This is a genomic window from Sphingomonas tagetis, assembly GCF_024211275.1.
Classification (GTDB): domain Bacteria; phylum Pseudomonadota; class Alphaproteobacteria; order Sphingomonadales; family Sphingomonadaceae; genus Sphingomonas; species Sphingomonas tagetis.
Map to the genome: position 1 here is coordinate 1 of NZ_JAMLDX010000004.1, position 224,139 is coordinate 224,139.

A 224,139-nucleotide genomic window follows, 5' to 3' on the forward strand; every position below is an offset into this window, starting at 1 on the left:
CCCGCTCCCCCACCCGGCCACCCATCAGGATACACTGGTGTGGGTGGCCGGGTGGGGGAGCGGGCTGGTGCCGCAACCTAACAAAGGAAGTTAGATGCGCATCGACCTGATTCCTGTGGGCGACGATCCGCCCAACAGCCTGAACGTGATCATCGAAGTGCCGACCGGCGGCGAGCCGGTGAAGTATGAGTTCGACAAGGCGTCGGGTGCGCTGTTCGTCGACCGAATCCTGCACACGCCGATGCGCTATCCTGCCAATTACGGCTTTGTCCCGCATACGCTGTCGCCCGATGGCGATCCGCTCGACGCGCTGGTGATCGCGCGCTCGCCGTTCGTGCCGGGCTGTGTCGTGCGCGCGCGCCCGATCGGCGTGCTGAACCTCGAGGACGAGGCCGGCGGCGACGAGAAGCTGATCTGCGTGCCGGTCGACACGACGTTCCCCTATTATTCGGACGTCGGTGAGCGGCAGGACCTGCCCTCGATCGTGCTGCAGCAGATCGAGCATTTCTTCACCCACTATAAGGACCTCGAGGCCGAGAAGTGGGTGCGCGTCGGCAAGTGGGGTGACGCCGCCGAGGCGCGCCGCGTCACGGTCGAGGCGATCGAGCGCTATCAGGCCGACAAGGCTGCGGCCAAGGCGTCGGTCGATGCGACCGGCGTCGAGACGGCGCAGGGCTGACTGAATTGAGCGAGCCAGCCAAGGGGGCATTCCCGGCCACCGCTACGGCCGGGATTGCCTGCACTTGGTTGTCCAGCGAGGAAGGTCATGCAGCGCGTAGCGGCGCTACGCGCAAATGTCCTGACGCGGCTGGCGGGCAAGTGCAGGCAACCGCGAAGCGGCGGGCGAATTTTGGCGCGTGGCGGCGTCGCTCGTCAGTCACGATGCGTTTGCATCGCTCCTTCCTCGCTTCTTGCCCTGCGCCAAAATTCGCTCCGTCCCGGCCATAGCGGTGGCCGGGAATGCCCCCATACGATGGTGCGCCTTCGCCGGGCTGGCGACGCTTGCGGTTTCGGTGATGTTTGGGCGAGTGCCCGGACTGGCGCCGTGCGGGCCTTCAGGCGGCGCCGGTGCGGTGATCGCGCTGGAGCTGGTGCGGTCGGCGGCGGACGTGACCGCTTTGTTCGGCAGCGAGCCGTGCACGAGCCGGCTGATCGCGGCGCAGCGTCAGGCGCTGTGGCTCGACATGCTTGCGTTCATTCCGGCGTATCTGGTTTTCCTGCTGAGCGCGGTGGTGGCGCTGCGGCGCGCGAGCCTTGGCCTGGCGCTGGTGGCGTTCAACCTGGTGCTGATCGCGGGGGCGCTCGATTTCGTCGAGGGGCTGATCCTGTTCAAGCTGCTCGGCGGGCTGCCCGGCGAGGAGCGCGCGTTCACCGGGCTGTTCTGGACGGTGCGGCCGAAATTCGCGCTGCTGGGGCTGGCCGAGGTGATGCTGGCGCTGATGCTGTGGCGCGGGGCGCTGGCGGCGAAGGTGGCGGCCGGCGTGATGGCGGCGGGGGGCGTGGTGGCGCTGGTGTACCTGTTCCGCGCGCCGCATGATCCGGCGATGATGAAGGGGCACAGCGTGGCGTGGGGCGCGCTGCTGGTGGCGGCCGGGATTGGCGCGCTGCGGCCGGCGGTGTTGGGGTTGAAAGCCTAGTCGGGCTTGTCGCCGCTCGCGGGCGGTATGGCGCGCAGGCTCTCGATCTCGCGCGAGGTGCGTTCACCCGGATCGGTCGCGATCGTCTCCAGTGTCGCGACGCGCTCCTGCAATTTGGTGACAAGGTTGCGAAGGCGTTCATTCTCGTCGTCGATCGTCTTGAGCGTGACGACGGGCTTGGCCTGTGTATCGACGAAGAACTCGACGAAGCCGCAATCGACGCAGCGATGCGAGATAAGCTGGGCCGATTTCATACCCAGTCCGCCCATCGCGGCTTTCCAGAAGCCCGACTCGCCATCCATCCATTTCACGCGCCCGCCGGTGTCGGACAGAAACGGAAAGCCCTGAGTCATCCGTCCACGGCATTTGGGGCAGCTTGCCATTTCAACGTCTCCGATGGTGCGTTGCTTGAGCAATACACCGGGCGCCGGTCCGCGATCAAGCGCCCGCGGGCTTGCCCTTCTTCTTCGCCGGCGCCCTGCGGCCGGCTTCGATCCCCAGCGCGGCCCATTGCCGCATCGCGTCGGCATCGTCGTACACGTCGTCGGGGGCGCGGCGGTAGTTCATCGAGACGGTCTCGCCGGTGCTGTTGGTGAAGGTGAAGGGTGGGAGGCCGGCCTCGTCCCAGATGGGCGCGCTGACCGCGTCGAACTTGAAGTAGATCGCTTCGTCATCGACCACGGCGAACACGGTGCCGTCGCAATAGAGCACGGCGGCGCCCATCATCGCGTGGTGGGTGATAGTGCCGAGCGGTTCGAGCGACTCCTTCGCCCATTCGATGAGGCCGGCGTCAGCGGGCATTGGCGAGTGCCTCCAGCGCGTCGTCCTGCATGCGCCAGCGCTCCCAGCCATCTACATGCGCGGCGCCGATGCCGCGGTAGAAGCCCTTGCCGAGCTCGTTCCAGTCGAGGACGTTCCATTCGAGCCGCGCGCCGCCACGTTCGATGACGAGTGCGGCAAGGCGGGCGAGGAGCGCGCGGCCTAGGCCGGAACCGCGCGCGGCGGGCTCTACGAACAGATCCTCGAGCCAGATGCCGGGCTTGCCTTCGAAGGTGGAGAAGGTCGGGAAATAGAGCGCGAAGCCGGCGGGCGTGCCGTCGATTTCGCCGATCAGGACTTCGGCGGCGGGGCGGGGGCCGAACAGGTGCGCGCGCAGGGTTTCGTCGTCGAAGCGGACTTCGTGCGCGAGCTTCTCGTAATCGGCGAGCTTGCGAATGAAATCGGCGACGAGGGTGAAGTCGTCGGGGCCGGCCGGTCTTGTCGTGATCATAATTGCGCCTCGGTATCTGCGACGGGGGCGTGGTCGCGGCGGCGGGCAGCGAGGATGCAGCCGCCGACGATCAGCGCCGCCCCGGCGACGGTGAAGAAGGATACGCGCTCGCCGAACACGATCCAGCCCCACAATGTCGCCCAGAGGAAGCCGGTATATTCGGTCGGCGCGAGGTAGCTGGCCTGCGCGCGGGCATAGGCCCAGGAAAGCAGGAACAGCGATGCGGTGGCGAGGACCGCGGCGAGGATCAGCGCGGGGGCATGATCGATCGCGGGGACGGTGAGCAGGAACGGCGCGGCGAGGAGGTAGATCAGCGCGACGAGCGCGGACTGGTAGAAGGCGACTTCGGTGGCGCCCGCGACGAGCGACTGCTGGCGCATCAGGATGATGTTCCAGGCGTAGCACACCGCCGAGGCGAGGATGGCGAGCGCGCCCCAGAAGGCGTCGCGGCCGAGTTGCGCCTGGGACTGGCCGTAGAGGATCACGAGTACGCCGGCGAAGGCCATGGCGGTGGCGACGATCGTGGCGCGGGTGATGCGCTCCTTGAGCACGATCGCGGCGAGGAACAGCGCGATGATCGGCGCGATGAAGGAGAGCGCGATCGCCTGCGCCATCGGCACGCGACCGAGGCCCCAGAAGAACAGGAACGCCATCGCCGACGTGACCAGCGCGCGGACGATGTGGATGCGCATGACCGCGCGGGCGGGCCATGCGGGGTTGGACGCGGCATAGGGGATCGCGCTGACGATGGTGCCCGCGAACATGCGCCACATCAGCGCGTTATAGGCGCCGAGCGCGAGCACCAGCCCCTTCATCACCGCATCCATCGACGAGAAGATCGCGATGCCGAGCGACGCGACGGCGAAGGCGGTGAGTGGGGAGGCGCGGCGAGTCACGGGGACGCCCTAGCGGGACGGTAGCGGGAAGGCGAGAGTCGGTAGAGTATGGGGTGAAAGCGTACTACTTGGCAGGCTTCAAATGCCGTTTGAGCGATACGGTGCCTTCGCTGACAAGTTCAAAGGATACGGTATCGCCCTCCTTAAGGTCGAGTTCTCGGCATACGGCTGCCGGTAATGTAATGACACCGCCTTTCGCTACTTTGAGGTGACGGGTCATAACAACGCTCCCGAGGACATCCGCTGATTCGGACCAGCGTACTAACGCTGCCGCAGTTGTGGAGAAGGTTTCATCCGAAATGGGCCAGTCATTTCTGTCATGCCGGGCCGGAAGCTCTAGCGATCTAGCGTCTTGAACTCGACCTTGGTCGCTCCATTGACCTGCAAGACATAGATGAGAGCGCCGATGCAACGATAAGGCGTTTCGCTGTCGCCAAGTAAGGCAACGTGCTTCGCTTTTTCCGCGACTGCTTTCAGCGCGGCGTCTAGCGCCTCACGCTCCTCCGGCAATCGATATTCCTTTCCGCCGATAATCGCGCTGCATCCCGTCTGCTCGGTGTAGCCAACTCGTACCTCGACCTCCGCCGTCGCTGGCGTTGCCATCGCCAGGGCCGATGTCAGAAGGTAAAGCATCACTCCGCCGCCACTACCTGCGTCTCGCTCGCCGCGTCGAGTTCCGCCGCCTTGGCTTCGACCAGCTTGACGATGTGGTCGAGCATATCCTCGCTCGATACGGTGTGGTCGGTGACGCCGGAGAGGTACACCATGTGCTTGCCGTTGCCGCCGCCGGTGAGGCCGATATCGGTCTCGCGGGCTTCGCCGGGGCCGTTGACGACGCAGCCGAGGACCGACAGCGACATCGGGGTGCGGATGTGCTGGAGGCGTTCTTCGAGCGCCTGCACGGTGCGGATGACGTCGAAGCCCTGACGCGCGCAGGACGGGCAGCTGACGACGCGGACGCCGCGGTTGCGGATGCCGAGCGACTTGAGGATCTCAAACCCGACGCGGACTTCCTCTTCGGGTTCGGCGGAGAGGCTGACGCGGATCGTGTCGCCGATGCCGTACCAGAGCAAATTGCCGATGCCGATCGCGCTCTTGACGGTGCCGCCGACAAAGCCGCCGGCCTCGGTGATGCCGAGGTGGAGCGGGCAATCGACCGCATCGGCGAGCTGCTGATAGGCGGCGACGGCGAGGAACACGTCGCTGGCCTTCACCGCGACCTTGAATTCGTGGAAGTCGCGGTCCTGCAGCAGCTTGATATGGTCGAGCGCGGATTCGACGAGCGCCTCGGGGCAGGGTTCGCCATATTTTTCGAGCAGGTCCTTTTCGAGCGACCCGGCGTTGACGCCGATGCGGATCGCGCAGCCATTGGCCTTGGCGGCGTTGACGACCTCGTTGACGCGCTCGGCGCTGCCGATATTGCCGGGGTTGATGCGCAGGCACGCGGCGCCGGCATCGGCGGCCTCGAGCGCGCGCTTATAGTGAAAATGGATGTCGGCGACGATCGGCACGCGTGCCGCGCGGACGATCTTCTTGAGCGCCGCGGTGCTCTCGACGTCCGGGCAGGACACGCGGATGATGTCGGCCCCGGCCTCTTCGCAGCGGCGAATCTGGTCGATCGTCGCCTTTGCGTCGCTGGTCTCGGTGTTGGTCATCGTCTGGACGGTGACGGGCGCATCGCCGCCGACGGGGACGTTGCCGACCATGATCTGACGGCTTTGGCGGCGCACGATATCGCGCCAGGGACGGACGGACATAAATATCCTTTGGGGGATTTCTCTGGGGTTCGGCGAGCCTATAGCCGATTGTGCAGACGCGAGAAAGAACGGGCATTGCGCTAACCAATTGGTGAGGCGCGCGGCGTATGGCCGAGGGTGTGAGTCTCACCGGTAACATTCCTGCGCGCGGCGGGCGCCATTACGGCCTCGACTGGCTGCGCATCGCCGCGTTCGCGATCCTGATCCTCTATCATATCGGCATGGTGTTCGCGCCGTGGGACTGGGTGATCAAGACCAACCACAGCTATCCCGAGCTGATCGCGCCGATGTCGGCGGTGACGCCGTGGCGGCTGGCGCTGCTGTTCGCGGTGTCGGGCTATGCTTCGTGGCATTTGTTGTCGAAGATGCGCGACGCGGCGGCGTTCGCCGGATCGCGCAGCAAGCGGCTGCTGATCCCGCTGGCATTCGGCATGGCGGTGCTGGTGCCGGTGGAGATGTGGATCCGCGTCGCCGAGGTGGGGTATCCGCACGGCTATTGGCGGTTCTGGCTGCATGATTACTGGCGGCTGGGCGAATTTTACGGGCGGACCTTCCCGAGCTGGGAGCATCTGTGGTTCGTCGCCTATCTGTGGACCTATACGATGATCCTCGCGGCGGTGCTGGCGTATCGCACCGATCGCGGAGCGGCATGGGTGGCGGGCGCGATCGACTGGCTGACGCACGGATGGCGTGTGCTGTGGGTGCCGATGCTGCTGCTGGCGGTGGCCAAGGTCGGGCTGCTGTTCGTGGTCGAGGAGGAACATGGCCTGCTGCGCGACTGGGGCGGGCATGCGCAGTTCGTGCCGATGTTCGTCGCCGGGTTCCTGCTGGCGGGTGCGCCGCAGCTGTGGCCGGCGCTGCGGCGGGTGTGGAAGGTGGCGCTGGCGCTGTCGGTGGTGACCGGTGCGGTCGTGGTGGCGGTTGAGACGCTCTATCCAGGCGAGGCGATTCCGCCGCACTGGGTAATGGCGGGCGAGCGCGCGGCGCAGGTGGCGATGGGCTGGACGATGACGGTGGCGCTGTTCACGCTCGCCGACCGCTATTGGAACCGCGATCATCGCTGGCGCCGGACGCTGGCCGAGGCGGTATTCCCCTTCTACCTGATCCACCAGCCGGCGATCGTGGCGATTACCTGGCTGTCGCTGCCGTTGAAGCTCAACGCCTGGGTCGAGTTCGGCATGCTGCTGGCGGGGACGGGCGCGGTCTGTGCGGTCTTCTACCTGATCGGGCGTGAGATCGGGTGGCTACGGCCGCTGATCGGGCTGGGGCCGCGGGTGCGGCGCGACGTGCCGGTCGCTTCGCCGCAACCGGCCTGAGGCCAGCGACTCTTTCGTCCGCTCAGCCAGAATGAATCCCCGCCCGCGCGGGGATGACGAAGGCGGAATGTCGGACTAAAGCGCGGCGGTGGAACGGCATTATGGCATGGACTGGCTGAGGATCGGGGCGTTCGGCCTGCTGATCTTCTATCATATCGGCATGGTGTTCGTGCCATGGCCCTTCCATGTGAAGACCGCGCATCCGGCCGAATGGGTGACGGTGCCGATGCTGTTCACCAGCCCGTGGCGGCTGACCCTGCTGTTCCTCGTCTCGGGCTATGCCAGCCGCGCGCTGTGGCTGAAGTCGAAGGGGGCGGGGCATTTCGTTGCCAACCGCAGCTACCGGCTGATCGTGCCGCTGCTGTTCGGCGTGGCGGTGGTGGTGCCGCCGCAAAGCTGGGTCGAGGTGGCGACGCAGCATCTCTACTGGAAGAGCTACTGGCATTTCTGGACGCACGAATATTGGCGGTTCGGCAAATATCACCAGATCATCTTCCCGACCTGGAACCATCTGTGGTTCGTCGGCTATTTGTGGCTCTACACGCTCGGGCTGACGCTGATCGCGATGCTGCCGGGCGGGGCATGGATGCAGCGGCTGTTCGACCGGACCTTTGCCGGGACGCGGGTGCTGTGGCTGCCCGCGGCCTATCTGCTGCTGACGCAAGTGGTGGTGTTCCAGCGCTGGAGCGACAGCCATGACGTGATCAATGACGGGGTGGCGCATCTGGCGTTTTTCCCGGCAGTGCTGTTCGGCTTCGCGCTGGCGGGATCGGAGCCGGTGATGGCGTGGATCGCGAAGCTGTGGAAGCCGGCGGCGGCGCTGGGCTTGGCCGGCTATATCGTGTCGGTCGCGATCGAGATCGCCTATGTCGAGGACCCGCCCTGGGCGGTCGGGCGGGTGATGCTGGCGGCGCGTTATGTGCAGTGTTGGATGACGATCGTGGCGATGATCGGGATTGCCGAAACCTATCTCAACCGCGATCACAAATGGCGGCCGATGCTGACCGAGGCGGTGTTCCCCTTCTACCTGATCCACCAGACGGTGATCATCGTGGCGATGTACTTCGTGCTGCAATGGCGCGTGCCGGGCGTGGTCGAGTTTCTGGTGCTGGTGCCGGTGACGGCGCTCGGGTGCTGGGTATTCTATCGCTATGGCCGAGAGGTGAAGTGGCTGCGGCCGCTGATCGGCCTGCGGATGGAGCGGCGCGACCGGCCGCGCGTTCCTGCCACTGCCGCGCCGGAGGCCGTATGAACCGCATTTCCCTGTTGATTGGAGCTTTGCTGATGTCCGCCCCTGTTTCCGCCCAAACGGCGCCCAAGCCGGAATGGACGCTGGTGATCCATGGCGGGGCGGGCGTGCTCGAGCGCGCGCGGATGACGCCCGAGCGCGAGGCCGAGGCGCGCAAGGGGCTGGAGGCGGCACTGGCGGCGGGGTTGAAGGTGCTGGCCGGGGGCGGCAGCGCGCTGGATGCCGTGGAGGCGGCGGTGCGCGTGCTGGAGGACGATCCGCACTTCAATGCCGGGCGCGGGGCGGTATTCACCTATGAGGGCGTCAACGAGCTCGACGCGGCGATCATGGAGGGGACGACGCGCAAGGCCGGCGCGGTGGCGGGGGTAACGCGGACGAAGAACCCGGTGAGCCTCGCACGCAAGGTCATGGAGGACAGCCCGCATGTGATGCTGGCGGGCAAGGGTGCGGATGTATTCAGCGCCGAGAAGGGGCTGGAGCAGGTCGATCCCGGCTATTTCGGCACCGAGGAGCGGCGGCAGCAGCTCGAGAAGATGAAGGCTCAGAAGACCAGCTGGTTCGATGTCGACATGAAGTATGGCACGGTCGGCGCGGTGGCGCGCGACAAGGCCGGGCATGTCGCGGCGGCGACCTCGACCGGCGGGGTGACCGGCAAGCGCTGGGGCCGGGTGGGCGATTCGCCGCTGATCGGCGCGGGCACCTATGCCGACGACCGGGCGTGCGCGGTGTCGGCGACGGGGGCGGGGGAGTTCTTTATCCGCGAGGGCGTGGCGCATGAGATCTGCGCGCGGGTGCGGTTCAAGGGCGAGAGCCTGAAGGTGGCGGCGGACGCGGTGATGGCGGATACCAGATCGCTGGGCGGCACCGGCGGGGTGATCGTGACCGGGCCGGATGGCGAGATGGCGTGGAGCTTCAACACGCCGGGCATGTATCGCGGGCGGGTAAGCGCCGGCGGGCAGCCGGTGGTGGCGATTTATGGGGACGAGCAGTGAAGCGGCTGATTCTTGCACTGGCGGCGCTGCTGACCCTGACCGCGAGCCCGGCGCTCGCTTATTGGGAATATGGTCACGAGACGATCGCGTCGATCGCCTATCGCAATGTGAAGCCGCAGACGCGGGCGGCGATCGACCGGTTGCTGGCGAAGCAGGGCTTGCTGGAAACCCCGACGTGTCCGGCCCGGACGATCGAGCAGGCGAGCGTGTGGGCGGACTGTATCAAGCCGCTCGGGCCGCGGTTCAGCTATGCGTATAACTGGCACTATCAGAATGTGAACATCTGCAAGCCCTTCACTTTGAAGGGGAATTGCCCGGACGGGAACTGCGTGTCGGCGCAGATCGAGCGCGACGTGAAGCTGTTGCAGGACAACAGCGTGCCGGTGCGCGAGAAGGTGATGGCGCTGGCGTTTCTGGTGCATTTCGTCGGCGATCTGCACCAGCCGCTGCATGCTGGCGACAAGGGCGATCTGGGCGGCAATCGCGCGCGGGCGGACTATGGCATCTATGGGCCGGAGCGGCTCAACCTGCACACGATCTGGGACGGGTGGCTGGCCGAGCGGGCGATCTCGACGCCGCCGCCGCTGGTGGTGGCCTATCCGGCCGAGCAGCGCGTGGCCATGAGCGCGGGGAGCATCGAGGACTGGAGCCGCGAGAGCTGGCAGCTGGCGCGCGACGTCGCTTATGCCAGCGCGTTCGGCGGCGATCCGTGCCGCGAGGGGGTGCCCGAGCGCGGCAAGCTGGATGCGGCGGCGATCGAGAAGCTGGTCGATCCGATGCGGCTGCAGGTGACGCGCGGCGGGCTGCGGCTGGCGCGGCTGCTCGACGAGGCGTTCGGGCCGGTGCCGCCCAGGCAATGAAAAGGGCGCGGCCATTGCTGACCGCGCCCTCCATTCGTTTCGACGATCAGTTCAGGACGATCGTCACCGCGCGGCGGTTCTGTGCCCAGCTGGCTTCGTCCGAACCCAAGGCGATCGGGCGTTCCTTGCCATAGCTGATCGTGGTGATGCGCGTGGGCGAGACGCCGCGTGCCGCGAGATAGTTCTTCGCGGCGTTGGCGCGGCGGTCGCCGAGCGCGAGGTTGTATTCGCGCGTGCCGCGTTCGTCGGCATGGCCCTCGATCGTGATGCGCGTGTTGGGGAATTGCGTGAGCCATTGCGACTGGCTGTCGAGGATGCGGCGCGCCTCGGCGTCGATGTCATATTGATCGAGCGCGAACAGCACGGTGTCGCTGATGACGTTGCGCTTGAAGTGGCCGGGCGTGCCGGGCGCGTCCTCGCCGCTGGTGTCGGGACCCGGGCCGGGGCCGGGATCGACCGGGCCGGGGCCGGGCGGCAGCGTCTCGGGCCGCTTTTTCTGGCAGCCCGCCACGGCAACGGCCATCGTCGCGATGATCAGGGCGGTTCTAAGCTTCGCCATTGGTTCTTCTCCCTTGGCTCTTACAGAAATGGTGCGCTTACGTAACAAGCGCGGGGCGGATGAGTTTCCGCTGAACGGATTCTATCATGGCCGCAGCGGCCCCCAGCTCGGGTCCGACCCATCGAGCTGGGTGGCGATGCGCCGCGTGGTCGAGCCGGTCAGGTCGATCGCCCAGATGTCGGACTTGCCCGAACTGCCCTGCGAGCCGCGCGAGAACATCAGCACGCGGCCGTTGGGCGACCAGCTCGGACCCTCGTCGCCCCAGCTTTCGGTGAGCAGCTTCTCGCCGCTGCCGGAGGGACTCATCACGCCGATGCGGAAGCCGCCGCCCATGCGGGTGAAGGCGATGAGGTCGCCGCGCGGGCTCCACGCCGGGGTGGCATAGCGGCCGCCACCGAAGCTGATGCGCTGCTGGTTCGAGCCGTCGGCGTTCATGACGTAGAGCTGCTGGGTGCCGGAGCGGTCGCTCTCGAACACGATCTTGCTGCCGTCGGGCGAATAGCTGCCGCCGGTGTCGATGCCGGGCCCGCTGGTGAGCCGCTGTGGCGTGCCGCCGGCCGCGGCGATGCGATAGATATCGGCATTGCCCGCGGTCGACATGGTGAAGAGGATGTAGCGGCCATCGGGCGAGAAGCGCGGCGCGAAGGCGAGGCTGACATTGGTGACGAGCAGCCGCTGTGTGCCCGCTGCGAGATCATAGACATAGAGCGACGGCTTGTCGTTCTGGTAGCTCATATAGGCGATGCGGCGCTCGTCGGGCGAGAAGCGCGGGGTCAGCACGATCGACTGGCCGTTGGTGAGGAAGCGGTGGTTGGCGCCGTCCTGATCCATGATCGCGAGCCGCTTGATGCGGCGGTTCTTGGGGCCGGTTTCCGAGACGTAGATCACGCGGCTGTCGAAATAGGGGCCTTCGCCCGTCAGACGCGTGTAGATCGCATCGGCGCATTTGTGCGCGGCGCGGCGCCAGTCGGACGGGCCGACCTCGAAGCCCTGCCGCGTCAGTTCGGTGCCGAGCGCAACGTCGTAGAGATAGCAGCCGACCGTCAGCCGCCCGCCCGCGCCGGCCTGGACGAAGCCCTGCACCAGCGCCTGCGCCGACGCGCCGCGCCAATAGCCGAAATCGGGCGCGCGGACCTCGCCCATCGGGACGGCGCGCACACCGGACGGGCCGAGCGGCTTGAACAGCCCCGAGTTGCGCAGGTCGGCGGCGACGACATCGGCGATCTGGCGGCCGAGCGCTTCGGTGTTGCCGGCGGGCGTGTTCACCGCCTGATTGGTTGGCATGGCAGGGATCAGGATGGTGAGGTCCTGCGCGGATTCGTCGGTGACATCGACCGACAGGCCCTGTTCCTGCCCGGGCTGGGCGGGAACGGTGACCACGGGAGGCTGGACCGCTTGCGCCAGCGCTGGCGCGGCGGTGGTCAGGGCGAGCAGGGCGAGTACGGACTTCATCGGGTTACAGCCTCCGGTCGAAGGTCGGGGTGATCAGCTTCCACGCGTCATAATATTCGGCGGGAAGCTTGAACGGCGCGGCGAGTTTGGCGGCCGAAATGGCGCGTTCCTTGTGCAGATCGGCCTGCGGGCGGTTGCTGGCGGTGACACCGGTCTGGCCGATCACGCGCGGCGGCGAAGCGAGGCTACCGTCGCGGTTGAGGCGGATTTCGACCTGCGTGCGGAGCATTTCGACATCGGCGCCGGTGGGCGACTTCCAGTGCGGGCGCAGCTGTCGGATGACTTCGGCGGCGAGCGCTGACTTGACCGCGGCGCCGATCTGCGAGGCTTGTGGGGTGGTCGCCTTGCCCTTGCTAGGCTGGTCGGTGAGACCGTCGATGATGCCGGTGAGGCGGCCAGTGGGGCGGGCGACGCGACTGGTCGACGGCGTCTGCGCCTTGGGCTGGCTGGCCGTGGTCTTTTGCTGCGCCTTGGTGTCCGGCCTGGGCGGGGTCGGCGGCGTTTTCTTGGGTTCGGCCTTGGGCTGCGGTTTGGGCGCCGGGGCAGGCACGGTTTTGGGCGGCGTGGGGTCGGGGCGCGCGATCGGCTGCGGATCGGGGATCGGGGCGGGCGGGGGTGTGTCGGGCTCGACCGGGCCGGGGACTTCGGCGAGGCGCTCGGCCGGGGCCTCGCGGCTGATCACCGGGGCCTCGCTCTTGAGGCCGACCTCGTCGGTCAGCGAAATCTCGATCGGGGTGGGTTCGAGCTTGAGCGGGTTGGGCGTCGAGAGGAAACCGACCGAGAGCAGGCCGAACAGCACGACATGGCCGATCACGGCCACACCGAGTCCGGTGCCTTCCCTGCGGTCGATCGCGAACGCCATCAGCGGCCGTCCACCGGGGTGGTGACGAGCGACACCTTGTTGAGGCCGACGCGGTTCAATTCGCCCATTACGCGCATGACCTTGCCGAACTGAAGGCGCGTGTCGGCGCGAACGAAGATTTGCGGCTTGTCCTCGCCGCGCTTGGCCGCGATCTCCTCCAGCAGCGGGCCGAGGCCGGCTTCGGTCACTTCGCTATTGTCGAGATAGATCGCACCCTTTTCGTCGATCGAAATCTGGACGGGTTCCTGATCCTGATCGAGCGGCTTGGCCTTGCTCTCGGGCAGGTTCACCGGGACGCCGGCGGTGAGCAGCGGCGCGGTGACCATGAAGATGATCAGCAGCACCAGCATCACATCGACCAGCGGCGTGACGTTGATGTCGGCCATCGGCGCGCGCCGGCCCTTGCCACGGGCTGAGGGAAGTTGTGCGCCCATCAGAGCAAGGTGCCGCGATGTTGCGGCTGGGCCGGGGCTGGGCCGTCATCGAGCTGGCGGCTGAGCGTGGCGTGGAAGCCGTCAGCGAAGCGGTTGAGGCGCGCCTCGACCTTGTTGATGCCATGGCTGAAGCGGTTGTAGGCGATCACCGCGGGAATCGCCGCGAACAGCCCGATCGCGGTGGCGAACAGCGCTTCGGCGATGCCCGGCGCGACGACGGCGAGCGAGGTGTTCTGCTCGCTGGCGATCGCGGTGAAGCTGCGCATGATGCCCCAGACGGTGCCGAACAGCCCGACGAACGGCGCGACGGAACCGACCGTGGCGAGGATGTTGAGGCGATCGGAGAGCTTGTCGATCTCGTGCGCGACGGCGGCGCCCATGCTGGTGGCGAGCCGCTCGCGCGTGCCCTCACGGTCGACCGTGCGGCCACCGGTCGAGCGGCGCCATTCAGTGACGCCCGAGGCGAAGACGCGCGCGACCGGGTGATCGCCGTCGCCATGCAGGCGGTGGAAGGCGTCGATGTCGTTCGACTTGCGGTAGTCGGCCTCGAACCGCTCGGTCGCCTTGCGCGCCTTGCCGATGCGGCCCCACAGGCTGATGATGATCGCCCAGGTCCAGATGCTGGCGAGCAGGAGGCCAAGCATCACGGCCTTGACCACCCAGTCGGCCTGCATGAACAGGCCCACCGGCGACATCGCCGCGGCATCGGTGTTCAGAAACAAATCCATGTGTCGCTCAGCTTCCCTTCCACACCAGCGGCACGAACGCATCCACCCACCGGGCCGGTTGCCGCTTCGGACGCCCCGATGGCGCGACGAAAGCGGCTTCGACCTCTGCTTCGGTCAGCAATTCATGCCCCCGCATGACTCGTTGATGAATATCGACCGACGCGGCGCGTAATCGCCGCAATCGGCTGACCACGATCAGCGCATCGTCGAGCCGGGCCGATGCGACGTAACGGATCGCGATGTTGCGGACGACATAGACACCTTCGCCGGCTTCATGCACCGCGCGCTGGTCGATTCCGGCGCAGCGCAGCATGTCGGAGCGGCCGCGCTCCATGAAGCGAAGATAATTGGCGTGATAGACCACCCCCGACAGATCGGTGTCCTCGAAATAGACACGGACCGGGAAGAGATGTTCGAGGCCGTCGAAGCGGCCGGCGATCGTGAGGTCGTCGGCGGGCATTAAGCATCCCCTAGCGGTGGGGAGTCGCGAGGGGAACCCGTGACGGGTCCGTTACGCCTTCGACATATCGATGACCTGGCTCCACTCGTCAGGCGAGACCTTGCCGACCGAGAGGCGCGAATATTTGACCAGCTCCATCTCGGCGAGCCGGGGCTCGGCCTTGACCTGCTTGAGCGTGACCGGCTTTTCGAGCTTCTCGACCGGCTTCATCTCGACCGAGACCCAGTGTTTGCCGTCGCCGTCGGGCTTCGCCTCGCGGCTGACTTCCATGATGCCGACGATCTCGAGGCCGATATTGCTGTGGTAGAAGAAGGCGCGGTCGCCAACCTTCATCGCGCGCAGATTGCCCGCGGCGGTGTAGTTGCGCACGCCGTCCCATTCGGTCTTGCCGTCGCGGACGAGGTCGTCCCAGCCGAATACATCGGGTTCGGATTTCATCAGCCAAAGCGCCACGGCGGTATCTCCTTCGGCGCCTCCATCGCGTCCATTCAGCTAAACCGCAAGTGAACGCGCAATTCCGCAGCGGTTCAGACCGAATCGGCCAAACATGCATCCTGGACGTCGCTCAAAGCGTTGAGGCGTCAGAAACGTGCAGATTGCACCAGGAGGAAGTCATGAAGACCACCATCACCAAGGCGGTGCTCGGTCTCACCCTCGGCGCCACCGCGCTCACCGCGGCCGCGCCGGCAGAGGCTCAGCGCTATCGTTATCGGGACCGCGACAATGCGGGCACGGCGATCGTTGCCGGCATCGCCGGTATCGCGATCGGCGCCGCGATCGCGGGCTCGGGCCGCGACCGCTATTATGACCGCCGTTATCGTTCGTATGACCGCGGCTATTACAACTACGACAATTACTATCAGCAGCGCGGTTACTACCCGCGCGAGAGCTACTACTACCGCGATTACGAGCGTCGCGGCTGGCGTGGCTGCACCATCCGCCGCGTGTACGACCCGTATCTGGGTCAGCGCGTGCGGGTCCGTTACTGCCGCTGACCCCAAGCACGGCGGCAAGAGGGCGGCGCGGGTTCATTCCCGCGCCGCTTTTTTTTGGTCGCGGATTTGGTTAGGGGCCTCCCATGAGTGATACACCCCCCGACCGGCTCTCGGTCAATCCGAAGAGCCCGCATTTCGACCAGGCGCTGCTCCAGCGCGGCATCGGCATCCGCTTCAAGGGCGTGCAGCGCCGGGATGTGGAAGAATATTCCATTTCCGAAGGCTGGATCCGCGTGCAGGTCGGCAAGACGATGGACCGCAAAGGCAATCCGCTGACGCTCAAGCTGAGCGGTCCGGTCGAGGCCTGGTTCGAAAGCCCGGCGGCGGGCGAGGACGAGGCGGAAGGCGCTTCCGAAGCCTAGTCCGTCATCCCGGCCTTGTGCCGGGATCCACAGCTCCCCGAGTGACGCGTCTGAACCTCGTGCGCATCGTGCGCCGCGCGGTGGACCCCGGCACAAGGCCGGGGTGACGATGGTGGTGTGGGCAAGCGCGGCGCGTTGCGTCCTCAGTGGACGAATCGCGCTACCACGTCGCGGTAGCTGCGGCTGACCTTCACTTGTGAGCCCGAATCGAGCACCAGGAAGCATTCGCCATTGGTGTGCGGCTTGACCTGCTTGACCTGATCGAGGTTGACGATGGTCGAGCGGTGGACGCGCTGGAAGCGGCGCGGGTCGAGGCGCTTTTCGAGGTCCTTCATCGTCTCGCGCAGGACAAGCGTGTTGTCGGCGGTCTTGATGCACATATAGTCGCCGGCGGCCTCGACCACCTCGATCGTGTCGACATCGACGCGGAAGATCTGGCCGCGGTCCTTGATGTTGATGAGCTTTTCGTAGCGGTTGGAGGCGACCTCGGTGTCGCTCGACAGATGCTCCTCGGCGGCGTCGGGGGCGACTTCGGCGAGCACTTCCTTGAGCTTCTCGACTTCCTCGACGCCGCGCTTCTCGGTGAGGCGCTGGCGCACGCGTTCGAGCGTGTCGGCGAGGCGGGCCTCGTCCACCGGCTTCATGAGATAGTCCATCGCATTCGCCTCGAACGCGCGAATCGCGTGGTCCGAATAGGCGGTGACGAACACGAACAGCGGCGGTTCGACCTCCATCAGGCCCTGCACGACCGAGAAGCCGTCAAAGCCCGGCATCTGGATGTCGAGAAAGACGAGATCGGGCTTGTGCGTCTTGATCGCGCGGATCGCCTCGCGGCCGTTCTGGCACTTGTCGATGATCTCGACGTCCTCGTGCGTCTGCAAGCGGAGTTCGAGCCCCTGGATCGCCAGCGGTTCGTCATCGACCAGGATGGTGCGGATCGTCATGGTTCCTCGTTCACCTTATCTATCCTGCGCGTCGCCGATGCCCCCGGCGCTGCGCCCATTTCCCCTGCCTTTGTTTCTCCGGCGTCAGGCCGCTTCCCGTTGTTCCTCGAGCTGGAACGGAATCTCGATCTCAACGCGGAAACCGCGTCCGGGGTCCGTTCGGGTTTCGAAACGATGGTCAGGCCCGAAAGCCTGCGCCAGCCGCTCCCTTATATTGGTGAGCCCGACCCCGGTTGAAAGGCTTGGCCGGTTCCTGCCTTCGATCAATCCCGGACCGGTGTCGGATACGGTGATCTGCACCCGTTCTCCGGCGAGCCGCGCGGTGACGCAGATTTCGGCGCCTTCCTCCTGCGGGGTGACGGCATATTTGATCGCATTCTCGACCAATGGCTGGAGCAGCAACGAGGGCAGGCGTGCCTTGACCGTGCGCGGGTCGATGTCGAATTCGGGTCGAAGGCGCTGTTCGAAGCGCATCTTCTCGATCTCGAGATAGAGTTTGAGCGTCTCGACCTCCTGCGCCAGCGTGACATGCGCGGTCGGTTCGTTGGCGAGCGTGTAGCGCAGGAAGTTGGCGAGGCGCGCGAGCATCGCATTGGCGCGGTCGGTCTGCTTGAGCAGCACTAGCGTCGAGATCGAATTGAGCGTGTTGAACAGGAAATGCGGGTTGAGCTGATAGCGCAGCATCGCCAGCTGCGCCGAGCTCGCCTGGTTTTCGAGCACCTGCATCTGGTCGATCTGATCCTCGACGATCAGGTAGAAGTTGATGCCGAAATAGAGCGCGGACCAGCCGCCGAGCACGGTGAAATTCAAGAACAGGCTGCCGAGCACCAGCGGCACCTCGATCCCCGGCTCGCCGCGCATCACCGAGACGGTGAAGGCAGTGAGAATCGCGTAGATCAGCGTGGCCGCGGCGAGCGTCGCGACGGTGGCCAGGATGCCGGAGATGCGCGGCAGGCGGCGGTAATAGCCGTAGAGCGCCGAGAGCAGCAGCGTGATGCAATAGCCGACGATCGCCTCGATCGTGACGCGGATGAGATCCTCGAAGCTGAAGATGCGGTTGGAAAAGTTCGAGACGGTGCGCAGCAGCAGATAGCCGCCCCATCCGGCGCCCTGCAGCATCCAGAAGGCGCGCGTCTTCTGCTCGAAAAAGGGGCGGGAGAGGACGACTGGATTCTGCATGCGATGTCGGTCGAGTCTCTAGTCCGTAATGCGCAGGTCGCAAAGCGGAACGCGGGACCTATCTATATCGTTTCGAGGACGACCAAAGGAGAGTGTCGATGACCACGCGTACCGCCACCGCCCGCTATTCCGGTTTCGGCAAGGAAGGGAAGGGCGCGATCACGACTCAGTCGGGCGTGCTGAGCGATCAATTCTATGGCTTCAACACGCGGTTCGAGGATGAGCCGGGGACCAATCCCGAGGAACTGATCGCGGCGGCGCATGCCGGGTGCTTCACGATGGCGTTGAGCTTCGCGCTGGCGCGGGCCGGCTTCTCCGAGGGCACGCTGGAGACCAAGGCGGCGGTGAAGCTGGAGCAGAAGGATGGCGGGTTCACGATCACGCGCTCGGACCTGACGCTGGAAGCGAGCGTGCCGGGGATCGATGCGGATCAGTTCGGCCAGCTGGCGGACGAGGCGAAGAAGGGCTGTCCGGTGTCGAAGCTGCTGAATGCGGAGGTATCGCTGGCGTATAAATTGGATTGATAAGGACTCAGAGGCACTGAAGCCCCTCCTCTTCGGAGGAGGGGCTAAATCGTGGCTCAGCGTTCGCTGAGATAATAGCGATCCGTCGCGTTCAGCGCGTCGTCCAGCTCATAGACGATGGGCTGGCCGGTCGGGATTTCGAGGCCGGTGATCTCGTCGTCTGAAATGCCCGAAAGGTGCTTTTCCAGCGCGCGCAGCGAGTTGCCGTGGGCGGCGATCAGCACGCGCTTGCCGGCGCGCAGGTCGGGGGCGATGCGCTCTTCCCAATAGGGCAGGACGCGAGCGATGGTGTCCTTGAGGCTCTCGGTCTGCGGGATCGGGATGCCCTTGTAGCGCACGTCCTGCGCGAGATCCCAGGGCGAGCCTTCTTGCGGAAGCGGGGGCGGGATGTCGAAGCTGCGGCGCCAGATCTTGACCTGATCGTCGCCGTGCAGCGCCGCGGTCTCGGCCTTGTCGAGGCCGGTGAGGCCGCCATAGTGGCGCTCGTTGAGCTTCCAGCTCTTTTCGGTCGGCAGCCACAGCCGGCCCATTGCCTCGAGCGCGAGGTTGAGCGTCTTGATCGCGCGGGTCTGGAAGCTGGTATAGGTCTGGTCGAAATCGAGACCCTTGTCCTTCATCAGCACGCCCGCCGCGGTCGCCTCGGCGACGCCCTGATCGGTCAGATCGACGTCCCACCAGCCAGTGAAGCGGTTTTCGAGGTTCCAGGCGGACTGGCCGTGGCGGATCAGGACGAGGGTGGGCATTCGCGACTCCTTGCGGACAATTGCGCGCGTCCTTAGCGGATGAGACGATCAGGGCAACGGAGGATGGGCATGGCGATCGATAGGCAAACCATCGTGTATGACGGGCCGGGCGGGCCGTTCGAAGGCGTGGCGGTGACCGACAGCGACTTGGACGGGCCACGGCCCGGGGTGATGATCGTGCCCAATGTGCTGGGTGCGAAGGAAGAGGATTCGGTGGTCGGCGAGCGGCTGGCGGCGCTGGGCTATGCCGCGTTCGTCGCCGATGTGTACGGGCAGGGCAAGCGGACGACGCGCGAATCGCCGAACCCGGCGGTGTACATGGCAGAATTGAATGCGGATCGGGCATTGCTGCGCGACCGGCTGTTCGCGAGCGTCGCGGCGATGAAGGCGCTGCCCGACGTCGATGGCGCGAAGACGGCGGCAATCGGCTATTGTTTCGGCGGCAAGTCGGTGATCGACCTTGCGCGCGCCGGCGGCGAGGTGCTGGGCGTGGTCGCGTTTCACGGCATTTTCGATGCGCCGGACTATGACTATCCCACGCCGATCACGGCGAAATTGCTGATCTGCCACGGCTGGGACGATCCGCTGGCGCCGCCCGAGGCCGTGACGGGGCTGGCGGCGGAGCTGACCCGGGCGGGCGCGGACTGGCAGCTCCATGCCCATGGCAATGCCGGGCATGCATTCACCGACGAGACGATGGCGGCGGGCGTGCGGCCGGGCTTTGCGTATGACGCCAACGCAGCCCGTCGCAGCTGGAAGGCGATGCGGGACTTTCTGGCCGAGTTGTTCGGCTGACCGATCCTCCCCCTGGCGGGGGAGGATCATGAAGCTCAGCTTGTCGGCTTGGGGGTGCGCGGCTTGCGGGTCGTGGCGCCCTTGGAGGCGGGTTTGCGCGTGGTGGCGCGCGGCGCCTTTGCGGGCGCGCGCTTTGGCGCGGGGGCGGGCGTTGCGGGCGCTGCAGCAGCGGCCGGCGCTGTTGCCGGTTTGGCGGCAGGCTTGCGGGTGGTTGCGCGAGGCTTGGCTGCGGCGGCTGCTTTCGCCGCGGCGGGCTTGGCTGCCGCGGGCTTGGTTGCCGCCGACTTCGTTGCAGCGGGCTTTGCAGCCGCCGGCTTCGCAGCAGCGGGTTTGGCAGCTGCCGGCTTCGTTGCAGCGGGCGTTTTGGCCGGGGTGCTCGCCGCCTTGGCTGGACGGCCACGGCGCGCGGGCGCGGGCTTGGCCGGGGCGGCGGGCGCGGCGGGCGCCGCCGGCGGGGCGGGGCGATCGGTCAGCTTGCTGGTGATCTTTTCCGCGGCGCGTGCGGCGACGACGGTGGCGAGCGTCGCCGCGGTCTTGCTGAAGCCGTCGGCGGCGTCCTTCTTGTCCTTGGCGCCATCCGTGCCGGTCTTGCCCTGATTGCGGACATTGGCGGCGAGCGCGACGAGTCCGGCGGCGACGAGGTCGCCGACCATCGGGTTCTTGATGAGATCGAGCAGCTTCGCGCCCTGCTTGCGCAGTTCCTTGGGCAGCTCGACGCCCGCGATCGTCTTGGGCAGCTTGCCCGATTTCGCCGATTTGCCCTTTTTCGCTTTCGCCACGATGCCGTCTCCCAATCTGTTACAGAAGCGTCACACTAACGCGCTTCTGCGTCAATCGGCGAAGACGCGTTCAAAAATCGTGTCCACCTGCTTGAAATGATAGTCGAGGTCGAACTTTTCCTCGATCTCTTGCGCCGATAGCGCGGCGGTGACTTCGTCATCGGCCTTGAGCAGTTCGAGCAGCGACAGCTCGCCATCGCTCTCCCACACTTTCATCGCGTTGCGCTGGACGAGGCGATAGCTGTCCTCGCGCGACACGCCGGCTTGCGTCAGCGCGAGCAGCACGCGCTGCGAGTGGACGAGGCCGCCCATCCGGTCGAGATTCTTCTGCATACGCGCGGGATAGACCAGCAGCTTGTCGACCACGCCGGTCAGGCGGGCGAGCGCGAAGTCGAGCGTGATCGTCGCGTCGGGGCCGATATAGCGTTCGACCGACGAGTGGCTGATGTCGCGCTCGTGCCACAGCGCGACATTCTCCATCGCCGGGATCGTCGCACTGCGCACCATGCGGGCGAGGCCGGTGAGGTTCTCGGTCAGCACCGGGTTGCGCTTGTGCGGCATCGCCGATGAGCCCTTCTGGCCGGGCGAGAAATATTCCTCGGCCTCGAGCACTTCGGTGCGCTGGAGGTGGCGGATTTCGACCGCGAGCCGCTCGATCGAGCTGGCGATGACGCCGAGCGTGGCGAAGAACATCGCGTGGCGATCGCGCGGGATCACCTGAGTCGAGACCGGTTCGACCGCGAGGCCGAGCTTGTCGGCGACATGCGCCTCGACGCGCGGATCGATATTGGCGAAGGTGCCGACCGCGCCGGAGATGGCGCAGGTGGCGATGTCGGCGCGGGCGAAGACGAGGCGTTCGCGGTTGCGCTTGAACTCGGCATAAGCCTCGGCGAGCTTCAGGCCGAAGGTCACCGGCTCGGCATGGATCCCGTGGCTGCGGCCGATCGTCGGGGTGAGCTTGTGCTCATAGGCGCGGCGCTTGAGCACTTCGAGCAGCTGGTCGAGATCGTCGAGCAATATGTCGGCGGCGCGGGCGAGCTGCACCGCGAGGCAGGTGTCGAGCACGTCGCTGCTGGTCATGCCCTGATGCATGAAGCGGGCTTCGTCGCCGACATTCTCGGCCACCCAGGTGAGGAAGGCGATCACGTCATGCTTGGTGACGGCCTCGATCGCGTCGATCGCGGCGACGTCGATCTGGGGCTTGGTCGCCCACCAGTCCCACAGCGCCTTGGTGGCGGATTCGGGCACCACGCCCAGCTCCGCCAGCGCCTGCGTCGCATGCGCCTCGATCTCGAACCAGATGCCGAAGCGGGTTTCGGGCGACCAGATCGCGGTCATGGCGGGACGGGAATAGCGGGGGACCATGGGATGCCTTTCGTGCTGCGCGGCGGCCCGTAGCAAAGGCGCGAGGGTGCGGCAAACGTGGGTGGGGAAGAAAATCTGGCTCGGTTCACCGCAAAAATTGCACGGCGGCCGGATGAGTTGAGGCGCTCGCATCGACAAGTTGAATGGACGCGCAATTTTGTAATGGAACGTGATAATTATGCAACGGGTTGTGAGGTTGTAGATCAAATTCCAATTGCTACCTCGAATGTCGAGTTCGAGAATAGAATAACTTAGGAGATATTCGATGTTGAAGCGACTTCTTCTTGCGAGTGCCGTGATGATTTCTGTCCCTGCACTCGCGCAGGACGTGCCGGGTCAGGCAAAGAAGGCTCCGGCGCAGGAGCAGGCGCCCCCGCCTGCTGACACACCGGAAGCGACGCAGGCAGAGCCGGCCACGCCGGCTGAACCCGCGACTCCGGCCGAGCCGGCGACTCCGGGCGAGGCGCCTGCGACCCCGGCTGAACCGGCAACGCCGGCGCAGCCTGCCACGCCGGCCAAGCCGGACAAGCCCGATCAGACCGCGCAGGCGGCACCTGCCAAGCAGCAGCCAGCGACCGCCGCGCAGATCGCGACGATCGTCGATCAGGGCTTTCCGACCTATGACAAGGATGCGGACGGCAATCTGAAGACGGAGGAATTCGGCGCGTGGATGGTCGCGCTGCGATCAGCGACCGAGCCGGCCTTCACCGGCCAGTCCGCGGCGGACAAGGCGTGGATCGGCAAGGCGGCGGCGATGGCCGACAAGGACAAATCGGGCAGCGTGAGCAAGGACGAGCTCAAGGGCTTCCTCGCGCCGACATCCGCTTCGTAACTCTGGCGCTTCGTAAGAGGCCCCTCCCGGCACAGGAACGCCTCGCATCTCCTGTACCGGCGGCCGTCGGACCCCTCGTGGTCCGGCGGCCGTTCTCTTTTTACATAAGGCCCATCGAGCGCAGGCTCGAATGCCCCTCGGTGCCCATGATGATATGGTCGTGCACCGCGATGCCGAGCCGCTTGCCTGCCTCGGCGACATTACGGGTCAGTTCGATATCGGCGCGGCTGGGCGAGGGGTCGCCGCTGGGGTGGTTGTGGACCAGGATGATCGCAGCCGAGCCAAGATCGATCGCGCGGCGGATCACTTCCCTGACATAGAGTGCCGCTTCGTCGACCGAGCCTTCGCTCATCAATTCGTCGCGGATCAGCATGTTGCGGCTGTTGAGATGGAGCACGCGCACGCGCTCGATCGCGTGATGCGCCATGTCGGCGCGGAGATAATCCAATAGCGCCTGCCAGTTGGCGAGCACCGGGCGGGCGGCGACCTCGCCGCGCAGGAGCCGGATCGCCGCGGCGTGGACGATCTTGATCGCGGCGACCGAGGTGTCGCCCATGCCAGGCACGCGCGCGATTGCCTCCGAATCCGCGCTCAGCAAGCCACCGATGCCGCCGAATTCGTGCAGCAACGCCTTGGCCAGCGGCTTGGTGTCGCGCCGGGGAATTGCGAGGGCCAGAAGATATTCGATCAGTTCATGGTCGAGCAGGCCCTCGCCATCGGTGAGAAGCCGCTGGCGCAGGCGCGCGCGGTGGCCGGTGCCGTCGGTATCTGGAGCCCCCACGAGCCAGCGTAGCGGCAGGGACGGGCGCGGAAAAGGGGCGTGGCGATTGCAGATGCTGCACCGCGGTTGACTCGGGGGGTGCCCCTTTCTAAAGCGCGCGTGCCTTGGCGGGCTCGCCGCTCGGCACATGCGTTTTGGCTGGTGCCGCACGGCCCTGGAGGAAGCGAAATGGCCGAGAACGAGCCCGGACTGGACCCCCTCACGGAGGATGCCCGCATCACGTCGCTCAACGAGCGGCTGGCGCAGGCAAAGACCGAAGAGGCGATCCGCAAGGGCGAGGGGCGCGACAAGGGCGAAGCAAGCTATCGCCTGGGCAACCGCGTGCTCGCCGAGCTGATCGGTGGCCTGGTCGGCGGTGCCGTGATCGGGTGGACGCTCGATTACTTCCTCGGCACCAAGCCTTGGCTCCTGCTGGTGATGCTGTTCCTCGGAATTGCATCCGCCTTCAGGAACATCATCAGGATTTCGAACCAGCGCTCGAAGTGATTTTCGAGCGCTTCGGTTAAATGGGACGCAAGCGTGGCTGAAGAATCTGGCAAGATCGACCCGATGCACCAGTTCGAGGTGCAGACGATCTGGGACGGCTTCAACATTGCGGGGCATCAGATCGCCTTCACCAACTCGGCGCTGTGGATGTGCGTCACGGTCGTCGTGCTGTGGGCGTTCATGGCCGCGGGGATGAAGCAGCAGGTCGTGCCGGGCCGCATGCAGATGCTGGTGGAGAATTTCACCGGCTTCGTCGCCAAGCTGGTCGACGACAATATCGGCAAGGGCGGGCGGAAATATCTGCCCTATGTCTTCTCGCTGTTCATGTTCATCCTGTTCGCCAACCTGCTCGGCCTGCTGCCGCTGGGCATTTTCGGCCTGCACCCGTTCACCTTCACCAGCCATTTCACGATCACCGGCGTGCTGGCGATCATGTCCTTCTCGATCGTGCTGATCGTGGGCTTCTGGAAGCATGGCTTCCACTTCTTCAGCCTGTTCGTGCCGGCCGGCACGCCGGGCTATATGGTCCCGCTGATCTTCTGCATCGAGCTGATCTCGTTTCTATTCCGCCCGTTCTCGCTGGGTCTGCGACTGTTCGTCGCGATGACCGCGGGGCACATCCTTCTGAAGGTACTGGCAGGCTTCGTGATCAATTCGGCCAATTCGGCGGTGCATTGGGGCGTCATCGTCGGCCTGCCGAGCTTCCTGCTGATGGTCGGCATCTCCGCGCTCGAAGTGCTGGTGGCCGGCATCCAGGCCTATGTCTTTGCGCTGCTGACGTCGCTGTACATTCACGACGCTGAGCATCTGCACTGAGTTTTTTCGTACCCAACTACCAACAAATCTGAAGCAGGAGTTTTACAATGGAACCGACCAGCATGATCAGCCCGGAAGCGGCGAAGCTCATCGGCGCGGGCCTTGCGGCGATCGGCGCCGGCATGGCCGCGATCGGCGTGGGCAACGTCTTCGGCTCGTTCCTCGAGGGCGCGCTGCGCAATCCGGGTGCGGCTGACGGCCAGCAGGGCCGCCTGTTCATCGGCTTCGCGGCCGCCGAGCTTCTCGGCCTGCTCGCGTTCGTCGTCGCGATGATCCTGATCTTCGTCGCGTAAAAGCGTTTCCGGTTCGGGCCGGTGCAGCCGTTCAGTGCTGGGCCGGCCCGCAACAGGACAGGAATGAAATGCCTCAAATTGCGCAACTTGCGGCGACCTGGGCCTCACAGCTGTTCTGGCTGCTGCTGACCTTCGGCATCGTCTATTTCTTCATCGGCCGGGGCATGGCGCCCAAGGTGCAGGCCACGGTGGATCAGCGCGACAAGACCGTCGCCGACGATCTCGCCGCTGCCGAAGCCGCGCGTGTCGCTGCCGACGCCGCCGAAGAGACCTGGCGCGGGCATGAGAATGCGGCGCGCGAGGCGGCGCAGAAGAAGCTCGCCGAAGCGCGCGGCAAGGCCGCCGCGGCGACCGAGAAGCAGCTCGCCTCGGCGAACGGCGAACTCGACGCCAAAGTGAGCGAAGCGGAGGCGCGCATCGCCGCGGCTTCGCAGGCCGTGCAAAGCGAGATCGAGGCGGTTGCCGCCGAGGCCGCGCAGGACATCGTCGCCCGGGTTTCCGGCGCGAAGGTGACGGCGGCCGAAGCGAAGACGGCAGTGAAGGCGGCGATCAATGGCTGAGGAAACCACGGCAGGAACCGCCGCCGAAGGCGCTCCGGTGCATCACGCCGAGCCGGCAGTGTTCGGCGTGCTCGACGCGACCGTGTGGGTCAGCATCGCGATGGCGTTGTTCATCGTGATCCTGCTCTGGAAGAAGGTGCCGGGCCTCATCGCCCGCGGCCTCGACAAGCAGATCGCAGCGATCAGGTCGCGGCTCGACGAGGCCAAGGCGCTGCGCGCAGAAGCCGAGGCGCTGCGCGACGAATATGCGCGCAAAATCGCCAGCGTCGAGGCGCAGGCGGCCGAGATGGTCGCGCATGCCGATGAGGAAGCCAAGGCGCTGATCGCCAAGGCCAGGCAGGACGCCGACGAGCTGGTCAGGCGTCGCGGCAAGATGGCCGAGGACAAGATCGCCGCGGCCGAGCGCGCCGCGCTCGACGATATCCGTGCGCGCACCGCCGATGCGGCGGCGAAGGCGGCGGCGTCGATCATCGCGCAGAAGCACGATGCCGGCGCCGACAAGGCGCTGGTCGATCGCACCATCGCGGGGCTTTCGCGGCTCAACTGAGGCTTCGGCCTTAACGCGCTGAAAAGGACGGGCCGGCCTTGCCGCGCCCGTCTTTTTGCTTATTGGCTTGAGGTTATGGGGGAAACCCGACGCGACCTTGGCCTTATCGCGCTGACCATCGGCTTCGCCATCGTGGCGGCGGCCGTCGTCGGTGTGCTGTTGATGTTCAACGCGCATCAGAAGGCGCAGCGGGGCGTGCTGCATACGCTGACCGTGCAGGAGACGCTGAGCAGCACGCTGTCGCACCTGCAGGACGCCGAGACCGGCACACGCGGCTATTACATCACGCGCGATCTGGAATATCTGCGGCCCTATATCAACGGACGCCGCGGGCTGACGCGGGATCTGAGGGAGCTGCCCGGGCTGGTGGCCGACAATTCGGTGCAGGTCTCGCGCGCGTCCGCGCTGGCGCAATGCATCGGTGAGCGCGTCGAAACGCTGGAGATCGGCATCGCCGATGCGCGCGCCGGGCAGTTCCAACGGTCGCAGGAGCTGGTGCGGTCGGGCCGCGGCAAGCGGCAGATGGACGAATGCCGCACGCTGGTCGCGCAGATGAAGGGCGAGGAGCAAAGGCTGCTGGTCGAGCGCGATGCCGAGCTCAAACGCTGGTCGAACCGGCTGACGATATGGCTGGTGTTCGGCGGGCTCTCGATCTTTGCGCTCGCCTGGTATGCCACGCAGGATGCGCGACGCCGGGCACGCGCGGCGATCGAGGCCGGTGACGCGTTGCTCGCGACCAACCGCGCGCTGACCGAGGAAGCCGAGAACCGCGCCGCCGCGGAGGCGCAGGTGCGGCAGATGCAGAAGATGGAATCGATCGGCCAACTGACCGGCGGCGTCGCACATGATTTCAACAACATGCTCGCGATCGTGATCGGCAGTCTCGACATGGCGCGGCGGCGGCTCGCCAGTGATCCCGACAAGGCGCGAGAATGCGTGGACAATGCGATGGAAGGCGCCGAGCGCGCCGCGCAGCTGACCTCGCGGCTGCTCGCCTTCTCGCGCCAGCAGCCGCTCGCGCCCAAGCCGGTCGATGCCAACAAGCTGGTCGGCGGCATGTCGGAAATGCTGCGGCGGACGCTGGGCGACGACATTCGCATCGAGACGGTGCTGGCGGGCGGGCTGTGGCCGGCGTTCATCGATGGCGCGCAGCTCGAGAACGCCTTGCTCAACCTTTGCGTCAACGGTCGCGACGCGATGCCCGGCGGCGGGCGGCTGACGATCGAGACGACGTGCACGCATCTCGACGATTCCTATGCCGCGACGCATGCCGAAGTCGTGCCGGGGCAATATGTGATGGTCTCCGTCACCGATACCGGCACCGGCATGCCGCCCGAGGTGATCGAGCGCGCGTTCGATCCCTTCTACACCACCAAGGGCGTGGGCAAAGGAACGGGCCTCGGATTGAGCCAGGTGTTCGGCTTCGTCAAGCAATCCGGCGGGCATGTGAAAATCTATTCCGAGCCCGGCTTCGGGACGACGGTGAAGCTCTATCTGCCGCGCCATTTCGGCGAGGCGGAGACGGCTGGCGTGGCCGATCGGGGCGTGACCGACCTGCCGCGGGCGAAGCCGGACGAGATCATCCTGGTGGTCGAGGACGAGGACCGCGTGCGGCATATGTCGGTCGATGCGCTACGCGAACTCGGCTATGTCGTGGTGCAGGCGGTCGATGCCAACCAGGCGCTGACCGTGCTGGAGATCCAGCCGCGCATCGACCTGCTGTTCACCGATATCGTGATGCCTGACATGAATGGCCGCATCCTGTCCGACCGCGCGCGCGAGAAACGGCCGGACCTGAAGGTGCTCTACACCACCGGCTATACCCGCAACGCGATCGTGCATAACGGCATGCTCGACCATGACGTGGCGTTCCTGGCCAAGCCGTTCACGATCCAGCAGCTGGCGGTGAAGGTGCGGGAAGTGCTGGATGCCTGACCGCCGCTGAACGGTTGGGGCAATTGCCGTCAGTTCCCGCGCGGCTTCACGAACTTGAACACGAACTGGTCGGTCTTGCCGCGGATCGAGGCGTCGAAGACGCTGGCGGTGCGCGGGTCGGCGGGGTTGCGCAGCAAGTCGAGCTTGCCGGCATAGCGGAAGCCGGCCTGTTCGATCAGCCTGCGCGCGACTTCCGGATCGATGCGATGGATGGCGTTGGGCGCCTTGTTCTCAGGGTCCGCATTGGCGACGTGATCGACCACCAGCAGCACGCCGCCGGGCTTGAGCGAATTGTAGAGTTTATTGGTGATCGCTTCGCCCGCGCCCTTGGGGAAGGCGGCGAGATAGAGGTCGTGGTAATTCTGGACCGTGACGATCGCGTCGAGCGGCTCCGGAAAGGCGAATTGTGCGAAGCCGTCGCTGATCGGAACCGCGTTGGACAGGCCCGCGACCGCCGCCTTCTGTTCGTCGCCATAGGCGGCGCGGAACTTGATGAACTCGGCGGGCTGATAGGCATAGACCTTGCCCTTTGGCCCGACCAGCGGCGAGAGGATGCGAGTCCAGTAACCGCCGCCCATCACGAAATCGCCGACCTTCTGCCCCGGCTTGATTCCGGCGAAGGCGAGGATCTCGCCCGGCTTGCGCGCGGCGTCGCGGGCCTTTTGGTCGGCGGGGCGCGAGGCGTCGGCGAGTGCCGCGGTGATCGCCGGCGTGGCCTTTTGCGCGGCGAGCGGCGCGGCGGTGGCGAGCAGGATGGCGGCGGCGATCTTGAGTTTCATGACGTCTCTCCCCTTGTTGCGCCGGATGCTATGGCCGCGCGCTACCGGTAACAATCGCGCTTCGACCAACGCCGTTTGCAGGTCGCGGCTACTTCTTGAGCAGATCGAGCACCGCGACGGTCATCGCCTGAGTCCCTAGCGTAACCGACGGTTTGGGATCGATGCGGAAGAAGGGCGAATGGTGCGCGGGCACCGGCTTTCCGCCATTCTTGGCCGCGTCGATGTCGGCCTGCGGCGTGCCGCCGACGACGAAATAGGCGCCGGGGACCTTGAGGTCCTTCTGGATGAAATAGGCGAAATCCTCCGCGCCCATGCCTTCGCGCTCTTCGAAGAACATGATGTTCTCGCCGAAGCTGCTGGTAAACGCGCCGCGCACGCGCCTGGTCAGCTCGGGATCGTTGAGCGTGACCGGGGTCGATTCGAAGCCGACCCTGACGGTAGGCAGTCTGTCCTCGGGCAGGCCGTTCATCCGGCCGACATTGGCGGCGATGCGCTTGATGCCCTCGAGCAGCTTCTTGCGCGTATCCTCGTCGTCGGAACGGACGGTTAGCTGGAGGTCGGCCTTGTCCGAGATGATGTTGTGCTTGAAGCCCGAATGGAACGAGCCGACGGTGACGACGCCGGGCTTGAGCGGCGCGATTTCGCGGCTGACCAGCGTCTGCAGCGCCATCACGATCTCCGCGCCCATCACGATCGGGTCCTTGCCCTGATGCGGCGAGGCGCCGTGGGTGCCGACACCGTGAATGGTGATGTCGACGCTGTCGGACGAGGACGAGCTGATGCCGGGTTCGAGCGCGAGCCTGCCGGTCGGGATGCCGGCGGTGACGTGGAAGGCGACGGCGAAATCGGGCTTGGGGAAGCGGGTGTAGAGGCCGTCCTCCAGCATCTTGCGCGCGCCCCCGATGCGCTCCTCGGCGGGCTGGACGACGAAGACGATCGTGCCTTTCCAGCGGTCCTTCATTTTGGCAAGCTGGCGCGCGGTGCCGATCATCGCGGTGATGTGCACGTCATGCCCGCAGGCGTGCATCACCGGCTTGGTCACGCCGTCAATATCGACCTGCGTGACGGCGGAGGGCCAGGGGACGCCGCTGTCTTCCTTGAGCGGGAGTCCGTCCATGTCGGCGCGGACCAGCACCACCGGGCCGGAGCCGTTGCGCATGACCCCGACGACGCCGGTGCCGCCGACCTTCTCGGTCACCTCGATGCCCCCGACCGCGCGCAGCTCCTTCGCCATGATCGCGGCGGTGCGGGTCTCCTTGAACGAGAGTTCGGGGTTCTTGTGGAAGTCGATGAACAGCTTTTCGAGATGCGCGGCATAGTCGGCCTCGACCGCGGGCGCGAAGTCCGGGCCGGCAAGGGCTGGGGCGGCGATGAGCGATGTGGCGAGCAGGGCGGCGAGCAGGCGCATGTGACGAGTCCCCCGTGATTGTTGCGCAGGCTACCAGATGGAAATGCGGGCGCAATCCGCCTACATGGCTGGCGTGACGTCCGATCCCAATTCGCCCAACCGATTCAACGAGGAAAGCGCGACTTACGCCGTGCGCGGATCGGAGACGCCCGATCTCGACGCGGGCGTGGCGGCGATCCGCAACGTCCTCAAGACGCTGCCGGTGCGACCGGGCGTGTACCGCATGCAGGATGCGCGCGGCGACGTGCTGTATGTCGGCAAGGCGCGGGCGCTGAAGAACCGCGTCGCTAATTATACCCAGCCCGCCAAGCTCTCGAACCGGTTGCGCCGGATGATCGCGCAGACTCGGTCGATGACGGTGGTGACGACCAACAACGAAGCCGAGGCGCTGCTGCTCGAGGCGCAGCTGATCAAGCGCTTCCGGCCGGCCTACAATGTGCTGCTGCGCGACGACAAGTCGTTCCCCTACATCCTGCTGCGCGGCGATCACGCCTTTCCGCGGGTGCAGCTGCATCGCGGGGCGCGGCGGGTGAAGGGCGATTATTTCGGGCCGTTCGCGGGCGCGGGGCAGGTGCGCAAGACACTGAACGCGTTGCAGAAATTGTTCCTGCTGCGCTCGTGTACCGACGGCTTCTTCAACACGCGCGACCGGCCGTGCCTGCTCTACCAGATCCGCCGCTGCTCCGCCCCGTGCGTCGATCGCATCGACGCGGCGGGCTATGACGAGCTGGTTAGCGACGCGCGCGACTTCCTGTCTGGCAAATCGACCAAGGTACAGGCGAAGCTCGGCGAGCAGATGCAGGCGGCGTCGGCGAATCTCGATTTCGAGCAGGCGGCGGTGATCCGCGACCGCCTGAAGGCGCTGACCTTCATTCAGGGGAGTCAGGCGATCAACGCCGAGGGGGTGGGCGACGCCGACATCTTCGCGCTGGCGTGCAAGCAGGGGGTGATGGGCATCCAGGCCTTCTTCATCCGCGGCGGGCAGAATTGGGGGCATCGCGCCTTCTTCCCCGCGCACACCGCCGAGGTGCCCGAGGACGAGGTGCTGAGCCAGTTCCTGATGCAATTCTATGAGGAGGTGCCGCCGCCGCGCACCGTGCTGATCGACCGCGAGCTGGCCGAGGGGCCGGTGCTGGCCGAGGCGCTGGCCGAGCGCGCTGGGTTTAGGGTCGAGCTGTCGCGCCCGCAGCGCGGCGCGCGGCGCAAGCTGATGGAGCAGGCGCAGCGCAACGCGGTCGAAGCGCTCGACCGGCGCATGGCCGAATCGACGACGCAGGCGAAGATCCTGCGCGACATTGCCGACCTGTTCGGACTGGCCGAGCCGCCGGACCGGATCGAGGTCTATGACAATTCGCACATTCAGGGGACGAATGCGGTCGGCGCGATGATCGTCGCCGGGCCGGAGGGTTTCCGCAAGGGACAGTACCGCAAGTTCAACATCCGCAGCGCCGCGACCGACGACGATTTCGCGATGATGCGCGAGGTGTTCACTCGCCGCTTCAGCCGCGCGCAGGAGGAGGACCCCGACCGCGACAAGGGGGTGTGGCCCGATCTGGTGCTGATCGACGGGGGGCGCGGACAGCTCAATTCGGCGCGCGCGGTGCTGGAGGAACTGGGCATCGAGGATGTCTGCCTGGTCGGCGTCGCCAAGGGGCCGCATCACGGGCGCGAGGGGCGCGAGGTGTTCCACCTGCTCGACGGCAGCGAACGCATGCTCCCAGTCAACGCGCCGGCGCTGTTCCACATCCAGCGGCTGCGCGACGAGGTCCACCGCTTCGCGATCGGCGCGCACCGCGACAAGCGCGCCAAGGCGATCACCGCCAGCCCGCTGGACGAGGTGCCCGGCATCGGCCCGGCGCGGAAAAAGGCGCTGCTGATGCATTTCGGCACCGCCCGGGCGGTGCGCGGCGCGAGCCTGGAGGATCTGAAGAAGGCGCCGGGGGTGAGTGCGGCGGTGGCGCAGCAGGTGTATGATTTCTACCATGCACAGTGATGTAATCCTCCCCCGCCAGGGGGAGGTGGCAGGCTTAGCCTGACGGAGGGGGAGGATTCCAGAACGTCGGTTGGTGAGTCCTCCCCCTCCGTCGCCTTCGGCGCCACCTCCCCCTGGCGGGGGAGGATTGAGGGCAGCTCGGCACGATTTGGGATTTCTTCATGGGCGTAGGATAATCCGCGGCCATGCCGACTCGCGTTTTCCTGACCGTCGATACCGAGCTGATGTGGCGTCATCATGCCGCCGGGCTGGATATCGATGCGGTCGCCGGGCGCTCGCTGGAGCCGGCGGGGGTGGGCGTGGGCTATCAGCTGAAGCTGCTGGCCGAGCATGGGTTGAAGGCGACCTTCTTCGTCGATCCGATGCCGGCGGTGGCTTATGGGCTCGAGCCGATCCGGCGCGTCGTCGGCGCGATCCGTGAGGCGGGGCAGGAGGTGCAGTTGCACCTTCACCCCAATTGGGCGGCGGCGAGCGACGAGGACCGCACGGCGGCGGCGTCGTTCGAACTGATCGACTTCACCTTCACCGAGCAGCGCGAGCTGATCCGCGCGGCGTCGGACCTGCTGGTCGCGGCCGGGGCGCAGCGGCCGATCGCGTTCCGATCGGGCAGCTATTCGGCGAGCGACGATACGCTGGCGGCGCTGGCCGAACTCGGCATCCGCTACGACAGCAGCCATAACGGCTCGGAACATCCCTGGCCGAGTGCGATCAACCTGCCCGAGCGGCAGATCGCGCCGGTCGAGCATCGCGGCGTGATCGAGGTGCCGGTGACGCTGATCGAGGACAAGCGCGGGCATTTGCGGCATTTCCAGATCTGCGCGCTGTCGACCACCGAGATGCGCGACGCGCTCGATCATGCGGTGCGGTGCGGCCATGCCGCGACGACGATCGTCAGCCACGGCTTCGAGCTGGCCAATCGCGCGGGCACGCGGCCCAATGCGATCCATGTCCACCGCTTCGAGGCACTGTGCCGCATGCTGGCGGAACGGCGCGGGGCGATGGTGACGAGCCATTTCGCCGAGCTGCGCGACCTGCCGCTCGGCCGCGATGACCAGCCGCTCGGACCGAGCCTGATCCGCACCGGCATGCGCCAGGCGCAGCAGCTCTGGTCGAATCTGGTCGCCGAGCGCGCAGCGTGACCACCATGACCGCGCCGCGGCCAACCGCGCTCAGCTTCCAGATCGGTGCACGAACACTGATGGCGGTCGAGCGCTCGCTGGTGCGCGTGCCGGTCAGCCTCGACGAAGCGCGCGAGGGACGGTTGCCGGTGCTGCCGCCGCTGCCCGATGCGGCACATGGCTATGTCGTGACCTCGCTGCCCGAAGAGCGGCTCGACGCGATGGTCTACGCCTCGGGGCGGATGATCGGCTTCGTGCGGCAGCGCTACACGCGCTATCATGCCGATCTGACGGGGAGTTTTGACGGCTATCTTGCGGCGCTGTCGGGCAATGCGCGGCAGGGTGTGCGGCGCAAGGCCAAGAAGGTGGCGCAGGCATCGGGCGGGACGCTCGATGTGCGGCGGTTTCGCACGGCTGACGAGCTGGCGGCGTTCCACGAGATCGCGCGGGGGATCGCGCGCCGCACCTATCAGGAAAAATTGCTGGGCGAGGCGTTGCCCGATGCGCCGGAGTTCGTCCGCTACATGCTGGCCAAGGCGGCGGCGGACGAGGTGCGGGCGTGGCTGCTCTACGTCGGCGAAACGCCGGCGGCCTATCTCTACTGCCCGGCGCAGGGCGACACGCTGATCTATGAATTTGTCGGGCACGATCCGGCGTTCAACGAGCTTTCGCCGGGCGCGGTGTTGCAGATGGAGGCGTTTCGCGACCTGTTCGAGGAGGGCCGCTTCGCGCGCTTCGACTTCACCGAGGGCGAGGGGCAGCACAAGCGGCAATATTCGACGGGCGGGGTGCCGTGCCTCGACCTGCTGCTGTTGCGGCCGACCGTGGCGAACCGCGTGACCACCGCCGCGCTGGGCGGCTTCAACCGCGCCGTGGCGGGCGGCAAGGCGCTGGTCGAAGCGGCGGGGGCGGCGAAGCTGGCAAGGAAACTGCGGCGCGGCTAAGCCCGCGTGATGCACCTCAACGCGCAAGCCATCGTTCTCGCGATCCGGCCGCATGGCGAATCGGGGGCGATCGTGCGCGCGCTGACTGCCGAGGCGGGGATGCTGGCGGGCTATGTGCGCGGCGGACGTTCGCGGCAGCTGCGGCCGGTGTTGCAGCCGGGGAATGTGATCCTGGGCGACTGGCGCGCGCGGACCGAGGAGCAGTTGCCGGCGCTGACGGTCGAGCTGATCCACAGCCGCGCGCCGATGTTCCGCGAGCCGCTGCCGGCTGCGGCGTTCGAATGGGCGACCGCGCTGACCGCGGCGGTGCTGCCCGAGGGGCAGGCCTATCCGCAGGTCCATTCGGCGCTGGGCGGCATGCTCGATGCGGTCGAGGCGGCGCCAGCGGCGCGCGGATGGGCGGTGGCGCTGGTGCGCTATGAATTGCTGGTGCTGGCGGCATTGGGATTCGGGCTGGATCTCGACCGCTGCGCGGCGACGGGGACGAACGACGATCTGGCGTTCGTCAGCCCGAAGAGCGGGACGGCGGTGAGCCGGTCGGGGGCGGTTGGCTATGAGGCGAAGTTGCTGCCGTTGCCGCGCTTCGTGCTGGCGGGCGGCGCGGCGGCTTGGGACGATATCCTCGACGGCTTACGGCTGACGGCACATTTTCTGGAGCGCGATTTGCTGCATGGGCGGACGGCGGAAGTGCTGGCGGCGCGCACGCGGCTGATCGATCGGCTCAAGCGGGCAGTTGCGTGAACGTCATGATCCGGTAATGCGCGCGGCAAGCTGAGTGGGTGGAGTGAAAATGCCGCTGATCGCAATTCTTCCCGGCGACGGGATCGGACCCGAAGTCACCGCCGAGGCGCGCCGCGTGCTCGATGCGCTCGATCTGGGCCTCGACTATGAGGAAGCGCCGGTCGGCGGCGCGGCCTATTTCAGCGACGGGCATCCGCTGCCGGCGCGCACGCTCGAAGTAGCGAAGCGCGCCGATGCGCTGCTGTTCGGCGCGGTCGGCGATCCGCGCTGCGACAATCTCGAGCGGCATCTGCGGCCCGAACAGGCCATTTTGGGCCTGCGCAAGGAGCTGGAGCTGTTCGCCAATCTGCGCCCCGCGCGGCTGTTCCCGGGGCTGGAAGACGCCTCGGCACTCAAGCCCGAGGTCGCGGGCGCGATCGACATGGTGATCATCCGCGAGCTCAACGGCGATGTCTATTTCGGCGAGAAGGGCATGCGGACGACCGCGAGCGGGCGTCGCGAGGGGTATGACATCATGTCGTACAACGAGGACGAGGTCGCCCGCATCGCGCGCGTCGGGTTCGAGACCGCACGGGTGCGCAACAAGAAGCTGTGTTCGGTCGACAAGGCCAATGTGCTGGAAACCTCGCAGCTGTGGCGCGACGTGGTGATCGAGGTGTCGGCCGAGTTCCCCGACATCGAGCTGACGCATATGTATGTCGACAACGCCGCGATGCAGCTGGTGCGTAATCCGGGGCAGTTCGACGTGATCGTCACCGGCAATCTGTTCGGCGACATCCTGTCCGACCAGGCGAGCATGTGCGCGGGTTCGATCGGCATGCTGCCCTCGGCGGCGCTGAATGGCAGCGGCAAGGGGCTGTACGAACCGATCCACGGATCGGCGCCTGACATCGCCGGACAGGGCAAGGCGAATCCGTGCGCGACGATCCTGTCGGCGGCGATGCTGCTGCGCTATTCGCTGGGCATGGATGCGGCGGCCGACCGGATCGAGGCGGCGGTGACGGCGGCGCTGGTGAGCGGCGCGCGGACGCCGGATCTGGGCGGATCGCTGACCACGCGCGAGATGGGCGATGCGGTGCTGAAGGCGCTTGCGTGAAGGCTGACTCGCTCGAACTGGCGGTCGTTGTTCCGACCTTCAACGAGCGGGCCAACGTGCCGATTCTCGTGGCCGCGCTCGACAGGGCGTTGGCCGGCCGGCGCTGGGAAGCGATCTTCGTCGATGACGACAGCCCCGATGGCACCGCCGAGGCGGCGCGCGAACTTGGGCGGATCGATCCGCGCGTGCGGGTGATCCAGCGAATCGGGCGGCGCGGGCTGTCCTCGGCGACGATCGAGGGGATGTGCGCCACCGCCGCGCCGCACGTCGCGGTGATCGACGGCGATATGCAGCATGACGAGACGCTGCTGCCGCAGATGCTCGATGCGTTGCAGGGCGACGCGGGGCTCGACGTCGCGATCGGGTCGCGCTTCGTCGAGGGCGGCGGAACGGGCGAGTGGGATCGCGACCGAGTCGCTAAATCGGCTTTTGCTACAAGACTTTCGCGTAAAATCCTCAAAGCCGATCTGAGCGATCCGATGAGCGGTTTCTTCATGATCCGCAGCGACGTGGTGCGCGGGATCGTGCCGCATCTGTCGGCGATCGGGTTCAAGATCCTGCTCGACATCATGACCGCGAGCGCAAGGCCGCTGAAGTTCGTCGAGCTCGGCTATGTCTTCCGCACGCGCGTCGAGGGCGAGAGCAAGCTCGATCATGTCGTGGCGATGGAATATCTGATCGCGCTGTATGACCGCATGTTCGGGCGCGTGGTGCCGGTGCGGTTCGTGATGTTCTCGGGCATCGGCGCGCTAGGAGCGGGGGTGCATTTCGGGGCGCTGTGGCTGTTCTACCGGCTGTTCGGCTACAGCTTCCTCACCGGCACGATCGTCGCGACGTTGGTGGCGATGACGTTCAACTTCTTCCTCAACAATGCGCTGACCTATCGCGATGCGCGATTGAAGGGTTGGCGGCAACTGCTCGACGGCTGGATCGGCTTCTGCATCGTCTGCTCGGTCGGCGCGGTCGCCAATGTCGGCGTGGCGGCGTTCCTGCATGACGTGCAGCAGCAGCAATGGGCGCCGGCGGCACTGGCCGGGATCGTGGTGGCGGCGGTGTGGAACTTCGCGCTGTCGTCGCGCTTCGTGTGGGGAAGATACTAGGCCCAGCTCGGGATCCAGATCCAGCGCTCGAAGCCGCGGTCGCTGGCGAGCGGGAGTGCGGCGAGGGTGGGGTAGAAATAGGCGAACAGCGCGACGCAGAGAACGAGGAACCAGTCGTCGCGCTGCTTCACGCTGTCGCGCCAGTGATGGAAGGCGACCGCCAGGACGATGCACAGGATGATGCTGGACAGATAATAATAATAGAAGAAACCTAGCGACTTGGGGATGATTGCCCAGATTCCGAGTGAAAAGGTCCAGAGGATGGCGACGGCGAGCGGGACGCCGGCCTTCTGCCTGATGCCGGCCCACCAGCAAGCCAGCACCGCGACCAGCCCGCCCCACAGGATCGCGGGATTGCCGATCAGCAGCACGCCGCGCACCGCGCCCTGATCGGGCTCGTAGAAATACCACATCGGACGGAGCATCAGCGGCCAGCTCCACCAGCTCGACTGGTAGTTGTGCGGCGCGAGGACCTGAGTCTGGAGTTCCCACATTTCGAGCTGGAACGGGATCAGCTTCGCCAGCGTCAACGGGTTCTGGGCGTAGAAGAAGGCGGGTGCGAAGGTGAGGAAGTAGAGCGGGATGCTGATCCCGCCGAGGATGGCGAGGCCGGTCAGCCAAGGCATGCCGCCGAACCGGTCCGGGTGGCCGCGCCGCAGCCACAGGAAAGCGATCGCCGCGAAGGCGACATAGGGCACGGCCGCCCATTTCACAGCTACCGAAGCGCCGAGCAGCGCCGCGGTGACTGTCCATGACGTCATGGCGGCGCCGCGCCGGGTGCCGTGCATCGCGTTGACGAACGCAACCGCCGCGCAGACGAGAAATGCCCCCATGAACACGTCGAGCATGCCGATCCGCGCCTGCACGAACACCATCTGCCCCAGCATCGTGAACAGCGCCGCGAACAGCGCCGGGCGGGTGGCGCGGGTAAGCGCGAGAGTGAGGACGTAGACGCCCACCACCGTCGCGGTGCCCGCCAGCGTCGACAGCGCGCGCCAGCCGATCGGATTGTCACCGAAGATCAGCATGCCGAGCGCGATCAGCGACTTGCCGAGCAGCGGATGTTCGGGGTTGGCGGCGTGCGACAGCGCGATCAGCACGCGCGCGGCGGTGACGTAATGCACCTCGTCGAAATTGAGGATGCTCGGGCGGTTCAGGCCGATGGTGAAGAGCAATTGCGCGGCGATCCCGATCAGGATGGCGAGCAGGATCGGGCGTTCTTCGAGGCGGTCGAGCATCGCGGCGGGGATAGCGCAGCTTGGCGGGCGCGTCATCCGCTCCCCTTGCGTGATCGCCGCCAAGGTTTAGAGGTGCGCGCCATGAAGCGCCGTACCGGACAAGACCGTAGCGTCACCCAGAACTGGAAGCCCGCCACGCTGGCGATCCGCGGGGGAACCGCGCGCAGCGAATGGGGCGAGACGAGCGAGGCGCTCTTCCTGACCTCGGGCTATGCCTATGACTGTGCCGGGGACGCCGCTGCGCGTTTTGCCGGCGAGCAGGCGGGCATGACCTATTCGCGGCTGCAGAACCCGACGGTCGAGATGCTGGAGCAGCGCATCGCGTTGCTTGAAGGCGCCGAAGCGTGCCGCGCCACCGCGAGCGGCATGGCGGCGATGACCGCGGCGCTGCTGTGCCAGTTGCAGAGCGGCGACCATCTGATCGGCGGACGCGCGGCGTTCGGCTCCTGCCGCTGGCTGACCGACACGCTGCTGCCCAAATTCGGCATCGAGACGACGGTAATCGACGCGCGCGATCCGCAGCAGTTCGCCGATGCGATCCGGCCCAATACCAAGGTGTTCTTCTTCGAGACGCCGGCCAATCCGACGATGGACGTCGTGGACTTGCAGGCGGTGTGCGACATCGCGCGGGCGCGGGGCATCACGACGGTGGTCGACAATGCGTTCGCGACGCCGGCGTTGCAGCGGCCGCTGGAGTTCGGCGCGGATGTGGTGGCTTATTCGGCGACCAAGATGATGGACGGGCAGGGCCGCGTGCTCGCCGGCGCGATCTGCGGGACCGAGGATTTCATCGTCAACACGCTGCTGCCCTTCCACCGCAACACCGGACCGACGCTGAGCGCGTTCAACGCCTGGGTGGTGCTCAAGGGGCTGGAGACGCTCGACCTGCGGATCAAGCGGCAGAGCGAGAATGCGATTCGGGTCGCGAGCTTCCTCGAAGGCCGCGTGCCCCGGGTGAACTTTCCGGGGCTGCCGAGCCATTCGCAGCACAATCTGGCGATGCGCCAGATGGACGCGGCCGGGCCGATCTTCTCGATCGAACTCGACGGCGGGCGGACGCAGGCGCACGGCCTGCTCGACGCGCTCGGCCTCATCGACATTTCGAACAATATCGGCGATTCTCGCTCGCTGATGACTCACCCCGCTTCCACCACCCATTATGGCGTCGCGCCCGAACAGCGCGCGATCATGGGCGTGGGCGAGGGGATGCTGCGGCTGAATGTCGGTCTGGAAGACCCCGAAGATGTCATCGCCGACCTCGATCAGGCGCTGACGGCGGTCGGGCTGTGAAGGCGCTGTTCGGCGAGGAGGCGATCACGCGCGACATCACGGTGCGCGTGTCGGTGAGCTATCTTCCCGAACAGTCCGAGCCGGACCGCGGGCGCTGGTTCTGGGCCTATCACATCCGCATCGAGAACGGCTCGCACCAGGCGGTGCAGCTGCTGACGCGCCACTGGATCATCACCGACGGGCGCGGGATGCGCCACACGGTCGAGGGCGAGGGCGTGGTCGGCGAGCAGCCGATGATCGCGCCGGGATCGAGCTATGACTATGTCTCGGGCTGTCCGCTGGCGACGCCGACGGGGTCGATGCAGGGCAGTTATGAAATGGTGGGGGCGGACGGGATGACGTTCGACGTGGCGATTCCGAAATTCGCGCTGCACGCGCCGGCGGTGGCCGAATGAAGCGCACGCATCTTCCCCTCAATGGCCTGCGTGTGCTCGACGCGGCGGCGCGGCATCTGTCATTCACGCGCGCGGCGGACGAGCTGGCGGTGACTCCCGCGGCGGTCGGCCAGCAGATTCGCGCGCTCGAGGACACGCTCGGCGTGGTGCTGTTCCGGCGCACGACCAAGGGACTTGAGCTGACGCCGGAGGCTGAGGCGGGGCTGGGCGCGCTGCGCGCCGGCTTCCTGCAGTTCGAGGAATCGGTGCGCGCGATGCAGGCGGGGCAGTCGAGCAAGTCGCTGACCATCGCCGCGCCGCGCGACCTGACCGAGAAATGGCTGATGCCGCGGCTCGCGCAGATCGCGCAGGGCGATCCCGAGCTGCGGTTCGTGCTGGTGTCCGCGGATGAGGCGATCGACTTCACCGAAGCCAATCTCGACCTCGCGATCCGCTGGGGCGAGGGACCGGGCGAGCATGAAGGCGAGGCGCTTGAGAGCGACGGCATGGTGACCGTCGGCAAGCCGGGGTCGCGCGCCGAGACGCCGATCACCTGGCCGGGCTGTGTCGCCGAGGACGGCGCCGCGCTGGTGCGGGTGGGCGATGCGGGCCTCGCGCTCGACGCCGCTGCCGAGGGGCTGGGGCGCGCGACCGTGCCCGAACTGCTGGCGCGCGACGATATCGCGGCGGGACGGATCGTGGTGGTCGGCGAGCCCAAGCCGGCACGGCATGGCTATTGGATGGTCGCGCCGCTGCCGCAATGGCGCCAGAAGAAGGTCAAGACGCTGGTCGAGGCGCTTGGCGAAGCTTAAGGGGCGCCGAAGCGTGACCGTTGCATTTCCAATGCTTTGATGATTGTCTTCAGACTCCTGACGGCATTGGGGGATGGGGCATGGACGCAACGGAACGGTCTGAACTGGTTCGCTCGCAGCTGATGTACGATGCGAGCCGCAAGTCGGCGGGCATCGCCTATGTGCTGTGGTTCTTTCTCGGCTGGCTCGGCGGGCATCGCTTCTATCTCGGCCGGACTGGCACCGCGGTGGCGCAGCTGTTGCTGTCGATCGTCGGCTGGCTGACCTTGGTGTTCATCGTCGGGATCTTCATGCTGGCGGGCGTAGGCATCTGGCTGCTGGTCGATGCGTTTCTGATCCCCGGCATGATCCGCGAGCATAATATGAAGCTGGCGAGCGACCTGACCGGCGGCCCGGTTCGGCTGGAAGTCTGACCCCGGCATTGCGCGGGCGCGGCCGTTGAGCGTGCGCGAGACGGTGGTGCTCGTGACGCCGCGGCTGATCCTGCGGCCGCGGCGGGTGGAGGATGCGGATGCGATGTTCGCGGCCTATTCCGACGCGGAGCTCATGCGATATTGGTCGGGACCGCCGCACAGCGATCCGGCGCAGACCCGCGCCGAATTCGAGCAACGTTCGCACGATCCGGCATGGCGCAGCTGGGCGATCACGCTGAAGGGCGACGACACCGCGATCGGCATGCTCGCGGCGGGCGAGAAGCGGCAGGGCAACGTCACCGAACTCGGTTACATGCTGTTGCGCGATCATATGGGCGGCGGGATCGCGCGCGAGGCGGTGAGCGCGCTGATCGACCGCATCTTCGCCGAGGGGCAGCGCAAGGTGTTCGCCGACACCGATCCCGACAATGCGGCGTCGCGCGGGTTGCTGGAGCGGCTTGGGTTCAAGCTGGAAGGCTATCTGCGCGCCGAATGGGAAACGCATATCGGCGTGCGCGATACGACGATCTATGGCCTGCTGCGCGAGGAATGGCGCGGCAGCTGACCGCGCCTAGCGCGCCGCCACCGTCGCAAGCAGGCGATTCATCAGGCTGGCGAAGGCGAGGTTATCGACCTGCCCGTCCTGCCGCGTCCAGCCGCCGGTCACCGCATACCAGTTGCCGGCCTTGGTCTTGACCAGGAAGCTGGCGAAGATGACCCCGGGCTCCGATCCGCCCTTGAACCCGGCATAGTCGAACAAGGCGGCGCTGGGCGTGCCGGGGTTGATCGCCAGAATGTCGAGCGCCTGCTCGCCCCCATTGCGCCGCAGCCAGTCGAGCACGCGCGCCATGTCGCCCGCGCTGGCGAACCATTCGACCTGTGGCGCCAGCGGCTTGTCGCCGAACATGCCGGGCTCGACAGCCGTCGCGGCGATCCGCGCGGCGTTGTCGCGCAGGATGCGGCGGCGGCCCTCGGCACCGGCCTGCGCCCAATTCGCCACCAGCGCGGCGTTGGCCGGCGCCTTGAGCCGGAACAGCTCGATCGTGCTGAGCACGGGCAAGGTCGCCTGGGGATCGGCGACGCCGGTCGCCGTGACCATCGCCTCGACCTGTTCGCGGCCCAGCCGATGCAGCAGCGTGTCCGTCGCGGTGTTGTCGCTGATCGAGATCATCTGCGCGGCCAGCGTGTGCAGCGTCACCGGTGCGCCTTTCGGCCAGCGCTGCATGACGCCGGACGGCAATGAGCGTTCGCCGAGCGGGACGATCTCGCTCCATGTGCGCAGACCAGCGCGGGTCTGGCGCGCGGCCTCCGCCAGAATCCACAGCTTGAAGGCGGACCCGATCGGCATGGACTCGCTCGCCGCGAGCTCGCTGACCGTAACCGGTCCGCCGGGCGCCAGCGCATAGACACCGAAGGACGCTTTGCCGGGGAGCTTGCGAAAGTCCGCGGCGATCCTGACCGCGCTGTCGCCGCGCGGATCGATCGAACGGATCAGCAGGCCGGTGACCTTGTGCGGCGCGGCGGGGTCGGCGACGAGATGAATGTTCGCGACGCTCTTTTCGAAGCCGAGCTTGACGTCGGCCGCATAGGGTGCGGCAGCGATGACCGTCTCCACCTTAACCGGCGGGCCGTGCTGGGTCTTGATCTGCGCGACCAGCGCATCCCAGCGCGAACGCGGGATCGTCGCCTTGAAGCCATCGGCGAAATAGGCTTCGAAATCGCCATTTCCGTTGAGCATGGTGGCAAGCCCGGCGATCCGCGCCTCCAGCCCCGCAGCCGGCTGGATCGCGGCGGGGGTGGCGTCGGGCGTCTGTGCGTGCGCCACCGCGGGCCAGGCCGTGAGCAGCGCCAGCACGAGGCGCCACGGCGTCATGCGTCGATCGCTTCCTCGTCCAGCCGCGCGGCATTCTCCTGAATGAAGGCGAAGCGGTGGGCGGGGTTGGTGCCCATCAGGCGATCGACGAGATCCTTCACGCCGGCGCGCTCCTCATATTCCTGCGGCAGGGTGATGCGGATCATGCCGCGCGTCTTGGGGTCCATCGTGGTTTCGCGCAGCTGGCCCGGGTTCATCTCGCCAAGCCCCTTGAAGCGCGACACCTCGACCTTGCGGCCCTTGAACGGCCCGGCCTCGATCTCGGCGCGGTGCGCGTCGTCGCGGGCGTAGAGCGACTTGGTGCCGGCGGTGATGCGGTAGAGCGGCGGTTGCGCCAGATAGAGGTGCCCGCGGCGGACGATGTCGGGCATTTCCTGAAAGAAGAAGGTCATCAGCAGCGTCGCGATATGCGCGCCGTCGACATCGGCGTCGGTCATGATGACGACGCGCTCGTAGCGCAGATTGTCCGCCACGCAGTCCTTGCGCGTGCCGCAGCCGAGCGCGAGGATCAGGTCGGCGATTTCGGTGTTGGCGCCGATCTTGGCGCTGGTGGCGGAGGCGACGTTCAGGATCTTGCCGCGGATCGGCAGGATCGCCTGAGTCTTGCGGTCGCGCGCCTGCTTGGCGCTGCCGCCCGCGCTGTCGCCCTCGACGATGAACAGCTCGGTGCCCTTGGGATCGTCGGCGGAACAGTCGGTGAGCTTGCCGGGCAGGCGCAGCTTGCGGCCGCTGGTCGCGGTCTTGCGCTTGACCTCGCGCTCCTGCTTGCGGCGCAGGCGGTCGTCCATGCGCTCGATCACATAGCCGAGCAGCGCCTTGCCGCGGTCCATGCGGTCGGCGAGGAAATGGTCGAAATGGTCGCGCACGGCCTTTTCGACGAGCGCGGTCGCCTCGCCCGAGGTCAGGCGGTCCTTGGTCTGCGACTGGAATTGCGGCTCGCGGATGAACACGCTGAGCATCAGCTCGCTGCCGACCATGATGTCGTCGGCGGTGATGTCCTTGGCCTTTTTCTGGCCGACGAGATCGCCGAACGCGCGGATGCCGCGCACCAGCGCCTGACGCAGCCCCTGTTCGTGCGTGCCGCCATCGGGGGTGGGGATGGTGTTGCAATACCAGCTGTAGCTGCCGTCGCTCCACAGCGGCCAAGCGACCGCCCATTCGACGCTGCCCTGCGAGTCGGGGAATTCCTGCCGGCCCGAGAAGAATTCGGCGGTCGCGCCCTCGCGCGTGCCGAGCTGTTCGCGCAGATGGTCGGCGAGGCCGCCGGGGAACTGGAACACCGCTTCGGCGGGCGTGTCGTCGGTGATGAGCGAGGGATCGCACTTCCAGCGGATCTCGACCCCGGCGAACAGATAGGCCTTAGAGCGGGCGAGCTTGTAGAGGCGCGCGGGCTTGAAGTGCAGTTCAGGCCCGAAAATCTCGGGATCGGGGGTGAAGGCGACCGAGGTGCCGCGGCGGTTGGGGGTGCCGCCGAGATGTTCGAGCGGGCCGAGCGTCTGGCCCTGGCTGAAGCGCTGGCGGTAGAGCTGCTTCTCGCGTGCGACCTCGACCACGGTATCGACCGACAGCGCGTTGACCACGCTGACGCCGACGCCGTGCAGGCCGCCCGACGTCGCATAGGCCTTGCCGGTGAACTTGCCGCCCGAGTGAAGCGTCGAAAGGATCACCTCGAGCGCAGACTTGTCGGGGAATTTGGGGTGCGGATCGACCGGGATGCCCCGGCCATTGTCGACCACGGTCAGGCGGTTGCCCGGCTCCAGCTCGATCTCGATCCGCGTGGCATGGCCGGCCACCGCCTCGTCCATCGCATTGTCGAGCACTTCGGCGGCGAGATGATGCAGCGCGCGCTCGTCGGTACCGCCGATATACATGCCGGGGCGGCGGCGGACGGGTTCGAGCCCCTCCAGCACCTCGATCGACGAGGCGTCGTAGCTGTTGTCGGGCGTGGCGGAAGAGGGCTGGAACAGATCAGATGCCATGGTCTGTTGCTATATCGTTCCGCCGGGTTGGAGCAAGCGCCGCTGTTGCTGCAAAGCAACATGATGCGCGTTTCCGATTGATCCAGGGAAAGATCGCGGCGGTGAGCCGTTATCCGGCCTGCAATCATATCGGAGCTTTCCCAACATGCGTATGCGTACCCTGCTGGGCGCCACTGGCGTCCTGACCCTTTCGCTCGCCGCCATGCCGGCCCTGGCGCAGGATTCGGCCGACGAACCGGCCTTTGACGGCGTCTATATCGGCGGCTCGTTCGGCCGCAGCGTACAGAATAACGATATCGGCGAGACGATCCTGTTCGACCGCGGTTCGAACGGCAGTTTCGGCGAGACGATCACCACGCCGGCGGGCGCCAATGCCTTTTCGCCCGGTTTCTGCAACGGCGCCGCGACCTCCAACCTCAACAACAGCTGCGCCAACGACAAGGACGGCTACGAATATTACGCCCGGCTCGGCGCGGACCAGCAATATGGCAAATGGGTGATCGGCGCGGTGGCGGAGTTCGGCAAGTCGAACGTGCGCGACAGCGTGTCGGCGTTCAGCACGACGCCGGCCTTCTACACCATGACGCGCGAGATCGACTGGAACGCCGCGCTGCGTGCGCGCGCTGGCTATGTCGCGGGGCAGAGCACGCTGTTCTACGGCACGTTCGGCGGCGCCTATGCCAAGATCGACCGCAGCTTCACCACCGGCAACACCGCCAACAGCTTCACGCTGAACGACGATGACGATGCGTTCGGATGGCAGGCGGGCGGTGGCGTCGAGCAGAAGTTCGGTCGCAACTTCTCGATCGGCCTCGAATATCTCTACAGCCGCTACAATGACGGCGATGGCCGGGTGCGCGTCGGGCAGGGCACGGCGGGTGCGACCAATCCGTTCGTGCTGGCCGGCGGCGCCGACTTCGCGCGCAGCGACAGCAAGTTCGCCTTCCACGCCATAAGGCTGACCGGCGCGGTCAGCTTCTAACCCGGACCCTGACAACGAAAACGGCCGGCGGAGCGATCCGCCGGCCGTTTTTCATTTCAGTGCACGCGGGTCAGCGAACGCGCGGGCCGCCATAGGGCAGCGGCGGCGGCGGACGGCGGTCACGGCGCGGCAGCTGCGCCTGATAGGCGTGGCCGCAATGGTCGACGCAATAGGGGAAGCCCGGGTTCACCTTGGTGCCACAGAAGTGGAAGTCGGGCTCGCCCGGGTGGCCCAGCGGCCATTTGCAGATGCGGTCGTTGAGGTCGAGCAGGCTGGTCTTGCCCTCGATCTCCTTGCTCGGCTTGGCCGGGACGAGGCGGCGCGGCGGGGCGGGGGTGATCGGGGGCGACTGTTCGCCGGGGTTCTGGCGGACGAAGCCGCCGGGGCCGACCGAGCGCAGCACCGGCGCGTCGGGGCGCGGCGTTGGGGCGGCGGGCTCGTCGGCATCAGGCTCGACCGCGCGCGGTGCGGCAGCGACCGGTGCGGGCTTGGGAGCCGGCGCGGGTTCAGGGCGCGGCGCCGGGGCAGGGGCCGGCGTGACAGCGGCGGGTGCGGCGGCCTTCGCCTCCGGCGCGTTGGGCTTCACCGGCGAGGGGCGCGAGGCGAGGCCCAGCCGGTGGGCCTTGCCGATCACCGCGTTGCGGCTGACGCCGCCCAATTCCTCGGCGATCTGGGTGGCGGTGAGGCCGCTGTCCCACATCTTGCGCAGCGTCTCGATCCGTTCGTCGGTCCAGCTCATTCGTCGTCCTCAATCAATCCCGTTGCGGGTCCGCGTGGGAGCCTTTACCCGGCCAGACATGGCCGAACAACACCCCGCGCCCGATACGCAGCTTGCCGCCCCCGGCGTTCCGGTGATCCGCAACATCAATTGGGGAGGCTTGTCGACCCTTTATGTGAAGGAGGTGCGCCGTTTCTTCAAGGTGCAGCTCCAGACGATATGGGCGCCGGCGGTGTCGCAGCTGTTGCTGCTGGTGGTGTTCACCACTGCTCTGGGCGCGCGCGGCGAGGTTTCGGTGGGGGGCGTCAACGTGCCGTTCGGGACGTTCATCGCGCCGGGGCTGGTGGTGATGGGGATGCTCAACAACGCCTTCGCCAATTCGAGCTTCTCGCTGCTGGTGGGCAAGATCCAGGGCACGATCGTCGATTATCTGATGCCGCCGCTGTCGACCGGCGAGCTGCTCGCGGCGCTGTGTGGCGGGGCGGTGACGCGGGCGTTTTGCGTCGGCGGGGCGGTGTGGCTCGCGATGCTGCTGTTCCTCGGCAGCGTGATGGTGCCGCAGCATCTGTTTGCCGTCTTGTGGTTCGGGCTGTTCGGGTCGCTGATGCTGGCGTTCCTCGGCGTGATCACCTCGATCTGGGGCGAGAAGTTCGATCACGCCGCGGCGGTCACGAATTTCGTGATCGCGCCGCTGACCTTGCTGTCGGGCACCTTCTATTCGGTCGACCGGCTTTCGCCCGCGTTTCAGACGATCAGCCATTTCAACCCGTTCTTCTATGTGATTTCGGGCTTTCGCTACGGCTTTCTCGGCGTCAGCGACGGTTACGTCTCGATCTGGACCGCCGGGGGCATCGTCGTGGCGATCGACGCGGTGCTGGGCGTCGTCTGCTATCTGCTGTTGCGCAGCGGGTGGAAGATCAAGAGTTGATCCGCAGGCTGAACGGCTGCTGTCAGCCGCGTTCAGCGCCAATTCGACTCGGCCCCGCTATCCCGGTCACATCGACTGAGGAGGCGATGCCCAATGCGTAAGATGATGATCGGACTGGCCCTCGCGGCCTCTACCCTTGCCGCCGTGCCGGCGACCGCCCAGAGCTGGGGCGACGGCTATCGCGGTGACCGCTATGGCGACCGTTACGACGACCGCGGCGGCTATGGCTATGGCCGCGATACGCTGCGCCGCGCGCAGATGATGCTCGACCGCGCGATCCAGCGCCGCGATATTTCGCAGCGCGAGGTCTATTACTACCGCAACGAGCTCAACCGGCTGTATCAGCTCGACGCGCGTTTTCGCCGTGACGGCTATTCGCGCTGGGAGCGTGAGCAGATCGAGAACCGCGCCGAACAGCTGATCCGCCGCCTGCGCGACGAGCGCCGCGACGGCCGCTGGGACGACCGGCGCGGCTATGACGACGATCGCTGGGATCGGTAAGTAACAAGGGCGGCGCGGGACGGTGTTCCGCGCCGCCTGCTATTTCTCGAGTTTCGCGGCCAGGCGCCGCAATTCCCCTGCCGGATCGTGAGTGATCGGATCGCCGTGACTGACGATGATTCGGCGCAGATCGGGCAGCGCGGCCCATTCCCGCATCTGTGCGGCGAGCGCCTTCGGGTCGTCGATCATCATGCGGCGGATGACGCGCGGCACTTGCGGCCGCTTGACGCCGAACCCCATCAGTCGCGCCATGATCTTTGCGCCGAGCCCGTGCGGGTGGCGGACATGGCCGATCGAATCGTTGACGATCAGCGTGGTGCCGCTGGCGCGGTGCACCCGTAGCGCGAACTCGTCCGTCTTCTGGTCGATCAGGTCGAAGGCGATGGCCAGGTCGCCGATGATGTCGTCGGTGGCGTCGACCGCGACGACCTCCGCCACCGCCTGACGCGCCTTGGGCGGGGCGATGACTTGCATCTCCGGATAGCGTTGCTTCCAGATTTTTGCGTCGAGCCGGTGCGCGCGGTTGGGGACGATCAGGAATTTGGGCGGCCCCAGCGCCTCGATCCGCGCCATTTCCGGCTCGTGAAGCGCGATCGCGCTCCAGATCACCGTGCCGCCCTCGGCCAGCGCGATCACCGTCATCCGCCGCGGAAAGCGGCCGAGCGGCATCACGATCTCACCCGGAACGGTGAGGATGCCGTCGTCGATTTCCTCCAGGACCCCGTGCGGCATGACCTGCCATCGTTCGAGCGCGTCGGGCATGGGCGACCTCCTTGCCGCCCAACGCGCTGCGCCGGTAACGGTTCAGCGCCGGGTGTTGACGCTCATGGTCCCTGGCGGGTAGATGCGCGCTCCGGGCGGTCCGGTTGGGCCGCCTTTGTCGTTTCCGGAGTAAAACGCGCACCATTCGCGCCCAAGCAAGGAGGAGCAGTTCGATGTCGATCACCCCGCTCATGCCCGTTTACCCACGGTGCGATGTGCGTCCGGTGCGAGGCGAGGGCTGCTGGCTGGTCGGCGAGCGAGGCGAGCGCTATCTCGATTTCGCGGCGGGGATCGCGGTGAACGCGCTCGGCCACGGCCATCCGCACGTCACCAAGGTGCTGCAGGACCAGATCGCGACGCTGATGCACGTCTCCAACCTTTACGGTTCGCCGCAGGGGGAGGCGCTGGCGCAGCGCATCATCGACAATTGCTTCGCCGACACGATCTTCTTCACCAATTCGGGCGCCGAAGCGGTCGAGTGCGCGATCAAGACCGCGCGCCGCTATCACTACGTCAACGGCCAGCCCAACCGCACCAAGCTGATCACCTTCAAGAATGCGTTCCACGGGCGTACGATGGGGGCGATCTCGGCGACCGATCAGCCCAAGATGCGCGACGGGTTCGAACCGCTCGCGCCGGGCTTCGACTATGCCGCGTTCAACGACCTCGAAGGCGCGCTGGCGCTGGTCGACGAGAATACGGCCGGCTTCCTGGTCGAGACGGTGCAGGGCGAGGGCGGGATGACCGCGGGCACGCCCGAATTCATCCGCGGGCTACGCAAGGCGTGCGACGAGCAGGGCATGCTGCTGGTGCTGGACGAAATCCAGTGCGGTTACGGGCGCACCGGCAAGTTCTTCGCCTATGAGCATTACGGCATCACGCCCGACATCATGACCGTGGCCAAGGGGATCGGCAACGGCTTCCCGCTCGGCGCGTGCCTCGCGACCGAGGAAGCGGCCAAGGGCATGGTGTTCGGCACGCACGGCTCGACCTATGGCGGCAATCCGCTGGCGATGGCGGCGGGGATGGCGGTGCTCGACGTGATGCTCGAGGACGGCTTCTTCGAGCGCGTCGAGAAGACCGGCGAGCGGCTGCGGCAGGCGCTCGAGCAGCTGCTGCCCAATCACGATGCCTTGTTCGAGGAGATCCGCGGCAAGGGGCTGATGCTGGGCATCAAGCTCAAGGAGCCGGCGGTCAGCCGCGATTTCGTGGCGCATCTGCGCGACAATCACAGGCTGCTGACGGTCGCGGCGGGCGACAATGTGTTCCGCCTGCTCCCGCCGCTGGTGATCGAGGAAGATCATATCGCCGAGTGTATCGAGCGACTGAGCGCCGGCGCGCGCAGCTATGCGCCGCTGACCGATGATTGATCCGGATGGATTGGACTGACCGTTCGTGTCGAGCGGAGTCGAGACACATTGTCCCTCGACTTCGCTCGGGACGAACGGGAGGGGGAGACTCCCGTGACCTACCGTAATTTCCTTTCGCTTTCCGATGCCGGCGCCGATGGCGTCGCCGCGATGCTGGCCGATGCGATCGACCGCAAGGCGGCGCGCGTCGGCTGGCCCAAGGCGAAGCTCGATGCCGATGCGCCGCTTTCCGGCTATGCGCTCGCGATGGTGTTCGAGAAGAACTCGACCCGTACCCGCGTCAGCTTTGACCTCGCCATCACGCAGCTTGGCGGCGTGCCGATCGTGCTCGATACGGCGACCAGCCAGCTTGGCCGCGGCGAGAGCATCGCGGATACCGCGCGGGTGCTGTCAGGCTATTGCGACGCGATCATGGTGCGCACCGACGATCACGCCAAGCTGCTGGAAATGGCGCATTATGCCAGCGTGCCGGTGATCAACGGGCTGACTGACGACAGCCATCCGTGCCAGATGATGGCCGACCTGCAGACGATCGTGGAGAGCGGCAAGTCGCTGCCCGGCCTGAAGGTCGCCTGGCTCGGCGACGGCAACAACATGCTCGCCTCGCTGATCGAGGCGGCGGGGCTGATGCATTTCGATGTCGTGGCCGCCTGTCCGCAGAGTTTTGCGCCGTCCGACGCGGTGGTCGCGGCCGGGCAGGGTCGGGCGCGGGTGGTGAACGATGCCGCCGAGGCGGTCGCGGGCGCCGATATCGTCATCACCGACACCTGGATCTCGATGGGGCAGGCGCATGCCGAGGCCAAGATGGCGGCGATGTGGCCCTATCAGGTGAACGAGGCGCTGATGGCGCAGGCCAAGCCGGACGCGAAGTTCCTGCACTGCCTGCCCGCGCATCGCGGTGAAGAGGCGACCGATGCGGTGCTCGACGGACCGCAATCGCTGATCTGGCCGGAGGCGGAGAATCGCCTGCATGCGCAAAAGGCGGTGCTGCGCTGGTGCTTCGGGCAGATCGGTTGAAGCGGGCGGGTTCGTCACCATATGGCGGCGAACCCAAAATTGCCGTTCGCTGTGAGCGAAGTCGAGAAGCATTGGCGCCGCAGATACGTGGTGCCTCGACTTCGCTCGGCACGAACGGCGGAGATATGACGTGACTGCCACTCCGGACCTCGATCGCACCGTCAACTTTACCTTGCCGCACCGCCATGCGCGTGGCCGGGTCGCGCGGCTGGGGCCGGTGTTGAACGAGATCCTGTCGGCGCACGCCTATCCGCCGCCGATCGAGCGGGTGATGGCCGAGGCGCTGACGCTGACCGCGTTGCTGGGTTCGACGCTCAAGGATGCGGGCGGGCAGCTGACGTTGCAGGCGCAGACTCAGGGCGGGATCGTCAAGCTGCTGGTGTGCGACTATCGCGGCGGCGAGCTGCGCGGTTATCTGCAATTTGACGAGGAGCGGCTGGCCGAGCTGGGCGACAATCCGTCGCTCTACGCGCTGTTCCACAAGGGGCATCTGGCGATGACCTTCGACCAGGCGGCGACCGGCGAGCGCTATCAGGGGATCGTCCCGCTCGACGGCGAGTCGATCGCCGACGCGGCGGAGAACTACTTCATGCAGTCCGAGCAGATTCCGAGCCTCGTGCGGCTCGGCATGGGGCATGATGCTGACGGCCAGTGCATCGGCGGCGGGCTGTTCCTCCAGCATCTGCCCGAAGGCGAGGAAGGCGGCGAGCGGCTGCATGCGCGCGACGCGCATCCCGAATGGGAGCATGTCGAGGCATTGGGCGGAACGATGGGCGCGGACGAGTTGACCGACCCGTCGCTGCCGCTCGAGACGCTGGTCTGGCGGCTGTTCAACGAAGAAGCGGAAGTGCGCGTGCAGGGCGGTGCGGCGCTGGTGCGCGGCTGCCGCTGCGATGCGGCCTATATTGGGTCGGTTCTGTCCAAATTCACCCCCGACGAGCGCGCCGATATGGCGGAAAATGGCGTGATTACCGTCGATTGTGCTTTCTGCTCGAAGAAGTTCCCGATCACCCTCGACCATGCTGCATGACGTCAATTGTCAGTAATTTTGCAGCCGAATCGTGCTATTAGGGCGACGAAATGAGCAGAATCGGATCGATCCTGACGGCCGTCGTCATGATGGCGACCGGCTTTTCGGCTGCCGCACAGAGCGGCGGACTCGCCGCGCTCGGCAAGATCGAGCGTGGCGAATGGTCGTTGCGCGCGCCGGACGGTTCGACTCGCTCGATCTGCATCACCGATCCGCAAATGCTGCTCCAGCTGCGCCATCGCGGCGTCGCCTGCCAGCGCTTCGTGGTGGAGAATGGCACGATGGGCGGGCGCGTGACGTACAGCTGCCCGGGCGTCGGCAATGGCGACACGCGCATCACCGTCGAGACGCCGCGCCTGATCCGGCTGGAGACTCAAGGGATCAGCCGCGGGCTGCCGTTCACCGAGGAATATGAGGGCCGCCGCACCGGCGCCTGCGCTTCCGCCTCTGCCTCGCGCTGATTCTTGCCGCGCTGCGGCGAAGTCGTTACGCCCAATTCGATGACCGACAGCCGCAAGCTTGCCGTCGCCCTGATCTCGGGCGGTCTCGATTCCTATGTTTCCGCCGCGTGCGCGGTGGCGGACGGCCATCGGCTGCTGGCGCTGTCGATCGACTATAACCAGCGGCACCATGTCGAGCTGGCGGCGGCGCGCCGTATCGCCAGCGTGCTGGGGGCCGAGCGCCATGTGGTGCTGCCGCTCGACCTGTCGCTGTTCGGCGGATCGGCGCTGACCGCGGATATCGACGTGCCCAAAAGCGGGGTAGGGGACGAGATCCCGGTCACCTATGTCCCGGCGCGCAATACGATCTTCCTCAGCCTCGCGCTCGGCTGGGCCGAGGCAGCGGGTGCGCGCGACCTGTATATCGGGGTCAATGCGCTCGATTATTCGGGCTATCCCGACTGCCGGCCCGAATTCATCGCGGGGTTCGAGAAGCTGGCCGAGCTGGCGACCAAGGCCGGGGTGGAGGGCGAGCCGTTCCGCATCCGCGCGCCGCTGGTCGAGATGAGCAAGGCGGACATCGTGCGCAAGGGCATGGAACTGGGCCTCGATCTGGGGCTCAGCTGGTCGTGCTACGATCCCGCGCCGGGCGGCGTGCATTGCGGGCTGTGCGACAGCTGCCGGTTGCGTTCGAAGGGGTTCGAGGAAGCGGGCGTGCCCGATCCGACGCGCTACGCCGCGCCCGCATGACCTATTCGGTCAAGGAGATGTTCCTGACGCTGCAGGGCGAGGGCGTGAATGCCGGCGCGCGTGCGGTGTTCGTGCGCTTTGCCGGGTGCAATTTGTGGTCGGGGCGGGAGGCGGACCGCGCCGCCGCGGTCTGCAAATTCTGTGACACCGATTTCGTCGGCACCGATGGACTGGGCGGGGGCAAGTTCGCCGATGCGGACGCGCTCGCCGATGCCGTCGAAGGGTTCTGGGGCGAAGGGAGCGAGCGCCGCTTCGTGGTGCTGACCGGCGGCGAGCCGATGCTGCAGGTCGACGATGCGCTGGTCGAGGCCTTGCACACGCGCGGCTTCCGCACCGCGATCGAGAGCAACGGCACGCTCCCCGCGCATCCCGGCATCGACTGGGTGTGCATCAGCCCCAAGGCGGGCAGCGAGGTGGTGCAGCGAAGCGGCGACGAGTTGAAGCTCGTCTGGCCGCAGGCAGGCACCGATGTCGCCGCGCTGGAGCAGTGGGATTTCGCCCATTTCCTGGTCCAGCCGATGGACGATGCCAACGCCGCCGCGAACGTGCAGGCGTCGGTCGACTTCGCGATGGCGCGGCCCAAATGGCGGCTGACGCTTCAGGCGCACAAGTCGCTGGGGCTGCGTTAGCGCTTTATGCAGCGCCCCGGTTCGTAAACGCCCTTGCGCCAGCATTTGTCGTTGCCGAACAGCGGATAGTTGATCCATCCGGCGGCTTGCGAGCGGACGACGCTGGGAAATTGCTGTTCGCCCCAGCGCGTCATGCTGTTGCGGATCTCGCCGAGCCGCTCGGCCGCGACTTCGCCGAACTGGCCGCGCGGCGCGAACACCACCTGCTGCGAGACGTCGTCCGCGGTCTGGCAGAAGGTCAACTGCGAATAGACCGCCGAATAGCTCGAATAGACGCGCGTGCCGTACTGATCGAGCGCGGTCTGGCCGGCCTTTGGGGTCTTGGCGGTGCGCATGAAATATTTGGTCAGCGTGGCATAGGAGGCGGTCAGCTCGCCCGAGTGATCCTTGATGATCGCATTGTAGTTGGGCAGCGTCAGCAGCGTCGGCGCGAACTGGCATTGCAGCGCGGCGACGTTGAGCGCGGCGCGCAGGTTCCACACCAAAGCCGCGCGAGTCTCGGCCGGGGTCGCGCCGGGGAATGCCTGGCCGAGAATGCCCGGCTCCATCCCGGTCAGCCGCGGACTCGCAATGTCGGGGCCACGAAAATAGAATTGCGCCGAGGCGGGGGCCGCGCCGGCGAGAAGTGCGGCTGATGCAGCCAAAAACAAACGCGACACTGGCATCCTCAACCCTCTTCCACACGATATCGAATGGTTACCGGTTACGGATTTTTGACTCGCGGCCCAAGCGGTTTTTCGGGCGGATTCGTTTCGGCACCGAACGGAAGCCCTGCAGAACGAGCCTGTGAATCGAAAGGGCCGCCCGTTGCCGGACGGCCCTCGAAACGATGGTAAGTCGCCTGAGCGAATTACATGCCGTTGCTGGCGGTGTCGTTCGCAGCCATGTCGGCCGCCATGCCGGTGTCGTTGCCGGTGGCGCCGTCGACCGCGGTCATGTTGTCGCTGGTGGTGCCGTCGAGCACCGGGTCCGTCGCGTTCACGTCAACGACCGTCGTGTTCTCGGTGGTGACTTCGGTCTTGTCGCCGCATGCCGAAAGCAGCAGCGCCGAGCTGGCGATCAACGAACCGGCAACGGCCTTGGTGAAGAGTGCGCGCATGAATTAGGCTCCCTAGATAACAAAGGACGGGAGCCGGCGTGATCGCAAACTCCCTAATCCGTGGTAGAGTTTAAACGCTTGGGTCCATCGCCTCAACCCCGGATTTTGTCCTGATTGTGGCAGGCCGCATCCGGCCTGGGTTCCAGGTTGGCGAGGAAGGCTGGAAAGGCAATAGCCAGCGCTTCGTCAAAGGTGGCGGGCGAGATGTCTTTTCCCAGCATCGCGGCGCTGGTGACGGGGAATTCGGGCAGGCCGCACGGCACGATCCCGCCGAAATCGGCGAGGTCGGGGGCGAGGTTCACCGAAAAGCCGTGCATCGTCACCCAGCGTTTCACGCGCACGCCGATCGCTCCGATCTTCGCTTCCTGCCCGCCGTCGCGCGTCCAGATGCCGACGCGGCCTTCGGCGCGGAACGAGTCGATGCCGACCTGCGCCAGCGCGGCGATCACCCAGCCTTCGAGCGCGTGGACATAGCAGCGCACATCTTTGGCGCGCCGCGACAGGTCGAGCATGACATAGCCGATCCGCTGGCCCGGCCCGTGATAGGTGTAGCGCCCGCCGCGGCCCGCCGGAAACACCGGGAAGCGCGGGTCGATCAGTTCGGCCGGGTCGGCGCTGGTGCCCGCGGTATAGACCGGCGGGTGTTCGAGCAGCCAGATCAACTCTTCCGCCTCGCCCGCCTGGATCGCGGCGACGCGCGATTCCATCTCGGCGAGCGCCTGCGGATAGGGCACGCGGTCCGCCGCGACGCGCCATTCGATGCCGTGCTTCGATTCCATGCCGCACCCGATGCGCCAACGCGGTTTGCCGCGCAACCATGTGGCGCGCCGCGGTCGGATCGGCTAACAGCTTGGGGCAAGGGGTGTGGCTATGATCAGCATGGGTAGCGTCTGGGATCGGACGGCTGAGTTTCTGAGCGATAATCTGGGTACGATCCTGCCGATCGCGCTGCTCGGCATCTTCGTACCGGCGGTGATCACGGGCAATTTCGCCGAATTGCGGCCGGGCGCGGCGCCCGGTCTGGCGATGGGGCTGGGACTCGGCTCGCTCGCACTGGCGCTGGTTACGTTCTGGGGGCAGCTCGCGATCACGGCGCTGACGCTCGATCCGTCGCATGGCCGCGCCGCGACCGGCGTGGCGACCCGGCGGTTCCCGGCTGCGTTGCTGGTGATGGTCGTGGTGCTGATCGCGGGGCTTGCCGCGTCGATTCCGGTGGGGGTGATCCTCGCCGCGAGCGGAGTCGATGTGGCGGCGATGGCGCAGGACTCGATGCCCGAAATTCCGGCGGCCGCCGCGACCGCCGTTGCGCTCTATGTCCTGATCCTGCTGCCGGTGATGCTGTGGCTGGTGGCGCGGCTTGCGGTGCTGCTGCCGGTGATCGTCGGCGAGGGGCAGGCGCTGGGCGCGATTGCGCGCTCGTGGCGGCTGACGCGCGGCGCGGCGCTCAAGATCGCCGGGGTGATCATTCTCTATGCGGTGGTGTCGATCGTCGCCAATCTCGCCGCGACGACCGCGTTCGGCGCGGTGATGTTCCTGATCGCGGGGCGGGGCGAGGACGGGCTGTCGCTGGCGACGGTGCTGACGACGATTGTCGGCGGGGCGGTTTCGACCGGGTTCACGGTGCTCGGCACGGCGTTCACCGCCAAGCTGTTCGTCGCGCTGCTGCTTCGCGAAGAGGCGGCAAAAGCACAATGAGACTTCCCATCGGCGGCGTCCTCGCTGACGCCGCGGCCCTGTGGCGCGCCGAGCGCGATGTCGTGGCGCGCGTGGCGGGCGTGTTTTTCCTGCTGCCGGTGCTGGCGCTGGCGATGCTGGTCAGCACGTTGCCGGCCATTGCCGATCGGACCAACGAAGAGGCGGTGTTCGCCGCGGTTCGCGCCTTCTATGTCGCGAACTTCGCCTGGCTGTTGCTGGTCAGCCTGGCGCTCGATTTTGGCGGGTTCGCGCTGCTCAGCCTGTTCCTGCGCGGCGGGCGAACGGTCGGCGAATTGTTGACCGCATCGCTGCTGCGGCTGGTGCCGTTCGTGCTGATCGGTTTCCTGACCGGGACGCTGATCAATCTCGGCTTCGCGCTCTATGTGATTCCGGGCCTCTACATTTTCGGGCGCAGCTGGCTGATGGGCGCCGCCTATGCCGCCGAGCCCGAGCGCGGGCTGTTGGCGGCAATCGAGCGCGGCTTCCGGTTGAGCGCGGGGAATGGCTGGCGGATTGCGCTGCTGGGATGCGGTACGGCGGCGATCGCCGGGTCGGCGGCGCTGGTCATGCTGGTCGTGGCGCAGACGCTGACCGCGCTGGCCGGCAATTCGCCCTGGGTGCAGGTGGTGGCGCTGGTCCCCGTCGCGGCGGCCGGCGCGGCGGCTTTCGTCGCCTTCACGCTGGTGCGAGTCGCGATTTACCGCCGGCTGGCGGGATCGAGCAGCGGGACGTGAGGCGCGGCGTCGCGCGGCAGATGGCCTGACAGCCGCGGGTCGGCGAAGGTCTCGACCGAGCGGGCATAGGGGACGAAGCCCGACGCGCGGTAGAAGCCGAGCGCCTTGGGATGGTCGAGCGTGCAGGTGTGGACCCACACCCGGCTGACATCCTTGCGCCACGCGCGGACCAGTGCCTGAGCCATCAGCCAGCGGCCATGACCCTGGCCGGTCAGTTCGGGCACCAGCCCGAAGAAGGACAGCTCGCAGGTGTTCGCCGCCCGAAAATCGAGTTCCAGCAACCCGATCTCGATGCCGCGCGGGTCGCTGACGGCGTAAATCTCGACATTCGCGTCATGGATGATCGCGGTCAGCCGGTCGTCGGCCATCACCAGCCGCGAGAACCACAGCCAGGGCGCGCCGACGCGCTCGAACAGCGTGCGGTATTTGTCGGGCGCGGGCTGGACCCAGCGCACCAGCCGCAGCGGCGATTCGGGCAGCGGGCGGGGGCGCGGCCGCTCGAGCATCTCGAGGCTGGTGACGACCGCTGCGACTTCGCCCGGCCTGACCGCGATCAGGCCCATCAGGACGCCCTTGTCACGACCATGTCGCCAGCGGCGGCAGGCTCATCAGGATCGCGTCGATATTGCCGCCGGTCTTGAGTCCGAACAGCGTGCCGCGGTCATAGACGAGGTTGAACTCGGCATAGCGGCCGCGCCATTCGAGCTGCTGCGCCTTGTCCGCGTCGGTGAACGGCATTGCCATCCGCCGCCGCACGATCCGGGGATAGGCGTCGAGGAAGGCGCGGCCGACATCCTGGGTGAAGGCGAAATTCGCGTCCCAACTGGCGTCGTCATTGCTGTCGAGGTGATCGTAGAAGATGCCGCCGACGCCGCGATGCACCTTGCGGTGCGGGATGTAGAAATAGTCGTCGGCCCATTGCTTGAAGCGCGGATAATGCTCCGGGTCGTGCGTGTCGCACGCGGCGTTGAGCGTGGCATGGAAGTCGGCGGTGTCTTCCTCATAGGGAATCGGCGGGTTCAGGTCCGCGCCGCCGCCGAACCAGCGTTTGGTCGTCACGAGGAAGCGCGTGTTCATGTGCACCGCCGGCACATGCGGGTTGGCCATGTGCGCGACCAGGCTGATGCCGGTAGCAAAGAAGCGCGGGTCCTCGCCCGCGCCGTGGATGGTCTTCGCGAAATCGCCTTCGAAGGTGCCGCCGACGGTCGAGACGTTGACCCCGACCTTTTCGAACACCTTGCCCTTCATCACCCCGCGCACGCCGCCGCCGCCGGGTTCGCCCGAGGGATCGGCGCGGTCCCAGCCGATATAGTCGAACGCGGCGTCCGATCCGGCCTCGCGCTCGATCGCCTCGAACTCGGCGCAGATCGAGTCACGCAGCGATTCGAACCAGGCGCGCGCGCCGGCTTGCTGGGGGTCGAGGTCGATCATTCGGGAAAGCCTTTGGTCTGTCTGAGCGCTTCGGCGAGCGCGATGCCCGCCGAAACCGAAAGGTTCAAGGAGCGCGTGATGGGCCGCATCGGGATTCGCACGCGCAGATCGGCGCGCGCGCGCACGTAATCGGGCGCGCCCGCGCTTTCCGATCCGAACAGCAAAATGTCGCCGGCGGCAAATTGGGTTTCGTCAAATCGCTGCGCGCTTTTGGTGGTGAACAGCACGATGCGCGACGTCACGCTGCCCAGAAACGCGTCCCAATTGGCATGCCGCGCGATCCGCACATGATCGATATAGTCCATCCCCGCCCGCGCGACGCGCTTGTCGTCCCAGGCGAATCCCATCGGTTCGATCAGATCGACCGGTGTGTCGAAACACGCGCCGATCCGCAGGACGGCGCCGACATTTCCGGCGATATCGGGCTGGAACAGGGCAATGCGCATGGCTGTCCCGATAGGGCAGGGCGCACACATGCCACAAGAGCGTCAAAAAGGCGGTTGGCAAACGCGGTATGTGGCGTCTATCAGGCCGCCAGCCACCGGGGGCACCGGGGGTTCTGGCGTGGCGTTCCTGCGTCCCGCCGCATCCGGTTTTCGAAGGCGCATAAAGCGTCTCGGTGTTTTTTGAAGTGCAAGGGCTGATGCATGGCAACGCTTGATGAAGCTGTTCCCCCCGGTGAAGCGCATGACGCGCCCGCCGATCCCCGCCGCCGCGACTATCTGTCGATCGGCGCGGTGGCGTTCGCGGGCGTGGGCGCCGGCGTGGTGGCGCTTCCGCTGATCAACCAGATGAGCCCGTCGGCCGACGTGCTGGCACAGTCGACCACCGAGCTCGACGTCTCGGCGATCCAGCCCGGCCAGTCGATCAAGTCGACCTTCCGCAAGCAGCCGCTGTTCGTGCGCAACCTGACGCCGAAGGAAATCGCCGAGGCCGATGCGGTGCCGGTGAGCGACCTGCGCGATCCCGAGACGCTCGCGCAGCGCACCAAGGAAGGCAAGGCGAACTGGCTGATCACGCTGGGCGTGTGCACCCATCTCGGCTGCGTGCCGCTGGGCGCGGGCGAGGGCGAGAACAAGGGGCCGTTCGGCGGCTATTTCTGTCCGTGCCATGGCTCGGCCTATGACACCGCCGGGCGCATCCGCAGCGGTCCCGCGCCGTCGAACCTCGCGGTTCCGGATTACGAATTCATTTCCGACACCGTCGTTCGGGTCGGCTGAGGGGCATCAGGCAATGAGCTTTCCCTGGGCAAAGCAGTACGAACCGAAGCACCCGCTGATGAAGTGGGTCGACGATCGTCTCCCGCTTCCGCGCTTCGTCTATAACGCGGTCGGCGCCGGCTATCCGGTCCCGCGCAACCTCAACTATTTCTGGAACTTCGGCGTGCTCGCCGGGATGTTCCTGGCGGTGCAGATCGTCACCGGCATCGTGCTGGCGATGCACTATGCCGCCAATGCCGGCATCGCCTTCGACAGCGTCGAGCACATCATGCGTGACGTGAACGCCGGCTGGTTCCTGCGCTATGCGCACGCCAACGGCGCGTCGATGTTCCTGCTGGTGGTGTACATCCATATCGCCCGCGGCCTGTGGTACGGTTCGTACAAGGCGCCGCGCGAGATGGTGTGGCTGCTCGGCGTGGTTATCTTCCTGCTGATGATGGCGACCGCGTTCATGGGCTACGTCCTTCCCTGGGGGCAGATGAGCTTCTGGGGCGCGCAGGTGATCACCGGCTTCTTCTCCGCCATTCCCGGCGTGGGCGAGACGATCCGCGTGTGGCTGCTGGGCGGCTTCGCGCCGGACAATGCCGCGCTCAACCGCTTCTTCTCGCTCCATTATCTGCTGCCGTTCGTGATCGCCGGCGTGGTCATCCTCCACATCTGGGCGCTGCACATTCCGGGTTCGTCGAACCCGACCGGCGTCGAGGTGAAGAGCGAGCAGGATACCGTGCCGTTCCACCCCTATTACACCGCCAAAGATGGCGTGGGCGTGGGCGTGGCGCTGATCGTGTTCGCGGCGCTGATCTTCTTCGCGCCGAACCTGCTCGGCCATCCGGACAACTACATCCCGGCCAACCCGCTCTCGACCCCGGCGCACATCGTGCCGGAGTGGTACTTCCTGCCCTTCTACGCGATCCTCAAGTCGTTCACCTTCGACTTCCTGTGGATCCCGGCGAAGCTGTGGGGCGTGCTGGCGATGTTCGCGTCGATCCTGCTGCTGTTCTTCCTGCCGTGGCTCGACACCTCGCCGGTGCGGTCGGCCAACTATCGCCCGACCTACCGCATCTTCCTGTGGGTGCTGCTCGTCGACGTGATCGTGCTCGGTTATATCGGCGGTGCGTCGCCGACCCCGTCGGTGATCCTGATTGGACAGCTCGCCTCCACTTACTATTTCGCACACTTCCTGCTGATCCTGCCGATCGTGTCGATGATGGAGCGGCCGCGGCCGTTGCCGAATTCGATCACCGAAGCGGTGCTCGCGGGCAAGGGTGGCACGTCGCCGGCGCAGACCGCGCTCGCGGCTGAATAAGGGGCTGAATTAACATGGTTCGCATTCTCGGCGGCTTGGTTGGCCTCGGCTTCGTCCTCGCCCTGCTGCTCGGCATCTACGACACGGTGTCGAACTGGATCAAAACCCCACCCGCGGCGACCGCGGAGCACGAGTTCCACGAGCATCCGCGCAAGGCCGGCTTCTCGTTCGAGGGCGTGTTGGGCAAATATGACAACCGCCAGCTGCAGCGCGGTCTGCAGGTGTACAAGGAAGTCTGCGCCGCGTGCCACTCGCTGCGTCTGGTGTCGTTCCGCGACCTCGAGGCGATCGGCTATAGCGAAGGCCAGGTGAAGACCATCGCCAAGGGCTTCCAGGTGCCGTCGATCAACCCGGAGACGGGTGAGCCGGCGACCCGCGACGGCCTGGCCTCGGACCGCTTCCCGCTGGTCTATGCCAACGACGTCGCAGCGCGCGCCGCCAACAATAACGCGATCCCGCCCGACCTGTCGCTGATGGCGAAGGCGCGTCACGACGGCCCGAACTACATCTACTCGCTGCTGACCGGCTACAAGGCGCAGGAAGGCTATAAGAACGAGAAGGGCGAGGAACTGCTCAAGCAGTTCCCGGATACGAAGACCCCGCAGGGCCTTCACTTCAACCCCTATTTCGCGACGCTGAACCTGGCGATGGCGCAGCCGATCAAGGATGGTCAGGTGACCTATTCCGACGGCACCGCGGCGACCGCCGACAATTACGCCAAGGACGTCGCGGCGTTCCTGATGTGGTCGGCCGAGCCCAAGCTGGGCGCGCGCAAGACCGCGGGTCTCGCGACGCTGATCTTCCTCGTGATCTTCTGCTTCCTCGCTTATGGCGCCAAGAAGCAGATCTGGCGGGGCGTGAAGGATTGAGGCCAACCGCCTGACGGTTTTCTCAAACGGCCCGGGAAGCGATTCCCGGGCCGTTTTTTTGTGAGGAGCAATTGGTGACCGCACCGAACGACGATCTCGCCGCGCTGATCCGCACGATCCCGGACTTCCCCAAGCCGGGGATCATGTTCCGCGACATCACCACGCTGCTGCTCGACCCCGCCGGCTTCGCGCGCAGCATCGAGCGCATCGTCGAGGGGGTGGACGGCCCGGTCGATCTCGTCGCCGGGATCGAGGCGCGCGGCTTCATCTTCGCCGCGCCGGTCGCGGTGGCGCTGGGGGCAGGCGTGCTGCTGTTGCGCAAGGACGGCAAGCTGCCCGGCGCGACCATCGCCGAGGATTATGCGCTGGAGTACGGCACCGACCGTATCGCGATCCACGCCGACGCCTTCGCGCCCGGCGCGCGCGTGCTGCTGATCGACGACCTCATCGCCACCGGCGGCACGGCCCGCGCGGCGGTGCGGCTGCTACGCAAGGCCGCGGCGCAGGTGACTCAGGCGGCGTTCGTGATCGACCTGCCCGAGCTGGGCGGCGCGGACTCGCTGCGGGTAGAGGGGATCGAAGTGAACGCGCTGGTGGCGTTCGCGGGGCACTAGCCGCTTTCTTCGTGCGAGCGAACGCGCGCGACCGCCAAATTCCACTGACCGTTCGTGTCGAGCGAAGTCTAGGGCTGTGGCCGCCGCGCGATCAGGCCGCGCGCGATGAAGCTCAGCACCGGCTCGTCATGCTGGTTGAACACCGTCATCCGCGCGCGCGTGCTGCCCATTTCGGGGCGCTTCTCGGACGCCTTCTTCGCGAGCAGCTCATTCTCGCAGCGCAGCGTGTCGCCCGGGAAGACCGGCTTGAGCCAGCGCAGTTCATCGACTCCCGCCGCACCAAGGCTGGCCTGCGGGTTTTCCTTCATCCATTCGACGAACATCGACATCGTCATCGCGCAGGTGTGCCAGCCACTCGCCGACATCCGCCCGAAATGAGTCCGTGCCGCCGCCTCGTCGGAAAGGTGGAACGGCTGGGGGTCGTATTTCGCCGCGAATTCCAGCACTTCCTCGCGCGTCACGGGATAGCTGCCAAAGCTCGCCTTGGCGCCGACTTCGAGATCTTCGAAATATCGCATGAAGGTGAGTTTCGTGCTGAAACTGGATTTTTGCAAGCTTGTTGAGCCGCGTTCGGCGGCTTACCTCAGCAAGCGATGCCGCCCCCCAATCCCGTCACCGCCGGTCTCCGCGCGCGCCTGATCGGCGTGGTGCGCAGCACGTTCAACGATCGGGCCAAGGGTGAGACGCCGGTCCAGCGCAGCGACGAGGCGCTGTTCCCGCGCGGCTCGGTCACCTGGCGCGTCAATGGCGACGTGACGACGATGATGGTTGGCGGGGTCGCCTCGCTGCTGCTGCAGATGCTGCATCCTGCCGTACTGGCGGGGGTGTGGGACCACAGCGCGTTCCGCACCGACATGCTCGGACGCCTGCGCCGCACCGCGCGCTTCATCGCTGAAACGACCTATGCCGAGCGCGCCATCGCGCAGGCTGCAATCGCCAAGGTGCGCGAGGTGCATGAGCGAGTCGGCGGCACGCTGCCCGACGGCACACCTTATCGCGCCGACGATCCCGCGCTGCTCGCCTGGGTGCATGTGACCGAGATGTGGAGCTTCCTCGCCGCCTGGCAGCGCTATGGCGTGCCGATCTCGCGCGAAGAGGAGGACGTCTATTATGCCGAAACCGCCCGGATCGCCGAAGCGCTCGGCGCCGATCCGGTCCCGCGCAGCAAGGCGGAGGCCGAAACACTGATCGCCGCGATGCGCCCGCAACTGCTGGCCGATGCCCGCACGCGCGAGGTGGCGCATTTCGTGCTCAACCAGCGCCCGCCGAGCCTCGCTGTCGCGCCCGCACAGGCCGCGATCTTCGCGGCGGCGGTCGATCTGTTGCCCGACTGGGCGCGCGAGCTGCACGGGCTGAAACGTCCGCCCGCGACGCCGCTGGTCCGCGGCTCCACGCTGGCGATCGCCAGGACGTTCCGCTGGGCGTTCGGCTAGACGTTGAAGCGGAACAGCATCACGTCGCCGTCCTGAACGACATATTCCTTGCCTTCGGAGCGCAGCTTGCCGTTGTCGCGCGCACCGGTTTCGCCGTTGAACTTTATATAGTCGTCGAACGCGATCGTCTCGGCACGGATGAAGCCGCGTTCGAAATCGGTGTGGATCTCGCCGGCCGCCTGCGGGGCCTTGGCGCCGACATGCGTGGTCCAGGCGCGTGCTTCCTTTGGCCCTACGGTGAAGAAGGTGAGCAAATGGAGCAGCGAATAGCCGGCGCGGATCACGCGCGCGAGGCCGGTTTCCTCCAGCCCCAGCTCGCCGAGGAACTCGCCGCGCTCGTCGGCCGGCATGGTCGCGATCTCGGCCTCGATCGCGGCGGATACGACGACGGCCTCGGCGCCCTCGGCCCTGGCCTTCTCGAACACGCGCGCCGAGAATTCATTGCCGTTGGCGGCGTCTTCCTCGTTGACGTTGCAGACATAGAGGACGGGCTTGGCGGTGATCAGCTGCGCCTGCGCGAACAGCCGCGCTTCCTCGATGTCCTTGGGCTCGACCAGCCGCGCCGGCTTGCCCTGGCGCAGCAGGTCGAGCGCCTGGCCCAGCACCGATGCGGCGATCTTCGCCTCCTTGTCGCCCTGCGCCGCCTTTTTCTGGAGGTTGGGCACGCGCTTTTCGAGCGATTCGAGGTCGGAGAGCATCAGTTCGGTCTCGACCGTTTCGGCGTCGGCGATCGGGTCGACCTTGTTGTCGACATGCTGGATGTCGTCATTTTCGAAGCAACGCAGGACGTGGACGATCGCGTCGACCTCGCGAATGTTGCCGAGGAACTGGTTGCCCAGACCCTCGCCCTTGCTCGCGCCGCGCACGAGACCGGCGATGTCGACGAAGCCGAGCTGAGTCTCGATGATCTTGGCGGAATTGGCGATCTTGGCCAGCGCCTGCAAGCGGTCGTCGGGTACCGCAACGTTGCCGACATTCGGCTCGATCGTGCAGAACGGATAATTCGCCGCCTGCGCCGCAGCGGTCTCGGTCAGCGCGTTGAAAAGCGTCGATTTGCCGACATTCGGCAGGCCGACGATGCCGCAGCGAAAGCCCATTTCTGTGGTCCTGTGGTCCGGGAAAGGCGTCCCGATAGGGCGGACCGCGGGAAATTGCCAGCCATGAAGAAGCCCGCCGGTCGCGAAACCGGCGGGCTCTCCTTCAAGCTATCGACCGGTCAGCGGCAGCGCACGTTGCCGCGGTCGATCTCGCGGCCGAGCACTGCGCCGCCGGCGCCGCCCAGGATCACGCCGAGCAGGTCACCGCCGCCGATCGCGCCGCCCAGGATGCCGCCCAGCGCCGCACCGACGACGAGGCCCGTGGTGCCGTCGCCGCGGCGGCAATAATAGCGCCCGTCACGACCGCGATAAATCTGGTCCTGACGGCTCAGGCGGCGCTCGCGGTAGCTGCCGCTGCGATAGCTGCGCGAGGCGTCCCACTCGCGCTGGTCGCCGCGCCAGCGATAGTCACGGTCGCGATACTCGCTGCGGTCGCGCCAGCGCCGCTCGCGCCGCTCGTTATACTCCCGGTCGCGCTGCGCCTCACGCTCGGCCCAGGTGGACTGCGCCTGCGCTTCGCCCGACAGGACCGGCGCGGTCGCGACCGGCACCGCCATCGCGAGCGCCAACAGTGCGGTGATTCCTTTACGCATCATCATTCTCCCGAAACTGGGAATGAATCGGTTCACATGCGCAATGGTTCCTTGGAATCAGCGATAGTTGAAGCTGATGCTGATGCGCTCGCCCTTGCCGGCATGCGGCGTGACTTCGTGCCGCAGCCAGCTTTCCCATAGAAAGATGCCGCCCGGCGCGGGCTGCGCATAGATGAAGGTTTGCAGCTCTTCCGGCGCGTCGGGGCGGCGGGGCGGGGCGGCCATCAGCAGCGGCAGGCGCGGGTCCTCGAGCTTGAGCGCGCCGGCCCGGGGTGGCACCTCGACATAGATGGTGCCCGAAACCACGCTGTGGGGATGGATATGGCCGCTATGCGTGCCGCCGGGTTTAAGGATGTTGACCCACAGGCTGTCGAGTTTGAGCTTGCGTCCGCCCAGGTCGAACGCACAGGCGTCGGCGAAGCGGGCGACGTCTTTGTTCAGGTGCCGGACGAGATCCGCGAAGCGCGGGTCGCGCGCGGGCAGGTCGTCGAGCGAGGCATAGGAGGTGTAGCCGCGATAGCCATGCGCCTTCGACCAGGCGCGTCCGGCGCGGTCCTGCTCGGCGAGGTCGCGGCAGGCGTCGGCCAGTTCCGCCAGCAATGCCGCGTCGTCCAGCGCGGTTTCGGAAAAGCGGGTGGCGAACAGCGTGCGGATGGTCATAAGGCCGAACAGCATGCGCGCATCCGCGATGCAAGCACGGGGTTTCGTTTCCTGCGCGACCACGCTACCGCATGCCGCAGTCCGTTGAGCGGCGAGCCCGTTCATCTGCGGTAAAGGCGCCGGGCGCCTTGCAGGACAAGACGTAACAGGAGTTGCATGTATGATTCGCCGTTCCGCCATTATCGCCAGCGCCGTCGCCGTGCTGGCCGTTGCCGGATGCAATAATGGGGACGACGCGACGCCGACTCCGACCCCCACGCCGACACCGACGCCGACCGCTTCGTCGACGCCGACCTATTCCGCCTTCCCGCTGAGCGGTGCGGCCGAGCTGTTCTCGGTCAGCGCGGCGATGAGCTATACCGGCGATGTCGCCGGTCCGGTCACGCTGGGCGTCGCCGGCACCGACAGCTTCTCCAACCGCGTGCGCTTCGCGTTGCAGAGCACCGTCACGACGGCGCAGACGGCCGAGACCGTGGTACGCGAGAATACCGAGGAATCGCGCTTCACCGGCGCCGACCTGCTCACCGCACCGGCCGCGGGCGTCACCGAATATGTCTATCGCGAGACCACCGCGCCGACCACGGCGGGCGCCTTCTACCAGCTCGACCTGCTCAACAACACGGTCTCCGGATCGGTGACGAGCGATGCGGCGCTGGCGCTGACTCGGTCGACCTATGGCGGCTGGTGGCGTGGCGACAGCACCGCTGGCGCCAAGCGCGTGACCTATGCGACGATGGGCTATCCCACCGTCGCGACCGACATGCCGACCACCGGCACGGTGACCTATACGGTGCGCGTGGTCGGCCGTTCGGTCGTCTCGCCGGCAGCGGGCGCGAGCTCGGTCGACAAGCTGAGCGGCACCGCGACGCTGACGATCAACTACGCCACTGGCCTCGTGAACCTGTCGATGACGCTCAACCGCGGCGCGACCGCTTACGGCACCTTCACCGGCACGGGCGCGATCGCGGCGGGCAACAACCAGTTCACCGGCAGCTTCGGCACCAGCAGCACCGCGGGCGGCACCTTCCAGGGTCTCGCCTATGGTCCGGCGGCGGCCGAGATCGGCATCACCTTCGCGATCAGCGGCGCGGTGACCGGCGGCGACAGCCGTGCGGTCGGCGTGGTGATCGGCAAGAAGAGCTGATCCGCACCGCAAATCGAACAGCGAGGGGCCGGGCGGCGACGTCCGGCCCTTTTCGTTCAGGGGATCGCCTGCAACCGCAGCGCCACGTCGTTCATGAAGCGCGTGTCGTCGCCCTTCGCCAGCCACTCGGCCTCGGCGGCAATCGCGCCGAGCAGATCGGACAGCGGCTCGATCTCGCTCTTGGCGTAGTTGCCCAGCACCCAGCCGGTGACGCGCTCCTTGTGCCCGGGATGGCCGATGCCGATGCGCACGCGGCGAAAGTCCGCGCCGACATGGCTAATCGCGCTGCGGATGCCATTCTGCCCCGCCGCGCCGCCGCCGCGCTTCACCTTGACCTTGAACGGCGCGAGGTCGAGCTCGTCATGGAAGACGGTGACGTCGTCGATGCTCAGCTTGTAGAAATCGAGCGCAGCGCGGATCGAACGCCCGCTCTCGTTCATGAAGGTGCCGGGCTTGAGCAGCAACACCTTGGCGCCGCCGACGCGGCCCTCCTGCACCCAGCCCTGGAATTTCTTCGCGGGCGGCGTGAAGCCATGCACCTCGGCGATCGCGTCGGCCGCCATGAAGCCGACATTGTGCCGGTTCATCGCATATTGCGCGCCCGGATTGCCGAGGCCGACCCACAGTTGCATGTCATTTCCCGTTGGCCGCACCGGCCCGCTCCCCCACCCGGCCACCCACGCCAGTATATTCTATGGGTGGCCGGGTGGGGGAGCGGGCCGGTGCCGCGACCCTTCAATAAAAAACGCCCCCGCACCGGGGTGCGGAGGCGTCTAATCGATCCCCGGATAGGGTGAAAGGCTTACTCGGCGTCGGTCGGACCAGCGGTCTCGGCCGGTGCGGCCTCGTCAGCCGGGGTATCGCCCTCGGCCGCGGCTTCGCCCTCGCCAGCTTCAGCCGCTGCTTCGGCTTCGGCGGCTTCGGCTTCCTCGGCCTTCAGCGCTGCCGGAGCAGCGATGGTGGCGATGGTGAAGTCGCGGTCGGTGATCGCGCTCTCGACGCCCTTGGGCAGGGTCACGGCCGAGATGTGCACCGAGCCGCCCAGGTCGAGACCGGCGAGCGAAACGGTGATCTCGCTCGGGATGTGCGCGGCGTCGCACACGATGTCGAGGTCGTGACGGACGATGTTGAGCACGCCGCCCTTTTCGAGGCCCGGCGAAGCGTCTTCATCGGCGAACATCACCGGCACCGCGACGGTGACCTTGGCGTGCTCCGAGATGCGGAGGAAGTCGATATGGACCGGACGGTCGGTGACGACGTCGAGCGCCACGTCCTTGGCCAGCGTGCGGATCGCCTTGCCACCCGCGCCCTCGATCATGATGACCGAGTTCATGAAGTGGCCGGTGTTCAACGCCTTGACGAGCGCGCGCTCCTCGAGGTGGATACCCAGCGGTTCCTGCTTGTTGCCGTAGATCACGGCGGGGACGCGGCCTTCACGACGAAGCGCCCGGGAGGCTCCCTTGCCAACCCGGTCGCGCGTCTCGGCCGACAGCGTAAGCGTGTCGCTCATGTGTCGTTCCTATGCGCTAAATGGTTCAATTCCCGATCAGGCCTCCAGGGATGACCCTGACCGGAAGCGCGCGCCTATAGGGGAGGGGGCTGCAAGAGGCAAGCAAATCCTCCCCCGCCAGGGGGAGGTGGCGCCGAAGGCGACGGAGGGGGGAGGATTCCAAACTTCCGTTGGGCTTCCGCCCCCTCCGACACGCTGCGCGTGCCACCTCCCCCTGGCGGGGGAGGATCAGGGCTAATAAGCCACCCGTTCGACCTTCAGCCCCTTTTCGGTCAGCAGCTCCTGCACGCTGCCCTTGCCGGCGAGGTGCCCGGCGCCGACCGCCATGAACACCGTGCCGGGCTGTTGCATGCGCCGCTGTACCCAGTCGGCCCAGCGCGCGTTGCGGCGGGCGATCAGCGCTTCGCCGATCTCGGGCGAGGCGGCCATGGCGCGGTTCATCTCGGCGCCGACAGTCTCCGCGTCGCCCGATCCCCAGGCTTCGACGAAGCGCTGGGTGCGGGCCGCGGTTTCGGGCAATTCCTTGACCGTCGCATCAAGCATCGCGCTCTGCGCCGCGCCGGACAGGCCGTCGAACAGCATCAACTGGCTGCGCGCGGTTTCGAGCGCATGCACCGGCTTGTCGGCGCTTTCGGCCGCCTCGTGCAGCGTCGCCTCGACTCCGGCATCGGCGCCATAGCCGGCCTTGGTCACCGCCAGCCGCGACAAGGTGAGCGCCGCCAGCCACGGCTCCTGCTTGTCGATCGCGCCTTTCGGCATGCCGAGCTGCTGCGCCGCCGCATCGACTTCGGCGGGGAAGGGCGGGCCGCCGCGCGTGCCCAGTTGCGCCGCCAGCGCCGAAATCGCCGCCGGGTCGGGCCGGGCGATCTCCATCACCAGCTCGTCGCTCACCTCGAACGCTTCGCTGATCCCGTCGTCGAACCAGTGGGTGCGCGGTTTCAGCACATGGACGGTGCCGAACAGATAGATCGTGGTGTCCTCGTCCTTGACCACCCACAGCGCCGGATCGGCCTCGTGCCCGAACAGCGAACAGCCGGTCAGGGAGAACGCGGCAGCTAGAGCTAAGAACCTTCGGACCATGACCTTAACCACAAGCCCATCACCCACGCCGCGTCAACCGTAGTTGACCCATAACCCCCGTTTCGCCAAAGCCTCGCGCCATGACCACGCCGCTCAGCTTTCAGGGCATGATCCTCAAGCTCCATGACTATTGGAGCCAGCGGGGCTGCCTGATCCTCCAGCCCTATGACATGCGCATGGGCGCGGGGACGTTCCACACCGCGACGACGCTGCGCGCGCTCGGGCCGGATCCGTGGAACGCGGCGTTCGTCCAGCCGTGCCGCCGCCCGACCGACGGGCGCTATGGCGAGAACCCCAACCGGCTCCAGCATTATTACCAGTATCAGGTGATCCTGAAGCCTTCGCCGCCGGACCTGCAGGAGTTGTATCTGGGTTCGCTGGCCGCGATCGGCATCGATTTCACCAGGCACGACATCCGCTTCGTCGAGGACGATTGGGAAAGCCCGACGCTCGGCGCCTGGGGGCTTGGCTGGGAAGTGTGGTGCGACGGGATGGAAGTGACCCAGTTCACCTATTTCCAGCAGATGGGCGGGTTCGACTGCAAGCCGGTGTCGGGCGAACTAACCTATGGCCTCGAACGCCTCGCCATGTACATCCAGAACAAGGACAGCGTGTACGACCTCGCGTTCAACGATCCGGGCAACGGGGTCGGCTTCACCTATGGCGACGTGTTCCACGAGAACGAGGTCCAGATGTCGACCTGGAACTTCGAGGTCGCGGATACCGACACCCTGTTCGACGCGTTCAGGAAGGCCGCGGCCGAATGCGAGAACTGCCTCTCCCACGGCCTGCCGATCCCGGCCTATGAACAGGCGATCGAGGCGAGCCACATCTTCAACCTGTTGCAGGCGCGCGGCGTGATCTCGGTCGCCGAGCGGCAGGCCTATATCGGCCGCGTGCGCGATCTAGCCAAGGGCAGCTGCGCGGCCTGGATGGAAAAGAACGGGTGGGCGGCGTGAGCGATTTCCTCCTTGAACTCCGCTCCGAAGAAATCCCTGCGCGGATGCAGGACAAAGCGCGCGAGGATCTCGCGCGGTTGTTCGCCGCCGAACTGGACAAGGCGGGCCTCAAGGCGGCCGAACTGGTCACCTACGCCACCCCGCGCCGCCTGACCCTGATCGCGCGCGACCTGCCCGCGCAGACGCAGGCGGTGAGCGAGGAGACGAAGGGCCCGCGCGTCGGCGCGCCGCCACAGGCGCTCGAAGGTTTTCTGCGCAAGGCGGGGCTGACGCAGGACCAGCTGGTCGAGCGCGACGGCGTGTATTTCGCGGTGATCGACAAGCCCGGCCGCGCCACCGCCGAAGTGCTGGCGCAAGCTATCCCCGCAATCGTCCGCGCCTTTCCCTGGCCGAAATCGATGCGCTGGGGCGAAGCCTCGGCCAGCACCGAAAGCCAGCGCTGGGTCCGCCCGCTGCAAGGCATCGTCGCGCTGTTCGGTGACGATGTGGTGCCGTGCGAGGTCGCGGGCGTCGCGTCGGGCGCCGCGACGGTCGGCCACCGTTTTCACCACCCCGGCATCATCACCATCGGCAGCGCCTCCGACTATGTCGAGAAATTGCGCGCCTGCCATGTCGTGGTCGATCAGGCCGAGCGCCGCAACATCATCGCGCTCGGCGCCAAGATGGCCGCGAACAAGGCCGGGCTGACGCTGATCGAGGACGAAGGGCTGCTGATCGAGAATGCCGGCCTCACCGAATGGCCGGTGCCGCTGCTCGGCCGTTTCGACGAAGCGTTCCTCGACGTTCCGCCCGAGGTGATCCAGCTGACGGCGCGCGTGAACCAGAAATATTTCGTGTGCAACGATGCGAACGGGCGGTTAGCGAATGCCTTCGTCTGCACCGCGAACATCGACGCGGCGGATGGCGGCGCGAAGATCGTCGAGGGCAACCAGAAGGTGCTGGCGGCGCGACTGAGCGATGCACGGTTCTTCTATGAGACCGACCTGAAAGTGCCGCTCGAGGAACAGGCCAAGAAGCTCGAGAAGATCGTCTTCCACGAGAAGCTGGGCACGGTCGCCGACAAGGTCGAGCGCGTTGCGAAGCTCGCCCGCTGGCTGGTCGAGGAGGGGATCGTTGCGGGTTCAAGTCCTGCCGGGGCTACCAGCCTCGCGGACCAGGCCGAACGTGCCGCGCGCCTCGCCAAGGCCGACCTCGTTACCGGCATGGTCGGCGAGTTCCCCGAGCTGCAAGGCCTGATGGGCGGCTATTACGCCGCCGCGCAGGGCGAGGACCCCGCCGTCGCCGAAGCGATCCGCGATCACTACAAGCCGGTCGGGCAGGGCGATAAAGTACCGACCGCGCCGGTGACGGTGGCGGTGTCGCTGGCAGATAAGCTGGATACGCTCACGGGTTTCTTCCTGATTGATCAGCAGCCTAGTGGCTCACGCGATCCCTACGCGCTCCGCAGAGCTGCGCTCGCAATCGCGACTTTGCAGACTACGGGATCGCTACGGATGCCGTTGCTACCTATTTTCGCAAATGCCATCATTGGTTACGCTGAAACTGCGATCAATTGGGGTCAACGGTCGCTGCCTGAAGCGCAGCGTCAAACAGCGAATCTCAACCGATGGACCGCAGTCCAGCAATTTGCGACGCAGACGGGATACGTGGGCCAAATACCGCAGCCGAGCATTGACGACGCCGGCATTAAAGCGGCGCACTCTTTGGCAATGGCAGTTCGGTTCGAGACGCCGGGCACGATGTTGGCGAAAATTCGTTCACTGATCGAGTTCATGAGTGACCGCCTCAAGGTCCAGCAACGCGAAGCCGGCGTCCGCCACGACCTGATCGACGCGGTGTTCGCGCTCGGTGGCGAGGACGATCTCGTCCGCCTGCTCGCCCGCGTCCATGCGCTTCAGGCCTTCATGGCCACCGACGACGGCGCCAACCTGCTCGCCGGTTACAAGCGCGCCGCGAACATCCTCAAGAAGGAGGGGTACGCCACCCCAGACGAAGCGGGCGCGGTGGGAGAAAAACCACTTTCCTACACCCCCGAAACCGAGGAAGCTGCCCTCATCGCCGCGCTCGACGCCGCCGCGCCCAAAGCGCAGTCGGCCATCGATGCGGAGGATTTCGAAGGCGCGATGGCGGCACTGGCAACCCTCCGCGCGCCGATCGACGCGTTCTTTGACAAGGTGACCGTGAACGACTCCAGCGCGGCGAAGCGCGAAGCCCGCCTCGCGCTGCTCGCCCGGATGCGTGACGCCGTTCATCGCGTGGCGGATTTCAGCCGGATCGAGGGCTGAGCCGGCTCGCGTTGGATGTCGTGACCTTTGGGACTTTTCGACTGGCCGCCGATTGCAGGCGGCCAAGCAAATCTAAACCCTGACAACGGCGGACACCCCCTTTCGCCTTGTTCGCACCTGCGGTAGGGCGCGGCCCAAGCCGCGGGCGCGCGGGGGACGGAAGGGGTTCTAATGACTCGATATGTTTACCGCTTCGGCGGCGGTGTCTCGGACGGCGGACAGGGCGACAAGAACCTGCTGGGCGGCAAGGGCGCCAACCTCGACGGCATGGCCGGCATCGGCCTGCCGGTACCCCCGGGCTTCACCATCTCGACCCCGGTCTGCGCGCTCTATTACGAACAGGGCGAGAGCTTCCCCGACAGCCTCAAGGCCGAAGTCGCGACCGGCATCGCGCATATCGAATCCGTGACCGACAAGAAGTTCGGCGACGCCGCCGACCCGCTGCTGGTGTCGGTGCGCTCGGGCGCCCGCGTGTCGATGCCCGGCATGATGGACACCGTCCTCAACCTCGGTCTCAACGACGACACCGTCGTCGGTCTCGCCACCGTCAGCGGCGACGAGCGCTTCGCCTGGGACAGCTATCGCCGCTTCATCCAGATGTATTCGGACGTCGTGCTCGAACTCGACCATGGCCGGTTCGAGGAAGCGCTCGAGATCGCCAAGGAAGACAAGGGCTATAACCTCGATACCGAACTGACCGCCGCCGACTGGCACGCGCTGGTCGCCGAGTACAAGGCGATCGTCGTCGAATTGTGGGGCAAGCCGTTCCCGCAGGATGTGCATGACCAGCTGTGGGGCGCGGTCGGCGCGGTGTTCGGCTCCTGGCAGTCGGAGCGCGCGAAGGTCTATCGCCGCCTCAACGACATCCCGGGCGACTGGGGCACCGCGGTCAACGTCCAGGCGATGGTGTTCGGCAATATGGGCGACACCTCGGCCACCGGCGTCGCCTTCACCCGCGACCCGGCGACCGGCGAGAACGCCTATTATGGCGAGTTCCTGATCAACGCGCAGGGCGAGGACGTCGTCGCCGGCATCCGCACGCCGCAGTACCTGACGCTCGCCGCGCGCGAGCGGGCAGGGGCCAAGCCCGCCTCGATGGAAGAGGCGATGCCCGAGGTCTATGGCCAGCTCGCCGACGTGTTCGACCTGCTCGAGCGGCATTACCGCGACATGCAGGACATCGAGTTCACCGTCGAGCGCGGCAAATTGTGGATGCTCCAGACCCGGTCGGGCAAGCGCACCGCCAAGGCCGCGCTCAAGATCGCGGTCGACATGGCGAGCGAAGGCCTGATCACGCAGGAGGAGGCGATCGCCCGCGTTGATCCCTCCGCGCTCGATCAGCTGCTCCACCCGACGCTCGATCCGAACGCGCCGCGCGACGTGCTGACCAAGGGCCTGCCGGCCTCGCCCGGCGCCGCTTCGGGCTATGCGGTGTTCGACAGCGACACCGCCGAGAAGCGCGCCAACAATGGCGATTCGGTGATTCTCGTCCGCGTCGAGACCTCGCCGGAGGACATTCACGGCATGCATGCGGCGCGCGGCATTCTTACGGCGCGCGGCGGCATGACCAGCCACGCGGCGGTCGTCGCTCGCGGCATGGGCCGTCCGTGCGTGTCGGGCGCGGGGACGCTTTCGATCAACGCCAAGGAAGGCGTGATGCGCGTCGGCCAGCGCGAGGTGAAGGAGGGCGACCTCATCACCATCGACGGTTCGACCGGCGAAGTGATGATCGGCGAAGTGCCGACGATCCAGCCCGAGCTGGCCGGTGATTTCGGCACGCTGATGGTGTGGGCCGACAAGGTCCGCCGCCTCAAGGTGCGCACCAATGCCGAGACCCCGCTCGACTGTCGCACGGCGCGCGAATTCGGCGCGGAGGGCATTGGCCTGTGCCGCACCGAGCATATGTTCTTCGACGCGGCGCGGATCACCGCGGTGCGCCAGATGATCCTCGCCGACAGCGAGGCCGGCCGCCGCGCCGCGCTCGACAAGCTGCTGCCCGAGCAGCGCAAGGATTTCACCGAGATTTTCGAGGTGATGGCGGGCCTGCCCTGCACGATCCGCCTGCTCGATCCGCCGCTGCACGAATTCCTGCCGCATGAGGAAGCCGAGTTCGAGGAAGTGGCGAAGGCCGCCGATCTCGACGTCGAGACGCTGCGCCGCCGCGCGGCCGAGCTGCATGAGTTCAACCCGATGCTCGGCCATCGCGGCTGCCGCCTCGGCGTGACCTATCCCGAAATCTACGAGATGCAGGCCCGCGCGATCTTCGAGGCGGCATGCGACGTCGCCGAGAAGTCGGGCGCGGCGCCGGTGCCCGAGGTGATGATCCCGCTGGTCGCGACCAAGCGCGAGCTGGAGCTGATGAAGGCGGTGGTCGACAAGGCCGCGCAGGCGGTGTTCGCCGAGAAGGGCCGGACGATCGAATATCTCGTCGGCACGATGATCGAGCTGCCACGTGCCGCGCTCCGGGCGGGTGAGATCGCCGAGGCAGGGGCGTTCTTCTCGTTCGGCACCAACGATCTGACGCAGACCACGCTGGGCGTCAGCCGCGACGATGCCGGCCGCTTCCTGACGACTTATGTGGAAAAGGGCATCTATGCCCGCGACCCGTTCGTCAGCATCGATGTCGAGGGCGTCGGTGAACTGATCCAGATCGCCGCCGAGCGCGGCCGGGCGACGCGGCCCGACATCAAGCTCGGCATCTGCGGCGAGCATGGCGGTGACCCGGCGTCGATCGCCTTCTGCGAGAGCATCGGCCTCGATTACGTCTCGGCCTCGCCCTATCGCGTGCCGATCGCCCGGCTCGCTGCGGCCCAAGCGGCGTTGGCGGCTTCGGCGCTGAAGGCCAAGTGATCGGCGCGGCGGCGATCGTGCTTGCGGTTGCCGCCGTTCCGGCGCGTGAGATGAGTGCGATCGAACGGCTCAATGCCGAATTGCTTGCCAGCCCGACCGCGACCGCGGTGCTCGAACGGCGCTGCGCGGCGCTGGGGCTGGCCGATCCGCCGCGGGTCCATGCGGAAGTGAAGCGCGGACGCGTGCCGGCGAGCGCCTCACCATCGCGGACGCGGCTCGGCGTCGGCAAGGACGAGGTGCTGGGCTACCGCCGCGTCCGGCTGATGTGCGGGGCGACTGTCCTCTCGGAAGCGATCAACTGGTATGTCGCGAGCCGGCTGACGCCGGAGATGAACGCCGCGCTGGACGGTGGGGATACGCCGTTCGGCCGGGTGATCCTGCCGCTGCGGCCGTATCGGCGCACGCTGTCGGTCTGGACGGCCCGGCCTGGCCGGGTGAGCGCGAGCGGCGACGTCATACGGCACCGCGCGCTGGTGTTCGACGGGGCAGGGCGGCCGCTCGCCGAGGTGGTCGAACGCTACAAGCGTGTGCTGGTCGATTAATCTTCGGGCGGCGTCTCATCGCCGCCGCCATCGCGCTCGCTTTCGAGCTGCCGGATGCGGTCGCGCGCCTTGACCAGCGCCTTTTCCATTTCCTTGCGGTATTTGGCGATGATCACTTCGCGCTCGCGGAATCGCTTCTGCCATTTGCGGCCGGCGTTGCTGTAGATGTCGCCGAGCAGCCAGCCGACCGCCAGCGCAGCGATGACAAGCAACCATCCGAGAGGCGAGGTGAACGGCATCGAAACCCTATTGCCGCAGAATCCGGGGCTTAGCCAGCGACTTACCCGGTCATCAGCGCGTCGTTGATCGAGCAGGCCGCGGGGCCGAGGATCACGACGAACAGCACCGGCAGGATGAACAAGATCAGCGGCACGGTCATGATCGCAGGCAGGCGCGCGGCCTTTTCCTCGGCGCGCATCATGCGCTCGTTGCGGAATTCGGCCGACAGCACGCGCAGCGCCGACGCCAGCGGCGTGCCGTATTTTTCCGTTTGAATCATGGTGGTTACGACGCCGCGGACCGAATCGAGATCAATGCGCATGGCCATATTTTCAAACGCCATGCGGCGGTCGGTGAGGAAGCCGAGCTCGATCGCGGTGAGCGAGAATTCCTCGCCCAGCTCGGGATAGGCCTTGCCCAATTCCTTCGACACGCGCGCGAATGCGGCATCGACGGTGAGTCCCGCTTCGGCACAAATGACGAGCAGGTCGAGCGCGTCCGGGATGCCCTTGCGGATCGCCGAGCTGCGCTTCTGGATCTTGTTCTTGAGGTACAGGTCAGGCGCCTTGTAGCTCAGGATGAAGGTGCCCGCGACGAGGCCATAGGCCTTGAGCGGGGTCCAGTCGGAGAACATCTCGGTCCCGTAGACGAGGAACAACGCCGTTCCGCCGAGCACGATCGGCAATACCAGCCGGCCGAAGATGACAGCGACGGCATATTCCTTCGAGCGGATGCCGGCCTGGAGCAGCTTGAGCTGCGCGTCCTTGACCTGGCTTTCCTGCAGCACCTTGAGCGAGGACAGGAACGAGCGGATGCGGTCGGTCGTCTCGTTCTTCTGGACGAGCTTCGCGCGGCGCTTGCTGGTCGAGGCGGTGATGCCGGCCTTGAGCTGTTCGCGGCGGTCCTGCAACGCCTTGACGCGCTTCGCCATCGGGTCGCGCACCGAAGTCGCGGCATAGATCGCGACGATCACGCAGAATGCGGCGACACCGGCCAGCAGCGTGCCGACGAACAGCACGTCGACGCCGAGGAGAGTAGGGCCTTCGGGGTTGGTCAGCATCGCATCAGATCTCGAAATTGATCATCTTGGCCATGATGAAGGCGCCGATGGCCATCCACACGATGCCGCCGCCGCCAGCCACCATCAGCCGCTCGTCGATGAAGAAATTCTGCATGTACGAGCCGTTGATGAACCAGATCAGCCCGAACACGATGAACGGCAGCGCGCCGATGATGTAGGCCGATGCCTTCGATTCTGACGACATCGCCTTGATCTTGAGCTTCATCTGCGAGCGCTTGCGCAACACTTCGGCGAGGTTGGCGAGCGTTTCGGCGAGGTTGCCGCCGGTCTCGCGCTGGATCGCGATGGTGATGACGAAGAACTGGAATTCGGGCGTGCCGAGCCGGTCGGCGGTTTCCTGCAACGCCTGGTCGAGCGTGCGGCCGATCTTCATCTTGTCGGTGATCGAGCGGAATTCCTCGCCGACCGGGCCATCGACCTCGGCGCCGACCACGCCCATCGTCTCGGTGATCGGCAGGCCCGAGCGCAGGCCGCGAACGAGCAGTTCGATCGCGTCGGGGAATTTCTTGGTGAAGTCCGCGATGCGCTTGTTGATGAAGAAGCTGACCATCATGTGCGGGAGGCCCGCGCCGATGAACACGCCGACGAGCAGCGCGAGCAGGAACGGCAGGCCCTGCAGGGCGAGCAGGCCGGTGATCACGACGGTCAGCCCGAGCGTGACCATGCCATATTGGCCGACGGTCCACGGCTTTCCGGTCATCGCCAGCCGCTTGCCGAGCTGCGCCGGGTTGGGCAGCAGGCGTGCCGCGGCCCGGTCCATGTTGCTGCCGCCGCGGTTGGAGATCTTGCGGATCTGCGCCTCGACCGCGCCCGCGCCGACGACGCCGGCATGGCGGTCGCGCAACGACGTAAGGCGCCGCGACCCCGCCGCATTTGCCGAAGGACCGGCAAAGGCGAGGATCATCAGCGCCAGCACCAGGAAGGTGCCTCCGGACAGCAGGATCAGCGGCAAAGGTTCCATGCCGTGCTTCGACTCCAAACGCGGGACGGCCGGGATGCGGCCGCCGGTTTACTGTTTCTTCGGCAGCTTCAGGTTGAGCTTGGCGAACAGCGACATGCCCCGGCCGGCGGCGTCCGCCTTGGCCTTGGCCTTGCTCTTTTCCTTGCCCTCCTCACCGGCGTCGGTGAGCGCCACGACCTTCTCGGCGATCTCGGCCAGCGGGGCGAGGCCCTTCACGGCCTTGCCCGCTTCCGCGAGCGGCTTGCCGAGCTTGGCGGCCTGCACCGCGGTCTTCGGATCATAGGGCAGGACGTAATCGATGCGGCGCTCGATCGAGCCCTCGAAGTCCTTGCGGCTGATTTCGAGCACGCCGCTCGCGGGAACGCGGTTGGCGACCACGATCACCGTCGTGTGCGGTGCGTTGGACTTGAACCAGCTGAGGATGCGGATCGTGTCGCGCGCCGCGGCTAGCGTCAGTTCGGTGACCAGCACGGCTACCTGCACATCGGTGATGAGGTGCGGATAGTTGACCAGCATCGTGCGCGGCAGATCGATCACGGTGCATTCGAACGCGCCGCGAATTTCTTCCTGAAGCTGGAAGAAGGCCGCGCCGTCGGTCATCACCGGCGAGTTGATCGGCGCTTCGGCGGAGAGCACCGCGAGCTTGTCCGACGCCTTGACCATCGCACGTTCGATGAACAGCCCGTCGATGCGGCTCGGATTCTCGATCGCGTCGGTCAGGCCGCGGCCGGGTTCGAGGTCGAGCGCCAGCGCGCCGGTGCCGAAATGCACGTCGAGGTCGAGCAGCGCCGTGGTGCGGCCGCCCTTGTCGCTGGTCAGCCAGGCGAGCGAGGTCGCGATGGTCGATGCGCCGACGCCGCCGCGCGTGCCGATCACCGCGACCGCGCAATGCGGGCGTTCGGCGGAGGGATCGGCGCTGCCCTTGGGCGCGTTCAGCGTGGCATAGGCATGCGTGAAGGCTTCGCGCAGCATGTCCGGGTTGAGCGGCTTGAGCAGATAGTCCTGAATGCCCGACGCGACGAGGTCGCGGTAGAGGCGGACGTCGTTGACCTGGCCCGCCGCGATCACGACCGTGCCCGGCTCGCACACTTCGGCGAGCGCGTTGATGTCGTTGAGCGGGTCGCCGGATTCGGACAGGTCGACGAACAGCACGTTGGGGCTGGCCGAGACCGAGAGCGTCTGCACGGCATTGCGCAGCCCGCCCTTGTTGACCTTTTCGGGGTTCCAGCCCTGCTCGATGGCGATCGGGCGCAGCGCTTCGGCCGTCGTCTCGTCGCAGACGAAGGCGATGAACGGCTCGCGGTGCGCGGCACGGGGAGGATTGAAAGGCGCGTTCATATCAGTTTCCACCCCCGCCGGTCTTGGCTTCCTTGAGGCCGCCCGCGCCGCTGGCCGGAGCCTTGCGCAGCGCGTCGATGGCCTTGTAGTTCGTCTGCGGATCGACCGTCTCGGCGCCGGGCTGGCCGCGCACCAGATCCTCCGGACGCGCGACCATCGCCGCGAGATTCGAGTTCGAGGCGCAGCCGAAGTTGGACGAGGTGCTCGCCTCGAACTCGGTGCCGCCCATGCGCGAATAGTTGGGGCAGCCCGGGACGCTGGCCTTCATGCGGCTGACGATCACGCGGACCATGCCCGGCTGGATCGCGCCCGCGGTGACCGGGGCGGGATCGGAGAGCAGGATGCCATAGCGGCCGGCTTCGGCGGCGACCTGGCGGCGGGCGGTGCCGTTCGACGGATCGTCGACATAGACGCGGTCGCCATAAGCGAGGCGGAGCGAGCCGAGCCAGCCGGCGACGCGCTGCATCTCGCCGGGCGAGAGCGCGCTGCCATCGGTCGCGGCATCGAACACATAGTCGGTGCGCTGGACGACCGGCTGGTTGACCGATTCGATGCTGCGATTGGCCGGGCCGCATGCCGCGAGCGAGGCGGAGAGCCCCGTCAGCAGCAGCATGGTGTTACGCTTGAACATGTGCGCCACTCCTCTCGCGATCAGTTGAAGCCGAAGCCGGGAGCGGCCGAGGCCGAACCCTTCTTGCGCTTGGTGTCCTTGGCCGCCGGCTGGACCGGCAGCGCCGGGGTGGCGAGCGGCTGTTGCGGCTGCGGGGCCGGGGCCTGCTGCGGCTCGGGCGTCAGCGGCGAGGCCGCGCCGACCGAAGGCTCGCCGCCCGAGGGTGCGGCCATGCGCGGCTTGGGCCGGTCGAGGCCGGTCTTGCCGCCGCCGAGTTCGCCGAGGAACACGCGCTCGAGATCGGTCGGCGCCTTGTAGCCATCGGTCGGCAGCACGACTTCGTTCGCGTTGACCGGCTTCACCAGATACGGCGTCACCACGATCACCAGTTCGGTCTCGCCGCGCTGGAACGCGTTCGAGCGGAACAGCGCGCCCAGCACCGGCACGTCGCCGAGGCCCGGGGTCTTGTCGATCGAATTGTCGTGCGTGTTCTGCAGCAGCCCGGCGATCACGAAGCTCTGGCCCGAGCCGAGCTCGACCGTCGTCTCCGCGCGGCGGGTCGAGATGCCCGGAACGATCGTCCCGCCCATCTGCACGCCGTTCTGATAGTTGAGCTGCGACACTTCGGGCCGGACGCGCAGCGAGATGCGGCCGTCCGACAGCACCGTCGGGGTGTAAGCGAGGCTGACGCCGAACTGCTTGTACTCGACCGAAATCGCGCCGAGGCCCTGGCTGATCGGGATCGGAATCTCGCCGCCCGCCAGGAAGGTGCTGGTCTCGCCCGACAGCGCGGTCAGGTTCGGGTTGGTCAGCGTCGTGACCTGACCGATCCGCTCGCCCAGATCGAGCGCCGACAGCACGTCGAGCCCGAGCAGCTTGCCCGCGAAGTTGAGCGCGTTGCCCGTCGTCGGGCGGTTGAACTGGTAGGTGCTGCCCGTGCCCGGCAGGACGAAGTCGCCGCGCGCAGGGTCGAACGGCAGCGTCAGCGAACCGGCCGGCAGGCCGAAGCGCGACGAGGCGTCGAGCCGCGGCAGGTTGGACAGGTCGGGCGTGCCGATCGTGCCCGGAAGGCGCTGGCCGCTCGACAGGCCGAACTGGAAGCCGCCAGTGGTGTCGCGCGTCATCAGGTTGACGCCGATATTCTTGACGAAGTTGCGGCTCACCTCGGCGAAGCGCACCTGCAGATTGACCTGCAGCGGCGTCGCGGTCTTGAGGCGCGAGAGCACCTTGGTGTCGGTGCCGACGAACGCCTGGACGAGACGCTCGGCCTCGGCGGCATCCTCGGGCGCGGCGACGGTGCCGGTGAGCAGGATCAGCCCGTTCATCGGCGTCGCGGTGATCTGCGCTTCGGGCATCGCGATGCCCAGCATCGACTGGACGCTGTCGAAGTTGTTGCCGATGCGGACTGTGGCCGAATAGATCACCTTGCCCGACTTGGTCGTCGCATAGACCGTGGTCTCACCCGGCTTCTTGCCGAACACCCAGAGCTGGGTGGGCGAGCGGACCTGGACATCGGCGATCGACGGATCGGCGACGAAGATGTCCGACATCGGCGCGTTCAGCGTGATCATGCGGCCGCGGCCGGTGGCGATCTGCACCATGCTGCGTGGTGCCGCTTCGACGGTCTGTGCGAGCGCGGGCATCGGCACGGCGATGGTCATACCAACCATCGCGGCCATGGCCAGCGGTGCGCCCAGCGTTTTCCCCCTCAAACGCATGTCAGTCCTTTCCACCAACGGGAACAACGGTCACGCTGTTGCCCCGTGCAATCTTGACGATCGGCCCTTCCGGCTTCGCACCGGTACCGCCGGGATAATTTCCATCAGGCGAGCCGCCCGAACCCGCGCGGTCGTCGCGCGGCTTGCCGGGCACCGTGCTGCGCTGGAAGCGCGACACGTCAGCGCCGGTCGACATCGTCGATCCGCCCTCGGCGGGGCGCGAAGCGACGCGTGCCAGCACGGCCTTTTCTTCCTTGGGATCGCTCGGCATCGTGACCTCGCCCGCGGCGATCGCCGCTTCGAGTTCACCCTGATTGTCGGCGATCGAGCGCAGCGACAGCGAGAGCGAGCCGATGGTCTGTGCGACCGCGATCTTCTCGGCGATGCGCGGCGTCGCCTCGACCGTGACGGTCGAATAGGTGGTGACGACCGTGTTGCCGGCCTCGTCCTGCTGCTTGTCGGTCTTCTGGTCGGTGGCGAGCACGCGCAGGTTGCGCAGCACGGTCTCGGACGCTTTCAGCGGAGGCCCGTCGCCGCCGCCGGCGACCGACTGGGTGAGGATGAGATCGACCCGGTCGCCCGGGAAGACGAAGCCCGCGACCGCACTCTGAGCCGAAACCGGCACCGTGACGGCGCGCATGCCGGCGCCGAGCGCGGCGGCGAGGAAGCCGCGGTCGCCAGGCTTGACGATCGCGCCCTGAGTCAGCGGCTGGCCGGCCGGAATATTGAAACGGACGACGGTGCCCTGAAGCGATTTCAGGTCGGTACCCTCACGCTTGAAATAGGCGCCCTCGATCAGATCCTTGGGCCATGGGATGAACTTGATCGACTCCGGGCCGAGGATGGTACCGACGGGCAGCGCCTTGGTCGCGACCAGCACCTCGACGCCTTCGACGGCGACGGGGCCTTGCCCGCCCTGCGCTTCGGCGACCGGGGCCGGGGTCCCGACCATCAGCGTGCGCGCCATGAACGCGGTGATCGCCGCGACAATCAGCGCGCCAACCAGCAGAATGATCTTCCGTCCATCCATGACGTTACAGGCCTTTCAAGTCTCGACCGGGTTTCCCCGGCGTTAATCATTCACATGAACTGGTTAAAAATCGGTTCGCGAAGCATGAGCAGCGCGGCGATGGCGATGGCGATGCCATATGGCACCTCCGGCTGGGCGCTTTGCCGCCGCAGCCATTTGTCGATCAGCATGAGCAAGGTGATCGCGCCGCCGGCGAGCGACATGACGATCAGCATCGTCACGAGCTGGCCGAACGGGAACCACAAAGCGAGCGCGGCGATCATCTTGACGTCGCCGCCGCCCATCAGCCCGAAGTGGAATGCTGCCGCAAACACCGCCAGCACCGCCAGCGCGATACCGAGCTGAAGCACGATGTCGGGCCAGACGGCCAGGCCGTTGGCGATCCAGAACGGCACCGCGAGCAGCGCGATGGCGGCGTTCTTCCAATTGGCGATCTCGCGGGTGCGTGCGTCTTCGATGCCAGCCGAAACCAGCAGCAGTCCCAGCAGGACCAGAAGCGCAATGGACCCAATTTCCCCCATACCCAGCTAATGCCTAGACGGATGGGCTTTCCAAAACGTAACCAGCGCAAATGTCGGCTTCACCATTTGACCGCCGCGCCATCCCCGAGGGGGCGCATGTCAGCACATTGCCCGCGCGCGACGGCTGGCAATTGCGGTGCTTCGACTGGCCGGCGGCGGGGTCGCCGCGCGGCTCGATCCTGTTCCAGGGCGGGCGCGGCGATATCTTCGAGAAATATCTGGAGACATTCGCGCACTGGCATGGGCAGGGCTGGACGATCACGTCGTTCGACTGGCGCGGGCAGGGCGGATCGGGCCGGCTGAGCAAGGCGGCGAACTGCGGACATATCGAGGATTTCGCCAGCTATATCGGCGACTTCCACGATTTCGCACGCGACTGGCAGGCGGCGACGCCGGGGCCGCATGTCGTCATCGGTCATTCGATGGGCGGGCATCTGGTGCTGCGCGCGCTGGTCGAGCGCGCGGTGCGGCCGGAGGCCGCGGTGCTGATCGCGCCGATGCTGGGGCTGAAGTCGCCATTTGGCGCAGCGCTGGGCGAACGCTTCGCGCGGCTGCTGGGCGGGCTCGGCAATCCGGCGCGGCCGGCGTGGAAGACCAACGAGCGGCCCTATACCACCGACACGCGCGAATCGCTGCTGACGCATGACCATGACCGCTATTCGGACGAATTGTGGTGGCAGCAGACCAACCCCGGCAACGTCACCGGGCCGCCAAGCTGGAAGTGGCTGATCGAAGCGTTCCGCTCGACTCGCGAGCTGCGCGACACGCCGGCGCTGGCGGGTATGAACGTGCCGGTGCTGGCGCTGATCGCCGAGATCGATGGACTGGTCGATGCCAGGGCCGCGCTCGCCACGGTCGCTAGGCTGCCCGATGCGCGGATCGTTCGCTTCGGCGAGGAGAGTGCGCACGAGATACTGCGCGAAGGTGATGCGGTGCGGAACCGCGCGCTCGGCGAGATCGACGGCTTTCTCGACGCGAGGGCGCCGCGCCGGTGAGTCGCTACGATATCGCCATTGCCGGAGCGGGCATCGCGGGCGCGAGCCTGGCGGCCGAGCTGGCGCCGCATGCGCGCGTGCTGATCCTCGAGATGGAGGCGCAGCCGGGCTACCACTCAACCGGGCGTTCGGCTGCCTTCTGGTCGGAAACCTATGGCGGGCCGCTGATCCAGCCGCTGACTACGGCGTCGGAACCGGGCCTCGCGCCGTTTCTGGAGCCGTTGGGCTCGCTTCACATCGGTCGCATGGAAGAAGCGGCGAAGATCGAAGGCTTCCTCGCGGAATTCGAGGGCAGCGGGGTCGAACTGACGGCATGCGACCCGCGCGAGCGAATCACTGGCTTGCGCGACGAATGGGCGTTGGCGGTGTGGGAGCCGAGCTGCGCCTATATCGATGTCGGCGGGCTGCATCAGGATTGTCTGGCGCGCGCCAGGCGGGCGGGGGCGGCGCTGGTGACCTCGGCCGAACTGCGCAGCGCGGCGCGGGTCGACGGGCGCTGGAAACTGGGCACCGCGGCGGGCGATTTCGAAGCGGACGTGCTGGTCGATGCGGCGGGGGCATGGGCCGATGCGGTCGCGCTGCATGCCGGGGTGAAGCCTATCGGCATCCAGCCCTACCGCCGCACGATCATGCAGCTGCGCACCGAGCCGGCGGCGCCGGTGGGGCTGCCGCATGTCGGCCACATCGCCGGCACCTTCTACTTCAAGCCCGAGGGCGACCGGCTGTGGCTGAGTCCGCATGACGAGATTCCGTCGCCGCCGTGCGATGCCCAGCCCGAGGAGATCGACGTGGCGATCGCGATCGACCGCTTCGAGGCGGTGGTCGACTGGCGCGTCGCCGGGCTCGACCGCAAATGGGCGGGACTGCGCAGCTTCGCGCCCGACCGGCTTCCGGTTTATGGCTTCGACGCGGATGCGCCGGGTTTCTTCTGGTGCGCGGGGCAGGGCGGGTTCGGGATCCAAACCGCGCCGGCTGCGGCCAAGCTGGCCGCGGCGATGCTGCTTGGAACGGCACCCGATCCGCTCGTCGCGTCAATCGATCCGGATGCCTATTCGGCCACTCGCCTGCGCCGCTGATCTGCGTTAGTTTCGCCTTCGCAACCGAGGAGAGACTTATGGCGCACAAGTTCGTGATCGAGCAGAACAAGGCCGGCGAGTATGTCGCCAAGTTCAAGTACAACGCCGAGACGATCTTCTGGACCGAGGGCTATTCGAGCAAGGCGTCGGCCAAGAATGCGATCGAATCGATTCTGAAGAACGGTCCCGGCGCGGCGGTCGAGGAGGGCTGAGGCTCAGCCCAGCACGCGGGCCACGACCTCGCGGGCGATCGGCGACATGACCGCATAGCCCGCGGCGTCGGGATGAACGCCATCATAGGTAAGCTCGGGCTTCATCGCGCCGGCGGGCGTGGCGAGCGCGGCACCATAGTCGACGAACTCGATCGCTTCGCGCTCGGCGACCTTGCCCAGCCGCGCATTGAGTTCGGCGATGATCGGCGCGGGTTCGATACTCGCAAGCCAGGCGAACGCATCCGCCGGCGGCGCGGCGGCGAGGATCACGCGGATGCCGTTCGCCCTGGCGAGCGTGACCATCGCGGCGATATTGCCCTCGATCATGTCCATCGTCGTCGGGCCGGTATTGCCGGCGATATCGTTGGTGCCGCCCATGATGTGGACCGCGCGCGGCGCGAGCGCGAGGACGTCGGCGGGGAAGCGCACCAGCATCTGCGGCGTCGTCTGCCCGCTGATCCCGCGATTGATCCAGCCGCGCTGGAAGAAGCGCCTGTCGCCGAGCGACCACGCCTCGGTGATCGAATCGCCCATGAAGACGATCTGGCGGTCGGTTTGCGGCAGCGCCTTCAACCGCAAATTGTCGGCATGGTAGCGGCAGAGATCGGCCCAGTCGGTCTTGCGGGCCTCCAGATAGGATTCCTTGTACGCAGTGGCCGCCGCGATGCCCTCGGGCGTCGGGGACGGTAGGGTCGTGCGGTCCGGCGCGTAGAGTTGTTCGCGATAGGCTTCGAGTTCGGGCGGGATCGGGATCGGCGGCGGGCAGAAGCCGCCACCCTGAACGGCAGGCTCCGAAACAGAATCGCCCGGCATCGCATCTCCTTTCGCTTACGCGAGATGGCTGCCAGAAGTTGATTTTTGAATCAACAAAGATGCGGATGATGGAAGGCGGTCAGTGCCTCAGCGCGGCGTCGCTGGCGAGCTGGTCGGCGCGTTCATTGTCCGGGTGACCAGCATGGCCCTTGACCCACAGCCATTCGATGCGGTGCGGCGCGGCGGCCTCGAGCAGCGCCATCCACAGATCGGCGTTCTTGACCGGCTTCTTGTCCGCGGTCTTCCAGCCGTTGCGCTGCCAACCTTTGATCCACTTGGTCAGCCCGTCCATGACATAGCGGCTGTCGGTCGACAGCTTCACGCGGCACGGCTTCTTGAGCGCCTTCAGCCCTTCGATCGCGGCCATCAGCTCCATGCGGTTGTTGGTCGTGTGCGCTTCTCCGCCGGACATTTCCTTCTCGGTCGTGCCCATGCGTAGCAGCACACCCCAGCCGCCGCGCCCGGGATTGCCCTTGCACGCGCCGTCCGTCGCGATCTCGACCAGCGGCATTTCGGTCATGTGCTGTGCTTCACCAGATCGGGGGCGTAGTGTTTGAGGCGGCGGACATAGGCGAGCGGGTCTTTGCGCATCACCAGTGCGTCCGCCGGCGTGTTGAGCCAGTCCCAGGCGCGCGACAGCGCGAAGCGGATGCAGGCACCGGCGGCGAGGGTGGGGAATTGCGCCTGCTCGACGTCGGTCAGCGGAAAGCGGCTGGAATAGCCGCGGATCAGCGCATCGCCGACAGCGGCGTCGTAGCTGCGGCCGGTGGCGTCGAAGCTCCACGCGCTGTGCATGACGGCGAGGTCGTAAACGCGGATGTCGGTGCAGGCGAAATAGAAGTCGATCAGGCCGGTGACATCATCGCCGAGCATCAGGACATTGTCGGGGAAGAGATCGGCGTGGATCGCGCAGCGGTCGAACGCGTCGCCGGGCCAGTTGGCGGTGACATGCTCGATCGCGTGAGCGAGATCGTCATGCAGGCCGGGCGCGATCTGGTTGAGGCTGTGGCCGCATTTCTCGAACAAGGGCCGCCAGGTATCGACGCCCATCGAATTGGGGCGGTCGAGCGTGAAGTCGGCGACCGCAGCGTGCATGTCCGCCATCGCGATGGCGGCGGCCTCGGCTTGCGCTGGCGTGGGATGCGACAGCGAGACGCCGGAGAGGAATTTGATCAGGCAGGCCGGACGGCCTTCCAGTTCCTGAATCTCGACGCCGCGCCGGTCCTTGATCGCCGGGGGAACGGCGAGGCCCTTGTCCGCGAGGTGATCGAGCAGGCCCATGAAATAGGGCAGTTCTTCGGCATTCACGCGCTTTTCGTAGAGCGTCAGGATGAAGCGGCCGCGCGTCGTCTCGACGAGATAGTTGGAGTTCTCCACCCCCTCCGCGATGCCCTTCGCTGAAACGAGCTCGCCGACATCATAGCGTGCGAGAAACTCGCCGAGCGCTTCGGCGGAAACCTGCGTGTAGACGGCCATCGCTTCAGGCCGCTTCCAAACCGCGGGGGAGCTTGAACACCAGATTTTCCTGCGCGGTCTCTACCTGACGTTCGCTGACCTCGAAGCGCGTGGCGATGCGGTCGATGACCTCGCGGACCAGCACTTCCGGGGCCGAAGCGCCTGCCGTGATGCCGAGCGTACCGACGCCCCACAGCCAGTCGAAATCGAGATCGTCGGCGCGCTGGATCAGCTTGGCGGTCGTCCCCTCGCGTTCGGCGACCTCGACGAGGCGCAGCGAGTTGGACGAGTTGGGGGCGCCGATGACGAGAACGAGGTCGCACGACTGCGCGATCGCGCGCACCGCAGCCTGACGGTTCGAGGTCGCGTAGCAGATGTCGTCGGCCTTGGGCGCGACGATCTCCGGGAAACGGCGCTGGAGGATGTTGAGGATCGACGCGGTGTCATCGACCGAGAGCGTGGTCTGGGTGAGGAAGGCGAGGTTGGCGGGGTCGGCGACCTCGATCGCTTCGGCGTCGGCCTCGGTCTCGATCAGCGTCATGTCGCCTTCCGGCACCTGCCCGAAGGTGCCGATGACCTCGGGATGGCCCTTGTGACCGATGAACAATATGTGGCGGCCGGCCGCGACGAGGCGCTCGGCCTGACGGTGGACCTTCGACACGAGCGGGCAGGTGGCGTCGAGATAGGCGAGGCCGCGGTCCTGCGCGGCGGCGGGGACTGATTTGGGCACGCCATGCGCGCTGAACACGACGGGCAGGCCGTCGGGCACTTCGTCCAGCTCCTTGACGAAGATCGCGCCCTTGGCCTTGAGCGTGTCCACGACATATTTGTTGTGGACGATCTCGTGCCGGACATAGACCGGGGCGCCGTGGAGTTCGATCGCCCGCTCGACGATCTGGATCGCGCGGTCGACGCCGGCGCAGAAGCCGCGGGGGGCGGCGATCAGCAATTCCATGAAGGGCTTTTCGCCAGAGTTCGACGCGGTGTCCATATCGGCGCGGCTCTACGCGATTGCTTGCGCGGGCGAAAGGCGGTTCCTATGACGTGCGCTGTCCAGTTCGGGAAAGGTGCCCCACTTGTATATTCGTAACTTTGCGCTCGCCGCGACGGCCATGATCACGCTCGCCGGGTGCGCGAAATCGGGCGACATCGCCGAGGGCGGCATCACCGCGGTGCGTTCGGCCTGCCCGCGCGTCGGCGTGCCGGCGGGGACTGGCGACATCACCACCTTCAACCCGGCCGCCAGCCGCGATGCGAGCGCGATCGACGTGACCGCGGTGCTGACCAACGTCACCTCGACCTGCGACGACACGACCGACACCATTCGTACCACGATCAATTTCGAGGTGCAGGCGAGCCGCCGTTCGGGCAGCGAAGCGCGCGACGTGACCTTCCCCTATTTCGTGACGATGGTGCAGGGCGGTAGCTCGGTGGTGTCGAAGCGGATCGGCCAGGTGACTGTGCGATTCGCGGCGGGCGCGGCGCGGGCCTCGGCGACGGGCACGGGCTATACGACGGTCGCGCGCGCCGCGGCGACGCTGCCGGAGGACATTCGCCGCCAGATCAACGAGAAGCGCAAGGCAGGCGACGAGACCGCGGCGATCGACCCGCTGTCGCGCCCGGACATCCGTCAGGCAGTGCTGCGCGCGACGTTCGAAGCACTGGTCGGCTTCCAGCTGACCGACGAGCAGCTGAAATATAACGCGACGCGCTGAATCGCGTTGACTCCCATTGCGGGCCGCATCACACGGATGCGGTCAGCGATGGGCGACCATTGAAGGCACGCGCGGGAGAGCATCCGGGTAACCGGATCGCCGAAGGAGCAACCGCCCCGGAATCTCTCAGGCACCCAGGACCGCGCGGGGCCACGACACTCTGGAAAGCGTTCGTCCGCCCGACTTGGTTTGGGGCGTGCGGACCACCGAAGGGGTAAGTCGGTTCGTCTCACGACCGGCGAAAGCTCTCAGGTTCCCGTGACAGAGGGGGCGACGGATCGAAGGCCGCATTCTTGCGGCCGGCCGTCGTGACCCTTTGGAGTGCGGATGATGAGCGATACGGCCGAACCCGAAATCGTAGAGGAACTGGCGCTGCTGCCGCTCGACGCGTGGCATCGTGCGCGCGGCGGGCGGATGGTGCCGTTCGCGGGCTATGAGATGCCGGTCCAGTATGAAGGCATCATGGCCGAGCATCAGTGGGTGCGGGAGAGCGCCGGACTGTTCGACGTCAGCCATATGGGCCAGCTGTTCCTGAGCGGTCCTGGGCTGGACGCGGCGCTGGAGGCGCTGATCCCGGCGGATGTCGCGGGCGTGAAGGTCAACGGTCAGAAATATTCGCTGCTGCTCGCCGAGAATGGCGGGATACTCGACGACTTGATGTTCACGCGCTGGGACGACGGATTGTACATGGTCGTCAACGGCGCGTGCAAATGGGACGATATCGCGCATCTGCGCGAGCATCTGCCCGACGAGATCGACATCAACCATATGGACGAGCATGCGCTGCTGGCGCTGCAGGGGCCGAAAGCGGTGGACGCACTGAGTCGCGTGGTGCCGGGCGTCGAAGCTTTGGTGTTCATGACCGGCGGGCGGTTCGACTGGGACGGCACCGGCCTGTGGATCAGCCGATCGGGCTATACCGGCGAGGACGGGTTCGAGATTTCTGTGGAGGCGGACAAGGCCGCGGCGCTGGCCGATGCGCTGACCGCGCAGGACGAGGTCAAGCCGATCGGGCTGGGCGCACGCGATTCGCTTCGGCTCGAGGCCGATCTGCCGCTCTATGGGCACGACCTCGACACCGAGACGACGCCGATCATGGCGGCGCTGAACTTCGCCGTGGCGAGCAAGCGGCGCCGGGAGGAAGCGAACTTCCCGGGCGCCGAACGCATTCTGCTGGAGCGTGAGCAGGGTCCGATCCAGCGCCGCGTCGGCCTGATCGTCGACGGCCGCCAGCCGGTGCGCGAGGGTGCGCTGGTGCTCGACGGCGAAGGCAATGAGGTCGGCCGCGTGACCAGCGGCGGCTTCGCGCCGACCGTGCAGAAGCCGATCGCGATGGCCTATGTGCCCGTGTCGCTGGCCGAAATCGGCACGCGGGTGACTTTGAGCCAGCGCGGCAAGATCCATCATGGCGAAGTGGTCGCGATGCCCTTCGTCCCCCATCGTTACGTGCGAGCAGGAGCAGCGAAATGAGCCGTTACTTCACCGAAGATCATGAGTGGATCGACCTCGACGGCGAGATCGCGACCGTCGGCATCACCGATTATGCGCAGAGCCAGCTCGGCGACATCGTGTTCGTCGAAGTGCCCGAGGACGGCAAGCAGGTCGCCAAGGGCGACGACGCCGCGGTGGTCGAGAGCGTCAAGGCGGCGAGCGACGTCTATGCGCCCGTGTCGGGCACGGTGATCGAGGGCAATCCGGCGCTGGAAGGCGAGCCGGCGCTGGTCAATGAGGACCCCGAGGGCGACGGCTGGTTCTTCAAGATGACGCTGAGCGACACCAGCGAGCTGGATTCGCTGATGGACGAGGCGGCCTACGCGGATTTCGTCTCGAAACTTTGAATTTTTGCTCGTCACCCCGGCCCTGTGCCGGGGTCCACTTCGCCGCAGCGGATAAGCTTGAGCCTCTGCTCCAGCACTCGACGCACGGTGGACCCCGGCACAAGGCCGGGGTGACGGTCTGGTTATAGGCCCTGCTGGCCGGAGAACTGAATTGCGCTATCTACCCCTGACTCCAAATGACCGGCAGGCGATGCTCGCGGCGGTCGGTGCGGCGGCAATCGACGATCTGTTCGTCGATGTGCCCGAGGCTGCCCGGCTGAGCGGGCCGATCGCGGGGCTGCCGCTGCATGCCAGCGAGCTGGCCGTCGAGCGGCACATGACGAAGCTCGCCGCCAGGAACCTGTCGGCGGGCGCGGCGCCGTTCTTCATCGGTTGCGGCGCGTACAAGCATCATGTGCCCGCCAGCGTCGATCACATCATCCAGCGCGGCGAGTTCCTGACCGCCTATACGCCCTACCAGCCCGAGATCGCGCAGGGCACGCTGCAGGTGATGTTCGAGTTCCAGACCCAGGTCGCGCGCCTGCTGGGGACCGATGTCGCAAACGCCTCGATGTATGACGGCTCGACGGCGTGCTGGGAGGCGATCGGGATGGCGCGGCGCATCACCAAGCGCGCCAAGGCGATCCTGTCGGGCGGGCTGCACCCGCATTATGTCTCGGTCGCCAACACGATGGCGAAATATACTGGCGACCAGCTGGTGACGGCGTTGCCCGAACTGACCGCCGAGCCGGATACGGCCAGGCTGATCGGGATGATCGACGACGAGACGTCGTGCGTGGTCGTGCAATATCCGGACATCCTGGGGCGCATCGGCGACCTGACCGAGTTGGCCGCGGCGTGCCAGGCGAAGAAGGCGCTGCTGGTCGCGGTGGTGACCGAGCCGGTGGCGCTGGGGGCTTGTCGGTCGCCCGGCGAGATGGGCGCGGACATCGTCGTCGGCGAAGGCCAGTCGATCGGCGTCGGCCTCCAGTTCGGCGGACCCTATGTCGGGCTGTTCGGCTGCAAGGACAAATATGTCCGCCAGATGCCGGGGCGGCTGTGCGGCGAGACGCAGGACGCCGAGGGCAAGCGCGGTTTCGTGCTGACGCTCTCGACCCGCGAGCAGCATATCCGGCGCGAAAAGGCCACGTCGAACATCTGCACCAGCTCGGTGCTGTGTGCGCTGGCGTGGTCGATCCATATGACCTTGCTGGGCGAGAAGGGGCTGCGGCAGCTCGCGGCGCTCAACCATGCGGGGGCGAGCGCTGCGGCCGAGCGGCTGGCGCAAGTGTCGGGCGTTGAATTGGTTACGCCGGCCTTCTTCAACGAGTTCACGTTGAAGCTGTCGAAGGAAGCGCGGCCGATCGTTCGCGAACTGGCGGACAAGGGCATTCTGGCCGGGGTGTCGCTCGGACGGCTCTATCCGGGCGAGGACGCGCTGGCCAACGGGCTGGTCGTGGCGGTGACCGAGAACACGACTGCGGAGGATGTCGAGACCCTTGCCTCGGCACTCGAGGAGGTGCTGGCATGAGCGCGATCAACCAGAGCGGCTGGCGCCCCGAGATGACGCCGGAGCGGCGCAGCAACGAGGCGACCTTCACCGGCAACCGCGCGCTGATGCTGGAAGAGGCGCTGATCTTCGAGATCGGCTCGCTGGATACGACCGGCGTCGATTTCGCCGAGGCGCCCAAGGCGGCGTCGCGGCTGGGCGGGCTGGAGCGCCACAAGGATATCGGCCTGCCGGGGCTGAGCGAGCCGGAAGCGGTGCGGCATTATACGCGCCTCAGCCGCCAGAATTACGCGATCGACCTTGGCCTGTTCCCGCTCGGCAGCTGCACGATGAAGCACAATCCGCGACTCAACGAGCGGATGGCGCGGTTGCCCGGTTTCGCCGACGTGCATCCGTTGCAGCCGGTGGATACCGTGCAGGGCGCGTTCGAGGTGATCCATCAGCTCGCGCATTGGCTGGTGACGCTGACCGGCATGCATTCGGTCGCGATGTCGCCCAAGGCCGGCGCGCATGGCGAGCTGTGCGGCGTGCTGGCGATCCGCGCGGCGCTCGATGCCAAGGGGCAGCAGAGCCGCAAGGTGCTGCTGGTGCCGGAGAGCGCGCATGGCACCAACCCGGCGACGGCGGCGTTCGCGGGCTTTTCCGTCGAGGATATTCCGGCGACCGAGGCGGGGCGCGTCGATCTCGAAGCGCTCAAGGCGCGGCTGGGGCCGGACGTGGCGGGGGTGATGATCACCAACCCCAATACCTGCGGTCTGTTCGAGCCTGACATGAAGGCGATCTCCGACGCGGTCCATGCGGCGGGCGGATACGTCTATTGCGACGGCGCCAACTTCAACGCGATCGTCGGGCGGGTCCGCCCGGGCGACCTCGGCATCGATGCGATGCACATCAACCTGCACAAGACCTTCTCGACCCCGCATGGCGGCGGCGGACCGGGCTCGGGACCGGTCGTGCTGTCGGCGGCGCTGGCGCCCTATGCGCCGCTGCCGTTCGTTGAGGAACAGGACGGCAAGTTCATCCTGATCGAGGAGGAGACCGCGGGCGAGCATCATGCCGACAGCTTCGGGCGGATGGTGTCGTTCCACGGCCAGATGGGCATGTTCACGCGCGCGCTGACCTATATCCTGTCGCACGGCGCGGACGGGTTGCGGCAGGTGGCCGAGGATTCGGTGCTCAACGCCAATTACGTGCTGCGCAGCCTCGAGGACGTGCTCGACGCGCCGTTCGCCAACAGCGGGCCGTGCATGCATGAGGCGATCTTCAGCGACAAGGGATTGCCGGAGGGCTTCTCGACGCTCGACATCGCCAAGGGGCTGATCGACGAGGGCTTCCACCCGATGACGGTCTATTTCCCGCTGGTGGTGCACGGCGCGATGCTGGTCGAGCCGACCGAGACCGAGAGCAAGGCGGCGCTCGACCAGTTCATCGGCGCGTGCCGCTCGGTCGCCGAGCGGGCGAAGGCGGGTGACGCTGCGCTCAAGTCGGCGCCGCATTTCGCGCCGCGGCGGCGGCTCGACGAGACTCAGGCCGCGCGCAAGCCGGTGCTGGTGTGGAAGGAGCCCGCACAGGCCGAAGCCGCCGAATAATGTCAGTTTTCGGAGTAACCCCTTCGGGTTACTCCGTCTCCCGGGCGGGCGGTGGCGTCATGCCGCCGCCCGTTTGGATTCCGGGGGAGTTTTCGATGTATCTGACCTTTGCCTTGCTGGCATCTACCTTGACGCCTGCCGCGCAGGACCCGCGCCTGCCGCAGGCCGAGCAGGATGGCGACCGGATCGAGGCGGAGGCGATGTACGACAAGCAGCGCCAGCGCGACCAGGCCGAGGCCGATCGCGTGGCCAAGACCAATCTCGACCGGCAGAGCGACTACGACCTGTATCTCGCCAGGCAGAAGGCCGATTACGACGCCAAGATGGCGAAGTGGCGCGCCGATGTCGCGCAGCAGAAGGCCGATTATGAGGCTAGGGTCGCGCAATGCATCGCAGAGAAGCGCTGCGCACCGCGCTGATGGCCGATCCCACGCCTTGGATCGCAGCTGAAGATAGCGGGGCGGCCCGCAAGCACGCACCGGCGACGCTGCGCAACCGCGAGGCGATTGCGGCCGTGCTGGCGGATGTGCTGCCGGCGCGCGGCACGGTGCTGGAGATTGCGAGCGGGAGTGGCGAGCATGCCGCTTTCTTCGCCGAGCGGTTTCCGGCACTCGAATGGCAGCCGAGCGACCCCGACGCGGCCGCGCTGGCGTCGATTGCCACATGGTGCGCGGGGCTGGGCAATGTCGCGCCGGCGCTGGCGATCGATGCCGCGGCGGCGGGTTGGGGCGTGACGCGGGCCGATGCGGTGCTGTGCATCAACATGGTGCATATCAGCCCGTGGGACGCGACGCTGGGGCTGATTGCCGGCGCGGCGCGACTATTGCCGGCCGGCGGGCGGCTGATCCTCTATGGCCCCTATCGGCGCGCGGACGTTCCGACCGCGCCGTCGAACGAGGCGTTCGATGCGTCACTCAAGGCGCGCGATCCGGCCTGGGGGCTGCGCGATGTGGCGGATGTGACCGCGGCGGCGGCGGCGCAGGATCTGGCGTTCGAACGGCTTGTCGAGATGCCCGCGAACAATATCATGCTGGTCTATCGCAACGGAGGGGACGGGCGATGACCAGTGCGACGACGGGGCGAATCGACAATTTCACCGACGCGGCGTTCGCCTTTGCGGTGACGTTGCTGGTCGTCGGCGCGGGCGGATCGGCTGAGGACAGCGCCACGCTGGAAAAGGCCGTGGCGGCGGTGCCGAGCTTCGCCATCGGCTTTGCCATCATCGCGCTGTTCTGGTTCAGTCATGTGCGCTGGCGCAAGCTGCGCGGCGATGGCGACTGGCGCTCGTTGCTGCTCACGCTGCTGCTGATCTTCACGGTGCTGATCTACATCGTGCCGCTGCGCGCGATGGCGACCTCATTCGCGGCGCTGCTGATGGGCGAGCTTGGCGGCTATCGCGGCAATCTGGGGACGCTGTTCACCGTCTATGGCGTCGGCTTTACCGCGATGTCGATCCTCACCGCGTTCATGTTCCTCGACGCGCGGCGCAATCCGGCGCTGTCCGACGACGAACGGCGCGAGACGCTGGGTCAGGCGTGGATCTGGGGCATCTTGTCGGCGACCGGCGTCGGATCGACGCTGATGGCGATGACGCCGGGGCTACACGGCTGGGCGCCGTTCCTCTACGCCACGCTCCCGCTCAGCATCGGCCTCTTCAGTCGGCGCTACCACTGGGGAAGCGGGAAGGCCGCGCCGCCGCTCGCGCCAGACGATGTAAAGGCCGCTGGCGATGATCACCGGCGCGCCGACAAAGGTCCAGCCGCCGGGTAGCGTGCCGAAGATCAGCCAGCCGAACAGCGTCGCCCAGATCAGACCGGAATAATCCATCGGCATGACGGCCGAGACCGGCGCGAAGCGGAGCGCGGCGGTAAACGCAATCTGTCCCATGCAGCCAAATATGCCGACGCCGGCGAGCAGCGCCCATGTCGTGGCATCGTGCGCGGCGGCGAAAAAGGGATAAACCAGCCCCAACGGCACACAGGACAGCGCGGAAAACCAGAAGACGGTGGTTCCGGCATTCTCGGTGCGGCCGAGTTGACGCAACTGGATCGCGATGACCGCGACGGTCAGCGCAGAGGTGAGACCGACCAGTGCCCCGGCGAGCGGGATATGGCCGGTGCCGGGCTGAGTCACGATGAGCACGCCGGCGAAGCCGAGCACGACCGCCGCCCAGCGATGCCAGCCTGTCGGCTCCTTGAGCACCAGCGCGCCGAGGATCGTGGCGAAGATCGGTACGGTGAAGGAGATCGCCGTCGCCTCGGCCAGCGGGAGCAGCAGCAGCGCGCCGAAAGTGAAATTGATGCCGAACACGCCAAGCGCGGTGCGGGTAATGTGCCCCGAGATCTGCGTGGTGCGGAGCGTCGCGAGGCCAGGCCCCAGCGCGACCCAGATCATCGCCACCGGGATGGCGAAAAATTGGCGGAACAGCGTGATTTCGGGGAGCCTGGCGCCATGCGCGGCAGCAAGCTTGATCAGCACGGCCATGAAGGTCAGCAGCATCACCGCGAGCAGGCGCAGGCTAAGGCCGGTGAGGATACGGTCGCCGCTCATCGTTGACCGACTAGGCGCGTCGCGGCGGTGCAGCAAGCCAAGTTGGGCGTGACGCGCGCCGGATCAGGCGCTATCCGCGCGGCCATGATCAAGCATGCGCTCAACGTCACCCGCGAAGCGGACTTCGCCGCCTGGTATCAGGCCGTCATCTCGGAAGCCGATCTGGCCGAGGAATCGGGGGTCCGCGGCTGCATGGTGATCCGGCCATGGGGCTATGGCATCTGGGAGCGCATCCAGCGCCTGCTCGACGATCGCATCAAGGCGACGGGGCACGAGAATTGCTATTTCCCGCTGTTCATCCCGCTCTCCTATTTCGAGAAGGAGGCCGAGCATGTCGACGGCTTCGCCAAGGAGATGGCGGTGGTCACGCATCACCGGCTGAAGCAGGTCGACGGCAAGCTGGTGGTCGATCCCGAGGCGAAGCTGGAGGAGCCGCTCGTCGTGCGGCCGACGTCGGAGACGGTGATCGGTGCCGCGTTCAGCCGCTGGGTGCAGTCGTGGCGCGACCTGCCGGTGCTGATCAACCAATGGGCCAACGTCGTGCGCTGGGAGATGCGCACGCGCATGTTCCTGCGTACCAGCGAGTTCCTGTGGCAGGAAGGGCATACCGCGCACGCCTCGGTCGACGAGGCGCGCGAAGAGACGATGAAGATGCTCGAAGTGTACCGTTCATTCGCGGAGGATTGCCTCGCGATGCCGGTGGTGGCGGGCGAGAAGCCGGAGAATGAGCGCTTTCCGGGCGCGGTCTCGACCTATTCGATCGAGGCGATGATGCAGGACGGCAAGGCGCTGCAGGCGGGCACGTCGCACTTCCTCGGCACGACCTTCTCGTCGGCGCAGAACATCAAGTTCCAGAATGCCGAAGGCGTTCAGGAGCTGGCGCAGACGACGAGTTGGGGCGTGTCCACTCGCATGATCGGCGGCGTGATCATGGTGCATGGCGACGATGACGGCCTGCGCGTGCCGCCGCGCGTCGCGCCCTGGCAGATCGTGATCGTGCCGATGCTGCGCGACACGGACGAGGATGCAGCAGTTCTGGCTTATTGCAAGGGCTTGCAGGCCGACCTCGCCAAACAGTCTGCGCTCGGCGAGCCGGTGCGCGCGCTGCTCGATGCGCGGCCGGCCAAGGCGGCGGCGAAGCGCTGGGGCTGGGTCAAGAAGGGCGCGCCGGTGGTGATCGAGGTCGGCGGGCGCGATGTCGCAGGCGGCAACGTGTCGGTGATCCGCCGCGACCGGCTGTACCGCGAGGACGGCAAGCTCGACAGCGCGGTTCTGGCGAAGGACGGGTTTGTCGGGTCCGCAGCGGCGCTGTTGGAGGAAATCCAGAGCGTGCTGCACGGACAGGCACGCGAACGGCTCGATGCGAATATCGTGCGCGGGGTCGACAGCTTCGACTCGCTCAAGGCGCATTTCCAAGGGTCGGGCAAATATCCGGGCTGGGTCGAGGTGCAATGGGCCAGACCGAGCGGGGAAGCGCTGGACAAGGTGGTCGAGCGGCTCAAGGCGCTCAAGCTGACCTTCCGCAACGTGCCGCTGGGTGCTGCGCCGGTCGATGGCGCCTGCATCTTCAGCGGGGAGCCGGCGGTCGAGCGGATCCTGGTCGCGCGCGCCTATTGAGCGAACATAGCTGCCCCCGCCGAAGCGGGGGCAGTGCAGGGTTATTCGGGGTCTTCGGTGCCGGGTTCGGCCGTCTTCGGCGCCTTGCCGTCCTCGATCCGGCCTTCGTTGCGCAGATCGCGGCCTTCCTGGGCGCGTTCCTGGCTCTCGGGCGACTTGCCGTGCTCGTTGAGTTCTTCCTTCACGAAGCCGGCGGCTTCCTTGATCTTGCCTTCGACGCTCACTCGATTTCTCCTGATTGCCGTAAGTGACGGGGACTAAGCGCTTGAGATTGCGAATAGGTCCGTGGCTTGCGCCGATCCGAGCTGGCCAAGGCGCGAAAATGGCAAGGAACTCCGGTGTCCTGCCCCGGGTTGATGGCGCATATCCTCGAACAGGAGACGCACCATGAAGATGATCGCATTGGCGGCGGTTGCCGCGGCGATGGCGGTGACGCCAGCGATGGCCGACAACGGCAAGGGCAAGGGGCATGGCAAAGTCCATGCCGCGAAGATCGGCAAGGGTTGCCCGCCCGGTCTCGCCCGCAAGGGCAATGGCTGCATGCCGCCGGGTCAGGCCAAGAAATATGGCTGGTCGCGCGGCTATTACGTGCCGTCAGGCTATGGCAGCTGGACGCGCTACGGGTCGCTGCCCGATTACTACCGGTCGCGCTACGCCTATGATCCGGGCAACTATTATGTATATCGCGACGGCAACGTCTATGCCGTCGACCGCACGACGCGGCTGATCGAGAGCATCATCCGCATCCTGAGCTGACCGGCGAGGGAGCGGCGGATCGCCAGCCGCTCCCGCGTTGGCGTTATTCGCCGCGCCGCCTATATTGGCGGCCAATGACAAAACAGAACAAAGCGAAGAAGCCCGCGCCCGGCCTGCCGACGCGGCAACAGATCATCGATTTCATCACCTCTTCGGACACGCCCGCCGGCAAGCGGGAGATCGCACGTGCCTTCGGGCTTTCGGGGCAGGAGAAGATCACGCTCAAGGCGCTGCTGCGCGACATGGCCGACGAGGGCCTCATCGACAGCGCGCCGGGGCGAGCATTTCACAAAATGGGCGGGCTCCCCAAGGTGACCGTGCTGCGCGTGACCGACAGCGATGGCGACACCGTATGGGCCGTGCCCGAGCGCTGGGAGGCTGAGGGTGTGCCGGTACCGCGGCTGCGCGTGCGTGAGCGGCGTGGCGCTGGGGCGCTGGCGATCGGCGACCGGATATTGGCGCGGACCGAGGAGGCCGGGAAGGGCTGGATCGCGCATTCCATGAAGAAGCTCGCCAAGGGCGAGGAAGCGATGCTCGGCGTGGTCAAGGAAGAGGGCGGACGGCTCTACCTCCACGGCGTCGAGAAGAAATCGCGCGACACGGTCGCCGTCATTTCCGAGCGCAATGGCGCGGAGCCGGGCGATCTGGTGCTCGCCGAGAAGAGCGGCAAGGGGCCGCGCATCTTCGCGAAGGTCACCGAGATTCTGGGTGATCCGTTCGCGCCGCGCAGCTTCTCGCTGATCGCGATCCACAAGCATGGCATTCCGAACGTGTTTTCGGAGGAATTGCTGGGCGAGGCGGAGCGGGTCGCCAAGCAGGACCTTGGTCCCGTCAAGTCTGTTGGCTTGACGCCAACAGGAGGCGGCCGCGAAGACCTGCGTGACATCCCGATCGTCGCGATCGACCCGGTCGATGCGCGCGATCATGACGATGCGGTATGGGCGGCGCCGGACGACGACCCCAAGAACGAAGGCGGGTGGAAGGCGATCGTCGCGATTGCCGACGTCAGCTTCTATGTGCGCCCGGGGTCACTGCTCGACCGCGAGGCGCGCAAGCGGGGGAACAGCGTGTACTTCCCCGATCGGGTGGTGCCGATGCTGCCGGAGGTGCTGTCGGCGGACGTGTGTTCGCTGAAGGAGGGCGTGGATCGCGCGGCGCTGGCTTGCCATTTGCAGATTTCGGCCAAGGGCGAATTGAAGTCGTGGCGGTTCAGCCGGGCGGTGGTGCGGCTGGCCGCCAACATCGCTTATGAGGATGCACAGGCGGCGATCGACGCGGCGGGCGAGAAGGCGGACGTCGCCTCATCGCCCTGCGCGATGCCGGCCGAGGAACTGGCCGGCGTCGATCCGGCGCTGGTCGAGAGCACGCTGCGGCCGCTCTGGGCATGCTGGCGCGCGCTGTACAAGGCGCGCGAGAGGCGCGAGCCGCTCGACCTCGACCTGCCCGAGCGGCGGATCGTGCTCGACGAGAAGGGGCGCATCCTGTCGGTCGCGCCGCGCGAGCGATTGGATGCGCACAAGCTGATCGAGGATTATATGATCGCGGCGAACGTCGCGGCGGCAAAGGCGCTGGAAGGCCGCAAGGCGCCGGTGATGTACCGCGTGCACGAGCCGCCGAGCCGCGAGAAGCTGGCCGCGCTCAAGGACTATCTCAAGACGCTCGAGGTCGAGTTCGCGCTGGGACAGGTGATCAAGCCCGCGACCTTCAACCACGTGATCGCGCGCGTGAAGGAGGCCGAATTCCGCGAGGAGGTCATGACCCAGGTCCTGCGCACGCAGACCCAGGCTTATTACGGCCCGCAGAATGCAGGGCATTTCGGGCTGTCGCTGGGGTCCTATGCGCACTTTACGTCGCCGATCCGGCGATATGCCGATCTGGTCGTGCATCGCGCGCTGGTCGAGGCTGACAAGCTGGGGCCGGGCGGCGAACTGCCGGCCGATGCCGAGATGGCGAAGACCGGTGAGGTCATCAGCCAGCTCGAGCGGCGCGCGATGGAGGCCGAGCGCGAGACGATCGACCGCTATGTCGCCGCCTATCTGTCGGCGCATGTCGGCGAGGTGATGGAGGCGCGGATCACCGGGGTGCAGAGCTTCGGCTTCTTCGCGACGGTGGACGGGGTGGGCGGTGACGGGCTGGTCCCGGCGCGCGATCTCGGCCGCGAATATTTCCGCTATGACGAGGCGGCGCAGCAACTGGTCGGCGAGGAGACCGGCGAGGCGTTCTCGCTGGGGCAGCGGCTGAAGCTGAAGCTGGTCGAAGCGAACCCGGTGTCAGGCGCGCTGCGGTTCGAGCTGCCCGACGGCAAGGGCAGCGGGTCGGGTGAAGATCGGCGGCGCGGTGGGCCGCCCAAACGGGCGATCAAGCATCGCGGCCGGCCGGCGAATATCCGGCATCAGGGAAAGAAGCGCTGAAATCCCGGCCCGCGCCGAAACGCGAGCCGGAACCCCTTACCCCTTCACATTGACCACCTGCCGCAGCCGGTGGCGGATGCGGACGAGGTCCTGCTGGGCATCCATCACCGCGCCGATGTCCTTGTAGGCGGCCGGGCTTTCGTCCAGCACCCCTTCGTCCACCCGCGCCTCGATGCCCTGCATCGCGGCCTTGTGCTGATCGAGCGTGATCAGCTTCTTGGCCTGTCCGCGCGACATCACGCGGCCCGCACCGTGCGAGCAGCTGCAGAACGACTCCTCGTTCCCCAGCCCCTCGACGATGAAGCTGCCCGTGCCCATCGATCCCGGGATGATCCCGAGCTCGCCGGCCCGCGCGCTCACCGCGCCCTTGCGGGTGACCCATACACGCTCGCCGAAATGAACCTCCCGGGTCGCGTAATTATGGTGGCAGTTGATCGCCGCCTTGTCGGTCTTGAAGCCGGGGACGTGCTTCCGCAGCGCCTCGAGAACGCGGATCATCATCAGCTCGCGGTTGGACATGGCGTAGTCCTGCGCGAAGTGCATCGCGTCGATATAATCATCGAAGAGCTGCGACCCTTCGGTCAGGAACGCCAGATCCTTGTCGGCCAGGTGAAAATCGAGCTGCTCCTTCGCGATCGCCTGTTTGGCGGCCTCGATGAAATAGACGCCGATCCGGTTGCCCGTGCCGCGCGAGCCGGAGTGGAGCATCACCCACACCCGGTCCTCCTCATCGAGGCAGACCTCGATGAAGTGGTTTCCGCCGCCCATCGATCCCAACTGGTCGCTGGTTTTCCCATCGACCTTGGGATGCTTGGCGAGGATCGCGCGCCACCGCGCCTCGAACTTGTCGTACCAGGCCCGTGACACGGAGTTCGGCGTGATCGCCCACCCGCCCTTGACGTGGTTGGCAGTCTGGCTCGACTCCATGCCCTTCGGCACGGCGCGCTCGATATCGGCACGGATCGCGGCGAGGCTGTCGGGCAGCTGGTTCGCGGTGAGCGAGGTGCGCACCGCCATCATCCCGCAGCCGATATCCACACCGACAGCGGCCGGCACGATCGCCTGTTTGGTCGCGATCACCGAGCCGACCGTCGCGCCCATGCCCCAATGAACATCGGGCATCCCGGCGACATGGTGATGGATGAACGGAAGCGACGCGACGTTGCGCAGCTGTTGCATCGCACCCGCCTCGAACGGGCCGGCGCTGTCCCACAGCTTGAGCGGCGCATTGTGCGTCGGGTGGATGGAAAATGACATTGGACACTCCTGTGGTTGGTTCAGGGGTGCCGGGCCGAATTGTCGATTAGGACAGTTGAGACTGCACCCCGAACGGGTGCAGCGACCCGCGGGTTAGCGCGTACCGACGCGCAGATAGGTGAAGGCGGGTTCGTAGGTCATTGCGAAGCGGTCTCTAGCGAAACTTCTTCGCATTTGGAAGCGGTCGAAATCTGACATCTGGCTAACCGGGTTTTAACGCGTGGGCCTCCAAGACGGGTAAGCGTACGCGTTGAGGGCGAAGTTGGACGATCTGCTGCAAGAGTTCATCGCGGAAACGCGCGAGACGCTGGACGCGCTGTCGGGCGAGATCGTCGCCTGGGAAGCCAATCCCGGTGACCGCGCTCGGCTCGATGCGATCTTTCGCTTCGTCCACACGGTGAAGGGAAGCTGCGGCTTTCTCGACCTGCCGCGGCTGGCACGGTTGAGCCATGCCGCCGAGGATGTGCTGGCGGCGGTGCGATCGGGCGAACGCGCGCCCGATCGTGCGCTGGTCAATGCGGTGCTGGCGATCGTCGACCGGATCGGTGAGATCGTCGAGGCGATCGACGCCGGCAGCCCGCTCGACGACAGCGGCGAGGACCTGCTGGTCGCGGCGCTGGAAGAGGGATCGGACGAGGTCGCGCAGATCAACGCGGCGCTGGTGCAGCGCGCGCCGGCGCGCAGCGTGCGGCTCAATGTCGACCTGCTCGACCGGATGATGAGCGGTATGTCCGACATGGTGCTCGCGCGCAACGAGCTGTCGCGGCGGCTGCGCGGCGCGGATGTCGATCCGCAGATCGAGGCGGCGCTCGAGCGGATGTCGGCCACGGTCGCCGATCTGCGCGACACGGTGACGCGGACGCGGATGCAGAAGATCGACGCACTGTTCTCGGCGTTGCCGCGGATGGTGCGGGATACCGCGGCGGGGCTGGGCAAGTCGGTGACGTTGCAGGTCGATGGCGCCGAGGTCGAGCTGGACCGCGAGATGATCGAGGTGCTGCGCGATCCGTTGGTACATATCGTGCGCAATTCGATCGATCACGGTATCGAGCCTGCCGCCGAACGGCGCGCGGCGGGCAAGCGCGAAAATGGCCGGTTGACCGTGTCGGCGCGGCAATCGGGCAACCAGATCATCGTCGAGATCGCCGATGACGGGCGCGGCATCGATACCGAGCGGCTGGTGCGCAAGCTGGTTGATGCCGGCCGCGACGAGCGGGCGTTGCGCGCCCTGAGCGAGCGGCAGAAGCTGGCACTGGTGTTCGAGCCGGGCCTGTCGAGCAAGGACGAGGTCAGCGAGGTTTCCGGGCGCGGTGTCGGCATGGACGTGGTCCGTGCGGCGATCGAGCAGATCGGCGGGCGCGTGGAGCTGGACAGCGTGCCGGGCCGCGGCCTGCGCCTTCAGATCCATGTGCCGCTGACACTGTCGATCATCCCGACGATCGTCGTCGCGGCGGGCGGTCAGCGCTTCGCGGTGCCGCGTCAGGCGATCGAGGAAATCGTGAGTGAGCGCAACGAATCGATCCGCATCGACCATCTCGGCACCGCCGAAGTGGCGACCGTGCGCGACCGGCGCCTGCCGCTGGTGACGCTGACCCGTCAGCTCGGAATGGATTCGATCTCGTTCGGCGAGACGATGCTGGCGATCGTCAATGTCGGCGAGGGCAGCTATGCGCTGCGTGTCGAGGATGTGCTCGACAATGAGGAGCTGGTGATCAAGCCGGCCGCGCCTGCGGTGATGGCGACCGGGCTCTATGCCGGGCAGACTTTGCCCGACAGCGGTTGCCCGATGCTGCTGCTCGATTGTGCGGGGATCGCGCGCGACGCGGGGTTGCACTTCACGCGCGAGTTGATCGCGGAAGAGATCGAAGAAACGGCGGAGGTGGAAAGCGGGATCAGCGCGCTGGTCTTCATCGACCTCGATGGCGTGCGCCGCGCGGTGCCGCTCGCGCTGCTCGACCGGATCGAGCAAGTCGATGCGAATGCGGTTCGGTTTGCCGCCGGGCGGCTGCGGCTGACGATCGACGGACGTATCGTGCCGCTGGTCGCGCGCGCCGAGTTCGCGGAGAGCGGCACCGGATCGGTGCTGCGGCTGAAGGATGGCGAGGCCGAGATCGCCTATGCCATTGCCGACGCGGCTGACATCGTCACCCTGCCGCTGGAACTGGTTCATGCCGACACGCCCGGCCCGGTCGCCGCGGTCGCGCTGGTGGATGGCGAGCCGGTCGAACTGCTCGATCCGCACTGGCTGTTCGCGGCACATGTCGCGGGTGGCGCCGAGCCGGACGGCGGGCCGGTCTGCCTGCTGTCGGGCGGCGAGCAGGAATGGATGCGCGGCTTCGTCAAGCCGATCCTCGAAGCGGCTGGCTATCGGGTGACCGACACGCTCGCGCCCGGCGAGCGCGCCGACGTGGTGCTGACGAACGATGAGCATGGCGCGATGAGCGATGTGGCGGCGCCAGTGGTGCGACTGCGCAGCCGGCGCGGCGAGGCGGTGGACGGCAGCGTCTATCGCTATGACCGGGACGGGCTGCTCAGCGCGATCGCCAGCGCGGCGCGAAAGGGGTGACGGTGGAACAGCTTTTCCTGATCGCGCATGTCGCGGGACGCACGGTGGCGATCGAAGCCGAACAGGTCGAATCGGTCGTCGATATCGGCACGATCATCGAGGTTCCGCGCGCGACCGGTCATATCCGCGGGCTGGCTGCGCTGCGCAGCCGTGTGGTGACGGTGATCGACACGATCGCGGCGCTGGGGATGGACCGCAATGGTCGCGAACCCGGGCGTGCCGTAATCACGCGCGTCGATGGGCATCATTACGCACTGCTGGTCGATACGCTCGACGATGTCGCGCCGTTCGAGCTTCAGCCGATGGCGCAGGGCATCGCGCTGACTGGCGCGTGGCGCGCAGCGGGGCGCGGGCTGGTCCAGCGCGATGGCGAGCCGATTCTGGTGATCGACCTGACCGCGCTGGTGCCCGGACAAAATAGCGCCAATCTCGCGCACGTCGCCTGACCGCAATTAACGCGGTGCTTACACCTTCTTGCCATAACCGCTGATAATCGCGCCAAAATGCGGGAACGGAGCCCTCATGAAGACCTGCCTCGTCGTCGATGATTCCAAGGTAATCCGCAAAGTGGCCCGCCACATTCTGGAAACGCTCAACTTCACCGTTCGCGAGGCGGGGGATGGACGCGAGGCGCTCGACGCATGTCTGACGGATTCGCCCGACGTGGTGCTGCTCGACTGGAACATGCCGGTGATGAGCGGGATGGATTTCCTGCGTGCGCTCAAGGAGAGCGGCATTTCCGAAAAGCCGAAGGTGGTGTTCTGCACGACCGAGAACGGCATGGCCTATATCCGCGCCGCGATCGAGGCGGGCGCCGACGAATATGTGATGAAGCCGTTCGACCGCGAGACATTGCAAAGCAAGCTCCAGATCGTCGGCGTCGCCTGAAAGGCGCCTGGCAATGATGCACGGAACTGCCGCGGCCGGTCTTCCGGTTCGCGACGCTGGCGGCATTCGCGTTCTGATCGTCGACGACTCGGTCGTCGCGCGGGCGGTGATCGGGCGAATGATCGACGCGATGGCGGGCTTCCGCGTGGTGGCGTCGGTGAGCGATGTGCGCGGGGCGCTGGGCTATCTGTCGCACGACCGCGTCGATGTGATCCTGCTCGATCTGGAAATGCCGGGCGTGCACGGCCTGACCGCCTTGCCCGACCTGCTTGCGGCGGGGCAGGGCGCGAAGGTGCTGGTGGTTTCGTCGGCGGCGGATGACGGCGCGGCGGCCGCAGTGCAGGCGCTCGCGCTCGGGGCCGCCGACACGCTGGTCAAGCCGGGCGTGGGGAGCTTTGCGGGGCGGTTCGCGGTGGTCCTCGAAGACCGTATCCGGCGGCTGTTCGATGCGACGAGCGAGCCCGAACAGCCCGCGAAGGCCGATGCCGGCATCGCTGGCGAGTTCGACATCGTCGCCGTGGGCGCCTCGACCGGCGGCATCCATGCGCTCAGCCAGATGCTGCGCGCGATACCCGCCGACTTCCAGCCGCCGATCCTGGTGACTCAGCATCTGCCGGCATCATTCATGGGCTATTTCGCGATGCAGCTGGCGGTGCTGGCCGGACGGCCGTGCGAGGTCGCCGAGGATCATATGCGAATCCGCCCCGGGCGAATGTATGTCGCACCGGGGCACGCGCATGTCCGCTGTGTGCGGACGTCCGACTGGGTCGCGATCCGGCTGAGCCACGAGGCCGTGGCGAGCGGCTGTACGCCCTCGGTCGATCCGATGCTCGAATCGGTCGCGTCGATCTATGGCGCGCGCGGACTGGGCGTGATCCTGTCCGGCATGGGCCGCGACGGCGCCGGCGGTGCGGCGCAGCTGGTCGAAGCCGGCGGCAGCCTGATCGTGCAGGACAAGGCGAGCTCGGTCGTGTGGGGCATGCCGGGTGCGATCGCCGAGCGCGCCGCCGCGGTGCTCCCGCCGGGCGAGATCGGGCAAATGATCGCCAGCGGGCGGAGGCCGGCATGATGCCGCCGGGACCGCCGACCTTCGCTTCAGCGGGCGCCACCAACGTCATCGGCGCATTGCTCGAGCAGCGCACGGGGCAGCAGATTGCGGCGAACCGGGCGTGGCGCGTCGAAACCGCGCTGAAGCCGGTGCTGCGCGATCACGGGCTGGAGACGCTGGACCAGCTGGTCGGACGGCTGGCGGGCGAGCGCAATGGACCGCTGGCCGACGCGGTGGTCAATGCGCTGCTCAACCAGGAGACGTCGTTCTTCCGCGACGCCGGGGTGATCGAGACGGTGGTCGAGGCCGCACGGGCGTTGCAGGCGGAAACGCCGGGACGCCGGCTGCGCATCTGGTCGGCGGGCTGCTCGGTCGGTCAGGAGCCCTATTCGCTGGCGATGCTGTTCGAGGAACTGGCGGTGTCGCGCGGCTTCGCGATGCCCGAGATCGTCGCGACCGATGTCTGCCCGTCGGCGCTGGCGCGGGCACGGGCCGGGCGATATTCGCAATTCGAGATCCAGCGCGGGCTGCCGGTGCGACGCATGGTGACGTGGTTCGACAGCATCGACGGCGAATGGGTGGTGCGGCCCGAGCTGGCCCGGCGCGTGCAGTTCCGCTGCCACAACCTCACCCGCGATCCGGCGCCGATCGGCAAGTTCGACATCGTGCTGTGCCGCAACGTCCTGCTCTATTTCGCGAGCGCGGTGCGCCGCTCGGTGTTCGATACGCTGCGCAGCGCGACGCGCGAGGGCGGGCTGCTGGTACTTGGCGCGGGCGAGACGGTGATCGGCCAGACCGACGCGTTCCGGCCGAGCGAGCGCTTCCGCGGCTTTTATCAGGCGGATGGCGGGCAGCCGGCGCCGGCGCGGGTTTCGGTGCGCTGACCGCGCGACGGCTTGCCTTTCGGCGCGGGCGGAAGCAGACCTTGCTGCGATGATGCAGGACGCCTCCAGACCAGATCGGGCCGAACTCAACTGGATCGACGCGCCGTCGCCCAATTTCGACGAGCGCAAGCTGCCGGTGAGCATCATCGTGCTGCACTATACCGGCATGAAGACCGCCGAGGAGGCGATCGAGCGGTTGCGCGACCCGAAATTCGGGGTGTCGAGCCACTATCTCGTGGCCGAGGACGGGCAAATCGTCCGGCTGGTCGATGAGGCCAAGCGCGCCTGGCACGCCGGCAAGTCGCATTGGCGCGGCGTGACCGACGTCAATTCGGCCTCGGTCGGGATCGAGATCGTCAATCCCGGGCACGAGTTCGGCTATCGGCCCTTTCCCGACGAGCAGATGGACTCGGTGGTGCGGCTGACTGCCGACATCAAGCAGCGTTACGGCATCACGCGCGGCAATGTCGTCGGCCATTCGGACATCGCGCCGGCGCGCAAGCAGGATCCGGGCGAGCTGTTTCCATGGGGATTGCTCGCGCGGCTGCGGCTGGCGCTGCCGCGGCCGACCAAGGGACTGATGGACCCGGGCTGGAGCGATGCGGGGTTCCTGCTGGCGCTCGAGCGGTTCGGCTATGAGGTGACTGACGGACTCGCCGCGACCGTGGCCTTCCAGCGCCGCTTCCGGCCCGAGCTGATCGACGGCACGATCGATGCTGAATGCCGGATGCTGTTGCTGGCGCTGCTGCTCCCAAAGCCGCAGGGGGATGACTGAGTTTGTGACGCTGCGCTGGGCTCTGGTGCCGCTTCCGTTCGGCTGAAAGCCGGACTATAGCGATAGCGCCAGAGGGCCGGGCGGCCGCGTTATGCTTCGGCATACCGAGGAAAGTCCGGGCTCCACGGGAACACGGTGCCGGGTAACGCCCGGCGGCTCCGGCTTGCCGGGGTCAGGGAAAGTGCCACAGAGAGCAGACCGCCCGCTGGTCTTCGGACTGAGGGCAAGGGTGAAAGGGTGCGGCAAGAGCGCACCGCGCGACCGGCAACGGAAGCGGCACGGCAAACCCCACCGGGAGCAAGATCGAATAGGGACCGCGCATGGGGAGTTCCGCCCCGCGGTCCGGGTTGATTGCTTGAGCCGGCAGGCAACTGTCGGCCTAGAGGAATGGCCGCCCATCGCGCGCACCTCCCGCAAGGGAAAGGGCGGGCGTGGACAGAACCCGGCTTACAGGCCCTCTGGCAACTCCATTTGACTGAAATGCAAGCTTGCCAGCGGCTTGCGCGCTGGGAGATACTCGCGCCGACGGGACGGCATATGGCACGCAATCTTCTATTTCTGGCGACGGTCTCGATCGCGGCGCTGGCCCCGGTCCAGGCGGCGGCAAAGGACGCCGAGTCGCGCAAGGCGTGCGCCGCCGAGGCGCAGCTGCCGACGCCGCGCGACCCGACCGGCAAGGAATTCGACGACATCATTGCCGAGCGGGCGATCGAACGGTGCGAGCGCGCGCTGGCGGCCAACCCGGATGATGCCGACACGCTCGCCAATCTCGGCCGTGCCTATTCGCGTGACGCGGATACTGCCAAGGCGCTGCCGCTGCTCGAACGCGCCGTCGCGGGGGGCAGCCTTCAGGCCGCGAACACGCTCGCGGCGATCTATGCGCAGGGCGAGGGCGTGCCCAAGGACGAGAAACGCGGGCTGGCCTATGCCCTGATGGGCGAGAAGAGCGATTATGCGTGGATCGTCGCCAAGCTCGGCAACTATTATCTGAACGGCATCGGCACGCCGGTGGACAGTGCGAAGGCGATCGCCTTCACCGCGCGCGCTTTTGCGCTCGGGGTTTCCGGCAGTGCCAGCGATCTTGGCGACATCTATCGCTTCGGCAGGGCGGGCGTCCCGCGCGACTTCGCGCAGGCGCGGGCCTGGTATGCGCGCGGCATGAAGGTCGGCGATCCCGACTCGTTCGCGTCGCTGGCTTACATGACTCAGAATGGTGAGGGCGGTGCCAAGGACGCGGTCGAGGCGCGCCGGCTCTACGCGCGGGCGGTCGAGCTGGGATCGGGCTGGGCCGCGAGCAATCTCGCGGCGATGCTTCGCGACGGCGAAGGCGGCTCCAAGGACGTGCCGGAGGCGCTGCGCCTGCTCTCGGTCGCGGCGGATCGTGGCGAGAGCAGCGGGATGCGGCTGCTCGCTTATCACTACCGCCACGGGATCGGCGTGGCGCGCGATCTGCAGATGGCGATTGCCTGGTATCGTAAGGCCGCCGAGGCCGGCGAGACCGACTCGATGGTCGAACTGGGCAAGATGGCGACGATGGGCGACGGCATGCCGACCGACGAAGCCGCCGGGCGCGACTGGTATCGCAAGGCGGCCGAAGGCGGCGATGCGCAGGGCATGCGGCTGCTGGCGCGAGCGCTGAGCTCGAGCGAGTTCACGGGCCAGCCGAGCGACAATCCGGCGGCCGTGCGCTGGTTTCACAAACTCGCCGAGGATGCCGACGCCACCAATGCGGCGATCGCCGCCGACGCCTTTGCGCGCGGACAGGAGGTGCCGCTCGATCTCAAGGCGGCGCGGCGTTATTATGAGAAGGCGCTGGCGGCCGATGTCGCGGATATCGCGGCGAAGCTGGCGGAGGTCGTGCTGCGTGACGATCCCGGCGAAGCGGACAAGGCCTATGCGCTGTCGCTGATCGAGAAGCGCGCAGCGCTGGGCGAAGGCTGGGCGCTGGCCGCGCTGGCACATCCCGGGCCGATGATCGACAAGGCCGGGTTGAAGATCGACAGCGCGGCATGGCGCGCGAAGATCGCCGCGACGCGCGATCCCAAATTGCTGGTCGCGGTCGCCAAGGCGTTGCAGGAGGGCAAGCTCGCCAGGCAGCAATTCGCGCTGGCGATGCGATATACCGCAGCCGCCACCGATCCGGTCGCGGCGTGGGAGTTCCAGATCCGACTGATGCTCGACCTGCGCTTGCAGGAAGCGGCGCTGCGCGAAGTCGTGCGCTATTCGCAGACCGATATCTTCAAGGCGCTGCCCGCCGAGCGGAAGGCCGAGTTCCTGCGCAACGTCGATCAGCCCTATGCCTTCGCCTTCGATCGCTCGCCGAGCCAGGCGCCCCTCCTCAAGGCGCTGGCCGAGCTCGGGGTGACGGAGGCGGCCTCGCGTTACGCCTGGATGGTGCTGGACGACGGCAAGGGTGACGCCACCATCGCGAAGACCTGGTTCGAAAAGGGCGCGGAACTGGGGTCGGGCGATGCGCTGCGCGCGATCGGCTATCTCTACATGAACGGATATGGGGTCGAGAAGAGCGCGCTGAAGGCATTGCGCGCATGGGAAGACGCGTACCGTCAGGGCCAGACCTACGCCGCGTTCAACCTTGCAATCTATTATTCGGGTGAGATGTCCTTCACCGACGCCGAGCGCGCCGGCGCGCCTGCGCCCGACCCGGTGCAGGCGTTCGAGTGGATGCAGCGCGCCGCGCCGTCGAGTTACGCGTTTCAGGTGCGGCTCGCGCGCATGTATCTGGCGGGCAACGGGACAAAGGCAAATCCCGCGGAGGGGCTGCGGCTGCTGCGCTATGCCGTGCATTGCGGCGATCACAGCGCGCGCGTGGCGTTGGGCGAGGCATATCTGCATGGGGTGGGCGTGGCCAGGGATCCGGCGATGGCGCTGCGCTGGTTCCGCCACGCCGCCGCGCCCGGCTATGCGGGCGGGGCCGAGGCGATGGTGCGCGCGGCCGCGCTCGGCTGGGGGATGAAGCCCGACGTCAAGCAGGCGCGCTACTGGCTGGGCGAGGCGGTGCGGCGCGGCGGTGAGGACGCGGCAAAGTGGACCGAAGCGTGCGGCAAGAGCGCGACGATCGCTTGCCTGGCGTCGCAGAAGGATTTCGTGCCGCTCCCGATCGGCGTGGAAACGCCCGATGCCGCGCCCGAGCCGGGCTATGAGGTCCGCGCGGCGGTGTTGACCAAAGAACTGGATGCCGCGGTCGCGCAAGGTTCTGAATTCGCAGTGTTCGAGGGATTCCGCGCGCTCGAGGAGCATCAGCTGCTGTTCGGGCGGATGGACGAATATCTCGCGACCAAGGTGCGCTCGCTCGCGGTCAAGGAAGCCGGGCTGCGCGCGCGGTTCGGCAGCCAGGACAATTATTTCGCACTGATCGAGGGATCGTGCCTGTGGTCGTCGGCGGCGATGGAGGCGAAGGGCGGGGGGCGGCCCGAGGCGGCCTTGTTCTTCGCCAAGGTGGCGGTCAACAAGCTACAGGACGCGCGCAAGCGTATTTCCGACCTCGATCCGTCGATCCGCGAATGTTTCGTCAAGGTCCATCAGGACCGCTACCGTTACCTCGCCGACATCTTCATGGAGATGGGCCGGTTCGGCGAGGCCGAGCATGTGCTGGCGATGCTCAAGGACTTCGAGACCTATAACTACACCCGCGGGAAGCAGGGCGACGCGTTCGAGCGGATGCCGCTGGACGCGCAGCAGACCGCGAGCCTGGCCGCGTTCGATACCGCGACTGCGGCGCTGCATCAGGCCGGGGCCGCGCGCGACCGGCTGATCGCGTTGCAGGCCAAGGGCGAACTTAGCGCCGAGCAGCAGAAGGAGCTTGAGGCGGCGACCACGGCGCTGGGGGCGGCGCAATCGGCGTTTCGCGGCGAGCTGTCGTCGCTCGGCGACATGGTGGCGGGGCTGGACGCGAAGCAGGCGCCCGATCTGGAGGCAAAGGCGACGCGCGTCGCATCGATCCAGCCCCGGCTGATCACCACCGTGCGCCGGCTGGGCAAGGATGTCGCGGCGCTGCACGCAGTGGTGCTGCCCGACCGCATCCACTGGCTGCTGACGACCGCCAACTATCAGCGCTCGATCGTGGTGCCGGTCGATATCACGGCGTTGCGCAAGGATGTCGGCGCCTATCGCCAGGCGATCAGCGACAAGGCGGTGTTCATCACCGACCCGGCCGCCAAGCTCTACAAGGAAGCGTTCGAGCCGGTCGACAAGGCGCTGCGTGCGGCAGGCGTGAAGCAGGTGATGCTCTCGCTCGACGATGCGCTGCGCTATCTGCCGTTCGCCGCGCTGCATGACGGCAAGGACTGGCTGGCGTCACGCTATGCGTTCAGTGCGTTCCGCTCGATCGACGAGGTGCAGACCGGGCCGGCGGACGGCGCATCCTGGCGCGTCGCGGCGCTGGGCGCGAGCCAGGGCGGGAACGGCCTGTCGCCGCTGCCCGCCGTGCCCGCGGAATTGAGCGGCATCGTCAAGGCGGGCGCGACCGGCGTGCTGCCCGGAGTCATGAAGCTCGACGCGGCGTTCGACCGCGCGGCGCTGGGCAGCGCGATGGCGGGCGGCTCTCGCGTGATCCATATCGCCAGCCATTTCGCGCTCGATCCGGTGAGCGCCGACAAGTCGTTCCTGCTGCTCGGCGACGGCAAGACGCTGCCGCTGAGCGAGTTCATCAAGGATGGGCGGTTCACGGCGATCGATGTCGATCTGCTGGCGCTGTCGGCATGTCAGACCGGGGTGCCGCAGATCGATCAGAATGGCGCGGAGGTGGAGTCGAGTCTGGCCGAGCTGGCGCAGAAGGCAGGCGCGTCGGCGGTGCTGGCGTCGTTGTGGTCGGTGGCCGACGAATCGACCGCGGTGCTGATGCAGCGCTTCTATGCGATTCACGCGCAGGGCGGGGTGAGCAAGGCCGAGGCGCTGCGCCGGGCGCAGATCGCGCTGATGGCCGCGCAGGGCAAGGCGGGCGACGACCGCGGGACGCCGCGCGCGCCACAGGGCGCCGCGACCGGACCGGCGGTCACCGGTTACGCGCATCCCTTCTACTGGGCGCCGTTCATGCTGCTGGGCAATTGGCAATAGCCGAGCCGCCCGAGAGCCGGGCGCGGCGGATCGGGCGGCTGACGCTCGCGGGCTTCTATGCGCTGGCGGGCGCGGGGCATCTCATCTTCACCGACTCGATGGTGCGGATCACGCCCGACTGGGTGCCGATGGCGCGCGAGGTGGTGATCGTGACCGGGCTGTGCGAACTGATCGGCGCGGCGGGGTTGTTGTCGCAGCGGTGGCGCGTCGCGGCGGGCTGGGCGTTCGCAGTCTATGCGCTGTGCGTGTTTCCGGCGAATGTGAAGCACGCGATGATCGATCTGGGCGGCGGGACCGGGCTGTCGGCCTGGTATCATGTGCCGCGGCTGTTGCTTCAGCCTGCGATCATCTGGTGGGCATTGTGGGCGAGTGGCGCGGTGAAGCCGCGGTCAGGCGAGCGCGGCGAGGACTTGCCCGGTTAGCCACGCCTTGTCCTGCGGCCGCGCGAAGCTGTGGCTGTCGGTGTCGCAGCTATGGGGCGTGACGCGGGCACGGCACGCCGCGAAGGCGTCGCTCTGCCAATGATCGGCAAACGCGATGGCGGTGTTGTCGCGGCCGGCGAGCAGGATAGTGACCGGCGTGGTGCTGGCGGCGAGGGCGGCCGCCATCCGCGCGGGCAAGCCTGCGGGCGGCTGCGACGGCTTGGCGGATGCCTTGATCAGCCCGCTGGCGAGCTTGCGCAGATTGACGCCGCCGGTGACGAGGCGGAGCAGTTCGCGCGGGTCCTTGAGCTTTTCGATATAGCGAGAGCGGATCGCGGCGGCCGGGGGCAGGTCGTCGGTCTGCTCGATCGTCCAGGGGTTGGTGAGGACCAGCGCGTCGATCCCGGCGGCCGCGTGGAACAGGATCAGCGCGCTCGCGGCGTCGCAATTGCCGAACGCGACGATTCGGCAAAGGTGCGGCGCTTCGCGGCGAAACGCGGCGGCAGCTTCACAAATATCTTCAGATGTCGATTCGAAGCCATTGTTTTCACCTGTAGAATCGCCGATTCCGCGGCGATCGTAGCGGAACACGGGATGGCTCATCTTCGCCACGTTCGCGGCGAGTTCAGCCATGCCGCGATGCGCGCCGATGCGGATCTCGTTCCCGCCCGAGACGATGAGCAGGCCGGTCGTGCCGGGCGCGTCGTCGAGCGTGGCGGCGAGGGTCTCGCCAGCGCATTGGAAATGGATCAGCCGGCGCATGTTTCGATCCAGGCGGCGATGTCGTCGGCGACGCGTGCGGCGAAGTCGATGTCATTATCCGGCTCGGCGCGGCGCCAGAGCGGGCTGCCAGAAAGCTTGGCGTCGGCGGGCTTGGCCTCGGTTTCGAGCCGGACCGTGCGGGTTGCCAGCGCGACCGGGACAGCGTCGGTCAGCTCGCGCAGGAGTTGTGTTGCGATCATATTGCCGGCCAGCTCGACCGGGTCGGCCGCGGTGTCGATCGATGCGGCATCGAACGGCTGGCCGGATTCGCGGGCCGAGGCTTGGCGCGCGCGGACGAGCTCGCGGCGCAGGTCGGCGCCGGTCATCGGCGAGAGGTGGTAGCGGCCGGTGAGCGCGGCTGCAGCGTCGAGCAGCGCGCCGCTGCGGATCGTCAGGCTGAAGGCGGGGCGGCCGAGACTTGCGGCCGCCGCGGCGAAGCCTTCGCGCAGGATGGGCAGGGTCGTTTCATGCGTCGGCCGCACGCTTTCGCCCTGACTGGGCAGGTCGGGCAGCGCACCGGCGATGCCGCGCTCGGCCAGCGCGCGCAGGATCGTGACGGTGAAGGCGCGGGTGCGGTTGGCTTCCTCGAACAGGGGCAGCGCCGCGATCACGACGGGGCCGGCATCCGGGCCGAAGCGGAGCATCGCCTCGCGCCCGCCGGGCCAGTCATAGTGGGTGAAGGCCGTCAGGTGAGCGCCTTCGAGGCGGCGAAGGCGGTGAGCGCGCCGAAGGTCTCGAGCATGTCGCCATCGACCTCGTCATCCTCGATCACGATGCCGAGGCGGTCCTCGAGTTCGGTGAGCACGCCCGCGACGGCCATCGAATCGAGTTCGGGCAGCGCGCCGAACAGCGGCGTCGCCTCGTCGAACTTCGCCGCGCGGTCCGCGTCGATACCGAGCACGTCGCGCAGCACACCACGCACCGTCTCTTCGACTTCATGATATCCGTCCGGCTGCACCCTGCTTCCCCCTGGTGTTTTTCGCCCGTTACCGGGTGACGGCGACGCTGCCAAGTGCTGCACCTGCTAACACTCGCTTTGGCACTTTATCGTTAACGGATGCGAGGTAAGGAATGCCGATGGTGGAACTCGATCCCAACCCTCGCCCGATCGACGCGCTGCCCGCGATGGGCACGCCCGGAGACGTTGCTCTGGAGGACCGCGCGGGCGCGTGGACCTATGCCGAACTGGAAAGCGCGGTCGGCGCGTTGGCGCACTGGCTGGCGCGGCAGGGTTTCGCGAAGGGCGCACGGGTGGCGAGCTGGCTGCCCAAGACGCGGACCGCCTGCCTGATGCCGCTGGCGGCGGTACGGGCGGGGCTGGTGCATGTGCCGGTCAATCCGGTGCTCAAGCGCGCGCAGGTGGCGCATATCCTGGCCGACAGCGGCGCGTCGCTGCTGCTGACGCAGCAGGCGCGCGCGTTGACGCTGGAGAGCGGCGATGTGTCCGACGGCTGTCGGCTGGCGCTGGAGGACGAGCCGGAGGCTGTGGACGCGCTGCCGCCATCGAGCGCCGATCCGGGCGAACTCGCGGCGATCCTCTACACCTCAGGTTCGACGGGACGGCCCAAGGGCGTGATGCTCAGCCACGCCAATATGTGGCTGGGGGCGATTTCGGTCGCGCATTATCTGAAGATCACGCCGGCCGATCGCGTGCTCGGCGTCCTGCCGTTGAGCTTCGACTATGGGCAGAACCAGCTGTTCTCGACCTGGGCAGGGGGCGGGCGCGTGATCCCGCTCGACTATCTGACGGCCAGGGATGTGATCAAGGCGGTCGACCGGCATGACGTCACCACGATCGCCGGGGTGCCGCCCTTATGGGTGCAGTTGCTCGACGCCGACTGGCCCGACGAGGCCGCGGCGACGTTGCGGCGGCTGACGAATTCGGGCGGCGCGTTGACGGTGCCGATGGTGCGCGGGCTGCGGGCGAAGTTCCCGAATGCCGATCTCTATCCGATGTACGGGCTGACCGAGGCGTTTCGCTCGACCTATCTCGATCCGGCGCAGGTCGATGCCAATCCCGAGTCGATGGGGCGGGCGATCCCCTTTGCCGAGATCATGGTGGTGCGACCGGACGGCTCGCGCGCCGATCCGGGCGAAGCGGGCGAACTGGTCCATGCCGGGCCACTGGTGGCGCAGGGCTATTGGCACGATCCCGAGCGAACGGCGCAGCGGTTCAAACCGGCGCCGGATTTCTCCGGCTATGGCGGAATGGCGGTGTTCTCGGGCGACAATGTCGTCAAGGGTGCGGATGGCTTGCTGCGCTTCGTCGGACGCGATGACGAGATGATCAAGTCGGCGGGCAACCGCATCAGCCCCACCGAGGTCGAGGAAGCGGTGCTGGCCGGTGGCGAGGTGCGTGAGGCGGCAGCGTTCGGGGTGAAGGATGCGCGGCTGGGACAGGCAATCGTGGTGGTGGCGGTGGCGCGCGGTGAATCGCAAGAGGCGGAGGCGCAGCTGCGCGAGCGGTTGCGGCGCGACCTGCCGAGCTTCATGCAGCCGTCGCGTTATGAATGGCGTGACGAGCTGCCGCGCAACGCCAACGGTAAGTTCGACCGCAGCAGTCTGAAGGCAGAGTTGACGTCATGAAGCCAATGGGGCCGATACCGCCATATTTTACGGACCAGCGCGAACTGACGATCGCCGGCCGGACGGCGGCTGACTGGGTCGCCGAGCACGGCTCGCCGTTGTTCGTCTATGATGTCGGCATCGTCGCCGAGCGCGTGGCGCGGCTGCGGGCGGCACTGCCCGAGCTGTGCGAAATCCATTTCGCGATCAAGGCCAACCCCTTGCCGGCAATGCTGGAAGCGGTGGCGCCGATGGTCGGCGGACTCGACGTGGCGTCGGGCGGCGAGCTGGCCAAGGCGCTCAAGGTCAAGGACGCGGCGCATATCAGCTTTGCCGGGCCGGGAAAGCGCGATGCGGAATTGGAGGCGGCGATCGTGGCGGGCGCGACGCTCAACCTCGAATCCGAGGGCGAGGCGGAACGGGCGCTGACGATCGGTGCGCGGCTGGGCATCGCGCCGCGATTGGCGGTGCGGGTCAACCCCGATTTCGAGCTGCGCGGCTCCGGAATGAAGATGGGCGGGCGCGCTTCGCCGTTCGGCGTCGATGTGGCACGCGTGCCGGCGCTGGTGCGGCGGTTGATCGACGCCGGCGCGGACTGGCGCGGCTTTCATATCTTCGCCGGATCGCAGTCGCTCGACACGCCGGCGATCGTCGAGACCCAGGCCGCGACCGTGGCGCTGGCGGCGCGGCTGGCGGATGAGATTGGCGTCACGCCGCCACTCGTGAACCTCGGCGGCGGTTTCGGCATTCCCTATTTTTCCGGCGACTTGCCGGTCGATGTCGACACGGTCGGCGCCGCGTTGGGCGAAGTGCTGGCCGCGCGGCCCGAGCGGCTCGCGGACTCGAAATTCGCGATCGAGCTGGGGCGCTGGATCGTCGGCGAGTGCGGCGTCTATCTGACGACCGTGATCGACCGGAAGCAGTCGGGCGAGGAGACGTTCCTCGTCTGCGACGGTGGCCTCAACCATCAGCTGGCCGCGTCGGGAAATTTCGGAACGGTGGTGCGGCGCAACTATCCGGTCGCGGTGGCCGGCCGGATGGATGCCGAGCCGGGTGACGCCGTCTCGGTGGTCGGACCGCTGTGCACGCCGCTCGACCGGCTGGCCGACCGCGTGGCGCTACCGGACGCGGGACCGGGTGACGTCATCGCGGTGTTCCTGGCTGGGGCCTATGGTGCGAGCGCCAGTCCGGCGGCGTTTCTGGGGCATGATCCGGCGTGCGAAGTGGTCGCTGGACCCGCGCACCCCTAACGCAATTTTTACCTCTACGGCCCCATAGCAAGCTCAAATCCTGCGCGAATTTCAATGGTTCCGCGCGGATGAGGAGGTTTGCTGATGCGTTTCGGACAGGCAGGCAAGGGGTGCGGGCTCGCGCTGATGATGGCGGCGACGCTGTCCGGCTGCATCGGCGGCGGCGGTGACCGGCCCGAATTGCCGGCGACCACCTTCGTCACGACCCGCGAGGGGCCGGGCGAGGAATATATCATCGGGCCGCTGGACAGCCTCCAGATCTTCGTGTGGCGCAATCCCGAGCTGTCGGCGAAGGTGCAGGTGCGCCCCGACGGCCGTATCACCACGCCGCTGATCAGCGACATGCCCGCGGTCGGCAAGACCCCGGCGATGCTGGCCGACGACCTCAAGATCGCGCTCGGCGAATATATCAAGGACCCGATCGTCTCGGTCATCGTCGAGAATTTCAGCGGGACCTACAGCCAGCAGGTCCGCATCATCGGCGCGACCGAGAAGCCGGCGTCGATCCCGTATCGCGCCAACATGACGCTGCTCGACGCGATGATCGCGGTCGGTGGCCTCAGCGAATTCGCGGCGGGCAACCGCGCGCGGCTGATCCGCTTCGACAAGGCGACCGGACGCCAGCGCGAATACAAGGTGCGACTTTCCGACCTGCTCAAGAACGGGGATACGAGCGCGAACGTGCGGCTGGAGCCGGGCGACGTGCTGATCATCCCCGAGAGCATGTTCTGAGGGGCCGGGACTGATGGGGGGCCTCTGGACCGAAATTCGTGCCGCGATCCATGCGGTGTGGCTGAAGCGCTGGATCGTCGCGGCGGTCGCCTGGGGCATTTGCCTCGCGGGCTGGCTGGTCGTGTCGCAGATCCCGAATCAATATGAGAGTCGCGCGCGCGTGTTCGTCCAGCTGCGGCAGATGCTGCCGAGCGAGGGAATCGTCACGCAGCAGGAGCAGCAAAAGGATATCGACCGGTTCCGCCAGACGCTGGCGAGCGCGGTCAATCTGGAGAAGGTGGTGCGCGGCACCGAGCTCGCCAACACGGTCGCGACCGACCGTGACGTGGCGGATCGCGTCGCCGGCTTGCAGAAGAAGATCAAGGTCACTGCGCAGCAGGACAATCTGTTCGAGATCACTGCGACCGCCGACAGCGGCAAGCTGTCGCGCACGATCGTGCAGAAGCTGATCGACATCTTCGTCGAGGACAATCTGGCGTCGGGCCGTGATGAGGCGAGCCAGTCGCTGACCTTCCTCGACCAGCAGCTCGCCGAGCGCCAAAAGGCGCTGCAGATCGCCGAGCAGAAAAAGGCCGATTTCCAGGCGAAATATCTGGGCTCGTTGCCCGGCACCGGCACGCTTTCGGAGCGGCTGGCGACGGCACGCAGCCAGCTGGCGCAGGTCAATGGCGACCTGGCGGCGGCGCAGAGCAGCCTGGCGGCGGTCAACGGACAGATGGCGGGTACCACCGCGACGGTTGCCGGTATGGGCGGTGGTGCCGTTGCCGGCCCGGCGCGGGCGCGGCTCGCGGCTATTCAGGGACAGCTGGCCGAAGCGCGTTCGCGCGGCTGGACCGACGCGCATCCCGACGTGATCGCACTCAAGAGCCAGCTTGCGCAGGCGCAGGTCGCCGCGCGCGGCGAGCGTGTGGGTGGCGGCGATGGCGGCGCATCGGCCAATCCGCTCTACCTCAGCCTCCGCGCGATGCAGGCAGACAAGTCGGCGCAGGTTGCCGCGCTGACCAACCGCAAGGGCCAGATCGAGGCGGATATCGCCGCATTCGAGCAGAAGATGGCGGCCGATCCCGCCGCGGCGGCCGAGCAGTCGGACATCGACCGCAACTATCAGGTGCTCAAACTGCAATATGACAAGCTGCTCGCCGATCGTGAGCAGGTGAAGCTGCGCAGCCAGGCGGCGAGCCAGACCGATGCGGTCAAGTTCAGCGTGATCGATCCGCCGACGGCGCCGCGCGCGCCGACCGCACCGAACCGGCCGCTGCTGTTGACCGGCGTGCTGCTGGTCGCGCTCGGCGGCGGTGTCGCGGCTGCGTTCGGCCTGTCCAAACTCTCCGGCAATTTCTCGACCACCGCGCAGCTCGAGCGGGCGAGCGGCATGCCGGTGATCGGATCGATCGGCGAAGTGATCAGCGACGCGCAGACCGCGCTGCGCAAGCGCAAGCTGCAGATGTTTGCGGCGGCGATGGGCGGGCTTGCCTTCGCCTGGGTCGCCTTGCTCGGGCTGGAAATGTTCCAGCGCGGCGTGGCGGCGTGAGGGGAACGCGATGAACGACCATACGCCTCGCCGCCTGACCGGCTCGCTGCTCGAACGGGCAGCGGACATCTATGGGCTGACGCCGCAGGCGCGGCCCGTGCCGGCGCCGGTCGCGCCGCAACATGACGTGCCCGCCGCGCCCAAACTCGCGGAGGACGAGCCGTTCGAACTCGAAGCGCCGTTGGCGATCGAGGAGCCGGTCGAAGTATTCGTTCCGCGCACCGTGGATTGGAACCCGGTACGCCGGACGGTGACGATCGACCGCGAGAAGCTCGCCGAGGCGGGCATGATCGTGCCGGGCGCCACGGTGACCGCGCTCGCCGAGGAATTCCGGCTGGTGAAGCGCCAGTTGCTCAACACCTCGCGCACGATCCGCGCGCAGGATGAAGACAAGTCGCGGATGATCCTCGTCAGCTCGGCCAAGCCGAATGATGGCAAGACCTTCTGCGCAATCAACCTCGCGCTGTCGCTGGCGGCGGAGAAGGATGTCGAGATCCTGCTGGTCGATGCCGATTTCGCCAAGCCCGACATCCTGAACCAGCTCGGCGCTGCGGACGGCCCGGGGCTGCTCGACGTGCTGACCGGCACGGTTGCGAGCGCCGAGGACTGCATCCTCGATACCGATGTGCCGCAGCTGTCGGTGCTGCCGGCCGGGACCAAGTCGGTCGCGGATACCGAATTGCTGTCGAGCGAACGTGCGCATGCGATCCTTGACGGGCTGGCCGCGGCCAATCCGCGCCGCATCGTGATCTTCGATTCGCCGCCGATCCTGGCGGCATCGCCGGCATCGGTGCTGGCGAGCCACGTCGGCCAGGTGATGCTGGTCGTGCGCGCCGACAAGACGAGCGAGAGCGACCTGCGCGAAGCGGTGGCGCTGCTCGACGCGTGCGAGCAGGTCCAGCTCGTCCTCAACAGCGTTTCCTTCCAGCCGGGCGGACGCCGCTATGGCGGGTATGGCGCCTATTACGGGGAACCGGGACAATGAGGTTCTTGATCGCGGCGCTGGCCGCATCGGCCGCGCTGGCCGCGCCCGCTGCGGCGAAAGACCGCAGCAAGTCGATCGAGCCCTATGTCGATGCCGGGCAAGTGCTCGTCGCCGACCTGTCGGGCGGCGGCGAGGTGTTGACCTATTCCACGATCGGCGCCGGGGTCGACGCATCGATCCAGACGCGCCGCGTCGAGGTGCAGCTGTCCTATAATTACGAGCGCCGCATCGCCTATCAGCGCGACGTCGCCGACAGCGACACGCATAGCGGCCTTGCGCGCGCGGCAGTACGTGTCGGCGCCGGGCTGAGCATCGAGGGCGGCGCGCTGGCGACCCGCGCGCGCAACGACATTCGCGGCGACGCGCCAGGCAATCTGGTGGGCAATGTCCGCAACACCAGCCAGCTCTACTCCTTCTATGCCGGCCCGACCTTTCAGACCGGCGACGGCCCGGCGAGCCTGAGCGCCGCCTATCGCTTCGGTTACACGAAGGTCGAGGAGCCGGACATTTACGGCGTCGATCCGGCCGCCGCGCCGCTCGACCTGTACGATTCGGCGAAGAGCCATCTGGCGCAGGTGACCGCGAGCATGAAGGCGGGCACGATCCTGCCGGTTGGCCTCAGCATCGCCGGTGCGTGGCAGCGCGAGGAAGCGAGTCAGCTCGACCAGACCTATGACGGCAAGTTCGCACGGATCGACGCGGTGTTGCCGGTCGCCCGCGGTCTCGCCGTGGTCGGCGGGGTCGGGTACGAGAAGATCGAGATCACCGAGCGCGATGCGCTGCTCGACGGGTCGGGCAATGTGGTGCGCGACGGCGCGGGGCGGTTCGTGACCGACCCGGCATCGCCGCCGCGCATCGCCTATGAGGTCGATGGCATCTTCTGGGACGCGGGCGTGCTGTATCAGCCCAGCTCGCGCCTGATGCTCGAGGCGCGCGTCGGCCGCCGCTATGAATCGATGAGCTATACCGGCTCGCTGCAATGGCAGATGTCACGCCGCACCGCGTTGCAGATCGGCGTCTATGATTCGATCGACAGCTTCGGGCGTCAGCTGTCGCGCGATCTCGCCGCGCTGCCGACCAGCTTCGAAACGCCGCACGATCCGTTCGGCGACGCGTTCAACGGCTGCGTGTTCAGCGCGGCGGGCAAGAATGCCGGCCAGTGCATGGACAATGCGCTGGGGTCGATCGCGAGCGCCAACTACCGCGCGCGCGGCGTCACCGGCATCCTGTCGATGAACGCGGGTCCGACCAGCTTCGGCTTCGGTGCGGGCTATGCCAACCGCCGCTATCTGGTGCCGGGCAGCAACCTCGTGCTCGCCGCGACCGACGATGACACCTATTTCGCGCAGTTCTTTGCCTCGCAACAGCTCGACGCGGTGTCGAACATCAGCGGCAATCTCTACGCCAACTATTACACCAGCGGCATCCTCGGGGCGCCTTCGGTGCTCGGAGCGGGCGCCAACGGCTCCTACGCGCGCAGCTTCGGTGCGTTGAGCGCGACGGCGTCGCTGGGCATCTATACGTTCGATGTCGAGGGCGAGGGCAGCAGCACCTCGGCGCAAGCGCTGCTGGGGCTGCGTTACGGCTTCTAAACGGCTTTGGCTTACGAGTAGTCCCGAACAAGGGTGAGACGATGTACGACAGTCATTACGGATTGAGCGGCCGGCCGTTCCAGCTGACGCCCGATCCGCAGTTCTGGTTCGATACCGCCACGCACCGCAAGGCGATGGCCTATCTCGGCTATGGCTTGAGCCAAGCCGAGGGCTTCGTCGTGATCACCGGCGATCCGGGCGCCGGCAAGACCACTCTGGTCGGCCACCTGATGAACACGATCGACCGCGAGCGGCTGCATGTCGTGAAGATCGTGACGACGCAGATCGGCGCGCACGACCTGTTGCACCTCGTCGCGCAGGGACTTGGCGTCGAGACCGCGGGTATGGCGAAGGCGCAGGTACTGAGCGCGGTCGAGAAGGGGCTGCACGCGGTTGCCCGCACCGGCAAGCGCACATTGCTGATCGTCGACGAGGCGCAGGCGCTGCCGATGCAGAGCGTCGAAGAGCTGCGCATGCTCTCCAATTTCCAGGCCGGTGGTCATGCGTTGTTGCAGATCTTCCTGCTGGGTCAGCCGGAGTTCCGCGAGCGGCTCGCCGATCCGTCGCTCGAGCAGCTGCGCCAGCGTGTGATCGCGATCCACCATCTCGAGCCGATGGGCGCCGAGGAACTTGGCCCCTATCTGTCGCACCGTCTGTCGGTGGTGGGCTGGAACGGGCGGCCCGATTTCACCGACGAGGCGGTCGCTGCGATGCACCGCTGGGCTGGCGGATCGCCGCGCAAGGTCAACCAGCTCGCCGGGCGCGTGTTGTTGTTCGGCGCGATCGAGCAGATCGACAGCTTCAGCGCGGATGACGTCGAGACGGTGATCGCCGATCTGAACGGCGACACGCCGGCACCCGCGCCGGTTCAGGCCGCGCCGGTCATGGAACCGGCTGCTGAGCCGGTGATCGATATCGAACCCGCGCCCGCGTCCATCGTCGAACCGGCGCAACCGGTCGTCTCGGCGGACATGGTCGCACACGCTGCGCGTATCGCGCGGCTCGAAGCCCGGCTGGAAGAGCAGGACGTGGCGCTGCGCCGGGTGCTGACGCTGATGGTCGATTTCATCGAGAATGAGGAAAGCAAGGTGCCGCAGCGCGGAACCGCCGCCTGAGGCCCGCCAGATGCTTGCCAACGCCCTTTCCGTCGATGTCGAGGACTGGTTCCAGGTCGGCGCGTTCGAAAAGGTGATCGCGCGCGAGGACTGGAACGGGCTGGAGCATCGCGTCGAGGCGAATACCGACGCCGTGCTGGCGCTGTTCGATCAGGGTGGGGTGAAGGCGACCTTCTTCACGCTTGGCTGGGTGGCGGAGCGATACCCGGCGCTGATACGGCGCATCGCCGAGGCCGGGCATGAGGTGGCGAGCCACGGCTGGGACCATGCTCGGGTGTTCACGATGACGCCCGAGCAATTCCGTACCGATATCGCGCGTGCGCGGGCCGTGCTGGAGGATGCCTCGGGGCAGCGGGTGACAGGCTATCGCGCGCCGAGCTTCTCGATCGACAAACGCACGCCCTGGGCGCACGAGATTCTGACCGAGGCCGGCTATGCCTATTCGTCGAGCGTCGCGCCGATCGGGCATGATCATTATGGCTGGGCCGATGCGCCGCGGGCGGCATTCCGGCCGGTGGCAGGCGCCGAGCTGATCGAGCTGCCAGTGACGACGGGCAGGTTTCTGGGGCGCGAGGTCACGACCGGCGGCGGCTTCTTCCGGCTGTTGCCCGGCAATGTCGTCCATCGCGCGATCCGCGAACTCAATGGCGCGGGGCGGCCCGGCGTCTTCTATTTCCATCCCTGGGAGGTCGATCCGGGTCAGCCGCGCGTGCGCAGTGCCCCGCTCAGGTCGAAGCTGCGCCATTATTCGCGGCTCGGCGCGATGGCGGGCAAGATGCGCACGCTGATGGCGAAGCATCGCTGGGACCGCACCGACCGCGTGGTTGCGGCCGAAGCGGCGCGCCTGTCATGAATGCGCCGATGCTTACCCGCCCGCTGACGCTGCGGTTCGCCAATCTGACCGATCCGATCGATCGCGCGCGGGTCGGCGCCTATGTCCATGAGCATCCCGACGGCACGCCGTTCCACCTTCCGGCGTGGAGCGCCGCGGTCGCGAAGGGGTGCGGGCAGAGGTCGCATTATCTGGTCGCCGAGCGTGACGTGCAGGGGATCGTCGGCGTGATGCCGCTGACCGAGCTGCACTCGCCGCTGTTCGGGCGTGTGCTGGCGTCGGCGGGATTCGCAGTCGGTGGCGGCATCCTGGCCGACAAGCCCGAGGTCGTGCGGCTGCTGGCCGATGCATGCTGGACGCTGGCTGCGCGGCTGAGCTGTCCGAGCGTCGAGGTTCGCGGCGGGCCGCTGCCGGGGCCGGAGTGGACCGTGGACGACACGCATTATCTGGGGTTCGGTCGGCAGCTGGCGGCGGACGACGAGGCCGAATTGCTGGCGATCCCGCGCAAACAGCGCGCCGAGGTGCGTAAATCGCTGGAGAACGAGCTGGCGATCAGCGTCGGGCAGGGTGCCGCGGACATCGCCGCGCACTACGCCGTCTATGCCGAATCGGTGCGCAACCTCGGCACGCCGGTATTCCCGGCGCGGCTGTTCCGCGAGGTGCTGGCGGAATTCGGCTCGGCCGCCGACGTGCTGGTCGTGCGGCATGCGGGCGAGGCGGTGGCGGGCGTGCTGAGCCTGTACTGGCGCGGGACGGTCTATCCCTATTGGGGCGGCGGAACGGCGGCTGCGCGGCGGTTGCGTGCCAATGACCGCATGTATTTCGAGCTGATGCGGCACGCGCGCGAGCGCGGCTGCTCGCGCTTCGATTTCGGACGGTCGAAGGTCGGCACCGGCGCGGCGGCGTTCAAGAAGAATTGGGGCTTCGAGCCGCAGCCGCTGACCTATTACGACCGCGTCGCCGAGGGCGCGGCGATCCGCGATGCCAACCCGCTCAATCCCAAATACCGGCTGCAGGTGGCGCTGTGGAGCAAGCTGCCGCTCGCCGTGGCCAATCGCGTGGGGCCGTGGATCGCCAAGGGGCTGGGGTGATGGGGGACATTTTGTTCCTCGCGCATCGCGTGCCGTTCCCGCCCGATCGCGGCGACAAGATCCGCGCGTTCAACGTGTTGAAGCATCTGTCGACCAATCAGCGCGTGCATGTGGTGGCCTTCGCCGACGATCTTGCCGATTTGAAGCGAGCGAATGAGCTGAAACTTGGCGAGACCCGGATCGTATGGCGCGGCAAGTCGCAGGCCGTGGCCGGTGTCCAGGCGCTGCTGACCGGCAAGCCGCTGTCGTTGACCGCGTTCGATAGCAAAGAGGTTCGTGAGACGGTTGCGGGCCTGCTCGCACGTTATCCGATCGATACCATCTACGTCTTTTCGAGCCAGATGGCGCAATATGTGCCTGAAAACGCCGCGCAAAAGGTGGTGATGGACTTCGTCGACATGGATTCGGCGAAGTTCAAGAGCTATGGCGCGACCACCGGCGGCGTTACCGGCTGGATGATGCGGCGCGAGGCGAAGCTGCTGGGCCAGTATGAGACGGCGGTGGCGGCGCGGGCCGATGCAAGCCTATTGGTGAGCGACGAGGAAGCCGCGCTGTTCCGCGAGCGGACCGGCGCGGAGCGGGTGCATGCAGTGGGCAACGGAATCGATACGGCGAGCTTCGACCCCGCTGCGCCGTTCGAGCACATGCCGGCTGGCGACGGCCCGTCGGTCGTGTTCACGGGGCAGATGGATTACCGCCCGAACATCGAGGGCGTGACGTGGTTCGTCGAGGCGGTCCTGCCGCTGGTGCGGGCGCGCTATCCGCAGGCGACGTTCGCGATCGTTGGACGCAAGCCATCGGCGGCAGTGCAGGCGCTGGCGGCACATCCCGGCGTGGTGGTGACGGGCGAGGTCGCTGACGTGCGGCCATGGCTCGCCGCGGCATCGGTCGTGGTCGCGCCGCTGAAGCTGGCGCGCGGCGTGCAGAACAAGGTGCTGGAGGCGATGGCGATGGCGCGGCCGGTGGTTGTGTCGCGCGCCGCGGCGACCGGCATCGATCATGGCGGGACGATCGCAGTCGGGGAGACGGCTGACGAGGTTGCCGAAGCGGTCGCTGGTCTGCTCGCCGATCCGATGCGGGCGACCGCGCTGGGGCAAGCGGCGCGGCAGCGAGTGATCGACCACTATGGCTGGGACGCCAAGCTGGCGGTGCTGGACCGGATAATGGGGCTCGGTGCGCCGAGTGCGCCACGGAGGGCCGCGTGACCGTCGCGGTGCCAGGATCAGCATTCGAGGGGCGCGCAACGCCCTTCGATGCGACATGGAAGCTTCATGCGGCGCTGCTCGCGGGCGTATGGGCGGCGCTGTTGATCCTGTTTCGCGGCGATGTCGGCGACCTGACGACAATCTATTGGACCAACACCACGTTCGGGCATTGCCTGTTCATCGCGCCGGTCGTTGGCTGGCTGGTGTGGCAGCGTCGCACCGATCTGGCGCTGGTACCGCCGGCGGCGTGGTGGCCGGGGCTGGTGATCGTCGCGGGCGGCGGGTTTGCCTGGCTGCTCGGCGATGCGGCGGGGGTGGCATTGCTCCGGCATCTCGGGCTCGTGGTCATGCTGCAGGGCGCAGTGGTCGCATTGCTCGGACCGAGCGTTACGCGGGCGCTGTTGTTTCCGCTGGCTTACATGATCTTTCTGGTGCCGTTCGGCGAGGGTCTGGAAGGGCCGTTGCAGGACCTGACGGTGAAGATCCTGGTGCCGTTGCTGCATCTGTTCGGCGTGCCGGCGCATGTCGACGGCGTGCTGATCACCACGCCAAATGGCTGGTTCGAAGTGGCCGAGGCGTGTTCGGGTGCGAAGTTCGTGATCGCGATGATCGCTTATGGCGCGCTGGTCGCCAACGTCTGTTACGTCAGCTGGACGCGGCGCGCGGCGTTCATGGCGGTCGCGCTGATCGTGCCGATGATCGCCAACGGGCTGCGTGCGTTCGGGACGATTTACGCCGCCTATCTTACCTCGGTCGAGCAGGCGACCGGGTTCGACCATATCTTGTATGGCTGGGTGTTCTTTGGCGCAGTGATGGCCGGGGTGATGGCGATTGGGTGGAAGTGGTTCGACCGCGATCCCGACGCGCCGTGGTTCGATGCCTCGAAGTTGCAGGCGCGCTGGCCGGGCACGGCGGCGATGCCGGCGGTGGTGGCGCTGACCGGTCTGTTCGTGGCGAGCCTGTTCCTTGCCTGGGCGGGCGCGATCGCGGCACGAGCGGATGTGCTGCCGGCCAAGGTGGCGCTGCCCAAGGTCGCGGGCTGGACTCAGGTACCGCTGAGCAAGCGCGCCGAATGGAAGCCGAACTTTCCGGGCGCGGATCATTTCCTGATGGGCCGCTATTCGGACGGGATGGGCGCGGAGGTCGATCTGGCGCTCGCACTCTATGGCAGCCAGCGCGAGGGCAAGGAGCTGGTCGGTTTCGGCCAGGGCGCGATCCGCGAGAACGACAAATGGGTGCGGATCGAGGATCTGGCCGAGCTCGACGGCGGCAAGGCGCTGCGCATGACGGCAGGACCGGTCGAGCGCGAGGTCGTGACCTGGTATCGCGTCGGCGATACGCTGACCGGAAGCGACAGTCGCGTGAAGGCGGAGACGCTCATGGCCAAGCTGCTCGGCGGGCCGCAGCGTGCGGTGGCGGTGATGGTATCGGCAGAGAAGGGCCACGCGCTGCCGACGCGCGCGGCGATCAAGCGGTTTGTGGCCGCGCTGGGGCCGGTGGAGCGTGCCGCGGATCGGATCGCCGGGGGCGACCGAGCCGAATTTGTGCGCTAGGTCGGCCTGATGTGCGGGATTGCGGGGCTATATTATCCGGGCGTGCCCAAACCGGTCGAGCCGGCGCGGGTGCGGGCGATGACCGATGCGCTGGTGCATCGCGGGCCGGACGGGTCGGGCGTGTGGACCGCGCCGGGCGTGGGGCTGGGGCACCGCCGGCTGTCGATCATCGACCTGGCGGGCGGCGCACAGCCGATGGCGACCAGCGAGGACGATGCGGTCGTCAGCTTCAACGGCGAAATCTACAACTTCCTCGAAGTGCGCGCCGAGCTGGAGGCGAAGGGCGCGCGGTTCACCAGCAACAGCGATACCGAAGTGTTGCTGCACGGCTGGCGGGCATGGGGTCCGGCAATGCTGGCCAAGCTCAACGGGATGTTCGCCTTCGCGCTGTATGACGCACGGGCGCAGTCGCTGCTGCTGGCGCGCGACCGGCTGGGCGTGAAGCCGCTCCACTATGCCGAGCTCTCGGACGGGGCGGTGGCCTTCGCGTCGGAGATCAAGGGGCTGCTGGCGCATCCGTTGTTCCGCCGTTCGCCGGATTTCAATGCGGTCGAGGATTTTCTGGGGCTGGGCTACGTGCCCGACGACGCATCGGTGCTGGCGGGCGTGAAGAAGCTGCCGGCAGGGCATTATCTGCTGCTCGAACGCGGCAAGTCCGTGCCCAAGCCGGTCGAGTGGTGGGATGTCGATTTCTCGCAGCGGGCGACAGGCTCGCCGCGCGATCTGGAAGCCGAGCTGGTCGAGCATCTTCGCGTCGCGGTGCGCTCGCGGATGATGGCGGACGTGCCGCTCGGCGCGTTCCTGTCGGGTGGTGTCGATTCGAGCGCCGTCGTCGCGCTGATGGCCGAGGCGAGCCGGGCGGCGGTGAAGACCTGCACGATCGGGTTCGACGAGGCAGGCTATGACGAGACAGCGCATGCCGCGCTGGTCGCCGAGCGCTTCCGCACCGAGCATCGCGTCAAGACGGTGGCGGCGGACGACTTCGCGTTGATCGACACGCTCGTCCATCATTTCGACGAACCCTTTGCCGACGCTTCGGCGCTGGCGACCTACCGCGTGTGCGAGCTAGCGCGCGAAACGGTGACGGTGGCGCTGTCGGGCGACGGTGCGGACGAGGCGCTGGCGGGGTATCGGCGGTACAAATTCCACGCTGCCGAGGAGCGGGTGCGCGGCCTGCTGCCGTCGAGCGTGCGGAGCGTTTTCGGAGCGCTGGGGCGGGTCTATCCCAAGGCTGACTGGGCGCCGCGGCCGATGCGGGCGAAGACGACGCTGTTGGCTTTGGCCGAAGACGGGGGTGCGGCTTATGCGAAAGCGGTGGGGGTCACGGTACCTTCAGTGCGGTTCGGGCTCTATACCGACGCGGCGCGGGCGCAGCTGGGAGGGCATCGCGCGGAACAGCGCTATGTCGAGACGATGCGGTCGGCGCCGGCTCGGGACGGGCTCGATCGCGCGCAATATGCCGATTTCAAGCACTGGCTGCCCGGCGACATCCTGACCAAGATGGATCGCACCAGTATGGCGGTGAGCCTGGAGGCACGCGAGCCGCTGCTCGACTATCGCTTCGTCGAGTTCGCGGCGACCTTGCCGGCGTCGCTGCGGATCAAGGGCGGGCAGGGCAAGTGGCTGATGAAGAAGGCGCTTGAGCCCTATCTGCCCAAGGACATTCTCTATCGGCCCAAGATGGGGTTCGTGACGCCGGTGTCGGCCTGGTTCCGCACGGCGCTGGCGGACGAGGCCGCCGATTTGGCGCGCTCGCCGGTGCTGGCCGGAAGCGGGTGGTTCGAGCCCAAGGCGATCGCACGGCTGGCCGAGGCGCATCGCAGCGCGCGCGCCGAGCATGGGCGGACGCTGTGGCAGCTGATGATGCTGGAACGGAGTTTGGCGCGGCTGTTCGGCTAACCGTGCAGATGCACATCCCAGAATGCCATCGCGGCATGGACGGTCAGCATCAGCAACGGGATGGTCGCCAGCACGAAGAGCGCAAAGCGAACGATCACGCGATTGATCATGACCTGCACCAGACTGTGCGCGACGCGCAGCACGACATAGGCCCAGGCGATCGTCGCGTTGAGGCCGTCACCCTGACCCATCACCGACAGCGTCAGCGCGACGGCGTAGAACAGCGTCGGCTGTTCCATCAGGTGATTGTAATTGTCGGCGGGCCACTGGTCCTTGCCGGCGATGATCTGGCGTAGATCGGCACCGGTGCCCCCGACGCGACCGGCGATGTCGATCTTCGCGGCGCGCATCGCTGGAATGCGCTTGATGTAGAGCCACAGCCACATCACGAGCGACCAGCCGATCAGCGCGATCACGGGTCCCAGAATTTCGCTGCGCATGACGATCCCCTTTGCCCGACCGGAAGCTGCGCCGATCCTGTCGGCTTTGCAACTAGCGCAGGTGGGTGGCCGTCCAGGTCGCGAACCAGTCCAGCCATTTCGCCCCGGGATTGCTCGCCGGTAGCCGCGACGCGCCGAAGCCGTGGCCGCCGCGTTCGAGCAGATGCGCCTCGACCGGTACCTTGTGGCGGCGGGCGGCTTCAGTCATCGCGATACTCTGCGCCACGCCGACGACGCTGTCGTCCATTGCATGGACGAGGAACAGCGGCGGCGTGGCCGGTGTGACACGCGCGACCGCATCGTAGCGCGCCGCAGTCTGTGGAGCAGGATCGGGGCCGAGCAGGTTGGCGGCGGAACGGCTGTGCGTGCCGGCGGTGGCAAAGCTGGTGACGGGATAGATCAGGCCGGAACATGCCGGACGCGCCGGAAGCTGATCGGCGGCGTCGCGGCCGCGATAGACCGGATCGGCGTGACCGACGGTCAGCGTCGCGGCGAGATGACCGCCCGCTGAAAAGCCGCAGACGCCGAGCTTTGCCGGATCGATGCCAAAGGCAGCGGCGCGCGCACGTATCAGCCGCATCGCCCGTTGCGCGTCCTGAAGCGGCACGTCGGCGCGGTTGAGCCAACTTTCGCCGGGCAAGCGATAAACGAGCACGAACGCGGTTATGCCATGCGCGTTGAGCGCGCGCGCGACGCCGATCCCCTCGTTCATCAGCGCCACGAAGCCATAGCCGCCGCCGGGAATGACGAGCATTGCGCGGCCATCGGGGCGGGTCGGGCGGAAGACGCCGATATGCGGGTGGCGGATGCCGGTCACGCGCTCGATCGACTGGCCGGGTGCAAGCGGCGGCACGACGGACGACGGCGTGGCCCCGGGCGGCGAACCGGGGGGCAGACCGGGCCACAGCATGAAATGTTCGCGCGGTGGCCAGATCGGTATGGGCGCGAACACCGCTGGTTGCGATTGCGCGTTGGCGGTCTGGATCCCGGTGAAGCCGAGCGCCGCCGCCCCGGTGATGAAGTTCCTGCGGTCGATCGTCGTAGCCATGTCACATTGCTAACCGAGAGGATCGGCCTTTGCATCCCGGGCGTTGTGCCCATATGGGGCGGAAATCCCGGACAGTGGAAAGGACTATGGCGTGAAGGACGTTCTCGTAATCGGCGCAGGCGGCGTTTCATCGGTCGCGGTGCACAAGATGGCGAAGAACCCCGATCTGTTCGGGAAGATCACGCTCGCCAGCCGCCGGCGCTTCAAATGCGATGCGATCGCCGAGTCGGTGAAGCAGCGGTTCGGCGTGACGATCGACGTCGCCGAGGTTGACGCGGACGACGTGCCGGCGACGTCGGCGCTGATCGAAAAGGTGAAGCCGAACCTGCTGGTCAATCTGGCGCTGCCCTATCAGGACCTCAACCTGATGGACGCGTGCCTGAACACCGGCGTCGATTATCTCGACACTGCGAATTACGAGCCGCGCGACGAGGCGCGGTTCCATTATGGCTGGCAGTGGGATTATCAGGACCGCTTCAAGCAGGCCGGGCTGATGGCGCTGCTCGGCTCGGGCTTCGATCCGGGCGTGACCAGCGTGTTCGCGATGTACATCAAGAAGCACCTGCTCGACACGATCCGCACGCTCGACATCCTCGACTGCAACGGCGGCGATCACGGCCAGCATTTCGCGACCAACTTCAACCCCGAGATCAACATCCGCGAGATCACCGCGCCCGCGCGGCACTGGGAGAATGGCGACTGGGTCGAGACCCCGGCTTTGTCGACGCGGCAAGTGTTCGAGTTCGATCAGGTCGGCGCGAAGAACATGTACCTCATGTATCATGAGGAACTGGAGAGCCTGGCCAAGTTCATCCCCGAGATGGAGCGCGCGCGCTTCTGGATGACGTTCGGCGAGCAGTATCTGACGCATCTGCGTGTGCTGCAGAATGTCGGCCTGACCTCGATCGAGCCGATCATGTACGAAGGCCGCGAGATCGTGCCGCTGCAGTTCCTCAAGGCCGTGCTGCCCGAGCCCTCGACTTTGGGCACCACGACCAAGGGCAAGACCAATATCGGCGACATCGCGACCGGCACGAAGGACGGGGAAGAGAAGACCTTCTACGTCTATAATGTGTGCGATCACGAGGATGCGTTCGAAGAGACCGGCAACCAGGCGGTTAGCTATACCACCGGCGTGCCGGCGATGATCGGCGCGGCGCTGATGTTGAACGGCACTTGGAAGGGCGAGGGCGTGTTCAACATCGAGCAGTTCGATCCCGATCCGTTCATGGACATGCTCAATAAGCATGGCCTGCCCTGGCAGGTGCATGAGCTGGCCGAGCCGCTGAAATTCTGATCCGATGACCGACACGCGCGCCGAACCGCCGGTCATGTCCACCAAGGCCGGCGATCCGGGCGCATTCGCCCGGTTCGACCTGTCGCGCGTTCCGTCGCCGTGCTTCGTCGTCGATGCGGCGGCGGTTGAGCGGAATCTCGCGATCATCGCCGATGTGCGCGACCGGGCCGGGGTGAAAATCCTGCTGGCGCTCAAGGCCTTCTCGATGTGGTCGCTGGGCGATCTGGTCGGCCGCTATCTCGACGGCGTGGCGACGTCGGGCCTGTGGGAGGCCAAGCTCGCCGCGGACCATTATCATGGTGAGATCGCGACCTATTGCTCGGGCTACAAGGCCGCGGACATGGCGGAAGTGTGCCGGCTCTCCGATCATGTGATCTTCAACACGCCATCGCAGCATGCGGCGATGCGCGGCGAGCTGGATGCGGCGCGCGTCCGCGGCGAGCGCTTCGATGTCGGACTGCGGCTCAATCCGATGCATTCGGAGGGCGAGGTCCAGAAATACGACCCTGCGCAGCCGCATTCGCGGCTGGGGTTTCCGGCGGATCAGTTGGAGCCGGAGCATCTCGAAGGCGTGGACGGGCTGCACGTCCATTCGCTGTGCGAGCAGGATTTCCCGCCGCTGCGGCGGACATGGGAAGCGCTTCGCCCAAGGATCGCGCCTTATTTCGGGCAGCTGAAGTGGCTGAACTTCGGCGGTGGGCACCACATCACGCGGGCGGATTATCAGCGCGACGATCTGGTCGCGTTCCTGAAGGATGTGCGCGCGGAGACGGGACTCGAGGTCGTGCTGGAACCGGGCGAGGCGATCGCGCTGGATACCGGCATATTGGTCGGTGAGTTCGTCGATCTGTTCGACAATGGCATGCCGATCGGCGTCGTCGATATCTCGGCGACCTGCCACATGCCCGATGTGATCGAAGCGCCCTATCGTCCGGCGATGCTCGGCGAGGGGGGCGATGTGCTGGTACGGCTTGGCGGGCCTTCCTGTCTGGCGGGTGATATTCTCGGCGATTACGCGTTCGCGGGGCGGCCGGTGCCGGGGCAGCGTTTCGCGTTTCTCGATCAGGCGCATTATTCGATGGTCAAGACTACGACCTTCAACGGCGTGCCGCTGCCGAGCATCGCGCTGTGGGACAGCCGCAGTGACGAACTGCGTGTGGTGAAGTCGTTCGGGTATGAGGATTTCGAGGGGCGGCTTTCCTGAACCGCAGGGCGATGCTAGGCGCGCGCCCATGCTGAACCTTTCAGGAATCACCGTCCGTCTCGGCGGACGCACGATCATCGACCGCGCCAGTGCCGCATTGCCGCCGCGTGGGCGGATCGGGCTGGTCGGGCGCAACGGCGCGGGCAAGTCGACTCTGGTCAAGGTGATCGCCGGGATGATCGACCCGGACGACGGCAGCGCCGAGATGCCGCGCGGGGCTCGGCTGGGCTATGTCGCGCAGGAAGCGCCAGCGGGGAAGACCACGCCGTTCGAGACGGTGCTGGCGGCGGACATCGAGCGCGCCGCGCTGATGCAGGAGGCGGAGGGGCTCGAAGATCCGCACCGGCTGGGCGAGATCCATGAACGGCTGGGCGCGATCGACGCTTATTCGGCGCCGTCGCGGGCGGCACGGATTCTGGTCGGGCTGGGGTTCGACGAGGAGGCGCAGCACCGACCGCTCGACAGCTTTTCGGGCGGGTGGCGGATGCGCGTGGCGCTGGCGGCGTTGCTGTTCAGCCAGCCCGATCTGCTGCTGCTCGACGAGCCTTCGAACCATCTCGATCTGGAAGCGGTGTTGTGGCTGGAGGACTTTTTGCAGTCCTATCCGGCGACGATCGTGATCGTCAGCCATGAGCGCGATTTCCTGAACAATGTGGTGGACCACATCCTGCATCTCGAGCGCGGCAAGCTGACGCTCTATCCGGGCGGCTATGACAGCTTCGAACGCCAGCGCGCGGAGCGGCAGGCGCAGCAGGCGGCGGCGCGCGAGAAGCAACTCGCCGAGCGGGCGAAGCTACAGGACTATGTCGCACGCAATTCCGCCCGCGCCTCGACCGCCAAGCAGGCGCAGTCGCGGGCCAAGGCGCTGGCGCGGATGCAGCCGATCGCGGCGGTGGTCGATGATCCCAGCCTGGCGTTCGGCTTTCCCGATCCCGATCAGCTGCGCCCGCCGCTGATCACGCTGGATCACGCCAGCGTCGGTTACGATGGGAAACCGATTCTTCAGCGGCTCAACCTGCGTATAGATCCGGACGACCGCATCGCGCTTCTCGGCCGCAACGGCAACGGCAAGACCACGCTGGCACGCCTGCTCGCGGCGCAACTGACGCCGATTGATGGCGAGAAATCGGCGTCGGGCAAGATGCGCGTGGGCTATTTCACTCAGTATCAGGTCGAGGAACTGCACAGCGACGAGACGCCGTTCGACCATATGCAGCGGCTGATGGAAGGCGAGAAGCCGTCCTTCGTGCGCGCGCAGCTCGGCCGGTTCGGCTTTGCCGGTGACAAGGCGATGACTCAGGTCGGCAAGCTGTCGGGCGGGGAGCGCGCGCGGCTGGCGCTGGCGCTGATCACGCGCGACGCGCCGCACATGCTGATTCTCGACGAGCCGACCAACCATCTCGACGTCGACGCGCGCGAGGCGCTGATTCAGGCGCTGACGGCGTATCAGGGCGCCGTGGTGATCGTGAGCCACGATCGCCACATGATCGAGATGACCGCCGACCGGCTGGTGCTGGTCGATCAGGGGACGGCGCGGGCGTTCGACGGCAATCTCGATGACTATATCGCCTTCGTGCTGGCCAAGGAGCCCAAGGCCGAGGGTGGCAAGGGGGGCGTCAACCGCAAGGATGCGCGGCGCGAGGCGGCCGAGGCGCGCGAAAAGGGCAATGCCATGCGCAAGGCCGCCAAGTCGGCGGAGGCCGAGCTGGCCAAGCTCAACGAGCAGCTGAGCGCAGTCGATCGGGCGATGTTCGATCCCTCTTCTGCCGCGCCGGCGCTGGCCAAACTGACGATGACCGAGCTGATGAAGCAACGCGGCGCGCTGGTGAAAGCGATCGAGGCGGCGGAGCTGGCGTGGATGGAGGCGAGCGAGGCGCTGGAGGCACTGGCGGCGTGACTCGAGCGGCCGCCATCGCGGTCGTCCACCATCCGCTCTATGTCGCGCCCGCGCCGGCGCGCAGCCAGTACCAGTGGAACAAGAACGGGCTGGTTCGCGACCTGCTGCGCGACCTTGGCGGGGCGCTCGAATGGCATGAGCCAGAGCCGATGCCGCGCGCGTGGGTCGAGGCGGTGCATGATCCCGAATACGTCGCCGAGGTGATCGAGACGCGGGTGCCGCCCGAAAAGGCGCGGCGGATCGGCTTTCCGGTGACGGAGGCGGTGGCGAAACGGGCGTTCGCGGTGCCGGGCGGAACCTATCTCGCCGCCAAATTGGCGCAGCAATTCGGCTTCGCGGCGAACACGGCGGGCGGGAGCCACCATGCGCTGCACGATACCGGCGCGGGCTATTGCGTGTTCAACGACCTTGCCATTGCCGCCCACCGCCTGGCGAGCGAAGGCGAACGCGTGCTGATCGTCGATTGCGACGTGCATCAGGGCGACGGGACTGCGGCGCTGATGGCCGAACGGATCGATGTCGCGACCTATTCGATCCATGCCGAGAAGAACTTTCCGGTGCGCAAGGCGCGTTCGACGCTGGATGTACCGCTGGCGGACGGCGCGGACGACGCAGCGTATATGGACGCGCTGACGACGACCTTGCCCGGGCTGATCGATGATTTCGCGCCCAGCCTGATCCTCTATCAGGCGGGGGTCGATCCGTGGGAGGGCGACCGGCTGGGGCGGTTGAAGCTCAGCCGCGAGGGACTGATCGTGCGCGACAAATGGATCGCGACACTGTCGCGGCGGCGCGGACTGCCGTTGGCAAGCGCGCTGGGCGGCGGCTACGGGATTGACGCAATGGAGGTATCGGCGCGGCATGTCGCGTCGATTCTCGCACTCGGCGGGCCGGACTAAGCGCTAGCATGGCGCCATGCGGATGATTCGCCTGGCGATTGCCTCTTCACTTGCACTGTCGTTGAGCCAGCCCGCGTTCGCCGCGCAGCGCTGGCCATTCAGCTACGAAGTGTTGATGGCGTTTCAGCGCGGCGATTTCGCGGCGGTGCTGGCCGCCTTGCGCGCCGATCTGGCGCGGTGCAAGGCGGCCGCGCCCGATGCCGACCAGTGCCTCGACCTGCTGCTCGGACTGGCCAACGTCGCAGCGATGGCGGGCGAGCTTGAGGGGGGCGAGCTTCATGCCCGCAGCGCCGTGGCGCTCGCCGAGCGAAGCTTGCCCGCCGGGCATCCTGACATCGCCACGAGCTGGAATAATCTGGCGGTGAATCTGAACATCCAGGGCCGCCATCAGGAGGCCGAGCCGCTCTATCGCAAGGCATTGGCATTGCGCGAGGCCGCGTTGCCGCCCGGACATCGCGATCTGGCCGCGAGCTGGAACGGCCTCGCCTCCAACCTGAACGCGCAAGGCCGTTTCGCCGAGGCGGAGCCGATGTTCCGCAAGGCGCTGGCCTTGAACGAGGCGGCAGCGAAACCCTATCCGCCCGACATCGCGACCAGCTGGAACAATCTGGCGGCCAATATCGATGCGCAGGGCCGCTATGCCGATGCCGAACCGCTGTATCGCAAGGCGCTGGCGCTGCGCGAAGCGGCGTTGCCGGCGGGACACCCGACATCGCGGCAAGCTGGAACAACCTGGCGGCCAATGTGAGTGCGCAGGGCCGCCATGCCGATGCCGAGCCGTTGCTGCGCAAGGCGCTGGCGCTGCGCGAGACGGCGCTCCCGGCGGGGCATCCCGACATCGCGGCGAGCTGGAACAATCTCGCCGCGAATCTCATCGAGCAGGGGCGGCGCAGCGAAGCGGAACCGTTGCTGCGCCGGGCGCTGGCGATCTGGCGCACCTTGCGCCCGACCCATCCGCAGCGGATCGACGGGCTGCGAGCAGTCGCGTTGACGCTGCAGCATCAACGGCGTTCGCTCGCCGAAGTGCGCTCGCTTTACCGGCTGGCAGGGGCCGGGGCGATGGAGCGGATGCAGTCATTCGTCGGCTTCACGCCGGCCGCGGAGGCGGAGCTGCGCCGATATCGGCCGATCTTCACCGGTCAGGTACGCGCCGCCTGGGGTCTTGCTGCCCGCAAGCGATGAAACACGCGCGCGAAAAGAAGCGGTTGCAACGGCCATCCATCATTCTACCTTCCGCTATAAGCTCCCCGGGGCGTAGAGGGAGCGTAAATGTTTGCAGGAAGAGACTGAATGGCCAGCGCCGTGCACCAGGTGACGCCCGAGGAGGCGTCGGCCAATCCGCAGCCCGAAGCGGTTGTCGTAAGGTTCGCCGGTGATTCCGGTGACGGGATGCAGCTGACCGGCGGTCAGTTCACGCTCTCCGCTGCGCTCGCGGGTAACGACCTGGCGACCTTTCCCGATTTTCCGGCGGAGATCCGCGCGCCGCAGGGGACGTTGTTCGGCGTCTCCGCGTTCCAGATCAACTTCGGGTCGGTGGCGATCGAGACCGCGGGCGATGCGCCCGACGTGCTGGTGGCGATGAACCCGGCGGCGCTGAAGACCAACGTTCCCGATTTGAAGCCCGGCGGGCTGATCATCGCGGACGAGGGCGAGTTCAACAAGCGTAACCTGGAAAAGGCCAAGTACGCGGCGAATCCGCTGGAGGACGACAGCCTCGCCAAATGGCAGCTGCTGAAGCTCAACATCTCGCAACTGACGCTCGAAGCGGTGAAGCCGTTCGGGCTCGGCAACAAGGAAGCGCTGCGCTGCAAGAATATGTGGACGCTCGGCCTCGCGCTGTGGATGTTCGACCGCGATCGCGAGCCGCTGGTGCAGTGGCTCAAGGACAAGTTCGCCAAGGCGCCTGATCTGGCGGAAGCCAACATCGCCGCACTCAATGCCGGCCATGCCTATGGCGAAACCGCAGAGCTCGGCGCGCAGGGCATCGGGCAGCTGCATGTGCCCGCGGCGCCGGTCGAGCCGGGGCTGTACCGCACTGTGACGGGTGCGGATTCGATCAGCATGGGACTGGTCGCGGGCGCGCAACTTGCGAACCTCAAACTGTTCTATGGCGGCTATCCGATCACACCGGCGTCGGCGATCCTGCACCATCTGGCGCGGCTCAAGGAGTTCGGAGTCACCACTTTCCAGGCCGAGGACGAGATCGCGGCGATCGCCTCGGCGCTGGGCGCGTCTTACGCTGGTCAACTCGGCGTGACCTGCTCGTCGGGGCCGGGGATCGCGCTCAAGGGCGAGGCGCTCGGCCTTGCGATCATGACCGAACTGCCGCTGGTCATCGTCAATGCGCAGCGCGGCGGACCCTCGACGGGTCTTCCGACCAAGACCGAACAGTCGGATCTCTATCAGGCGGTCTATGGCCGCAACGGCGACGCGCCGCTGCCGGTGATCGCGAGCCGATCGGCGGCGGACTGTTTCGACTGTGCGATCGAGGCGGTGCGCATCGCGACCCAGTACATGACCCCGGTGATGCTGCTGACCGACGGCTATCTCCAGAACGCCGCCGAGCCGTGGAAGGTGCCAGACATGGGCGATTACGCGCCCTTCCCGGTGACGTTCCATGAGACAGTCCCGGCCGAGGGCGAGACGTTCCTGCCCTATGCCCGCGACGAGAAGCTCAAGCGCCCGTGGGTCAAGCCGGGCACGCCGGGGCTGCTGCACCGCATCGGCGGGATCGAGAAGGCGCAAGGGTCGGGCAATCTCGATTATTCGGCGGACAACCATCAGGCGATGACCAACATCCGCCGCGACAAGGTGCTGGGCATCGACATCCCCGATCAGGCGATCGAGCAGGGCGAGGCGGGCGGCAAGCTGGTCGTGGTCGGCTGGGGTTCGACCTATGGCCCGATCACCCAGGCGGTGCGGCGCGCGCGCCGCCAGGGGCTGGACGTCAGCCACATCCATATCCGGCATATCTGGCCGATGCCGAAGAATCTCGGCGACCTGCTCAGAAGCTATGACCGTATCCTCGTGCCCGAGATGAACACGGGGCAGCTCAAGACCGTGCTGCGAGACCAGTTCCTCGTCGACGCCACCCCGCTCAACAAGGTCAGCGGCCAACCCTTCCGCATCCATGAAATCGAAGCGGCGATCGGCGCCTATTTCGACGCGGATGGCAGCATCAAGGCGGTCAATTCGTGAACCGGGAGCGGTCATTGCGGGGGGAAGCGGGATGAAGCGAGCACGTCCGTTGCACATTTCCCGTATCGCCTTGATCGGCATTGCGATGGTCGGCGCGTCGGCCTGTAGCGAGAAGGGCGATGCGCCCGGGCAGGGTGACAATGCGACGGCTGCCGCGTCGGGCGCTGTCCCTGCCGCCAAGCACACGCCGAACCCGTCGATGCAGGCCCCGCCTTCAAAGGCATTCGGCCAGTTCGAACGGATCGATGCCGGCAAATTCCACAGCACCGAGCAGTTCACCGTGTTCAACCCGGCGGCATTTCCCGGCACGGTGGACAGCATCCAGTATCAATATGTCTATACCGATGACCGCCTTGCGAGCGCGCGTCCCTATAATTTCGACGTCACGCTGAAGATCTTCAAATTCGCGTCCGCCGCGCAAGCGAAGGCGAGTCTCGACCGTGGGATCGCCGGAGCGATTCCGATCGCGGAGGCGGGCAAGGTCCAGCTGCCGCCGTGCAGCGGGCAGAAACGCGACGCCGATCAGTTCGTCGGGCCGGACAAGATCGTCAAGACGATACCCAATCCGCGCGGGGGCGAGGTCACGATCCGCCAGCCCGGCGACTTCAACATGTATGATTGCACGCGTGGCCATAACCCAGAGGAAAGTGCGGTCTGGGTCGAGGGCGAATATTATTTCGTCGCGAGCGCGCTGGCGTTGAAAGTGGGCGACAAACCCGAAGGCCGGGTGGAAGATCTGGCGAAGGACTACCTCGCAGCGCTCGGCCCGCGTTGATGGCCGAATTGAATAGCAGGCTGATAGCATCATGAACGAGATCACGACCATCCGCCCCAGCACGCCCAAGGACTGGGAGACCGATCAGGAAGTCCGCTGGTGTCCCGGCTGCGGCGACTATGCGATCCTCAAGGCCGTCCAGCGCACCATGCCGGAGATCGGCGCGACGCCAGAGAATACCGTGTTCATCAGCGGCATCGGCTGCTCGAGCCGGTTTCCCTATTATATGGAGACCTATGGCTTCCATACGATCCATGGCCGCGCGCCGGCGGTGGCGACGGGGGTGAAGCTTGCCAACCCGGACCTCGACGTGTGGATCATCACCGGTGACGGGGACGGCTTGTCGATCGGCGGCAACCACACGATGCACCTGTTGCGCCGCAACCTCGACTGCCAGGTGCTGCTGTTCAACAACGAGATCTATGGGCTGACCAAGGGGCAATATTCCCCGACCAGCCGGGTGGGCACGCGCAGCCCCTCCACGCCGTTCGGTTCGGTCGACCGTCCCGCCCGGCCGTGCGCGTTTGCGCTGGGATCGGGCGCGCGGTTCATCGCGCGCGGGATCGACGTACACAAGAATTTGCCGAGCGTGCTCAAAGCGGCGCATGCGCATCGCGGCGCGGCGTTCGTCGAGATCTTCCAGAACTGCATCGTCTATAATGATGATGTGTTCGCGCCGTTCACCGAGAAAGCCAATGCCGGGCATCAGCTGTGGCTCGAGCATGGCCAGCCGATGGTCTTCGCCGGCGGCACCAAGGGGATCGCTCTCGATACCGAGAGGCTGACGCTCAAGGTTGTGGACATCGCCGATGGCGACACGTCCGGGGTGATCGTCCACAACGTCACCAACCGCGCGATCGCGCATATGCTGGTCGAGATGCCGTTCGGGCCGTTCCCGATGGCGCTGGGCGTGCTCTATGACGATCCCGCGCCGACGTTCGAGAGTGCGGTCGTGGCGCAAAATGCCGCCGCTAGCGAGGGCAAGGTCGCCGACCTGCAGAAACTGGTCAGCAAGGGACAGACCTGGATGGTCGAAAAGGAACCGCACGCGATCTGAACCGTAGCGTTCGCGCATGGACAATCTCACCCACAGTCTGATCGGGGCACTGATCGGGCAGACCGGCCTCAAGAAGCTGTCCGGGCTCGCGATGCCGACGCTGATCGTCGCCGCGAATATCCCCGATCTGGACGCGGCGTGCAGCGTCTATGGCACCCAGTCGCTGGCGATGCGGCGCGGGCTGACTCACGGGCCGGTGGCGATGGCCGTGCTGCCGCTGCTGCTGACAGCGATCATGGTCGGGTTCGACCGGTGGCAGACGCGGCGCGGCAAGCGGCCCGCGGCGCGACCGCCAGTCCGCCCCCTGCATCTGCTGTTGCTCGCTTATGTCGGCACGCTGAGCCATCCGGCCTTCGACTGGCTGAACAATTACGGGATCCGCTTGCTCGAACCCTTTTCGAGCCGCTGGTTCTATGGCGACAGCATCTTCATCATCGACCTGTGGATCTGGGCGATGCTGATCGGTGGCCTGATCTGGTCGTGGCGTGCGGAACGGCAGGGCGGCGATTGGGCGCGGCGCGGGAGCATCGTCGCCGTGGTGCTGTCCGCCTATATCTTCGGCAACGGTGTCACGACTGGTGTCGCCGAGGCGCGCACGGCGCAGTGGGTCCGCACCACTTATGGCATCGAACCGGAGCTGGTGGTCGCCAGCCCGGTGCCGATCGCCTTCTGGCAGCGCGAGATGCTGTGGCGGGGCGGGGGGCAGCATGGCCGGCGCGATCTCAACCTTGCCGGCGGCTGGTTGCCGACGCTGGTCGGGCAGGCGACTGCCGGCCCGGTTCCGATCGGCATGGACGATCCGCGCATCGTCATGGCGGTGCGAACCGATCCCGATGCGCGCGCCTTTCTGTTCTGGTCGCGGATGCCGTTCGCGCAACCCCAGCCTGACGGCAGCATCGTGCTGCGTGACCAGCGGTTCGGCAATCCGCTCGTCGGCGACCGGTTCAGCGTGCGCATCGCGCCCGGACTGCGGAGTGCGGACCGTGGCGAATGACCAGTATCGTCTGGTTTCGCCGGGATTTGCGGTTGTCGGATCAGGCGGCGCTCGCCGCTGCGGCGCGCGAGGGGCCGGTTATTCCGGTCTATGTGCTGGATGACGACACGCCGCGCCACCGCGCGATGGGTGGGGCCTCGCGCTGGTGGCTGCATCATAGCCTTGCCAGCCTCGACGCCGCGCTGCGCGACAAGGGCTCGCGGATGATCTTGCGGCGGGGACGCTGCGAGGAAGTGCTGGCGGCGCTGGCGAAGGAGACAGGGGCGGAGCGGGTCCATTGCATCCGGCATTACGAGCCGTGGTGGCGCAATGCCGAGCGTGCGGTGGCGAAGCAGGTCGACCTGGTGTGCCATGACGGCAATTACCTGGCGCCGCCGGGATCAGTGACCACGGCAACCGGTGCGCCCTACAAAATCTACACGCCGTTCTGGCGTGCGTTGAAGCAATGGATGCCACCCGCGCAGCCGCACGACCGGCCACGCGACATTCCCGTGCCGTCGCAATGGCCTGCATCAGAGAAGCTCGCGGATTGGGCGCTGTTGCCGAAAAGGCCCGATTGGGCGGCCGGGTTTGCAGCCGAGTGGACCCCGGGCGAAACCGGTGCGCGCGATCGGCTGGCCGATTTCGCCGACCATGCCGCGCGCTATGACGCCGAGCGCAACCTGCCGTCGATCGAGGGCAGTTCGCGGCTGTCACCGCATCTGCATTTCGGTGAGATCTCGCCCGCGGCGGTCTGGCATCGCGTTGCCGATGCCGGTGGATCGGTCGATGTGTTCCTGAGCGAGATCGCATGGCGGGATTACGCGCAGAATGTGATCCTGCAGTTACCCGACTATGGCGCGAAGAACGGGCGCGAGAAATTCGACGATCTGCCCTGGCGATCGGGCAAGGCCGCGGCGGCCGATCTTCGCGCCTGGCAGCGGGGGCGGACCGGCTATCCCATCGTCGATGCCGGGATGCGCCAGCTGTGGGCGACCGGCTGGATGCACAATCGGGTACGGATGATCGCCGCGTCGTTCCTGATCAAGCATCTGCTGATCGACTGGCGCGACGGCGAACGCTGGTTCTGGGATACGCTGGTCGATGCCGATTACGGCAACAACAGCGTCAACTGGCAATGGGTTGCGGGGACCGGCGTCGATTCAAATATGTGGGGCCGGATCATGGCCCCGCTTGGCCAGTCCGAGAAGTTCGAGGCGGGCGATTACATCCGCGAATGGGTGCCCGAACTGGCCGGGCTCCACGATATGGTGATCCACGATCCCGAGGCGCAAGGCTGCCGGCCCGAGGACTATCCTGCGAAGATCATCGGGCATCGCGAGGCGCGTGAGCGGTCGCTGGCGGCAGGGCGCAAGGTGCGCTGACGTTTGTCGCTTGCCCGATTCGGATCCGCATGGTTTGTGCGCGCGGGATGCGGGTGACGATGAATAGCAGGGTGGCAAGTAACAGAGGCCGCCGGAATGGCCGGGGCAATGGCGCGAGGGCGCCTGGGCAAGGGTGGCTCGCCGCGCTGCTGACCCCATTGCTGCACAAATTGCTCGACCGGATCGATGCCGGGCTGGCCGAGGGTGCGATCGAAGCGACGCTGCCGGGCGGGATTGCGCGCAGGCTGGGCGGGCGCGTGCCGGGGCCGGTCGCGGTGGTCGAGATTCGCAGCTGGCGGGCATTGTGGCGGCTCGCGACGGGCGGGTCGGTCGGCTGGTATGAAGCGTGGCAGGCTGGGGAGTGGGCAAGTCCCGATCCGGTGCCGCTGTTCGACCTGTTCGTGCGCAACCGTGCGACGCTCGGCAATACCGGGCGCGCGCAGGGAACAACGCGGCTGGCGAAGCGGGTGTGGCACCGGCTGCAGCGCAACGACCGCGACGGCGCGCGGAAGAACATCGCCTATCACTATGATCTGGGGAATGACTTCTACGCGCCGTGGCTTGATCCGGGGATGACCTATTCGAGCGCGCTGTTCGCTGAGGCGCGCATGACGCTGCAAGCGGCGCAGCACGCGAAGCTGGCGGCAGTGCTGGCGCGAACCGGGACGGTCGCAGGCGAGCGCATCCTCGAGATCGGCTGCGGCTGGGGATCGTTCGTGGAGCTTGCCGCGCGCGGCGGGCGGCGGGTGCACGGGATCACGTTGTCGACCGAGCAGAAGGCGCAGGTCGAGGCGCGGATCGCGGCGGCCGGACTCGATGGTGTGACCGTCGGGCTGACCGACTATCGCGACGTCACCGGCACCTTCGACGCCGTGGCGAGCATCGAGATGGTCGAGGCGGTGGGGCAGGATTTCTGGCCCGATTATCTCGGCACGATCGCGCGGGTGCTGAAGCCGGGCGGGCGCGCCGCAATCCAGTATATCGCGATCGATGATGCGATCTTCGACGCCTATTCGCGCAATGTCGACTTCATTCAGACCTATGTCTTTCCGGGCGGGCTGCTGATCTCGGAGCGCCGCTTCCGCAAAATTGCTGCGCAGCATGGTCTAAGCTGGCACGATCGGCATGCGTTCGGGCTCGACTATGCCGAGACGCTGAGGCGCTGGCGCGAGGCATTCGATGCGGCGGTGGCGGAGGGGCGGCTGCCGGCGGAATTCGATGCGCATTTCCTCGACTTGTGGCGCTATTACCTGATGTATTGCGAGGGCGGATTCCGCGGCGGCGGGATCTGGGTGGCGCAGGTGACGCTGGTCAAGAGTTAGGAGCGAGGCGGATGCGGGCGGCGTGGATCGGACTGAGCGCGCTGGCGCTGTGGGGATGCGCGCCGGTCCAGCAGGCCGCTGCGCCACCGCGTGCCGATACGCGGGAAGCCGCGCGGCTGCGGCAGGTCGGCGCGGCGGTGCTGTTCTGGTCGGCTGAGGAACGGCTGCGCAACTTCCCGGCGATGGAGCGGGTGTTCCCGGGCCATGTGGTGAAGGCGGGTGGGCGGGTGAAGCCGTTGCCCGATGGCACGCCGTTGCCGCTCGATACGGGCGAGGTCGATGCGTTCATGGCGGCGCAGAATGTCGCCGGGCTGATCGTGGTTCAGGGCGGCATGGTTCGGCTGGAGCGTTACGGATTGGACCACCGCCGCGACGGGCGGTGGACGAGTTTTTCCGTGGCGAAGTCGGTGACCTCGACGCTGGTCGGCGCGGCGATCCGCGATGGGTACATCAAGTCGCTTGACGAGCCGGTGACCAGATACATCCCTGACCTTGCCGGCGGCGGCTATGACGGCGTGACGATCCGGCAGATCCTGACGATGACGTCGGGCGTGCGCTGGAACGAGGACTATACCGATCCCAATAGCGACGTGGCGCGGATGTTCGCCGAGGCGGTGACGCCCGGGGCGGATCCCACCGTCGCTTATATGCGCAAGCTGCCGCGCGCCGATCCGCCGGGCGCCAAATTCGTCTACAAGACCGGCGAGACCAACCTGATCGGGGTGCTGGTGCGGCGGGCGACGGGGAGGAAGCTGGCCGATTATCTCAGTGAGAAGGTGTGGCGGCGTTACGGCATGGAGCATGACGCTTTCTGGATGACCGACCAGAGCGGCGCGGAGGTCAGCGGCTGCTGTCTGTCGGTGTCGTTGCGCGACTATGCGCGGATCGGGCTGTTGTCGCTGGAGGGCGGCGAGGGGATCGTGCCTGCGGGCTGGTTCGCCGATGCGACGCGGACGCATGCGACCTTTCCGGGCGGTGGCTATGGCTATCAGTGGTGGACGATTCCCGGCGGCGGGTACGCGGCGCAGGGGATTTTCGGGCAGGCCATTTTGGTCGATCCGGCGAACAAGCTGGTGATCGCGATCAGCAGTGCCTGGCCCAAGGCGACCGATCGCGAGATGGCGCAGGCGCGGCTGGCGTTCGCGATGAAGGTGCTGGCGGCGGCGAAGCGTTAGGCGCGCAGCCGTTCGATCGCCTGCGCCAGCGCGACGTAGAGCTTGCCCATGTCGGACGAAAGCAGCGTCACGCCGAGCGGCGAGCCGTCGCGCAGCGCGAGCACCTGGCGCAGCATCGCCTCGAAATCGTGAATGTAGCGGTTGACCTGCTCTCGGAATTGCGGGTCGCTTTCGTGCAGCGATGCGATCTCGCGCGCTTCACCGCTGTCGAGCAGGCGCACCGCGCGGCGGGTGAAGACGCCGCGGTCGCCCTTGAGATAGGCGGCCCAGGCGCTGTCGGTGACTTCGTGCGAGAACGCCTTGGTGATGTCGATCGAGGCGGAGTTGAGCGCTTCGACCAATAGCGACACGCGGCGGGCGAAGCCGTCCTGATCGGCCGCCTCGCGCTCGGCACGGGCTTCCTCGATCCGGCGTTCGACCGCGGCGGAGGCTTCGCCGATCGTCAGCATCTGTTGAGTCAGGCGTTCGGAGGCGCGGGCGGCGGCGTTGACCGAGGCCTCGGCGACTTCGCCCAGCTCGACCAATTGCTGGCGCACGCCCGATTCGATCGCGCGGCGCATCGCGGCGCTGCCGGCTTCCTCGAGCTGGCGCGACGCTTCGGGGACGAGCCCGCTGAGCGTTTCGCGCGCCTGATCGGCGGCAACGCGGGCGGTCTCACGGATGCGGAGCAGCGCGTCGACGAGCTGCGGCGCGGCATCCTCGGCGAAGCGGCGCGCATTGGCCACGGCGCGGTCGACGATCTCCTCGAGCTGATCGGTCTTGGTGTGACCCGAATCGAGCGTCTCGATCAGCGCAGCCTGCGTCTTGAGCAGCGTGTCGCGCTGGCGGCCGACGACGTCGGCGATCGCCTCGATCGCGTCGTGGGTACTCTCCGCAGCAGTGACCAGCGCGAGCAGCTCGGGCTTGGCGCCCGCGATGACGGTGCGGGTCGCGTCGATGCGGCTTTCGAGCCGCTCCAGCGCTTCCGGCATCGTCTCGTCGATCTCCCGCGCCGAGGCGTCGAGCGCCACGAGCAGGTTTTCCGCGGTGGTGATGACATGGCCCGCGGTCTCGTCGCCGATCCGCAACGTCTCGGTCATCGCCGCGGTCGAGCTGTCGAGCGCACTGATCGACGCGGCGAGCGCCTGGGTGCGCTCCATCCCAGCGCTGTGCAGCGACGCCATCTGGCCATCGGCCTGAGCAATGCCACCGGTGACCGAGGCGAGCATGATGTCGATTCGCGTCTGCTCCTCACCGAGCTTGTCGGCAATGCGGCCGATCGTGCCTTCGACCTCGGTGATTCGTGCGCCGACGGTGTCGATGCTCTCGCGCCCGGCAGCGTCGAGCGACGCCTGGTTGGTGGCGAGCATCGCCAGCATCGCGTCGCCCTGTGCGGCAATGCCCTTGCGCGCCTCGTCCACCGCCGCAGCGGTGCGGTCGAGGATGGCATCGACGGTCGTGGACATTTGCGAGGCGACGCCTTCGAGCCGGGCGCCGGCAGTCTCGCTGGTCGCTTCCATCTTGGCGATATGCGCGGCGAGGCGCTGGGCGGCGCCACCGGCGACCTCGTCGGCGACCCGGCCGCGTTCGGTGAGCGCGGCGAGCTGCGCGTCGAGCGCGGAGGCGTGTTCGCCGGCCCTGAGGCCCGCGGCGTCGAGCGTCGCGGCCATGCCGGTCATTTCCTCATGCGCCCTGGGCAGCGAGGAGAGGACGATGGCGACGCTCTTTTCGGCGGTGGCCGAGCTGTCGACCAGCGTGCGCGCGCTGGCGTCGAGCGAGCGCGCTTCGGCGGCCATGCCGTTGGAGACGGCCTGGAGCCGTTCGGCGGCGCCGTCGCCCATCGCCATCAGCGCGGTGGTCTGCGCGGCGAGCGCGGCGCGGTTGCCCTCGATCTTGCGCGAGAGGGTGGCGATGGCGCGTTCGAGGCTGGCGGCCTCCGACCGCATCGCGCGGGCGGTGTCGCGGAAGCGGCGGGCTTCGGCGTGGCTGGAGCGGCGGGCGAGCAGCCAGACGAGGCAGACCAAAGCGGGGGGCACGCACAAGGCGGCGATGATCTGCACCAGCTGAACCGGCGGCATCGGCGTGCTGAGCGCGGGGTGGAGCAGCCAGCCCATCACGCCGAACCAGATCGCGATCAGCCCGAGCGCGAGCACCGGCACCGCCCATTCGCCGCGGGCGCGGTAAATCTCTTCTTCCTCGGCATCCTCGGCCGGATCATAGGCCGGATGCGCGGCCGTGGCCGGTGCTGATTCCTCGACGAGCAGCAGCTCGTCATCCGCGACGGGCGCTAGGCCGGCCGATGTCGTTCCCCCGTTCATTGTCCCAATCTAGCACGGTTCCGGGGGTGGCGGGAAGCGCGCAGAAACCACTCGTTAAACACGCAATTCTAGGGTCGGCGGATGGCATATGATCCCGGTGCAATCGATGCGACTCTGGCGGCGGCGGTGGGCGACGAGCCCGGGCTGATCGCTGAACTTCGCGAGGCGTTCCTCGACAGTGCGAAGCGCGCGCTGGGCCTGCTGGCAGCAGCGGACGATCCCGAAGGGTGGCGCGGTTCGGCGCTGCGGCTCAAGGGGCTGGCGGCGAGTTTCGGCGCGGTGCGGCTGATGGCGCTGGCGCAGGAAGCAGCGGATGCGCCGGCGGGGGACAGCGCGGTGCTCCGGAAATTGCAGCGGGCGGTGGAGCGGCTTTGATCGCTGACGGTTGAGCGCGTAAAGTCACAAAGGTCCCGACATCTATCGCGAGGTGCGCGGTTGACGAAGTTGACAGTTTTGACGGGTTGTCATGCGCGGGTGTTGCGCAGAGCAAGCTGACGATTTCAAAGAGCGGCGTTGAGCTGAGCAGGCGAAATCCTACATTTCAAGCAACAGATGATCGGACAATCCTCCCCCGCCAGGGGGAGGTGGCACGCGCAGCGTGACGGAGGGGGCGGACGCGGTCAGATCGCTTGTTTACCGATGCGCTTGACGGCGATGGCAATGATCTGACGAACCACGCCTTCAAGATTTGTCATGACCTCGCGTGCCGGATAGCGCACCGTTCTCACTCCTTTCGACATCAGCCAGGCATCGCGTTTTGCATCGTGCTCAGGCCGGTCGCCGCGTTCATGCGCTTCACCATCGACTTCGATGCAAAGGCGGGCAGGGGCGCAGTAGAAATCGAGCACATAATTGCCAGCCGAATATTGCTTGCGGAAGCGAAGGCCCTTCTCGTTTGCGCGCAGTGCCAACCATAGGCTGATTTCCGGCGGCGTCATTTCGCGGCGCAGACGTTTCGCATTGCGGCGACCCTCTTCGGAACCTTCGAGGCGCATCGCCGTCCTCCCCCTCCGTCGCCTTCGGCGCCACCTCCCCCTGGCGGGGGAGGATTATCCTACGCCTTCCGGCTCAATTCCCGCATCGCGTCGTCCAGCCCGGCCAGCGTCAGCGGGTACATGCGGTCGTTGACCAGTTCGCGCAGGATGCGGACTGATTGCGAATAACCCCATTGCTCCTCGGGGATCGGGTTGAGCCAGACGGTGGCGGGGTAGGTGTTGGTGAGGCGCTGCATCCATGCGGCGCCGGCTTCCTCGTTGAAATGTTCGACCGATCCGCCGGGGTGGCTGATTTCATAGGGCGACATCGAGGCGTCGCCGACGAAGATCACCTTATAGTCATGGCCATATTTGTGGAGGATGTCCCAGGTCGGGGTGCGCTCCTGAAAACGGCGGCGATTATCCTTCCACACGCCTTCGTAGAGGCAGTTGTGGAAGTAGAAGAATTCGAGATTCTTGAACTCCGACGTCGCGGCGCTGAACAGCTCCTCGCAGAGCTTGACCCACGGGTCCATCGAGCCGCCGACGTCCAGGAACAGCAGCAATTTGACGGTATTGTGCCGCTCGGGCCGCATATGGATGTCGAGCCAGCCTTGGCGCGCGGTGCCGTCGATCGTGGCGTCGATGTCGAGTTCTTCCGCCGCGCCCTCGCGCGCGAAGCGGCGCAGGCGGCGCATCGCGACCTTGATGTTGCGCGTGCCGAGCTCCTTGGTCGAATCGAGATTCTTGAACTCGCGCTGGTCCCACACCTTGAGCGCACGCTTGTTCCTGCTCTCGCCGCCGATGCGGACGCCTTCGGGGTTGTAGCCCGAATTGCCATAGGGCGAGGTGCCGCCGGTGCCGATCCACTTGCTGCCGCCCTGATGCCGGCCCTGCTGCTCCTCGAGCCGCTTCTTGAGCGTCTCCATGATCTCGTCCCACGAGCCGAGCGACTTGATCGCCTCCATCTCCTCGGGCGTGAGATATTTCTCGGCGATGGCCTTGAGCCAATCCTCGGGGATTTCGGCGGTCTCGACGCCGTAGCTGGTGGCGATGCCGCGAAAGACCTTGGCGAAGACCTGGTCGAAGCGGTCGAGCAGCCCCTCGTCCTTCACGAAGGTGGCGCGGGCGAGATAGTAGAAGGCCTCTGGCGTACGGTCGATCACGTCGCGGTCGAGCGCCTCGAGCAGCACCAGATGCTCCTTCAGGCTGGCGGAGATGCCCGCGGCGCGGAGTTCGTCGACGAAGGAGAAGAACATCGGGCTTATCTATCCGAGCGCTCGTAGAGTTTCCACTGGGTGCCCGACAGACCTTGCACGGTGTCGCCGGCAATCTCGCGGTAGCGGGTGGCGCAATGGGTGGGTACGGCGGGGAATGCCTCGGCGCCGTCACGCTCGATGAACAGGAAGCGGGCGGCGGGGCAGGTCTGGCGGATTTGCAGCGGGTAGCGCGCCGATGCGGCGGCGGCGATGAGGATCGCGTCGGAGCGGGGGCGCTCGACCGCGGCGTCGGCGCCGGTCGGGGCGCGAGTGGCGATGGCGGTGAGCGCTCGGGCTGGGTCGGCGCGGCGGTCCTGAACGAGCGTGGCGCAGGCATAGCCCATGATGGCGAGTGCGCAGGCGGCAATGACGATGGCCATGCCGCGCTGCCCCCGGGCGAAGCCATTGCCGAGCAGCAAGGCGAACAGCAGCAGCGCGCCAGCGGATGCGGTCAGATAGAGGCGGGCGACGGCGGCGTTTGGCACCTGCGCGATCAGGACGATCAGCGGCGCGGCAAGCAGCGCGGCATAGCCGCACGCCGCGAGCCGGCCGATCGGCATGCCGAGGAGGAGCAGGGCCGCGCCTCCGATGGCGACGAATCCCCAGGCATTGCCGAAGGTGTGGCCGAATGCCTGCCATAAGCCCACGGTCCAATGCGCGAGGGTGAATGGCTCGGCCGCGCCGAACGCCATGCCGCCGCCGAGCCATGCGGGGACGAAGATGAGCGCCAGCGCGGTCGCCGACGCCATCGCCGCCGGCCCCCACAGTCGCGCAATGGCCGGCCACAACGCCAGGCCTTTTCGCAGGCTCCAGATCGTCCACAGGCCAAGCGCGGCGAGTGCGAACGCCATGGTGAGCTGGGCGAGCAGGCCGAGAAAGGCGGCGAGCGCCAGCGGGATCGCGGGGCGTGGTGCGGCGGGCTCGGCGAGCCAGCGGTCGATCAGATCGATCGCAGTGAGGAAGGCAAGCAGCATCGGGGCGTAGCCGCGCGCTTCGGAGCCATAGGTGACGAGGATTGGCGAGAGGGCGAACAGCAGGGCTGCGACGATCGCGGTCGAGGCATTGCGGCGCGCGCCGATCCTTGCCGCCATGAGAATGGAGGCGGTGCCGGTGGCGATCGACAGCGTGCGCTGGAGCAATGGCGAGGCGTCGAGGCCGACGAGTTGCAGCCACAGCGTGTTGAGGTGGTGATTATTGTCGTGGTTGATGTGGAGGAAGGCGCCGAGCGGGGTTCCGGCCTCGGCGGCCATGACCGCCGACCACGCCTCGTCCAGCCACAGCCCGCCTTGCGCGGCGGCGATGCGGAGCGCGAGACCGCCTGCGGCGATGGCCGCGACGATCCACCAGCAGCGGCGTTCGATGATCTCCCCCATCGGCGCCGGTATCGGTCGCGCTGAGGCGTCGCGCAAGTCAGCGCGCGTAGGCGTCGATCAATGAGCCGACAAAATCGGGGTCGCGGCCGGTGACCTCGGGTGCGGTGCGAGCGCGCGCGACCTTCGCACCGCCTACCGGGCGGCCATAGATGAAGCCGTGGACGGGATAGGTCGTGCTGCCGAGGCCGCGCGTGTCGCGATACCACACCTTGACCTGGCTCCAGTCGCCCTGCGGCGAGACGTCGTGCAGGGTCACGTCCTGCTCGACCATCCCGCGCTTGCCGTCGAAGCGCGACCAGTTGGCGTGCGTGACCATGACGACGCGCGGCTCGATCACGCGGCTGACGACGGCGACATGGCCGAGCGGGAGCGGGCGCGATCTGGCGAAGGCGACGACCGCGCCGACTTCGGGCGTATCGCCGCGCTGGTATTTGCTTTCGGCCTGGCTCCACCAGGTCCAGGCGTCGCCCCAGATCTGGATGCCCGACACGGCGCGCGCGAACGGCACGCATTCGCCGACATAGTTGAGGATCGACGCCGATGCCGGCGCGGCGAGGAGGAGCGCTGCGCCGAGCATCGTGAGCCCGATCCGGCGGGGGGTCCGGTTCGATTGCATGTTGCATCCGATACGGGATTGCGCGCTTCCGAACGGTTTGCGGATGCGGTTAAGGCGGTGGTGACCATGACTGGCACGGGATCGGCTTTACACCCGGCGCGCGCCTTCCTATCGGCTGGCCATGACACAGCCGGGCGAATCCATCCTCATCGTCGATTTCGGTAGCCAGGTGACGCAGCTCATCGCGCGGCGCGTGCGCGAAGCGGGCGTCTATAGCGAAATCGCTCCCTTCAGCATGGCCGCTGAGGCGTTCGCGCGGATGAAACCTGGCGGGGTGATCCTGTCCGGCTCGCCGGCTTCGGTGCTCGAAGAAGGGTCGCCGCGCGCGCCGCAGGAAATCTTCGATTCGGGACTGCCGATCCTGGGCATCTGCTATGGCCAGCAGGTGATGATGCAGCAGCTTGGTGGCACCGTGACGCTGGGTGACAGCGGCGAGTTCGGGCGGGCGTTCATCGAGATCGAGGACAGCTGCGTGCTGTTCGACGGGCTGTGGGCCGAGGGCGAGACGCATCAGGTGTGGATGAGCCATGGCGACAAGGTGACCGAGCTGGCGCCGGGCTTCCGCTCGGTGGCGACCAGCCCCGGCTCGCCGTTCGCGGTCGTGGCGGACGACAAGCGGCGTTATTACGCGACGCAATTCCACATGGAGGTGGTGCACACGCCTGACGGGGCGAAGCTGCTGGCGAACTTCGTGCGGCATGTCTGCGGGCTGAAGGGCGACTGGACGATGGCGGAGTTCCGCCAGGCCAAGATCGACGAGATCCGCAAGCAGGTCGGCAAGGGCCGCGTGATCTGCGGCCTGTCGGGCGGCGTCGATTCGGCGGTGGCGGCGGTGCTGATCCACGAGGCGATCGGCGAGCAGCTGACTTGCGTGTTCGTCGATCACGGGCTGATGCGCTCGGGCGAGGCGGATCAGGTGGTGTCGCTGTTCCGCGGGCATTACAACATCCCGCTGGTGCATGTGAACGCCGAGACGCTGTTCCTGAACGGGCTGGCGGGGGTCACCGACCCGGAGGCCAAGCGCAAGTTCATCGGCAAGACCTTCATCGACGTGTTCGAGGAAGAGGCGCGCAAGATCGGCGGGGCCGAGTTCCTCGCGCAGGGGACGCTCTATCCCGACGTGATCGAGAGCGTGAGTTTCACCGGCGGGCCATCGGTGACGATCAAGAGCCACCACAATGTCGGCGGCCTGCCCGAGCGGATGAACATGAAGCTGGTCGAGCCGCTGCGCGAACTGTTCAAGGACGAGGTGCGCGCGCTGGGCCGCGAGCTGGGGCTGCCGGACGTGTTCGTCGGGCGGCATCCGTTCCCCGGGCCGGGCCTCGCGATCCGCATTCCGGGCGAGGTGACCAAGGAGCGCTGCGACATATTGCGCAAGGCGGACGCGGTATATCTCGAGGAAATCCGCAACGCCGGTCTGTACGACGCGATCTGGCAGGCGTTCGCGGTGCTGCTGCCGGTCAAGACGGTCGGCGTGATGGGCGATTTCCGCACCTATGACAGCGTGTGCGGGCTGCGTGCGGTGACCTCTACCGATGGCATGACCGCCGACATCTATCCGTTCGATGCGAGCTTCCTGTCGCGCGTGGCGACGCGGATCGTCAACGAGGTGAAGGGCGTCAACCGCGTGGTCTATGACTATACGTCGAAGCCGCCGGGGACGATTGAGTGGGAGTGAGCCGGTGAGCATCGCATTCTATGGCATCCCGAACTGCGACACGGTGAAGAAGGCGCGGACCTGGCTCGATGGCCAATCGATCGCCTACACCTTCCACGACTATAAGAAGGAAGGCGTCGATTCCGCGCGGCTGGCGCGCTGGGCGCATATGGTGGGGTGGGAGAAGCTGCTCAACCGTGCCGGTACGACCTTCCGCAAGCTCGACGAGGCCGACAAGGCCGATATCGACGAGGCCAAGGCGCTGCGGCTGATGGTCGCCAACCCATCGCTGATCAAGCGGCCGGTGGTCGAGGTGCCGGGGGGCATATTGGTCGGATTCAAGCCAGACGAATGGGCCTCGACGTTGCTCTAACGAAATGATTGGCAAATCGCTGATTTAGGATAGGCTGCGCGCTATCGAACGGTCTTGGGGAGAGGTCCGATGGCTAGCAGTTTCCCGTCCAATCCGCCCGCCTGGTTCAAGGTCGCGGCGATCGTCCTGATCCTGTGGGGGCTGATGGGGTGCGCGTCGCTCTACATGCATTTCGGCATCGGGCCGGGGCCGGATGCGACCGACTATGACCGCAAGCTCTATGCCGCGATGCCGATGTGGCTGAACCTGGTTTATATCGGAGCGGTCGCGTGCGGCCTGCTCGGCGCGATCGGGCTGTTCCTCAGGCGCAGCTGGGCAGTACTGCTTTCGGCGCTGTCGCTGATCCTGGTGGTGATCCAGTTCGGGTGGATGTTCCTCGCGACCGACATCATCGCGGTCAAAGGCGCGTGGGTGACCTATTTCCCGGCCTTCATCTTCGTGATGCAGGCGATCCAGCTCTACGTCGCGAACAAGGCGAGCAAGAGCGGCTGGCTGCGCTAAACGGTGGCATGGCGCGATAGCACCGCGTAAGAGCGCGCCATGTCCACGACCTTCACGATCGACACATCGACCAGCCGCGCGACGCCAACCCCGGCGCCGATGAAGCGGCTGACCATTCCCGCGATCCAGAACCGCAAGGGCAAGGATCCGGTGGTGATGCTGACCGCGTACACCGCGCGGATGGCGCAATTGCTCGATCCGCATTGCGACTTGCTGCTGGTCGGCGACAGCCTGGGGCAGGTGATTTACGGCCTGCCCTCTACGCTGGCGGTGACGCTCGACATGATGTGTGCGCACGGCGCGGCGGTGGTGCGCGGCAGCTATCACGCCGTCGTCATCATCGACATGCCGTTCGGCAGCTATGAGGGCAGCCCGCAACAGGCGTTCGAATCCGCTTCGCGCATCATGGCCGAGACCGGCGCGGCGGGCGTCAAGCTGGAGGGCGGCGAGGCGATGGCCGAGACGGTCGCGTTCCTCACCCGCCGCGGCATTCCGGTGATGGGGCATGTCGGGCTGACGCCGCAGGCGGTCAACGCGCTGGGTGGCTATGGCGCGCGCGGGCGCGGCAATGCCGAATATGCCAAGATCATCGGCGACGCGAAGGCGGTGGCCGAAGCAGGGGCGTTCGCGATCGTCGCCGAGGGCGTGGTCGAGACGCTGGCGAACGAGATCGTCGCGGCGGTTTCGTGCCCGATCATCGGCATCGGTGCGTCGAACCAGTGCGACGGGCAGGTGCTGGTGACCGAGGACATGCTGGGGATGTTCGAGCGCACGCCGCGTTTCGTGAAGAAGTTCGACGACCTGGCTGGCCGCATTTCCGCCGCGGTCGAGAGCTATGCCGCCGCGGTGCGCGCCCGGAGTTTTCCGGGTGACGAGCAGGTCTACAAGCCCAAGGACTGATCGCTTTCGTTTCTCAGGTGACGCGGCTAAGGTCCGCGCCCGCGACCCCCTTTCATCCCACGGAGTTACCCTTGGCGCTGAGCCCCCAGAGCAACGAAGCCTTTCTGCGCGAGGTCGACGAAGAGCTGCGCAAGGATCAGGCGCTGCACGTCTGGCGCAATTACGGGCGCTGGATCATCGGCGCCGTGATCGCCGGGCTGCTCGCCTTTGCCGGTTTCCTCTATTGGCAGAGCCATAGCGACACGCGGCGCGGCGAAGAGGGCGAGAAGTTCAAGGCGGCGTTCAAGGCGCTGAGCGAGAACAAGGTGCAGGAGACCGAGGCGCCGCTCAAGGAGCTGGCGCAGTCGAGCTCGGACGGGTTCAACGCGATGGCGCGCTTCACCCAGGCCGATGTGCTGCTGCAGAAGAACGACCTCAAGGGCGCGGCAGCGATCCTGGGCGGAATTGCGGGCGACACCGGGCTTGCCCAGGAGTTCCGTGACCTCGCGCTGATCCGCCAGACCTCGGCCGAATATGACACGCTGAAGCCCGAGCAGGTGGTCGAGCGGCTGAAGGGGCTGGCCGTCAAGGGTGGCATCTGGTTCGGCAGCGCGGGCGAATTGGTTGCGACCGCGTATCTGCGGCAGGGCAAGCGCGGCGATGCCGGCAAGCTCTATGGTGAAATTGCGAAAGACGAGAGCGTCCCGCGCTCGATCCGTCAACGCGCGGTTCAGATGGCCGGCGTACTCGGGGTCGATGCGATCGTGGATCAGGGTGAGGACAAGAAGGCGAAATGATGAAGTCGGTTCGAGTACCCGTCGCGATCGCGGCACTGGCGGCGCTGAGCGCGTGCGGCATCTTCAAGGGCAAGGGCGACAAGACCCCGGTCCTGGGGCAGCGCGTACCGATCCTGGCGGCTGAGACCGGCATCGTCGCGGACAAGACGATCGCCGACGTCGCCGTGGTGCTGCCGCCCGCGGCGACCAATGCCGACTGGACCCAGCCGGGCGGCAATCCCGCCAAGTCGATGGGGCATCTGACGCTGGCCGCGGCGCCGGCGCGCGCATGGGGCGCGAGCATCGCCGGATCGACCGGCCGCGCGCGGCTCGCCGCCTCGCCGGTGGTTGCCGGCGGCACGCTGTACGTGATGGACACCGATGCGGTGGTCCATGCCTATGACGCGCAGGGCGGCGGCGAGAAGTGGCGGCTCGAAACCACCAAGGGCAAGGAGAACCGCAACGCCGCGTTCGGCGGCGGCGTGAGCGTCGACGGAACGCGCGTGTTCGCGACCACCGGGCTCGGCGAAGTGGTGGCGATCGACGCGGCGAACGGCGCAGAGACGTGGCGCGTCAAGCCGGGTGGCCCACTGCGCGGCGCGCCGACGGTGGCGAGCGGCAACGTCTATGTGCTGAGCCAGGACAATCAGATGTTCGCGCTCTCGCAGACCGACGGATCGGTGATCTGGCAGCAGTCGGGCACGCTCGAATCGCAGGGCGTGTTCGGCGTGGCGGCGCCCGCTTCGGCGCAGGGCACGGTCGTGGTCGGCTATTCGTCGGGCGAACTCGGTGCTTATCGTTACGAGAATGGCCGTTCCTTGTGGTCCGACACGCTGTCGCGCTCGACCATCTCGACCTCGGTGTCGAGCCTGGCCGATATCGACGCCGAGCCGGTGATCGACCAGGGCCGCGTCTATGCGGTCGGGCAAGGCGGGCGCATGGCGGCGATCGAGCTCGCCACCGGCCAGCGGCTGTGGGAGCAGAATGTCGCGGGCATCTCCACCCCGTGGGTCGCGGGCGAGTGGCTGTTCCTGGTCACCGACGATGCTCGCCTGATCGCAATCGCGCGCGGCACCGGCAAGATCCGCTGGATCTCGCAGCTTCGCGGCTGGCGCAACGAAGAGAAGAAGAACGGTGCGATCAGTTGGACCGGGCCAGTGCTGGCCGGCGACCGGCTGTGGCTGGCCAATTCGCGCGGCGAGCTGGTCTCGGCCTCGCCGACGGACGGCAGCCTCGGCACGGCGATCGAGCTGGACGGGCCGGTGAGCCTGAGCCCGATCGTGGCGAACAACACGGTTTACGTGCTGACCGACAAGGGCAAGCTCTCCGCCTATCGCTGAACGATTGCATGCGGTAGAGGGCGCGGATGCGTCCTACTGTTGCGATCATCGGCCGGCCCAACGTCGGCAAATCGACCCTGTTCAATCGGCTCGTCGGCAAGCGCCTTGCGCTGGTCGACGATCAGCCGGGGGTGACGCGCGACCGGCGCGAGGGCGACGCCGATCTGCTCGGTGTGCCCTTTCGGGTGTTCGACACCGCTGGCTATGAGGATGAGGACCCCGCGACGCTGCCGGGGCGGATGCGTGCGCAGACCGAATCGGCGGTGCGCGAGGCTGACGTCGCCTTGTTCATGATCGATGCGCGCGCCGGCATCACGCCGCTCGACGAGGAAGTCGCGCGCTGGCTGCGCAGTTCGGGCACGCCGATCGTGCTGCTGGCGAACAAGGCCGAGGGGCGCGCGGCCGAACCGGGCATTCACGAGGCGATGGCGCTGGGGCTCGGCGATCCGGTGCCGTTTTCGGCCGAGCATGGCGAGGGCATCGCCGACCTGTTCGAGGCGCTGCTGCCCTATATCGACCGCGAGGAAGAGGAAGCGGAGGAGGACGCCGACTCGCCTGACGCGCCGCTCAAGCTGGCGGTGGTGGGACGGCCGAACGCAGGCAAGTCGACGCTGATCAACCGGCTGATCGGTCAGGACCGGCTGATTACCGGCCCTGAAGCCGGCATTACGCGCGATTCGATCGCGATCGAATGGCTGTGGGAGGATTTCGAGGGCAAGATGCGCCCGGTGCGGCTGATCGACACCGCGGGGATGCGCAAGCGCGCCAAGGTGCAGGAGAAGCTCGAATCGCTGTCGGTCCAGGACGCGTTGCGCGCGGTCGATTTCGCCGAGGTCGTGGTGCTGCTGCTCGACGCCACGCGCGGGCTCGAGGTGCAGGACCTCAAGATCGCCGACAAGGTGCTTCAGGAAGGCCGCGCGCTGGTGATCGCACTCAACAAATGGGACATCGCCGAGAATGCCTCGAGCCTGTTCAACGGGGTCAAGGGCGCGCTCGATGAGGGGCTGGCGCAGGTCAAGGGCGTGCCGCTGCTGACCGTGTCGGGCGCGACCGGCAAGGGGCTGGATACGCTGATCAAGGTGGCGTTCGAGACGCGCGAGGCGTGGTCGCGGCGGATCACCACCGGCCAGCTCAACCGCTGGTTCGAGCGCGCAATCGAGGCCAATCCGCCGCCCGCGCCCGGCGGCAAGCGGATCAAGCCGCGTTACGTCACGCAAGCCAAGACGCGGCCGCCGAGCTTCATCCTGTTCGGCACGCGAGTCGATCTGCTGCCGCAGAGCTATGAGCGCTATCTGGTCAATTCGATGCGCAAGGAGTTCGATTTCGGGGCGGTACCGGTGCGGCTGACGATGCGGCCGTCTAAGAACCCGTTCGACAAGGACTGACGCGCGCGCCTCGCCGCGGCACAGGAACGGCCACGAAGTTGCTGAAAACAGCCAATTCCGATCTTTCGTTCGGGCGGCGTCAACCGGACGTTTACGTCTTGGCCATAATCGTAACACCAATCCGCATGCCGCGGGAGGGTATGAATGGCGACGCAGGATCGGGACGCGCTGGTTGACTGGACCGCATTTTCGCAGGCTCGTACCGAGCTGGGCGCGAATTTCGTGCGTATCCTGGGCTATTTCCACGAGGACGGCGTCAAGTCGCTCGAGCGGATCGAGGACGCGATGCGCGGCAACAATGCCGCCGCGCTCGTGATTCCCGCGCATACGCTGAAAGGCGAGGCGCATCAGTTCGGGGCCGAGCCGCTGGCGGAATGCGCCGAGGCGATCGAGGCGATCGCGCGGCAGTGTGTCGAGAACCGCTACGAGCCGAGCGAAGCGCTGGAGCATGTCGTGCGGCTACGGCCGTTGTTCAACGCGACGCTGGCGCTGCTGGAGCGTGAAGCCAACCCGCTGGTCGAGCGGCGCCCGGCCTTCGGACGCCGCGCGGGTTGATTACGCCTCTTCGGGCTTCGAATTGAGCTGCACATAATTCTGGATGCCCATGCGTTCGATCATCTCGAACTGGGTTTCCAGCGTGTCGATATGCTCCTCCTCGCTGTCGAGGATCTTCTGGAACAGGTCGCGGCTGACATAGTCGCGGACCGTCTCGCTGTGGGCGATCGCGTCCTTGAGCACGACGACTGCCTCATATTCGAGGTCGAGGTCGGCCTTGAGCACCTCCTCGACCGTCTCGCCGATGCGTAGCCGGCCGAGCAGCTGGAAATTGGGCAGGCCGTCGAGGAACAGGATGCGCTCTGACACCATGTCGGCATGCTTCATCTCGTCGATCGACTCGTGCCGCTCGAACTCGGCGAGCTTCTTGACGCCCCAATGGTCGAGCATGCGGTAGTGCAGCCAATATTGGTTGATCGCGGTCAGCTCGTTCTTGAGCACCTCGTTGAGATATTCGATGACCTTCTGGTCGCCCTTCATGGCGTGCGCCTCATGTTGTTTCGGACGCGATCATAGCGGTCGTGAACGGTGTAGGACAGCCGGAAAAATGGCTGTTTTCTGCGGGTTTCCGCAGTTGCGAACGCTAGGCAGCAGCGCGCTCGGCGTCGATAATGGCTCGCGCGAACGGGACGCATTGCCCGCATTTCGCCTGGCGGCCGAGCGCGCGATAGGCCTGGCAGGCGCTCATCGCGCCATCACGCGCCGCCGCCCGCACATCCTTCTCGCGAATCGCATTGCAAACGCAGACGACCATCGGAACCCTCTCGCTGTTCGCAACAGATATGGCGAATGAGAGTGATTCGCAATGGTTATTGCGTGGCGTTCGCAATAGATCACGTATGTGCGATGCGGCATATCGGCTGCAGCTGCCCGCGCGACAGGCTGCGCCACAGCCATTCGAGCGGGCCGTAGGCGAATCGATCGAGCCACGGCTTCGACCAGATCAGCATGCCCGCCCACACTGCGAACACGACCAGATAGACTTCGGCCCGCGACATTTCCCCGAACCAGCCGAGCCCATAGCCGTAGAAGAGCGTGGTGCAGATCAGGCCGGTGCCGAGATAATTGGAGAAGGCCATGCGGCCTGCCGCGGCGACGCGTGTGGTGAGAAAGGCGCCGGGACGCATGAGCAGGATGAGCAGGCTCGCCCAGCCCACAATCGCCAGCGGACGGAACGGCACGGTCGCGGGCATCACGCCGGCAGTGACCGCGAGCAAGCTGAACTGCTGCGACACGATCCACGCCGCGATCAACGCATAGACGGGGAGGGCGATGCCGAGGCCAGTCGCGGCCCATTTGAGGTAGCGCGCGCGGTCCCAGCTGCCGGTCAGCATGCCGCTGCGCAGGCCGGCCATGCCGAACAGCATATAGGCAAGGGTCTCCCAGCCGAACTGGACCAGACCCAACACCGGCATGATCTGCATATCCTTGAAGCGGTGGACGGCGATGCTCCACCACGAGCCCCGGTGCAACGCGATCTGTTCGGTGATCCACGCGGCGGGCGGGGTGCCGAAGCCCTTGTTGAGCGCGCGCAAGGCGTCCGCGAGGTCCTTGTTGCCGGGATCGGCCTGCGCCATCGTGACGGTGATCGGAATGAAGCTGGTCGCGACCAGCTCGACGAACAGCAATGCGATGCCGAGCCCGATCATCTGCGACACGCGCATCTTGCGGAACAGAAAGGCGATCATGCCGATCAGCGCATAATGGCTGAGAATATCGCCCCACCAGATCAGCCACATATGGACGAGACCGAAAACGAGCAGCCAGACCATGCGGGCGTAGTGCACGCGGGCAGCGCTCTCGCCCCTGGCCTCAGCGCGGTCGATCACCAGCAGCATCGACGCGCCGAACAGGAAGGAGAAGAGGCCGCGCATCTTTCCGTCGAAGAAGGTGAAATTGGCGAGCCACACCGCGAGATCCGCGCCGGTGCTGCCGCCATAAGCCGCGGGGTTGAAATAGGCGGGCGCGGGCATCGAAAAGGCGATGATGTTGAGCAAGAGAATGCCCATCACCGCGACGCCGCGCACGGTGTCGAGCGTCAGGATGCGGTCGCCGGCCGTCATCGCCTCAGCGCCGTGCGATCAGCGCGATCGGCAGGCCGACCAGCACGATGTGGCAGAAGAGCTGGCTGGCAATGCCGACGGCGCTCGATGGGAAGGCGCCGAAGCGCAGTGGCACGATGATCAGGTTCATCGCGGCATAGGTGACCAGGCCGTAGATCACGCCCCATGTGACCGGCTTTGCCTTGAGCTGCGGCATCCGATCGGCGGCGAGGACGAAGATCGCCGCCATGATCGCCATCAGCGTGAAATGAACAGCGAGGCCCAGGACCGCACCGGCGCGGCCCATGTCCTTCGCGCCGGGAAAGGGGCCGGATGCGACGTAGCGCAGCATCGCATCGACCTTGCGGCCATAGGCCAGCGTCAGGCCGGTCGCAGCGAGGATGTCGAGCGTGCCCGCGACCAATGTGGCGGCGGCGATGCGCCGTCGGGTGCTCCAGTTGCCCATTTCCCCCTCCCGTGTCCGGTCAGCGTAATTCCTTGCGGATCATCAGCTTGAGGCCCGACCAGGTCTCGTCGACCGCGCACACCTTCACATCGACCAGACCGGTGGGCAATGCCACTTCGCGCACGACATCCTCGGTGACGTCGGTTTCGACCTTGGCGGCCTTTTTGGGCCAGGAAACCCAGATGAAGCCGCCGGGCGCGATCAGCTGGCGCAGCGCCTTGACTTCGCAGTCGAGCCGTTCGCGCGCGGTGACGAAGATGTGCGCGGCGTCGATGCCGGTGCACGGTCCAGCGAGCAGTTCGAGGCCGAGATGGTCGAGCGCGATCTCGTCGCGCACGCTGCCCGGCATGTCGGCGATGAAAACGCGCATGCCGGGTTTGAAGCCGAGCTTTTCGGCGAGCGGGGTGGTGGAATAGCCGGCGGGCATTGGTCGTCGTTCCTCCCGATTTCGTTCAGAAAGTCACAAAGGTCTCGACATCAACGCGCGAGTCCGCGGAACGGCGGCGAGCCGTGACCGTGGAGGCCGGAGGGTGGCACAGATTGGCGGTGTAGGAAAAGGGTTTGGCGGAAACAGCGCCAGTCTCACCGCCGTCGCCCCGGCCCTGTGCCGGGGCCCACCGGGCGGCAGGCGAGGGGCGAGAGACCGGATGGCATTGCAAGAGGCGCAGTGGCCCCCGGCACAAGGCCGGGGTGACGGTTGTTGCTATTGGGCGCTCTGTTTCAGGCGACCGCCGCCTCAGGCCCCATCAGCGCCGGGAAGAAGCCCTCATGCGCCTCGCGCAGGTCGGTCAGGCTGACGCACCAGTCGCCTTCGTCGAGTTCGAAGATCAGCCTGTCCTTGATCGTGCGGCCCATCGGATCCGCAGGGACGTCGGCTTGCGACGCGGCGGTGAGGAACTCGGTGAGCGCTTCGTCGGGCACGGTGACGATGTAGAGGCCTTGGTCCTCGCCGAAGAAGCTGCCGGCGACGCCGAACGGCTGCGCCTGATCGACCATCGCGCCAATGCCGCTGGCGAGCGCCATTTCGGCGAGCGTCACGGCGACGCCGCCGTCCGAGACGTCATGCACCGCGTTGACGAGACCGCGGTCGATGCACGCGCGGATGAAGTCGCCGGTGCGCTTTTCGGCGCGCAGGTCGACGGGCGGGGGCGGACCTTCCTCGCGGCCGTGGCGTTCGCGCAGCCAGATCGACTGGCCGAGATGGCCGCCGCGCTCGCCGACCGCGATGATCGCGTCGCCGGTCGCCTTGAACGCGATCGTCATCGACTTCGACCAGTCGGCGAGAATGCCGACGCCGCCGATCGCGGGAGTGGGGAGGATCGCTGAGCCGCCGCCGGTCGCCTTGGATTCATTGTAGAGGCTGACGTTGCCCGACACGATCGGATAGTCGAGCGCGCGGCAGGCCTCGCCCATGCCCTCGAGACAGCCGACGATCTGGCCCATGATCTCGGGCCGCTGCGGGTTGGCGAAGTTGAGGCAGTTGGTGATCGCGAGCGGCGTGGCGCCGACGGCGGTGAGGTTGCGCCAGGTTTCCGCGACCGCCTGCTTCCCGCCCTCGACCGGGTCGGCGAAGCAGTAGCGCGGGGTACAATCGGTGGTGATCGCGAGGCCCTTTTGCGTGCCATGGACGCGGACGACCGCCGCGTCGCCACCCGGGCGCTGGACGGTATCGGCGCCGACCATGTGGTCATATTGTTCCCAGATCCAGCGGCGCGAGGCGATGTCGGGCGAGGCCATCAGCGCGAGCAGGTCGGCAGCAATGTCGGTCGATTCGGGCTCGTCGGTCAGCTCCGCGGGCTTGGGCGTCGGGACGTGCGGGCGGTCGTAGAGCGGGGCTTCGTCGGCGAGTGGTGCGAGCGGGATGTCGGCGACGGTCTCGCCCTTCCACTTGAGCACCATGCGGCCGGTTTCGGTGACGGTGCCGATGACGGCGAAGTCGAGCTCCCATTTGCGGAAGATCGCTTCGGCGAATGCCTCGCGGCCGGGCTTGAGCACCATGAGCATGCGCTCCTGGCTCTCGCTCAGCATCATCTCATAGGGGGTCATGCCGGTTTCGCGCTGGGGAACGTCGTCCATGATCAGCTCGATGCCGACGCCGCCCTTCGACGCCATCTCGACGCTGGAGGAGGTGAGGCCCGCGGCGCCCATGTCCTGGATCGCGACGATCGCGTCGGACGCCATGAGTTCGAGGCACGCCTCGATCAGCAGCTTTTCGGTGAAGGGGTCGCCGACCTGCACGGTCGGGCGTTTGGCGTCGGCATCCTCGCCGAAATCGGCGCTCGCCATGGTCGCGCCATGGATGCCGTCGCGGCCGGTCTTGGAGCCGACATAGACGATCGGATTGCCGACGCCCGAGGCCGCCGAATAGAAGATCTTGTCCGTCTGTGCGACGCCCACGGTCATCGCGTTGACCAGGATGTTGCCGTCATAGGCCTTGTGGAAATTGACCTCGCCACCGACCGTGGGAACGCCGACGCAATTGCCATAGCCGCCGATGCCATGGACCACGCCGGCGATGAGATGCTTCATCTTGGGGTGGTCGGGGCGGCCGAAGCGCAGCGCGTTCATGTTGGCGACCGGGCGTGCGCCCATGGTGAAGACGTCGCGCAGGATGCCGCCGACGCCGGTCGCGGCACCCTGATAGGGTTCGATGTAGCTCGGGTGGTTGTGGCTCTCCATCTTGAAGATGGCGGCCTGGCCGTCGCCGATATCGATCACGCCGGCATTCTCGCCGGGGCCGCAGATCACCCAGGGGGCTTCGGTCGGGAGCTTCTTGAGGTGGATGCGGCTCGATTTGTACGAGCAATGCTCCGACCACATGACCGAGAAGATGCCGAGCTCGGTGAGGTTGGGCTCGCGGCCCATGGCGTGCAGGACGCGCTCATATTCCTCAGGGGACAGGCCGTGCTCGGCGACGATCTCGGGGGTGATTGCGGTCATGCGGGCGCGCATAGCGGGGCAGAGCGCATTCGTCACCCTGATCAAGCATCAGTTCAGGGGGTTTGTGCGTTTTTACCCGCATGACGACGATGACTCTCTCGACTCCGCGTGAGCGGATTGGCGGCGCGGCGGCGGCGCTGGGGATGACGGCTATCCTCGGCGCGGCGCTGGTGCTGGGGCTGGCGGTGCGCGAGCAGCTGGCCGTGCCCGACGAGGATGTCGCGCTGTTCGAGGTGACGCCGGATCGGCCCGAGGCGAAGAAGAAGTCCGAGCGCATGCCCCAGCGCAACACGCGGCCGTCGGGCGCCGCGGCACCGCCGAATCTGCGCTCGCGGGCGACGGAGGTGCAGGCGCCGGTGCCGGTTGTGCCGATTCCGGTGCCGCCGGTGATGACGGTCGCGGAGAAGGCAGCCGATGGCGTGCAGGCGACCAGCGGAGCGGCCCCGGTCGCGGGGCCGGGGACCGGCGCCGGTGGTGAGGGCGACGGCTTTGGCGGTGGCGGTGATGGCGACGGAGACGGCGCGGGCGATCGTGACGCGACGCCGCCGCGGCAGATTCGCGGGCGGATCAGCAACCGCGACTATCCGGAGAATCTGTCCGATGCCGGCATCGGCGGACGAGTCACGGTGCTGTATGTGGTGGCGGTCGATGGGCGCGTGCCGGAATGCGACGTGGTCGGGTCGAGCGGCAATGCCCAGCTCGACGCGTGGACCTGCAGGCTGATTCGCGAGCGCTTTCGCTTTCGTCCGTCGCTAAATGGCAGAGGGCGGCCGGTGCCTTCGCTGATCCGCGAGAATCACACCTGGACGGCCTATCGCGAGCCGCCGGAACCGCGCTAGCCGCCGAAATGGCGAAGCAGGCCCCCCTTCGACATCGCTTCGAACGTGGTTTCCGCGCCTGAGTCGAGCAACTGGTTGTCGGCGAGCCAGGCTTCGACCGTGGCGAGATCGGGCACTTCATAGTCGCGCAGCGTTCGCCCGCTGGTGCGCAGCGAATCGATCGTGGCGATGAGCGAGCCGGTGCGGGCGATGCTGTCCGCGACGGTGACGGTGTCGAGGCCGAGATGTTCGGCGATCAGGCTGTTGCGGATACCGGCGATGCGCGCCGCCGTGGCGTCCTCGGTGGCGGCGAGCGCGACGTCGCATTCGGTGTCGAGTCCGAGCGAGCGGTTGTTGAAATTGGACGAGCCGACGCGCAGCACGCGGTCGTCGATCACCAGGATCTTGGCATGGACGTAGATCGGCTGCCCGGATCGCGTGATCGGGTGGTAGATTCGCAGCCGGTCGTGCGGATCGCGCTGCTTCAGTGTCTGGAACAGCCGCGCACGGGCCGTGTCCATCGCTTCCTGCTCGAGCCAGCCATCGGCCTGCGCCGGGTTTATCACGACGATTTCGGCGCCGTCGGGTTCGGCGAGCCGCTGCGCCATCGCCTCGGCGATGCGGCGCGAGGCGAAATACTGGCTCTCGGCATAGATGTGGCGGCGTGCGGTGGCGATCAGGTCGACATAGAGCGATTCGATCTCGCGGATCGCGTCCTCGTGCGGCATTTCGGGCTGGGTGCGGGCGATCGCGACGCGCGTGCCGGTGAAGTCTGGTGTCAGGCATTCGGGCCAGCATTCATTGTCGACCTCGGGCGCGGCGACCGGCGCGCCGCCGGCGCGGTGCCAGCGGTCGCGGCACAGTTCGCCGAGCGCGCGGGCGGCCGGGCCTTGAATCGCCGTGGTGGCGTCGTGCCAGGGCATATAGTCGCAGCCGTCGGGATCGGTGCGGCTGCACTGGTCGGAATGATCGCGCGTGTCCCAGCGTGACAGCGTCATGTCGATGCCGCCGCAAAAGGCAACGCAATCGTCGATCACCACGATCTTCTGGTGATGCGACGCTCCGGGCGGGTGGGTGGCGTCGAGCTTGAGATGGACCTGCGCATCGAACCGCCATTTGAGCAGGGTGCGGAACGTCTTGCCGCGGAAGATCGTCTTGAGCGCGCCGAGGTCCCAGCGCAGGATATGGACCTGAAGCTGCGGATCGCGCGCGATCAGCCAGCTGATGAACGCGCCGACCTCGCGCGGGGCCTCGGGATGGTCGGGCGGATCGTCATGCGTCAGCATGATGCGCGCGTCGAAGTCCCAGCCGATCAGCAGGATCTGCTTCCGGGCCTTGAGCATCGCCTGTCGGGCGGCGCGGAAATAGGCTTCGGCATCGATGATGACCGCCAGCTTGGTGGCGTGCTCGACGCGCCAGCAATTGCGGCCCGGTTCAAAGATCAGGGCGTTGCGGTCGGGAGCTTTCATGGCAGGCGGATAACGCATCCGAAACGAAAAGGAGCCGCGCGATTACTGGATTTTAGCGGATGTCCTGATATGCGGCGGGCATGCGACCGGATGGCCACCAGCCCGCGACCGTGACGCCGCTTCAGGCATCGTGGCAGTGCGACCTGCGCGACAATTCGCTGACGTGGAGCGATGGCGTTTACGACCTGTTCGGCTTGCCGCGCGGATCTGCGGTCGAGCGCGAGGATATCGTCGCAATGTATCTGCTCGAATCGCGCGAGGAGCTCGCCCGGTTGCGCAGCGTGGCGATCGCCGAGCGGGGCAGCTTCACCTTCGAGGCGCGGATCCGCCGGCCGGACGGCGAATTGCGCTGGATGCGGGTGACCGCCGACGTGGTCTGCGAGGATGGCGTCGCGCGCTATCTTTACGGATCGAAGGTCGATGTGACCGATGAGATGGCCGCGCGCGACGAAGCGGCCTAGAGTATCTCGCGGATCGCCTCGGGCGGACGGCCGAGGCGGACGCCCTTTTCGGTTTCGACCAGCGGGCGCTCGATCAGGATCGGGTCGGCCGCCATCGCGTCGAGGATCGCATCGTCCGACGCGTCCTTGAGCGATTTCGCGCCATCCTCGGCCTTGCGCAGTCCGTCGCGCGGCGAGAGGCCGGCTTTGGCGTAGAGGCGGGCGAGTTCGTCGCGGCTCGGCGGCGTCTTGAGATATTCGACCACCGTCACCTCGGCGCCGGCATCCTGCAGGATCGCCAGCGCCTCGCGCGACTTGGAGCAGCGCGGGTTGTGGTAGATGGTGGCTTTCACGCCGCCTCGTCCTGCTTTGCCAGCCACTCTTCGAGCCACTTGATCGTATAGTCGCCCTGCTGGAATTGCGGGTCGTCGAGCAGCGCCTGATGAAGCGGGATCGTGGTCTTCATGCCCTCGATCACATATTCCTCCAGCGCGCGGCGCAGGCGGCGGAGCGCACCCTGGCGCGTCGTGCCATAGACGATCAGCTTGGCGATCATGCTGTCGTAATAGGGCGGCACCTTGTAGCCGGTGTAGAGCCCGCTATCGACGCGGACGTTCATGCCGCCGGGTGCATGATAGGCCTTCACCACGCCGGGCGAGGGAGCGAAGGTGCGCGGATCCTCGGCATTGATGCGGCATTCGATCGCGTGGCCGCGGAACTGCACGTCCTCCTGCCGCAACGTCAGGCCGTGGCCTTCGGCGATGCGGATCTGCTCGCGGACGAGGTCGAGGCCGGTGATCGCCTCCGTGACCGGATGCTCGACCTGAAGCCGCGTGTTCATCTCGATGAAGTAGAACTCGCCATTTTCCCACAGGAACTCGATCGTGCCGGCGCCGCGATAGCCCATATCGGCCATCGCCTTGGCGCAGATCTCGCCGATGCGGTTGCGTTCCTCGGTCGAGAGGACCGGGGAGGGGGCCTCTTCGAGCACCTTCTGGTGGCGGCGCTGGAGCGAGCAGTCGCGTTCGCCGAGGTGGATCGCGTTGCCATTGCCGTCGCCGAAGACCTGGATCTCGATATGACGCGGGTTGCCGAGATACTTTTCGAGATAGACGGTGGCGTCGCCGAATGCGGCCTTCGCCTCCGTGCCCGCCTGGAGCATCTGGGTTTCAAGGTCTTCGGGGCTGGTCACGACCTTCATGCCGCGCCCGCCGCCGCCCGATGCCGCCTTGATGATCACCGGATAGCCGGCCTTCTCCGCGATCACCTTGGCTTCCGCGATGTCGCTGATCGCGCCGTCGGAGCCGGGGACGAGCGGCAGACCGAGCGCGCCCGCGGTGCGCTTGGCCTCGATCTTGTCGCCCATCGTGCGGATATGCTCGGGCTTCGGCCCGACGAAGATCAGGTTATGCAGCTCGACGATCTCGGCGAACTTGGCGTTTTCCGAGAGGAAGCCATAACCGGGATGGATCGCGTCGGCGCCGCTGATTTCGGCCGCCGAAATGATGTTCGGGATGTTGAGATAGCTGTCCGCCGCGGCCGGCGGGCCGATGCACACGGCCTGATCGGCGAGCCGGACGTGCATCGCATCGGCATCGGCGGTGGAGTGCACCGCCACCGTCTTGATGCCCATCTCATGGCATGCGCGATGGATGCGCAGCGCTATTTCGCCGCGATTGGCGATCAGGAGCTTCTTGATCTCGGGCAAGGCGCGTTACTCGACCACGACGAGGGGCTGGTCGAACTCGACCGGCTGGCCGTTCTCGATCAGGATCGCCTTGACGGTGCCGCCATGCGGCGCGGCGATCGGGTTCATCACCTTCATCGCCTCGACGATGATCAGCGTGTCGCCGGCCTTGACCTGGCTGCCGACCGAGATGAACGGCTTGGCGTCCGGCTCGGCGGCGAGATAGGCAGTGCCGACCATCGGCGACTTGACCGCATTCTCATGCGCCGGCGTGATCGACGCCGGATCGGACGGCATCGTGGCCGGCGCCGCGACGGGCGCGGCGGCCAGCGGCGGCGCGGCATAGGCGACCGGCGCGGCGGCGGCCTTGCGCGCGACGCGCACCTTGCGGTCGCCGTCCTCGACCTCGATCTCGGTCAGGTTGGTTTCGTCCAGCACCGTGGCGAGCTGGCGCACCAGCTCGATATCCACGTGCATCCCCTTGTTGTTCTCTTCGCTCATGCGACCTCGAATTTCAGAGCGGTAGCCGTTGTCACAGTCGAGCCGCAGCTTCAAGCGCAAGCAGGTAGGAAAGCGCGCCGAACCCGGCGATGGTTCCCTTCGCCGCCTGCCCGACATAGCTCAAATGACGGAATTCCTCGCGCTTGTGCGGGTTGGACAGATGCACCTCGATCACCGGCGTGCGGATCGACTTGATGCAGTCGTGCAGCGCGATCGAGGTGTGGGTGTAGGCGCCGGCATTGAGCAGCACGGCCTTTGCGCCGCGCGCCTGCGCCTCGTGCATCCAGTCGATCAGATGGCCTTCGTGATTCGACTGACGCATGTCGATCGCGAGGCCGAGTTCCTTCGCGCGATCCTCGAGCAGCCCGGCAATGTCGTCGAGCGTGTCCGAACCATAGATTTCCGGCTCGCGCGTGCCGAGCAGGTTCAGGTTCGGGCCGTTCAGGACATAGACGTTGGACGGATCGGGCATCGTTGCACTCGCGCAAGGGTCACATTGCTCTAGCCGGGCGCCTCGTTCAGGTCGAGCCTTTCAAGCCGTGGCGGGCGCGCCGAACACGGAGAAGCTCGCCCAAGCCGCGGGATCGGCGGGGAAGCTCGCGCGCGCGGCCAGCTGGGCGAGACGCAACGCCTCTTCGGGCAGCTTGCGCGAGACGAATGCATGGCCGGCAAACTCGACCATCAGCGCGCGGGTGGCGTTGTCGTCGACATTCCACAGGCTGGCGATCACCTGACCCGCGCCAGCCGAAATCCAGCCGCGCGCGACGCCATAGGTGCCGCCGTCGAACGTCTTGCCGAGCGCGGTCTGGCACGCGCTGAGGATCACCAGCGGGTGCCACGCCGCCCACGCCTCGAAGCGCTTGCCGCGCAGATCGCGGCCGAACAGATGCCCGCCGGACAGGGCGAGGAAGCTGCCATCCATCGGGTTGACCGAATTGGCGACGCCGTGAGTCGCGAGATAGACGATGCTCGCCTCGCCATAATTGTCGATCGCGGCAAGGACGCGGTCGCGCGTGGCGGCCCGGCCGGTCAAAACGCGATGGGGCGGCACGGCGAACATGCGCGCGAACGCCGCGACCTCTTCCTCCGCGGCGGGGATCGCGCGCCATTCATAGTCGGTATCGGCCGACAGATCGGGGTTGCCGACCAGCAGGGCGTTGCCGGGCCTGAGCTGCTCGCTGGAGAAAACGCGCATCGGATCGGCGAGCGTCTCGATATCCGGCACGATGACGCTGGCCCAGCGGTCGACGAACATCGCTTCGCCCAGCGGCAGCGCGGCATAGGGCGCGGCGCCGGTGTCGCGCGCCGGCAGGATCAGCAGGCGTCCTCTGCGATCGGCAAGGGCACGACCGATGTCGCCGGGCAGCAGCAGGTCGCGGGTACGCACCAGCGCCGCCTCGGGCGACAGCGCCGCATCGGACTGGCGCGGCGGAATGCGCGGCACGCCGCGTTTCACGGGCGCGCGCGTCGCCGTCCGCACATCGACGCGCAGTGCGGAGAGCACGAAGCCGAGTTCGGTGTAGCTGCCCGCCGTTCCGCGTGCGACGACGCCCTCGGCGCCGATCAGCCAGGCGTGCAGCCGCGATTGTTCGTCGAGCCAGTGCAGCAGTGCGAGCGTGGGCGTGTCGGCGGACAGCGTGGCAAGCCGCCGGACGATCGCCTGATGCGTGCTCAATACCTTGGCAACGGGCGCCGCCGTCCCGGGCATCGCGTAAAGCCCAGTCCCGAATTTGCGCCGAAAGCCGACCGAATAGCCAAGATGGCTGCGGATCGCCGCGTGCAGCAGGGGATCGGGCTGCGCCAGCGCGGCGGGCGCAGCGCCGAGCGCCGCGGCGGCGGCGGAAACGGCAAAAAAGCGGCGGCGGGAGAGGGGCGGCATGGCGGACCGGTCCTTTCGAAGGCGCTGCGGTTGTTCGAGCCGCCCGAACCTACCTATATGCGCGCACGACTCAATCGCGACAGGAAACGAGATGCACGCCGACGGCACGATCACCATCATGGTCAATGGCGAGCACCGGCGCGTCACGGGCGGCATCACCCTGGCCGAGCTGGCGAGCGAGCTGGGGCTGGTGCCCGAAAAGGTGGCGGTCGAACGCAACCTCGAGGTGGTGCCGCGCTCGACGCTGGCGCAGGTCCTGGTCGAGGATGGCGACGAGATCGAGATCGTGCATTTTGTCGGTGGCGGGGATCATGCCGTGGCCGTCGAGGAGGACAGCTGGAGCGTGGCGGGCCAGACCTTCCGCTCGCGGCTGATCGTCGGGACCGGCAAGTATAAGGACTTCGCGCAGAACGCCGCAGCGGTCGAGGCCTCGGGGGCGGAGATCGTCACTGTCGCGGTCCGGCGGGTGAACGTGTCAGACCCGAACGCGCCGATGCTGACCGACTATATCGACCCCAGGAAGATCACCTACCTGCCCAACACCGCGGGCTGTTTCGATGCGGAGAGCGCGATCCGCACGCTGCGGCTGGCGCGCGAGGCGGGCGGCTGGGAGCTGGTGAAGCTCGAAGTGCTGGGCGAGGCCAAGACGCTGTATCCGGACATGGTCGAGACGCTGCGCGCGACCGAGGTGCTGGCCAAGGAAGGCTTCAAGCCGATGGTCTATTGCGTCGACGATCCGATCGCGGCGAAGCGGCTGGAGGACGTGGGCGCAGTTGCGATCATGCCGCTGGGCGCGCCGATCGGGTCGGGACTGGGCATCCAGAACCTCGTCACGATCCGCCTGATCGTGGAGGGGGCGAACGTACCGGTGCTGGTCGATGCCGGGGTCGGCACGGCGAGCGACGCGGCGGTGGCGATGGAGCTGGGCTGCGACGGCGTGCTGATGAACACCGCGATCGCCGAGGCGAAAGACCCGATCCTGATGGCGCGGGCGATGAAGCTCGCGGTTGAGAGCGGGCGGCTGGCCTATCGCAGCGGGCGGATGGGCAAGCGGCGCTATGCCGATCCGTCGAGCCCGCTGGCGGGGCTTATTTAGGCTGGTCCGCTAGCGGCAGCTTTGCGCGAGCGGCCACGCCGTCCAGGAACCTGCAACGCGCCTGCCTGCCGGTGTCATGCGCATTGGCACGCATGTTTCGGTATGCCGGATCGGGCGAGATCGGCCCAGCGAGCTTAGCTTGCGCGTATTTGCCGCAAATTCGCGCGGCTACTGTTTCCCTGATGCATCCGTTCAGGAAGTTGATCTGGAATGGTGTCAGGGCATTAGTCAGGTGAGAAGCTTGCCGTTCTCGCAATAGACTCCGCCGATGCGCTGCACCGGCGCGATGGATCAGTTCAAGGCTGAAATATCTGTCCATGCCGCCCTTGCCTTCGAACAGTTGGTCGAAGCTGTAGCCACATTCCTCGATGCCGGAATAATCGAGCAAGATGGAAGTCCGAAGCATGAACTCGGCATTCTGCTCGCCCATTGTATCGAGCAGTCGGCCCGCAGCAAAAATCGATCCCGGTTCATCGCTGGACGCCATTGCGGCGTGAGCGGCGACCGCAGCTAACGGACCGGCAGCGAAGCCTATGAGCACCGCACTGGCGAGGAGAACAATCAGCTTTCGAATCATACCCGCCCCACCAGCCACACGGTCATGCCGCCGCAATCGGGGTCCTCGATCTTGTGCGCGATCTCGGCGAGGCCGCTTCTGGCGAACACCGCGCGGTATTCGCCGGGGGAGAGGCTGGCGTGGAAGAGTTCTTCGCCTGCGATCTCGCCGATGCTGATGCCACGGTCGGGGCCGGAGTTGAACAGCGCCACGCCGCCGCGCTTGAGCCACACGCCGATGCGCTGGATCAGCTTTTCCTGCATGTCGGCTTCGAGGTGGAACAGGCTGCTCCACGCGATGATGCCGTCATAGGCCGAGGATTCGGCGCCGAACTTGCGCATGTCCGCCTCGATCCATTTGTGGCGGAAGAAGCGCGTGCGGGCGAGCGAGATCATCGAGGGGGCGAGATCGATGCCGGTCAGGCGGTAGCCGCGGTCGACCAGGAACCGGTCGATCGGCTCCCCGCCGCCGCAGCCGAGGTCGAGGATCTCGCCGCCTTTGGGGATGGTGCGGATGAAGCGTTCGAGCCATTGGCGCTCGGGAAAGGACCGGCGGCGCGCGGCATCGAAGGCATGGGCATGGCGCTGGTAGAGGTCGGCGATCCGGTCAGGCATCGGACCGCCTTTCTGACGCTGTGCGCAATCGAACCGCATCCCCCATCGGCTGGCTTTCCCGAACCGAATTTCCTGCCGTCATCATGCGCCAAGTCGTGCGGAAGATCAAAGTGGACGGCCTTAAGGTTTGGTTAGGATCGATTCTGCGGGAAGTTGCTGTTTTTCGGCGGCGAACCGAGTCGACTCGTTAATCCTCTTATGCATTAATCAGCAGACGCCGGGGCGGTCCCGGCCCCGTCAGCCAGCCGGGGGGCTGAACACCGATGAATGCCATGATCGAGCATCCGATCCTTCCGTTCGCGCAGGACGAGTGGCGCGTGGAACCGCGTGGCAGCCTGGGCGAGGCGCTGACCGAGGCGCGGCTGCGCTGCGCGATGAGCATCGAGGATGTCGCGGCGGAAACGCGCGTGCCGGTGCGCTATCTGGCGGCGATCGAGGCGGAGCGGTTCGATCTCATTCCGGCGCTGGTTTACATCAAGGGCTTCGTGCGCGCCTTTGCCCGCGCGGTGGGCCTGTGCGAGCGCTGGGCCACCGAAGCGGTCAAGGCCGTGCTCGCTGATCGCCGGGGTGACCGGCGGGTAACCGCCGCGGCCTAATTCGCGCGGATCGCCGCGATCGTGGTCGCGGGCGTGATGATTTCCACGTCGGTCTTGAGATGCAACAACCGCACGCCGGACTGCGCCAGCGCGCGGTCGAGCGCGGGAGCGAAATCGGCGGTCGTCTCGACGGTTTCCGACCAGCAGCCATAGGCGCGGGCGAGCGCCGCGAAATCGGGGTTGTGCAGCGTGGTGCCGGAGAGGCGGGCAGGGAACTCGCGCTCCTGATGCATGCGGATCGTGCCATAGGCGCCATTGTCGATGACGAGGACGAGCATGTTCGCGTTGTGCTGGACGGCGGTGGCGAGTTCCTGTCCGTTCATCAGGAAGTCGCCGTCACCGGCGATGGCAACGATTGGCCGGTCGTCGAAGCGCAGCGCCGCAGCCGTGGCTGCTGGCACGCCATAGCCCATCGCCCCCGCGGTGGGAGCGAGCTGGCTAGGCTGCATTCCATAGCGCCAGTAGCGGTGCCACCACGCCGAGAAATTGCCAGCGCCGTTGCAGATGATCGCATCGCCAATGCGCTCACGCATAGCCAGGACGCACTGGCCGAGGTCCAGCGCGACGCCCGCCCGAGGTTTGGGCGTGGACCATTCGAGATAGTCGGCACGCGCCTCGGCGGCGGCGGCATTGGGCCGCTCGGGGAACTCCGCCCGGACGATCTCGATCGCAAACGCGCAGGGATCGGCACAGATCGCGATGTCGGCCCGATATACGCGGTTGAGTTCGTTAGGGTCGGGATAGACGTGAATGAGGGTCTGGCCGGGATGATCGGGAGTGATCAGGCCATATCCGTCAGTCGTCGCTTCACCGAGCCGCGCGCCGAGCGCAAGTATCACGTCGGCTTGCTTGATCCGTTGCACCAGCTTGGGATTGGGTCCGTATCCAAGATTGCCGGCCCATGCCCGCCGGACATTCGGCATCGCATCCTGACGGCGAAAGGCAGCAGCGACCGGAATACCCCAATGCTCAGCAAAATGCCCGAACGCTGCACCAGTCGCGATGTCCCATCCGGCGCCGCCGACAATAGCGACAGGACGTTCTGCCCGCCGTAGGGTTTTCAGCGTTTCCGTGAGCACTTCGGACGCGAGATAGGTCGTTGGCCGCTCGATCTTCGGCCGATCCACCGCTTCGACCTCATCGAGCAGCATATCCTCGGGCAGCGCGATCACCACTGGCCCCGGTCTGCCGCTGATCGCGGTGTTCCAAGCCCGCGCGATATATTCGGGGATGCGGCGGGCGTCCTCGATCCGGGTCGCCCATTTGGCAAGCGGGGCGAACATCGCGGGGAAATCGACTTCCTGAAAGCCCTCGCGGTCGCGCATGCCGCGCGCGACATCGCCGATGAACAGGATCATCGGAATCGAATCCTGCATCGCGACATGCACGCCAATGCTGGCGTTGGTCGCACCCGGGCCGCGGGTGACGAAGCAGATGCCGGGGCGGTGCGTCATCGTGCCGTCGGCGCAGGCCATGAACGCCGCGCCGCCCTCTTGCCGGCACGTCACCAGATCGACCTGCGGCGTGTCATGCAGCGCGTCGAGCACGGCGAGGAAGCTTTCGCCCGGCACATGGAAGATGCGGTCGCAGCCCTGCGCGACGAGGTTGTCGACGAGGATGCGGCCGCCGGTGCGAAGCGGGGTCATGCGGCGTAGCGCGCCTTGAGCATCGCCCACACCGCGCGCAGGCTCATCGCATCGCCGCCCTTGGGTCGGCCCGGCTTGGGCGTCGGGCGCCAGGCGAACAGGTCGAGATGCGCCCAGGCGATCTCCTTCGGCACGAAGCGGCGCAGGAACAGGGCGGCGGTGATCGGTCCGGCGAACGGGCCATCGGGCGCGTTGACCATGTCGGCGATGTCGGACTTGAGCATCTCGTCATACCCGTCCCACAGCGGCAGCCGCCACAAGGGGTCGTGCTCGCTCGTACCAGCGTCGAGCAACGCCGCGGACAGCGCGTCGTCATTGGCGAACAGCGCGGGCAGTTCCGGGCCGAGCGCCACGCGTGCCGCGCCGGTCAGCGTCGCGAAATCGAGGATGAGTTGGGGCTTGCCCTCGACCGCCTTGGCCAGCGCGTCGCCCAGGATCAGACGACCTTCGGCATCGGTGTTGGTGTTCTCGACCGTCAGGCCCTTGCGCGACCGCAGCACGTCGCCCGGACGGAACGCGTTGCCCGATACGGCATTCTCGACCGCCGGGATCAGCAAATGCAGCCGCACGGGCAGCCGCAGCGCCATGATCACGCCCGCCAGCGCCAGCGCATGCGCCGCGCCGCCCATGTCCTTCTTCATCAGCCGCATCCCGGCGCTCGGCTTGATGTCGAGCCCACCGGTATCGAAGCAAACGCCCTTGCCGACCAGCGCCAGCCGGGGGTGCTTGGGGTTGCCCCATTCGAGTTCGATCAGGCGCGGATCGCGGCCGTTCGCGGCGGCCCGGCCGACCGCGTGGATCATCGGATAGCCTTGCTCGAGTGCGTCGCCGCGGGTGACGGTCAAGGTCGCGCCGGCGGCCTTGGCCAGCGCGGCCGCTTCCGCCTCCAGCTCGGCAGGCCCCATGTCCGACGCGGGCGTGTTGACCAGGTTGCGGACGGTGAAGGTCGCGGCGGCGAGCGCGAAGGTTTCGGGGATGCGGCCCGGCTCGCCGGTCAGCAACGTGCGCGGACCGCGGCTGTCCTCATCCTTGCGGTAGCGATCGAACCGGTATTGCGCGAGAATCCAGCCGAGCATCGCCGGGCCGGGTTCGCCCTGCGCGAGGCGGTAGGTGCCCGCAGGCAGCTGCTCGCCCAACGAGGCGATACGGTAGGGCGAGGATTCGGAATCGTCGCACACCAGCAGCATCGACCATTCGTCGGGCGTGTCGCCGGGAAAGATCGCACGGTTGCCCGCCTTGCCGGTCACCTTGTTAGCGGCGATCGCGGTGCGCGTGCGCGGCGGTTGGGCGTTGAGCCAGTCGGTCCATTGGTCGGGGTGGACGAGGTGGATGGTGCGCGCGGGCTGGCCGCGGTCGGGCTGCAGCAATTGGGACAGGTCGGTCATCGCGGCGATGTAAGCACCCCCGCCGTCATGGAGCAAGGCGCGTGGCCGGCGCGGTGCAGATGGTCATCGCGCGGTCGGTCATCGCGACCAGCCGGTTGCGGCTGTCCGCCAGCGCGGCGGGATCGAGACCGCGCTCCTGCGTTTCGAAATTCACATAATCCATGCCGTGCAGCAGCGCATAGTTGGACAGCGAACCGTCGCTGATGGTGACCTTCTCGAACACAATATTGAAGTCGGCGAGCGCCAGCGCCTTGCCGCAATAGGCGGAGAATGGCGCGGCGCCATTGCGGTGCGCGACATAGGCGAGGCTGTCGTCGTCATCGAAGGGCCATGCGCGCGCCTGTGACGGGTGCGGCTGCATGACATCGTCGCAGAAGCGGATCGACACTTCGCCACGGCCTTGCGGATCGCCCTGGTTGCAGCGCGACGCGGTCGTGTCGAAGCCCGGCGCGTTGGTGTGCAGCGCGACGATCGGGCGCGCGCCGCGGGCGTAATCGGCGAGTACCGTCGCGGCATAACGCGGATAGCCGTCGCGGAAATTGCGGTTGGGATCGATCGGGCGGCCGAACTCGACCGCGGCATTGCGGCGCGTGCCGTCGCGCTCCTCGGCGATGCCGGAATCGACGATGATGACGACTCCGCCATAGGCGCGGACGCCGGCCAGCGCGGCCTCGAACCCGGCATTCTCATTGTCGTGCGGCACGAACCACAGCGGTCCGCGCGGCTGCGCGATATTGGCGATGCGGAACAGCCGCCACGCGCCGCGCTCCTCGCGAAACTCGATGCGTGAGACCGTAAGGCCCTTCCATGCCGCCGGATCGCGGTGGCGGGCGAAATCGTCGTCTACAAGCGTCAGCGGATCGACTGGTATCGATGATATCCCGGGCGCGGACTGGACCCCGCCAAATGCGATCCAGGCGGCAAGCAGCGCGGCGCAGCGTGGAAACATCGGCCCAGTGTAGGGCGATCGAGGCAAGGGATAAACCCGCGTGGTTCAGGCCGACGCGCGCCACTCGATCGGGAGGTGAAGCTTGGCCACGCTGCCCTGGACGGCATTGGGCGTCAGCGAAAACTGGCCGCCGAGTTGCTCGGCGAGCGTGCGCGCGATCTTGAGGCCGAGGCTGTTCGACGCCGCTGCATCGAATCCGGCTGGCAGGCCCACCCCGTCATCAACGACCGACAGCAGGAGCTGTTCGCCTTCGAACCCCACATGAACCCCGATTGTGCCGGTCTCACGGTCGGCAAAGCCATGCTCGACCGCGTTGGCGACCGCCTCCGCGATAATCAGCGCGACCGGGATTGCGGCATGCGCTTCGAGCTGGACGCCCGCTTTGGCTTCGACCGAACACTCGATCCCCGGACGCCCGCCGGCGTTGACCAGATCGGCGAGGAGATCGGGCAGAAACCGGTCGAGCGAGAGGTGTGCGCCATCGGGATTATAGAGCTGACGCTGGATTCGCCCGATTGTCTGCAGCTTGGCGACCGCGTCGGCCAGCGCCTGCGACGCACCGGGGTCCGTGATCCTGCGGCGCTGGAGCGACAGGACCGAGCCGATCATTTGAAGATTGTTCGATACGCGATGCTGGAGTTCGTGGAACAGCAGCTCGGCATGCGCGGCAAGATCCTCGCCGCGCTGCCGTTCGGCGCGCAGGCGGATATTGGCGCGCTGCATCCAGTGGATGATCAGAATAGTGAGTGTGACGACCGCAGCATAGACGCCCAGCGCGAACGCAGCGCTGTGCCCTGGCGCTAGGCTCCACAACGGCGGCAGAAAGAAATACAGACCGGCTGCCGCGCCGAGCAGCGCCGTGAGCACCCCCGGGCCAGCGCCCAGCAGGAAGGTCGCGATGATCGCAGCCGGAAAGAAGGTGGTGAAGGGAAAGCCCGAAGGCAGCGCCGGGACAAGTGCGAAGCGAAGCGCGAGCGCCAGGCTGCTGATCGCCAGCGCGGCGCCATAGCGCAACGACGCCCGGTCGCGCGCCAGCGGCAGGCTTTCCAGGAAGCGGTTCATCCCGTTCGCCAAATGCATCCCCCCGGACACCCGTCCGGCGGCGGATCGGGTACCGCGACAGAATGCAACAAAAAAGCCCCCGAAGCCAGCGGCTTCGAGGGCTTTCGATCGAGCGGCTGTGAAGCCGGCGACGATTACTTGGTGACGTGCTTGGCGATATGCTTGTTCAGTTCGAACATGGTCGCCTTGTCGCCGCCGAAGACCTTCTTCAGCTTGTCGTCAGCCAGGATCTCGCGCTTGTTGGCGGGGTTCTGGAGATTGTTCTTCTTGATGTGATCCCACATCTTGCTGACGATCTCGCTGCGGGGCAGCGGGCCGGCGCCGACGATCGCGGCCAGGTCGGCCGAGGGGGTGACGGGCGTCGCGATGCCACCACGGGCGCCGCCGGTTGCCTTCTTTTCCGCCATATTTTCTTCTCCTTTGGCGAACCGGCGACACGCCGGCTCAAATCTTGGTCAGCGCCGACGGCTTGTGTGAAGCTTTGCCACCGTTGTCGCTGGTGACGATGTACTGTGGTTCTTCACGCGATGCACGTACTTGATGACCCTTGATGGTGGTATCTGACACTTGTTTGTGGAGAACTTCGCCTCTGGCGACCCCTCCATGCGACTTCCATGACACACGGTCGCCCGATTTCAAGTCTTTGGCCACACCGATTCTCCTCCGAGGAACAACAAAGCAAGGGCGCGCCGGCTTCCCGGACGCGCCCCCTTTGCCGCTCGACCGGACCGGCTGGTCCCGTTTGCTCAGAAGCGGACCCGCGCCTTCACGCCATAGAAGCGCGGCGGCGAAGGATAGACCGCGAAGCTCGCGCCCTGCTCCGGCACCGGGAACGAGGTGATGTTGTAGTAAGTATCGAACAAGTTCTCGACATAGGCCTCGATCCCGAACTGCTGTTCGGCGCCGAAATTCAGGCCGATGCGCGCGTTGACGATGCTGTAGCCGTCATTGGTCGTATAGGGCCGCGCGATCGGGTTGTTGATCGTGTTGGCGTCGCTGTTGGTGCGCCAGTCGACATGGAACAGCGCGCCGACATTGTCGCTGATCTGCGGGGTCCAGGTGACCGCGCCCGTGATGACGTTGCGCGGCGAATTGGTCAGCGGACGGCCGTTGTCGGAGCCGGCGAGCGGATCGCGCACCTCGGTATCGAGCAGCGTGTAGTTGAGCATCACGGTGAGGTCCGAAGCCGGACGGAACACCGATTCAAGCTCGATACCCTTCGAGATCACCTTGGCGAAGTTGCGGGTGACGAAGCGCGAGCCTTCGAACTGCAGGTTCTGATAGCCCTTGATCTCCGTGTAGAAGCCCGAGGCGTTGAACTGGAACTTGCGGGTGAAATTGGTCTTCACGCCGACTTCGAATGCATCGACCAGTTCGTTGCTGAACTCGAGATCGCTGATCTGCGCGCCGTTGCCGCCGAGCAGCACGGAGTCGAACGAACCGCGGTCGAGATTGTAGCCGCCCGACTTGTAGCCGCGGTCATAGCCGCCATAGAGCAGCACGTCGTCGTTCACCTTGAACGCCAGCTTGGCGGTGCCGGTGAACTCGTCCTCGGTGCGCTTGCCGGCATAGTTGCCGTTGAACTCGGAGTTGATCGTCGGGTTGCAGGTGTAGAGGTGTGCGAGGCTGAACAGGCCGGCGCTGTTCAGCGCTTGACGGTAGAGCGCCGTCGTCGGGCTCTGCCAGAAGGTGCAGGCCGGGACCGAGGCGTTGAGGTTGGCCGCGATATCCTTGGTCTCGCGGTTCCAGCGCACACCCAGCGTCAGCGAGACATTGTCGCTGATGTTGATGATGTTGTGCGTGAAGATCGCGAAGGCTTCGGTATCGACGGTGTAGTTGTCGGCGATCTGCCCCGCCCCGTTGGGCGTGCGCGGGATCGGCTGGAGGAACGTCGCCAGCACGGTCGGGCCACCTGCGGCAGCCGCGGCGGCGAGCTGCGGATTGCTGGCGAGGAATACCTGACCCATCAGCGGCACGCCGGGGAGGGTGCCGAACAGCTGGCCGCCTGAGGGCAGCGCGGCGCTGCGGGTCAGCTGGTTGACGACGCCATCGACGAACTGATCGGCCTGGGTGCCGTAGCGGACGGTGTCGGTCAGCGTCAGCTCTTCGTTGAGGTAGAAGCCGCCGACCAGCCAGTCGAGTGCGCCGCCGAACGCACTGCCCTTGAAGCGGATTTCCTGCGTGAAATCACGGATGCCGGTGCGGTAATTGTCGCGATAGGCGCGGTCGAGACCCGAGAAGTCGATGTCCTGGCTGCGCGTCGCCTTCCAGTCGCGATAGGCGGTGATCGAGGTCAGCGCGACGTCGCCCAGCTGCCAGTCGAGCTGGCCGGAAATACCCCATTCCTTGACGCGTTCGGTCAGATCGCGGTTGGGCGAGGTCGCCATCAGCCGCGCCTCGCGGTTGAACGGGCGGACGATGCCGTCGCGGCCGGTCGCGCCGCCGACCAGCGGGTTCGCGGAGAGCGCTTCGATCAGGTTGCTGGTGACGAAGCCGAGCACGCCGCCCGTGGTCGTGGTGTCGCGGCCCGAGGGCAGCAGCTCGAAGCCCGAGCCGGTGTTGAGCGCGCCGCAGCACGACTCGTCGGTCTCGGCATACTCGCCGATCAGGCGGAAGGTGACGTCGGCGGTTTCATATTTGGCCTGCCCGCGCGCGAACCAGCGGTCGATATTGTTGAACTGACGGCCGGTGTTGGGATCGGTGATGTAACCATCGCGCTTGTGATATCCGCCATCGGCGCGGACCGAGAGCTGCTCGCTGATCGGTCCGGTGATGCCGGCCTTGACCTCGATCTCGTCGAGATTGCCGTAGCTGCCCTCGACATAGCCGCCGAACTGCGACGACGGACCCTGCGTCGTGATGCTGAGCGCGCCGGCCGAGGTGTTGCGGCCGAACAGCGTGCCCTGCGGGCCGCGCAGCACTTCGACGCGATCGATCGGGGGCAGGTCGGCCAGCGCCACGCCGGCGCGGGCGCGGAACACGCCGTCGATGAACACGCCCACCGCCGGCTCGAAGCCGGGATTGTCGCCGGCGGTGCCGATGCCGCGGATGCGCAGCACGACGCCGGTGGCGGAGGACTGGCCGGTGGTCACCTGAAGGCTCGGCGTGATCTGGCGCAGGCCGCGAATGTCGCTGATGCCCGAATTTTCGAGCTGCTCGCCACCGACCACGCTGACCGCGATCGGCACATCCTGCGCGGCCTGGGTACGGCCGGTCGCCGTGACGACGATCTCGCCGTCGTCGGTGATCACCTCGGCGGCGGGGGCGGCTGGCGCGGTATCCTGCGCAAAGGCGGGTGCGGCGGCGGTGAGCGCAATCACGGACGCGGTGACGAGATGCAGGTTACGCATGGGAAAAGGCCTCCTCTCTGGGTGACGCCCCGATCTGCTGCCGGGTCGCAAGTGGCAATTGTCGCGAGGCTAACGCTGCCGCGAAGCTTACGTCAACGTCAAATGATGCTAGGAATCCGGCGGAAATGCTTGCTATTTCGCCTTCCGCAACGGTTGTTGCCGAAGGGCAACACCGCCAACCATGCTTGCCGTAGCGTCAGGGACGGGGATAGAGCCGGGATATGAGTCACGATCACGACGAACCCGAAGACGGCGACATCGTCGCGCCGCTGTCCAAAATTCCGGTGCCAGACGAGGTGGCCGACGCGGTGCGCACGATCCTGCGCTGGGCGGGCGACGACCCGACTCGCGAAGGGCTGATCGACACGCCGGTCCGCGTCGCGCGGGCGTGGCGCGAATATTGCCAGGGCTATGGCGAGGACCCGGCACACCATCTTTCGCGCATCTTCGAGGAAGTGGGCGGCTATGACGAGATCGTCCTGCTCAAGGACATCCCGTTCCAGTCGCATTGCGAGCATCACATGGCTCCGATCATCGGCAAGGCGTCGATCGCGTATCTGCCGCAGGATCATGTCGTGGGTATTTCAAAGCTGGCGCGCGTGCTCCACGCTTTCGCACGGCGGTTGCAGGTGCAGGAGCGGCTGACTGCGGAAGTCGCCGACTGCATCTGGAATCACCTGAACCCGCGCGGCGTCGCGGTGGTGATCGAGGCGAGCCATGCCTGCATGACTGCGCGCGGTGTGCGAACGCCGGGCGTCGGCATGGTCACCAGCCGCATGATGGGCGTGTTCCGCGAGGACGAGCGCAGCCGCAGCGAAGTGCTGAAACTGATGGGTTATTGATCGCATGCGCGTGCTCGTTACAGGCGGCGCGCGGCGGATCGGGGCGGCGATCGTGCGCTATCTGGCCGGCGCCGGGCATCAGGTGGCGGTCCATCATCATGACTCGCATGACGAGGCGGCAGCGCTGGCGGCCGAGCTGGGCGTCGCGTTGGTGACCGCGGACCTTGCCGATCCGGCCGAGACGCGCGGGCTGGTACAGGCGGCGGCGACGGCGCTTGGCGGCCCGGTCGAGGGGCTGGTCAACAATGCCTCATTGTTCGCATGGGACGCACTGCCCGTGGCGGATTTCGCCGGGCTCGACCGGCATATGCACGTCAATCTCGGTGCGCCGCTGATCCTCACCTCGGCGTTGGCGGCGCAGACCGGGCTGGACGAGGGCGCGGTGGTCAATCTGCTCGATCAGAAGCTGGCCAACCCCAATCCCGATTTCCTTACTTACACGCTGAGCAAGGCGGGATTGGCCGAGGCGACCACGCTGCTGGCGATGGCGCTGGCGCCGCGGGTGCGGGTCAATGCGGTGTCACCGGGCCTGTCGCTCCCCAGCCTCGACCAGAGCGAAGAGGAATTTGCCCGGGTGTCGCGCGCCAATCTGCTTGAACGACGCGTGGCGCTGGAGGACATCGCACGGACGATCGAGTATCTGCTGACGGCACGCAGCGTCACCGGGCAGAACGTCTTCGTCGATTGCGGCCAGCGGCTGGTGAAGCGCGAGGGCGACGTGATGTTCGACATGCGCGAGCGCCCGGATGGTTGACTATACGATCCTGCTCGAAGGGCTCGAGGTAACGCTTGGGCTCGGCATCCACGATCACGAACGCGCCGCGCCACAGCGGGTGTCGGTGAGCGTGTGGCTGACCTGCAGCTATGACGCGCCGCCGGCGGATCGGATCGATGCGGTGGTCGATTACGACTATCTGCGCGAGGGCATTCTGGCGCTGGGGCGGGGCCACCATATCGAGCTGCAGGAAACGCTGTGCGAGGCCGTCGCGGCACTGGCGCTGGCGGCGGATGCGCGGGTGCGCGAGGTGCGGGTGCGCTCGATGAAGCTGGATGTGTATCCGGATGCGCGGGTAGGGTGCGAAGTGATGCGGGGGCGGGGCGAGCGGCGGTGAAGCTCGACGACGAGTTGCCGGATCGCGGTTCGGGTGCGCCAGTGCGGCCCGGCGGCGGAAATGGGATTGCGGCCTTGGTGTTCGTGGCGGTACTCGTGATCGGCGGCGCGCTTGCCTACATCTTCACGCAGTCCGAAAGCCGTTGGTATGGTTCACCGATCGACGCGGACGTACCTGAGCGCGAGCCGCGGCCTACCGCTGAAACCGGCCAGTCAGGCAAGTTGCGGCCTGCCGGCAGCCCGCAAAACTGGGTGACGGATGACGATTATCCGCCCGAGGCGTTGCGCCAGGGCTGGCAGGGGACGGTCGGCTTCACGCTGGAGGTCGGTCCCAATGGCCGTCCGCATGCCTGCCATGTCACGACGTCATCGGGCACGAAGCTGCTCGACGATGCGGCGTGTGCATTGTTGATGAAGCGGGCGCGTTTCGTGCCGGCGCGCGATGGGACCGGCAACGCGGTGAGCGCCAAGTTCAGCTCGCGCTTCACCTGGCGAATTCCCTAATAGCGATGGGATCAACGCCAGCGTCCGTATTGCAGCCGATGCGCTGGACGTCCGGTCGATGAACTTCCGGTTTTGGGTTGGACGAACGGGGTCACACACCCTATGTCCACCACCTGCCCGCCGTTCAGCGGCGGGTAACGAGGGGCTGTTAACAGGCAATATCGTGCAATTATTGCTGTTCCTTTCCGCGCTTTTGGCGGGTCTCACCGGTGCTTTTGCCGGGGACCGTGCGGTGCGCGTGGGCGGGCAGCATGGTGAGGCGGCGATCACGCGCGCGGCCGAAACGGTGGCCGAAGCCACGGTTGCCGTTGCCGAATTCCGTGCCGTCGCGCCCGCTCTTGCCGGTATTCCCGCCATCGTCCGCGCCTTCGCGGTCCATGCTGCGCCGCCGGCGCTTCCCGTTCGTCTGACGACCGGCCGCCGGCTCGAATAGCCGCGCCTTGCCGTCCTGCGCGGGCGGCATCCATTTCGCGTCCAACACGTTTTGCGCCCGTGACGCGGGCGCGCACCCTGCAATTTCACACGACTGGAAACCCTTATGTTCGGCGGTTTGGCCAAATCCCTGTTCGGCTCGTCCAACGACCGATACGTCAAGAGCCTCGGGACGATCGTCCAGAAGATCGCGAGCTTCGAGCCCGCGCTTCAGGCGATGAGCGACGAGGAACTCGCGCAGCAGACCGTGAAGTTCCGCGAGCGGCTCGCCAATGGCGAGAAGATCGATTCGATCCTGCCCGAGGCGTTCGCCACGGTCCGCGAGGCCGGCGTGCGCGTGCTCGGCATGCGGCATTTCGACGTGCAGATGATTGGCGGCATCGTGCTCCATCGCGGCGAGATCGCCGAGATGCGAACGGGCGAAGGCAAGACGCTGGTGGCGACGCTCGCCACCTATCTCAACGCGCTGCCAGGGCAGGGCGTGCACGTCATCACCGTCAACGACTATCTCGCCCGCCGCGACGCCGAGTGGATGGGGCAGATCTACAAGTTCCTCGGCCTCACCGTCGGCGTGATCGTGCCCAACCTCGCCGATCACCAGCGCCGCGAGGCTTATGCCGCCGACATCACTTACGGCACGAACAACGAGTTCGGCTTCGACTATCTGCGCGACAACATGAAGTACGACCGCGCTTCGATGACGCAGCGGCCGTTCGCGATGGCGATCGTCGACGAGGTCGATTCGGTGCTGATCGACGAGGCGCGCACGCCGCTGATCATCTCCGGTCCGACCGACGACAAGAGCGAGCTCTATATCGGCGTCGACGCGATCGTGAAGCAGATCGAGGAGAGCCTGTACGAGAAGGACGAGAAGCAGAAGAGCGTCGTCCTGACCGAGGAGGGCACCGAGACGGTCGAGCGGATGCTCGAGAATGCCGGGCTGCTCAAGGGCAGCAACCTCTATGATTTCGAGAATACGCAGGTGGTGCACCACCTCAACCAGGCGCTGCAGGCCAATGTCATGCGCAAGCGCGACATCGACTACATCGTCAAGGACGGCAAGGTCATCATCATCGACGAGTTCACCGGCCGCATGATGGACGGCCGCCGCTGGTCGGACGGCCTGCACCAGGCGGTCGAAGCCAAGGAAGGCGTGACGATCGAGCCGGAGAACCAGACGCTCGCCTCGATCACCTTCCAGAACTATTTCCGCATGTATCCCAAGCTGTCGGGCATGACCGGCACCGCCGCGACCGAGGCGCCGGAATTCTTCGACATCTACAAGATGAACGTGGTCACGATCCCGACCAACGTGCCGGTGCAGCGGATCGACCAGGACGACGAATTCTACAAGACCGAGACCGACAAGTTCATCGCGATCGCGCGGACGATCAAGGAACATGCGGCCAATGGCCAGCCGGTGCTGGTCGGAACGGTTTCGATCGAGAAATCGGAGCGGCTGTCCGAATATCTCACCAAGGAAGGCGTCGATCACTCGGTCCTCAACGCCCGCCAGCACGAGAATGAAGCGCATATCGTGGCGCAGGCGGGCCGGCTCGGCGCGGTGACGATTGCCACCAACATGGCCGGCCGCGGCACCGACATCCAGCTTGGCGGCAATGTCGAGTTCCGGGTCAATGACGAGCTTTCCGACATGGCCGAAGGGCCGGAGCGCGATGCGGCGGTCGCCCAGATCAAGGCCGAAGTCGCCGCTGAGAAGGCCAAGGTGCTGGAAGCCGGCGGGCTGTTCGTGCTCGGGACCGAGCGCCACGAGAGCCGCCGCATCGACAACCAGCTGCGCGGCCGTTCGGGCCGTCAGGGCGATCCGGGCCTCTCACGCTTCTACCTCAGCCTCGACGACGATCTGCTGCGCATTTTCGGGCCGGACACGCTGTTCGCCAAGATGATGCGCAACAACATCGCCGATGGCGAGGCGATCGGCAGCAAGTGGCTGACCAAGGCGATCGAGACCGCGCAGAAGAAGGTCGAGGCGCGCAACTACGACATCCGCAAGCAGGTCGTCGAATATGATGACGTCATGAACGACCAGCGCAAGGTGGTGTACGAGCAGCGCGCCGACATCATGGACGCCGAAACCGTCGGCGACGTGGTCGAGGACATGCGCGCCGAGACCGTCAATGACGTGGTCGGCCAGTCGTGCCCGCCGGAAAGCTATCCCGAGCAATGGGATATCGAGGGCCTCAAGGAGCGCGCGCAGCAGTTGCTGGGCCTAGAAGCACCGGTCGAGCAATGGATCGCCGAGCAGGACGGCATCGAGCCGGAGGACGTCGAGAACAAGCTGCGCGAGCTCGCCGAGGCGAAGATCAAGGGCAAGTCCGAAGGGCTCGACCCCGAGACCTGGGTGCAGATCGAGAAGTCGATCCTGCTGCAGAATCTCGACCATCACTGGAAGGAGCATCTCGCGATGCTCGATGCGCTGCGTCAGGTCGTGCACCTGCGCGCCTATGCGCAGAAGACGCCGATCAACGAATATAAGCAGGAAGCGTTCGCGATGTTCGAGCGCATGCTGGCGAGCATTCGCGAGGATGTGACGCGGACTTTGGCCTGGGCCGAATTCCAGTTCCAGGCACCGCCTGAGCTGCCCGAGCTGCCCGATTTCCTGACCTCGCACATCGATCCGCTGACCGGGCTCGACAACAGCGCGGATTGGGACGCGGGTTCGGCCGGGCTGATCTCGAACGACCTGCCGCAGCTGCAGATTCCGCGCCCGTCGGGCGAGGAGCTGGGTGAGGACCCGGCGACATGGGAAGGCAAGGTCAGTCGCAATGCGCCGTGCCCGTGCGGGTCGGGATTGCGCTACAAGCAGTGCCACGGGCAGCTGTGACCCATTCCCTTCCCGCTAGCGGGAGGGGGGAATGACAAAGGGCCGCCCGGATCGCTCCGGGCGGCCCTTTTCGTTGGCGGTTAGGCGATCAGCGCGGGCGTGGCGGCGCGGCGATCGACGGGCCGAGATTGTCGAGCACTTCGCGCGCATTGAACGCGCGGACATTCTCGGGCTTGCGGCCGCGGCCGACGATCACCTCGGCGCTCGCCTCATAGCGATCTACCGTGCGAACATCGATGTCACGGTCCCAGAAGGGATCGCCATAGAACGGGCTCCATCCGCGCCAGCCCCAACGCGGGCTGTAATAGCGCCACGACGGCCCCCAATAGCCCCACGGACCGGAGCTGAACGGGCGATCGACATAGGTGCGCGTCTTCTTCTCGGTGTCGCGGTCCGACAGCACGAAATAGTCGAAGCCGCGCTCCACCGTCAGCTGGGCGGCGCGGTAGAGCAAATAGCGCTCGACCGTCTCACGCGAGGTGAGGCTGTTGCCAGCGAAAGTGACGCGGAACCGGTCCGCCTCGATCTGCTCGTCCCAATAGCCGGTGCGGTATTCGCCGCGGCCGGTGGCGGGCTGATAGGGGGTTGCGGTGGTGCACGCGGTCAGCGCGGACACCGACGCGAGCGCGAGGGCGGCCGCCACTGCCCGCGAACGGGACCTGGGGGTACGCATTGGAGTTCTCCTGACCATCTTCTGCGGCGAATCGTGCCGTTTATGTGGTTGTAACGAACAGCATAACGCAAATGTCCCTTTGCTGAACGGGGTGTCAGCAAGGGCGATGCCGCGCGGCGATGTGGAGAAAACTCGCTGGCTCCCTGAACACAATACACTTCGAAGTTTGCTGAGCTTCTCGTCGCATGAAGGCCGCGTCACCATCGCTCGCTACCGAGCTCTTCGGAACGTGCCTGATTCTTGGCTATACCGATATCGGTCGGCGGCTAGTGCGCTCGGAAGTGTACCGCGACCCGGTGCCCCGCTAAGACGTGCTTCGGCGGCTTTGGAGCGGGAAAGGCGTCCTTCGATACGGGATCGTGCAGTCGCATTAGCTAAAAGGCGCGGAGAGGTTCGCACCAAGGATTTCAGCAACATCAAAGTGCCAAGGTGCTACCTATCTCGCATGTGTGAGGAAGGATTGCTCGTCCGAGTGGGTCATGGTCGTTACCGACTGGGACCGGCACGGAGCAAGGAGCCTCCCGACTCGGAACAACCGATGAGTCAGGTAAGATCACACTTGGTGTCCGGGGATGGACAAGAGGGGAGGTGACACGGCCACTAAAATGAGAGATCCGCTGATTAAGAAGCTATGGGTTGTATAGCAAAAACAGAAACTTAACTGCGAACATGCTAAAGCTGCCGCACAATTTACGCCTGTATGATACAATGTACACCGATCCGTCCTGGCTCAATTGTGTGCACGACGTGACGAGGAAAATCTTTGACATGGGCGGGTTTTGTTACAGCTAAAGAAGGGTGTCCACACAGGGAATATGAACCTTACTGCTGTCCGATGCCGCGAATTGCCGCAAGGCTCTATCGACCCTGCCACACCGGCAGCCCGTGATCATCGGCTCAATCCAAGAACAATTCCAGCCATGGCAGGCGCCGCCCATTTTGCTGCGGCGCGGGCGCGCCATGTCCGCCTTTCTGGAAGACAAGTAATTCTGCCGGTACCTTGGCGCCGCGGGATCGCAGCGATAGGACGTCGCGGCGCAAGTCCCCAATGTGCGAGTGAGGCGATGGTCTTAGCCTCAAGCTCAGATCGGTGGGCAGGGCGGGGCGGGCGGCTCCTGCGCTGGCGCCGCCATTCGGCTCTGCGAGGCAGCAATCTGCGCTCCGGGCGGATCGTTTTGACCACCGCTTCTGGGACGTCTTTCGGTGCGCTCACGATACCGCGACATTCGGACCCGTCAGCCCCGCAAGCGAAAGCGGCTTTACGCGCACGTTTAAGGTTGCGCTGAAATACTCCATTTCAAGGATGGGCAGCTGGTGAACCAGCTTGAGGACGAGAACCGCAAGCTTAAGCAAGTGGTCGCGGATCTGAGCCGAGATAGGCATATCTCGCAGGATGTGCTGACAAAAAAATCTGGCGCCCGACGGCGGCGCGGGATCGCCGCGCACGCCCAGACGTCACACGGTGTCAGCAATCTGCGCGGCTGTTTGGCGCTCGGCACCGATGGCTCGTCGGTGCGCTTCTTGTCGCACAAGGCGCTGCGGCTGTGTATCCGGGATCTGGCGGCAAGTGGATGCGCTACGGCTAGTTCCGTCTCTACACACTGTTGCACCGGGAAGGCTGGCATGTGATCCATATGTGTGTCTACCGGCTCTACCGTAAGGATAGATTGAGCCTTCGGCTCAGGCGCCCTCGCCGCAGCGTCACCGCTACTGACCGCGAACGTCAGCCGGCGGCGACGGCCCGAACGAGTGTGGTCGATGGATTTCGTGCCCGACGCGCTGTCTGATGGGCGAAGCTTGCGGGTGGTGAAGGTTGTCGATGCGTTCACACGCGAAGCGCTTCCGGTCGACGTCGATCGGGGGATCAAGGGTGAGCAGATGGTCGCGGGGGCGGTACGGATCGCATCGTAACGCGGCGCGGCGCGGACGATCCGCGTAGATAACGGGCCGGAGTCATCTCGGAGGCGCCCAGCCGCCGGGCATACGAGGACGGTGTCACATGCGACTTTTCGCGGCCGGGCAAGTCGAGCGACAATGCATTCATGGGATCGTTCAATGGCAGGCTCGGGGAAGAGTGCCTTTACGCGCACTGGTTCCCGTCGCTGCCGACGCTCAGCCAAAATTGATGTCTGGCGGCAAGAATTATGATGAGAGCCATACTCATACGGCTCTCGGCTGGCTGACGTTAGCTGGATATACTGCATCCGCCGGTATTGATGCCGGCGCTTGCAGACCGAAAACTCGCATCATACCTTGACGAAAAACCGTTGACCTCAGAGATGTGCCGCAAGCATTGCATTTATAGCAGGACGTACTACGCGTGGAAGGCATGTATGGCGGTTGGAGGTATGGGAAGTGAAAAGCGCATGCCTTCTTCCCTTAGTACAGCCGAGCCGCTTTCGACTCCAGTCCGCCTCGACCGACAGCGAACCGCTATACTGGCAAAAGCAGCATCGTCTGTTGCTACCCTTAATGGCAGGCCTTAAACGATACCGGCGCCCAGACCTACGGCGGCACGCTCCTGCGCCTTACGCGCGCTGTATTGGCTGTAACGATAGGCGACAAGCGCGTCGTACGCGCCGCCTGCTTCGACGCGCGCCTTGGCGAGGATGGGCGCGACATCGACATTGTATGCGCGGCGTAGCGTCTGGAACGCTATCATGGTGTCATTGGCTTCCTGCGCGCCGTGCAGCGCGTCACGATCGACCAGCAGCGCCTTGGCATAACAGCTTGTGATCGCCTCGGCGGACGACAGCATGCTCTCGATCGGGTCGGTCACATTATGCGACTGATCGATCATATACGCCGGACGGAAGTCATCGCGCGGGTTCAGCTCGGCCTCGACCAGCTCGTTGAACACCAGGAACAGCTGATGGGGGTTGATCGAGCCTGAATCGAGGTCGTCATCGCCATATTTGCTGTCGTTGAAGTGGAAGCCGCCGAGCTTGCCGAAGCGATGAAGCCGGGCGACGATCTGCTCGATGTTCACGTTCGGGGCATGGTGGCCAAGATCGACCAAGCACTTGGCCTTGGGCCCGAGTTCCTGTGCGGCGAGGATTGACGAACCCCAGTCGGAGATCACCGTCGAGTAGAAGGCCGGCTCGAACATCTTGTGCTCGAGCAGCATGCGCCAGTCGTCGGGCAGCGCGGCATAGACTTGGCTCGCGGCCTCGAGATAGCGGTCGAGCTGCTTGCCCAGATCCTGCTGGCCGGGGAAGTTGGTGCCGTCGCCGACCCAGACGGTCAGGTCGGTCGATCCGATCGCCTGGCCGATCTCGATGCACTCGATGTTGTGCTCGATTGCCTGCTGCCGGGTCGCCTCGATCGTCGATGACAGCGATCCGGTCGAATAGCTCTGCGGCTGGCCGGGCTGATCCTGGAAGGTGTTCGAGTTCACCGCGTCGAAGGCAAGTCCCAGGCTGTCGGCCTCCTCGCGCAGTGCGCGATAGTCGCTGACCTTGTCCCATGGGAAGTGGGGCGACACGCGCGGGGTGACGCGGCTGAGTTGCTGGATGACCGCGCAATCCTCCAGCTTTTCGTGAATGTTGGTCGGCTCGCCCGCAATCGGGAACTTGGCGAAGCGCGTACCGCCTCGGCCAGCGCCCCAGCTCGGCACCGCGACGGAGAAGCCGGCGACGCGGTGCTTGATCGCGTCGATGTCGATGCCGCGTCGTTCCAGCTGCCGGCCAAGCGCCGCATAGTCCTCGTCGAGCGCCGCTGCATGCTGGTCGTTATGGTCGGCGATCAGGTCGCCGGAAATCGGAAGTGTCACTTTTGGTCCTTTCGCGAAGCGAAGCCTTGCATGGCAAGCCAGTTGCTGAATTGCCCGATCATGCCCATTGTCGTCGTACCCGGCTCGCCGGTGCCGAAGCCGTGGCCGCCGCGGCTGTACGCGTGAAGCTCCACGTCGCGCCTGGCCTTGCGCCATTGCTCGACCAGCGGGAACGCCACGGGTGGGAAGAATTCGTCGTCGAAGGTGATCGCATCGAACATCGGCGGCGCATCCGCCGGGACTTCGACGGCCGCCTGCGGGTCGTAGATATAGCCGATAAAGGCGGGTCGCTCGCCCGGCTTGGCGGTGAGCGTCGAGTTCAGGACCGTCATCGCGCCGGCCGAAAAGCCGATCGTGCCGACGCGGGCCGTATCGACGCCCCATTTGCCGGCATTCGCGCGGACCAGCTTGAGCGCGGCCACGCCGTCCTCCCGCTGGGCGGGATAGCGATCCTCGGCGTGCTGCCATCCGGCGACCGCGTGGCGGCGAGGCGGCTTCGGATAAAGGCTCGCGCCTCGCGCTCGTCGAGCGGCGTCGGGTTAAGCCAGTAGCGCAGGATAAAGGCAGTGTAGCCGCGATCGGCGAGCGCCTGGGCGACCTTGAGTCCCTCATGCTCCCAGGCGAGCATCATGAACGCGCCGCCCGGGGCCACGATCACCGCCGTGCCGTTAGCCTTGCCCGGAGCAGGGCGCACAGGCGTGATGGTGGGATAGCTGACATTGCGTACGCCTTTGCCGAGCGGGCCGAAATTGGCCCAGATCTCGGTCAACCGGCTGCCGGGATTGGCGCTGCCGTACAGCGGCAGCGTCCCGGTTTCCTGGGGTGCAGGGGCGGCGACGGGCAACGGTCGATCCACCGTCTGCGCCACCGTAGGCGCGACGGCGCAGCCTGTCAGCAGCGCCGCCAGCGTCAGATGTCCAGCCATTCCCACACCCTCTCCTGGATCAGCGGGTAAACGCCTGCGCGTTGCCCGCATCGACATTGATCATGTTGCCGGTCGATTTTGCCGACATGTCCGATGCGAAGAAATAGACCGCCTCCGCGATGTCCAGCGGTAGCACGTCGCGCTTGAGCATCGAGCGCTGGCGGTAATGTTCTTCGAGTTCCTTGCCCGAATCGATGCCGTGCGCTCCGGCGCGCTCCTTGCGCCAGTCGCCGTCCCAGATCTTCGAACCCTGGATCACCGCATCGGGATTGACCACGTTCACGCGGATTCCGGAGCCGGCGCCCTCCAGCGCCAGACAGCGGGCGAGATGGTTCGCTGCCGCCTTGGCCGAGGCATAGGCCGACGCGTTGGTCGCCGCGGCGACGCCGTTCTTCGACCCGATGAACACGATCGAGCTGCCGCCCTGCGCCTTCATCCGCTTCATCAGCGGCCATGCGGCACGCGCCGTCAGGAAATAGCCCTTGGCAAGCACGTCGTAATTCCTGTCCCACAACGCGATCGTGGTGTCCTCGATCGCCGCGGAGGAGGCGATACCGGCATTCGCGACCAGGATATCGAGTCCGCCGAACTCGCACGCACAGTCGTCGAATGCGGCCTGCACCTGCGCTTCGTCAGTCACGTCGCACACGCTGCCGCGCACCACGTCCTTGCCGAACTGCTTGGCGAAGCCGGCCCGCACCTGCTCCATCGCGCCGGCATCGCGATCGGCCAGCATGACGCAAGCGCCGTCGGCCAGCAGCCGCGCCGCCGTCGCCGCGCCGATCCCGCCGGCACCGCCGGTGACCAGCGCGATCTTGCCGACCAGCGGCTTTGGCTTGGGCATGCGCTGAAGCTTGGCTTCCTCGAGCAGCCAGTATTCGATGTCGAACGCTTCCTGCTCGTCGAGCGCGCTATAGTCGCCGATCGCCTCTGCACCGCGCATCACATTGATGGCATTGCCGTAGAATTCGCCCGCAAGCCGCGCGGTCGTCTTGTCGGTGGCGAAGGTGATGCGGCCGACGCCCGGCACCAGCACCACGACCGGATTGGAATCGCGCATCGCCGGCGAGTTGCCGCGCTTGCAGCGGTCATAATAGGCCGCATACATGTCGCGATAGCTCGACAGCTTTTCGGCCAGATAGGCGTCGTCCTGAAGGCGCGCCGGATCGAGCGTCAGCGGCGCGATCTTGGTGCGCAGGAAGTGATCCGGGCATGAGGTGCCAAGGTCGGCCAGCCGCTGGAAATCGTCCGAGCCGACGAACTCGAGCGCTTCGGCGTCGTCGGAGAAATGGCCGAGCTTGGTGCGCGCGCCGGTCATGAACCCGCGCAGGCGAGGCATCAGGTCGGCGGCGATTGCCGCGCGATCGGGGTTGGGCGCCACGGCCTGGCCACCAAATGCCGGCTTGCCCGCCAGCCTGTCGTTGAGATAGGTCGCGGCGTCGGCGATCAGCTGAACGGTGTGCTCGTAACAGGCCTTGGCCGTATCGGCCCAGCAGATGATGCCATGGCCGGCAAGCATGACGCCCTCGAGCCCCGGATTGGCCTTCACATAATCGCGCAGCTGCACGCCGAGCGTGTAGCCGGGCCGCTTCCACGGCAGCCAGCCGATCTTACCACCCCAGATCTCCCGCGTTGCGGCTTCGCCGCCCGACGAGGCCGCCAGCGCGATGATCGCATCGGGATGAACGTGATCGACATGCGCGAACGGCAGCAAGCTGTGCAGCGGCGTATCGATCGATGCCGCGCGTGGATTGAGGTTGAAGGTGCAGTGCGGCAGATAGCCGACCATCTTGTCGTCATCGTCCGGACCGCCATAATGCGCTTCCAGGCCGAGCAGCTTGGCCTGATACAGCGTCGAGAAGCCATCGAGCTTCATCGACCCGATGTCGCCGCCCGATCCCTTGACCCACAGTACTTCGGTCTGCTCGCCGGTCAGCGGGTCGGTCTCCACAATCTTGGCCGACGTGTTCCCGCCGCCGAAGTTGGTGACCGTGAGATCGGAACCGAGCAGATTGGAGCGATAGAGCAGCAACTCTTCGGGCCGCATCGCCGCCGCGGCGGCATCGTCCCAGCGGCTGACCGGAACCGCGAACAAGGTCGCAACGGCGGAAATCGAAGTCTGGACGTTCATGGCATCCCTTACGAATGATGGTCGGATCAAAACTGGACGAGTTGCGGCGTGACTAGCATTGCTACTGGAAATGATCAATAACGATTGCTAATGATCATTTGATGACAGGTTTTGGGGGAAGGTCGTTGGACGGCGTCTATATCGTGGTCGATCTTGGCAAGACGCTCAGCAAGGTGAGCCTCTGGACGCGCGACGGACGGATGGTCGAACGCCTGGTGCGGGCGACGACGGTGCAGGAAGAGCGCGGCATTCGCCGCCTCGATTCGTCGGGCATCGCGCAATGGCTGGTCGAGTCGCTGGCGCGTTTCGCGGCGCATCCGGTCGAAGCAATCATTCCGGTCGGGCATGGCGCCGGAGTCTGCGCATTCGTCGATGGCGCGCTCGCCTTCCCGCCGCTCGATTACGAGCAGCCGGTGCCGGATGCGGTCATGACCGCCTACCGCCGCGAACGCGACCCGTTCGCCATTGCCGGCTCTCCGGCGCTCCCCGACGGTCTCAATATCGGTTCCCAGCTCTACTGGCTCGAATCGCTTTATCCGGACGAGATGGCGCGTGCGACGTTGCTGCCCTGGGTACAATATTGGGCGTGGTTCCTCAGCGGGACCGCAGTCAGCGAAGTGACCAGCCTGGGGTGTCATAGCGATCTGTGGGATCCGGCGAACGCGCGGTTCGCGCCGATGGCGGAACGGCTGGGATGGGCGAAACGCTTCGCCCCGCTGATCGGTGCCGGTGACGAAGTCGGCACGCTGCGTCTCGACCTTGCCGCGCGCACCGGCCTGTCGCCGGACGTCCGCATCCTGGCCGGTCTGCACGATTCGAACGCGGCGCTGCTGGCGGCGCGCGGCTTTGCGGAAATTGCCCGCAATGAAGCGACGGTCCTGTCGACCGGAACCTGGTTTGTCGCGATGCGCCTGCCGGCGCAGCCGGTCGATGTTGCGGCGCTGCCGGAAGCGCGCGATTGCCTCGTCAACGTCGATGCCTATGGCAAGCCGGTGCCGTCGGCGCGGTTCATGGGTGGCCGCGAGATCGAGGCGCTGATCGAACTTGATACACGGCGCGTCGATATCGAACCCGACCAGCCGGCATTGCTGGCCGCCGTCGATGGCGTGATCGCTAGTTCGACGATGATCCTGCCGACCCTGGCACCCGGCTTCGGTCCGTTCGCGTCGGGATCATTTCAATGGGTCAACCGACCGGACGGCTGGTATGCGCGCCGCGCCGCCGCGTGCCTCTATGCGGCGCTGGTCGCCGATGTCTCGCTCGAACTGATCGGGGCGCAGGAGCGAATTCTGGTCGAAGGGCGATTCGCCGAGGCGGAAGTGTTCGTGCGTGCGCTCGCCGCGCTGCGCCCGGACACGCGGGTGTTCACCGCCAATGCGCACAACGACGTTTCGTTCGGGGCATTGCGGCTGATCGATCCGGCGCTGCGGCCCCAGGGAACGCTGTCCGCCGTCGTGCCGCTCGAGGCCGACCTCCACCGCTATCGCAGCGACTGGTTGGCACAGATGGCGGTGCCAGCGTGATCGCCGCCAGCGTCACCGACTATCGTGAACTGGCGCGCCGGCGGCTGCCGCGCTTCCTGTTCGACTATATCGACGGCGGTTCCTATGCCGAAGTCACGTTGCGGCGGAACATCGCCGATCTCGAACAGGTGGCGTTGCGGCAGCGCGTTTTGAACGATGTCGCCAGGCTAGATCTGTCGACCGAATTGTTCGGCCAGCGCATGGCATTGCCGGTGGCGCTGGCCCCGATCGGTCTGGCCGGCATGAACGCGCGGCGCGGCGAAACGCAGGCGGTTCGCGCGGCGAACGCAGCGAATATCCCGTTCACGCTTTCGACCGTATCGGCATGCGCCCTGGATGAGGTCGCGCGCGCTGCCACCGCGCCGTTCTGGTTCCAGCTCTACATGATCCGCGATCGCGGGCTCATGCGCGAGCTGCTGGCGGAAGCGGCGCAGGCCGGCTGTTCCGCGCTGGTGTTCACGGTGGACATGCCGGTGCCGGGCACTCGGTATCGCGACTATCATTCGGGGCTGGCCGGCGCGCCGGGCATCGCCGGTGCGATGCGCCGCGCGTGGCAGGGTGCGATGAAGCCGCACTGGGCGTGGGATGTCGGCGTGCGTGGACGGCCGCATGCGCTGGGCAATGTCACCCGCGTGCTTCTGGGGCGCACCGGGATCGAGGATTTCTTCGCGTGGATGCGCAACAATTTCGATCCCTCGATCCAGTGGCGCGACCTCGACTTCATTCGCAGCGAGTGGCGCGGGCCGCTGATCATCAAGGGTGTGCTCGATCCGGTCGACGCCAGCCGCGCGGCCGACCTCGGCGCCGATGGCATCGTCGTCTCCAATCATGGCGGCCGGCAGCTGGACGGCGTCTTGTCGACTGCGCGCGCCTTGCCGCCGATCGCCGATGCGGTGGGCGGACGACTGACCGTGCTGGCCGATGGCGGGATCCGGTCGGGGCTGGACGTGGTGCGCATGCTGGCGCTGGGTGCCGACGGCGTGCTGCTCGGCCGTGCCTGGGCCTATGCGCTGGCGGCGCGTGGCGAGGCCGGAGTCACGCACATGCTCAAGCTGATCGAAGCGGAGATGCGGGTGGCGATGTCGCTGACCGGAACCACCTCGATCAAGGACATCAATTCGACGATTCTGGCACAAACATAAGGATAGGGCGACGGTATGACAGGCGGCAATCCGGCGCTGGGCGTCGTGTTTCACTGGATCGGGGGGTTCTGCTCGGCCAGCTTCTATGTTCCGTACAAGCGCATCAAGCTGTGGTCGTGGGAGATCTTCTGGCTGACCGGCGGCATCTTCTCGTGGCTGATCGCGCCGTGGATCTTTGCGTCGCTAAATACCAACAACCTGCTCGGCGTACTGGCGGCGACGCCTGGCGACACGCTGTTCTGGTGCTGGTTCTGGGGGGCGATGTGGGGCTTTGGCGGGCTGACCTTCGGGTTGACCATGCGCTATCTCGGCCTCTCGCTCGGCATGGCCGTGGCGCTGGGCCTCACCACTGTCATCGGCACACTCGGGCCGCCGATCTTTCGCGGCACGATCGGCGAAATCGCCTCGACCGGCAGCGGTCAGATCACCTTGCTCGGCATCGTCATCACGCTGATCGGGATCGTCGTGGTCGCGCGCGCAGGCAGCGCCAAGGAGGCCGATCTGGCAGGCGGGAAATCGGAGGGGGTCGCAGAGTTCAATCTGCGCAAGGGCCTGCTCATCGCGATCTTTTCGGGTGTGATGTCCGGTTGCTTTGCCTGGGGGCTCGACGCGGGGCAGCCGATCCGCGACCTGACCCTCGCGGCCGGGACCGGTGTGCTGAGCCAGGGCCTGCCGGTCCTGTGCGTGGTGCTGCTGGGTGGCCTCACCACCAATCTGATCTGGTGCACCTATCTGATCGTCCGCAATCGCAGCGCGGGCGAATTCGTCGGCCGCGTGCGGGGCGACGCGGCGGACCATCCCCGCGCGCCGCTGCTCGTCAACTATCTGCTCGCCGCGCTGGGCGGAACCCTGTGGTACTGCCAGTTCTTCTTCTACACGATGGGCGAGAGCCAGATGGGACGTTTCGGCTTTTCGTCCTGGACGCTGCATATGGCGAGCATCATCCTGTTCTCCACGCTGTGGGGCTTCGCGCTCAAGGAGTGGAAGGACGCAAGCGGTCGCACCCGGTGGCTGGTCTGTAGCGGGATCACGATGCTGGTCGGCGCCACGGTGGTGATCGGCGTGGGCAACATGCTGGCGGCAGGATCCTGACCGGGACGCAGTCGCTGGCCCGCCCGGATGCGACCCGTTGCGTTCGGGCGGGGGCTCTGGAAGACGGATGGGCGATGGCGCTTCCCATCTCTGGCGCCGATCTAATTGAGGAAACGCGATGCATTCGTCCGAGCGCGAGCGATTGATCCTGGACAGCGTCGCGGACGCAGGCTTTGTCGCCTACCGGCAGTTGGAGGAACGGCTGAACGCATCGCCGGCCACGATCCGGCGCGACCTTGCCCGGCTCGAGCGGCTGGGACGGCTGGAACGGGTGCATGGCGGTGCGCGCAGCGTGGTCATCGCGCCGACGATCTCGGGCCCGCTTCACCTTGCCGGTACGCCGTTCGACGAAGCGCTGCAGCAGCACCTGCCGCAGAAGCGCGCGATCGGCCGCGCTGCCGCTGGGCTGTGCCGGCGCGGCGAAGGGGTGATGATCGATGGCGGCACCACGACCTTTCAGATGTGCGCGCACCTCGACGGGCTTGAGCTGCAGGTGCTCACCAGCTCGCTGAACATCGTCAATGCCTTGCTGCCGCAAGCGGCGACCCGGCTGCTCGTGCCCTCCGGCGCGCTGTTCCGCGAACAGAACATCATCCTTGCCCCGGCTGGCGAGGAAAGCATGCCGCGGTTCCATGCGCCCAAGCTGTTCATGGGGGCGGCGGCGGTTGGTGCGCAGGGCATCATGCAGGCGGATATCATCCTGGTCGCGAACGAGCGACGGTTCGTCGATCGCGCCGAAGAGGTCATCATCCTGGTTGACAGCTCGAAATTCATCGCCTCTTCGGGCGCGGTGGTCTGCGGTCTGGAGGAGATCGATACGCTGATCACCGATTCCGGGATCGCCGATGCACAAGCGGCGATGGTCGAACGCGCCGGGGTCAAGCTGGTGGTGGTCGATCCCTGAAACTTGCCGGCGGGGTCGAAGGCGCCGGGGCGCCCCGGACATGGTCAAGCCTCTGATCGCTGCTTGGACAGCTGGGCCTTTCGCTCTAAAACCATGCCATTCCGACGCTCAAGTTCACGAGACCCGCTTGCTCGACCCGCGCGCACTCCGGACCTTCCTTGCGGTCTGCCGAGCCAATTCGATCAGCGGCGGGGCGAGGCTGCTCAACATCTCTCAACCCTCGGTTTCGAGTGCGATCGCCCAGCTCGAGCAATCGGTCGATGCCCATCTGTTCGATCGCTCGCGCAGCGGCATCACGCTGACCGCCGAGGGGCGGGTGCTGCTGCAACGCGCCGAAGCGATGGACAATCTGTTGTCCGGCGCGCGCGAGGAGCTGCGGCTGACGCAACAGGGCATCAGCGGGCCGCTTTTCGTCGGCGGGACGCCCGGCGCGCTCGTCAGCCTGTTGCCGGCGGCGGCGGCGCGACTGGAGAATTCGATCGGCGAGTTCTCGCTTCACGTGCTGGAGCGAGCGGACGCGCAACTGGCGACGATGCTGCGCAACGGCAAGATCGAGCTCGCTTTTGTCACGACCGGAATCGAACCGCCGCCGCCCGATCTGGAGGAGATCACCTATTCGCGCGAACCGTTTGCGCTGATCGTCGGTCGCGGCAACGATCATCTGCCTGCCCGGCTTTCGCTGAGAGACATGCAAGACATGCAATGGGTGCTGCCCGAGGCGACCGGCGCATTTAGGCGACAGGTTGATGCGCTGTTCATGTCCGCCGACGTGGCACTACCCGAGAACGCCATTCGCTGTGACTCGCTGCTGACGACCAAAGCCATCGTCCGCGGGGGCCGGCGAGTGACGATCCTCCCGGAAAAAGTGGCTTCCGCCGAACTTTCCATCGGCGTGCTGCGCGCAATCCAGCTGGAAGATGCGCGGGTCCAGCGCAGCGTTGGAATCCGAAAGCTGCGGCATGGGCGCTTGTCAGGCCTCGGCGGCAAGCTGCTGGAGGCGCTTGGCTGACGTCATCCATAGGCACTGCCTATGATATTGCCAAAAACCAATATTATTTCTTTCCGATGAAGCGGCCTAACAGCGGCCCGGCAGCAGAGATCGGGAGAGGGTTGTGCGTCAGGCTATTGTCAACGCCGCTATATTTGACGGCACCGGTGCTGCACCGTTCGAGGGCACCGTCATCGTCGAGGACGGTGTTATCACCGATGTCCGGCACGAAGCTCACGCATCGGATCTGGCTGCCGACGAAATCATCGACGCACGCGGACTGACGCTGATGCCCGGCATGGTCGATGCGCACACGCATCTGACCTGGGGCAGTTCGGTCGAGAAGATCTATCACCAGTTCATCCTTCCGCCGGAAGAACTGAAGGTCGCGGCGTGGCGCAATGCGCGCGTGCTGCTCGACCATGGCTTCACCAGCCTCTATTCGGCCGGCGCGCTGGGGGATCACATCGAACCGGAACTCGCGCGCGCGATCGCGTCGGGCGAAGCGGTCGGGCCGCGCATGGTGCCCTCCACGCTGGAGCGCAGCCCGGAGGGTGCCGAGGGGGTCGATACCGGCGACGTGTTCAATGGCCGCGGACCGGACGCGATGCGCGCGTTCGTCGCCTATTGCGCGGCAGAGGGCGTCAAATCGCTGAAGCTGGTCATCTCGGGCGAGGATGCGCTCAAGCCCGGATCGTCGGGCGACATCCTGTACACCGACGAAGAGATGCTGGCAGTTCGCGAGGCGGCGCGCGAGCATGGCCTGTGGATCGCCACGCACGCCTATACGCGCCAGGCAATCGAACTCGCGCTCGAAGCCGGTGCGCGCATTCTCTATCACTGTTCCTTCGCTGACGATGAAGCGGTCGAGGCGATGGCGCAAAGGAAGGACGAGATCTTCTATGCGCCCGGTCCCGGTGTTTCGGTCGCTGCACTCGAAGCTTCGCCGCCGCCGCACATCGATATGGGTGCGATGAAGGTGAGCGCGGCCGAGCGCCTCGAGCTTGAGCGCGCGCTGGTGCCCAAGCTGAAGGCGCGCGGGGTACGGGTGCTGCCCGGCGGCGATTATGGGTTCCCGTTCAATCCGCACGGCCGCAATGCCCGGGATCTGGCGCATTTCGTGGACTATTATGGCTTCACACCGGCCGAAGCGCTCAGCGCCGCGACGATGCTGGGCGGCCAGTTGATGGGCGAGCAGGTGGGGCAGGTGAAAACCGGCTATCTTGCCGATCTGTTGCTGATCGACGGCGATCCCACGCGGGACGTGCGGGTCCTACAGGACCCGGACCGGATCAGGATGATCATGCTGGGCGGGAAGCTTCACAAGTCGCCGCTCAACCACCCCGTCGCAGTTTGAACAAAAGCTGGATTTGATGTTCGACGTTGCGATCATCGGCTGCGGGCCGGTCGGGGCCATGGCCGCCCATCTCCTAGGCAAGGCGGGGCTGTCGGTCTGCGTGATCGAGCGCGAGGCGGCTCCATATCCGCTGCCGCGTGCCGTCCATCTCGATCACGAGATGATGCGGCTGTTCCAGTCGGCCGGCGTGATCGGCCAGGTGGCGGGCGACATGCGCGATACCGAGGGGCATCTGCATGTCGGGGCCGATGGCGGCGTCATCCGCTATATGGGCACGGTCGGCCGGGAGCGTCCGTTCAGCTGGTCCAACGACTATTTCTTCTATCAGCCCGAGCTCGAGGCGCATTTGCGGCTGGCGCTGGACGGATTGCCTAATGTGGACGTCCGCCTTGGCGTGGGCTTCGAAGGGCTCGTGCAGGACGCCGATGGAGTCACGCTTGAGCTGTCCGATGGCACTACGCAACGCGCCCGCTATGTCGTCGCCTGCGATGGCGCGCGTAGCGCGGTGCGCAAGGCGCTGGGCATCCGGCTCGACGATCTCGATTTCGAGGAACCGTGGCTGGTCGTCGATGCCGAGGTCGATGGCGAAGTCCGGTTCCCGGCGTTGACCGGCGTTCCCGAAGCTGCCGATCTGCAGAAGCTGTCGGTGATGATGTGCGATCCCAAGCGGCCCGCGACGATCGTGCCGGGCCGGGGCAATCACCGGCGCTGGGAGTTCATGCTGCTGCCGGGCGAGGACGACGAGGCGATGATGGCGCCCGAAGCGGTCGCCGCGCTGGTCGAGCCCTATCTCGCTGGCGTGCCGCACAAGGTAGTGCGCGCGGCGACGTATCGCTTCCACGGGTTGATCGCAGAGCAGTGGCGCAAGGACCGCGTGCTGCTGGCCGGGGACGCGGCACATCAGACGCCGCCATTCTTTGGCCAGGGCATGTGCCATGGCATGCGCGACGTGGCCAACATCGCCTGGAAACTGGCGCTCGTGATCCGCCGACAGGCACCGGCGACGCTGCTCGACAGCTATCAGGTCGAGCGCGATCCGCACGTTCGCGCGGTCATCTCCGCTGCCGTCGAAGCCGGGCGCTATATCTGCATGCTGGATCCTGACGCGGCGAGCGCGCGGGATGCCGCGATGCGCGAAGCGGCGAAGTCCGCGCGTCATGGTACGGCGGCCGACCTCATTCCGGCGATCAAGGACGGCATCGTCGCGCAGGGCACACGCGGCGCTGGCGAGCGATTCATTCAGCCGCGCGTAGGCGGGCGGTTGCTCGATGATGTGACGGGTGGCGGCTGGCGGTTGTTCAGTCGGACGCCGTTCGCGGCGCAGGACGTTGCGACGTTCGACGTCTCCGCGCTTGACGATGGCGGCATGCTGGCGCGGTGGCTCGACGATCATCACGCGGAGGCGGTGCTCGTCCGCCCCGACCATTATGTTTTCGGCACCGGCACGCCGGTGGACCTCCTGGCGTTGCAGCGCACGCTGCTCGCCGAACAAGTCACGCGGGAGAAAGCGGCATGAACATCACGCTTCACCAGGCGCAACGCGTCATCGACGCCGCGCTCAAACAGGCGCGCGCGGACGGGGCACAGCCGCTGGCGGTCGTCGTGCTCGACTCGGGCGGACATGTCGTTGCATCGGCGCGCGAGGATCATGCCAGCCTGTTTCGCCACGAGATCGCGCACGCCAAGGCGATGGGCGCATTGGGCATGGGCGCGGACACGCGGACGATCGCCGGACGCGCCGTCGGCAATGCGAGCTTCTACCAGAGCCTGACGGCGGCCGTTGGCGGGCAGATCGCCTTTTCGCCCGGCGGCGTGCTGATCCGCGATGCGGACGGGCTGTTGATCGGCGCCGTCGGGATCAGTGGCGATACCGGCGACTGCGACGAAGTATGCGCCATCGCCGGGATTGTCGCGGCCGGTCTTCTCCATGGAGCCAAGGCATGAAATTGCGGAGCATCGAACTGGCGTTGCCGAATGCGGCGGAGGCCGCAGCCTTCCTGACCGATGTCTGGGGCATGGCATTGGCCGAGACGCGCGATCGGACCATCTATCTGCGTGGGTCCGGCACGTTCCCCTATCTGCTGGCGCTGGCGGAATCGCCGGACGGCTATGTGCGATCGACGACGTTCACCTGCACGCCCGACCGGCTCGATCAGCTCAAGCATGGGGTTGCGGCGGCTGGTCTTCCGGCGACACCGACCGTTTCGCAGGATCCGGGCGGCGGGCACGGCATCGTCGTCGAACTGGCCGAAGGCGAACTGCTTCGCTTTCTTGCCGACACGAGCGAAGTCGAGCCGATCGAAGGCGCTGACCTGCCGGTCAAGCTGACCCATATCGTGTTCAACAGCGCCGACGCCGAATCGACCGGCACGCTGGTCGAGGCGGCATTGGGCTTTCGCGTCTCCGACCGCACCAAAGGCATGGTGTTCGTGCGCTGCAACGAATCGCACCACAGCACGGCCTTTGCGCGGGCGGGCTTTGCCAGCCTCAACCATATCGCGTTCGAAATGGCTGACATGGATGCGGTGATGCGCGGCATCGGCCGCCTGCGCGACCATGGGCTGGTGCCGGCTTGGGGGCCGGGGCGGCACGGCCCGGGTGCGAACGTCTTCGCCTATTTCATCGCGCCGTTCGGGCCGGTGATCGAGTTTTCCACGGCGGTGGAGAAGGTGCCGGACGACTATCAGGCCGGTGCGCCGGAAGACTGGACCTGGCCCGAGGGGCGGATCGATCAATGGGGCATGTCGGACAAGGATTTCGATGGCCTGCGCGAGGCGGAAGCGCGGTTTCGTCACCGTCGCGAGTGGGAACCCGCCCCGCTTTAACCATGCGGCGCACGCCCTCGCCACGATTGCTCGCGGGTGATGCGCGGTACCAAGGATGATCGCCGCTCCGAGCGGCAAGGGAGACAAACACGTGGCACGTTATGCAAGCTTTCTTCTACCCGATGGCAAATCGAGCTTTGGCCGGATCGAGGGTGACAGTCTGGTCGAACTCGCCACGGCCGCGACGCCGAGCCTGAAAGCGGCGCTGACCGAGAGGCGGCTGGCAACACTTGGCGACGGCGCTCGCCATGCGTTGGCCGACATCGTCCTGCTGCCGGTGATCCCCGATCCCGCGAAAATCCTGTGCGTCGGGCTGAACTATGCCGAGCATGTCAAGGAAACCGGCCGCGAGCAGAAGGCGCATCCGGCGATCTTCACACGCTATGCCGACAGCCTGGTCGCCGAAGGTCAGCCGATGGTGAAGCCGACGGCCACGACGCGCTTCGATTACGAAGGCGAATTGGCCGTGATCATCGGCAAGCCCTGTCACAAGGTCGGTGCCGCCGACGCAATGGACCATGTCGCCGGCTTTGCCTGTTTCAACGATGGCAGCGCGCGCGACTGGCAGCGGCACAACATCCAGTTTACCCCGGGCAAGACGTTCCCGGGCACGGGCGGCTTTGGCCCCGCAATGGTAACGGCGGACGAGATCGACGATCTGGGCAGCCAGCGGGTGCAGACCCGCCTGAACGGCGAACTGGTCCAGGATCAGCCCGTCAGCGACATGATCTGGGATATCCCGACCGTCATCGAATATATCAGCGCCTTCACCCCGCTCAATCCGGGCGACGTGATCGCGACCGGCACGCCGGGTGGCGTCGGCGACAAGCGCACGCCGCCCTTGTATATGCAGGCCGGGGACAAAGTCGAAGTGTCGATCGGGACGATCGGGACGCTCGCCAACCGCATCATCGACGAACAATAACAGCAACCATATCAGTCCTGGGGAGGATACATCATGCATCATTTCAAATCGATCGTTGCCGGCCTGGCCGGCGTCAGCATCTTTGCGCTCGCCGGACCGGCGCTGGCACAGGACAGTGCACCAGCGGCCGCTCAGGCCGAGCCAGTTTCGGACGGCACCGAGATCATCGTCACGGCGACGCGCCGCGCGGAGCGGCTGCAGGACGTGCCGCTTGCCGTGTCGGCTGTGACCGCGGATCAGCTGGCGGCGACAGGGTTCAAGGACCTGACGAACATCGCCTACACCTTTTCCGGTGTGCAGTTCGGCACGACGCCGAATGACGCTGGCTTCCGCGTACGCGGTGTCGGCACGCTGGGCGGGTTCAGCAGCGCGTCCGAAGCGCCGGTCGGCCTGGTCGTCGATAACGTCGTGATCGGTTTCGGCAGCCCCGTGAACAGCTTGGGCGATCTTGAGCGGATCGAGGTGCTCAAGGGGCCGCAGGGCACGCAGTTCGGTAAGAACGCGTCGTCGGGCGTCATCAACATCACCACCAAGCGGCCCGAACTGGGCGCGTTCGGCGGGAACATCTTCGCGTCCTACGCATCGCTCAACGAGCGGGATATCCATGGTGCCGTCAACCTGCCACTCGGCAAGAAGGCGGCGCTCAACATCTTCGCTTTCGACCGTGCCTATGACGGGTTCATCCGCAATACCGTGCGCAACGAGGAGTGGGGCGGCCAGCACAATTACGGCGCGCGCGCCAAGCTGCTGTTCGAGGCATCCGACGCCTTCTCGGTCTATCTGATCGGTGACTATTCGCGGCAGAAGCAGGATGGCCCGACCCAGACCTGGACGCTGAACCGGCTGACGGCGGCGCAAACGGCGCCGGGCGGCATCGCCGGTCTGCCGTTCGTGAACCCGGCCGCGCTGGGCGTTGCCTTCGGTCGGCACAATGACGTGTCGATCGAGGATGGCGCCGGTTCGTACGATGTGGAGAATTACGGTGCTTCGCTGCAGATGGACCTGGAGCTGGGCAGCCATACGCTGACCTCGGTCACCGCCTATCGTGAGTTCAACGAAGCGCCATACACCTATGCGATCGACGGGCTGCCCTATCAGAAGTTCTTCGCCAAGGCGACGGGTGAGACCAAGCGCTTCTATTCGCAGGAACTGCGCATCACCTCGCCCTCGGGCCGGGCGCTTGAATATATCGCGGGCGTCTTCCTGTCGCGGCAGAAGACCGGACTTGGCGACGGACAGAGCGCGCTGCTGCGACCGGCATTGCCGTACAGCGCCTTCCCCGCGGTTTCGATCACGGCGGGCTACAACATCACCCGCACGACGTCGGACAGCGCTGCGCTGTTCTTCGACGGCAAATACCATCTGACCGATACGCTCAGACTGATCGGCGGGGGACGCCTCACGCGCGACAAGGTCAGCGCCAGCAACTTCTCCTATGTCGATCCGGCTCTGCCGCCGTTCGTCCCGCCGATGCCGTCGAACAACTTCACGCCATCGGGCACGGTGCCTTACACGGCCCGTACGCTTCAGACCGGTGAGGCGAAAAAGACGGACTTTTCGGGTCGCGCCGGATTGGAGTTCAAGCCTGACCGCGATCTGCTGTTCTATGCCACCTACGCCCGTGGTTATCTTGGCCCGACCGTCACCTTCTCGGCGCTGACCGGCACGCGCAGCCAGGTCGCACCGCAGATCGTCAACGACGTGACCGCCGGTGCCAAGATGCAGTTCCTCAACCGCACGCTGACCGTCAACATCAACGCCTTCTGGGACAAGTACAAGGATCTCCAGACGTCGGTCTTCAACGGTCAGGAATTCCTGACCGAAAACGCCGGCAGCGCTGAAGTGAAGGGGTTCGAGCTGGAACTGGTGGCGCGTCCCGGTGCGGGCTTCTCGGCCAATGCGTCCTTCACCTATTCGGATGCCAAATTCACCGATTATCTGACGGCCTGCCCGACGGTATTCGTGGTCGAAGGTACGGCCGCGGCCCAGTGCAATGCGCCCGGTTCTACCGCGGCGACGCCGCTGTATCAGGCGGCCGGCAACGTGCTGCCCGGTTCGCCGAAGTACAGCGCGGTGGTCGGCGTGAACTGGGAACGTCCACTGACCGACAGCATCATGTTCGATGCGGCGGCCAACCTGTCCTTCCGCAGCAAGACGCAGAATGCCGTGGCTGATCGATACACGATTCAGGAAGCCTATGAGATCGTGAATCTGAACGTGGGGATCGGCGACACCGATGGGGCATGGCGCGTCGGCGCGTTCGTCCGCAACCTGTTCAACGTCGATTTCAATTCGGCCATCCTGGGCCTGCCGTTCTCCGATGGCGGCTATGTCAACTGGCGCAGCCGTGAGGCCAGGCGGACGATTGGCCTCTCGCTGGAAGGCCGTTTCTGATCGACGGGCGGGGGAGGACAACCTCTCCCGCGAGGTCGGAACGGGCCGATGGAGAGCGTTGCATGACGATTGCCAGACGCATTGCCGAACTGGGCCACGCGCTTGGGCCAGACGTGCTGACGGCAACGCGCGGCCTGTTCGATGCGGTACAGGCTGCCATCGCGCACGATCTAACGCCGCATGGCCGCGACCTTGCCTACGGGCCCGATCCGCGGCATCGGCTGGATATCTATCGCCCTGCCGGAGCGAAACCCGCGCCGATCCTGGTCTTCGTGCATGGCGGCGGGTTCATGAAGGGGGACAAGGGCGACGCGGGCAGCTGGGCGAACGCCAATGTCGGGCGCATGGCGGCGCGGGCCGGGTTGGTCGGTGTCGTCATCAATTATCGGCTCGCCCCCGATCACCAATGGCCCGCCGGCGCTGAAGATGTCGGGGCCGCCGTCGCCTGGCTCAAGCTTCACGCGGCCGAATATGGCGGGGATGCCGACCGCATCGTTCTGGCCGGCACCTCTGCGGGCGCGGTGCACGTCGCCGGATTTCTGGCGAGCGGGGGCGAGAGCGAGCTGCGCGCGGCGATCCTGATGTCGGGGCTCTATGGGTACACGCCGCTCGAGCCGCGCGACGTGCCCTATTATGGGGACGCCGCGCGCTATCCGAGCCGCATGCCGATGGCGGCGGTCACCGCGACGAAGCTCCCGCTGCTGGTTGCGTGCGCCGAGTTCGATCCGCCACGATTTCAGGCGGAGTTTCTGGGCGTCATACAAGCTCGGCTTACGGCCCATGGGGCGATGCCCCGGACGATCGTGCAGCCCGGGCACAATCACTATTCGATGACCTTGCATCTCGGCACGCAGGACCGGCGCCTGGCCGACGAGATTTGCGCTTTCGTAGAGGAACACGCCGCATGACCGACCGAAACCTGAATGGCGCAGTGATGAACCGCCGATCCTTTCTGGCGACCAGCGCCGGTGCGATAGCGACGCCGGCCATCGGTTTGGATCCGGCCGCAGCGGCGACCCCGGCTTTTCCGCGAGGATTCTTGTGGGGTGCGGCGACCGCCGGTCATCAGGTCGAGGGCAACAACACCAACAGCGACCAGTGGCTGCTGGAGAATGTCACCCCGACGATCACGGGTGAGCGCTCCGGCGATGCGGTGAACAGCCTTGAGCGGTGGGCCGACGATCTCGATCTGGTCAAGTCGATCGGCCTGAACAGCTATCGCTTCAGCCTGGAATGGTCACGCATCGAACCGGACCAGGGTCAGTTTTCACTGGCCATGCTGGATCATTACAAGGCGATGGTCGATGGCTGTCGCGCACGTGGCATCACGCCGGTGTTGAGTTTCAATCACTTCGCCACGCCGCGCTGGTTTGCGGCGCAGGGCGGTTGGCTTCATCCACAATCGCCGGCGCTGTTCGCGCGCTTCTGCGAGCGCGCCGCGCGCCACCTTGCCGCAGGTGTCGAGATGGCGACGACGTTGAACGAACCGAATATCGGGAAGATACTGTCGATCGTGCTGCCGCCGCAGTTCGTCGGCGGTTTGCGCGCCAACCTTGCCGCTGCCGCGCGCGCCGCCAACGTTCCCAAGTTCGTCGTCGCCAACACGGTGCCGCCGGAAGACGTTCCGCTGCTCACCGCCAATATGGTGAAGGGGCACAAGGCAGCGCGCGACGCGATCAAGGGCGTACGGCCCGACCTCCCGGTAGGCGTCACGCTGGCGGTGGCGGACGATCAGGCGGTGGGGGCCAACAGCCTTCGCGATGCCAAGCGAGCCGAACTGCACGGCGATTGGCTCGCCGCCGTGAAGGGCGACGACTTTGTCGGCGTGCAGAATTACGAGCGCTTTTTGTGGGACGACAAGGGCCTGGTTGCGCCGCCTTCTGGCGGGCCGCGCAACTTCCGCGGTGCGGAGGTCTACCCTCCGTCGCTGGCGGGCGCCGTCCGCTATATCCATGAGGCGACTGGCCGACCGATATTGGTCAGCGAACATGGCGTCGGCACCGCTGACGACCGCATTCGCGCGGCTTTGATTCCCGCTGCGCTCAAGGGGCTGAAGGTCGCGATGGATGAGGGCGTGCCGGTCAAGGGCTATATCCATTGGTCGCTGCTCGACAATTACGAATGGGGCAGCGGGTTCGACGAAGCCAGGTTCGGCCTGTGCAGCGTCGATCGCACGACCTGGAAACGCACGCCCAAGCCGAGCGCCGGGATCCTCGGCACGATCGCGCGTCGCAACGCGTTGTGAGGCGTCTGCCGATTACGGACGGACGGCCGGGCTTGGCGCTCGATCGACGCCTCGAGGTGCACGAGGCGATGACTGGCAGGTACGGGCGCTATATCCTGACCGAAGCGACGGTCAGTGCGGTGATCAACGCGGTGCTGAGCATCCTGTTCGTCGTCGCGCTGTTCCTTGGCGAACGGGAGGTGGCCGTGCGCGCGCTGATCGCCGACGCGCTGCCGCAAAGCTTCATGGTCGCGCTGATGGCGGCGCTGGTCCCGACGCTGCTGACGCAACGGCGATTGCGCCGCGGCTCGATCCCCGGCGCGCCGCGGTTCCTGCCACCGCGCCGCCACCCGCTGGTCGGCGCGCTGCTGACTGCGCTGGGGGTGACGGCGGTCGCCTTTGTGGCGCACCGATTGCTATTGCCGGCGCTGCTGCCCGCCACCTTGCCATTTGCGACGCTGCTGGCAGGGAAGGCGGTCTATGGCGCGCTGCTCGGTGCCGGCGTGACGGCCTTCGCGCTGCGCCGCCTATTTGCCGGCGATGGCGCGCCGTTGAAGATTTGACCGTAAGGAACTGCCGATGACGTCGTGGAAAGCCCGTTTTGCCCTGCTGCTCGCCTGCTCTGTGCTGGGTGCGCCGGCGCTCGCGGACGAACTGGCCGACGGGTTTCAGGCGCCGCCCCAGACCGCGCGCCCGCGGGTGTGGTGGCATTGGCTGAACGGCAACATCAGCAAGGACGGGATCGACAAGGATCTGGCGTGGCTGGCGAGCATCGGAATCGGTGGCGTCCAGAACTTCGATGCCAATCTGCAGACGCCGCAAATCGTCCCCGAGCGGCTGATCTATATGACGGACGGGTGGAAGGACGCGTTCCGCCACGCGGTGCGCACAGCCGACGCCAAGGGGCTTGAGTTCACGATCGCCGCATCGCCGGGCTGGAGCGAGACGGGCGGCCCATGGGTCAAGCCGGAAGACGGCATGAAGAAGCTGGTCTGGGCTGAGGCCGAGTTGCGCGGCGGGCAACGCCGCGCCGCGCCGCTGCCCATGCCGCCCTCGACGATCGGCGCGTTCCAGAGTGCCGGCTCGAGCGAGGCCCATGACGGCTTTCAGGAAAAGACCGCGCCGCTGTATCGCGACGCGCGGGTGCTGGCCTATCCTATGCGGGCGGCCAGTTTGCCGCGCGCAACGATCAGCCAGACCGGCGACGGCACGGTGGCGTCGGATGCCCTGAGCGATGGCGATCTGTCGACGACGGCAGCGGTTTCGGTCGACAGCGATGCGCAGCCGGGCGCACTGCTGCTCGATTACGGCAAGCCGGTGACGGTGCGCGCCGCGACTCTATTCGTTCCCAATGCCCGCCCGCCGTTTCGCGAACCGATGTATCAGCCCGTGCTGGAGGTCGAGCGGGATGGCCGCTGGACGCGGTTGGGCGATTTCAGGCTGGGTGAGGCGAGCACCACGATCGGCTTCGAGGCGGTCACCGCGCGGCGCTTTCGGCTGGTCATCGCGCCAAATCGCGGCGTGCAGCCGGCCGGGCTGAGCAACGGCGCGCCCGGTGCCATCGTCGTGGACATCTTTGCGCAACCCAAGTCGCCGACGCTGGCGATCGGGGAGTTCAGGCTGCATGCCGAGCCGCGCATCGACCAGTTCGAGGCGAAGGCCGGTTACACCATCCTGTCCGATTATGCGGGGCTTGCGACCGCAGGCGACGGCGATGCGGTCGATCCGGCCAAGGTCCTCGACGTGACCGAGCATCTGCGGAGCGACGGTACGCTCGACTGGACGCCGCCCAAGGGCAGCGACTGGCGCATCGTGCGGCTGGGCTGGTCGCTGACCGGCAAGACCAATCATCCCGCCACGCCCGAAGCGACTGGACTTGAGGTCGACAAATATGATGCCGGCGCAGTGCGCCGCTACATGGAAACCTATATCGGCATGTATCGCGACGCCGTCGGTTCCAACTGGATCGGACGTCGCGGCATCCGCGCGCTGGTAACCGACAGCATCGAGGTTGGCGCGTCCAACTGGACGCCGCGCATGATCGAGGAGTTCAAGGCGCGGCGTGGCTATGATCCGGTCCCGTTCCTGCCGACGCTGACCGGCACGGTTGTCGGTTCACGCGCGCGCAGCGACGCCTTTCTGCACGACTACCGTCAGACGCTGGCAGATCTGCTGGCCGACGCCCATTACGGCACGATCGCCAAGGTGGCGCACGAGAACGGCATGATCGTCTACGGCGAGGCGCTCGAAAACGGGCGTCCGGTCCTGGGCGATGACCTCGCAATGCGGTCACACGCCGACGTGCCGATGGCCGCCCTGTGGAGCTTTGGCCGCAGCGAAGCACCCCGGCCGACCTTGCTCGGCGACATGAAGGGGGCGGCGTCGGTCGCGCATGTCTACGGCCAGAACATCGTCTCGGCCGAATCGATGACATCGGCCTTTGCGCCCTGGGCGTTCGCGCCGGCGGACCTCAAGCGCATCATCGACCTGGAGTTCGCATCGGGCGTCAATCGCCCGATCGTGCATACATCGGTGCATTCGCCTGTCGATGACAAGGAACCGGGGCTCAGCCTGCTGATCTTCGGCCAGTATTTCAATCGGCATGAAAGCTGGGCCGGCATGGCCAAGCCATGGGTCGATTACATGTCGCGCACTGGCTATCTGCTTCAGCAGGGGCGCGATCATGCCGATATCGCCTATTTTTATGGCGAAGACGCGCCGATCACCGCGCTGTTCGAACGGGGCGTGCCGACCGATCTGCCAGTCCGCTATGCCTATGACTTCGTGAACGCCGACATCCTCGCCAACCGGATGAAGGTCGATAATGGCGAGCTGGTGGCAGGCACCGCCCGCTATCGCGCGCTGTATCTGGGTGGACCGAGCCGCGTGATGACGCTTGCGACGCTGCGACGGATCGCGGCGCTGGTAGAGGCGGGCGCCACCGTGATCGGCGAAGCGCCGCAGCGTTCGCCGGGACTTCAGGACGACCCGGCGGCGTTCAAGGCGCTGGCCGATCGCCTGTGGGCCGGCGGAGCGGTCGGCAAGGGGCGCGTAATTGCGGGACGGGATGTCGAGGCCGGATTGAACCAAGCGGGTGTCCGTCCGGACCTCGCCATCGTCGCAGGCGCGGCCGACACCGACTATCGCTTCGTGCACCGCAAGCTGGACGACGGCGATCTCTATTTCGTGAACAATCGCACGAGCAGGTCGGGGCGAATCGAAATGCGTTTGCGCGTTGCGGGCAAGCAGCCCGAGCTGTGGCGGGCGATGGACGGGTCGCTCGCGCCGCTGTCGTATCGGATCGAGGGCGGGGAGACGATCGTGTCGCTCGACGTCGGCGCGGAGGATGCGTTCTTCGTCGTGTTCCGCAAGCCCGCAACTGCGCCATCGGCAGTGGTGACGCCGCGGCCGCTGCGTGAAGCGGCGCGCCTAACCGATGCATGGTCGGTCACGTTCCAGCCGGGGCGGGGCGCGCCCGTCGGCCTTGCCATGCCGGTGTTGCAGCCGCTGGAAACGAACGCGAATACCGGCATCCGCTATTTCTCGGGCGCCGCGACCTATCGCTCGACGTTCACGATGCCCAAGGCGGCAGGTTTGGGCCGAAAGCTGTTCCTCGACCTCGGCAAGGTAGGCGACGTGGCCGAAGTGCGGATCAACGGGCAACTCGCCGGCGCCAGCTGGTTCGCGCCCTATCGGCTCGATATCGGCAAATGGGTAAAGCCCGGCATCAACAAGCTGGAGGTCAAGGTGGCCAATCTGTGGGTCAACCGCCTAATCGGGGACCAACAGCCCGATGCGAAGAAGGTGACCTTCGTCGCCGCCCCGACCTATCGTCCGGACGCGCCGTTGCGCGCATCCGGCCTGATCGGTCCCGTGACGCTTATAACGGAGTGACCACCGGAGTTAGTCGCTTGCAGCGCGATGATTGCGCCAATGGGATCAGTCCTGCGCGATCAACGCGTCGGGCAGCGCCTGCGCGATCCCGGTCAGCGATCCATCGCGAAGATGCCGAACACGCAGCGATCTGCTGTAAGAACGTGCCGCGCACCGCCGGGAGGACCCATGGCTCGGCCTGCACTTCGTCGAGCGAGATCGCGTCAACGTTGAGACGATGGTCGTTGGCCCCGACTAGGCTCATGACCTATCAAATTGCTGCAAGTGCAGCAGCCCGTCAATTCAATGGCGGTGCGAGGAGGCGTTGCGATGATTGATCTGATCTGATTGTAGGAGCAGCAGATGCGCGGGATCGAGCCGCATTTCCGCTCCCGCACGAGGTGCCACGGGTTGATGGCACCGGATCACCAGCGGGATTGTTTTCGCGATCACGAACGGCTCCAGTGGCGCGATGCGCGTGCCGAGTACGGGCCGTCGAAGACGATCTATAATCGGTTCATCCGCTGAACCCGCCTTGTCTTGTTCAACAGAATCTTCGCAGGTCTCGCGGGGCAGGGCGGCAAGCCCGACCAGTTGATGATCGATGCGACCTATTTAAAAGGCACATCGGACGGCGGCGAGCTGCTCAAAAAAAGGGCCTGTCCCCGACGTATCAGACTTGCAAAGGCGGTATGAAGTCCAGCTCCGTGCCGTCTAAGATGGCAAGGATAGGCTACTTGTCATGCTGCTGAGCGAAGGGCAGAGGAGCTACACAAAGCGGCCACTCTTATTATCGACGCCCTGACCAGGGCCAAAACGCTGTCGGAGCGACGGGGACTATGACGCAGACTGGTTCTGGCTCAATCAGTGAGTCCTGATGCTAGCCAGCCGTTTTTCGCATCTTAGCCGCGGTGTCATTTGCGATGGGCGCGGCGTTCGCGGCAATCGGCGAATGGAAAATTGCTCGCGGATATTTGGGGAATCGGGCGTCGTCCCCGCCCTGGTTACCCGGGGTTAAGGCTTCACTGCCGATCGATCGTGCGGGCGGGGCGGGCGAGACCTCTCAGGCGTTAAAGCGGCGCCGGTTGCTGCAACGCAAGCGGAGCTCCGCAATGGGCGGAGTAGGGCGAGCGCGGGGGCAGCGGCTGCATTGAGCTGCCGTTGCCTTCAGGAAAATGGTTCGGATCCATAGCTCGGTGGCGACCATGCAGGCTGTTTCGGGTAATCGCCCTGAAAGGTGAAACTCACGCACGGGCATCTATAGCAACAGCCTATACTGTCCAAAAGATCCGCGATTTTACCTGTCGCTAGTGGTGGGGTACGATAGGACACTCACGGAGGTAAGGATGCCTGCATTGTGCTGACCAACATCGATCGACGCCATTTTATCAGCGCCGCCGGTGCGCTCGCTGTAAGCCTCGCGACGCACGCTGACGCCAAATCCCTCCGGCAGGCGTCCGTGGCCCGTGTCATTATCGACAATGATTTCGCGGGCGACCCCGATGGGCTATTTCAACTGGCCCACCACCTGCTTTGCCCCGCAGTCAAAATTCCGGTCATCATCGGCTCGCATCTTCCCGCGCACTTCGGCGGCCCCCAATCCGCCAGCCAAGGCAGCGCCAAGGCGCGGGAACTGCTGAAGCTGATGAACATGGAAAGCATTCACTCGCCAATTGCCGGATCGCAGGTGCCGCTTGCCTCTCGGGATCAAGGAAAGCCCGGCCTTGCCACTGCGGCAATCGTGCGCGAGGCGATGCGGGATGATGCGCGCGAACCGCTGTTCTATGCCGCAGGAGCCGGGCTGACAGACCTTGCACTGGCATGCCTCGCCGAGCCTCGTATTGCGCGTCGTATGAAACTGATCTGGATCGGTGGTCGCGAACACTCGGACCTTGCCTATCCGCCGCCCGGCCCGGCGGAAGCCGAATTTAATTTCGCGATCGACCCGATCGCCGCGAAGGTGATCTTCAACGAGTCTGACATCGAAATCTGGCAAGTCCCTCGCAACGCCTACCGCCAACTGCTGTTCAGCAGCGCCGAGATTAAGGATATAGCCGCCGCCGGACCTTTGGGACGCTATCTTAAATCCGAGCTGGATGGGATGGTCGCGAAGCTGGGGAGCATACCTGGTTTCCCTCAGCTTCCGCTTACCGAAGCCTCGGTAATGGGCGACAGTCCGCTCGTGACGCTTACCGCGCTCGTGCCGCCGATTCAGCCAGATCCTTCGTCAAGCAGCTATAAGGTGATCCCCACGCCTCGTCTGATGAATGACGGTACGTATCAAGACGCTCCGAATGGTCGCCCGATGCGGGTCTATACGTCGATTGATTCAGGCCTCACTCTTAGGGACATGGTAAGCCGATTCAGGCGCTGGGACGCAGCAGCGCCCGATGGATGATTCCGCAAGATCCCGATAATCCGCTCCTCGGTAAACCTGCTGCGCTTCATCTTCGTCCACCTTTGTGAAGGACTCCAGCTCAGACTGGCGGAGTTTCAGGGGCGCACGTCAAGGCAGGTCAAACAGAATAGCTGGTGACGCAGACATCCTCTGGGAAAAACAACATTCCGCGGGGGTGGAACTACGCACTCGAGATGGCGCGGCCCTGGCGGGAGGTTGTCGCCGCGGCTGGCTGCCCCCCTAGACCATCCCATTTTCGCTGCGGCACAGTTTGATCTTGCGCGGCTTTCGCGAGGGTCGCGGATCCGCCTGGCTCGTGGAAGCAAGGTTGCATCGCCGCCGACTCACTAGGCGACCCCGCCTTTTCGCGCCTTGAAGCTCGGCGTTGCCGCCATCCACTTTACGCAGATCCTGCCCGAAGTGCTTGGACTGAAAGCGACCGGTAAGGTGCGCGCGGCAACGTTGTACTAAATCCCAGCCGACGTCTTTTCTCGATCGTCTTTTCTAAAGCTTGACCAAGAAGTCGGGGCCTTTCGGCTGTGGATGCAACCGCGGCTCGTCCTCCGAGCGCCGTTGCGCCCGTCAATCCTGCCAGCGCCGGGTGACGCGCTGGCAGGATCGCATGTCGGGGTGGCCGCGCCGCGTATACTGACGGAACCGGGCGATCCTCGTGCATAGGGCGCCCTTGGTACCACAGTTCGACGCCTATGGTGCGACCTTCACCCAACGGTGGAGCCATCCTTGCGGGTCAGCGTGCCGCCCATCAGCGCCGTTTCGATCTGTAGCGTGTCGGCATATTCGACAAGCTTGGTAATCTCACCATTCGCGACTGTAATGTGGAAGCAGAAGGTCTGATCGTAGGTGCCGTAGCCGCCTTTGCAGAGTCCCGTGGCGATGATGACCCCTCGATCGCCCTCCACGACGATATCGGTGGTAGTAAACCTAGGCAGTCCGTTGGCGAACAGCGGGCCGACCGCCTCCATAAACTCGGTGAAAAGCGCGGCCTTCGGCGCATATTTCTTTGAAATCGGCGTTTTGCCGCTGACGGTGTAGCTGCCCTCTTCGGCGAACAGTTCCAGCGCGGCCGGGAAGTTACCCTCGACCAGCAAGGTCCAATAACGCTCGATCACTTCCCGCGTGCTCATCGTTTGCTCTCCTCTGCCTGCCGTCGATCACACGCGCCGCGCGCGCTCAGGCTGCGCGACCTACTTATTTATAACTGAGACTAAATCCACTGGTTTTTTGTAGACAGACTGCGCAGGCGGCAATCGAGGT

At 66.4% G+C, this 224,139-nt stretch carries 225 protein-coding genes, 1 other RNA gene, 2 pseudogenes and 1 riboswitch; of the genes and pseudogenes, 135 read left to right on the forward strand and 93 right to left on the reverse strand.

All coding sequences use genetic code 11. From position 1 onward, the window contains the following. Window positions 1-94: 94 nt before the first annotated feature. Complete coding sequence (ppa, locus tag M9978_RS06385; RefSeq protein ID WP_254292178.1) at window positions 95-679, forward strand: inorganic diphosphatase; 585 nt, start codon at window positions 95-97, stop codon at window positions 677-679. Window positions 680-1,028: 349 nt separating this feature from the next. After that, entirely contained in the window at window positions 1,029-1,637 is a 609-nt protein-coding gene (locus M9978_RS06390; protein ID WP_254292179.1) for a hypothetical protein, read from the forward strand. On the opposite strand, the gene M9978_RS06395 is transcribed toward M9978_RS06390, so the two are convergent. The 7 genes from M9978_RS06395 to ispG form a co-directional block, all read right to left on the reverse strand. Further along, complete coding sequence (locus tag M9978_RS06395; RefSeq protein WP_367305049.1) at window positions 1,634-1,990, reverse strand: hypothetical protein; 357 nt, start codon at window positions 1,988-1,990, stop codon at window positions 1,634-1,636. The genes M9978_RS06390 and M9978_RS06395 overlap by 4 nt on opposite strands. An 85-nt stretch (window positions 1,991-2,075) precedes the next feature. Then, window positions 2,076-2,438, reverse strand: a complete 363-nt coding sequence (locus M9978_RS06400) for a TfoX/Sxy family protein (RefSeq protein WP_254292180.1) — start codon at window positions 2,436-2,438, stop codon at window positions 2,076-2,078. Then, complete coding sequence (locus M9978_RS06405; RefSeq protein ID WP_254292181.1) at window positions 2,428-2,907, reverse strand: GNAT family N-acetyltransferase; 480 nt, start codon at window positions 2,905-2,907, stop codon at window positions 2,428-2,430. The genes M9978_RS06400 and M9978_RS06405 overlap by 11 nt, the downstream gene beginning before the upstream one ends. Beyond that, the gene (locus M9978_RS23285) at window positions 2,904-3,803 is read right to left on the reverse strand and encodes a DMT family transporter (protein ID WP_254292182.1); all 900 of its coding nucleotides are present in this window, start codon (window positions 3,801-3,803) and stop codon (window positions 2,904-2,906) included. The genes M9978_RS06405 and M9978_RS23285 overlap by 4 nt, the downstream gene beginning before the upstream one ends. A gap of 64 nt (window positions 3,804-3,867) precedes the next feature. After that, complete coding sequence (locus M9978_RS06415; RefSeq protein ID WP_254292183.1) at window positions 3,868-4,023, reverse strand: AbrB/MazE/SpoVT family DNA-binding domain-containing protein; 156 nt, start codon at window positions 4,021-4,023, stop codon at window positions 3,868-3,870. 116 nt (window positions 4,024-4,139) lie between these two features. Next, window positions 4,140-4,436: a hypothetical protein gene (locus tag M9978_RS06420; protein WP_254292184.1), complete on the reverse strand. Its 297-nt coding sequence runs from the start codon at window positions 4,434-4,436 to the stop codon at window positions 4,140-4,142. Continuing rightward, window positions 4,436-5,560, reverse strand: coding sequence for a flavodoxin-dependent (E)-4-hydroxy-3-methylbut-2-enyl-diphosphate synthase (gene ispG / locus M9978_RS06425; RefSeq protein ID WP_254292185.1), 1,125 nt, complete (start codon window positions 5,558-5,560; stop codon window positions 4,436-4,438). Before ispG ends, M9978_RS06420 begins: the two co-directional genes overlap by 1 nt. Window positions 5,561-5,667: 107 nt before the next feature. Here ispG and M9978_RS06430 point away from each other — a divergent pair, with 107 nt between their 5' ends. The 4 genes from M9978_RS06430 (at window position 5,668) to M9978_RS06445 (ending at window position 9,977) form a co-directional block, all read left to right on the forward strand. After that, on the forward strand, window positions 5,668-6,876 hold the full coding sequence (locus tag M9978_RS06430) for an acyltransferase family protein (RefSeq protein ID WP_254292186.1): 1,209 nt from the start codon (window positions 5,668-5,670) through the stop codon (window positions 6,874-6,876). A 106-nt stretch (window positions 6,877-6,982) separates the two neighbouring features. After that, complete coding sequence (locus M9978_RS06435; RefSeq protein ID WP_254292187.1) at window positions 6,983-8,128, forward strand: acyltransferase family protein; 1,146 nt, start codon at window positions 6,983-6,985, stop codon at window positions 8,126-8,128. A 32-nt stretch (window positions 8,129-8,160) separates the two neighbouring features. After that, window positions 8,161-9,117: an isoaspartyl peptidase/L-asparaginase family protein gene (locus M9978_RS06440; RefSeq protein ID WP_254292188.1), complete on the forward strand. Its 957-nt coding sequence runs from the start codon at window positions 8,161-8,163 to the stop codon at window positions 9,115-9,117. Further along, entirely contained in the window at window positions 9,114-9,977 is an 864-nt protein-coding gene (locus tag M9978_RS06445) for a S1/P1 nuclease (protein ID WP_254292189.1), read from the forward strand. Before M9978_RS06440 ends, M9978_RS06445 begins: the two co-directional genes overlap by 4 nt. A gap of 46 nt (window positions 9,978-10,023) precedes the next feature. Here the strand turns inward: M9978_RS06445 and pal are convergent, their stop codons facing one another. The 7 genes from pal to M9978_RS06480 all read right to left on the reverse strand — a co-directional run bounded on the left by pal (window position 10,024) and on the right by M9978_RS06480 (window position 14,925). Further along, window positions 10,024-10,536, reverse strand: coding sequence for a peptidoglycan-associated lipoprotein Pal (pal, locus tag M9978_RS06450; RefSeq protein WP_254292190.1), 513 nt, complete (start codon window positions 10,534-10,536; stop codon window positions 10,024-10,026). 84 nt (window positions 10,537-10,620) lie between these two features. Continuing rightward, window positions 10,621-11,988: a Tol-Pal system beta propeller repeat protein TolB gene (tolB, locus tag M9978_RS06455; RefSeq protein WP_254292191.1), complete on the reverse strand. Its 1,368-nt coding sequence runs from the start codon at window positions 11,986-11,988 to the stop codon at window positions 10,621-10,623. 4 nt (window positions 11,989-11,992) lie between these two features. Further along, window positions 11,993-12,850 (reverse strand): cell envelope integrity protein TolA, encoded by an 858-nt coding sequence (tolA, locus tag M9978_RS06460; protein WP_254292192.1) that lies wholly within the window; start codon window positions 12,848-12,850, stop codon window positions 11,993-11,995. Beyond that, entirely contained in the window at window positions 12,850-13,284 is a 435-nt protein-coding gene (gene tolR / locus M9978_RS06465; RefSeq protein WP_254292193.1) for a protein TolR, read from the reverse strand. Before tolR ends, tolA begins: the two co-directional genes overlap by 1 nt. Further along, complete coding sequence (tolQ, locus tag M9978_RS06470; RefSeq protein ID WP_254292194.1) at window positions 13,284-14,012, reverse strand: protein TolQ; 729 nt, start codon at window positions 14,010-14,012, stop codon at window positions 13,284-13,286. Before tolQ ends, tolR begins: the two co-directional genes overlap by 1 nt. A gap of 7 nt (window positions 14,013-14,019) precedes the next feature. Next, a complete protein-coding gene (gene ybgC / locus M9978_RS06475) occupies window positions 14,020-14,472 on the reverse strand; it encodes a tol-pal system-associated acyl-CoA thioesterase (RefSeq protein WP_254292195.1) in 453 nt (150 codons plus the stop codon). A gap of 51 nt (window positions 14,473-14,523) precedes the next feature. Next, window positions 14,524-14,925, reverse strand: a complete 402-nt coding sequence (locus M9978_RS06480) for an EVE domain-containing protein (RefSeq protein ID WP_254292196.1) — start codon at window positions 14,923-14,925, stop codon at window positions 14,524-14,526. Between the two features lie 161 nt (window positions 14,926-15,086). On the opposite strand from M9978_RS06480, the gene M9978_RS06485 reads away from it, so the two are divergent. Then, the gene (locus M9978_RS06485) at window positions 15,087-15,467 is read left to right on the forward strand and encodes a hypothetical protein (protein ID WP_254292197.1); all 381 of its coding nucleotides are present in this window, start codon (window positions 15,087-15,089) and stop codon (window positions 15,465-15,467) included. Between the two features lie 83 nt (window positions 15,468-15,550). Next, window positions 15,551-15,829 (forward strand): DUF3297 family protein, encoded by a 279-nt coding sequence (locus tag M9978_RS06490; protein ID WP_254292198.1) that lies wholly within the window; start codon window positions 15,551-15,553, stop codon window positions 15,827-15,829. Window positions 15,830-15,972: 143 nt separating this feature from the next. Here the strand turns inward: M9978_RS06490 and M9978_RS06495 are convergent, their stop codons facing one another. Continuing rightward, window positions 15,973-16,773: a LytR/AlgR family response regulator transcription factor gene (locus tag M9978_RS06495; RefSeq protein WP_254292199.1), complete on the reverse strand. Its 801-nt coding sequence runs from the start codon at window positions 16,771-16,773 to the stop codon at window positions 15,973-15,975. 84 nt (window positions 16,774-16,857) lie between these two features. Next, window positions 16,858-17,952 (reverse strand): sensor histidine kinase, encoded by a 1,095-nt coding sequence (locus M9978_RS06500; protein WP_254292200.1) that lies wholly within the window; start codon window positions 17,950-17,952, stop codon window positions 16,858-16,860. Window positions 17,953-18,050: 98 nt separating this feature from the next. Between M9978_RS06500 and M9978_RS06505 the strand changes: the two genes are divergently transcribed. Further along, window positions 18,051-18,476 carry an OsmC family protein gene (locus M9978_RS06505; RefSeq protein WP_254292201.1) on the forward strand — a complete coding sequence of 142 codons (426 nt, stop codon included), beginning with the start codon at window positions 18,051-18,053 and terminating at the stop codon, window positions 18,474-18,476. Between the two features lie 56 nt (window positions 18,477-18,532). Here the strand turns inward: M9978_RS06505 and gpmA are convergent, their stop codons facing one another. After that, window positions 18,533-19,219: a 2,3-diphosphoglycerate-dependent phosphoglycerate mutase gene (gene gpmA, locus M9978_RS06510; RefSeq protein ID WP_254292202.1), complete on the reverse strand. Its 687-nt coding sequence runs from the start codon at window positions 19,217-19,219 to the stop codon at window positions 18,533-18,535. 69 nt (window positions 19,220-19,288) lie between these two features. Here gpmA and M9978_RS06515 point away from each other — a divergent pair, with 69 nt between their 5' ends. After that, window positions 19,289-20,014, forward strand: a complete 726-nt coding sequence (locus tag M9978_RS06515) for a dienelactone hydrolase family protein (protein WP_254292203.1) — start codon at window positions 19,289-19,291, stop codon at window positions 20,012-20,014. A 35-nt stretch (window positions 20,015-20,049) separates the two neighbouring features. Here M9978_RS06515 and M9978_RS06520 read toward each other — a convergent pair whose 3' ends face one another. Both M9978_RS06520 and purB read right to left on the reverse strand, forming a co-directional pair. Next, window positions 20,050-20,793 carry a hypothetical protein gene (locus M9978_RS06520; protein WP_254292204.1) on the reverse strand — a complete coding sequence of 248 codons (744 nt, stop codon included), beginning with the start codon at window positions 20,791-20,793 and terminating at the stop codon, window positions 20,050-20,052. A gap of 51 nt (window positions 20,794-20,844) precedes the next feature. Beyond that, the gene (gene purB / locus M9978_RS06525; protein WP_254292205.1) at window positions 20,845-22,158 is read right to left on the reverse strand and encodes an adenylosuccinate lyase; all 1,314 of its coding nucleotides are present in this window, start codon (window positions 22,156-22,158) and stop codon (window positions 20,845-20,847) included. 298 nt (window positions 22,159-22,456) lie between these two features. On the opposite strand from purB, the gene M9978_RS06530 reads away from it, so the two are divergent. Further along, window positions 22,457-22,990 carry an EF-hand domain-containing protein gene (locus M9978_RS06530; RefSeq protein ID WP_254292487.1) on the forward strand — a complete coding sequence of 178 codons (534 nt, stop codon included), beginning with the start codon at window positions 22,457-22,459 and terminating at the stop codon, window positions 22,988-22,990. A gap of 100 nt (window positions 22,991-23,090) precedes the next feature. Here M9978_RS06530 and radC read toward each other — a convergent pair whose 3' ends face one another. Further along, entirely contained in the window at window positions 23,091-23,771 is a 681-nt protein-coding gene (radC, locus tag M9978_RS06535; RefSeq protein WP_254292206.1) for a RadC family protein, read from the reverse strand. A gap of 168 nt (window positions 23,772-23,939) precedes the next feature. Between radC and M9978_RS06540 the strand changes: the two genes are divergently transcribed. The 6 genes from M9978_RS06540 (at window position 23,940) to M9978_RS06565 (ending at window position 28,408) form a co-directional block, all read left to right on the forward strand. Next, window positions 23,940-24,257, forward strand: a complete 318-nt coding sequence (locus M9978_RS06540) for an AtpZ/AtpI family protein (RefSeq protein ID WP_254292207.1) — start codon at window positions 23,940-23,942, stop codon at window positions 24,255-24,257. A 33-nt stretch (window positions 24,258-24,290) separates the two neighbouring features. Further along, window positions 24,291-25,073: a F0F1 ATP synthase subunit A gene (locus M9978_RS06545; RefSeq protein WP_254292208.1), complete on the forward strand. Its 783-nt coding sequence runs from the start codon at window positions 24,291-24,293 to the stop codon at window positions 25,071-25,073. 65 nt (window positions 25,074-25,138) lie between these two features. Beyond that, the gene (locus tag M9978_RS06550; protein ID WP_254292488.1) at window positions 25,139-25,366 is read left to right on the forward strand and encodes a F0F1 ATP synthase subunit C; all 228 of its coding nucleotides are present in this window, start codon (window positions 25,139-25,141) and stop codon (window positions 25,364-25,366) included. A gap of 68 nt (window positions 25,367-25,434) precedes the next feature. Further along, window positions 25,435-25,926 (forward strand): F0F1 ATP synthase subunit B family protein, encoded by a 492-nt coding sequence (locus M9978_RS06555; protein ID WP_254292209.1) that lies wholly within the window; start codon window positions 25,435-25,437, stop codon window positions 25,924-25,926. After that, a complete protein-coding gene (locus M9978_RS06560) occupies window positions 25,919-26,473 on the forward strand; it encodes a F0F1 ATP synthase subunit B family protein (protein WP_254292210.1) in 555 nt (184 codons plus the stop codon). The genes M9978_RS06555 and M9978_RS06560 overlap by 8 nt, the downstream gene beginning before the upstream one ends. Before the next feature lie 75 nt (window positions 26,474-26,548). Beyond that, window positions 26,549-28,408, forward strand: a complete 1,860-nt coding sequence (locus tag M9978_RS06565) for a CHASE3 domain-containing protein (protein ID WP_254292211.1) — start codon at window positions 26,549-26,551, stop codon at window positions 28,406-28,408. Window positions 28,409-28,437: 29 nt separating this feature from the next. Here M9978_RS06565 and M9978_RS06570 read toward each other — a convergent pair whose 3' ends face one another. Together M9978_RS06570 and M9978_RS06575 are read right to left on the reverse strand one after the other, a co-directional pair. Beyond that, complete coding sequence (locus tag M9978_RS06570) at window positions 28,438-29,187, reverse strand: class I SAM-dependent methyltransferase (protein WP_254292212.1); 750 nt, start codon at window positions 29,185-29,187, stop codon at window positions 28,438-28,440. Between the two features lie 88 nt (window positions 29,188-29,275). Continuing rightward, window positions 29,276-30,595 (reverse strand): amidohydrolase, encoded by a 1,320-nt coding sequence (locus M9978_RS06575; protein WP_254292213.1) that lies wholly within the window; start codon window positions 30,593-30,595, stop codon window positions 29,276-29,278. A gap of 43 nt (window positions 30,596-30,638) precedes the next feature. Here M9978_RS06575 and uvrC point away from each other — a divergent pair, with 43 nt between their 5' ends. The 6 genes from uvrC (at window position 30,639) to M9978_RS06605 (ending at window position 37,587) form a co-directional block, all read left to right on the forward strand. Next, on the forward strand, window positions 30,639-32,588 hold the full coding sequence (gene uvrC, locus M9978_RS06580; RefSeq protein ID WP_254292214.1) for an excinuclease ABC subunit UvrC: 1,950 nt from the start codon (window positions 30,639-30,641) through the stop codon (window positions 32,586-32,588). A 185-nt stretch (window positions 32,589-32,773) separates the two neighbouring features. After that, window positions 32,774-33,727, forward strand: a complete 954-nt coding sequence (locus M9978_RS06585; RefSeq protein WP_254292215.1) for a polysaccharide deacetylase family protein — start codon at window positions 32,774-32,776, stop codon at window positions 33,725-33,727. 5 nt (window positions 33,728-33,732) lie between these two features. Next, a complete protein-coding gene (locus M9978_RS06590) occupies window positions 33,733-34,650 on the forward strand; it encodes a GNAT family N-acetyltransferase (protein WP_254292216.1) in 918 nt (305 codons plus the stop codon). A 9-nt stretch (window positions 34,651-34,659) separates the two neighbouring features. Further along, a complete protein-coding gene (gene recO / locus M9978_RS06595; protein ID WP_254292217.1) occupies window positions 34,660-35,391 on the forward strand; it encodes a DNA repair protein RecO in 732 nt (243 codons plus the stop codon). Window positions 35,392-35,440: 49 nt separating this feature from the next. Continuing rightward, window positions 35,441-36,487 (forward strand): 3-isopropylmalate dehydrogenase, encoded by a 1,047-nt coding sequence (gene leuB / locus M9978_RS06600; protein ID WP_254292218.1) that lies wholly within the window; start codon window positions 35,441-35,443, stop codon window positions 36,485-36,487. Next, window positions 36,484-37,587, forward strand: coding sequence for a glycosyltransferase family 2 protein (locus M9978_RS06605; RefSeq protein WP_254292219.1), 1,104 nt, complete (start codon window positions 36,484-36,486; stop codon window positions 37,585-37,587). The genes leuB and M9978_RS06605 overlap by 4 nt, the downstream gene beginning before the upstream one ends. Here the strand turns inward: M9978_RS06605 and M9978_RS06610 are convergent. Continuing rightward, complete coding sequence (locus tag M9978_RS06610; protein ID WP_254292220.1) at window positions 37,584-38,861, reverse strand: phospholipid carrier-dependent glycosyltransferase; 1,278 nt, start codon at window positions 38,859-38,861, stop codon at window positions 37,584-37,586. The two genes, M9978_RS06605 and M9978_RS06610, sit on opposite strands and share 4 nt — an antisense overlap. Before the next feature lie 45 nt (window positions 38,862-38,906). Between M9978_RS06610 and M9978_RS06615 the strand changes: the two genes are divergently transcribed. From M9978_RS06615 to M9978_RS06635, 5 genes are all read left to right on the forward strand, one after another. Beyond that, a complete protein-coding gene (locus M9978_RS06615) occupies window positions 38,907-40,115 on the forward strand; it encodes a trans-sulfuration enzyme family protein (RefSeq protein ID WP_254292221.1) in 1,209 nt (402 codons plus the stop codon). Further along, window positions 40,112-40,510, forward strand: coding sequence for a Co2+/Mg2+ efflux facilitator ApaG/CorD (gene apaG, locus M9978_RS06620; protein WP_254292222.1), 399 nt, complete (start codon window positions 40,112-40,114; stop codon window positions 40,508-40,510). The genes M9978_RS06615 and apaG overlap by 4 nt, the downstream gene beginning before the upstream one ends. Continuing rightward, complete coding sequence (locus M9978_RS06625; RefSeq protein WP_254292223.1) at window positions 40,507-41,301, forward strand: LysR family transcriptional regulator; 795 nt, start codon at window positions 40,507-40,509, stop codon at window positions 41,299-41,301. The genes apaG and M9978_RS06625 overlap by 4 nt, the downstream gene beginning before the upstream one ends. Before the next feature lie 80 nt (window positions 41,302-41,381). Then, a complete protein-coding gene (locus M9978_RS06630) occupies window positions 41,382-41,714 on the forward strand; it encodes a TM2 domain-containing protein (RefSeq protein ID WP_254292224.1) in 333 nt (110 codons plus the stop codon). A gap of 31 nt (window positions 41,715-41,745) precedes the next feature. Beyond that, window positions 41,746-42,279: a GNAT family N-acetyltransferase gene (locus M9978_RS06635; RefSeq protein ID WP_254292489.1), complete on the forward strand. Its 534-nt coding sequence runs from the start codon at window positions 41,746-41,748 to the stop codon at window positions 42,277-42,279. Between the two features lie 6 nt (window positions 42,280-42,285). On the opposite strand, the gene M9978_RS06640 is transcribed toward M9978_RS06635, so the two are convergent. Both M9978_RS06640 and parE read right to left on the reverse strand, forming a co-directional pair. Beyond that, window positions 42,286-43,587, reverse strand: coding sequence for a serine hydrolase (locus M9978_RS06640; RefSeq protein ID WP_254292225.1), 1,302 nt, complete (start codon window positions 43,585-43,587; stop codon window positions 42,286-42,288). Continuing rightward, window positions 43,584-45,566, reverse strand: a complete 1,983-nt coding sequence (gene parE, locus M9978_RS06645) for a DNA topoisomerase IV subunit B (protein ID WP_254292226.1) — start codon at window positions 45,564-45,566, stop codon at window positions 43,584-43,586. The genes M9978_RS06640 and parE overlap by 4 nt, the downstream gene beginning before the upstream one ends. A gap of 151 nt (window positions 45,567-45,717) precedes the next feature. On the opposite strand from parE, the gene M9978_RS06650 reads away from it, so the two are divergent. After that, on the forward strand, window positions 45,718-46,548 hold the full coding sequence (locus tag M9978_RS06650; RefSeq protein WP_436977170.1) for an outer membrane protein: 831 nt from the start codon (window positions 45,718-45,720) through the stop codon (window positions 46,546-46,548). A gap of 70 nt (window positions 46,549-46,618) precedes the next feature. On the opposite strand, the gene M9978_RS06655 is transcribed toward M9978_RS06650, so the two are convergent. Beyond that, the gene (locus tag M9978_RS06655; RefSeq protein ID WP_254292228.1) at window positions 46,619-47,287 is read right to left on the reverse strand and encodes a GcrA family cell cycle regulator; all 669 of its coding nucleotides are present in this window, start codon (window positions 47,285-47,287) and stop codon (window positions 46,619-46,621) included. 58 nt (window positions 47,288-47,345) lie between these two features. Between M9978_RS06655 and M9978_RS06660 the strand changes: the two genes are divergently transcribed. Beyond that, window positions 47,346-48,194 (forward strand): ABC transporter permease, encoded by an 849-nt coding sequence (locus M9978_RS06660; protein ID WP_254292229.1) that lies wholly within the window; start codon window positions 47,346-47,348, stop codon window positions 48,192-48,194. A gap of 93 nt (window positions 48,195-48,287) precedes the next feature. Beyond that, window positions 48,288-48,695 (forward strand): hypothetical protein, encoded by a 408-nt coding sequence (locus tag M9978_RS06665; RefSeq protein WP_254292230.1) that lies wholly within the window; start codon window positions 48,288-48,290, stop codon window positions 48,693-48,695. A 39-nt stretch (window positions 48,696-48,734) separates the two neighbouring features. On the opposite strand, the gene M9978_RS06670 is transcribed toward M9978_RS06665, so the two are convergent. Continuing rightward, window positions 48,735-49,457, reverse strand: a complete 723-nt coding sequence (locus M9978_RS06670) for a hypothetical protein (protein ID WP_254292231.1) — start codon at window positions 49,455-49,457, stop codon at window positions 48,735-48,737. A 173-nt stretch (window positions 49,458-49,630) separates the two neighbouring features. On the opposite strand from M9978_RS06670, the gene M9978_RS06675 reads away from it, so the two are divergent. From M9978_RS06675 to queE, 6 genes are all read left to right on the forward strand, one after another. Further along, window positions 49,631-50,827 carry an aspartate aminotransferase family protein gene (locus M9978_RS06675; RefSeq protein WP_254292232.1) on the forward strand — a complete coding sequence of 399 codons (1,197 nt, stop codon included), beginning with the start codon at window positions 49,631-49,633 and terminating at the stop codon, window positions 50,825-50,827. Between the two features lie 150 nt (window positions 50,828-50,977). After that, window positions 50,978-51,844 (forward strand): ornithine carbamoyltransferase, encoded by an 867-nt coding sequence (gene argF / locus M9978_RS06680; RefSeq protein ID WP_254292490.1) that lies wholly within the window; start codon window positions 50,978-50,980, stop codon window positions 51,842-51,844. Window positions 51,845-51,974: 130 nt separating this feature from the next. Continuing rightward, the gene (locus tag M9978_RS06685; RefSeq protein WP_254292233.1) at window positions 51,975-52,874 is read left to right on the forward strand and encodes an Hsp33 family molecular chaperone HslO; all 900 of its coding nucleotides are present in this window, start codon (window positions 51,975-51,977) and stop codon (window positions 52,872-52,874) included. Between the two features lie 50 nt (window positions 52,875-52,924). After that, the gene (locus M9978_RS06690; RefSeq protein WP_254292234.1) at window positions 52,925-53,335 is read left to right on the forward strand and encodes an invasion associated locus B family protein; all 411 of its coding nucleotides are present in this window, start codon (window positions 52,925-52,927) and stop codon (window positions 53,333-53,335) included. A 39-nt stretch (window positions 53,336-53,374) separates the two neighbouring features. Next, on the forward strand, window positions 53,375-54,064 hold the full coding sequence (queC, locus tag M9978_RS06695; RefSeq protein ID WP_254292235.1) for a 7-cyano-7-deazaguanine synthase QueC: 690 nt from the start codon (window positions 53,375-53,377) through the stop codon (window positions 54,062-54,064). Further along, a complete protein-coding gene (gene queE, locus M9978_RS06700; RefSeq protein ID WP_254292236.1) occupies window positions 54,061-54,693 on the forward strand; it encodes a 7-carboxy-7-deazaguanine synthase in 633 nt (210 codons plus the stop codon). Before queC ends, queE begins: the two co-directional genes overlap by 4 nt. Here queE and M9978_RS06705 read toward each other — a convergent pair. The 3 genes from M9978_RS06705 to lipB form a co-directional block, all read right to left on the reverse strand. Further along, window positions 54,690-55,337 (reverse strand): hypothetical protein, encoded by a 648-nt coding sequence (locus M9978_RS06705; RefSeq protein WP_367305051.1) that lies wholly within the window; start codon window positions 55,335-55,337, stop codon window positions 54,690-54,692. The two genes, queE and M9978_RS06705, sit on opposite strands and share 4 nt — an antisense overlap. A 206-nt stretch (window positions 55,338-55,543) precedes the next feature. Next, on the reverse strand, window positions 55,544-55,792 hold the full coding sequence (locus M9978_RS06710) for a hypothetical protein (RefSeq protein WP_254292238.1): 249 nt from the start codon (window positions 55,790-55,792) through the stop codon (window positions 55,544-55,546). A 92-nt stretch (window positions 55,793-55,884) separates the two neighbouring features. After that, window positions 55,885-56,571, reverse strand: coding sequence for a lipoyl(octanoyl) transferase LipB (lipB, locus tag M9978_RS06715; RefSeq protein ID WP_254292239.1), 687 nt, complete (start codon window positions 56,569-56,571; stop codon window positions 55,885-55,887). Between the two features lie 91 nt (window positions 56,572-56,662). On the opposite strand from lipB, the gene M9978_RS06720 reads away from it, so the two are divergent. After that, complete coding sequence (locus M9978_RS06720) at window positions 56,663-57,487, forward strand: hypothetical protein (protein WP_254292240.1); 825 nt, start codon at window positions 56,663-56,665, stop codon at window positions 57,485-57,487. Continuing rightward, entirely contained in the window at window positions 57,484-58,221 is a 738-nt protein-coding gene (locus M9978_RS06725; protein WP_254292241.1) for a hypothetical protein, read from the forward strand. The genes M9978_RS06720 and M9978_RS06725 overlap by 4 nt, the downstream gene beginning before the upstream one ends. Here the strand turns inward: M9978_RS06725 and M9978_RS06730 are convergent. Genes M9978_RS06730 through M9978_RS06740 form a run of 3 tightly spaced genes read right to left on the reverse strand, consistent with a single transcriptional unit; the run spans window position 58,185 to window position 60,098 of the window. Further along, window positions 58,185-58,784, reverse strand: a complete 600-nt coding sequence (locus tag M9978_RS06730) for a GNAT family N-acetyltransferase (protein ID WP_254292242.1) — start codon at window positions 58,782-58,784, stop codon at window positions 58,185-58,187. The genes M9978_RS06725 and M9978_RS06730 overlap by 37 nt on opposite strands. Before the next feature lie 13 nt (window positions 58,785-58,797). Next, entirely contained in the window at window positions 58,798-59,652 is an 855-nt protein-coding gene (gene hemF / locus M9978_RS06735; RefSeq protein WP_254292243.1) for an oxygen-dependent coproporphyrinogen oxidase, read from the reverse strand. Beyond that, window positions 59,649-60,098 (reverse strand): tRNA (cytidine(34)-2'-O)-methyltransferase, encoded by a 450-nt coding sequence (locus M9978_RS06740; RefSeq protein WP_254292244.1) that lies wholly within the window; start codon window positions 60,096-60,098, stop codon window positions 59,649-59,651. The genes hemF and M9978_RS06740 overlap by 4 nt, the downstream gene beginning before the upstream one ends. 201 nt (window positions 60,099-60,299) lie before the next feature. Between M9978_RS06740 and petA the strand changes: the two genes are divergently transcribed. From petA to M9978_RS06760, 4 genes are all read left to right on the forward strand, one after another. Continuing rightward, a complete protein-coding gene (petA, locus tag M9978_RS06745) occupies window positions 60,300-60,872 on the forward strand; it encodes a ubiquinol-cytochrome c reductase iron-sulfur subunit (RefSeq protein ID WP_254292245.1) in 573 nt (190 codons plus the stop codon). Window positions 60,873-60,885: 13 nt separating this feature from the next. Next, window positions 60,886-62,178 (forward strand): cytochrome b, encoded by a 1,293-nt coding sequence (locus tag M9978_RS06750; RefSeq protein WP_254292246.1) that lies wholly within the window; start codon window positions 60,886-60,888, stop codon window positions 62,176-62,178. Between the two features lie 14 nt (window positions 62,179-62,192). Beyond that, window positions 62,193-63,047 (forward strand): cytochrome c1, encoded by an 855-nt coding sequence (locus M9978_RS06755; protein WP_254292247.1) that lies wholly within the window; start codon window positions 62,193-62,195, stop codon window positions 63,045-63,047. A gap of 71 nt (window positions 63,048-63,118) precedes the next feature. Continuing rightward, window positions 63,119-63,661, forward strand: a complete 543-nt coding sequence (locus M9978_RS06760) for an adenine phosphoribosyltransferase (RefSeq protein WP_302053842.1) — start codon at window positions 63,119-63,121, stop codon at window positions 63,659-63,661. A gap of 68 nt (window positions 63,662-63,729) precedes the next feature. On the opposite strand, the gene M9978_RS06765 is transcribed toward M9978_RS06760, so the two are convergent. Continuing rightward, window positions 63,730-64,179, reverse strand: coding sequence for a MaoC family dehydratase (locus M9978_RS06765; protein WP_254292248.1), 450 nt, complete (start codon window positions 64,177-64,179; stop codon window positions 63,730-63,732). A 75-nt stretch (window positions 64,180-64,254) separates the two neighbouring features. On the opposite strand from M9978_RS06765, the gene M9978_RS06770 reads away from it, so the two are divergent. After that, window positions 64,255-65,094, forward strand: coding sequence for an oxygenase MpaB family protein (locus M9978_RS06770; protein ID WP_254292249.1), 840 nt, complete (start codon window positions 64,255-64,257; stop codon window positions 65,092-65,094). Here the strand turns inward: M9978_RS06770 and ychF are convergent. From ychF to M9978_RS06785, 3 genes are all read right to left on the reverse strand, one after another. Then, the gene (gene ychF, locus M9978_RS06775) at window positions 65,091-66,191 is read right to left on the reverse strand and encodes a redox-regulated ATPase YchF (protein WP_254292250.1); all 1,101 of its coding nucleotides are present in this window, start codon (window positions 66,189-66,191) and stop codon (window positions 65,091-65,093) included. The genes M9978_RS06770 and ychF overlap by 4 nt on opposite strands. 119 nt (window positions 66,192-66,310) lie before the next feature. Then, window positions 66,311-66,784 (reverse strand): glycine zipper 2TM domain-containing protein, encoded by a 474-nt coding sequence (locus M9978_RS06780; protein ID WP_254292251.1) that lies wholly within the window; start codon window positions 66,782-66,784, stop codon window positions 66,311-66,313. 57 nt (window positions 66,785-66,841) lie between these two features. Next, complete coding sequence (locus M9978_RS06785; RefSeq protein ID WP_254292492.1) at window positions 66,842-67,444, reverse strand: TIGR02466 family protein; 603 nt, start codon at window positions 67,442-67,444, stop codon at window positions 66,842-66,844. A gap of 160 nt (window positions 67,445-67,604) precedes the next feature. On the opposite strand from M9978_RS06785, the gene M9978_RS06790 reads away from it, so the two are divergent. Beyond that, window positions 67,605-68,588: a transferrin-binding protein-like solute binding protein gene (locus M9978_RS06790; RefSeq protein WP_254292252.1), complete on the forward strand. Its 984-nt coding sequence runs from the start codon at window positions 67,605-67,607 to the stop codon at window positions 68,586-68,588. A 56-nt stretch (window positions 68,589-68,644) separates the two neighbouring features. On the opposite strand, the gene pth is transcribed toward M9978_RS06790, so the two are convergent. From pth to M9978_RS06805, 3 genes are all read right to left on the reverse strand, one after another. Further along, window positions 68,645-69,220: an aminoacyl-tRNA hydrolase gene (pth, locus tag M9978_RS06795; protein ID WP_254292253.1), complete on the reverse strand. Its 576-nt coding sequence runs from the start codon at window positions 69,218-69,220 to the stop codon at window positions 68,645-68,647. Window positions 69,221-69,390: 170 nt separating this feature from the next. Then, the gene (locus M9978_RS06800; RefSeq protein WP_254292254.1) at window positions 69,391-70,098 is read right to left on the reverse strand and encodes a 50S ribosomal protein L25/general stress protein Ctc; all 708 of its coding nucleotides are present in this window, start codon (window positions 70,096-70,098) and stop codon (window positions 69,391-69,393) included. A 234-nt stretch (window positions 70,099-70,332) separates the two neighbouring features. After that, complete coding sequence (locus tag M9978_RS06805; RefSeq protein WP_254292255.1) at window positions 70,333-71,178, reverse strand: TraB/GumN family protein; 846 nt, start codon at window positions 71,176-71,178, stop codon at window positions 70,333-70,335. Between the two features lie 80 nt (window positions 71,179-71,258). On the opposite strand from M9978_RS06805, the gene M9978_RS06810 reads away from it, so the two are divergent. The 4 genes from M9978_RS06810 (at window position 71,259) to M9978_RS06825 (ending at window position 77,814) form a co-directional block, all read left to right on the forward strand. After that, window positions 71,259-72,137 carry a glycine--tRNA ligase subunit alpha gene (locus M9978_RS06810; RefSeq protein ID WP_254292256.1) on the forward strand — a complete coding sequence of 293 codons (879 nt, stop codon included), beginning with the start codon at window positions 71,259-71,261 and terminating at the stop codon, window positions 72,135-72,137. Continuing rightward, window positions 72,134-74,422 carry a glycine--tRNA ligase subunit beta gene (gene glyS, locus M9978_RS06815; RefSeq protein WP_254292257.1) on the forward strand — a complete coding sequence of 763 codons (2,289 nt, stop codon included), beginning with the start codon at window positions 72,134-72,136 and terminating at the stop codon, window positions 74,420-74,422. Before M9978_RS06810 ends, glyS begins: the two co-directional genes overlap by 4 nt. A gap of 171 nt (window positions 74,423-74,593) precedes the next feature. After that, the gene (ppdK, locus tag M9978_RS06820; protein ID WP_254292258.1) at window positions 74,594-77,272 is read left to right on the forward strand and encodes a pyruvate, phosphate dikinase; all 2,679 of its coding nucleotides are present in this window, start codon (window positions 74,594-74,596) and stop codon (window positions 77,270-77,272) included. A 50-nt stretch (window positions 77,273-77,322) separates the two neighbouring features. Next, complete coding sequence (locus M9978_RS06825; RefSeq protein WP_254292259.1) at window positions 77,323-77,814, forward strand: hypothetical protein; 492 nt, start codon at window positions 77,323-77,325, stop codon at window positions 77,812-77,814. Here M9978_RS06825 and M9978_RS06830 read toward each other — a convergent pair. The 8 genes from M9978_RS06830 to M9978_RS06865 all read right to left on the reverse strand — a co-directional run bounded on the left by M9978_RS06830 (window position 77,811) and on the right by M9978_RS06865 (window position 85,292). Further along, window positions 77,811-78,026, reverse strand: a complete 216-nt coding sequence (locus tag M9978_RS06830) for a hypothetical protein (protein ID WP_254292260.1) — start codon at window positions 78,024-78,026, stop codon at window positions 77,811-77,813. The genes M9978_RS06825 and M9978_RS06830 overlap by 4 nt on opposite strands. Before the next feature lie 68 nt (window positions 78,027-78,094). After that, window positions 78,095-79,093 (reverse strand): type II secretion system F family protein, encoded by a 999-nt coding sequence (locus tag M9978_RS06835; protein ID WP_254292261.1) that lies wholly within the window; start codon window positions 79,091-79,093, stop codon window positions 78,095-78,097. Window positions 79,094-79,097: 4 nt separating this feature from the next. Next, window positions 79,098-80,075, reverse strand: coding sequence for a type II secretion system F family protein (locus tag M9978_RS06840; RefSeq protein ID WP_254292262.1), 978 nt, complete (start codon window positions 80,073-80,075; stop codon window positions 79,098-79,100). Between the two features lie 48 nt (window positions 80,076-80,123). Then, window positions 80,124-81,413: a P-loop NTPase family protein gene (locus M9978_RS06845; protein WP_254292263.1), complete on the reverse strand. Its 1,290-nt coding sequence runs from the start codon at window positions 81,411-81,413 to the stop codon at window positions 80,124-80,126. Window position 81,414: 1 nt separating this feature from the next. Beyond that, window positions 81,415-82,044: a CpaD family pilus assembly protein gene (locus M9978_RS06850; RefSeq protein ID WP_254292264.1), complete on the reverse strand. Its 630-nt coding sequence runs from the start codon at window positions 82,042-82,044 to the stop codon at window positions 81,415-81,417. 20 nt (window positions 82,045-82,064) lie between these two features. Continuing rightward, window positions 82,065-83,702 (reverse strand): type II and III secretion system protein family protein, encoded by a 1,638-nt coding sequence (locus M9978_RS06855; protein ID WP_436977168.1) that lies wholly within the window; start codon window positions 83,700-83,702, stop codon window positions 82,065-82,067. A 40-nt stretch (window positions 83,703-83,742) separates the two neighbouring features. Next, on the reverse strand, window positions 83,743-84,771 hold the full coding sequence (cpaB, locus tag M9978_RS06860; protein WP_254292265.1) for a Flp pilus assembly protein CpaB: 1,029 nt from the start codon (window positions 84,769-84,771) through the stop codon (window positions 83,743-83,745). A 50-nt stretch (window positions 84,772-84,821) separates the two neighbouring features. After that, on the reverse strand, window positions 84,822-85,292 hold the full coding sequence (locus M9978_RS06865) for an A24 family peptidase (RefSeq protein ID WP_254292266.1): 471 nt from the start codon (window positions 85,290-85,292) through the stop codon (window positions 84,822-84,824). Window positions 85,293-85,342: 50 nt separating this feature from the next. Between M9978_RS06865 and M9978_RS06870 the strand changes: the two genes are divergently transcribed. From M9978_RS06870 to M9978_RS06880, 3 genes are read left to right on the forward strand one after another with little or no spacing between them, the layout of a single operon-like run. Next, window positions 85,343-86,287, forward strand: coding sequence for an alpha/beta hydrolase (locus M9978_RS06870; protein ID WP_254292267.1), 945 nt, complete (start codon window positions 85,343-85,345; stop codon window positions 86,285-86,287). Then, window positions 86,284-87,363 (forward strand): NAD(P)/FAD-dependent oxidoreductase, encoded by a 1,080-nt coding sequence (locus M9978_RS06875; protein WP_254292268.1) that lies wholly within the window; start codon window positions 86,284-86,286, stop codon window positions 87,361-87,363. Before M9978_RS06870 ends, M9978_RS06875 begins: the two co-directional genes overlap by 4 nt. A 38-nt stretch (window positions 87,364-87,401) precedes the next feature. Beyond that, window positions 87,402-87,575, forward strand: coding sequence for a YegP family protein (locus tag M9978_RS06880; RefSeq protein WP_254292269.1), 174 nt, complete (start codon window positions 87,402-87,404; stop codon window positions 87,573-87,575). A gap of 3 nt (window positions 87,576-87,578) precedes the next feature. On the opposite strand, the gene M9978_RS06885 is transcribed toward M9978_RS06880, so the two are convergent. From M9978_RS06885 to ispH, 4 genes are all read right to left on the reverse strand, one after another. Then, window positions 87,579-88,388 carry a GDSL-type esterase/lipase family protein gene (locus tag M9978_RS06885; RefSeq protein ID WP_254292270.1) on the reverse strand — a complete coding sequence of 270 codons (810 nt, stop codon included), beginning with the start codon at window positions 88,386-88,388 and terminating at the stop codon, window positions 87,579-87,581. A gap of 79 nt (window positions 88,389-88,467) precedes the next feature. Next, complete coding sequence (gene rnhA / locus M9978_RS06890; protein WP_254292271.1) at window positions 88,468-88,908, reverse strand: ribonuclease HI; 441 nt, start codon at window positions 88,906-88,908, stop codon at window positions 88,468-88,470. Next, window positions 88,905-89,864 (reverse strand): homoserine kinase, encoded by a 960-nt coding sequence (gene thrB, locus M9978_RS06895; RefSeq protein ID WP_254292272.1) that lies wholly within the window; start codon window positions 89,862-89,864, stop codon window positions 88,905-88,907. Before thrB ends, rnhA begins: the two co-directional genes overlap by 4 nt. Window positions 89,865-89,868: 4 nt before the next feature. Further along, the gene (ispH, locus tag M9978_RS06900; protein WP_254292273.1) at window positions 89,869-90,798 is read right to left on the reverse strand and encodes a 4-hydroxy-3-methylbut-2-enyl diphosphate reductase; all 930 of its coding nucleotides are present in this window, start codon (window positions 90,796-90,798) and stop codon (window positions 89,869-89,871) included. A gap of 157 nt (window positions 90,799-90,955) precedes the next feature. Between ispH and M9978_RS06905 the strand changes: the two genes are divergently transcribed. From M9978_RS06905 to M9978_RS06940, 8 genes and pseudogenes are all read left to right on the forward strand, one after another. Continuing rightward, window positions 90,956-91,558 (forward strand): hypothetical protein, encoded by a 603-nt coding sequence (locus M9978_RS06905; protein WP_254292494.1) that lies wholly within the window; start codon window positions 90,956-90,958, stop codon window positions 91,556-91,558. A 62-nt stretch (window positions 91,559-91,620) separates the two neighbouring features. After that, window positions 91,621-91,711, forward strand: a riboswitch (glycine riboswitch). A 177-nt stretch (window positions 91,712-91,888) separates the two neighbouring features. Next, window positions 91,889-93,028, forward strand: coding sequence for a glycine cleavage system aminomethyltransferase GcvT (gcvT, locus tag M9978_RS06910; protein ID WP_254292274.1), 1,140 nt, complete (start codon window positions 91,889-91,891; stop codon window positions 93,026-93,028). Then, the gene (gcvH, locus tag M9978_RS06915; protein WP_254292275.1) at window positions 93,025-93,396 is read left to right on the forward strand and encodes a glycine cleavage system protein GcvH; all 372 of its coding nucleotides are present in this window, start codon (window positions 93,025-93,027) and stop codon (window positions 93,394-93,396) included. The genes gcvT and gcvH overlap by 4 nt, the downstream gene beginning before the upstream one ends. A gap of 151 nt (window positions 93,397-93,547) precedes the next feature. Further along, complete coding sequence (gene gcvPA, locus M9978_RS06920; protein WP_254292276.1) at window positions 93,548-94,906, forward strand: aminomethyl-transferring glycine dehydrogenase subunit GcvPA; 1,359 nt, start codon at window positions 93,548-93,550, stop codon at window positions 94,904-94,906. A gap of 32 nt (window positions 94,907-94,938) precedes the next feature. After that, window positions 94,939-96,474 carry an aminomethyl-transferring glycine dehydrogenase subunit GcvPB gene (gcvPB, locus tag M9978_RS06925; protein ID WP_436977171.1) on the forward strand — a complete coding sequence of 512 codons (1,536 nt, stop codon included), beginning with the start codon at window positions 94,939-94,941 and terminating at the stop codon, window positions 96,472-96,474. Between the two features lie 95 nt (window positions 96,475-96,569). Next, window positions 96,570-96,893, forward strand: coding sequence for a hypothetical protein (locus M9978_RS06930; protein ID WP_254292278.1), 324 nt, complete (start codon window positions 96,570-96,572; stop codon window positions 96,891-96,893). Further along, window positions 96,893-97,537 carry a DUF938 domain-containing protein gene (locus M9978_RS06935; RefSeq protein WP_254292495.1) on the forward strand — a complete coding sequence of 215 codons (645 nt, stop codon included), beginning with the start codon at window positions 96,893-96,895 and terminating at the stop codon, window positions 97,535-97,537. The genes M9978_RS06930 and M9978_RS06935 overlap by 1 nt, the downstream gene beginning before the upstream one ends. After that, window positions 97,534-97,785, forward strand: a pseudogene (locus M9978_RS06940) (TMEM175 family protein); the annotation flags it as partial. The gene M9978_RS06935 and the pseudogene M9978_RS06940, both read left to right, overlap by 4 nt. Window positions 97,786-98,073: 288 nt before the next feature. Here the strand turns inward: M9978_RS06940 and M9978_RS06945 are convergent. Beyond that, a complete protein-coding gene (locus M9978_RS06945) occupies window positions 98,074-99,024 on the reverse strand; it encodes a DMT family transporter (RefSeq protein ID WP_254292279.1) in 951 nt (316 codons plus the stop codon). Window positions 99,025-99,108: 84 nt separating this feature from the next. Between M9978_RS06945 and M9978_RS06950 the strand changes: the two genes are divergently transcribed. After that, window positions 99,109-100,641, forward strand: coding sequence for an aminoacyl--tRNA ligase-related protein (locus tag M9978_RS06950; protein ID WP_254292280.1), 1,533 nt, complete (start codon window positions 99,109-99,111; stop codon window positions 100,639-100,641). A gap of 41 nt (window positions 100,642-100,682) precedes the next feature. Here the strand turns inward: M9978_RS06950 and M9978_RS06955 are convergent, their stop codons facing one another. Further along, window positions 100,683-100,865: a hypothetical protein gene (locus M9978_RS06955; protein ID WP_254292281.1), complete on the reverse strand. Its 183-nt coding sequence runs from the start codon at window positions 100,863-100,865 to the stop codon at window positions 100,683-100,685. A 163-nt stretch (window positions 100,866-101,028) separates the two neighbouring features. Between M9978_RS06955 and M9978_RS06960 the strand changes: the two genes are divergently transcribed. Then, window positions 101,029-101,397, forward strand: coding sequence for a hypothetical protein (locus M9978_RS06960; protein WP_254292282.1), 369 nt, complete (start codon window positions 101,029-101,031; stop codon window positions 101,395-101,397). A gap of 74 nt (window positions 101,398-101,471) precedes the next feature. Beyond that, on the forward strand, window positions 101,472-103,808 hold the full coding sequence (gene rnr, locus M9978_RS06965) for a ribonuclease R (RefSeq protein WP_254292283.1): 2,337 nt from the start codon (window positions 101,472-101,474) through the stop codon (window positions 103,806-103,808). A 36-nt stretch (window positions 103,809-103,844) separates the two neighbouring features. On the opposite strand, the gene M9978_RS06970 is transcribed toward rnr, so the two are convergent. Further along, a complete protein-coding gene (locus tag M9978_RS06970; protein WP_254292284.1) occupies window positions 103,845-105,065 on the reverse strand; it encodes an RtcB family protein in 1,221 nt (406 codons plus the stop codon). 262 nt (window positions 105,066-105,327) lie between these two features. Here M9978_RS06970 and M9978_RS06975 point away from each other — a divergent pair, with 262 nt between their 5' ends. The 9 genes from M9978_RS06975 to M9978_RS07015 all read left to right on the forward strand — a co-directional run bounded on the left by M9978_RS06975 (window position 105,328) and on the right by M9978_RS07015 (window position 116,721). Further along, window positions 105,328-107,631 carry a chemotaxis protein CheA gene (locus M9978_RS06975; protein WP_254292496.1) on the forward strand — a complete coding sequence of 768 codons (2,304 nt, stop codon included), beginning with the start codon at window positions 105,328-105,330 and terminating at the stop codon, window positions 107,629-107,631. A 2-nt stretch (window positions 107,632-107,633) separates the two neighbouring features. Further along, window positions 107,634-108,077 (forward strand): chemotaxis protein CheW, encoded by a 444-nt coding sequence (locus M9978_RS06980; protein WP_254292285.1) that lies wholly within the window; start codon window positions 107,634-107,636, stop codon window positions 108,075-108,077. Window positions 108,078-108,153: 76 nt separating this feature from the next. Beyond that, window positions 108,154-108,519: a response regulator gene (locus M9978_RS06985; protein ID WP_254292286.1), complete on the forward strand. Its 366-nt coding sequence runs from the start codon at window positions 108,154-108,156 to the stop codon at window positions 108,517-108,519. Between the two features lie 13 nt (window positions 108,520-108,532). Next, window positions 108,533-109,588 (forward strand): chemotaxis protein CheB, encoded by a 1,056-nt coding sequence (locus M9978_RS06990; protein ID WP_254292287.1) that lies wholly within the window; start codon window positions 108,533-108,535, stop codon window positions 109,586-109,588. Next, window positions 109,585-110,451 (forward strand): CheR family methyltransferase, encoded by an 867-nt coding sequence (locus tag M9978_RS06995; RefSeq protein ID WP_254292288.1) that lies wholly within the window; start codon window positions 109,585-109,587, stop codon window positions 110,449-110,451. Before M9978_RS06990 ends, M9978_RS06995 begins: the two co-directional genes overlap by 4 nt. A gap of 52 nt (window positions 110,452-110,503) precedes the next feature. Further along, on the forward strand, window positions 110,504-111,226 hold the full coding sequence (locus M9978_RS07000) for an N-acetylmuramoyl-L-alanine amidase (protein WP_254292289.1): 723 nt from the start codon (window positions 110,504-110,506) through the stop codon (window positions 111,224-111,226). 68 nt (window positions 111,227-111,294) lie between these two features. Next, an RNA gene (rnpB, locus tag M9978_RS07005) (RNase P RNA component class A) lies at window positions 111,295-111,692 on the forward strand. A gap of 71 nt (window positions 111,693-111,763) precedes the next feature. Beyond that, window positions 111,764-116,299, forward strand: coding sequence for a CHAT domain-containing protein (locus M9978_RS07010; protein WP_254292290.1), 4,536 nt, complete (start codon window positions 111,764-111,766; stop codon window positions 116,297-116,299). Then, entirely contained in the window at window positions 116,290-116,721 is a 432-nt protein-coding gene (locus tag M9978_RS07015) for a DoxX family protein (protein WP_302053843.1), read from the forward strand. Before M9978_RS07010 ends, M9978_RS07015 begins: the two co-directional genes overlap by 10 nt. Here the strand turns inward: M9978_RS07015 and M9978_RS07020 are convergent. The 3 genes from M9978_RS07020 to M9978_RS07030 are packed head-to-tail and all read right to left on the reverse strand — an operon-like array spanning window position 116,689 to window position 118,441. Beyond that, window positions 116,689-117,483, reverse strand: coding sequence for a hydrolase 1, exosortase A system-associated (locus M9978_RS07020; RefSeq protein ID WP_254292291.1), 795 nt, complete (start codon window positions 117,481-117,483; stop codon window positions 116,689-116,691). The two genes, M9978_RS07015 and M9978_RS07020, sit on opposite strands and share 33 nt — an antisense overlap. After that, window positions 117,471-118,127 (reverse strand): hypothetical protein, encoded by a 657-nt coding sequence (locus tag M9978_RS07025; protein WP_254292292.1) that lies wholly within the window; start codon window positions 118,125-118,127, stop codon window positions 117,471-117,473. Before M9978_RS07025 ends, M9978_RS07020 begins: the two co-directional genes overlap by 13 nt. Before the next feature lie 41 nt (window positions 118,128-118,168). After that, entirely contained in the window at window positions 118,169-118,441 is a 273-nt protein-coding gene (locus M9978_RS07030) for an acyl carrier protein (protein WP_254292293.1), read from the reverse strand. A gap of 119 nt (window positions 118,442-118,560) precedes the next feature. Here M9978_RS07030 and M9978_RS07035 point away from each other — a divergent pair, with 119 nt between their 5' ends. The 12 genes from M9978_RS07035 (at window position 118,561) to M9978_RS07090 (ending at window position 133,833) form a co-directional block, all read left to right on the forward strand. Beyond that, entirely contained in the window at window positions 118,561-120,069 is a 1,509-nt protein-coding gene (locus tag M9978_RS07035) for an acyl-CoA ligase (AMP-forming), exosortase A system-associated (RefSeq protein ID WP_254292498.1), read from the forward strand. Continuing rightward, the gene (locus M9978_RS07040) at window positions 120,066-121,298 is read left to right on the forward strand and encodes a pyridoxal-dependent decarboxylase, exosortase A system-associated (protein WP_254292294.1); all 1,233 of its coding nucleotides are present in this window, start codon (window positions 120,066-120,068) and stop codon (window positions 121,296-121,298) included. The genes M9978_RS07035 and M9978_RS07040 overlap by 4 nt, the downstream gene beginning before the upstream one ends. An 84-nt stretch (window positions 121,299-121,382) precedes the next feature. Next, on the forward strand, window positions 121,383-122,030 hold the full coding sequence (locus M9978_RS07045; RefSeq protein WP_436977169.1) for an XrtA/PEP-CTERM system exopolysaccharide export protein: 648 nt from the start codon (window positions 121,383-121,385) through the stop codon (window positions 122,028-122,030). A gap of 13 nt (window positions 122,031-122,043) precedes the next feature. Continuing rightward, window positions 122,044-123,561 carry an XrtA system polysaccharide chain length determinant gene (locus M9978_RS07050; RefSeq protein ID WP_254292295.1) on the forward strand — a complete coding sequence of 506 codons (1,518 nt, stop codon included), beginning with the start codon at window positions 122,044-122,046 and terminating at the stop codon, window positions 123,559-123,561. Window positions 123,562-123,571: 10 nt separating this feature from the next. Then, window positions 123,572-124,546, forward strand: a complete 975-nt coding sequence (locus M9978_RS07055; protein WP_254292296.1) for an AAA family ATPase — start codon at window positions 123,572-123,574, stop codon at window positions 124,544-124,546. Beyond that, window positions 124,543-126,138 carry a TonB-dependent receptor gene (locus M9978_RS07060; protein ID WP_254292297.1) on the forward strand — a complete coding sequence of 532 codons (1,596 nt, stop codon included), beginning with the start codon at window positions 124,543-124,545 and terminating at the stop codon, window positions 126,136-126,138. The genes M9978_RS07055 and M9978_RS07060 overlap by 4 nt, the downstream gene beginning before the upstream one ends. Before the next feature lie 41 nt (window positions 126,139-126,179). Further along, window positions 126,180-127,253 carry an ExeA family protein gene (locus tag M9978_RS07065; protein WP_254292298.1) on the forward strand — a complete coding sequence of 358 codons (1,074 nt, stop codon included), beginning with the start codon at window positions 126,180-126,182 and terminating at the stop codon, window positions 127,251-127,253. Window positions 127,254-127,263: 10 nt separating this feature from the next. Further along, window positions 127,264-128,106, forward strand: coding sequence for an XrtA system polysaccharide deacetylase (locus M9978_RS07070; RefSeq protein WP_254292299.1), 843 nt, complete (start codon window positions 127,264-127,266; stop codon window positions 128,104-128,106). After that, a complete protein-coding gene (locus M9978_RS07075) occupies window positions 128,103-129,176 on the forward strand; it encodes a FemAB family XrtA/PEP-CTERM system-associated protein (RefSeq protein ID WP_254292300.1) in 1,074 nt (357 codons plus the stop codon). The genes M9978_RS07070 and M9978_RS07075 overlap by 4 nt, the downstream gene beginning before the upstream one ends. After that, window positions 129,176-130,381 (forward strand): TIGR03087 family PEP-CTERM/XrtA system glycosyltransferase, encoded by a 1,206-nt coding sequence (locus M9978_RS07080; RefSeq protein WP_254292301.1) that lies wholly within the window; start codon window positions 129,176-129,178, stop codon window positions 130,379-130,381. Before M9978_RS07075 ends, M9978_RS07080 begins: the two co-directional genes overlap by 1 nt. Next, the gene (gene xrtA, locus M9978_RS07085; protein WP_254292302.1) at window positions 130,378-131,934 is read left to right on the forward strand and encodes an exosortase A; all 1,557 of its coding nucleotides are present in this window, start codon (window positions 130,378-130,380) and stop codon (window positions 131,932-131,934) included. The genes M9978_RS07080 and xrtA overlap by 4 nt, the downstream gene beginning before the upstream one ends. 9 nt (window positions 131,935-131,943) lie before the next feature. Continuing rightward, window positions 131,944-133,833 carry an XrtA/PEP-CTERM system amidotransferase gene (locus M9978_RS07090; protein ID WP_254292303.1) on the forward strand — a complete coding sequence of 630 codons (1,890 nt, stop codon included), beginning with the start codon at window positions 131,944-131,946 and terminating at the stop codon, window positions 133,831-133,833. Here M9978_RS07090 and M9978_RS07095 read toward each other — a convergent pair. Both M9978_RS07095 and M9978_RS07100 read right to left on the reverse strand, forming a co-directional pair. After that, complete coding sequence (locus M9978_RS07095; protein WP_254292304.1) at window positions 133,830-134,273, reverse strand: MAPEG family protein; 444 nt, start codon at window positions 134,271-134,273, stop codon at window positions 133,830-133,832. The genes M9978_RS07090 and M9978_RS07095 overlap by 4 nt on opposite strands. A 52-nt stretch (window positions 134,274-134,325) precedes the next feature. Further along, window positions 134,326-135,321: an alpha/beta hydrolase gene (locus M9978_RS07100; protein ID WP_254292305.1), complete on the reverse strand. Its 996-nt coding sequence runs from the start codon at window positions 135,319-135,321 to the stop codon at window positions 134,326-134,328. A 91-nt stretch (window positions 135,322-135,412) separates the two neighbouring features. Between M9978_RS07100 and M9978_RS07105 the strand changes: the two genes are divergently transcribed. From M9978_RS07105 to M9978_RS07165, 13 genes are all read left to right on the forward strand, one after another. Beyond that, the gene (locus M9978_RS07105) at window positions 135,413-136,618 is read left to right on the forward strand and encodes a saccharopine dehydrogenase family protein (protein ID WP_254292306.1); all 1,206 of its coding nucleotides are present in this window, start codon (window positions 135,413-135,415) and stop codon (window positions 136,616-136,618) included. Window positions 136,619-136,652: 34 nt separating this feature from the next. Then, the gene (locus M9978_RS07110) at window positions 136,653-137,822 is read left to right on the forward strand and encodes a carboxynorspermidine decarboxylase (protein WP_254292500.1); all 1,170 of its coding nucleotides are present in this window, start codon (window positions 136,653-136,655) and stop codon (window positions 137,820-137,822) included. A 28-nt stretch (window positions 137,823-137,850) separates the two neighbouring features. After that, window positions 137,851-139,719, forward strand: coding sequence for an ABC-F family ATP-binding cassette domain-containing protein (locus M9978_RS07115; protein ID WP_254292307.1), 1,869 nt, complete (start codon window positions 137,851-137,853; stop codon window positions 139,717-139,719). Continuing rightward, window positions 139,716-140,618: a histone deacetylase family protein gene (locus tag M9978_RS07120; RefSeq protein WP_254292308.1), complete on the forward strand. Its 903-nt coding sequence runs from the start codon at window positions 139,716-139,718 to the stop codon at window positions 140,616-140,618. The genes M9978_RS07115 and M9978_RS07120 overlap by 4 nt, the downstream gene beginning before the upstream one ends. 61 nt (window positions 140,619-140,679) lie before the next feature. Then, entirely contained in the window at window positions 140,680-141,366 is a 687-nt protein-coding gene (locus M9978_RS07125; protein ID WP_254292309.1) for a tetratricopeptide repeat protein, read from the forward strand. Further along, window positions 141,363-141,800 carry a tetratricopeptide repeat protein gene (locus M9978_RS07130; RefSeq protein WP_254292310.1) on the forward strand — a complete coding sequence of 146 codons (438 nt, stop codon included), beginning with the start codon at window positions 141,363-141,365 and terminating at the stop codon, window positions 141,798-141,800. The genes M9978_RS07125 and M9978_RS07130 overlap by 4 nt, the downstream gene beginning before the upstream one ends. Window positions 141,801-141,908: 108 nt before the next feature. Next, window positions 141,909-143,816, forward strand: a complete 1,908-nt coding sequence (locus M9978_RS07135) for a 2-oxoacid:acceptor oxidoreductase subunit alpha (RefSeq protein WP_254292311.1) — start codon at window positions 141,909-141,911, stop codon at window positions 143,814-143,816. A 49-nt stretch (window positions 143,817-143,865) separates the two neighbouring features. Then, window positions 143,866-144,591 carry a hypothetical protein gene (locus tag M9978_RS07140; protein WP_254292312.1) on the forward strand — a complete coding sequence of 242 codons (726 nt, stop codon included), beginning with the start codon at window positions 143,866-143,868 and terminating at the stop codon, window positions 144,589-144,591. A 31-nt stretch (window positions 144,592-144,622) separates the two neighbouring features. Next, window positions 144,623-145,648: a 2-oxoacid:ferredoxin oxidoreductase subunit beta gene (locus M9978_RS07145; protein WP_254292313.1), complete on the forward strand. Its 1,026-nt coding sequence runs from the start codon at window positions 144,623-144,625 to the stop codon at window positions 145,646-145,648. A gap of 16 nt (window positions 145,649-145,664) precedes the next feature. Beyond that, window positions 145,665-146,642, forward strand: a complete 978-nt coding sequence (locus M9978_RS07150; RefSeq protein WP_254292314.1) for a metal-dependent hydrolase — start codon at window positions 145,665-145,667, stop codon at window positions 146,640-146,642. Continuing rightward, window positions 146,639-148,006 carry a cryptochrome/photolyase family protein gene (locus tag M9978_RS07155; protein ID WP_254292315.1) on the forward strand — a complete coding sequence of 456 codons (1,368 nt, stop codon included), beginning with the start codon at window positions 146,639-146,641 and terminating at the stop codon, window positions 148,004-148,006. The genes M9978_RS07150 and M9978_RS07155 overlap by 4 nt, the downstream gene beginning before the upstream one ends. 59 nt (window positions 148,007-148,065) lie before the next feature. Then, a complete protein-coding gene (locus tag M9978_RS07160) occupies window positions 148,066-149,328 on the forward strand; it encodes an SAM-dependent methyltransferase (protein WP_254292316.1) in 1,263 nt (420 codons plus the stop codon). 11 nt (window positions 149,329-149,339) lie between these two features. Next, entirely contained in the window at window positions 149,340-150,503 is a 1,164-nt protein-coding gene (locus tag M9978_RS07165) for a serine hydrolase domain-containing protein (protein WP_254292317.1), read from the forward strand. Here the strand turns inward: M9978_RS07165 and M9978_RS07170 are convergent. Beyond that, the gene (locus tag M9978_RS07170) at window positions 150,500-152,800 is read right to left on the reverse strand and encodes a hypothetical protein (protein ID WP_254292318.1); all 2,301 of its coding nucleotides are present in this window, start codon (window positions 152,798-152,800) and stop codon (window positions 150,500-150,502) included. The genes M9978_RS07165 and M9978_RS07170 overlap by 4 nt on opposite strands. Before the next feature lie 81 nt (window positions 152,801-152,881). Between M9978_RS07170 and M9978_RS07175 the strand changes: the two genes are divergently transcribed. Further along, complete coding sequence (locus M9978_RS07175) at window positions 152,882-153,175, forward strand: Hpt domain-containing protein (RefSeq protein ID WP_254292319.1); 294 nt, start codon at window positions 152,882-152,884, stop codon at window positions 153,173-153,175. 245 nt (window positions 153,176-153,420) lie between these two features. On the opposite strand, the gene M9978_RS07180 is transcribed toward M9978_RS07175, so the two are convergent. Genes M9978_RS07180 through M9978_RS07195 form a run of 4 tightly spaced genes read right to left on the reverse strand, consistent with a single transcriptional unit; the run spans window position 153,421 to window position 157,022 of the window. Further along, entirely contained in the window at window positions 153,421-153,795 is a 375-nt protein-coding gene (locus M9978_RS07180) for an endonuclease domain-containing protein (RefSeq protein ID WP_254292320.1), read from the reverse strand. A 59-nt stretch (window positions 153,796-153,854) separates the two neighbouring features. After that, window positions 153,855-155,033, reverse strand: coding sequence for a vWA domain-containing protein (locus tag M9978_RS07185; protein ID WP_254292321.1), 1,179 nt, complete (start codon window positions 155,031-155,033; stop codon window positions 153,855-153,857). 5 nt (window positions 155,034-155,038) lie between these two features. Continuing rightward, window positions 155,039-156,406 (reverse strand): hypothetical protein, encoded by a 1,368-nt coding sequence (locus M9978_RS07190; protein ID WP_254292322.1) that lies wholly within the window; start codon window positions 156,404-156,406, stop codon window positions 155,039-155,041. Between the two features lie 37 nt (window positions 156,407-156,443). Continuing rightward, window positions 156,444-157,022: a CHAP domain-containing protein gene (locus M9978_RS07195; protein WP_254292323.1), complete on the reverse strand. Its 579-nt coding sequence runs from the start codon at window positions 157,020-157,022 to the stop codon at window positions 156,444-156,446. Window positions 157,023-157,143: 121 nt separating this feature from the next. Here M9978_RS07195 and guaA point away from each other — a divergent pair, with 121 nt between their 5' ends. From guaA to M9978_RS07235, 8 genes are all read left to right on the forward strand, one after another. Continuing rightward, the gene (gene guaA / locus M9978_RS07200; RefSeq protein WP_254292324.1) at window positions 157,144-158,700 is read left to right on the forward strand and encodes a glutamine-hydrolyzing GMP synthase; all 1,557 of its coding nucleotides are present in this window, start codon (window positions 157,144-157,146) and stop codon (window positions 158,698-158,700) included. A gap of 4 nt (window positions 158,701-158,704) precedes the next feature. Further along, window positions 158,705-159,052, forward strand: a complete 348-nt coding sequence (locus M9978_RS07205) for an ArsC family reductase (RefSeq protein ID WP_254292325.1) — start codon at window positions 158,705-158,707, stop codon at window positions 159,050-159,052. Between the two features lie 69 nt (window positions 159,053-159,121). Beyond that, window positions 159,122-159,553 (forward strand): sugar transporter, encoded by a 432-nt coding sequence (locus M9978_RS07210; RefSeq protein WP_254292326.1) that lies wholly within the window; start codon window positions 159,122-159,124, stop codon window positions 159,551-159,553. A 39-nt stretch (window positions 159,554-159,592) separates the two neighbouring features. After that, window positions 159,593-160,453: a 3-methyl-2-oxobutanoate hydroxymethyltransferase gene (gene panB, locus M9978_RS07215; protein ID WP_254292327.1), complete on the forward strand. Its 861-nt coding sequence runs from the start codon at window positions 159,593-159,595 to the stop codon at window positions 160,451-160,453. 71 nt (window positions 160,454-160,524) lie between these two features. After that, window positions 160,525-161,229, forward strand: coding sequence for a tetratricopeptide repeat protein (locus M9978_RS07220; RefSeq protein WP_254292328.1), 705 nt, complete (start codon window positions 160,525-160,527; stop codon window positions 161,227-161,229). Next, window positions 161,226-162,548 carry an outer membrane protein assembly factor BamB family protein gene (locus M9978_RS07225; RefSeq protein ID WP_254292329.1) on the forward strand — a complete coding sequence of 441 codons (1,323 nt, stop codon included), beginning with the start codon at window positions 161,226-161,228 and terminating at the stop codon, window positions 162,546-162,548. Before M9978_RS07220 ends, M9978_RS07225 begins: the two co-directional genes overlap by 4 nt. Before the next feature lie 26 nt (window positions 162,549-162,574). Continuing rightward, on the forward strand, window positions 162,575-163,933 hold the full coding sequence (gene der, locus M9978_RS07230; protein ID WP_254292330.1) for a ribosome biogenesis GTPase Der: 1,359 nt from the start codon (window positions 162,575-162,577) through the stop codon (window positions 163,931-163,933). Between the two features lie 144 nt (window positions 163,934-164,077). After that, window positions 164,078-164,488, forward strand: coding sequence for an Hpt domain-containing protein (locus tag M9978_RS07235; protein WP_254292331.1), 411 nt, complete (start codon window positions 164,078-164,080; stop codon window positions 164,486-164,488). On the opposite strand, the gene bfr is transcribed toward M9978_RS07235, so the two are convergent. The 6 genes from bfr to purL all read right to left on the reverse strand — a co-directional run bounded on the left by bfr (window position 164,489) and on the right by purL (window position 169,936). Next, a complete protein-coding gene (gene bfr, locus M9978_RS07240) occupies window positions 164,489-164,968 on the reverse strand; it encodes a bacterioferritin (protein WP_254292332.1) in 480 nt (159 codons plus the stop codon). A 103-nt stretch (window positions 164,969-165,071) separates the two neighbouring features. Beyond that, on the reverse strand, window positions 165,072-165,242 hold the full coding sequence (locus M9978_RS07245; protein WP_254292333.1) for a (2Fe-2S)-binding protein: 171 nt from the start codon (window positions 165,240-165,242) through the stop codon (window positions 165,072-165,074). 79 nt (window positions 165,243-165,321) lie between these two features. Beyond that, on the reverse strand, window positions 165,322-166,551 hold the full coding sequence (locus M9978_RS07250; protein ID WP_254292334.1) for a DUF418 domain-containing protein: 1,230 nt from the start codon (window positions 166,549-166,551) through the stop codon (window positions 165,322-165,324). Between the two features lie 4 nt (window positions 166,552-166,555). Further along, window positions 166,556-166,996 (reverse strand): hypothetical protein, encoded by a 441-nt coding sequence (locus M9978_RS07255; RefSeq protein WP_254292335.1) that lies wholly within the window; start codon window positions 166,994-166,996, stop codon window positions 166,556-166,558. A 19-nt stretch (window positions 166,997-167,015) separates the two neighbouring features. After that, entirely contained in the window at window positions 167,016-167,423 is a 408-nt protein-coding gene (locus M9978_RS07260; protein WP_254292336.1) for a DUF3052 family protein, read from the reverse strand. A 293-nt stretch (window positions 167,424-167,716) separates the two neighbouring features. Then, on the reverse strand, window positions 167,717-169,936 hold the full coding sequence (purL, locus tag M9978_RS07265) for a phosphoribosylformylglycinamidine synthase subunit PurL (RefSeq protein WP_254292337.1): 2,220 nt from the start codon (window positions 169,934-169,936) through the stop codon (window positions 167,717-167,719). An 80-nt stretch (window positions 169,937-170,016) separates the two neighbouring features. Between purL and M9978_RS07270 the strand changes: the two genes are divergently transcribed. Then, window positions 170,017-170,775, forward strand: coding sequence for a TonB family protein (locus M9978_RS07270; protein ID WP_254292338.1), 759 nt, complete (start codon window positions 170,017-170,019; stop codon window positions 170,773-170,775). On the opposite strand, the gene M9978_RS07275 is transcribed toward M9978_RS07270, so the two are convergent. Further along, window positions 170,772-172,223 (reverse strand): phospholipase D-like domain-containing protein, encoded by a 1,452-nt coding sequence (locus M9978_RS07275; protein ID WP_254292339.1) that lies wholly within the window; start codon window positions 172,221-172,223, stop codon window positions 170,772-170,774. The genes M9978_RS07270 and M9978_RS07275 overlap by 4 nt on opposite strands. Window positions 172,224-172,303: 80 nt before the next feature. Here M9978_RS07275 and M9978_RS07280 point away from each other — a divergent pair, with 80 nt between their 5' ends. Continuing rightward, window positions 172,304-172,684 (forward strand): PAS domain-containing protein, encoded by a 381-nt coding sequence (locus tag M9978_RS07280; protein WP_254292340.1) that lies wholly within the window; start codon window positions 172,304-172,306, stop codon window positions 172,682-172,684. Here the strand turns inward: M9978_RS07280 and arsC are convergent. From arsC to M9978_RS07305, 5 genes are read right to left on the reverse strand one after another with little or no spacing between them, the layout of a single operon-like run. Then, complete coding sequence (gene arsC, locus M9978_RS07285) at window positions 172,681-173,016, reverse strand: arsenate reductase (glutaredoxin) (protein ID WP_254292341.1); 336 nt, start codon at window positions 173,014-173,016, stop codon at window positions 172,681-172,683. The genes M9978_RS07280 and arsC overlap by 4 nt on opposite strands. Then, window positions 173,013-174,371: an acetyl-CoA carboxylase biotin carboxylase subunit gene (accC, locus tag M9978_RS07290; RefSeq protein ID WP_254292342.1), complete on the reverse strand. Its 1,359-nt coding sequence runs from the start codon at window positions 174,369-174,371 to the stop codon at window positions 173,013-173,015. Before accC ends, arsC begins: the two co-directional genes overlap by 4 nt. 6 nt (window positions 174,372-174,377) lie before the next feature. Beyond that, window positions 174,378-174,851 carry an acetyl-CoA carboxylase biotin carboxyl carrier protein gene (gene accB, locus M9978_RS07295; RefSeq protein ID WP_254292343.1) on the reverse strand — a complete coding sequence of 158 codons (474 nt, stop codon included), beginning with the start codon at window positions 174,849-174,851 and terminating at the stop codon, window positions 174,378-174,380. 31 nt (window positions 174,852-174,882) lie between these two features. Then, complete coding sequence (gene aroQ, locus M9978_RS07300; RefSeq protein WP_254292344.1) at window positions 174,883-175,323, reverse strand: type II 3-dehydroquinate dehydratase; 441 nt, start codon at window positions 175,321-175,323, stop codon at window positions 174,883-174,885. Window positions 175,324-175,383: 60 nt separating this feature from the next. Then, window positions 175,384-176,730: a CHAT domain-containing protein gene (locus tag M9978_RS07305; protein WP_254292345.1), complete on the reverse strand. Its 1,347-nt coding sequence runs from the start codon at window positions 176,728-176,730 to the stop codon at window positions 175,384-175,386. A 91-nt stretch (window positions 176,731-176,821) separates the two neighbouring features. Between M9978_RS07305 and thiS the strand changes: the two genes are divergently transcribed. Then, entirely contained in the window at window positions 176,822-177,826 is a 1,005-nt protein-coding gene (thiS, locus tag M9978_RS07315; RefSeq protein ID WP_302053847.1) for a sulfur carrier protein ThiS, read from the forward strand. Here the strand turns inward: thiS and M9978_RS07320 are convergent. Further along, entirely contained in the window at window positions 177,819-178,403 is a 585-nt protein-coding gene (locus M9978_RS07320; RefSeq protein WP_254292346.1) for a hypothetical protein, read from the reverse strand. The two genes, thiS and M9978_RS07320, sit on opposite strands and share 8 nt — an antisense overlap. Further along, window positions 178,400-178,996 carry a class I SAM-dependent DNA methyltransferase gene (locus tag M9978_RS07325; RefSeq protein ID WP_254292347.1) on the reverse strand — a complete coding sequence of 199 codons (597 nt, stop codon included), beginning with the start codon at window positions 178,994-178,996 and terminating at the stop codon, window positions 178,400-178,402. The genes M9978_RS07320 and M9978_RS07325 overlap by 4 nt, the downstream gene beginning before the upstream one ends. A 263-nt stretch (window positions 178,997-179,259) precedes the next feature. Here M9978_RS07325 and M9978_RS07330 point away from each other — a divergent pair, with 263 nt between their 5' ends. Next, window positions 179,260-179,592 (forward strand): helix-turn-helix domain-containing protein, encoded by a 333-nt coding sequence (locus M9978_RS07330; protein WP_254292348.1) that lies wholly within the window; start codon window positions 179,260-179,262, stop codon window positions 179,590-179,592. Here the strand turns inward: M9978_RS07330 and M9978_RS07335 are convergent. From M9978_RS07335 to M9978_RS07365, 7 genes are all read right to left on the reverse strand, one after another. Next, on the reverse strand, window positions 179,589-181,238 hold the full coding sequence (locus M9978_RS07335) for a thiamine pyrophosphate-binding protein (protein ID WP_254292349.1): 1,650 nt from the start codon (window positions 181,236-181,238) through the stop codon (window positions 179,589-179,591). The genes M9978_RS07330 and M9978_RS07335 overlap by 4 nt on opposite strands. Further along, on the reverse strand, window positions 181,235-182,623 hold the full coding sequence (locus M9978_RS07340) for a leucyl aminopeptidase family protein (RefSeq protein WP_254292350.1): 1,389 nt from the start codon (window positions 182,621-182,623) through the stop codon (window positions 181,235-181,237). The genes M9978_RS07335 and M9978_RS07340 overlap by 4 nt, the downstream gene beginning before the upstream one ends. A 25-nt stretch (window positions 182,624-182,648) precedes the next feature. Beyond that, the gene (locus M9978_RS07345) at window positions 182,649-183,572 is read right to left on the reverse strand and encodes a hypothetical protein (RefSeq protein ID WP_254292351.1); all 924 of its coding nucleotides are present in this window, start codon (window positions 183,570-183,572) and stop codon (window positions 182,649-182,651) included. A gap of 45 nt (window positions 183,573-183,617) precedes the next feature. Then, window positions 183,618-184,634, reverse strand: coding sequence for a sensor histidine kinase (locus M9978_RS07350; RefSeq protein ID WP_254292352.1), 1,017 nt, complete (start codon window positions 184,632-184,634; stop codon window positions 183,618-183,620). A gap of 134 nt (window positions 184,635-184,768) precedes the next feature. After that, a complete protein-coding gene (locus M9978_RS07355; protein ID WP_254292353.1) occupies window positions 184,769-185,041 on the reverse strand; it encodes an SWIB/MDM2 domain-containing protein in 273 nt (90 codons plus the stop codon). Between the two features lie 37 nt (window positions 185,042-185,078). Continuing rightward, a complete protein-coding gene (locus M9978_RS07360) occupies window positions 185,079-185,285 on the reverse strand; it encodes a hypervirulence associated TUDOR domain-containing protein (RefSeq protein ID WP_254292354.1) in 207 nt (68 codons plus the stop codon). Window positions 185,286-185,380: 95 nt separating this feature from the next. Continuing rightward, window positions 185,381-187,984, reverse strand: a complete 2,604-nt coding sequence (locus tag M9978_RS07365; RefSeq protein ID WP_254292355.1) for a TonB-dependent receptor — start codon at window positions 187,982-187,984, stop codon at window positions 185,381-185,383. 221 nt (window positions 187,985-188,205) lie between these two features. Here M9978_RS07365 and folE point away from each other — a divergent pair, with 221 nt between their 5' ends. The 4 genes from folE to M9978_RS07385 are packed head-to-tail and all read left to right on the forward strand — an operon-like array spanning window position 188,206 to window position 190,441. Further along, complete coding sequence (gene folE / locus M9978_RS07370; RefSeq protein ID WP_254292356.1) at window positions 188,206-188,826, forward strand: GTP cyclohydrolase I FolE; 621 nt, start codon at window positions 188,206-188,208, stop codon at window positions 188,824-188,826. 4 nt (window positions 188,827-188,830) lie between these two features. Next, window positions 188,831-189,580, forward strand: coding sequence for an SDR family oxidoreductase (locus M9978_RS07375; protein ID WP_254292357.1), 750 nt, complete (start codon window positions 188,831-188,833; stop codon window positions 189,578-189,580). Then, a complete protein-coding gene (locus M9978_RS07380) occupies window positions 189,573-189,938 on the forward strand; it encodes a dihydroneopterin aldolase (RefSeq protein ID WP_254292358.1) in 366 nt (121 codons plus the stop codon). The genes M9978_RS07375 and M9978_RS07380 overlap by 8 nt, the downstream gene beginning before the upstream one ends. Next, window positions 189,935-190,441 carry an energy transducer TonB gene (locus M9978_RS07385; RefSeq protein ID WP_254292359.1) on the forward strand — a complete coding sequence of 169 codons (507 nt, stop codon included), beginning with the start codon at window positions 189,935-189,937 and terminating at the stop codon, window positions 190,439-190,441. The genes M9978_RS07380 and M9978_RS07385 overlap by 4 nt, the downstream gene beginning before the upstream one ends. A 169-nt stretch (window positions 190,442-190,610) precedes the next feature. Here M9978_RS07385 and M9978_RS07390 read toward each other — a convergent pair whose 3' ends face one another. Then, window positions 190,611-190,922 (reverse strand): hypothetical protein, encoded by a 312-nt coding sequence (locus tag M9978_RS07390; protein ID WP_254292360.1) that lies wholly within the window; start codon window positions 190,920-190,922, stop codon window positions 190,611-190,613. Between the two features lie 57 nt (window positions 190,923-190,979). On the opposite strand from M9978_RS07390, the gene secA reads away from it, so the two are divergent. Beyond that, window positions 190,980-193,718, forward strand: a complete 2,739-nt coding sequence (secA, locus tag M9978_RS07395) for a preprotein translocase subunit SecA (protein WP_254292361.1) — start codon at window positions 190,980-190,982, stop codon at window positions 193,716-193,718. Window positions 193,719-193,806: 88 nt separating this feature from the next. On the opposite strand, the gene M9978_RS07400 is transcribed toward secA, so the two are convergent. Further along, a complete protein-coding gene (locus tag M9978_RS07400) occupies window positions 193,807-194,391 on the reverse strand; it encodes a CC0125/CC1285 family lipoprotein (protein ID WP_254292362.1) in 585 nt (194 codons plus the stop codon). A 106-nt stretch (window positions 194,392-194,497) separates the two neighbouring features. On the opposite strand from M9978_RS07400, the gene M9978_RS23290 reads away from it, so the two are divergent. Next, window positions 194,498-194,983: a type IV toxin-antitoxin system AbiEi family antitoxin domain-containing protein gene (locus tag M9978_RS23290; RefSeq protein WP_367305054.1), complete on the forward strand. Its 486-nt coding sequence runs from the start codon at window positions 194,498-194,500 to the stop codon at window positions 194,981-194,983. Between the two features lie 722 nt (window positions 194,984-195,705). Continuing rightward, window positions 195,706-196,648: pseudogene (locus M9978_RS07405) on the forward strand (integrase core domain-containing protein); the annotation flags it as partial. A gap of 225 nt (window positions 196,649-196,873) precedes the next feature. On the opposite strand, the gene rhaI reads toward M9978_RS07405, so the two are convergent. The 4 genes from rhaI to M9978_RS07425 are packed head-to-tail and all read right to left on the reverse strand — an operon-like array spanning window position 196,874 to window position 201,219. Further along, window positions 196,874-198,163 carry an L-rhamnose catabolism isomerase gene (rhaI, locus tag M9978_RS07410; protein ID WP_254292363.1) on the reverse strand — a complete coding sequence of 430 codons (1,290 nt, stop codon included), beginning with the start codon at window positions 198,161-198,163 and terminating at the stop codon, window positions 196,874-196,876. Beyond that, window positions 198,160-198,585 carry an alpha/beta hydrolase gene (locus M9978_RS07415; protein ID WP_254292364.1) on the reverse strand — a complete coding sequence of 142 codons (426 nt, stop codon included), beginning with the start codon at window positions 198,583-198,585 and terminating at the stop codon, window positions 198,160-198,162. Before M9978_RS07415 ends, rhaI begins: the two co-directional genes overlap by 4 nt. Beyond that, window positions 198,492-199,088 (reverse strand): alpha/beta hydrolase family protein, encoded by a 597-nt coding sequence (locus M9978_RS07420; protein WP_254292365.1) that lies wholly within the window; start codon window positions 199,086-199,088, stop codon window positions 198,492-198,494. The genes M9978_RS07415 and M9978_RS07420 overlap by 94 nt, the downstream gene beginning before the upstream one ends. A gap of 19 nt (window positions 199,089-199,107) precedes the next feature. Beyond that, a complete protein-coding gene (locus M9978_RS07425) occupies window positions 199,108-201,219 on the reverse strand; it encodes a bifunctional rhamnulose-1-phosphate aldolase/short-chain dehydrogenase (RefSeq protein WP_254292366.1) in 2,112 nt (703 codons plus the stop codon). A gap of 125 nt (window positions 201,220-201,344) precedes the next feature. Here M9978_RS07425 and M9978_RS07430 point away from each other — a divergent pair, with 125 nt between their 5' ends. From M9978_RS07430 to M9978_RS07515, 18 genes are all read left to right on the forward strand, one after another. Beyond that, entirely contained in the window at window positions 201,345-202,742 is a 1,398-nt protein-coding gene (locus M9978_RS07430; protein ID WP_254292367.1) for an FGGY-family carbohydrate kinase, read from the forward strand. Next, entirely contained in the window at window positions 202,739-203,884 is a 1,146-nt protein-coding gene (lldD, locus tag M9978_RS07435) for an FMN-dependent L-lactate dehydrogenase LldD (RefSeq protein ID WP_254292368.1), read from the forward strand. Before M9978_RS07430 ends, lldD begins: the two co-directional genes overlap by 4 nt. Window positions 203,885-203,899: 15 nt before the next feature. Continuing rightward, window positions 203,900-204,976: an L-rhamnose/proton symporter RhaT gene (gene rhaT, locus M9978_RS07440; RefSeq protein WP_254292369.1), complete on the forward strand. Its 1,077-nt coding sequence runs from the start codon at window positions 203,900-203,902 to the stop codon at window positions 204,974-204,976. Between the two features lie 118 nt (window positions 204,977-205,094). Continuing rightward, complete coding sequence (locus M9978_RS07445) at window positions 205,095-205,880, forward strand: DeoR/GlpR family DNA-binding transcription regulator (protein ID WP_254292370.1); 786 nt, start codon at window positions 205,095-205,097, stop codon at window positions 205,878-205,880. 127 nt (window positions 205,881-206,007) lie between these two features. After that, window positions 206,008-206,889, forward strand: a complete 882-nt coding sequence (locus M9978_RS07450) for a LysR family transcriptional regulator (protein WP_436977172.1) — start codon at window positions 206,008-206,010, stop codon at window positions 206,887-206,889. Between the two features lie 103 nt (window positions 206,890-206,992). Next, window positions 206,993-208,225: an amidohydrolase family protein gene (locus tag M9978_RS07455; protein WP_254292372.1), complete on the forward strand. Its 1,233-nt coding sequence runs from the start codon at window positions 206,993-206,995 to the stop codon at window positions 208,223-208,225. 16 nt (window positions 208,226-208,241) lie between these two features. Further along, on the forward strand, window positions 208,242-209,741 hold the full coding sequence (locus M9978_RS07460; RefSeq protein ID WP_254292373.1) for a bifunctional 3-(3-hydroxy-phenyl)propionate/3-hydroxycinnamic acid hydroxylase: 1,500 nt from the start codon (window positions 208,242-208,244) through the stop codon (window positions 209,739-209,741). Then, a complete protein-coding gene (locus tag M9978_RS07465) occupies window positions 209,738-210,169 on the forward strand; it encodes a GlcG/HbpS family heme-binding protein (RefSeq protein WP_254292374.1) in 432 nt (143 codons plus the stop codon). The genes M9978_RS07460 and M9978_RS07465 overlap by 4 nt, the downstream gene beginning before the upstream one ends. Then, on the forward strand, window positions 210,166-211,050 hold the full coding sequence (locus tag M9978_RS07470; protein WP_254292375.1) for a VOC family protein: 885 nt from the start codon (window positions 210,166-210,168) through the stop codon (window positions 211,048-211,050). Before M9978_RS07465 ends, M9978_RS07470 begins: the two co-directional genes overlap by 4 nt. A gap of 55 nt (window positions 211,051-211,105) precedes the next feature. Beyond that, window positions 211,106-211,975, forward strand: coding sequence for a fumarylacetoacetate hydrolase family protein (locus tag M9978_RS07475; protein ID WP_254292376.1), 870 nt, complete (start codon window positions 211,106-211,108; stop codon window positions 211,973-211,975). A 33-nt stretch (window positions 211,976-212,008) separates the two neighbouring features. Then, a complete protein-coding gene (locus tag M9978_RS07480; protein WP_254292377.1) occupies window positions 212,009-214,369 on the forward strand; it encodes a TonB-dependent receptor in 2,361 nt (786 codons plus the stop codon). 62 nt (window positions 214,370-214,431) lie between these two features. Continuing rightward, window positions 214,432-215,277, forward strand: coding sequence for an alpha/beta hydrolase (locus tag M9978_RS07485; RefSeq protein ID WP_254292378.1), 846 nt, complete (start codon window positions 214,432-214,434; stop codon window positions 215,275-215,277). Between the two features lie 23 nt (window positions 215,278-215,300). Beyond that, entirely contained in the window at window positions 215,301-216,614 is a 1,314-nt protein-coding gene (locus M9978_RS07490) for a family 1 glycosylhydrolase (RefSeq protein WP_254292502.1), read from the forward strand. Between the two features lie 68 nt (window positions 216,615-216,682). Then, entirely contained in the window at window positions 216,683-217,156 is a 474-nt protein-coding gene (locus tag M9978_RS07495) for a hypothetical protein (RefSeq protein WP_254292379.1), read from the forward strand. 16 nt (window positions 217,157-217,172) lie between these two features. Next, window positions 217,173-220,487: a glycosyl hydrolase gene (locus M9978_RS07500; RefSeq protein ID WP_254292380.1), complete on the forward strand. Its 3,315-nt coding sequence runs from the start codon at window positions 217,173-217,175 to the stop codon at window positions 220,485-220,487. A 342-nt stretch (window positions 220,488-220,829) separates the two neighbouring features. Then, entirely contained in the window at window positions 220,830-220,994 is a 165-nt protein-coding gene (locus tag M9978_RS07505; protein WP_254292381.1) for a hypothetical protein, read from the forward strand. A gap of 12 nt (window positions 220,995-221,006) precedes the next feature. Continuing rightward, entirely contained in the window at window positions 221,007-221,162 is a 156-nt protein-coding gene (locus M9978_RS07510) for a hypothetical protein (RefSeq protein ID WP_254292382.1), read from the forward strand. A 661-nt stretch (window positions 221,163-221,823) separates the two neighbouring features. After that, window positions 221,824-222,864: a nucleoside hydrolase gene (locus M9978_RS07515; RefSeq protein ID WP_254292383.1), complete on the forward strand. Its 1,041-nt coding sequence runs from the start codon at window positions 221,824-221,826 to the stop codon at window positions 222,862-222,864. 719 nt (window positions 222,865-223,583) lie between these two features. Here the strand turns inward: M9978_RS07515 and M9978_RS07520 are convergent. Continuing rightward, window positions 223,584-224,009 (reverse strand): nuclear transport factor 2 family protein, encoded by a 426-nt coding sequence (locus tag M9978_RS07520; RefSeq protein ID WP_254292385.1) that lies wholly within the window; start codon window positions 224,007-224,009, stop codon window positions 223,584-223,586. Between the last annotated feature and the right edge of the window lie 130 nt (window positions 224,010-224,139).

Excerpts from the sequence above, each read along its gene's own strand:
- ppa (WP_254292178.1), top strand. The coding sequence starts at position 95 with ATGCGCATCGACCTGATTCCTGTGGGCGACGATCCGCCCAACAGCCTG.
- M9978_RS06395 (WP_367305049.1), bottom strand. The coding sequence starts at position 1,990 with ATGACTCAGGGCTTTCCGTTTCTGTCCGACACCGGCGGGCGCGTGAAA.
- M9978_RS06400 (WP_254292180.1), bottom strand. The coding sequence starts at position 2,438 with ATGCCCGCTGACGCCGGCCTCATCGAATGGGCGAAGGAGTCGCTCGAA.
- M9978_RS06405 (WP_254292181.1), bottom strand. The coding sequence starts at position 2,907 with ATGATCACGACAAGACCGGCCGGCCCCGACGACTTCACCCTCGTCGCC.
- M9978_RS06415 (WP_254292183.1), bottom strand. The coding sequence starts at position 4,023 with ATGACCCGTCACCTCAAAGTAGCGAAAGGCGGTGTCATTACATTACCG.
- M9978_RS06420 (WP_254292184.1), bottom strand. The coding sequence starts at position 4,436 with ATGCTTTACCTTCTGACATCGGCCCTGGCGATGGCAACGCCAGCGACG.
- ispG (WP_254292185.1), bottom strand. The coding sequence starts at position 5,560 with ATGTCCGTCCGTCCCTGGCGCGATATCGTGCGCCGCCAAAGCCGTCAG.
- M9978_RS06430 (WP_254292186.1), top strand. The coding sequence starts at position 5,668 with ATGGCCGAGGGTGTGAGTCTCACCGGTAACATTCCTGCGCGCGGCGGG.
- M9978_RS06435 (WP_254292187.1), top strand. The coding sequence starts at position 6,983 with ATGGACTGGCTGAGGATCGGGGCGTTCGGCCTGCTGATCTTCTATCAT.
- M9978_RS06440 (WP_254292188.1), top strand. The coding sequence starts at position 8,161 with ATGTCCGCCCCTGTTTCCGCCCAAACGGCGCCCAAGCCGGAATGGACG.
- pal (WP_254292190.1), bottom strand. The coding sequence starts at position 10,536 with ATGGCGAAGCTTAGAACCGCCCTGATCATCGCGACGATGGCCGTTGCC.
- tolB (WP_254292191.1), bottom strand. The coding sequence starts at position 11,988 with ATGAAGTCCGTACTCGCCCTGCTCGCCCTGACCACCGCCGCGCCAGCG.
- tolA (WP_254292192.1), bottom strand. The coding sequence starts at position 12,850 with ATGGCGTTCGCGATCGACCGCAGGGAAGGCACCGGACTCGGTGTGGCC.
- tolR (WP_254292193.1), bottom strand. The coding sequence starts at position 13,284 with ATGGGCGCACAACTTCCCTCAGCCCGTGGCAAGGGCCGGCGCGCGCCG.
- tolQ (WP_254292194.1), bottom strand. The coding sequence starts at position 14,012 with ATGGATTTGTTTCTGAACACCGATGCCGCGGCGATGTCGCCGGTGGGC.
- ybgC (WP_254292195.1), bottom strand. The coding sequence starts at position 14,472 with ATGCCCGCCGACGACCTCACGATCGCCGGCCGCTTCGACGGCCTCGAA.
- M9978_RS06485 (WP_254292197.1), top strand. The coding sequence starts at position 15,087 with ATGAAGACCACCATCACCAAGGCGGTGCTCGGTCTCACCCTCGGCGCC.
- M9978_RS06490 (WP_254292198.1), top strand. The coding sequence starts at position 15,551 with ATGAGTGATACACCCCCCGACCGGCTCTCGGTCAATCCGAAGAGCCCG.
- M9978_RS06495 (WP_254292199.1), bottom strand. The coding sequence starts at position 16,773 with ATGACGATCCGCACCATCCTGGTCGATGACGAACCGCTGGCGATCCAG.
- M9978_RS06500 (WP_254292200.1), bottom strand. The coding sequence starts at position 17,952 with ATGCAGAATCCAGTCGTCCTCTCCCGCCCCTTTTTCGAGCAGAAGACG.
- M9978_RS06505 (WP_254292201.1), top strand. The coding sequence starts at position 18,051 with ATGACCACGCGTACCGCCACCGCCCGCTATTCCGGTTTCGGCAAGGAA.
- gpmA (WP_254292202.1), bottom strand. The coding sequence starts at position 19,219 with ATGCCCACCCTCGTCCTGATCCGCCACGGCCAGTCCGCCTGGAACCTC.
- M9978_RS06515 (WP_254292203.1), top strand. The coding sequence starts at position 19,289 with ATGGCGATCGATAGGCAAACCATCGTGTATGACGGGCCGGGCGGGCCG.
- purB (WP_254292205.1), bottom strand. The coding sequence starts at position 22,158 with ATGGTCCCCCGCTATTCCCGTCCCGCCATGACCGCGATCTGGTCGCCC.
- M9978_RS06530 (WP_254292487.1), top strand. The coding sequence starts at position 22,457 with ATGATTTCTGTCCCTGCACTCGCGCAGGACGTGCCGGGTCAGGCAAAG.
- M9978_RS06540 (WP_254292207.1), top strand. The coding sequence starts at position 23,940 with ATGGCCGAGAACGAGCCCGGACTGGACCCCCTCACGGAGGATGCCCGC.
- M9978_RS06555 (WP_254292209.1), top strand. The coding sequence starts at position 25,435 with ATGCCTCAAATTGCGCAACTTGCGGCGACCTGGGCCTCACAGCTGTTC.
- M9978_RS06560 (WP_254292210.1), top strand. The coding sequence starts at position 25,919 with ATGGCTGAGGAAACCACGGCAGGAACCGCCGCCGAAGGCGCTCCGGTG.
- M9978_RS06565 (WP_254292211.1), top strand. The coding sequence starts at position 26,549 with ATGGGGGAAACCCGACGCGACCTTGGCCTTATCGCGCTGACCATCGGC.
- M9978_RS06570 (WP_254292212.1), bottom strand. The coding sequence starts at position 29,187 with ATGAAACTCAAGATCGCCGCCGCCATCCTGCTCGCCACCGCCGCGCCG.
- M9978_RS06575 (WP_254292213.1), bottom strand. The coding sequence starts at position 30,595 with ATGCGCCTGCTCGCCGCCCTGCTCGCCACATCGCTCATCGCCGCCCCA.
- uvrC (WP_254292214.1), top strand. The coding sequence starts at position 30,639 with ATGCGGGCGCAATCCGCCTACATGGCTGGCGTGACGTCCGATCCCAAT.
- M9978_RS06585 (WP_254292215.1), top strand. The coding sequence starts at position 32,774 with ATGCCGACTCGCGTTTTCCTGACCGTCGATACCGAGCTGATGTGGCGT.
- M9978_RS06590 (WP_254292216.1), top strand. The coding sequence starts at position 33,733 with ATGACCGCGCCGCGGCCAACCGCGCTCAGCTTCCAGATCGGTGCACGA.
- recO (WP_254292217.1), top strand. The coding sequence starts at position 34,660 with ATGCACCTCAACGCGCAAGCCATCGTTCTCGCGATCCGGCCGCATGGC.
- leuB (WP_254292218.1), top strand. The coding sequence starts at position 35,441 with ATGCCGCTGATCGCAATTCTTCCCGGCGACGGGATCGGACCCGAAGTC.
- M9978_RS06610 (WP_254292220.1), bottom strand. The coding sequence starts at position 38,861 with ATGACGCGCCCGCCAAGCTGCGCTATCCCCGCCGCGATGCTCGACCGC.
- M9978_RS06615 (WP_254292221.1), top strand. The coding sequence starts at position 38,907 with ATGAAGCGCCGTACCGGACAAGACCGTAGCGTCACCCAGAACTGGAAG.
- M9978_RS06625 (WP_254292223.1), top strand. The coding sequence starts at position 40,507 with ATGAAGCGCACGCATCTTCCCCTCAATGGCCTGCGTGTGCTCGACGCG.
- M9978_RS06630 (WP_254292224.1), top strand. The coding sequence starts at position 41,382 with ATGGACGCAACGGAACGGTCTGAACTGGTTCGCTCGCAGCTGATGTAC.
- M9978_RS06640 (WP_254292225.1), bottom strand. The coding sequence starts at position 43,587 with ATGACGCCGTGGCGCCTCGTGCTGGCGCTGCTCACGGCCTGGCCCGCG.
- parE (WP_254292226.1), bottom strand. The coding sequence starts at position 45,566 with ATGGCATCTGATCTGTTCCAGCCCTCTTCCGCCACGCCCGACAACAGC.
- M9978_RS06650 (WP_436977170.1), top strand. The coding sequence starts at position 45,718 with ATGCGTACCCTGCTGGGCGCCACTGGCGTCCTGACCCTTTCGCTCGCC.
- M9978_RS06655 (WP_254292228.1), bottom strand. The coding sequence starts at position 47,287 with ATGAGCTGGACCGACGAACGGATCGAGACGCTGCGCAAGATGTGGGAC.
- M9978_RS06660 (WP_254292229.1), top strand. The coding sequence starts at position 47,346 with ATGGCCGAACAACACCCCGCGCCCGATACGCAGCTTGCCGCCCCCGGC.
- M9978_RS06665 (WP_254292230.1), top strand. The coding sequence starts at position 48,288 with ATGCGTAAGATGATGATCGGACTGGCCCTCGCGGCCTCTACCCTTGCC.
- M9978_RS06670 (WP_254292231.1), bottom strand. The coding sequence starts at position 49,457 with ATGCCCGACGCGCTCGAACGATGGCAGGTCATGCCGCACGGGGTCCTG.
- M9978_RS06675 (WP_254292232.1), top strand. The coding sequence starts at position 49,631 with ATGTCGATCACCCCGCTCATGCCCGTTTACCCACGGTGCGATGTGCGT.
- argF (WP_254292490.1), top strand. The coding sequence starts at position 50,978 with ATGCTGGCCGATGCGATCGACCGCAAGGCGGCGCGCGTCGGCTGGCCC.
- M9978_RS06690 (WP_254292234.1), top strand. The coding sequence starts at position 52,925 with ATGAGCAGAATCGGATCGATCCTGACGGCCGTCGTCATGATGGCGACC.
- queC (WP_254292235.1), top strand. The coding sequence starts at position 53,375 with ATGACCGACAGCCGCAAGCTTGCCGTCGCCCTGATCTCGGGCGGTCTC.
- queE (WP_254292236.1), top strand. The coding sequence starts at position 54,061 with ATGACCTATTCGGTCAAGGAGATGTTCCTGACGCTGCAGGGCGAGGGC.
- M9978_RS06710 (WP_254292238.1), bottom strand. The coding sequence starts at position 55,792 with ATGCGCGCACTCTTCACCAAGGCCGTTGCCGGTTCGTTGATCGCCAGC.
- lipB (WP_254292239.1), bottom strand. The coding sequence starts at position 56,571 with ATGGAATCGAAGCACGGCATCGAATGGCGCGTCGCGGCGGACCGCGTG.
- M9978_RS06720 (WP_254292240.1), top strand. The coding sequence starts at position 56,663 with ATGATCAGCATGGGTAGCGTCTGGGATCGGACGGCTGAGTTTCTGAGC.
- M9978_RS06725 (WP_254292241.1), top strand. The coding sequence starts at position 57,484 with ATGAGACTTCCCATCGGCGGCGTCCTCGCTGACGCCGCGGCCCTGTGG.
- M9978_RS06730 (WP_254292242.1), bottom strand. The coding sequence starts at position 58,784 with ATGGGCCTGATCGCGGTCAGGCCGGGCGAAGTCGCAGCGGTCGTCACC.
- hemF (WP_254292243.1), bottom strand. The coding sequence starts at position 59,652 with ATGATCGACCTCGACCCCCAGCAAGCCGGCGCGCGCGCCTGGTTCGAA.
- M9978_RS06740 (WP_254292244.1), bottom strand. The coding sequence starts at position 60,098 with ATGCGCATTGCCCTGTTCCAGCCCGATATCGCCGGAAATGTCGGCGCC.
- petA (WP_254292245.1), top strand. The coding sequence starts at position 60,300 with ATGGCAACGCTTGATGAAGCTGTTCCCCCCGGTGAAGCGCATGACGCG.
- M9978_RS06750 (WP_254292246.1), top strand. The coding sequence starts at position 60,886 with ATGAGCTTTCCCTGGGCAAAGCAGTACGAACCGAAGCACCCGCTGATG.
- M9978_RS06755 (WP_254292247.1), top strand. The coding sequence starts at position 62,193 with ATGGTTCGCATTCTCGGCGGCTTGGTTGGCCTCGGCTTCGTCCTCGCC.
- M9978_RS06765 (WP_254292248.1), bottom strand. The coding sequence starts at position 64,179 with ATGCGATATTTCGAAGATCTCGAAGTCGGCGCCAAGGCGAGCTTTGGC.
- M9978_RS06770 (WP_254292249.1), top strand. The coding sequence starts at position 64,255 with ATGCCGCCCCCCAATCCCGTCACCGCCGGTCTCCGCGCGCGCCTGATC.
- ychF (WP_254292250.1), bottom strand. The coding sequence starts at position 66,191 with ATGGGCTTTCGCTGCGGCATCGTCGGCCTGCCGAATGTCGGCAAATCG.
- M9978_RS06780 (WP_254292251.1), bottom strand. The coding sequence starts at position 66,784 with ATGCGTAAAGGAATCACCGCACTGTTGGCGCTCGCGATGGCGGTGCCG.
- M9978_RS06785 (WP_254292492.1), bottom strand. The coding sequence starts at position 67,444 with ATGACCATCCGCACGCTGTTCGCCACCCGCTTTTCCGAAACCGCGCTG.
- M9978_RS06790 (WP_254292252.1), top strand. The coding sequence starts at position 67,605 with ATGATTCGCCGTTCCGCCATTATCGCCAGCGCCGTCGCCGTGCTGGCC.
- pth (WP_254292253.1), bottom strand. The coding sequence starts at position 69,220 with ATGCAACTGTGGGTCGGCCTCGGCAATCCGGGCGCGCAATATGCGATG.
- M9978_RS06800 (WP_254292254.1), bottom strand. The coding sequence starts at position 70,098 with ATGAGCGACACGCTTACGCTGTCGGCCGAGACGCGCGACCGGGTTGGC.
- M9978_RS06805 (WP_254292255.1), bottom strand. The coding sequence starts at position 71,178 with ATGGTCCGAAGGTTCTTAGCTCTAGCTGCCGCGTTCTCCCTGACCGGC.
- M9978_RS06810 (WP_254292256.1), top strand. The coding sequence starts at position 71,259 with ATGACCACGCCGCTCAGCTTTCAGGGCATGATCCTCAAGCTCCATGAC.
- ppdK (WP_254292258.1), top strand. The coding sequence starts at position 74,594 with ATGACTCGATATGTTTACCGCTTCGGCGGCGGTGTCTCGGACGGCGGA.
- M9978_RS06825 (WP_254292259.1), top strand. The coding sequence starts at position 77,323 with ATGAGTGCGATCGAACGGCTCAATGCCGAATTGCTTGCCAGCCCGACC.
- M9978_RS06835 (WP_254292261.1), bottom strand. The coding sequence starts at position 79,093 with ATGCTGACCAACCCCGAAGGCCCTACTCTCCTCGGCGTCGACGTGCTG.
- M9978_RS06840 (WP_254292262.1), bottom strand. The coding sequence starts at position 80,075 with ATGGAACCTTTGCCGCTGATCCTGCTGTCCGGAGGCACCTTCCTGGTG.
- M9978_RS06845 (WP_254292263.1), bottom strand. The coding sequence starts at position 81,413 with ATGAACGCGCCTTTCAATCCTCCCCGTGCCGCGCACCGCGAGCCGTTC.
- M9978_RS06850 (WP_254292264.1), bottom strand. The coding sequence starts at position 82,044 with ATGTTCAAGCGTAACACCATGCTGCTGCTGACGGGGCTCTCCGCCTCG.
- M9978_RS06855 (WP_436977168.1), bottom strand. The coding sequence starts at position 83,702 with ATGGCCGCGATGGTTGGTATGACCATCGCCGTGCCGATGCCCGCGCTC.
- cpaB (WP_254292265.1), bottom strand. The coding sequence starts at position 84,771 with ATGGATGGACGGAAGATCATTCTGCTGGTTGGCGCGCTGATTGTCGCG.
- M9978_RS06865 (WP_254292266.1), bottom strand. The coding sequence starts at position 85,292 with ATGGGGGAAATTGGGTCCATTGCGCTTCTGGTCCTGCTGGGACTGCTG.
- M9978_RS06870 (WP_254292267.1), top strand. The coding sequence starts at position 85,343 with ATGTCGGCTTCACCATTTGACCGCCGCGCCATCCCCGAGGGGGCGCAT.
- M9978_RS06880 (WP_254292269.1), top strand. The coding sequence starts at position 87,402 with ATGGCGCACAAGTTCGTGATCGAGCAGAACAAGGCCGGCGAGTATGTC.
- M9978_RS06885 (WP_254292270.1), bottom strand. The coding sequence starts at position 88,388 with ATGCCGGGCGATTCTGTTTCGGAGCCTGCCGTTCAGGGTGGCGGCTTC.
- rnhA (WP_254292271.1), bottom strand. The coding sequence starts at position 88,908 with ATGACCGAAATGCCGCTGGTCGAGATCGCGACGGACGGCGCGTGCAAG.
- thrB (WP_254292272.1), bottom strand. The coding sequence starts at position 89,864 with ATGGCCGTCTACACGCAGGTTTCCGCCGAAGCGCTCGGCGAGTTTCTC.
- ispH (WP_254292273.1), bottom strand. The coding sequence starts at position 90,798 with ATGGAATTGCTGATCGCCGCCCCCCGCGGCTTCTGCGCCGGCGTCGAC.
- M9978_RS06905 (WP_254292494.1), top strand. The coding sequence starts at position 90,956 with ATGATCACGCTCGCCGGGTGCGCGAAATCGGGCGACATCGCCGAGGGC.
- gcvT (WP_254292274.1), top strand. The coding sequence starts at position 91,889 with ATGAGCGATACGGCCGAACCCGAAATCGTAGAGGAACTGGCGCTGCTG.
- gcvH (WP_254292275.1), top strand. The coding sequence starts at position 93,025 with ATGAGCCGTTACTTCACCGAAGATCATGAGTGGATCGACCTCGACGGC.
- gcvPB (WP_436977171.1), top strand. The coding sequence starts at position 94,939 with ATGACGCCGGAGCGGCGCAGCAACGAGGCGACCTTCACCGGCAACCGC.
- M9978_RS06930 (WP_254292278.1), top strand. The coding sequence starts at position 96,570 with ATGTATCTGACCTTTGCCTTGCTGGCATCTACCTTGACGCCTGCCGCG.
- M9978_RS06935 (WP_254292495.1), top strand. The coding sequence starts at position 96,893 with ATGGCCGATCCCACGCCTTGGATCGCAGCTGAAGATAGCGGGGCGGCC.
- M9978_RS06945 (WP_254292279.1), bottom strand. The coding sequence starts at position 99,024 with ATGAGCGGCGACCGTATCCTCACCGGCCTTAGCCTGCGCCTGCTCGCG.
- M9978_RS06950 (WP_254292280.1), top strand. The coding sequence starts at position 99,109 with ATGATCAAGCATGCGCTCAACGTCACCCGCGAAGCGGACTTCGCCGCC.
- M9978_RS06960 (WP_254292282.1), top strand. The coding sequence starts at position 101,029 with ATGAAGATGATCGCATTGGCGGCGGTTGCCGCGGCGATGGCGGTGACG.
- rnr (WP_254292283.1), top strand. The coding sequence starts at position 101,472 with ATGACAAAACAGAACAAAGCGAAGAAGCCCGCGCCCGGCCTGCCGACG.
- M9978_RS06970 (WP_254292284.1), bottom strand. The coding sequence starts at position 105,065 with ATGTCATTTTCCATCCACCCGACGCACAATGCGCCGCTCAAGCTGTGG.
- M9978_RS06985 (WP_254292286.1), top strand. The coding sequence starts at position 108,154 with ATGAAGACCTGCCTCGTCGTCGATGATTCCAAGGTAATCCGCAAAGTG.
- M9978_RS06990 (WP_254292287.1), top strand. The coding sequence starts at position 108,533 with ATGATGCACGGAACTGCCGCGGCCGGTCTTCCGGTTCGCGACGCTGGC.
- M9978_RS06995 (WP_254292288.1), top strand. The coding sequence starts at position 109,585 with ATGATGCCGCCGGGACCGCCGACCTTCGCTTCAGCGGGCGCCACCAAC.
- M9978_RS07000 (WP_254292289.1), top strand. The coding sequence starts at position 110,504 with ATGCAGGACGCCTCCAGACCAGATCGGGCCGAACTCAACTGGATCGAC.
- M9978_RS07010 (WP_254292290.1), top strand. The coding sequence starts at position 111,764 with ATGGCACGCAATCTTCTATTTCTGGCGACGGTCTCGATCGCGGCGCTG.
- M9978_RS07020 (WP_254292291.1), bottom strand. The coding sequence starts at position 117,483 with ATGCGCCGGCTGATCCATTTCCAATGCGCTGGCGAGACCCTCGCCGCC.
- M9978_RS07025 (WP_254292292.1), bottom strand. The coding sequence starts at position 118,127 with ATGCTCCGCTTCGGCCCGGATGCCGGCCCCGTCGTGATCGCGGCGCTG.
- M9978_RS07035 (WP_254292498.1), top strand. The coding sequence starts at position 118,561 with ATGGTGGAACTCGATCCCAACCCTCGCCCGATCGACGCGCTGCCCGCG.
- M9978_RS07040 (WP_254292294.1), top strand. The coding sequence starts at position 120,066 with ATGAAGCCAATGGGGCCGATACCGCCATATTTTACGGACCAGCGCGAA.
- M9978_RS07045 (WP_436977169.1), top strand. The coding sequence starts at position 121,383 with ATGCGTTTCGGACAGGCAGGCAAGGGGTGCGGGCTCGCGCTGATGATG.
- M9978_RS07050 (WP_254292295.1), top strand. The coding sequence starts at position 122,044 with ATGGGGGGCCTCTGGACCGAAATTCGTGCCGCGATCCATGCGGTGTGG.
- M9978_RS07055 (WP_254292296.1), top strand. The coding sequence starts at position 123,572 with ATGAACGACCATACGCCTCGCCGCCTGACCGGCTCGCTGCTCGAACGG.
- M9978_RS07060 (WP_254292297.1), top strand. The coding sequence starts at position 124,543 with ATGAGGTTCTTGATCGCGGCGCTGGCCGCATCGGCCGCGCTGGCCGCG.
- M9978_RS07065 (WP_254292298.1), top strand. The coding sequence starts at position 126,180 with ATGTACGACAGTCATTACGGATTGAGCGGCCGGCCGTTCCAGCTGACG.
- M9978_RS07070 (WP_254292299.1), top strand. The coding sequence starts at position 127,264 with ATGCTTGCCAACGCCCTTTCCGTCGATGTCGAGGACTGGTTCCAGGTC.
- M9978_RS07075 (WP_254292300.1), top strand. The coding sequence starts at position 128,103 with ATGAATGCGCCGATGCTTACCCGCCCGCTGACGCTGCGGTTCGCCAAT.
- M9978_RS07080 (WP_254292301.1), top strand. The coding sequence starts at position 129,176 with ATGGGGGACATTTTGTTCCTCGCGCATCGCGTGCCGTTCCCGCCCGAT.
- M9978_RS07090 (WP_254292303.1), top strand. The coding sequence starts at position 131,944 with ATGTGCGGGATTGCGGGGCTATATTATCCGGGCGTGCCCAAACCGGTC.
- M9978_RS07095 (WP_254292304.1), bottom strand. The coding sequence starts at position 134,273 with ATGCGCAGCGAAATTCTGGGACCCGTGATCGCGCTGATCGGCTGGTCG.
- M9978_RS07100 (WP_254292305.1), bottom strand. The coding sequence starts at position 135,321 with ATGGCTACGACGATCGACCGCAGGAACTTCATCACCGGGGCGGCGGCG.
- M9978_RS07110 (WP_254292500.1), top strand. The coding sequence starts at position 136,653 with ATGTCCACCAAGGCCGGCGATCCGGGCGCATTCGCCCGGTTCGACCTG.
- M9978_RS07115 (WP_254292307.1), top strand. The coding sequence starts at position 137,851 with ATGCTGAACCTTTCAGGAATCACCGTCCGTCTCGGCGGACGCACGATC.
- M9978_RS07135 (WP_254292311.1), top strand. The coding sequence starts at position 141,909 with ATGGCCAGCGCCGTGCACCAGGTGACGCCCGAGGAGGCGTCGGCCAAT.
- M9978_RS07145 (WP_254292313.1), top strand. The coding sequence starts at position 144,623 with ATGAACGAGATCACGACCATCCGCCCCAGCACGCCCAAGGACTGGGAG.
- M9978_RS07150 (WP_254292314.1), top strand. The coding sequence starts at position 145,665 with ATGGACAATCTCACCCACAGTCTGATCGGGGCACTGATCGGGCAGACC.
- M9978_RS07155 (WP_254292315.1), top strand. The coding sequence starts at position 146,639 with ATGACCAGTATCGTCTGGTTTCGCCGGGATTTGCGGTTGTCGGATCAG.
- M9978_RS07160 (WP_254292316.1), top strand. The coding sequence starts at position 148,066 with ATGAATAGCAGGGTGGCAAGTAACAGAGGCCGCCGGAATGGCCGGGGC.
- M9978_RS07165 (WP_254292317.1), top strand. The coding sequence starts at position 149,340 with ATGCGGGCGGCGTGGATCGGACTGAGCGCGCTGGCGCTGTGGGGATGC.
- M9978_RS07170 (WP_254292318.1), bottom strand. The coding sequence starts at position 152,800 with ATGAACGGGGGAACGACATCGGCCGGCCTAGCGCCCGTCGCGGATGAC.
- M9978_RS07175 (WP_254292319.1), top strand. The coding sequence starts at position 152,882 with ATGGCATATGATCCCGGTGCAATCGATGCGACTCTGGCGGCGGCGGTG.
- M9978_RS07180 (WP_254292320.1), bottom strand. The coding sequence starts at position 153,795 with ATGCGCCTCGAAGGTTCCGAAGAGGGTCGCCGCAATGCGAAACGTCTG.
- M9978_RS07185 (WP_254292321.1), bottom strand. The coding sequence starts at position 155,033 with ATGTTCTTCTCCTTCGTCGACGAACTCCGCGCCGCGGGCATCTCCGCC.
- M9978_RS07190 (WP_254292322.1), bottom strand. The coding sequence starts at position 156,406 with ATGGGGGAGATCATCGAACGCCGCTGCTGGTGGATCGTCGCGGCCATC.
- M9978_RS07195 (WP_254292323.1), bottom strand. The coding sequence starts at position 157,022 with ATGCAATCGAACCGGACCCCCCGCCGGATCGGGCTCACGATGCTCGGC.
- guaA (WP_254292324.1), top strand. The coding sequence starts at position 157,144 with ATGACACAGCCGGGCGAATCCATCCTCATCGTCGATTTCGGTAGCCAG.
- M9978_RS07210 (WP_254292326.1), top strand. The coding sequence starts at position 159,122 with ATGGCTAGCAGTTTCCCGTCCAATCCGCCCGCCTGGTTCAAGGTCGCG.
- panB (WP_254292327.1), top strand. The coding sequence starts at position 159,593 with ATGTCCACGACCTTCACGATCGACACATCGACCAGCCGCGCGACGCCA.
- M9978_RS07225 (WP_254292329.1), top strand. The coding sequence starts at position 161,226 with ATGATGAAGTCGGTTCGAGTACCCGTCGCGATCGCGGCACTGGCGGCG.
- der (WP_254292330.1), top strand. The coding sequence starts at position 162,575 with ATGCGTCCTACTGTTGCGATCATCGGCCGGCCCAACGTCGGCAAATCG.
- M9978_RS07235 (WP_254292331.1), top strand. The coding sequence starts at position 164,078 with ATGGCGACGCAGGATCGGGACGCGCTGGTTGACTGGACCGCATTTTCG.
- bfr (WP_254292332.1), bottom strand. The coding sequence starts at position 164,968 with ATGAAGGGCGACCAGAAGGTCATCGAATATCTCAACGAGGTGCTCAAG.
- M9978_RS07245 (WP_254292333.1), bottom strand. The coding sequence starts at position 165,242 with ATGGTCGTCTGCGTTTGCAATGCGATTCGCGAGAAGGATGTGCGGGCG.
- M9978_RS07250 (WP_254292334.1), bottom strand. The coding sequence starts at position 166,551 with ATGACGGCCGGCGACCGCATCCTGACGCTCGACACCGTGCGCGGCGTC.
- M9978_RS07255 (WP_254292335.1), bottom strand. The coding sequence starts at position 166,996 with ATGGGCAACTGGAGCACCCGACGGCGCATCGCCGCCGCCACATTGGTC.
- M9978_RS07260 (WP_254292336.1), bottom strand. The coding sequence starts at position 167,423 with ATGCCCGCCGGCTATTCCACCACCCCGCTCGCCGAAAAGCTCGGCTTC.
- purL (WP_254292337.1), bottom strand. The coding sequence starts at position 169,936 with ATGACCGCAATCACCCCCGAGATCGTCGCCGAGCACGGCCTGTCCCCT.
- M9978_RS07270 (WP_254292338.1), top strand. The coding sequence starts at position 170,017 with ATGACGACGATGACTCTCTCGACTCCGCGTGAGCGGATTGGCGGCGCG.
- M9978_RS07275 (WP_254292339.1), bottom strand. The coding sequence starts at position 172,223 with ATGAAAGCTCCCGACCGCAACGCCCTGATCTTTGAACCGGGCCGCAAT.
- M9978_RS07280 (WP_254292340.1), top strand. The coding sequence starts at position 172,304 with ATGCGACCGGATGGCCACCAGCCCGCGACCGTGACGCCGCTTCAGGCA.
- accB (WP_254292343.1), bottom strand. The coding sequence starts at position 174,851 with ATGAGCGAAGAGAACAACAAGGGGATGCACGTGGATATCGAGCTGGTG.
- aroQ (WP_254292344.1), bottom strand. The coding sequence starts at position 175,323 with ATGCCCGATCCGTCCAACGTCTATGTCCTGAACGGCCCGAACCTGAAC.
- M9978_RS07305 (WP_254292345.1), bottom strand. The coding sequence starts at position 176,730 with ATGCCGCCCCTCTCCCGCCGCCGCTTTTTTGCCGTTTCCGCCGCCGCC.
- thiS (WP_302053847.1), top strand. The coding sequence starts at position 176,822 with ATGCACGCCGACGGCACGATCACCATCATGGTCAATGGCGAGCACCGG.
- M9978_RS07320 (WP_254292346.1), bottom strand. The coding sequence starts at position 178,403 with ATGATTCGAAAGCTGATTGTTCTCCTCGCCAGTGCGGTGCTCATAGGC.
- M9978_RS07325 (WP_254292347.1), bottom strand. The coding sequence starts at position 178,996 with ATGCCTGACCGGATCGCCGACCTCTACCAGCGCCATGCCCATGCCTTC.
- M9978_RS07330 (WP_254292348.1), top strand. The coding sequence starts at position 179,260 with ATGAATGCCATGATCGAGCATCCGATCCTTCCGTTCGCGCAGGACGAG.
- M9978_RS07335 (WP_254292349.1), bottom strand. The coding sequence starts at position 181,238 with ATGACCCCGCTTCGCACCGGCGGCCGCATCCTCGTCGACAACCTCGTC.
- M9978_RS07340 (WP_254292350.1), bottom strand. The coding sequence starts at position 182,623 with ATGACCGACCTGTCCCAATTGCTGCAGCCCGACCGCGGCCAGCCCGCG.
- M9978_RS07345 (WP_254292351.1), bottom strand. The coding sequence starts at position 183,572 with ATGTTTCCACGCTGCGCCGCGCTGCTTGCCGCCTGGATCGCATTTGGC.
- M9978_RS07350 (WP_254292352.1), bottom strand. The coding sequence starts at position 184,634 with ATGAACCGCTTCCTGGAAAGCCTGCCGCTGGCGCGCGACCGGGCGTCG.
- M9978_RS07355 (WP_254292353.1), bottom strand. The coding sequence starts at position 185,041 with ATGGCGGAAAAGAAGGCAACCGGCGGCGCCCGTGGTGGCATCGCGACG.
- M9978_RS07365 (WP_254292355.1), bottom strand. The coding sequence starts at position 187,984 with ATGCGTAACCTGCATCTCGTCACCGCGTCCGTGATTGCGCTCACCGCC.
- folE (WP_254292356.1), top strand. The coding sequence starts at position 188,206 with ATGAGTCACGATCACGACGAACCCGAAGACGGCGACATCGTCGCGCCG.
- M9978_RS07375 (WP_254292357.1), top strand. The coding sequence starts at position 188,831 with ATGCGCGTGCTCGTTACAGGCGGCGCGCGGCGGATCGGGGCGGCGATC.
- M9978_RS07380 (WP_254292358.1), top strand. The coding sequence starts at position 189,573 with ATGGTTGACTATACGATCCTGCTCGAAGGGCTCGAGGTAACGCTTGGG.
- secA (WP_254292361.1), top strand. The coding sequence starts at position 190,980 with ATGTTCGGCGGTTTGGCCAAATCCCTGTTCGGCTCGTCCAACGACCGA.
- M9978_RS07400 (WP_254292362.1), bottom strand. The coding sequence starts at position 194,391 with ATGCGTACCCCCAGGTCCCGTTCGCGGGCAGTGGCGGCCGCCCTCGCG.
- M9978_RS23290 (WP_367305054.1), top strand. The coding sequence starts at position 194,498 with ATGCCGCGCGGCGATGTGGAGAAAACTCGCTGGCTCCCTGAACACAAT.
- M9978_RS07420 (WP_254292365.1), bottom strand. The coding sequence starts at position 199,088 with ATGGCTGGACATCTGACGCTGGCGGCGCTGCTGACAGGCTGCGCCGTC.
- M9978_RS07425 (WP_254292366.1), bottom strand. The coding sequence starts at position 201,219 with ATGAACGTCCAGACTTCGATTTCCGCCGTTGCGACCTTGTTCGCGGTT.
- rhaT (WP_254292369.1), top strand. The coding sequence starts at position 203,900 with ATGACAGGCGGCAATCCGGCGCTGGGCGTCGTGTTTCACTGGATCGGG.
- M9978_RS07445 (WP_254292370.1), top strand. The coding sequence starts at position 205,095 with ATGCATTCGTCCGAGCGCGAGCGATTGATCCTGGACAGCGTCGCGGAC.
- M9978_RS07460 (WP_254292373.1), top strand. The coding sequence starts at position 208,242 with ATGTTCGACGTTGCGATCATCGGCTGCGGGCCGGTCGGGGCCATGGCC.
- M9978_RS07465 (WP_254292374.1), top strand. The coding sequence starts at position 209,738 with ATGAACATCACGCTTCACCAGGCGCAACGCGTCATCGACGCCGCGCTC.
- M9978_RS07470 (WP_254292375.1), top strand. The coding sequence starts at position 210,166 with ATGAAATTGCGGAGCATCGAACTGGCGTTGCCGAATGCGGCGGAGGCC.
- M9978_RS07475 (WP_254292376.1), top strand. The coding sequence starts at position 211,106 with ATGATCGCCGCTCCGAGCGGCAAGGGAGACAAACACGTGGCACGTTAT.
- M9978_RS07480 (WP_254292377.1), top strand. The coding sequence starts at position 212,009 with ATGCATCATTTCAAATCGATCGTTGCCGGCCTGGCCGGCGTCAGCATC.
- M9978_RS07485 (WP_254292378.1), top strand. The coding sequence starts at position 214,432 with ATGACGATTGCCAGACGCATTGCCGAACTGGGCCACGCGCTTGGGCCA.
- M9978_RS07495 (WP_254292379.1), top strand. The coding sequence starts at position 216,683 with ATGACTGGCAGGTACGGGCGCTATATCCTGACCGAAGCGACGGTCAGT.
- M9978_RS07500 (WP_254292380.1), top strand. The coding sequence starts at position 217,173 with ATGACGTCGTGGAAAGCCCGTTTTGCCCTGCTGCTCGCCTGCTCTGTG.
- M9978_RS07505 (WP_254292381.1), top strand. The coding sequence starts at position 220,830 with ATGCGCGGGATCGAGCCGCATTTCCGCTCCCGCACGAGGTGCCACGGG.
- M9978_RS07520 (WP_254292385.1), bottom strand. The coding sequence starts at position 224,009 with ATGAGCACGCGGGAAGTGATCGAGCGTTATTGGACCTTGCTGGTCGAG.